General features: G+C 37.8%; 215 protein-coding genes, 2 tRNA genes and 2 pseudogenes (1 of these 219 cut by a window edge). 172 read left to right on the forward strand and 47 right to left on the reverse strand.

All coding sequences use genetic code 11. The features are described from left to right. The first annotated feature begins 86 nt into the window (after window positions 1-86). The 13 genes from MLOOGBEN_RS05890 to MLOOGBEN_RS05950 all read left to right on the forward strand — a co-directional run bounded on the left by MLOOGBEN_RS05890 (window position 87) and on the right by MLOOGBEN_RS05950 (window position 13,781). Window positions 87-926: an alpha/beta fold hydrolase gene (locus tag MLOOGBEN_RS05890; protein WP_179157337.1), complete on the forward strand. Its 840-nt coding sequence runs from the start codon at window positions 87-89 to the stop codon at window positions 924-926. Between the two features lie 22 nt (window positions 927-948). After that, the gene (locus MLOOGBEN_RS05895) at window positions 949-1,902 is read left to right on the forward strand and encodes a VOC family protein (RefSeq protein ID WP_179157338.1); all 954 of its coding nucleotides are present in this window, start codon (window positions 949-951) and stop codon (window positions 1,900-1,902) included. A gap of 92 nt (window positions 1,903-1,994) precedes the next feature. After that, entirely contained in the window at window positions 1,995-3,494 is a 1,500-nt protein-coding gene (gene tcuA, locus MLOOGBEN_RS05900; RefSeq protein ID WP_179157339.1) for an FAD-dependent tricarballylate dehydrogenase TcuA, read from the forward strand. Window positions 3,495-3,683: 189 nt separating this feature from the next. Continuing rightward, window positions 3,684-4,880, forward strand: coding sequence for an acyl-CoA dehydrogenase family protein (locus MLOOGBEN_RS05905; protein WP_179157340.1), 1,197 nt, complete (start codon window positions 3,684-3,686; stop codon window positions 4,878-4,880). Window positions 4,881-4,929: 49 nt separating this feature from the next. Next, window positions 4,930-5,766 carry an FAD synthetase family protein gene (locus MLOOGBEN_RS05910; RefSeq protein WP_179157341.1) on the forward strand — a complete coding sequence of 279 codons (837 nt, stop codon included), beginning with the start codon at window positions 4,930-4,932 and terminating at the stop codon, window positions 5,764-5,766. Continuing rightward, window positions 5,763-6,635, forward strand: coding sequence for an isocitrate lyase/PEP mutase family protein (locus tag MLOOGBEN_RS05915; protein ID WP_179157342.1), 873 nt, complete (start codon window positions 5,763-5,765; stop codon window positions 6,633-6,635). Before MLOOGBEN_RS05910 ends, MLOOGBEN_RS05915 begins: the two co-directional genes overlap by 4 nt. 18 nt (window positions 6,636-6,653) lie before the next feature. After that, a complete protein-coding gene (locus tag MLOOGBEN_RS05920; RefSeq protein ID WP_179157343.1) occupies window positions 6,654-8,075 on the forward strand; it encodes an FAD-binding protein in 1,422 nt (473 codons plus the stop codon). Between the two features lie 17 nt (window positions 8,076-8,092). Beyond that, entirely contained in the window at window positions 8,093-8,821 is a 729-nt protein-coding gene (locus MLOOGBEN_RS05925; protein ID WP_179157344.1) for an SDR family NAD(P)-dependent oxidoreductase, read from the forward strand. A 40-nt stretch (window positions 8,822-8,861) separates the two neighbouring features. Continuing rightward, on the forward strand, window positions 8,862-9,308 hold the full coding sequence (locus MLOOGBEN_RS05930; RefSeq protein ID WP_179157345.1) for a GlcG/HbpS family heme-binding protein: 447 nt from the start codon (window positions 8,862-8,864) through the stop codon (window positions 9,306-9,308). Window positions 9,309-9,314: 6 nt separating this feature from the next. Then, the gene (locus MLOOGBEN_RS05935) at window positions 9,315-10,685 is read left to right on the forward strand and encodes an FAD-dependent oxidoreductase (protein ID WP_179157346.1); all 1,371 of its coding nucleotides are present in this window, start codon (window positions 9,315-9,317) and stop codon (window positions 10,683-10,685) included. A 425-nt stretch (window positions 10,686-11,110) separates the two neighbouring features. Further along, complete coding sequence (locus MLOOGBEN_RS05940; protein WP_179157347.1) at window positions 11,111-11,956, forward strand: aspartate/glutamate racemase family protein; 846 nt, start codon at window positions 11,111-11,113, stop codon at window positions 11,954-11,956. A 36-nt stretch (window positions 11,957-11,992) separates the two neighbouring features. Next, the gene (locus MLOOGBEN_RS05945) at window positions 11,993-12,787 is read left to right on the forward strand and encodes an electron transfer flavoprotein subunit beta/FixA family protein (protein ID WP_179157348.1); all 795 of its coding nucleotides are present in this window, start codon (window positions 11,993-11,995) and stop codon (window positions 12,785-12,787) included. A gap of 13 nt (window positions 12,788-12,800) precedes the next feature. Further along, entirely contained in the window at window positions 12,801-13,781 is a 981-nt protein-coding gene (locus tag MLOOGBEN_RS05950) for an electron transfer flavoprotein subunit alpha/FixB family protein (RefSeq protein ID WP_179157349.1), read from the forward strand. A 101-nt stretch (window positions 13,782-13,882) separates the two neighbouring features. On the opposite strand, the gene MLOOGBEN_RS05955 is transcribed toward MLOOGBEN_RS05950, so the two are convergent. Next, on the reverse strand, window positions 13,883-16,456 hold the full coding sequence (locus MLOOGBEN_RS05955; RefSeq protein WP_179157601.1) for a rhamnogalacturonan lyase: 2,574 nt from the start codon (window positions 16,454-16,456) through the stop codon (window positions 13,883-13,885). A gap of 389 nt (window positions 16,457-16,845) precedes the next feature. On the opposite strand from MLOOGBEN_RS05955, the gene bglB reads away from it, so the two are divergent. From bglB to MLOOGBEN_RS29090, 17 genes are all read left to right on the forward strand, one after another. Next, entirely contained in the window at window positions 16,846-17,931 is a 1,086-nt protein-coding gene (gene bglB, locus MLOOGBEN_RS05960; RefSeq protein ID WP_179157350.1) for a beta-galactosidase BglB, read from the forward strand. 27 nt (window positions 17,932-17,958) lie between these two features. Further along, window positions 17,959-18,786 (forward strand): sugar phosphate isomerase/epimerase family protein, encoded by an 828-nt coding sequence (locus MLOOGBEN_RS05965; protein WP_179157602.1) that lies wholly within the window; start codon window positions 17,959-17,961, stop codon window positions 18,784-18,786. 30 nt (window positions 18,787-18,816) lie between these two features. Then, window positions 18,817-20,136: a Gfo/Idh/MocA family protein gene (locus tag MLOOGBEN_RS05970; protein WP_179157351.1), complete on the forward strand. Its 1,320-nt coding sequence runs from the start codon at window positions 18,817-18,819 to the stop codon at window positions 20,134-20,136. 82 nt (window positions 20,137-20,218) lie between these two features. After that, the gene (locus tag MLOOGBEN_RS05975) at window positions 20,219-21,250 is read left to right on the forward strand and encodes a glycoside hydrolase family 88/105 protein (RefSeq protein WP_179157352.1); all 1,032 of its coding nucleotides are present in this window, start codon (window positions 20,219-20,221) and stop codon (window positions 21,248-21,250) included. A 112-nt stretch (window positions 21,251-21,362) separates the two neighbouring features. Continuing rightward, window positions 21,363-23,438 carry a glycosyl hydrolase 115 family protein gene (locus tag MLOOGBEN_RS05980; protein ID WP_256988911.1) on the forward strand — a complete coding sequence of 692 codons (2,076 nt, stop codon included), beginning with the start codon at window positions 21,363-21,365 and terminating at the stop codon, window positions 23,436-23,438. A 33-nt stretch (window positions 23,439-23,471) separates the two neighbouring features. After that, on the forward strand, window positions 23,472-24,137 hold the full coding sequence (locus MLOOGBEN_RS05985; protein ID WP_256988912.1) for a rhamnogalacturonan acetylesterase: 666 nt from the start codon (window positions 23,472-23,474) through the stop codon (window positions 24,135-24,137). Window positions 24,138-24,170: 33 nt separating this feature from the next. Beyond that, complete coding sequence (locus MLOOGBEN_RS05990) at window positions 24,171-26,162, forward strand: beta-galactosidase (protein WP_179157353.1); 1,992 nt, start codon at window positions 24,171-24,173, stop codon at window positions 26,160-26,162. A 19-nt stretch (window positions 26,163-26,181) separates the two neighbouring features. Next, window positions 26,182-26,496, forward strand: coding sequence for an L-rhamnose mutarotase (gene rhaM / locus MLOOGBEN_RS05995; RefSeq protein ID WP_179157354.1), 315 nt, complete (start codon window positions 26,182-26,184; stop codon window positions 26,494-26,496). A gap of 332 nt (window positions 26,497-26,828) precedes the next feature. After that, the gene (locus tag MLOOGBEN_RS06000) at window positions 26,829-28,529 is read left to right on the forward strand and encodes a sensor histidine kinase (protein ID WP_218781067.1); all 1,701 of its coding nucleotides are present in this window, start codon (window positions 26,829-26,831) and stop codon (window positions 28,527-28,529) included. Further along, window positions 28,522-30,081, forward strand: coding sequence for a response regulator transcription factor (locus tag MLOOGBEN_RS06005; protein WP_179157356.1), 1,560 nt, complete (start codon window positions 28,522-28,524; stop codon window positions 30,079-30,081). Before MLOOGBEN_RS06000 ends, MLOOGBEN_RS06005 begins: the two co-directional genes overlap by 8 nt. Window positions 30,082-30,106: 25 nt before the next feature. Continuing rightward, on the forward strand, window positions 30,107-31,402 hold the full coding sequence (locus MLOOGBEN_RS06010) for an ABC transporter substrate-binding protein (RefSeq protein ID WP_256988914.1): 1,296 nt from the start codon (window positions 30,107-30,109) through the stop codon (window positions 31,400-31,402). 194 nt (window positions 31,403-31,596) lie between these two features. After that, the gene (locus MLOOGBEN_RS06015) at window positions 31,597-32,904 is read left to right on the forward strand and encodes an ABC transporter substrate-binding protein (RefSeq protein WP_179157357.1); all 1,308 of its coding nucleotides are present in this window, start codon (window positions 31,597-31,599) and stop codon (window positions 32,902-32,904) included. Between the two features lie 91 nt (window positions 32,905-32,995). Further along, complete coding sequence (locus MLOOGBEN_RS06020; protein WP_179157358.1) at window positions 32,996-33,955, forward strand: carbohydrate ABC transporter permease; 960 nt, start codon at window positions 32,996-32,998, stop codon at window positions 33,953-33,955. A 2-nt stretch (window positions 33,956-33,957) separates the two neighbouring features. Beyond that, window positions 33,958-34,803, forward strand: a complete 846-nt coding sequence (locus MLOOGBEN_RS06025) for a carbohydrate ABC transporter permease (RefSeq protein ID WP_179157359.1) — start codon at window positions 33,958-33,960, stop codon at window positions 34,801-34,803. Between the two features lie 340 nt (window positions 34,804-35,143). Next, window positions 35,144-35,779, forward strand: a complete 636-nt coding sequence (locus tag MLOOGBEN_RS06030; protein ID WP_179157360.1) for a YesL family protein — start codon at window positions 35,144-35,146, stop codon at window positions 35,777-35,779. Window positions 35,780-35,852: 73 nt separating this feature from the next. After that, a complete protein-coding gene (locus tag MLOOGBEN_RS06035; protein ID WP_179157361.1) occupies window positions 35,853-36,659 on the forward strand; it encodes an alpha/beta hydrolase in 807 nt (268 codons plus the stop codon). Between the two features lie 484 nt (window positions 36,660-37,143). Then, window positions 37,144-37,881 (forward strand): CAP domain-containing protein, encoded by a 738-nt coding sequence (locus MLOOGBEN_RS29090; RefSeq protein ID WP_179157606.1) that lies wholly within the window; start codon window positions 37,144-37,146, stop codon window positions 37,879-37,881. A gap of 107 nt (window positions 37,882-37,988) precedes the next feature. Here the strand turns inward: MLOOGBEN_RS29090 and MLOOGBEN_RS06045 are convergent, their stop codons facing one another. Next, the gene (locus MLOOGBEN_RS06045) at window positions 37,989-39,716 is read right to left on the reverse strand and encodes a sigma-54 interaction domain-containing protein (protein ID WP_179157362.1); all 1,728 of its coding nucleotides are present in this window, start codon (window positions 39,714-39,716) and stop codon (window positions 37,989-37,991) included. Window positions 39,717-40,062: 346 nt separating this feature from the next. On the opposite strand from MLOOGBEN_RS06045, the gene hutU reads away from it, so the two are divergent. From hutU to hutH, 7 genes are all read left to right on the forward strand, one after another. Next, window positions 40,063-41,784, forward strand: a complete 1,722-nt coding sequence (gene hutU, locus MLOOGBEN_RS06050; protein WP_179157363.1) for a urocanate hydratase — start codon at window positions 40,063-40,065, stop codon at window positions 41,782-41,784. A gap of 455 nt (window positions 41,785-42,239) precedes the next feature. Continuing rightward, window positions 42,240-42,401: a hypothetical protein gene (locus MLOOGBEN_RS28895; protein ID WP_218781068.1), complete on the forward strand. Its 162-nt coding sequence runs from the start codon at window positions 42,240-42,242 to the stop codon at window positions 42,399-42,401. A gap of 88 nt (window positions 42,402-42,489) precedes the next feature. Continuing rightward, the gene (locus MLOOGBEN_RS06055) at window positions 42,490-43,851 is read left to right on the forward strand and encodes a YjiH family protein (protein ID WP_179157364.1); all 1,362 of its coding nucleotides are present in this window, start codon (window positions 42,490-42,492) and stop codon (window positions 43,849-43,851) included. 91 nt (window positions 43,852-43,942) lie between these two features. Continuing rightward, window positions 43,943-45,199, forward strand: a complete 1,257-nt coding sequence (hutI, locus tag MLOOGBEN_RS06060) for an imidazolonepropionase (RefSeq protein WP_256988917.1) — start codon at window positions 43,943-43,945, stop codon at window positions 45,197-45,199. Between the two features lie 22 nt (window positions 45,200-45,221). After that, entirely contained in the window at window positions 45,222-46,388 is a 1,167-nt protein-coding gene (locus MLOOGBEN_RS06065; protein WP_179157366.1) for a M20/M25/M40 family metallo-hydrolase, read from the forward strand. A gap of 150 nt (window positions 46,389-46,538) precedes the next feature. After that, a complete protein-coding gene (locus MLOOGBEN_RS06070; protein WP_179157367.1) occupies window positions 46,539-47,855 on the forward strand; it encodes a Na+/H+ antiporter NhaC family protein in 1,317 nt (438 codons plus the stop codon). Window positions 47,856-47,910: 55 nt separating this feature from the next. Further along, window positions 47,911-49,431 carry a histidine ammonia-lyase gene (gene hutH / locus MLOOGBEN_RS06075; protein WP_179157368.1) on the forward strand — a complete coding sequence of 507 codons (1,521 nt, stop codon included), beginning with the start codon at window positions 47,911-47,913 and terminating at the stop codon, window positions 49,429-49,431. A 471-nt stretch (window positions 49,432-49,902) separates the two neighbouring features. Here hutH and MLOOGBEN_RS06080 read toward each other — a convergent pair whose 3' ends face one another. Beyond that, a complete protein-coding gene (locus MLOOGBEN_RS06080; protein ID WP_179157369.1) occupies window positions 49,903-50,358 on the reverse strand; it encodes an AEC family transporter in 456 nt (151 codons plus the stop codon). A 233-nt stretch (window positions 50,359-50,591) separates the two neighbouring features. Between MLOOGBEN_RS06080 and MLOOGBEN_RS06085 the strand changes: the two genes are divergently transcribed. Next, window positions 50,592-51,152, forward strand: a complete 561-nt coding sequence (locus MLOOGBEN_RS06085; protein WP_179157370.1) for a Uma2 family endonuclease — start codon at window positions 50,592-50,594, stop codon at window positions 51,150-51,152. Window positions 51,153-51,366: 214 nt separating this feature from the next. Here the strand turns inward: MLOOGBEN_RS06085 and MLOOGBEN_RS06090 are convergent, their stop codons facing one another. Further along, window positions 51,367-51,918 (reverse strand): cysteine hydrolase family protein, encoded by a 552-nt coding sequence (locus MLOOGBEN_RS06090; RefSeq protein ID WP_179157371.1) that lies wholly within the window; start codon window positions 51,916-51,918, stop codon window positions 51,367-51,369. 121 nt (window positions 51,919-52,039) lie between these two features. On the opposite strand from MLOOGBEN_RS06090, the gene MLOOGBEN_RS06095 reads away from it, so the two are divergent. From MLOOGBEN_RS06095 to MLOOGBEN_RS06110, 4 genes are all read left to right on the forward strand, one after another. Continuing rightward, entirely contained in the window at window positions 52,040-52,486 is a 447-nt protein-coding gene (locus MLOOGBEN_RS06095; RefSeq protein WP_179157372.1) for an Lrp/AsnC family transcriptional regulator, read from the forward strand. A gap of 243 nt (window positions 52,487-52,729) precedes the next feature. Then, entirely contained in the window at window positions 52,730-52,879 is a 150-nt protein-coding gene (locus tag MLOOGBEN_RS06100; protein ID WP_179157373.1) for a hypothetical protein, read from the forward strand. 106 nt (window positions 52,880-52,985) lie between these two features. Then, entirely contained in the window at window positions 52,986-53,840 is an 855-nt protein-coding gene (locus tag MLOOGBEN_RS06105) for a TlpA disulfide reductase family protein (protein ID WP_179157374.1), read from the forward strand. 408 nt (window positions 53,841-54,248) lie between these two features. After that, window positions 54,249-54,851: an SAM-dependent methyltransferase gene (locus tag MLOOGBEN_RS06110; protein WP_179157375.1), complete on the forward strand. Its 603-nt coding sequence runs from the start codon at window positions 54,249-54,251 to the stop codon at window positions 54,849-54,851. A 206-nt stretch (window positions 54,852-55,057) separates the two neighbouring features. Here the strand turns inward: MLOOGBEN_RS06110 and MLOOGBEN_RS06115 are convergent. Next, a pseudogene (locus MLOOGBEN_RS06115) lies at window positions 55,058-55,186 on the reverse strand (winged helix-turn-helix transcriptional regulator); the annotation flags it as partial. A gap of 133 nt (window positions 55,187-55,319) precedes the next feature. Between MLOOGBEN_RS06115 and MLOOGBEN_RS06120 the strand changes: the two are divergent. From MLOOGBEN_RS06120 to MLOOGBEN_RS06135, 4 genes are all read left to right on the forward strand, one after another. Then, window positions 55,320-55,652, forward strand: a complete 333-nt coding sequence (locus tag MLOOGBEN_RS06120; RefSeq protein WP_179157376.1) for a metal-sensitive transcriptional regulator — start codon at window positions 55,320-55,322, stop codon at window positions 55,650-55,652. A 75-nt stretch (window positions 55,653-55,727) separates the two neighbouring features. Then, the gene (gene copZ, locus MLOOGBEN_RS06125; RefSeq protein ID WP_179157377.1) at window positions 55,728-55,934 is read left to right on the forward strand and encodes a copper chaperone CopZ; all 207 of its coding nucleotides are present in this window, start codon (window positions 55,728-55,730) and stop codon (window positions 55,932-55,934) included. A gap of 74 nt (window positions 55,935-56,008) precedes the next feature. Beyond that, complete coding sequence (locus MLOOGBEN_RS06130; RefSeq protein ID WP_179157378.1) at window positions 56,009-58,441, forward strand: heavy metal translocating P-type ATPase; 2,433 nt, start codon at window positions 56,009-56,011, stop codon at window positions 58,439-58,441. 113 nt (window positions 58,442-58,554) lie between these two features. Next, on the forward strand, window positions 58,555-59,184 hold the full coding sequence (locus MLOOGBEN_RS06135) for an NAD(P)/FAD-dependent oxidoreductase (RefSeq protein WP_179157608.1): 630 nt from the start codon (window positions 58,555-58,557) through the stop codon (window positions 59,182-59,184). A gap of 464 nt (window positions 59,185-59,648) precedes the next feature. Here the strand turns inward: MLOOGBEN_RS06135 and MLOOGBEN_RS06140 are convergent, their stop codons facing one another. The 3 genes from MLOOGBEN_RS06140 to MLOOGBEN_RS06150 are packed head-to-tail and all read right to left on the reverse strand — an operon-like array spanning window position 59,649 to window position 62,706. Continuing rightward, entirely contained in the window at window positions 59,649-60,740 is a 1,092-nt protein-coding gene (locus MLOOGBEN_RS06140) for a Gfo/Idh/MocA family protein (RefSeq protein ID WP_179157379.1), read from the reverse strand. 43 nt (window positions 60,741-60,783) lie between these two features. Next, a complete protein-coding gene (locus MLOOGBEN_RS06145; RefSeq protein ID WP_179157380.1) occupies window positions 60,784-61,521 on the reverse strand; it encodes a ThuA domain-containing protein in 738 nt (245 codons plus the stop codon). Between the two features lie 24 nt (window positions 61,522-61,545). Continuing rightward, window positions 61,546-62,706: a Gfo/Idh/MocA family protein gene (locus tag MLOOGBEN_RS06150; protein ID WP_179157381.1), complete on the reverse strand. Its 1,161-nt coding sequence runs from the start codon at window positions 62,704-62,706 to the stop codon at window positions 61,546-61,548. Between the two features lie 39 nt (window positions 62,707-62,745). Between MLOOGBEN_RS06150 and MLOOGBEN_RS06155 the strand changes: the two genes are divergently transcribed. The 4 genes from MLOOGBEN_RS06155 to fbp all read left to right on the forward strand — a co-directional run bounded on the left by MLOOGBEN_RS06155 (window position 62,746) and on the right by fbp (window position 67,308). Continuing rightward, window positions 62,746-63,642, forward strand: a complete 897-nt coding sequence (locus MLOOGBEN_RS06155) for a helix-turn-helix domain-containing protein (protein ID WP_218781070.1) — start codon at window positions 62,746-62,748, stop codon at window positions 63,640-63,642. 251 nt (window positions 63,643-63,893) lie between these two features. Then, window positions 63,894-64,214, forward strand: a complete 321-nt coding sequence (locus MLOOGBEN_RS06160; protein WP_218781071.1) for a nucleotidyltransferase family protein — start codon at window positions 63,894-63,896, stop codon at window positions 64,212-64,214. Then, window positions 64,198-64,539: a HepT-like ribonuclease domain-containing protein gene (locus tag MLOOGBEN_RS06165; protein ID WP_179157383.1), complete on the forward strand. Its 342-nt coding sequence runs from the start codon at window positions 64,198-64,200 to the stop codon at window positions 64,537-64,539. Before MLOOGBEN_RS06160 ends, MLOOGBEN_RS06165 begins: the two co-directional genes overlap by 17 nt. A gap of 837 nt (window positions 64,540-65,376) precedes the next feature. Continuing rightward, window positions 65,377-67,308, forward strand: a complete 1,932-nt coding sequence (gene fbp / locus MLOOGBEN_RS06170) for a fructose-1,6-bisphosphatase (protein ID WP_179157384.1) — start codon at window positions 65,377-65,379, stop codon at window positions 67,306-67,308. 149 nt (window positions 67,309-67,457) lie between these two features. Here the strand turns inward: fbp and MLOOGBEN_RS29585 are convergent, their stop codons facing one another. The 3 genes from MLOOGBEN_RS29585 to MLOOGBEN_RS06185 form a co-directional block, all read right to left on the reverse strand. After that, on the reverse strand, window positions 67,458-68,192 hold the full coding sequence (locus tag MLOOGBEN_RS29585; RefSeq protein WP_179157385.1) for an SH3 domain-containing protein: 735 nt from the start codon (window positions 68,190-68,192) through the stop codon (window positions 67,458-67,460). A gap of 5 nt (window positions 68,193-68,197) precedes the next feature. After that, window positions 68,198-69,151, reverse strand: a complete 954-nt coding sequence (locus MLOOGBEN_RS06180) for a hypothetical protein (protein WP_218781072.1) — start codon at window positions 69,149-69,151, stop codon at window positions 68,198-68,200. Window positions 69,152-69,715: 564 nt separating this feature from the next. Further along, entirely contained in the window at window positions 69,716-69,898 is a 183-nt protein-coding gene (locus MLOOGBEN_RS06185; RefSeq protein ID WP_179157387.1) for a hypothetical protein, read from the reverse strand. Window positions 69,899-69,968: 70 nt separating this feature from the next. On the opposite strand from MLOOGBEN_RS06185, the gene MLOOGBEN_RS29100 reads away from it, so the two are divergent. Together MLOOGBEN_RS29100 and sda (MLOOGBEN_RS06190) are read left to right on the forward strand one after the other, a co-directional pair. Continuing rightward, a complete protein-coding gene (locus tag MLOOGBEN_RS29100; RefSeq protein ID WP_256988918.1) occupies window positions 69,969-70,097 on the forward strand; it encodes a hypothetical protein in 129 nt (42 codons plus the stop codon). A 104-nt stretch (window positions 70,098-70,201) separates the two neighbouring features. Then, window positions 70,202-70,330, forward strand: coding sequence for a sporulation histidine kinase inhibitor Sda (gene sda, locus MLOOGBEN_RS06190; protein ID WP_179157388.1), 129 nt, complete (start codon window positions 70,202-70,204; stop codon window positions 70,328-70,330). Between the two features lie 123 nt (window positions 70,331-70,453). On the opposite strand, the gene MLOOGBEN_RS06195 is transcribed toward sda (MLOOGBEN_RS06190), so the two are convergent. After that, window positions 70,454-72,127 carry an FAD-dependent oxidoreductase gene (locus MLOOGBEN_RS06195; protein WP_179157389.1) on the reverse strand — a complete coding sequence of 558 codons (1,674 nt, stop codon included), beginning with the start codon at window positions 72,125-72,127 and terminating at the stop codon, window positions 70,454-70,456. Between the two features lie 206 nt (window positions 72,128-72,333). On the opposite strand from MLOOGBEN_RS06195, the gene MLOOGBEN_RS06200 reads away from it, so the two are divergent. The 8 genes from MLOOGBEN_RS06200 to MLOOGBEN_RS06235 all read left to right on the forward strand — a co-directional run bounded on the left by MLOOGBEN_RS06200 (window position 72,334) and on the right by MLOOGBEN_RS06235 (window position 81,192). Further along, the gene (locus MLOOGBEN_RS06200; protein ID WP_179157390.1) at window positions 72,334-72,876 is read left to right on the forward strand and encodes a TetR family transcriptional regulator; all 543 of its coding nucleotides are present in this window, start codon (window positions 72,334-72,336) and stop codon (window positions 72,874-72,876) included. 245 nt (window positions 72,877-73,121) lie between these two features. Continuing rightward, window positions 73,122-73,880 carry an SDR family NAD(P)-dependent oxidoreductase gene (locus tag MLOOGBEN_RS06205; RefSeq protein ID WP_179157391.1) on the forward strand — a complete coding sequence of 253 codons (759 nt, stop codon included), beginning with the start codon at window positions 73,122-73,124 and terminating at the stop codon, window positions 73,878-73,880. A 197-nt stretch (window positions 73,881-74,077) separates the two neighbouring features. Continuing rightward, window positions 74,078-75,337 carry a cytochrome P450 family protein gene (locus tag MLOOGBEN_RS06210; RefSeq protein WP_179157392.1) on the forward strand — a complete coding sequence of 420 codons (1,260 nt, stop codon included), beginning with the start codon at window positions 74,078-74,080 and terminating at the stop codon, window positions 75,335-75,337. Between the two features lie 170 nt (window positions 75,338-75,507). Next, window positions 75,508-76,266 (forward strand): SDR family oxidoreductase, encoded by a 759-nt coding sequence (locus MLOOGBEN_RS06215; protein ID WP_179157393.1) that lies wholly within the window; start codon window positions 75,508-75,510, stop codon window positions 76,264-76,266. 60 nt (window positions 76,267-76,326) lie between these two features. Next, a complete protein-coding gene (locus MLOOGBEN_RS06220) occupies window positions 76,327-76,989 on the forward strand; it encodes an NAD(P)H-dependent oxidoreductase (protein WP_368737764.1) in 663 nt (220 codons plus the stop codon). Between the two features lie 327 nt (window positions 76,990-77,316). Continuing rightward, on the forward strand, window positions 77,317-78,510 hold the full coding sequence (locus tag MLOOGBEN_RS06225; RefSeq protein WP_179157395.1) for a sensor histidine kinase: 1,194 nt from the start codon (window positions 77,317-77,319) through the stop codon (window positions 78,508-78,510). 18 nt (window positions 78,511-78,528) lie between these two features. Beyond that, window positions 78,529-79,179 carry a response regulator gene (locus MLOOGBEN_RS06230; RefSeq protein ID WP_179157396.1) on the forward strand — a complete coding sequence of 217 codons (651 nt, stop codon included), beginning with the start codon at window positions 78,529-78,531 and terminating at the stop codon, window positions 79,177-79,179. A gap of 573 nt (window positions 79,180-79,752) precedes the next feature. Then, window positions 79,753-81,192 (forward strand): DHA2 family efflux MFS transporter permease subunit, encoded by a 1,440-nt coding sequence (locus MLOOGBEN_RS06235; protein ID WP_179157397.1) that lies wholly within the window; start codon window positions 79,753-79,755, stop codon window positions 81,190-81,192. A gap of 116 nt (window positions 81,193-81,308) precedes the next feature. Here the strand turns inward: MLOOGBEN_RS06235 and MLOOGBEN_RS06240 are convergent, their stop codons facing one another. After that, window positions 81,309-82,553, reverse strand: coding sequence for a helix-turn-helix transcriptional regulator (locus MLOOGBEN_RS06240; RefSeq protein ID WP_179157398.1), 1,245 nt, complete (start codon window positions 82,551-82,553; stop codon window positions 81,309-81,311). Window positions 82,554-82,830: 277 nt separating this feature from the next. Here MLOOGBEN_RS06240 and MLOOGBEN_RS06245 point away from each other — a divergent pair, with 277 nt between their 5' ends. The 12 genes from MLOOGBEN_RS06245 to MLOOGBEN_RS06300 all read left to right on the forward strand — a co-directional run bounded on the left by MLOOGBEN_RS06245 (window position 82,831) and on the right by MLOOGBEN_RS06300 (window position 98,919). Then, entirely contained in the window at window positions 82,831-83,991 is a 1,161-nt protein-coding gene (locus tag MLOOGBEN_RS06245; protein ID WP_179157399.1) for a Gfo/Idh/MocA family protein, read from the forward strand. Between the two features lie 42 nt (window positions 83,992-84,033). Then, the gene (locus tag MLOOGBEN_RS06250; protein WP_179157400.1) at window positions 84,034-84,897 is read left to right on the forward strand and encodes a sugar phosphate isomerase/epimerase family protein; all 864 of its coding nucleotides are present in this window, start codon (window positions 84,034-84,036) and stop codon (window positions 84,895-84,897) included. A 106-nt stretch (window positions 84,898-85,003) separates the two neighbouring features. Further along, window positions 85,004-86,494: an MFS transporter gene (locus MLOOGBEN_RS06255; RefSeq protein WP_179157401.1), complete on the forward strand. Its 1,491-nt coding sequence runs from the start codon at window positions 85,004-85,006 to the stop codon at window positions 86,492-86,494. 201 nt (window positions 86,495-86,695) lie between these two features. Beyond that, window positions 86,696-87,442: an SDR family NAD(P)-dependent oxidoreductase gene (locus tag MLOOGBEN_RS06260; protein WP_179157402.1), complete on the forward strand. Its 747-nt coding sequence runs from the start codon at window positions 86,696-86,698 to the stop codon at window positions 87,440-87,442. Window positions 87,443-87,503: 61 nt separating this feature from the next. Beyond that, a complete protein-coding gene (locus MLOOGBEN_RS06265) occupies window positions 87,504-89,762 on the forward strand; it encodes a glycoside hydrolase family 2 protein (protein ID WP_179157403.1) in 2,259 nt (752 codons plus the stop codon). Between the two features lie 79 nt (window positions 89,763-89,841). Further along, entirely contained in the window at window positions 89,842-91,002 is a 1,161-nt protein-coding gene (locus tag MLOOGBEN_RS06270; protein ID WP_179157404.1) for an ROK family transcriptional regulator, read from the forward strand. Between the two features lie 340 nt (window positions 91,003-91,342). Next, window positions 91,343-93,025: a sensor histidine kinase gene (locus MLOOGBEN_RS06275; protein ID WP_179157405.1), complete on the forward strand. Its 1,683-nt coding sequence runs from the start codon at window positions 91,343-91,345 to the stop codon at window positions 93,023-93,025. Window positions 93,026-93,083: 58 nt separating this feature from the next. Next, the gene (locus MLOOGBEN_RS06280; RefSeq protein ID WP_179157406.1) at window positions 93,084-94,682 is read left to right on the forward strand and encodes a response regulator transcription factor; all 1,599 of its coding nucleotides are present in this window, start codon (window positions 93,084-93,086) and stop codon (window positions 94,680-94,682) included. Window positions 94,683-94,884: 202 nt separating this feature from the next. Next, entirely contained in the window at window positions 94,885-95,850 is a 966-nt protein-coding gene (locus MLOOGBEN_RS06285) for an ABC transporter permease (RefSeq protein WP_256988919.1), read from the forward strand. A gap of 14 nt (window positions 95,851-95,864) precedes the next feature. Further along, window positions 95,865-96,761 (forward strand): carbohydrate ABC transporter permease, encoded by an 897-nt coding sequence (locus tag MLOOGBEN_RS29680; protein WP_218781073.1) that lies wholly within the window; start codon window positions 95,865-95,867, stop codon window positions 96,759-96,761. 35 nt (window positions 96,762-96,796) lie between these two features. Further along, a complete protein-coding gene (locus MLOOGBEN_RS06295) occupies window positions 96,797-98,293 on the forward strand; it encodes an ABC transporter substrate-binding protein (protein ID WP_179157407.1) in 1,497 nt (498 codons plus the stop codon). A 20-nt stretch (window positions 98,294-98,313) separates the two neighbouring features. Next, window positions 98,314-98,919: a YesL family protein gene (locus MLOOGBEN_RS06300; RefSeq protein WP_179157408.1), complete on the forward strand. Its 606-nt coding sequence runs from the start codon at window positions 98,314-98,316 to the stop codon at window positions 98,917-98,919. Window positions 98,920-99,014: 95 nt separating this feature from the next. On the opposite strand, the gene MLOOGBEN_RS06305 is transcribed toward MLOOGBEN_RS06300, so the two are convergent. Continuing rightward, window positions 99,015-100,256 (reverse strand): helix-turn-helix domain-containing protein, encoded by a 1,242-nt coding sequence (locus MLOOGBEN_RS06305; protein WP_179157409.1) that lies wholly within the window; start codon window positions 100,254-100,256, stop codon window positions 99,015-99,017. 133 nt (window positions 100,257-100,389) lie between these two features. On the opposite strand from MLOOGBEN_RS06305, the gene MLOOGBEN_RS06310 reads away from it, so the two are divergent. Both MLOOGBEN_RS06310 and MLOOGBEN_RS06315 read left to right on the forward strand, forming a co-directional pair. Next, complete coding sequence (locus tag MLOOGBEN_RS06310) at window positions 100,390-102,483, forward strand: hypothetical protein (RefSeq protein WP_179157410.1); 2,094 nt, start codon at window positions 100,390-100,392, stop codon at window positions 102,481-102,483. Between the two features lie 45 nt (window positions 102,484-102,528). Next, window positions 102,529-103,638, forward strand: coding sequence for a mandelate racemase/muconate lactonizing enzyme family protein (locus MLOOGBEN_RS06315; protein ID WP_179157411.1), 1,110 nt, complete (start codon window positions 102,529-102,531; stop codon window positions 103,636-103,638). Window positions 103,639-103,704: 66 nt separating this feature from the next. On the opposite strand, the gene MLOOGBEN_RS06320 is transcribed toward MLOOGBEN_RS06315, so the two are convergent. Continuing rightward, window positions 103,705-104,592 (reverse strand): LysR family transcriptional regulator, encoded by an 888-nt coding sequence (locus tag MLOOGBEN_RS06320; protein ID WP_179157412.1) that lies wholly within the window; start codon window positions 104,590-104,592, stop codon window positions 103,705-103,707. A gap of 238 nt (window positions 104,593-104,830) precedes the next feature. Between MLOOGBEN_RS06320 and MLOOGBEN_RS06325 the strand changes: the two genes are divergently transcribed. The 26 genes from MLOOGBEN_RS06325 to sda (MLOOGBEN_RS29685) all read left to right on the forward strand — a co-directional run bounded on the left by MLOOGBEN_RS06325 (window position 104,831) and on the right by sda (MLOOGBEN_RS29685) (window position 138,473). Next, the gene (locus tag MLOOGBEN_RS06325) at window positions 104,831-105,217 is read left to right on the forward strand and encodes a CidA/LrgA family protein (protein WP_179157413.1); all 387 of its coding nucleotides are present in this window, start codon (window positions 104,831-104,833) and stop codon (window positions 105,215-105,217) included. Further along, entirely contained in the window at window positions 105,195-105,875 is a 681-nt protein-coding gene (locus MLOOGBEN_RS06330; RefSeq protein ID WP_179157414.1) for an LrgB family protein, read from the forward strand. Before MLOOGBEN_RS06325 ends, MLOOGBEN_RS06330 begins: the two co-directional genes overlap by 23 nt. A gap of 61 nt (window positions 105,876-105,936) precedes the next feature. Then, window positions 105,937-107,664: an ABC transporter ATP-binding protein gene (locus MLOOGBEN_RS06335; RefSeq protein ID WP_179157612.1), complete on the forward strand. Its 1,728-nt coding sequence runs from the start codon at window positions 105,937-105,939 to the stop codon at window positions 107,662-107,664. Next, entirely contained in the window at window positions 107,661-109,466 is a 1,806-nt protein-coding gene (locus MLOOGBEN_RS06340; protein WP_179157415.1) for an ABC transporter ATP-binding protein, read from the forward strand. Before MLOOGBEN_RS06335 ends, MLOOGBEN_RS06340 begins: the two co-directional genes overlap by 4 nt. Before the next feature lie 234 nt (window positions 109,467-109,700). Beyond that, entirely contained in the window at window positions 109,701-111,011 is a 1,311-nt protein-coding gene (locus MLOOGBEN_RS06345; protein WP_256988920.1) for an FAD-binding oxidoreductase, read from the forward strand. 2 nt (window positions 111,012-111,013) lie between these two features. Further along, a complete protein-coding gene (locus tag MLOOGBEN_RS06350; protein ID WP_179157416.1) occupies window positions 111,014-112,366 on the forward strand; it encodes a (Fe-S)-binding protein in 1,353 nt (450 codons plus the stop codon). Next, the gene (locus MLOOGBEN_RS06355; protein WP_179157417.1) at window positions 112,367-113,833 is read left to right on the forward strand and encodes an FAD-linked oxidase C-terminal domain-containing protein; all 1,467 of its coding nucleotides are present in this window, start codon (window positions 112,367-112,369) and stop codon (window positions 113,831-113,833) included. Between the two features lie 62 nt (window positions 113,834-113,895). Next, a complete protein-coding gene (locus MLOOGBEN_RS06360; protein WP_179157418.1) occupies window positions 113,896-116,085 on the forward strand; it encodes a malate synthase G in 2,190 nt (729 codons plus the stop codon). A 149-nt stretch (window positions 116,086-116,234) separates the two neighbouring features. Next, window positions 116,235-117,446, forward strand: coding sequence for an NAD(P)-dependent malic enzyme (locus MLOOGBEN_RS06365; protein ID WP_179157419.1), 1,212 nt, complete (start codon window positions 116,235-116,237; stop codon window positions 117,444-117,446). Between the two features lie 4 nt (window positions 117,447-117,450). After that, window positions 117,451-118,233: a fumarylacetoacetate hydrolase family protein gene (locus MLOOGBEN_RS06370; protein ID WP_179157420.1), complete on the forward strand. Its 783-nt coding sequence runs from the start codon at window positions 117,451-117,453 to the stop codon at window positions 118,231-118,233. Between the two features lie 271 nt (window positions 118,234-118,504). Beyond that, window positions 118,505-119,659 (forward strand): CdaR family transcriptional regulator, encoded by a 1,155-nt coding sequence (locus MLOOGBEN_RS06375; protein ID WP_179157421.1) that lies wholly within the window; start codon window positions 118,505-118,507, stop codon window positions 119,657-119,659. 145 nt (window positions 119,660-119,804) lie between these two features. Next, a complete protein-coding gene (locus MLOOGBEN_RS06380) occupies window positions 119,805-120,959 on the forward strand; it encodes a glycerate kinase (protein ID WP_179157422.1) in 1,155 nt (384 codons plus the stop codon). A 141-nt stretch (window positions 120,960-121,100) separates the two neighbouring features. Next, window positions 121,101-122,099, forward strand: coding sequence for a D-2-hydroxyacid dehydrogenase (locus MLOOGBEN_RS06385; protein WP_179157423.1), 999 nt, complete (start codon window positions 121,101-121,103; stop codon window positions 122,097-122,099). 38 nt (window positions 122,100-122,137) lie between these two features. Beyond that, window positions 122,138-124,120, forward strand: a complete 1,983-nt coding sequence (locus MLOOGBEN_RS06390) for an alpha-amylase family protein (RefSeq protein ID WP_179157424.1) — start codon at window positions 122,138-122,140, stop codon at window positions 124,118-124,120. Between the two features lie 152 nt (window positions 124,121-124,272). Then, on the forward strand, window positions 124,273-125,739 hold the full coding sequence (locus MLOOGBEN_RS06395; protein ID WP_179157425.1) for an MFS transporter: 1,467 nt from the start codon (window positions 124,273-124,275) through the stop codon (window positions 125,737-125,739). A 114-nt stretch (window positions 125,740-125,853) separates the two neighbouring features. Beyond that, window positions 125,854-126,738: a 2-hydroxy-3-oxopropionate reductase gene (garR, locus tag MLOOGBEN_RS06400; RefSeq protein ID WP_179157426.1), complete on the forward strand. Its 885-nt coding sequence runs from the start codon at window positions 125,854-125,856 to the stop codon at window positions 126,736-126,738. Between the two features lie 229 nt (window positions 126,739-126,967). Continuing rightward, a complete protein-coding gene (sda, locus tag MLOOGBEN_RS06405; protein ID WP_179157427.1) occupies window positions 126,968-127,096 on the forward strand; it encodes a sporulation histidine kinase inhibitor Sda in 129 nt (42 codons plus the stop codon). A 152-nt stretch (window positions 127,097-127,248) separates the two neighbouring features. Further along, a complete protein-coding gene (locus MLOOGBEN_RS06410; protein WP_256988921.1) occupies window positions 127,249-127,956 on the forward strand; it encodes a LytR/AlgR family response regulator transcription factor in 708 nt (235 codons plus the stop codon). Next, window positions 127,953-129,260: an ATP-binding protein gene (locus MLOOGBEN_RS06415; protein ID WP_179157428.1), complete on the forward strand. Its 1,308-nt coding sequence runs from the start codon at window positions 127,953-127,955 to the stop codon at window positions 129,258-129,260. Before MLOOGBEN_RS06410 ends, MLOOGBEN_RS06415 begins: the two co-directional genes overlap by 4 nt. Window positions 129,261-129,520: 260 nt before the next feature. Continuing rightward, window positions 129,521-132,265: a beta-glucosidase gene (locus MLOOGBEN_RS06420; protein WP_179157429.1), complete on the forward strand. Its 2,745-nt coding sequence runs from the start codon at window positions 129,521-129,523 to the stop codon at window positions 132,263-132,265. Between the two features lie 106 nt (window positions 132,266-132,371). Further along, window positions 132,372-134,819 (forward strand): beta-glucosidase, encoded by a 2,448-nt coding sequence (locus tag MLOOGBEN_RS06425; RefSeq protein WP_179157430.1) that lies wholly within the window; start codon window positions 132,372-132,374, stop codon window positions 134,817-134,819. Window positions 134,820-134,825: 6 nt separating this feature from the next. Further along, complete coding sequence (locus tag MLOOGBEN_RS06430; protein ID WP_179157431.1) at window positions 134,826-135,452, forward strand: hypothetical protein; 627 nt, start codon at window positions 134,826-134,828, stop codon at window positions 135,450-135,452. 176 nt (window positions 135,453-135,628) lie between these two features. Then, on the forward strand, window positions 135,629-136,645 hold the full coding sequence (locus MLOOGBEN_RS06435; protein ID WP_179157432.1) for a glycosyltransferase family 2 protein: 1,017 nt from the start codon (window positions 135,629-135,631) through the stop codon (window positions 136,643-136,645). Window positions 136,646-136,766: 121 nt separating this feature from the next. Further along, window positions 136,767-137,882 (forward strand): UDP-galactopyranose mutase, encoded by a 1,116-nt coding sequence (gene glf, locus MLOOGBEN_RS06440; protein WP_179157433.1) that lies wholly within the window; start codon window positions 136,767-136,769, stop codon window positions 137,880-137,882. A 133-nt stretch (window positions 137,883-138,015) separates the two neighbouring features. Continuing rightward, window positions 138,016-138,213 (forward strand): hypothetical protein, encoded by a 198-nt coding sequence (locus tag MLOOGBEN_RS06445; protein WP_179157434.1) that lies wholly within the window; start codon window positions 138,016-138,018, stop codon window positions 138,211-138,213. Window positions 138,214-138,335: 122 nt separating this feature from the next. Continuing rightward, complete coding sequence (sda, locus tag MLOOGBEN_RS29685; RefSeq protein WP_179157435.1) at window positions 138,336-138,473, forward strand: sporulation histidine kinase inhibitor Sda; 138 nt, start codon at window positions 138,336-138,338, stop codon at window positions 138,471-138,473. Window positions 138,474-138,795: 322 nt separating this feature from the next. On the opposite strand, the gene MLOOGBEN_RS29590 is transcribed toward sda (MLOOGBEN_RS29685), so the two are convergent. After that, window positions 138,796-140,316: a restriction endonuclease gene (locus tag MLOOGBEN_RS29590; protein ID WP_218781075.1), complete on the reverse strand. Its 1,521-nt coding sequence runs from the start codon at window positions 140,314-140,316 to the stop codon at window positions 138,796-138,798. A 161-nt stretch (window positions 140,317-140,477) separates the two neighbouring features. Between MLOOGBEN_RS29590 and MLOOGBEN_RS06460 the strand changes: the two genes are divergently transcribed. Further along, window positions 140,478-140,660, forward strand: a complete 183-nt coding sequence (locus tag MLOOGBEN_RS06460) for a hypothetical protein (RefSeq protein ID WP_179157436.1) — start codon at window positions 140,478-140,480, stop codon at window positions 140,658-140,660. 334 nt (window positions 140,661-140,994) lie between these two features. On the opposite strand, the gene MLOOGBEN_RS06465 is transcribed toward MLOOGBEN_RS06460, so the two are convergent. Beyond that, the gene (locus MLOOGBEN_RS06465; protein WP_179157437.1) at window positions 140,995-142,194 is read right to left on the reverse strand and encodes a tyrosine-type recombinase/integrase; all 1,200 of its coding nucleotides are present in this window, start codon (window positions 142,192-142,194) and stop codon (window positions 140,995-140,997) included. A 615-nt stretch (window positions 142,195-142,809) separates the two neighbouring features. Between MLOOGBEN_RS06465 and MLOOGBEN_RS06470 the strand changes: the two genes are divergently transcribed. Then, window positions 142,810-143,175 carry a hypothetical protein gene (locus MLOOGBEN_RS06470; RefSeq protein WP_179157438.1) on the forward strand — a complete coding sequence of 122 codons (366 nt, stop codon included), beginning with the start codon at window positions 142,810-142,812 and terminating at the stop codon, window positions 143,173-143,175. A gap of 248 nt (window positions 143,176-143,423) precedes the next feature. Here the strand turns inward: MLOOGBEN_RS06470 and MLOOGBEN_RS06475 are convergent, their stop codons facing one another. Genes MLOOGBEN_RS06475 through MLOOGBEN_RS06485 form a run of 3 tightly spaced genes read right to left on the reverse strand, consistent with a single transcriptional unit; the run spans window position 143,424 to window position 146,847 of the window. Then, window positions 143,424-144,386, reverse strand: coding sequence for a tyrosine-type recombinase/integrase (locus MLOOGBEN_RS06475; protein ID WP_179157439.1), 963 nt, complete (start codon window positions 144,384-144,386; stop codon window positions 143,424-143,426). Between the two features lie 15 nt (window positions 144,387-144,401). Further along, a complete protein-coding gene (locus MLOOGBEN_RS06480) occupies window positions 144,402-145,529 on the reverse strand; it encodes a tyrosine-type recombinase/integrase (protein WP_179157440.1) in 1,128 nt (375 codons plus the stop codon). A 1-nt stretch (window position 145,530) separates the two neighbouring features. After that, window positions 145,531-146,847, reverse strand: a complete 1,317-nt coding sequence (locus MLOOGBEN_RS06485) for a tyrosine-type recombinase/integrase (RefSeq protein WP_179157441.1) — start codon at window positions 146,845-146,847, stop codon at window positions 145,531-145,533. A gap of 435 nt (window positions 146,848-147,282) precedes the next feature. Between MLOOGBEN_RS06485 and MLOOGBEN_RS06490 the strand changes: the two genes are divergently transcribed. The 3 genes from MLOOGBEN_RS06490 to MLOOGBEN_RS06500 all read left to right on the forward strand — a co-directional run bounded on the left by MLOOGBEN_RS06490 (window position 147,283) and on the right by MLOOGBEN_RS06500 (window position 148,752). Next, window positions 147,283-148,113 (forward strand): hypothetical protein, encoded by an 831-nt coding sequence (locus tag MLOOGBEN_RS06490; RefSeq protein WP_179157442.1) that lies wholly within the window; start codon window positions 147,283-147,285, stop codon window positions 148,111-148,113. 278 nt (window positions 148,114-148,391) lie between these two features. Continuing rightward, window positions 148,392-148,553, forward strand: a complete 162-nt coding sequence (locus MLOOGBEN_RS06495) for a hypothetical protein (RefSeq protein ID WP_179157443.1) — start codon at window positions 148,392-148,394, stop codon at window positions 148,551-148,553. Next, complete coding sequence (locus MLOOGBEN_RS06500) at window positions 148,537-148,752, forward strand: helix-turn-helix domain-containing protein (protein WP_179157444.1); 216 nt, start codon at window positions 148,537-148,539, stop codon at window positions 148,750-148,752. The genes MLOOGBEN_RS06495 and MLOOGBEN_RS06500 overlap by 17 nt, the downstream gene beginning before the upstream one ends. Window positions 148,753-149,185: 433 nt before the next feature. Here MLOOGBEN_RS06500 and MLOOGBEN_RS28900 read toward each other — a convergent pair whose 3' ends face one another. Both MLOOGBEN_RS28900 and MLOOGBEN_RS06505 read right to left on the reverse strand, forming a co-directional pair. Beyond that, the gene (locus MLOOGBEN_RS28900; protein ID WP_218781076.1) at window positions 149,186-149,656 is read right to left on the reverse strand and encodes a hypothetical protein; all 471 of its coding nucleotides are present in this window, start codon (window positions 149,654-149,656) and stop codon (window positions 149,186-149,188) included. A 4-nt stretch (window positions 149,657-149,660) separates the two neighbouring features. Beyond that, window positions 149,661-149,789, reverse strand: a complete 129-nt coding sequence (locus tag MLOOGBEN_RS06505) for an aspartyl-phosphate phosphatase Spo0E family protein (protein WP_179157616.1) — start codon at window positions 149,787-149,789, stop codon at window positions 149,661-149,663. A 207-nt stretch (window positions 149,790-149,996) separates the two neighbouring features. Here MLOOGBEN_RS06505 and MLOOGBEN_RS06510 point away from each other — a divergent pair, with 207 nt between their 5' ends. After that, window positions 149,997-150,152: a hypothetical protein gene (locus MLOOGBEN_RS06510; protein WP_179157445.1), complete on the forward strand. Its 156-nt coding sequence runs from the start codon at window positions 149,997-149,999 to the stop codon at window positions 150,150-150,152. A gap of 876 nt (window positions 150,153-151,028) precedes the next feature. Here the strand turns inward: MLOOGBEN_RS06510 and MLOOGBEN_RS06515 are convergent. Both MLOOGBEN_RS06515 and MLOOGBEN_RS06520 read right to left on the reverse strand, forming a co-directional pair. Beyond that, complete coding sequence (locus MLOOGBEN_RS06515) at window positions 151,029-151,325, reverse strand: hypothetical protein (protein WP_179157446.1); 297 nt, start codon at window positions 151,323-151,325, stop codon at window positions 151,029-151,031. Between the two features lie 204 nt (window positions 151,326-151,529). Next, window positions 151,530-151,979, reverse strand: a pseudogene (locus MLOOGBEN_RS06520) (transposase); the annotation flags it as partial. Window positions 151,980-152,929: 950 nt separating this feature from the next. On the opposite strand from MLOOGBEN_RS06520, the gene MLOOGBEN_RS06525 reads away from it, so the two are divergent. From MLOOGBEN_RS06525 to MLOOGBEN_RS06555, 7 genes are all read left to right on the forward strand, one after another. Further along, a complete protein-coding gene (locus tag MLOOGBEN_RS06525) occupies window positions 152,930-153,169 on the forward strand; it encodes a hypothetical protein (protein WP_256988922.1) in 240 nt (79 codons plus the stop codon). A gap of 207 nt (window positions 153,170-153,376) precedes the next feature. Next, entirely contained in the window at window positions 153,377-154,420 is a 1,044-nt protein-coding gene (locus tag MLOOGBEN_RS06530; RefSeq protein ID WP_179157447.1) for a CBASS cGAMP-activated phospholipase, read from the forward strand. A gap of 30 nt (window positions 154,421-154,450) precedes the next feature. After that, window positions 154,451-155,428: a CBASS cGAMP synthase gene (locus MLOOGBEN_RS06535; RefSeq protein ID WP_179157448.1), complete on the forward strand. Its 978-nt coding sequence runs from the start codon at window positions 154,451-154,453 to the stop codon at window positions 155,426-155,428. Beyond that, window positions 155,412-157,205, forward strand: a complete 1,794-nt coding sequence (locus tag MLOOGBEN_RS06540) for a ThiF family adenylyltransferase (protein ID WP_179157449.1) — start codon at window positions 155,412-155,414, stop codon at window positions 157,203-157,205. Before MLOOGBEN_RS06535 ends, MLOOGBEN_RS06540 begins: the two co-directional genes overlap by 17 nt. Then, window positions 157,195-158,007: a ribosomal-processing cysteine protease Prp gene (locus MLOOGBEN_RS06545; protein ID WP_179157450.1), complete on the forward strand. Its 813-nt coding sequence runs from the start codon at window positions 157,195-157,197 to the stop codon at window positions 158,005-158,007. The genes MLOOGBEN_RS06540 and MLOOGBEN_RS06545 overlap by 11 nt, the downstream gene beginning before the upstream one ends. Window positions 158,008-158,792: 785 nt before the next feature. Continuing rightward, the gene (locus MLOOGBEN_RS06550) at window positions 158,793-159,326 is read left to right on the forward strand and encodes a hypothetical protein (RefSeq protein WP_179157451.1); all 534 of its coding nucleotides are present in this window, start codon (window positions 158,793-158,795) and stop codon (window positions 159,324-159,326) included. 185 nt (window positions 159,327-159,511) lie between these two features. After that, the gene (locus MLOOGBEN_RS06555; protein WP_179157452.1) at window positions 159,512-159,847 is read left to right on the forward strand and encodes a YolD-like family protein; all 336 of its coding nucleotides are present in this window, start codon (window positions 159,512-159,514) and stop codon (window positions 159,845-159,847) included. 32 nt (window positions 159,848-159,879) lie between these two features. Here the strand turns inward: MLOOGBEN_RS06555 and MLOOGBEN_RS06560 are convergent, their stop codons facing one another. Next, window positions 159,880-160,089 carry a hypothetical protein gene (locus MLOOGBEN_RS06560; RefSeq protein ID WP_179157453.1) on the reverse strand — a complete coding sequence of 70 codons (210 nt, stop codon included), beginning with the start codon at window positions 160,087-160,089 and terminating at the stop codon, window positions 159,880-159,882. 1,163 nt (window positions 160,090-161,252) lie between these two features. Beyond that, window positions 161,253-161,849: a restriction endonuclease gene (locus tag MLOOGBEN_RS06565; RefSeq protein WP_256988923.1), complete on the reverse strand. Its 597-nt coding sequence runs from the start codon at window positions 161,847-161,849 to the stop codon at window positions 161,253-161,255. A gap of 188 nt (window positions 161,850-162,037) precedes the next feature. Here MLOOGBEN_RS06565 and MLOOGBEN_RS06570 point away from each other — a divergent pair, with 188 nt between their 5' ends. From MLOOGBEN_RS06570 to MLOOGBEN_RS06580, 3 genes are all read left to right on the forward strand, one after another. After that, window positions 162,038-162,226 carry a helix-turn-helix domain-containing protein gene (locus MLOOGBEN_RS06570; RefSeq protein WP_179157454.1) on the forward strand — a complete coding sequence of 63 codons (189 nt, stop codon included), beginning with the start codon at window positions 162,038-162,040 and terminating at the stop codon, window positions 162,224-162,226. A gap of 120 nt (window positions 162,227-162,346) precedes the next feature. Beyond that, complete coding sequence (locus MLOOGBEN_RS06575) at window positions 162,347-162,586, forward strand: hypothetical protein (RefSeq protein WP_179157455.1); 240 nt, start codon at window positions 162,347-162,349, stop codon at window positions 162,584-162,586. Window positions 162,587-162,653: 67 nt separating this feature from the next. Further along, complete coding sequence (locus tag MLOOGBEN_RS06580; protein WP_179157456.1) at window positions 162,654-163,271, forward strand: hypothetical protein; 618 nt, start codon at window positions 162,654-162,656, stop codon at window positions 163,269-163,271. A gap of 28 nt (window positions 163,272-163,299) precedes the next feature. On the opposite strand, the gene MLOOGBEN_RS06585 is transcribed toward MLOOGBEN_RS06580, so the two are convergent. Then, the gene (locus MLOOGBEN_RS06585; protein ID WP_179157457.1) at window positions 163,300-163,479 is read right to left on the reverse strand and encodes a hypothetical protein; all 180 of its coding nucleotides are present in this window, start codon (window positions 163,477-163,479) and stop codon (window positions 163,300-163,302) included. A 276-nt stretch (window positions 163,480-163,755) separates the two neighbouring features. Here MLOOGBEN_RS06585 and MLOOGBEN_RS06590 point away from each other — a divergent pair, with 276 nt between their 5' ends. After that, entirely contained in the window at window positions 163,756-163,899 is a 144-nt protein-coding gene (locus tag MLOOGBEN_RS06590) for a hypothetical protein (protein ID WP_179157458.1), read from the forward strand. 311 nt (window positions 163,900-164,210) lie between these two features. Here the strand turns inward: MLOOGBEN_RS06590 and MLOOGBEN_RS06595 are convergent, their stop codons facing one another. Further along, window positions 164,211-164,417 carry a helix-turn-helix transcriptional regulator gene (locus MLOOGBEN_RS06595; protein ID WP_179157459.1) on the reverse strand — a complete coding sequence of 69 codons (207 nt, stop codon included), beginning with the start codon at window positions 164,415-164,417 and terminating at the stop codon, window positions 164,211-164,213. A 141-nt stretch (window positions 164,418-164,558) separates the two neighbouring features. Here MLOOGBEN_RS06595 and MLOOGBEN_RS06600 point away from each other — a divergent pair, with 141 nt between their 5' ends. Together MLOOGBEN_RS06600 and MLOOGBEN_RS06605 are read left to right on the forward strand one after the other, a co-directional pair. Continuing rightward, window positions 164,559-164,765: a hypothetical protein gene (locus tag MLOOGBEN_RS06600; RefSeq protein WP_179157460.1), complete on the forward strand. Its 207-nt coding sequence runs from the start codon at window positions 164,559-164,561 to the stop codon at window positions 164,763-164,765. A gap of 91 nt (window positions 164,766-164,856) precedes the next feature. Next, window positions 164,857-165,132, forward strand: a complete 276-nt coding sequence (locus tag MLOOGBEN_RS06605) for a hypothetical protein (RefSeq protein ID WP_179157461.1) — start codon at window positions 164,857-164,859, stop codon at window positions 165,130-165,132. A 267-nt stretch (window positions 165,133-165,399) separates the two neighbouring features. Here MLOOGBEN_RS06605 and MLOOGBEN_RS06610 read toward each other — a convergent pair whose 3' ends face one another. After that, window positions 165,400-165,639 (reverse strand): helix-turn-helix domain-containing protein, encoded by a 240-nt coding sequence (locus MLOOGBEN_RS06610; protein WP_179157462.1) that lies wholly within the window; start codon window positions 165,637-165,639, stop codon window positions 165,400-165,402. Window positions 165,640-165,820: 181 nt separating this feature from the next. Between MLOOGBEN_RS06610 and MLOOGBEN_RS06615 the strand changes: the two genes are divergently transcribed. From MLOOGBEN_RS06615 to MLOOGBEN_RS06625, 3 genes are all read left to right on the forward strand, one after another. Beyond that, window positions 165,821-166,126: a hypothetical protein gene (locus tag MLOOGBEN_RS06615; protein WP_179157463.1), complete on the forward strand. Its 306-nt coding sequence runs from the start codon at window positions 165,821-165,823 to the stop codon at window positions 166,124-166,126. Window positions 166,127-166,202: 76 nt separating this feature from the next. Beyond that, window positions 166,203-166,418, forward strand: coding sequence for a hypothetical protein (locus MLOOGBEN_RS06620; RefSeq protein ID WP_179157464.1), 216 nt, complete (start codon window positions 166,203-166,205; stop codon window positions 166,416-166,418). Then, window positions 166,415-166,726, forward strand: a complete 312-nt coding sequence (locus MLOOGBEN_RS06625) for a hypothetical protein (RefSeq protein WP_179157465.1) — start codon at window positions 166,415-166,417, stop codon at window positions 166,724-166,726. Before MLOOGBEN_RS06620 ends, MLOOGBEN_RS06625 begins: the two co-directional genes overlap by 4 nt. Before the next feature lie 391 nt (window positions 166,727-167,117). Here MLOOGBEN_RS06625 and MLOOGBEN_RS06630 read toward each other — a convergent pair whose 3' ends face one another. Beyond that, window positions 167,118-167,282, reverse strand: coding sequence for a hypothetical protein (locus tag MLOOGBEN_RS06630; protein ID WP_179157466.1), 165 nt, complete (start codon window positions 167,280-167,282; stop codon window positions 167,118-167,120). A gap of 314 nt (window positions 167,283-167,596) precedes the next feature. Between MLOOGBEN_RS06630 and MLOOGBEN_RS06635 the strand changes: the two genes are divergently transcribed. The 14 genes from MLOOGBEN_RS06635 (at window position 167,597) to MLOOGBEN_RS06700 (ending at window position 176,214) form a co-directional block, all read left to right on the forward strand. Then, window positions 167,597-167,773 carry a hypothetical protein gene (locus tag MLOOGBEN_RS06635; RefSeq protein WP_179157467.1) on the forward strand — a complete coding sequence of 59 codons (177 nt, stop codon included), beginning with the start codon at window positions 167,597-167,599 and terminating at the stop codon, window positions 167,771-167,773. Window positions 167,774-167,778: 5 nt separating this feature from the next. Continuing rightward, a complete protein-coding gene (locus MLOOGBEN_RS06640) occupies window positions 167,779-169,206 on the forward strand; it encodes a TOTE conflict system archaeo-eukaryotic primase domain-containing protein (RefSeq protein WP_179157468.1) in 1,428 nt (475 codons plus the stop codon). Window positions 169,207-169,314: 108 nt separating this feature from the next. Continuing rightward, window positions 169,315-170,169 (forward strand): hypothetical protein, encoded by an 855-nt coding sequence (locus tag MLOOGBEN_RS06645; RefSeq protein WP_179157469.1) that lies wholly within the window; start codon window positions 169,315-169,317, stop codon window positions 170,167-170,169. Between the two features lie 86 nt (window positions 170,170-170,255). Beyond that, on the forward strand, window positions 170,256-170,471 hold the full coding sequence (locus MLOOGBEN_RS06650) for a helix-turn-helix domain-containing protein (protein ID WP_179157470.1): 216 nt from the start codon (window positions 170,256-170,258) through the stop codon (window positions 170,469-170,471). Window positions 170,472-170,517: 46 nt separating this feature from the next. Then, window positions 170,518-170,727: a hypothetical protein gene (locus MLOOGBEN_RS06655; protein ID WP_179157471.1), complete on the forward strand. Its 210-nt coding sequence runs from the start codon at window positions 170,518-170,520 to the stop codon at window positions 170,725-170,727. After that, entirely contained in the window at window positions 170,724-171,290 is a 567-nt protein-coding gene (locus tag MLOOGBEN_RS06660; protein ID WP_179157472.1) for an HNH endonuclease, read from the forward strand. Before MLOOGBEN_RS06655 ends, MLOOGBEN_RS06660 begins: the two co-directional genes overlap by 4 nt. Continuing rightward, window positions 171,287-171,436 carry a hypothetical protein gene (locus MLOOGBEN_RS06665; RefSeq protein WP_179157473.1) on the forward strand — a complete coding sequence of 50 codons (150 nt, stop codon included), beginning with the start codon at window positions 171,287-171,289 and terminating at the stop codon, window positions 171,434-171,436. Before MLOOGBEN_RS06660 ends, MLOOGBEN_RS06665 begins: the two co-directional genes overlap by 4 nt. After that, window positions 171,414-171,800, forward strand: coding sequence for a hypothetical protein (locus MLOOGBEN_RS06670; protein WP_179157474.1), 387 nt, complete (start codon window positions 171,414-171,416; stop codon window positions 171,798-171,800). Before MLOOGBEN_RS06665 ends, MLOOGBEN_RS06670 begins: the two co-directional genes overlap by 23 nt. 134 nt (window positions 171,801-171,934) lie before the next feature. Further along, window positions 171,935-172,234, forward strand: a complete 300-nt coding sequence (locus tag MLOOGBEN_RS06675; protein WP_179157475.1) for a hypothetical protein — start codon at window positions 171,935-171,937, stop codon at window positions 172,232-172,234. Window positions 172,235-172,390: 156 nt separating this feature from the next. After that, entirely contained in the window at window positions 172,391-172,735 is a 345-nt protein-coding gene (locus MLOOGBEN_RS06680) for a hypothetical protein (RefSeq protein WP_179157476.1), read from the forward strand. Continuing rightward, complete coding sequence (locus tag MLOOGBEN_RS06685; RefSeq protein ID WP_179157477.1) at window positions 172,728-174,764, forward strand: phage tail protein; 2,037 nt, start codon at window positions 172,728-172,730, stop codon at window positions 174,762-174,764. Before MLOOGBEN_RS06680 ends, MLOOGBEN_RS06685 begins: the two co-directional genes overlap by 8 nt. Window positions 174,765-174,856: 92 nt before the next feature. Further along, complete coding sequence (locus MLOOGBEN_RS06690; protein WP_179157478.1) at window positions 174,857-175,168, forward strand: HK97 gp10 family phage protein; 312 nt, start codon at window positions 174,857-174,859, stop codon at window positions 175,166-175,168. 16 nt (window positions 175,169-175,184) lie between these two features. Then, complete coding sequence (locus tag MLOOGBEN_RS06695; protein WP_179157479.1) at window positions 175,185-175,751, forward strand: hypothetical protein; 567 nt, start codon at window positions 175,185-175,187, stop codon at window positions 175,749-175,751. Window positions 175,752-175,764: 13 nt separating this feature from the next. Continuing rightward, entirely contained in the window at window positions 175,765-176,214 is a 450-nt protein-coding gene (locus MLOOGBEN_RS06700; RefSeq protein ID WP_179157480.1) for a phBC6A51 family helix-turn-helix protein, read from the forward strand. 80 nt (window positions 176,215-176,294) lie between these two features. Here MLOOGBEN_RS06700 and MLOOGBEN_RS06705 read toward each other — a convergent pair whose 3' ends face one another. Beyond that, a complete protein-coding gene (locus MLOOGBEN_RS06705; RefSeq protein WP_179157481.1) occupies window positions 176,295-177,548 on the reverse strand; it encodes a hypothetical protein in 1,254 nt (417 codons plus the stop codon). 501 nt (window positions 177,549-178,049) lie between these two features. Here MLOOGBEN_RS06705 and MLOOGBEN_RS06710 point away from each other — a divergent pair. Together MLOOGBEN_RS06710 and MLOOGBEN_RS06715 are read left to right on the forward strand one after the other, a co-directional pair. Beyond that, on the forward strand, window positions 178,050-178,859 hold the full coding sequence (locus MLOOGBEN_RS06710; RefSeq protein WP_179157618.1) for an ATP-dependent DNA ligase: 810 nt from the start codon (window positions 178,050-178,052) through the stop codon (window positions 178,857-178,859). Between the two features lie 188 nt (window positions 178,860-179,047). Then, on the forward strand, window positions 179,048-180,160 hold the full coding sequence (locus tag MLOOGBEN_RS06715) for a DUF3800 domain-containing protein (protein WP_179157482.1): 1,113 nt from the start codon (window positions 179,048-179,050) through the stop codon (window positions 180,158-180,160). An 82-nt stretch (window positions 180,161-180,242) separates the two neighbouring features. Here the strand turns inward: MLOOGBEN_RS06715 and MLOOGBEN_RS06720 are convergent, their stop codons facing one another. From MLOOGBEN_RS06720 to MLOOGBEN_RS06730, 3 genes are all read right to left on the reverse strand, one after another. Beyond that, a complete protein-coding gene (locus MLOOGBEN_RS06720; RefSeq protein ID WP_179157483.1) occupies window positions 180,243-181,277 on the reverse strand; it encodes a tyrosine-type recombinase/integrase in 1,035 nt (344 codons plus the stop codon). A gap of 175 nt (window positions 181,278-181,452) precedes the next feature. Further along, window positions 181,453-181,526: transfer RNA gene (locus MLOOGBEN_RS06725), tRNA-Arg, on the reverse strand. Window positions 181,527-181,593: 67 nt separating this feature from the next. After that, complete coding sequence (locus tag MLOOGBEN_RS06730) at window positions 181,594-182,301, reverse strand: YwaF family protein (RefSeq protein ID WP_179157484.1); 708 nt, start codon at window positions 182,299-182,301, stop codon at window positions 181,594-181,596. 163 nt (window positions 182,302-182,464) lie between these two features. Here MLOOGBEN_RS06730 and mutS point away from each other — a divergent pair, with 163 nt between their 5' ends. From mutS to MLOOGBEN_RS06745, 3 genes are all read left to right on the forward strand, one after another. Then, a complete protein-coding gene (gene mutS / locus MLOOGBEN_RS06735) occupies window positions 182,465-185,059 on the forward strand; it encodes a DNA mismatch repair protein MutS (RefSeq protein WP_179157485.1) in 2,595 nt (864 codons plus the stop codon). A gap of 20 nt (window positions 185,060-185,079) precedes the next feature. Beyond that, window positions 185,080-186,960: a DNA mismatch repair endonuclease MutL gene (gene mutL / locus MLOOGBEN_RS06740; protein WP_179157486.1), complete on the forward strand. Its 1,881-nt coding sequence runs from the start codon at window positions 185,080-185,082 to the stop codon at window positions 186,958-186,960. 118 nt (window positions 186,961-187,078) lie between these two features. Next, window positions 187,079-187,531 (forward strand): hypothetical protein, encoded by a 453-nt coding sequence (locus MLOOGBEN_RS06745; RefSeq protein WP_179157487.1) that lies wholly within the window; start codon window positions 187,079-187,081, stop codon window positions 187,529-187,531. Window positions 187,532-188,187: 656 nt separating this feature from the next. Here the strand turns inward: MLOOGBEN_RS06745 and mreBH are convergent. Next, window positions 188,188-189,195, reverse strand: a complete 1,008-nt coding sequence (mreBH, locus tag MLOOGBEN_RS06750; protein ID WP_179157488.1) for a rod-share determining protein MreBH — start codon at window positions 189,193-189,195, stop codon at window positions 188,188-188,190. A gap of 329 nt (window positions 189,196-189,524) precedes the next feature. On the opposite strand from mreBH, the gene miaA reads away from it, so the two are divergent. The 3 genes from miaA (at window position 189,525) to spoVK (ending at window position 191,812) form a co-directional block, all read left to right on the forward strand. After that, window positions 189,525-190,481: a tRNA (adenosine(37)-N6)-dimethylallyltransferase MiaA gene (miaA, locus tag MLOOGBEN_RS06755; protein ID WP_179157489.1), complete on the forward strand. Its 957-nt coding sequence runs from the start codon at window positions 189,525-189,527 to the stop codon at window positions 190,479-190,481. 26 nt (window positions 190,482-190,507) lie between these two features. Then, window positions 190,508-190,738 (forward strand): RNA chaperone Hfq, encoded by a 231-nt coding sequence (gene hfq / locus MLOOGBEN_RS06760; protein WP_034672853.1) that lies wholly within the window; start codon window positions 190,508-190,510, stop codon window positions 190,736-190,738. A 123-nt stretch (window positions 190,739-190,861) separates the two neighbouring features. Then, complete coding sequence (gene spoVK, locus MLOOGBEN_RS06765; RefSeq protein WP_179157490.1) at window positions 190,862-191,812, forward strand: stage V sporulation protein K; 951 nt, start codon at window positions 190,862-190,864, stop codon at window positions 191,810-191,812. Between the two features lie 33 nt (window positions 191,813-191,845). Here the strand turns inward: spoVK and MLOOGBEN_RS06770 are convergent, their stop codons facing one another. Next, window positions 191,846-192,451, reverse strand: coding sequence for a trimeric intracellular cation channel family protein (locus MLOOGBEN_RS06770; protein ID WP_179157491.1), 606 nt, complete (start codon window positions 192,449-192,451; stop codon window positions 191,846-191,848). A gap of 169 nt (window positions 192,452-192,620) precedes the next feature. Here MLOOGBEN_RS06770 and hflX point away from each other — a divergent pair, with 169 nt between their 5' ends. The 4 genes from hflX to glnA all read left to right on the forward strand — a co-directional run bounded on the left by hflX (window position 192,621) and on the right by glnA (window position 197,179). Next, window positions 192,621-193,889: a GTPase HflX gene (gene hflX / locus MLOOGBEN_RS06775; RefSeq protein WP_179157619.1), complete on the forward strand. Its 1,269-nt coding sequence runs from the start codon at window positions 192,621-192,623 to the stop codon at window positions 193,887-193,889. A 4-nt stretch (window positions 193,890-193,893) separates the two neighbouring features. Next, on the forward strand, window positions 193,894-195,165 hold the full coding sequence (locus tag MLOOGBEN_RS06780; protein ID WP_179157492.1) for a methionine gamma-lyase family protein: 1,272 nt from the start codon (window positions 193,894-193,896) through the stop codon (window positions 195,163-195,165). 144 nt (window positions 195,166-195,309) lie between these two features. Then, window positions 195,310-195,711: a MerR family transcriptional regulator gene (locus MLOOGBEN_RS06785; protein WP_179157493.1), complete on the forward strand. Its 402-nt coding sequence runs from the start codon at window positions 195,310-195,312 to the stop codon at window positions 195,709-195,711. A gap of 133 nt (window positions 195,712-195,844) precedes the next feature. After that, window positions 195,845-197,179: a type I glutamate--ammonia ligase gene (gene glnA / locus MLOOGBEN_RS06790; RefSeq protein ID WP_179157494.1), complete on the forward strand. Its 1,335-nt coding sequence runs from the start codon at window positions 195,845-195,847 to the stop codon at window positions 197,177-197,179. Window positions 197,180-197,271: 92 nt separating this feature from the next. On the opposite strand, the gene MLOOGBEN_RS06795 is transcribed toward glnA, so the two are convergent. Both MLOOGBEN_RS06795 and lexA read right to left on the reverse strand, forming a co-directional pair. After that, window positions 197,272-197,556 carry a DUF4257 domain-containing protein gene (locus MLOOGBEN_RS06795; RefSeq protein WP_179157495.1) on the reverse strand — a complete coding sequence of 95 codons (285 nt, stop codon included), beginning with the start codon at window positions 197,554-197,556 and terminating at the stop codon, window positions 197,272-197,274. Window positions 197,557-197,726: 170 nt separating this feature from the next. Further along, entirely contained in the window at window positions 197,727-198,350 is a 624-nt protein-coding gene (lexA, locus tag MLOOGBEN_RS06800; RefSeq protein WP_179157496.1) for a transcriptional repressor LexA, read from the reverse strand. Window positions 198,351-198,507: 157 nt separating this feature from the next. On the opposite strand from lexA, the gene yneA reads away from it, so the two are divergent. The 9 genes from yneA to MLOOGBEN_RS06845 all read left to right on the forward strand — a co-directional run bounded on the left by yneA (window position 198,508) and on the right by MLOOGBEN_RS06845 (window position 207,394). After that, entirely contained in the window at window positions 198,508-198,831 is a 324-nt protein-coding gene (yneA, locus tag MLOOGBEN_RS06805; RefSeq protein WP_179157497.1) for a cell division suppressor protein YneA, read from the forward strand. A 9-nt stretch (window positions 198,832-198,840) separates the two neighbouring features. After that, window positions 198,841-199,497 (forward strand): YneB family resolvase-like protein, encoded by a 657-nt coding sequence (locus MLOOGBEN_RS06810; protein WP_179157620.1) that lies wholly within the window; start codon window positions 198,841-198,843, stop codon window positions 199,495-199,497. Between the two features lie 132 nt (window positions 199,498-199,629). After that, a complete protein-coding gene (locus MLOOGBEN_RS06815) occupies window positions 199,630-199,860 on the forward strand; it encodes a DUF896 domain-containing protein (protein ID WP_179157498.1) in 231 nt (76 codons plus the stop codon). Window positions 199,861-200,040: 180 nt separating this feature from the next. Further along, window positions 200,041-202,044 (forward strand): transketolase, encoded by a 2,004-nt coding sequence (tkt, locus tag MLOOGBEN_RS06820; RefSeq protein WP_179157499.1) that lies wholly within the window; start codon window positions 200,041-200,043, stop codon window positions 202,042-202,044. 257 nt (window positions 202,045-202,301) lie between these two features. After that, a complete protein-coding gene (gene sirA / locus MLOOGBEN_RS06825; RefSeq protein WP_179157500.1) occupies window positions 202,302-202,742 on the forward strand; it encodes a sporulation inhibitor of replication protein SirA in 441 nt (146 codons plus the stop codon). A gap of 77 nt (window positions 202,743-202,819) precedes the next feature. Continuing rightward, window positions 202,820-203,041 carry a YneF family protein gene (locus MLOOGBEN_RS06830; protein WP_095251700.1) on the forward strand — a complete coding sequence of 74 codons (222 nt, stop codon included), beginning with the start codon at window positions 202,820-202,822 and terminating at the stop codon, window positions 203,039-203,041. 177 nt (window positions 203,042-203,218) lie between these two features. Continuing rightward, window positions 203,219-203,683, forward strand: a complete 465-nt coding sequence (locus MLOOGBEN_RS06835) for a hypothetical protein (RefSeq protein ID WP_179157501.1) — start codon at window positions 203,219-203,221, stop codon at window positions 203,681-203,683. A gap of 164 nt (window positions 203,684-203,847) precedes the next feature. After that, window positions 203,848-205,599: an ABC transporter transmembrane domain-containing protein gene (locus MLOOGBEN_RS06840; RefSeq protein ID WP_179157502.1), complete on the forward strand. Its 1,752-nt coding sequence runs from the start codon at window positions 203,848-203,850 to the stop codon at window positions 205,597-205,599. A gap of 1 nt (window position 205,600) precedes the next feature. Beyond that, window positions 205,601-207,394: an ABC transporter ATP-binding protein gene (locus tag MLOOGBEN_RS06845; protein ID WP_179157621.1), complete on the forward strand. Its 1,794-nt coding sequence runs from the start codon at window positions 205,601-205,603 to the stop codon at window positions 207,392-207,394. Between the two features lie 42 nt (window positions 207,395-207,436). On the opposite strand, the gene MLOOGBEN_RS06850 is transcribed toward MLOOGBEN_RS06845, so the two are convergent. Continuing rightward, window positions 207,437-207,616 (reverse strand): aspartyl-phosphate phosphatase Spo0E family protein, encoded by a 180-nt coding sequence (locus MLOOGBEN_RS06850; protein WP_179157503.1) that lies wholly within the window; start codon window positions 207,614-207,616, stop codon window positions 207,437-207,439. A 273-nt stretch (window positions 207,617-207,889) separates the two neighbouring features. Between MLOOGBEN_RS06850 and MLOOGBEN_RS06855 the strand changes: the two genes are divergently transcribed. Together MLOOGBEN_RS06855 and MLOOGBEN_RS06860 are read left to right on the forward strand one after the other, a co-directional pair. Next, complete coding sequence (locus MLOOGBEN_RS06855; RefSeq protein WP_095251695.1) at window positions 207,890-208,597, forward strand: cytochrome c biogenesis CcdA family protein; 708 nt, start codon at window positions 207,890-207,892, stop codon at window positions 208,595-208,597. Window positions 208,598-208,663: 66 nt separating this feature from the next. Beyond that, window positions 208,664-209,131: a CcdC family protein gene (locus MLOOGBEN_RS06860; RefSeq protein WP_179157504.1), complete on the forward strand. Its 468-nt coding sequence runs from the start codon at window positions 208,664-208,666 to the stop codon at window positions 209,129-209,131. 60 nt (window positions 209,132-209,191) lie between these two features. Here MLOOGBEN_RS06860 and MLOOGBEN_RS06865 read toward each other — a convergent pair whose 3' ends face one another. Next, window positions 209,192-209,674, reverse strand: a complete 483-nt coding sequence (locus tag MLOOGBEN_RS06865) for a hypothetical protein (protein ID WP_483296379.1) — start codon at window positions 209,672-209,674, stop codon at window positions 209,192-209,194. An 80-nt stretch (window positions 209,675-209,754) separates the two neighbouring features. After that, window positions 209,755-210,183, reverse strand: coding sequence for a DUF2621 domain-containing protein (locus MLOOGBEN_RS06870; protein WP_179157505.1), 429 nt, complete (start codon window positions 210,181-210,183; stop codon window positions 209,755-209,757). Between the two features lie 218 nt (window positions 210,184-210,401). Here MLOOGBEN_RS06870 and MLOOGBEN_RS06875 point away from each other — a divergent pair. Continuing rightward, window positions 210,402-210,498: transfer RNA gene (locus MLOOGBEN_RS06875), tRNA-Sec, on the forward strand. Window positions 210,499-211,267: 769 nt separating this feature from the next. On the opposite strand, the gene MLOOGBEN_RS06880 is transcribed toward MLOOGBEN_RS06875, so the two are convergent. Next, entirely contained in the window at window positions 211,268-211,555 is a 288-nt protein-coding gene (locus MLOOGBEN_RS06880) for a DnaB-like helicase C-terminal domain-containing protein (RefSeq protein ID WP_179157506.1), read from the reverse strand. Window positions 211,556-211,758: 203 nt separating this feature from the next. Here MLOOGBEN_RS06880 and MLOOGBEN_RS06885 point away from each other — a divergent pair, with 203 nt between their 5' ends. The 6 genes from MLOOGBEN_RS06885 (at window position 211,759) to MLOOGBEN_RS06910 (ending at window position 219,290) form a co-directional block, all read left to right on the forward strand. Then, window positions 211,759-212,676 (forward strand): ArsR/SmtB family transcription factor, encoded by a 918-nt coding sequence (locus tag MLOOGBEN_RS06885; RefSeq protein WP_179157507.1) that lies wholly within the window; start codon window positions 211,759-211,761, stop codon window positions 212,674-212,676. A gap of 219 nt (window positions 212,677-212,895) precedes the next feature. Beyond that, a complete protein-coding gene (locus MLOOGBEN_RS06890; protein ID WP_179157508.1) occupies window positions 212,896-214,179 on the forward strand; it encodes an ABC transporter substrate-binding protein in 1,284 nt (427 codons plus the stop codon). An 81-nt stretch (window positions 214,180-214,260) separates the two neighbouring features. After that, a complete protein-coding gene (locus MLOOGBEN_RS06895) occupies window positions 214,261-215,205 on the forward strand; it encodes a carbohydrate ABC transporter permease (RefSeq protein ID WP_368737763.1) in 945 nt (314 codons plus the stop codon). 155 nt (window positions 215,206-215,360) lie between these two features. Next, the gene (locus MLOOGBEN_RS06900; RefSeq protein ID WP_256988926.1) at window positions 215,361-216,194 is read left to right on the forward strand and encodes a carbohydrate ABC transporter permease; all 834 of its coding nucleotides are present in this window, start codon (window positions 215,361-215,363) and stop codon (window positions 216,192-216,194) included. Window positions 216,195-216,213: 19 nt separating this feature from the next. Next, window positions 216,214-218,946, forward strand: coding sequence for a glycoside hydrolase family 2 protein (locus MLOOGBEN_RS06905; RefSeq protein WP_179157510.1), 2,733 nt, complete (start codon window positions 216,214-216,216; stop codon window positions 218,944-218,946). 155 nt (window positions 218,947-219,101) lie between these two features. Next, window positions 219,102-219,290, forward strand: coding sequence for a hypothetical protein (locus MLOOGBEN_RS06910; protein WP_179157511.1), 189 nt, complete (start codon window positions 219,102-219,104; stop codon window positions 219,288-219,290). 180 nt (window positions 219,291-219,470) lie between these two features. Here the strand turns inward: MLOOGBEN_RS06910 and MLOOGBEN_RS06915 are convergent, their stop codons facing one another. From MLOOGBEN_RS06915 to MLOOGBEN_RS06925, 3 genes are read right to left on the reverse strand one after another with little or no spacing between them, the layout of a single operon-like run. Beyond that, window positions 219,471-220,784 carry a replicative DNA helicase gene (locus MLOOGBEN_RS06915; protein ID WP_179157512.1) on the reverse strand — a complete coding sequence of 438 codons (1,314 nt, stop codon included), beginning with the start codon at window positions 220,782-220,784 and terminating at the stop codon, window positions 219,471-219,473. Then, window positions 220,717-221,049 (reverse strand): replicative helicase loader/inhibitor, encoded by a 333-nt coding sequence (locus tag MLOOGBEN_RS06920; protein WP_179157513.1) that lies wholly within the window; start codon window positions 221,047-221,049, stop codon window positions 220,717-220,719. Before MLOOGBEN_RS06920 ends, MLOOGBEN_RS06915 begins: the two co-directional genes overlap by 68 nt. After that, window positions 221,046-221,915, reverse strand: coding sequence for a hypothetical protein (locus MLOOGBEN_RS06925; protein ID WP_179157514.1), 870 nt, complete (start codon window positions 221,913-221,915; stop codon window positions 221,046-221,048). Before MLOOGBEN_RS06925 ends, MLOOGBEN_RS06920 begins: the two co-directional genes overlap by 4 nt. Before the next feature lie 316 nt (window positions 221,916-222,231). On the opposite strand from MLOOGBEN_RS06925, the gene MLOOGBEN_RS06930 reads away from it, so the two are divergent. Further along, the gene (locus MLOOGBEN_RS06930) at window positions 222,232-223,062 is read left to right on the forward strand and encodes an alpha/beta fold hydrolase (RefSeq protein ID WP_179157515.1); all 831 of its coding nucleotides are present in this window, start codon (window positions 222,232-222,234) and stop codon (window positions 223,060-223,062) included. A 111-nt stretch (window positions 223,063-223,173) separates the two neighbouring features. Here MLOOGBEN_RS06930 and MLOOGBEN_RS06935 read toward each other — a convergent pair whose 3' ends face one another. Further along, window positions 223,174-224,301 carry an MGDG synthase family glycosyltransferase gene (locus tag MLOOGBEN_RS06935; RefSeq protein WP_179157516.1) on the reverse strand — a complete coding sequence of 376 codons (1,128 nt, stop codon included), beginning with the start codon at window positions 224,299-224,301 and terminating at the stop codon, window positions 223,174-223,176. Between the two features lie 247 nt (window positions 224,302-224,548). Between MLOOGBEN_RS06935 and MLOOGBEN_RS06940 the strand changes: the two genes are divergently transcribed. After that, on the forward strand, window positions 224,549-224,749 hold the full coding sequence (locus MLOOGBEN_RS06940) for a hypothetical protein (RefSeq protein ID WP_179157517.1): 201 nt from the start codon (window positions 224,549-224,551) through the stop codon (window positions 224,747-224,749). Between the two features lie 192 nt (window positions 224,750-224,941). Here MLOOGBEN_RS06940 and MLOOGBEN_RS06945 read toward each other — a convergent pair whose 3' ends face one another. Then, complete coding sequence (locus MLOOGBEN_RS06945) at window positions 224,942-225,145, reverse strand: hypothetical protein (protein ID WP_179157518.1); 204 nt, start codon at window positions 225,143-225,145, stop codon at window positions 224,942-224,944. A 365-nt stretch (window positions 225,146-225,510) separates the two neighbouring features. On the opposite strand from MLOOGBEN_RS06945, the gene MLOOGBEN_RS06950 reads away from it, so the two are divergent. The 4 genes from MLOOGBEN_RS06950 to MLOOGBEN_RS06965 all read left to right on the forward strand — a co-directional run. Further along, window positions 225,511-225,717, forward strand: coding sequence for a hypothetical protein (locus MLOOGBEN_RS06950; protein ID WP_179157519.1), 207 nt, complete (start codon window positions 225,511-225,513; stop codon window positions 225,715-225,717). A 201-nt stretch (window positions 225,718-225,918) separates the two neighbouring features. Next, window positions 225,919-226,101 (forward strand): Fur-regulated basic protein FbpA, encoded by a 183-nt coding sequence (locus tag MLOOGBEN_RS06955; RefSeq protein WP_095251056.1) that lies wholly within the window; start codon window positions 225,919-225,921, stop codon window positions 226,099-226,101. A 350-nt stretch (window positions 226,102-226,451) separates the two neighbouring features. After that, window positions 226,452-228,662, forward strand: coding sequence for a catalase/peroxidase HPI (katG, locus tag MLOOGBEN_RS06960; protein ID WP_179157520.1), 2,211 nt, complete (start codon window positions 226,452-226,454; stop codon window positions 228,660-228,662). Between the two features lie 404 nt (window positions 228,663-229,066). Next, window positions 229,067-230,686 carry the 5' portion of an oxidoreductase gene (locus MLOOGBEN_RS06965; protein ID WP_179157521.1) on the forward strand. The gene runs 372 nt beyond the window's last position, so only the first 1,620 of its 1,992 coding nucleotides appear in the window; its start codon is at window positions 229,067-229,069; the stop codon falls past the right edge of the window.

The raw sequence follows: 230,686 nt of genomic DNA on the forward strand, positions 1-230,686 counted from the left end.
ACTTTGTCGAAAAATATTTTTTTGATGCACTATCAATGGCTCAAACCGTTGGTACATCAACATTTATAGAGGGAGGAGAATAGGAAGTGACGAACATTACTCAACAATCAATTAAAACTACTAATTTTGAAACATATTTAAATCGTTCTGGTGAAGGGAACTCGGAAGTGATTTTATTTTTACATGGCTCAGGACCAGGTGTTACAGCGTTTGCCAATTGGCGTTATGCCTTAAATGCCTGCTCAGAAACATATGACTGTCTTGCACCAGATCTTCTAGGGTTTGGAAACAGCAGTCATCCGCAAAGTTTGCCAAAGAATCGACAAGGTTGGATGGATTTATGGGTAGATCAACTTATGGAGCTTCTAGATGATTTAGGCGTTCAAAAGGCCCATTTAGTTGGGAATTCGTTGGGGTGTTCCATTGCACTTGAGCTTCTGTTAGAACACCCAGAGCGATTTGGCCGAGTGGTTTTGATGGGACCAGGAGGAACACCAAATACAAAATTAAGCCCAGAGTTAGCTCGTGCAAAAGGATTTTATGATAATCCATCACCTAAGAAATTGCGTCAAATTATGAGCTGGTTTGTATATGATGCGGAGGCAATGGCGCCAATCATCGATGCAATCACCGATTATCGATATGAAACAGCCATGAAACCAGATGTCCGAATTTCCAATGATTCTATTTTCGCAACAGCTGCGGTGCCTGTTCCTGTAACAGCACTAAGAAGAATCGAGCATCCAGTCCTGCTCGTTCATGGTCGAGATGATATGGTTTGCTCGGTAGAGTCCAGCTATTACTTACTTTCACATCTTCAGAATTCACAATTGCATGTATACGGTAAATGCGGTCACTGGACACAAATCGAAAAGCAGGAAAGCTTCAATCAGCTCATTCAAAATTATTTTGCAGATATCATTTAATTAATAAAAGGAGGAATGTAGAATGTCTTTACCTGAAATTGCAAAGTTAGGGCATGTAGCACTCGTAACACCGGATCTTGAAAAATCACTTTGGTTTTTCCGTGATGTAATCGGTTTAGAAGTAACGGAGGAAGTAAACGGTACGTATTATTTACGTGCATGGGGTGATTTTGAACACCACTCACTTTCATTAACAGCAGGGGATAGAGGATATGTTGATCATATCGGCTGGAGAACGAAGCGTCCAGAAGATGTGGAAGGTTTTGCTCAGCTGCTTGAAAAAGCTGGAACAGAAGTAAAATGGATTGAAGCAGGAGAAGAGACTGGTCAAGGACGAGCGATTCGTTTTAAATTGCCAAGTCAGCATTCCTTTGAAATCTATTATGATGTAGAAAAACCGAAAGCGGATGAAAAAAGACGTTCAGTTTTGAAAAATCAAACATACAAGGCTTGGGCACGTGGCTGCTCACCTAGAAGATTTGACCATGTAAATATTGCTACATCCATGGATGTTCAAGAAATTCTAGATTACTTGGGTAACCAATTAGGCTTTAAGCTGCGTGAATATGTAAGGTATAACAATGAAACAACCTTAGCCGGCTGGATGAGCGTAACGCCTCTCGTTCACGATATAGCTGTTATTACAAGACCACAGGCAAAAACGCCAAACCAGCTTCACCACATTTCCTATTGGCTGGATAACGCACAGGATGTTTTAAGGGCAGCAGATATTTTAAGTGAAGAAGGCATAAAGTTCATCGGTCCTGGTAAGCACGGAGTTTCTCAAGCTTTATACTTATATGTAATTGATCCAGGCAGTGGCTGCCGTGTTGAATTGTTTAGTAATTCCTATTTAATATTTGAACCGGATTGGGAGCCTGTCGAGTGGACAGAGGAGGATCATTCCATTGCTAACACCTATTGGGGCGATTCCGTTATGGACAAGGAAATGAACAAACCAACAATTGAGGCTTAAATTAAAAAGCTGACTCAAAAGTAATTGAGTCAGCTTTTTTCAAAGAGATTTTTAGGTGGAAGTGTCCACCATAGGAAAGAGGGCAGATCGTAATGAGTGATAACAGAATTTATGAAACAGATATTGTAGTAGTCGGTGCAGGAAATGCTGCAATGTGCGCAGCCATTTCAGCTAGGGAAAATGGCGCTAATGTTTTGGTACTTGAAAAATCGCCGGAAGCTGAAAAAGGAGGGAACAGTACCTATACTCATGGTTCCATTCGGTTTGCTTATAATGGTGTCGAAGATTTAAAGGAGATAATGCCAGATCTTTCTCCAGAGGATATTGAGTCTTCAGATTTTGGAGTCTATTCCGAAGAAAATTTCTATGAAGATATGTGCCGTGTAACAGATTACCGGACTGACCCAGAATTAGCTTCGATTCTAACAGGAAAAAGTTTTGAAACGATTAAATGGCTCTCCTCCCATAAGGTACGCTGGGTACCTATTTATGGTCGTCAAGCCTTTAAGGTTGACGGTAAATTTAAGTTCTGGGGCGGAATGATTGTTGAATCCGTGGGCGGGGGACCTGGATTAGTAGAAGCCCTGCATAAAGAAGCATCTTCATTAGGTGTTCAAACTCTATTCAATGCCATGGCGACTGAGTTGATTCATGATGACAATGGTGTGCATGGAGTGATATTTAAGCACAATGGCAAAACAACAAGGGTACATGCTAAAGCTGTGATCTTGGCCTCTGGGGGCTTTCACGCAAATCCTGAAATGCGGACGCGATACTTAGGACCAAAATGGGATTTGGCTCATGCTAGAGGGAGCCGATTTAACACCGGTGAAGGTATTCAGATGGCATTAAACATTGGTGCTCTTGCCACTGGTAACTGGTCGGGCTGCCATTCGGTCGGCGGGGACAGGTATCTCCCAGACTTTACGGAAGGCTTTCAAAAGCTTAGCTATCCTTTTGGAATCATGGTAAACGCAGAAGGAAAGCGCTTTGTGGACGAGGGTGCTGATTTTCGTAATTACACCTATGCAAAATATGGAAGGTTAATTCTTGAACAGCCGGGACAATTTGCCTGGCAGATTTTCGATCAAAAAACAGCTCGACTATTACGAGAGGAATATAAAGGCCGACAGGTTACAAAAGTTAAAGCCAATACTCTGGAGGAATTAGCTGGAAAACTTGAAGGTGTTGACTCTGAAGGGTTTTTACAAACTGTAAAAGAATACAATGCGTCTATTCGGACAGATATCCCGTTTAATCCAAATATCAAAGATGGCAGATGTACAGAAGGATTAGCGGTACGTAAATCAAACTGGGCAAACACATTGGAGGACGGTCCGTTTGAAGCCTATGCCATTACTTGCGGCATCACCTTTACCTTTGGCGGCTTAAAAATTAACTCAACGACTGAAGTTCAAGATGTATTATCCAACTCTATTCCAGGACTATATGCTGCAGGAGAAGTTGTAGGTGGTTTATTTTACTTTAACTACCCTGGCGGTGCAGGATTAACGGCTGGATCTGTTTTTGGAAAAATTGCAGGTGAAAATGCAGCCCAATTTATCAAAATAAAGGAATTACAAAATTCGTAAAAAATTCCTTACTATATTCTGGTCCTGGGGACAAAGCCATTAGTTAAAATCCTAAAAACTAATAAAAGTTACCTAAAAACATTTGAAAATTGAAAGGTTTTTACCCTATAAAAAGGTTTTGAAATTTTCTAAAATTTAAATAAGATCTTAAACGAATACGAGAAATAAAGTTGAAAAGGAGATTTTATAATGAACAAAGTAGCCTATAGTGACACTTATCTTGTAGATAAAGCAAAATTACTTGTTCCAAAGCTAAAGGAAAGAGCTAAAGAAACGGAAGAAATTCGCCGAATTCCTGAAGCAACCATAAATGAATTAAAAGAAGCTGGGCTTTTTAAGCTGCTTCGTCCACAAGTTTATGGCGGTTATCAAACGAGTATGAGAACCTATTCTGATGTTATTATTGAAATTTCCCGCGGCTGTGCTTCGACAGGCTGGATTTTATCACTATGTGCTATTCGTGAACTGATGGTAGCGGAATCATTTACGGAAAAAACACATCAAGAAATATTCGGAGAAAATGAAGATAATGTTCTTTTCGCAGGAGTCTATGAACCTAGAAAATGTATCGCTAGAAAAGTTGAGGGTGGTTATTTAATCGAAGAAGGCTTTTGGATGTTTTGTTCAGGTTCACTTCATGCCACTTGGGGATACTTCGGAATGGCGATCAGGGATGATGAAGGAAACCTTGTAGATCAGGCCTTAATGACAGTGCCTTTTGAAGAAGTAGAGATAATGGATGACTGGCATGTTATGGGCTTGAAGGGTACAGGAAGTAACAGTGTGAAAATGACGAACGTATTTATTCCAGAACACCGAGTGGTTTCATTTGCAGAAGTTCTGAATGGACAATTTAAATCAGATCATCTCAGGGATATACCTTTATATAATACAGCACTTTTTCCAGCTCTAGCATTGTCTCTGGCATTGCCAGGATTAGGATTGGTAAAGGCAGCGTTAGAATTTTTCCAGCAAGTACTGCCTAATCGAAAAGCTGCCCATATTGGTGTAGAAAATTTAGTTGATTCACCTACTCTCCATTCATTACTTGCTGATGCTGCTTTGAAAATTGATACCGCTTCCATGCATTATTACCGTGTGGCAGATGAACTAGATGCATGGGCTGCCAGCGGAGAATTCATGGATAAGCCAGCACGAGTAAAGGCCTTAGCAGATATCGGTTATGCCAATCAAGTAAGTAAGGAAGCACTCGATATTCTAATTCTTGCAAGCGGTTCTGGTTATGTGTATGAAGGTCACCCGCTGCAAAGGATTTTCCGTGATTTTTGGACGCTATATTCACACAGAACACTATCACCTTTAATCACCAAAGAAAATTATGGCCGCGTTCTATCCGGCTTAGAATCGAATGCACTGAGATATTAGGACACTCCTAATCTATCAAAAAATCTTAATCAAGAAGAAAGGAGACTATATGGAAACGATCTATATAAACCATGATAATTTAGCAGACTGGCAGGGAAAAGCAAATGCATGTGTAATGGCCCTTGGTTTTTTTGATGGACTACATTACGGACATCGAGAAGTAATTAAAACGGCTTTACGGATAGCAAAAGAAAAGGATGTATCGCTCGCAGTTATGAGTTTCTTTCCACATCCAAAGTCTGTCCTGTCTAATGGGGAAAAACAAATTGACTATTTAATGCCGCTTTCTGTTAAGGAGAAAATTCTCTGGGGGCTTGGAGTCGATACGTTTTACATTGTTGAATTCACTAGGGGATTTGCCGCTCTTTCACCTGAACAATATGTTAAAGATTATCTGGTCAATCTAGGGGTTATCCATGCAGTCGCTGGTTTTGATTTTACTTATGGTTCTAGGGGAATTGGAAATTTAGAGCGGTTGAAAAATGATTCCGGAGGAATCATTGATGTGACAAAGGTGGAAAAAGTGGCATGCCGTGGCGAGAAAATTAGTTCTACCAGCATTCGTGAAAGATTAGTTGCAGGCAATGTGGAGGAACTGCCAGATTTTCTTGGGTGCTCCTATGAAGTAGAAGGAATGTGGGATGGTCAATTCTTCAAACTAAATCCATACTATACACTGCCTGCCCCCGGAAGGTATACGGTAACGATTAAAATAGGAAATTTCTCAAAACTTACAGAAGTGATCGTGGAAGAAAAATCTATCAAACCTGTTTCAGAACTGCCGTTATATATATTTGGGGAGCTATCGATTGTTTGGCATCAGCGTATCTCCGAGAAGGCTCCCTCTTCTCGTTCTATTTTAAAAGTTGGAGGATTAACTCTATGAATAAATGTCAAGATTTTCAAAAGCTGCTTCGGGAGCCAGGTTCCTTTATCCTTCCTGGAGCCTATGATGCGATGTCAGCGAAATTAATAGAAGAAACTGGCTTTAAGGCGATTTACGCAACAGGAGCAGGTATATCCAATGCACAGCTTGGCTGGGCTGACGTAGGACTCACTTCTCTAAAGGAAGTGGTTGATATTGTTGCAAGAATGGCCGACGTTACCAATATTCCAATAGTAGTAGATGGAGATACTGGGTTCGGAAATGCAATCAATGTGATTCGGACTGTAAAAGAGTTTGAACGTGCAGGTGTCGCTGCCATTCAAATGGAAGACCAGGTATCACCAAAGAAATGCGGTCATTTTAACGGAAAAGAAGTCATTACGAAGGAAGAAATGGTCGGAAAAATCAAGGCTGCCTTAGATGCAAGGAAAGATGAAAATCTTGCCATTATGGCACGTACAGATGCAATAGCCGTTAATGGTGTTGAAGACGCGATAGACAGGGCCTTTGCTTATTATGAAGCGGGTGCAGACATTATTTTTGTTGAAGCACCAAATACGATTGAAGAATTACGGCAAATTACCAGTTCGCTAAAAGGAATCCCACAGGTTATTAACTTAGTAGAGGGCGGCAAAACCCCGCTTATTTCCTTAAAAGAAGCAGAGGAAATCGGTTTTAAAATCATGTTGTGTGCAAATACTGCTCTTCGTTCAGCTATTAAAGGAATCACAGAATCCTTAAGAATTCTGAAAGAAGACGGCTCTCAGGAAAATCTATTACCTTTAATTTGTACTTGGGAGGAAAGACAATCACTTTTCAAATTGGGTCAAATCAAAGAGTGGGAAAAGAAGTATTTATATAATAATTAATACTAGGAGGTAACGAAAGTGGATAGAGAATTGGATTATGACATTGTAGTAATTGGCTGCGGTGTGGCAGGAACAGCAGCAGCTTTGTCCGCTGCGGAAAGTGCCAAGAAGGCAGGAAGAAATTTACGAATTGCGATCTTAGAACGCACGGATTACGATCATCGGGGCGGAAATTCCAGATGGACAGCCTCTTACATGCGAATGAAGAATATTGATGAAATCGCAGATAACTTTGTAGAAGATATGATGGCATTCTCAGATGATTTCTCCGATAGGGAGTACATAGAAACTCTCGCAGAAAACGCTGGCAGTACACTAAGGTGGGTCGAGGAAAAAGGGGTAGATTTTGATTACTTGCCAACGATGTTTTTAACTTCTTCCAAACCGAGGCTGCTTCCAGTTGGCGGCGGCCGGGCAATCATTGATACATTATCACGCCGTGCTGGCGGACTTGGTGTCGAGATTATTTATGAAGCGACTGCTTGGAAATTACTCCTCGATGATGAAGGTGCGATAAATGGACTGATGGTTCGGGTTAAGGGTGGAAATTCTCTTCAGTTGAAAGTCGGTGCCATTGTTCTTGCAGCTGGCGGATTCCAGGGAAATCAAGAGATGATGGCACAGTATGTTGGCAGGGATGCACATAAAATTCGTACCGTTGCAGAAGGCGGACTTTACAACAAAGGGGAAGGTATTCGGATGGCCATGGCAATAGGGGCGAAAGGAGCGGGGCAGTTCGATGCCTTTCATGCAGAACCAGTTGACCCGAGAAGTAAGCGGGAAGAAGCAGCCGTTATGACCTACCCTTATGCAATTTTGGTTGATAAAAATGGCAACCGTTTTGTCGATGAAGGAATTTCCACTATAGATGAGCAATACGAAGCGGTAGCCCGCAAAATCTTCTACGATCTCTCTGACCATATCGCTTATATGATTAGTGACCAAAAAATGTACGACATTCCGAATTATGAACGAGCAATCGAAACGGATAAACCGGCGATTGAGGCCGATACACTAGAGGAATTAGCTGTGAAAATTGGGGTGCCTGCAGATCAATTGATTGCAACAGTGGAATCCTTTAATGCTGCCGTACAGCCAGGGGAATTCCACTGGGATAAGAAGGACGGAAAACAGGCTGTGGGAATTAATCCGCCAAAATCAAATTGGGCCATTACGATTGATAAGGCGCCATATATTGCCTACCCAATTGTCTGCTCCAATGTTTTCACTAATGGAGGCATTGCTTCTGATACAAATGGCAGGGTTTTATCGCAGGATGATGATGTAATTCCAGGATTGTACGTCGCAGGTGAAACAGCCGGTCTATACTATGGAAAATACCCTGGCGGCACATCCGTGCTCCGAGGACTGGTGTTTGGCCGACGTGCTGGTGAGCATGCAGCTTCTTACGTTAGCAGTGATAAAAAACTTGGGGTGTAAAGAAGGGGTGATTAACTTTGGATTTGAAAAATAAAGTTGCATTTGTAACTGGCGGCGGCAGGGGAATTGGTCGGGAAACATGTATACTCCTAGCAAAACAGGGAGCAAAAGTAGCCGTTTTTTCTCGCAGTTTAACAGAAACTTCGGAAGTGGCTGCTTTTATTAAGGAAGAGCTAGCTGGCGAATCCATCGCTCTCTCGGGTGATGTACGCTCTGAGGACGATGTGAACAAAGCTGTTCAGGAAACGGTAGAAAAACTCGGAAGTATTGATATTTTAATCAATAATGCCGGTGTCATGCTGCTAAAGCCATTCGATGAAACGACAGTTGAAGAGTGGGACTTTGTCCAAGAAATCAATACCCGCGGTGTATTTTTATGTGCGAAAGCAGTAGTACCGCAAATGAAAGAGAAAAGAAATGGTGTCATTATCAATCTATCATCTATTTGGGGAACAAAAGGCGGTCCCGATAGAAGTGCCTATATTACTTCGAAATGGGCCGTAATTGGTTTTTCCAAAGCATTAGGAGAAGAGTTAAAACCGTTCAATGTTAGAGTAAATGCGGTTTGCCCAGGTCCAGTAGACACAAAGATGATGGAAGATATTGCACCAGATGCGTACAAAGATAATTGGTTACATCCAATTGATATGGCAACTGTAATTGTTGATTTATGCCTGCCAAAAATGAAAGCCGTTTCGGCAACAGTAATTGAAGCTTTTGGAAATGGAAAACCTGTAAATTTATAAAAATAATAAACTATTATGTTGATAGAAATGGGGAAAGAAGATGGAAAATTTTACAACAGCAATTGAATCAAAAAATATTAGCTTAGCTTTAGCAAATAAAATGCTCGAAGCTGCATTAGCAAAGGGACAAGAACTAGGAATGCCGTTTAGTATTGCGATTGTTGACAAACCAGGTAATTTAAAAGCATTTTATGCGATGGATGGTGCTCCAGTTCTAAGTCTTGACATCGCTCAAAATAAAGCATTTTCTGCTGCCGCTTACAATCGTGCCACACATGAATGGTATGACAGGCTGAAGGATGATCCTCCATTGCTCCATGGTATCGTACATACACCTAGACTCGTTATTTTTGGCGGCGGATATCCAATCAAAATCAATAACGAATTAATTGGTGGAATTGGGGTTAGCGGAGGACATTATTCTCATGATATGCAGGTCTGCCAAGCAGGCTTAGAAGTGTTAAAAGCCTTTGAATCAGAGGAGTGATAGCATATGGAATGCTATGAATTGATCATATTAGGCGGCGGACTTGCAGGAATGTGTGCAGCAGTTGAGGCTGGGGAGCAGGGCGTTAACGTCCTGCTGCTTGAAAAGCAGGATGAACTTGGCGGCAGCACGGTCCTCAGCTCAGGGTATATGGCATTTGCAGGGACGGATATGCAGGAGAAAGCAGGAATCATTGATTCAACAGAATCACTATTAGCTGACATGGTGGAAGTTGGCGGTGGGGTAAATGATCAAACCCTAGTTGCAGCTTATGGCAAGCAGCAGCTAGAAACCTATCAATGGCTGGTTGACCACGGTGTTGAGTTCAGATCGTTGGAAGCGGTAAGTGGTCATAGTGTTCCACGTGGGCATATTATTGATCCTCATCAAGCAATCCAGTCCTTATACCGAAGGGTTAAGCAGTTACCAAACGTGACAATTTGCTTTAATGCTCCAGCACGAAGACTACGTAAGAATGCTGAAGGTCGGATTGATACGGTATTATATGAGGCCGAAGGTGCAGAGAAACAAGCGCTCGCGACTAAAGGGGTATTAATTGCCTCTGGAGGGTTTGCTAAAAGTGAAGAGCTGCTTGGTCATTTTGCACCGCAATTAAAGGGAGCATTAAGGATAGGTGGTGCTGGGAACCACGGTGACGGAATTCGGATGGCTTGGGAACATGGTGCATGGGTCCAGGATCTGCCGTATTTAAATGGAACGTACGGTTTCCATCCAAGTGCAGCAGGACCGGTAAAGTCGCAGGGCTTGGCTTTTTACAAAGGTGCAATTATGGTTAATCAGTTTGGCAGAAGATTCGTTAATGAGTCTATTTCTTATAAATTATTAGGTAAGGCAGCTTTCGAGCAGCCGGAGCAGATTAGTTATCAGGTTTGGGATCAGACTGTCATGGATAAGAGTGTATTTGATGATCCCCTCTATGACTTTGAATTGTTAAAAAGACGCCGACTGCTATACAAGGCTGATACCTTGGAGGAATTGGCAGATTGCATTGATGTTCCAATAGAAGTATTGGAAGATACCATTTCTAGATATAATCAAGGTGTTCTTAACGGAGAAGATCCAGACTATGGCAGAAATTCTTTGACACATAACTATGGAAAACCAACACCAATTGAAAAAGCCCCATTCTATGCATTCGAATCAACGGTCGCTATGCTGGCAACCTATGCAGGTGTGTCTGTCAATGCTGAAGCCCAGGTAGTAAATTCTTTCGGTGAGCCGATTCCAGGATTGTATGCAGCGGGAGAAGTAACTGGAGGATTCCATGGGGCCGGATACATGACGGGAAGTTCGTTGGGGAAGGCAGCTGTATTTGGAAGAATAGCAGTTAGGCAGGCATTAGCAGAAAAGCAGTGATTTAATTTTTTGTGATTGGAGGAACGAAGATATATTGGAGAACTCCATTTTATTTTTAAAAAGGCTTTTTTTGGCATAGATTGATGTTACTTAAGGTTCCTTAAGGACAAATCAGATGTCCCGTCAGAAGGATTAGTCCTTAATCAAGGGTCTTAAGGACAAATCACACTGCCTGTCAGAAGGATTAGTCCTTAATCAAGGGTCTTAAGGACAAATCACACTGCCTGTCAGAAGGATTAGTCTTTAATCGAGGGTCTTAAGGACAAATCACACAACTCGTCAGAAAGATTAGTCCTTAATCGAGGGTCTTAAGGAAAATCGCACATCCCGTCAAAAGGATTAGTCCCTAATCCAGAGTCTTGTACAAAAGCATCAAAGTTTATGAAATATCCATATACAAATCTATGAAAAAGGAGGTCTTCTGTATGAAAATTTGGCATCAAAGTCTTACAACTATTGACCGGGTTCCCCATTATCGGGATGCAATCATCAAACATGTTAGCAGAATTGCTCGCCCGGATGTCGAAGTGGTTTTACATGGTATGTCAGAAGAGACGTATCCTTCCCACTACCCTGGAATTTTTATTACCCATTCCTACCTGCAAAATCTCCACCGGGAACAGTTCGTACGAGCTGCACTTACAGCTGAAAAAGCCGGGTACGATGCAATGTTCATTGCAACCATACCGGACGTAGGGCTTTTAGAAGCACGTACGTTGGTAGATATTCCTGTGGTGGGGTATGGTCAAGCCTCCTTCCATATGGCATCCATGCTTGGGGACCGTATAGGAGTAGTAAATTTCCTAGCTCCATTAGCAGATCAACTCCGTCAGAATGCTGAGAAGTACGGATTAGGAGGAAAACTTGGTCCAATCGCTCAAACTGAGGTGGGCTTTGACGACATTATGGCCGGTTTCAATGACCCTGAACCGATCATCGAATCCTTCAAAAAAGCAGCGGAGCTGGCTATCGCAGAGGGAGCCGATGTGATCATCCCGGGCGAGGGTCCGATGAATGTCTTTTTAGCTACACATGGAATTTCTAGAATTGGTGATGTACCAGTGGTTGATTCCTTTGCGGCTGGAATCAAGATGTGCGAGTCACTTGTAGATTTGCGCAAAAATTCCGGTGTCTATATGACCCGTCGTGGATTCTACAATGCAAAGCCACCTGTTGAGGCAGTGGAAAGACTAAGAGAAATGTACGGACTCATACCTTCTCCTCATCCTAAAGACGACAAAGGGCTATCCGTTAAAGGAATAGGAGTTTAAAACGAAAAAGTGAACAAATAGAGAGGTGAAATTGAAATGCACATCGTTGTCTGCCTTAAACAGGTTCTAGACCCGGAAATTACACCAAAATATTTTAAAATAGATCCCGAGACGAATCGTCCTGAAAATTGTGACACTGATTTGGTACTCGACTCGTTTGCCGAGAATGCACTTGAACTAGCTGTTCAGCTTCGTGATAAGGTTCCTGGAGCTACTGTAACAGCACTTTGTCTAGGTGATGAGGAATCGGAGGAGGTACTACGTAGGGCTCTCGCCTTTACTGCGAATGCAGCTGTAAGGGTGTGGGAGGAAGAATGGGAGAATCTAGACGGACAGGCAGTTGGCCATATTCTAGCACAAACCATTAAGTCCTTAGGTGGGGCACAACTAGTGCTGACAGGTTACCAAGCAAGTGATATCGAGGAAGGTCTCGTTGGACCTGTGATGGCTGAAGAACTAGGAATTCCTTGCGTGACACTTGTTTCAGATCTTGAGGTGGAAGAGAATAGTGCAAAGGCTACTGTTGAAGTTGAAGGTGGATATGCGGTTGTTAGTGTTCCATCTCCTGCGGTATTTACCATCATAAGCTCTGAGACAAACGTTCCAAGGCTTCCGAAGGTCAAGGATATTAGACTTGCGAGAAGTAAACCAATTGTGCTATTAGAATCAGATGATCTTAATCTTGATCATGAGCGCTGTCAACCAGGTGTTAAGCTGGAGCGGGCATACGTCCTGAATAAGGAAGTTGCTTGCGAGGTCCTGCCTGGTGATGATGGTGCTGATCTTGCTAGTGAATTAGCTGATAGGCTATTGGCACTCAAGCTTTTATAGGAGGATTTCAACTATGTCGAGAATTCTTGTATTTGCAAATCAACAGGGGGATGGATTGAGTTCAGGTGCCAAGGAAGCGCTAGCATTTGGCAGTCGCTTGGCTAGTTCAACTGGCGGCGAAGTTCGTTCTGTCACACTTGGACCCTTCGCTGAGGCCGGCGCTAAGGAAGCAATAGCTAGTGGGGCAAGCATCGCTTACACCATTGCTAATCCTTTGTTAGCTGAATATGATGTTGAACTGTTTGTGAACAGCATCCATACAGTTTTTCAACAGTCTGGAGCCGATATCCTTATCCTGTCCTTCGACAAAATGGGGAAGGATTTAGTAGGCAGATTAGCTACACGCACTGGCGCATCTGCTATTACGGAAGTAGTTGATTTTCATACCAGCAACGACAAACTAACATGGGTTCGCCCAATCTATGGTGACAAGGCATACGGGGAATACACTACAACCCGTTCTAAGGTGGTAGTTGGTCTCCGCCAAAAGAGTCAGGAGTTAGCGGAGTTTGACGAGACAGCAACGGGTGAAATCATTCCAGTAGATTATTCTCCTTCAGAAGAGATAATTGTAACGAAATTAGTTGTGAAGATTCAGTCGGCTTTGTCAGATATTCGGCTCGAAGATGCGTCAATTATTGTTTCTGGTGGACGAGGTATCGAAGGTGCTGAGGGCTTCAATATGCTTCATACACTGGCAAACTTACTGGGAGGTACTGTTGGTGCTTCGCGAGCAGCCTGTGATGCGGGCTGGGTTCCTTCTAATCTTCAAGTGGGGCAGACTGGTGCAGTTGTGGCTCCAGACCTTTATATTGCTGTAGGCATTTCAGGTGCCAGTCAGCATTTAGCAGGTATTACAAATGCAAAAACTGTTGTTGCGATTAATACAGATGCCGAGGCTCCAATCTATAAAAGAGCAAATATAGGAGTCGTAGCTGATTATAAGACTGTCATTCCGGCACTAACTGAAAAATTAAAAAAAGTCCTAGTATAATATAAAGAAGCGTTAAAAAGGTAATAGGTGCCTAATAAGCCTCTAAAATAAAAACAACCACCTAACCAATTGGCAGGGTGGTTGTAATTAATATTAAGCCGTTATTTTAATTCCAACATGTCAATTAATAATTGAGCTTTGTGTGTCAAGTTCAGTTTTGCACTAGTAGAGATGTAAGCAGCGTTACTTTTATTGTTAATTTCTGATATATATTTCTCGATGAATTTTAGTGCTTGATCATCAGACCCTTTTTCCAAGTGGTGTTCTGCTTGTTTGAATGAATTTTCTAATTTGGAAGCTAACGGTCCAGTCAATTCTTTATTTAAATTATATTCTGCCATTGTTTTTTCCAAAACTGACATCAAACCTGGTGTCGAAAGATTTGGAATAGGGACCTTTGCCCAATCAGTATCACTTCCGAAGTAAAAGCTTGTATAGGAAGGCTGATTATAGGTTGTACTTTGTCTTGCCACCTCTACACGGTATTGAGCATCATGCATCAACGTATACAATTTGTGGTCAGTCACCTCAGTACTTGTGTAAATACGAATCGCTGAACTATCAGCTGTTCTGACTAGAAGTTCTTCTCTCCAGTCACCCATGATGTCTGCAACTAAACTTGGGTTACCCTTTGTGCCGTTATTAGTTCTAGTACCCACTGCTGTAAGAACTCTGCCTTTCTGCCAGTCTTCAATAGTGGTATCTGCATTACCTGAGCCATCTACAATTTGAGTAGTCATATCAGCGGCCCATTTAATATTCATATTTGTGCCAGGTGCAGTGGAAGAAATTTTTTCGCCTGCTGCTGTCCATAATCCTACACCTGTATTAGCCCAAGTTTCTAAACCAGGCTGGGATGGATCTATATCACCGACCATTCCTCGTCCTGTATCCCTGCCGGTATAGCCTCCATAAAGAATTTCCCCTGTTTTAGCATCCCGTAATGAATAACCGTAAGGAGCCCATGCACCGCCTTCATGTACCATAAAGATTTCCATTCCCGGCCTGTTTGGATCAATATCGGTTACGTGCATCGCATCTCCATGGCCAAGTCTGGCTGTGGTTCCAGGTGCTCCACTTTCTGCAGGCATTGTATCCATTGAACTGTATAACAAGGAGCCATCATCATCAATAGTCGCACTGCCGTATACGATTTCTTGTTTGCCATCGCCATCAACATCTGCTGCACTCAGCGAGTGTGCACCTTGAGTTGTCAGGGCACCAAATTCCGGATCAGTCCCGTCTCTGCCATGTGGCCCATCATTAAATGGATTTGTCATTGGTGTCCATCCGCTGTCAACAGTCCAATTTTCTTTTAGTTCTTTACCATCCCAGCTATATGTAACGAGATTGGCTCTTGTGTAATAGCCGCGGGCAAACACGGCGTATGGCTTTTCACCATCAAGGTACGCAACATTCGCAAGGAAACGGTCGACACGGTTACCTGGTTCAATTCTAGACATGGCATAATCGCCCCACATCAGGCCATCATCATGTCTGCCTGGTTTGTAATCAATTGTATCCATTTCTTCGCCCGTTTCACCATTGAAGACCGTTAAATACTCTGGACCCTCTAAAATAAAGCCTTCAAACGCACGTAAATTATTCCGGGAACTTCGACCTGGTGCATATTCATCGATGAAATAATCTGTTAAACTCTCAGCATCCGCTTTTGATAATGGATAGCTGTATTGATTATCAATACCAAAGGCTTCTTCAAGCGTGCTTGGCCAATTTCCGTTCACCACTTCTTCATGCTCATGCCAGCCCATAAACATTTTTACAACATGATTATAATAGTCTTCGCTGCTCATCCGGTAATCATCTTCATTACTATATCCAGCATCGATATCCTTTTGAGGCATGGTAATAAATTTTTCAGAGGTGACATTTCCTTCTTTATCAAACTTAACAATCTTAGTACCAGGTGCAGTTTTGAACATAATTTCGGATTTGCCGTCACCATCAAAATCATAAACTAAGAACTGGGTATAATGTGCACCAGAACGAATATTAACGCCCAAGTCTATCCGATATAATAGAGTCCCATCAAATTTATAACAATCAATATAGGTGTTGCCGGTGTATCCTACCTGCGAAACGTCCTTTGAGTTGGAAGGATCCCACTTAACAAAATACTCATATTGTCCGTCTCCATCAACGTCTCCGACACTCATATCATTTGCAGAATAGGTATAATTCCCACCTGCAGGAGTGACACCATCAGCTGGTTTCTTAAGCTGTAAATCAACATAGGATTGCTTCCAAGGTGTAATAGTAGAACTTTGATCCAGCTCTTTTCCATCTAATACGGAACGAACATAATAGCGGGAATCGGAGTCGCCATCTTGATCTACAATGTTGGTGCTGTCTTCAACACTTGCAATCAAATTACCATCACGATATACATTGAAGTTGACACCTGTTAATCCTGTTTCAGAATAACTTTTTGCCTCATTAGCTAATAATCTCCAGCTTAGGAATACTCCCTCAGAAGTTGGTGCAGCAATTAAGCCTCTGTCGAGATACTCTAATTGGATGCCTGCTAGATTACTAGGTACATTGTTTTTCTGGACCTCAACAGCAGATACACCAGAAACACCTGTTAATAAGAGGGGCAATGCTAAAGCAGTGGATAATACTTTCTTTGTAAAAGTCTTCTTCAAATTTGTTATCCTCCTTCATTTTTTTTGATACGGTTCTTCATAAAAGATAAGAATGAACACGCTTACAAAAATTATATTTTAAATATTCCGAAAACCGAATTTAATAATCAGTTCTCTTTATCAAAAAAACAGTGCTATCTAGTAAGAAATACCACCGAGTATGTCTATTTTCATAGACTAAATGACCTATTAGACTACAAGTTGGATTATCATCATCAATTCTCCATGAAAAAACCGCTAAATAGAACGAGTGAAAACACTGTTTTTTAATAAATAAAAACTGAATTTTACATTAAATACTTAAATTAGTTTAAATATAATGAAACTGTATACCCTGGAAATCTTTTTTTTAAAATTAACCTTACCAATTTTCACTACATAAGAGGAGGAAATCATAAATGCATAGACTTGAAATTGAACAGAAAATTGAACTCTTGATTGATAACTTAATTAACCTAAACGATCCAGACGGGAAATATGCGATACCGCTGGCTGATGGCAGAAAAATTGATAATAAGAGCTTTAACTATTGGGAATGGACAGCAGGTGTAGGCCTTTATGGAATGATGAAATATTATAAATTAACCAAAAAGGAAGAAGTATTAACTATTATTGTAAAGTGGTTTGATGATCAGTTTAAAGAACCTCCTGTCGAAAAAAATGTTAACACGATGGTACAAATGTTAACGCTTGCATACCTGTATGAAGAAACAGGGAATCCAACCTATCTTCCATACCTAGAAACCTGGGGTGACTGGCTGTACTACGATATGCCAAGAACTAAGGATGGCGGCATCCAGCATGTTGTTTTTGGAAATGAAAATTATCAGCAACTATGGGATGACACGTTAATGATGAGCGTACTGCCTTTAACAAAAATTGGTTTATTGTTAAATAAACCGGAATATGTCGAAGAGGCTAAAAAACAATTTTTGATACATATAAAGTATTTATTTGATAAGAAAACTGGATTATGGTTCCATGGGTGGACATTTGAAGGAAATCACAATTTTGCAGAAGCATTATGGGGGCGTGGAAATTCTTGGGTAACGATTGCGATTCCTGAATTCCTGGATTTAGTAGAATTAAATGAAAAGGATCCCGTTCGTCAAATCCTGATTGATACGTTAGAAAGACAATTAGAAGCACTTGAAACATGCCAAAATGAAAACGGTTTATGGCATACCCTGCTGCTCGATCCAACCTCCTATGTTGAGGCATCCTGCACAGCTGGTTTTGCTTTTGGAACATTAAGATCGGTCCGTAAACGCTATGTTGGAAAGAAATACATGGATATGGGATTAAAGGCCATTAAGGCTGTTATTGAAAATATAGATGAAACTGGAGAGTTACAGCATGTATCAGCTGGAACAGCAATGGGGGAAACACAAGAGTTTTACAAGCAAATCCCTGTCACAGCTATGCCGTATGGACAATCAATGGCGATTCTATCACTAGTAGAATACTTACATTACAGAATATAAAAAGAATTATAGGTGGGGATGTAAATGATGAACATTGGAATAAGAGCACATGATATTGAAAACCTGCCACTGGATGAATTAGTACAAAAAATTGATGGTAAAGGATTTACATCCGTTCAGTTGGCTTTAAGTAAATCATTAGCGAACATGAATACGGATACAGGTAGTTTAAGTCCAGGTTTTGCCCAGTATGTTGGAAGTGTATTCGCAAAGTATAAAGTTCAAATTGCGGTATTAGGCTGCTATTTTAATATGATTCATCCGGATTCAGATGAGAGAAGAAAAGGGATGGAGCGCTTTAAAGAGCATATCCGCTTTGCCAGGGATTTTGGCTGCAGCATCGTTGCGACGGAAACCGGAAACGTAAATGCAGAGATTTTCTATACCGAAGAGAACTTCAAGGAAGAACCTTTTTTAGAAGTGGTTGAAAGTGTCACTGAACTTGTTAAGGAAGCAGAAAAGTTCGGAGTCATTGTTGGTATTGAAGCAGGAGTAAACCATCCTGTCCACTCGCCGAAAGTAATGAAGAGACTCTTAGATTCTATCCATTCTAATAATTTACAAGTGATTCTTGACCCGGTAAATCTATTAACAATAGATACATACCAAAATCAAGAAGAGATTTTTCAAGAAGCCATGGATCTATTTGGTGACAGAGTAGTCATGCTGCATGCAAAGGACTTTATCATTGAAAACAACCAGCTAATACCAACCGCAGTTGGTAAAGGACTATTAAACTATGAGTATATTTTGAACGTTGTAAAAGAGAAAAAACCATATATAAACATCCTATTAGAAGAAACAAAAGAACCATTTATTGATGAAAGTATAGCTTTCTTAACGGAGAAATATTAACTTTCACTGATATTACCAAGGGGGTTGACAATGAATAGAATCGTAGTTTGTGGGTTAAGTAATCGAGCATTAGGAATGTTTATTCATTCAATCGTTCATCAATTTGGTTCAAACAATCAAGTTGTAGGAATACTTGATACCGACCCGCGAAGAATAGAAATCTGCAAAGATAGTTTTTCTGAATTAAAATCTGTCCCTTCTTACAATCCAGATCAATTCCAACAAATGATTGACGAAACCAATCCTGACACAGTCATTGTAACAAGCAGAGATGATACCCATATTGATTATATATTACAAGGTTTAGAGAATAACCTAACCGTAATTACAGAAAAACCAATGGTAACAAAGGCGGAGGATGCTAGAAGAGTAGTAGAAGCAGAACAGAAAAGTAAGGGAAAAGTAATCGTCGCCTTTAACTATCGATACAATCCGTTCCACCGAAAAATAAAAGAGCTGATTCTAGAAGGAAAAATAGGCAGAGTCACTTCCGTAGACTTAAATTGGTATATTGATACCTATCATGGCGCCAGTTACTTTAAAAGATGGAACCGCAGCCGAAATTTTTCAGGCGGCTTATCGATCCATAAATCCACACACCATTTTGACCTAGTCAACTGGTGGCTTGAGCAGAATCCAGAAGAAGTATTTGCATATGGGGCCTTAAATTACTTCGGAAAGGACGGAGAATTTAATCCAAGCCAAACCGATAACCGTTATTGTAGTACATGTGACGAGAAACTCTCGTGTGCATACTATATGCGCTGGTCAAACCGTAGAAATAATATAGCAGTTAAAGACGACCATATTAAAGCCGATAGCATAGAAAAGTCGGCACAAAACTATACCCATTATCGTCCTGATTCTTGTATCTTTGATCACGAAATTGAAATCGAAGATACCTATGTAGCCACTGTTAAATATGATAAAGGTGCATTCTTAAGCTATTCCGTAAATTTCTCGCTTCCATATGAAGGATATCGGTTAGCCATTAATGGAACGAAAGGAAGAATTGAAACCAATGAATTTCACGAACCAAGCCGAATTCCATTTTCTGTTCCAGAACAAACGATTGAGTTCTATCCATTATTTGGCGGGGCAAAAGAGACCATTCATGTTCTCCAAACCGGAGGGGGACACGGCGGCGGAGACCCTGTATTGTTAGAGGACCTCTTTATGGGAGTTGACCAGACTCGTCCTTACTCCATCTTAGCTGGTGCAGAGGCAGGAGCATACTCAATTGCAGTTGGTGAAGGCGTATGGCGTTCCGTGAAAGAAAATAAACCGATGAAGATTAAGGAATTATTAAATAGTAATGTAGATCTCTCTTTGCAAAAGTCTGTTTTTTAGAGCTTTTGGTGACCGTTGAACACAGAAAATCGAGGTAGAGGGAATCAATGGGCCTTTTGGTTCCAAATTAAGGAGGATATGTATGCCACAGTTAGTACTTGAAGAAAACAAGGTATCTCAAGCAATTGAGACGGTTGTTGAAAGAACATATAATATGGATTTTAGTTGGGATTGGCCAGGAGGTGTTGCTTTTTTTGGTGTAGCCGAAGCATATGAAGCGACCGGAGAAGAGAAATACCTTCAAAAGATTAAGGAATGGGTTGATGCAGAATTAGAGGATGGGCTGCCAAGGTTAACGGTAAATGCCTCCTCGATTGGTCACGTGCTATTAACTCTATACAAAGCGACCAATGATGAAAAGTATATAGAGACAGCAATAAAAATGGCAGATTATCTCCTTCATGATGCCGAGAGGTTTGCGGATGGAGTGTTGCAGCATACTGTAAATGGCACGAAATATCAATTCCCAGAGCAGGCATGGGTTGATACCATGTTTATGGCCGGATATTTCCTTTTGAGAATCGGGCACCTGTTAAAAAGGGAAGAGTATTTTAACTTTGGATTAAAGCAATATCATGGTCATGAAAATTTTCTCCAGGATGATAGGACAAACCTGTATTATCATGGCTGGGATAACATCGCCCAAAATCATATGTCCAGTATTTTCTGGGCACGGGGAAACAGCTGGGCTGCTTATACAATGGCCAGAGCACTAGAACTTATCGAGGTTCAGCATCCATCATTTATGGTGATTCAGGGTTCGTTGCGTGATCAGTTAAGCTCATTAGTAAGATTACAATCAGATTCAGGTCTTTGGCATACGATTGTTGACGACCCGGACTCTTATTTAGAAACTTCAGGCTCAGCCGGGATTGCTGCAGCACTGTTAACGAGTGGGAAATTATACAATAAATATACTCAAAAAGCAGTTGAAGCCATTCTCAGCCAAATCAAAGAGGATGGTTCTGTTATGGGGGTTTCTGCAGGAACGGCTGTAATGTTTGATGCCGATGGATACAAAGAAGTCCCTTATAAACGTGTACAGGGATGGGGACAAGGACTAGTACTGGCCTTTTTATCGTTACTATTAAAAAGAGAAAATAGACAAGAGTAAAAAATAACCTGTGGAATAACTGGATGTTCCACGGGTTATTTTGCAGGTAGAACTCTTATTAGTTAAGAGATTAAGAGATTAATAGAAATTACTGATAAAGGAGGATTAATCATTGAAGCTTTCCTATCTAGTGATCGATGGTAATTCCACGTTCTCCCTGCCTGCAACGGTCACCACCCCGGTCAGGCATGCAGTGGACATGATCATGAGAGATCATGAAAAGGTATTTGGAAAAATGCCAAAACTCTGTTCTCCAAATAGTGAGGCTGCCGATATAGTCATTCGATATGCCGCACATAATGAGGAATGCCCACAAAGACCAGAAGCCTACGGCTTTCGGTTTACAGAAAACAATGGGAAGTGTTCTTTCCAAATCATTGGCTATGACGATTTAGGAATCATCTATGGTTTACTTCATTACAGTCATCAATACTTAGGTGTGGACCCTTTTTGGTTCTGGGCAGATTTGCAAATTATACCCAAATCTGAGATTCATATACCAGCTGTAGAGTTTAATTCCTCTGAAAAAAAGGTGAAATACCGTGGCTGGTTTGTCAATGATGAGGTCTTTCTGATTGGATGGAAGGAAGATTACCCTCCGTCAAAAGAGGTATGGTATCCCGTTTTCGAAGCATTATTAAGGTGCGGCGGGAATATGGTTATCCCCGGTACTGATCTACCGAAAAATGGCATTCATGGTGATTTAGCAGCGGAAATGGGTTTATGGGTTACCCATCATCACGCTGAACCTTTGGGGGCAGAAATGTTCTTAAGGGCATTTCCAGGAAAGAAACCCAGCTACAAACAAAATCCAGAGTTATTCGAGTCTTTATGGGAAGAAGCCATTGAGAAACAAAAGAATGAGAAAATTGTCTGGGTACTTTCGTTTCGCGGACAGGGAGATGCTCCTTTCTGGCAGTACGATCCGGAATTTGATACACCGGAAAGTAGAGGAGCTATGATATCAAAAGTTGTGCATAGGCAATTTGAAATGATTAGGAACTCCGTTGAAAACCCTGTCTGTTCCATGGCTTTATATGGTGAAATATCCGAACTGTACAAAGCAGGACATGTGAAGGTACCTGAAGGAGTTATTAAAATATGGGCTGATAATGGGTATGGGAAAATGGTGACCCGGAGACAGGGAAATGAAAACTACAGGATTCCTTCTCTTCCGGCAGCTAATGAAACAGGGGAGCATGGAATTTATTATCATATAACTTTCCATGACCTCCAGGCTTCGAATCATTTAACGATGTTTCCATCTCCGCCAGAACTTATTAAAGAGGAGCTAGAAAAGGCGTTTGATGCTGGTGCATTATCCTACTTGCTGCTTAACAGCGGCAATATCCGCATGCATCTTTACCCGCTGGATATTGTCAGTGAATTATGGAATCACGGCACTATAAATATAGAAAATCATTTACAAACATATATTGAACGACTTTATGGAACTGAAAACAAAGAAATTGCAATGCTTTACAAAAGATATTTTGAAAATACTATTTTCTATGGTCCTCATTCAGATGACAAAGCAGGGGATGAATTTTATCACCATCCTGCAAGGAAGATTATTGGACATTGGCTTCAGGGGAAAACAAATATTCCGATGGAAAGACTGTACTGGGCCACAGGAGAAATTACTTTTACCGATCAAGTGAATTGGTTCTTGAAAAAGTGTGAAATTGGGTTAGTACATTGGGAAGAATTTTTAAATCAGTGCAGGAATCTCTCTTTGAAGCTGCCAAAAGAAGACCGTCAACTTTTCTCCGATCAGCTGATTCTGCAAGCGGAATTACATGCCTTCGGATGTAAAGGTTTTATATCCCTTTGTAAAGCCTATCTTTCTTTTACCAAAAATGATAATCCGCTTGCTTTTGTCTATGCATCGAAATCAATCGATCATTACAAGGAGTGTAAACGAGCTTTAAAACGTGCAGAGCATGGAAAGTGGGAAAATTTTTATCGTGGTGATTGGTTAACAAACATTGACAGCACCATTTATTCTTTGGAAGCTCTGCGTAAATTTCTACGGATGCAGGGAGACAGTCCTGATTTCTTTTTATGGTACAAAGAGTACCTAATGCCGGAAACGGAAAAGTATATTTATTTGGAGAATACTCACCGAAATCCGTTATCAGATGATGAACTGGCACGAAGATTAGCAGTTAAGTTCCTTCAAGATTAAGGATTAAACGATATTTAAAGGGAGGGGATAATATTGACGAATATATTCTTAGCTGGTGACTCTACCGTTGCGTGCTGTCCGCGGAATGAGGCGCCAATGGCCGGCTGGGGGCAAGAGTTTCAATCCTTTTTTTCAGAAGGCATTAAGGTTCATAATTTTGCAAAGGGTGGAGCTAGCACCAATACTTTTATTGAAATAGGTTATTTAGGTATAATACTAGAATTCATTCAGAAGAACGATTACCTGTTTATTCAATTTGGACATAACGATCAAAAATCGTTCGGTACCCAGCCCTTTACCACCTATCAATCATATTTGACGGAATATGTAAACTGTGCACGGGATAAAGGTGCAATCCCGGTCTTAATTACTTCTGTTCACCGAAGAAATTTTGATGAAGAGGGCCGAATGGTAAATACTCTCGGGGACTATCCGGTATCGATGATGCAATTAGCAGAAAAACTGGATGTCCAGCTTATTAATTTATGGAAAAAAACAGAAAAGCTTTATCAATCATTAGGCACTGAAGGCTCAAAACAATTATTCATTTGGTTTAGTGCAAATGAAAATCCAAATTACCCTGATGGCATTCAGGATAATACCCACTTTTGTGAACACGGTGCAAAGGAAGTCGGCAAACTGGTAATCGAAGGGATAAAAGAATTGCAATTACCAATTACCCAGTTTATTAAGGAATAGATTGATAGAACTCTGTAAAATGAGGTGAAATAGATGAGTAAGAAATTATATCATGGTGCTGCATACTACCCAGAGCTATGGGATGAAAAAGTAATCGAAGAAGATATTATCGAAATGAAAAAGACCGGTATTAATGTTGTCAGGATCGGAGAGTTTGCCTGGGCATCGATGGAGCCTGAAGAAGGTAAGTTTGACCTTAGCTTTTTTACAAGAATGATTAACCAACTTTATGAAAATGGTATTGAAACGGTCATGTGTACACCGACACCCACTCCTCCTATCTGGTTTTCTCACAATCATCCAGAACGGATGTATGTGGATGCTGACGGAAAGGTAATGGGGCATGGCTCAAGGCAGCATGCCTGTACCAACCATCCTTATTTTAGAGAAAGAGCAGCACTTATCACGGAACATATCGCAAAAGCATTAGGAAGTTTGCCAGGTGTGATGTGCTGGCAGCTGGATAACGAGTTTAAGTGTCATGTCAGCGAATGTATGTGTAATACCTGTAAGGAGTTATGGCATGTTTGGTTAGAGGAACGCTATGGAACGATTGAAAATCTTAATGACGCATGGGGAACAAAAATTTGGAGTGAATATTATCATAGCTTTGAACAGGTGCCACAGCCAGGGACGGCACCATTCTTACACAATTCTTCACTGAGTACTATGTATCAATTGTTTTCAATGGAAAAAATTGCTCAGTTTGCCGATGAGCAGGCTGAAATCATCCGGAAATATTCCAGTGCCCCTATTACCCATAATAGCTCTGTTTTCTTTAGTGTAGATAACGAAAGGCTATTCCAAAACCTGGATTTTGCATCTTTTGATACGTATGCAGCCATCGATAATTTTCCAGCTTACTTGATTAATAGTGACCTGTGGAGAAATCTTAAAAAGGACAGACCTTTCTGGGTTATGGAGACGAGTCCATCCTACGCCGCGTCATTAGAAAGCTATGCAAGCCCACATCCAAACGGGTATTTAAAAGTGGAAGCAGCAGCCGCTTATGCACTGGGAGCAGAAGCCTTTTGTTATTGGCTTTGGAGGCAGCAGCGTTCGGGCTGTGAACAGCCGCATGGTTCTGTCTTAAGTGCCTGGGGTAAACCTACGATTGGTTATCAAAATGTCTTAGAAGTGGAAGAAATGCGAAAAGAATTTGAACCAATTATCGTATCGACTAAACCAAGTCAGGCAGAAGTGGCTATCACTTATTCAGACAGGGCTAAGGCTTTCTTAAAAACAGAACCACATCGAAGCTTAAATCATCGCGGTTTAGTTACTGATTTTTACAAGCGTATTTTATCAATGGGTATTCATCGCGATGTGATTCCGGAAGGTGCAGACCTTGAGGGGTATAAGGTACTTTTCACTCCATTTATTCAATATTTGTCACCTGAATATAATGCCCGGGCACGGCAGTTTGTTGAAAATGGCGGGATTTGGATTGCAGGACCATTAACAGGTGGACGAACTGAAAATCATACCGTCCATACTGATAGGGCATTAGGTGAACTTGAAAAAACAGCTGGTGCTGAAGTATTATTTACCTTTCCTTTAGATGATACCGGGACAATCGGACGTGCTTTTGATATCTCTGCTCCTTTAGGACTGTGGAGTTCAGTTATGGAGGCAGACTCCAATCAAGCAGTCGGCATCATCGAAGAGGGACTTGCTAAAGGGAAATCCTTTATCACAGAGCATAAGCTTGGTGCAGGAAAAATGGTTATGCTTGGCTCAATGCCAATGGGCGAGACGGGGGATGTGTTACTAAGGAAGCTGATTGAGCACTACTCACAAGAAGCAGGAGTTACCCTCCGAACCGACGTTTCAGAAGGGACTATCGTTGCTCCACGCCAGGGAGCAGGTTATTCTATTTGGTTTGTAATTAATATGGATGGTAATGGAGGAAGTGTTACCATTCCGCAGACAGGAATAGATTTGCAGACGAATAGTGCAGTAGAACCAGGAAAACTGAAACTGGGAAAATTTGAATATAAAATAATTCAATTCAATCAAAAGTGAATTTTTAAAGGGGGATCTTATGATTCGAAAAGCATCGGTTATGAAAGTGTTCAAAGGATGTCAGGAAGAATATAAAAAACGCCACGATCAATTATGGCCGGAAATGGAACAGGAATTAAAAAATCATGGCGCACATCATTATTCCATTTTTTTAGACGAGAAGACCAATAATCTGTTCGCATATGTAGAAATTGAGAGTGAAGAAAAATGGAGTGATATGGCGAAAACAGAAATTTGTCAAAAATGGTGGGACCATATGAAAGACATTATGGAAACCAATCCCGATAATAGCCCCGTTTCATACGAATTAAAGCAAGTATTTTATTTAGATTAAATAGCTCCACTTATTAAAAATAATAGATTCGATCAAAAGCCCTCAAGAACCTTTGAGGGTTTTTGGCTTGTACGTACATATTTGTCGAAACACTAAATATATAAAATTTTTCATAATTTTCTATGAAAAAAGGTATATAAATGATAAAATCGAATTAATTTCATACGGACAAGTTGATTATTTTTTATTTTTATTAATTTGGCTACGCTTACAATGGAATAAAAAAAACAAACGGAGACTTACTCTATATGATGAAGGTACTTCAAAGACTAAGGAAGCAGTATTTGAACCTAAAAATAAAATACAAACTTTTCTTACTTGTGTCATGGATCATGGTAATTTCATTTTCTTTTACCTTTTTCGGATTAACATATGCTTTTCAAATTTATGATGAGCAAATTTATAGTAAGTCCTCACAAGTTTTAAGTACATCCTCTAATAGTATTGAAAGTGAATTAAAAGATTTAGAGGACCTATCCTATAATATTTTGACAGATCCCCAAATTCAACAATACTTATCTTCGGTAAGAGAGGATAGTACCGAATATGAAAAATTTCGCCTGCGCACCAACATGTTGGATAAGCTGCTAAGCTATGCAAACAAAGAAGAATACATCCAATCGGTTAATGTAGTTGATACAAATGGAGAAGAGTATGTGGTGGGGCCAAGGACATTTGAATTAACGCCAGAGCAAAAAATCGATATTACTAAGTTAGCCATCAAGGCTAATGGCAGTAATGTCTGGCTAAATCCAGAGAAAAATGATTTTATATTTGCTACCGCACGAGAAATAAGACAGTTTCGGAATTTAAGCTTTGACAATTTAGGTACGATTATCATCTATCTTAATATGGATAAACTCGCTGGAAATATATTAGAGGGATCAAAAAAAATGGATGGGGAATTTTTAATCGTTAGTGATAACAATCAAATATTTCCAAAAGAAACAAATTCTCCATTTAAAGAAGCAGCAATATCATTAGATTCTGGCACAATCAATTCAGGCTATCAAATCAAAAAAATTGATAATAAAAATTACTTTCTAGTACATATTAAATCCAGCTACTTTGATTGGGGTTACTTGAATGTTATTCCCTTTAATCAAATCTTTGAAAATATCAATAAGGTTAAAACATTTTTAATCATCATATTTATTCTGATGTTTGTTGGCGTCACGATTTTTGGTATCCGATTTGCCAGAAACATTACGATTCCTTTAGAGAATCTTGTAGCGGGCATGCAATATGTGAAAGTGGGGGACTTTAAGGAAGCAAGAAAAAAAGCACTTAAAACCTCGATTTTGCAGGATGATGAGGTGGGTAACCTCCAGCAAAATTTCCAGACCATGATCCAACAAATTGATGAACTAATAAATGAAAATTACTCTAAGCAGCTTACGATAAAAGAGACTGAGTTTAAGGCGCTGCAAGCCCAAATTAATCCTCACTTTTTATACAATACGCTAGAATCCATCAATTGGTTAGCAAAAGGCAATGGGCAGACACAAATTTCTAGAATGGTAGAATCACTCGGGTTTCTCCTGCGTAATTCAATTAGCTTAAAAAAACCATTGATAACGATTGAAGAGGAGCTTAGTATTGTAAAAAATTATGTGATTATTCAGAAATACAGATTTGAAGAAAGATTGGATTTCCACATGCTGGTAGATTCAGATATTTACCCATACTATATTCCGAAGTTAACACTGCAGCCACTTATTGAAAATGCCATTCATTATGCACTAGAGCCGAAGATTGATTCTTGTAAAATTAGTATTTATTCGATCATAAATAAAGAAGCTATTAAACTAATTGTAGAAGATGATGGACCGGGAATGGAGTCTGCTTTTATAGAAAAGTTAAAAAAAGGAGAAGTGAAAACCCGTGGACAAGGGGTTGGCTTATCAAATATTGATGACAGAATAAAATTGTCTTATGGGGAGAAATATGGAGTAAGGATTGAAAGTGAACCCAATAAAGGAACGAAAGTTATCATTGTTTTACCTTTCGATAAGGGGGAAGACCATGTATAAGGTATTATTAGTCGATGATGAAAGAATCATTACCGAAGGAATGTCAAAGGTCATTAATTGGGAGTCGATTGGGACAAGTTTAATTGGGACGGCAAGAAATGGTATAGAGGCCTACAACATAATCGAACAAAACAAACCAGATATTGTGATTAGTGATATCAAAATGCCTGGTATGAATGGTCTTGAGCTAGTTGCAAAAGTTCATAGCGTTTTTCCTGAAATACGATTTATTTTATTATCAGGATTTAGTGAATTCGATTTTGCAAAACAAGCCATGCAATACGGCGTGAAGCATTATCTATTAAAACCTTGTAATGAGAATACGATAATGGATGCAGTTTCGGAGATTTGTGAGGATTTTAATCAAAACCAAAAGAGAGAACAATTTATCCAGAAAATGAAGGGAACTCTCGAAAGTGTTCTTCCCTATGCCAAAGAACAGCTGCTTAAAGAGTTTATTACCAATCATTATGAAAACAAAGACTTAGAGTATTATCAAAACCTTTTTAATATAGATTTAAATACTCCCAAGGTTAGGCTCGTTTTATTTCAACTAGAGGGGAAATTTGAATTTGAGCACATGTTTGCAATCAGAAAAATTGCTGAAAATATTTTTGATTCATATATTGTTAGTTGTTCAGTAGGGGAAACCATATTATTTCTAATTGAGGATTACTGTAACTACCCTAAACTTTATTCACAAATTGAAAAAATTAAACATACATTCTATCAATATTACCAGATTGATTCGACAGTTGCGATTAGCGAATCAGGGAAAATTAGTAATGCCAATAAATTATATAATGAAGCCCTCGATTGTTTAACGTATCGTTTTTATTTAGGGGAAGGGGGAGTCATAACAAAGAAGGACATTGCCTATCAAAACCCTTCAGATGAAATAGAATTCTATTATGATGATCAAACCTTCTGTAGATTAGTGAAATCAGGGTCCTGGACAGATGTGACTAAAGAAATAAACACATTTTTTAATCATTTAATAGATTTAAGACTCGATATTAATATCACAAAGTCATATGTGATCCAATTATTTAATGCCATGATACGGTTATGTGAACCTAAAGATATGACTATGTATTTAACAAAATTAACGTTTCTCTTAGAAATAGACACGATTCAAAATTTAAAATCCTTTTTTGAAAGCGTTGCCCGAGAAATTACTCTTTCCTTTTTTGAACACAATAATAATAAACATTCAACGATTATCAATAAAGTCATCGAGACGATTGATCAGTATATTGGTAATCAAAATTTATCCTTGCATTGGGTTGCAAATGAAATGTTGTATATGAATGCTGATTATCTTGGGAAGCTGTTTAAAAAAGAAACAGGAGAAAAGTTTTCAAATTATATAACGAGATTAAGAATTGAATTGGCTATTAATTTAATAGAAAAGGAAAATGATGTAAAGGTATTCGAAATTGCTGAAAAAATTGGTTATGGTGAAAATCCTCAATATTTTAGTCAGGTATTTAAAAAACACACTGGTTTTACTCCATCAGAATACAAGAGAGAATCCTTACAAGGATCGTAAAATATAGTCAAAGGGGAAAAAAACGATGAAAAAACTATTGTTTTCAACTTTATCCCTAGTAATGGTAATTTTCACTGGTGGTTGCGGGAAATTGAATATCGTAGATTCCGCTGAGAGTAAAGCTAAAGAGGAAATTACTTTAAAAATTGCCTGGTGGGGAGAACAACCACGACACGACTATACAATGGAAGTAATTGAATTGTTTGAGGAGAAATATCCAAATATTAATGTTGAGCCCTTATATGCAAATTGGGATGATTATTGGAAACGACTCGCCCCGATGGCAGCGGGTAATAAACTTCCTGACATCATCCAAATGGACTTGCTTTATCTTAGACCATACAGTGATAATAACCTACTAGAGGATTTAACCCCCTATATTAAACAAGATGTAATTAAGACAAAATCAATCAGTACGGGAATTCTTTCTGGCGGAAAAATCGGCAAAAATTTTTATGGATTTCCATTAGGAATTAATGCACCAGCCATTATCGTAGATCGCCCATTACTTTCTTCAGCGGTCGATGACTATCCAAAGCCTGATTGGTCATGGAGTGATTTTGAAGAAATTGCTTTACAGGTTCAAAAAGAAAAACGAATTTATGGTACAAACGGAATGAAATCCCCGGATGTATTCTTTTCGTATTATTTACGGACGAAAGGAATGAATTTATATAATAAAACTGGAACTGGTTTAGGATATGAGGATGATCAATTGTTTATTGATTATTTCGAGATGCAATTAAGAATGCTGGAAAAAGGGGCCTTTCCAAGAGCAGATGTTACAGAACAAATAAAAAGAATAGAAGATGAGTTAATCGTAAATCAACAAACTCCGATGCAATGGGCATATTCCAACCAATATTTCGGTTTTTTGGAAGCAGCAAACCGGCAGCTCGAGCTTATTCCTCCACCAGGACCTGGCCAAGAGTTAGGACTTACAGTGAAGCCTAGTATGCTTTTTTCAATGTCAAAAAGTTCAAAGAATAAAGAGGCAGCTGCTCTATTCATTAATTTCTTTATAAATGATATTCAAGCAAATAAGGTAATTAAGGGTGAAAGAGGGGTTCCGATTTCTTCTAATGTAGTCGAGAAAATAGAAGAAGATTTATCCGAAAATCAGAGAATCGTATTCGATTACGTAAATAAAGTGAAAAATTCAAATAGTAATGTTGAGAAAGCGGATCCCCTTGGAGGTATCGAGGTAGTGAAAATTTTACAAGATGTTTCAGAACAAATCTTGTTTAAAAAACTAACCCCACAGGAAGGAGCACAAATTTTTAGAACGGAAGCAAATAAAATCCTATCAAAAAAGAATTAAGGTTTCTTCAACGATAAAGGCTCCCATGGAACAAGCAATAGACTGCTTATTCCATGGGAGCTTTTCTATTTCTTTGAAATGTCTGATTTTTGAACAAACTAAGCGGAAAATTGGATTCAGACAATTCCGACAAGATTTTATAATAGTAAATGTAAACACTTACATAAAAGTGTAAAAAATAAGGGGGAGAAAAAATGAAAAAATTCTTAGTTTTATTATTAACTTTTGTTTTAGCCTTTTCATTAGCTGCATGTAGCGGTAGTAGTTCAACAAGCAGCAACGATTCTGATTCTGATTCAAAAGATGATAAAAAAGATGAAAAAGTTACTCTTCGAATTGCATGGTGGGGCTCGCAGCCACGACATGATTATACTCTAGAAATTATTAAAATGTATGAAGAAAAAAATCCAAATGTAAAAATCGAAGCAGAATATGCAGCATGGGATGACTACTGGAAAAAGCTAGCTCCACAAGCAGCAGCAAATGAGCTTCCTGATATTGTCCAAATGGACCTATCATACTTCTCACAGTATGCGCAAAATAACCAAATTACTGATTTAACTCCATATTTGGATAAACAAATCAATACAAAAGATATTGCTGAAAATATCATCAACGGCGGTAAACTTGGCGACAAGTTATATGGAATTAATGCTGGTGTAAACGTTGTTGGTTTCCATCATGATCCAGCAGTACTTGCAAAAGCTGGTGTAGATTCTATCCCTGAAAATTGGACTTGGGACGATTACAAAGAAATCGCAGCAAAAGCAAAAGCTGCTGGCGTATTCATGGATACAGGAATGAAAGCCGATGTATTCTTCAACTATTACTTAAGAACACAAGGAAAGTCACTTTATAGCAAAGATGGTGCATCTCTAGGATATAAAGATGACAAGCTGTTCGAGGATTTCTTCAACATGACAGCTGGTTTAGTAAAGGATAAAGCGGTTCCTACACCTGACTTCTTAGCACAGTTAAAAGGGATCGAAGATGATCCTGTCGTTACTCAAAATGCAATTGGTATCTGGCAATGGTCTAACCAGTTTGTAGGGCTTCAACAAGTGGCAAATAGAGAACTTGCTATCGCTCCAATGCCAGGTCCTGACAGCGAAAAAGGTTTATATTTAAAACCAAGTATGTTCTGGTCTGTTGGAAATAATTCAGAACATAAAGAAGAAGCTGCAAAGTTCATCGATTTCATGATCAATGATATTGAAGCGAACAAATTAAATCTTGGTGACCGTGGTGTCCCTGGTTCTTCTGTTGTTAAAGAAGCATTAAAGCCACTGCTTTCACCGGCACAAGTCCAAGTATTTGATTATGTTGATTGGGCAGAAGGAAATAGCTCAGAATTCGATGGTCCAGACCCAGTTGGTGCCGGAGAAGTAATTGAAACGCTTGACAGTTTAGCTGAACAAATGGCTTATGGAAATCTATCAGTGAAAGATGCTGCAAAACAGTTTAGACAACAAGCTGAAAGCGTCCTAGCACAAAACAAATAATAATTTCCACTTCGGTAGCTGATCACTTAATTAGATCAGCTATCGTCCTTTCATCTTAGGGAAAGAAGCCAAAGAATAAGGAGTTGAATAAATGAATACACGTGTGATAAAGGAAAATGTAAAAGTAGATATCCCCATTCGCTCTGTTAGCAAACGAAGCCGTGCCATCAAGGAAAACTTGACAGGGTATGCGTTTATCAGTCCGTTTATTATTGGATTCCTTGCTTTTACGTTAATTCCGATAATAGCGTCTTTATATTTATCATTTACAAACTATAATTTATTTGCTGCACCACAATGGATAGGAATTGAAAACTACAAAAAAATGTTTACATCTGACCCGCGCTTATTGCAATCATTAAAAGTTACACTCATCTATGTGCTTGCTGGGGTTCCTTTAAGACTAATATTTGCATTATTAATTGCTGTGATATTAAATACAACTTCAAGAGCAGTTGGACTCTATCGCTCATTGTTCTATTTACCATCCCTAATTGGCGGCAGCGTTGCTGTTGCGATTATGTGGCGTAATGTTTTTGGTGACTTAGGTATTGTTAACATTTTACTTGATTTACTTGGACTTCCAATCGTGAAATGGTTTGGTAATCCGACTGCGGCATTATGGATGCTCATCTTCTTGTCAGTATGGCAATTTGGTTCCTCGATGCTGATCTTCTTAGCAGGATTGAAAGGTATTCCAAAAAGTTATTATGAAGCTGCTAGTGTTGACGGAGCCAATGGTATACAGCAATTCTTCAAAATTACTCTTCCAATGCTCAGCCCGGTTATTCTATTCAATACGGTTATGCAAACAATTGCTGCATTTATGACATTCGTGCCAGCGTTTATTATCTCAAAAGGTACAGGCGGACCGTTAGATGGAACACTCCTTTATTCATTATATTTATTCATCCAAGGTTTTGAGTTCTTCAATATGGGATATGCTTCAGCAATGGCATGGGTCATGCTTATTATCGTAGGATTTTTAACAGTCATTATTTTTACGACATCAAAATATTGGGTTCACTATGAATCAGAAGGAGGCAAATAACCATGACATCGAAGTTAAAATCACCAAGATGGTGGATCTATCATATACTAGTCGGTGCCTTTGCGATTTTAATGCTTTATCCAGTTATTTGGCTCGTGATGAGCTCATTTAAACCAAGTGATACAATCTTTATTACGGCTAAATCACTGATACCAGAAACCTGGATTTGGACGAACTTTGTAGACGGGTGGGAAGGGATTGGCGGAAATTCATTCGGTGTATTTATCAAAAATACTGCCATCCTAGTCGTGATTACCTTAATTGGACAAGTAATATCGTCTGCATTTATTGCCTTCGGCTTTGCACGTTTAGAGTTTAAAGGAAAGGCAATTTGGTTTGGAATTATGATGCTTACCTTGATGCTTCCACATGATGTGTTAATGGTACCGCAATATATCATTTTCGCGAAACTAGATTGGCTTAACTCTATTAAACCACTTGCAATACCAGCATATTTTGGACATCCGTTCTTTATCTTCCTTCTCGTTCAATTTATACGGACAATTCCTAGAGAGCTCGATGAAGCGGCCATTATTGATGGCTGCGGTACCTTCAAGATTTTCACGAAGATCATTTTGCCATTAATTAAACCATCTTTAGCTACAGCAGCAATTTTCTCTTTCTATTGGACGTGGGAATCCCTATTAGGGCCTGTATTATATTTAAACAGTCCTACAAAATATACCGTTTCCATGGCTCTAAATATGTTCCTAAGTAATGAAACCGTATCGAATTGGGGTGCCATGTTTGCGATGTCGGTGGTTACCTTGATTCCTGTATTCGTCGTATTCTTCCTCTTCCAACGTCATGTTGTCGAAGGAATCAGTACGAGTGGATTAAAGGGCTAACATGGTAACGAAAGTATCTAATTTGAAACTTTGCCACTTCTAACTGTAGATGGAAGTGGCAAAGAAGCAAAGAGAAGAAAGAGCGGTCACTCATAGAGGTTATGAGAGCCCGGAAACAGCAAAAAGAAGAAAGAGCGGTCGCTCATAGAGGTTATGAGAGCCCTGAAACAGCAAAAAAAAGAAAGAGCGGTCGCTCATAGTAGTTATGAGAGCCCGGAAACAGCAAAAATAAGAAGGAACGGTCACTCATAGAGGGTACTTATAGAGGCTACCGTCTAACTTCAAGGCAGGAAAGAGCAAATAACAATGGTTAAGTACAACTGTTCAAGGAGGATTACAAATGGACACTTCAGGATTTATAGAAAGTTTAAATAAATTGCTTGAATGGATTTCAAGACTAGCATTCTTAAATTTATTATGGATCTCATTTTCTCTTCTAGGTATCATCTTCTTTGGATTTTTTCCTGCAACGGTGGCGATGTTCGCAGTTGTTCGAAAATGGATGCTAGGTAATGATGAAATGTCTATTTTTAAGACTTTTTGGACTGCATATAAACGAGACTTTTTGAAGAGTAATATTCTTGGAGTTATCATTCTTGCTATTGGATTGATTTTGTATATTGACTTTCAGTTCGTACTAAATGCATCGAATAGTTTCGTATCAATTCTTTATGTTCCATTATTCATTATCACGTTCATATTTATTTCAATGCTGTTTTATATCATTCCGATTTTTGTGCATTATGATATGAAGCTTAGCAAGGTAATTAAGAACTCATTCTTTGTAATGATTATGAATCCTCTTTCTACTTTTTATTTGCTGATTGGCAGCTTCGGTATCGTTTTTGTCCTATCCTACGCACCGCCAATTTGTATACTTTATAGCGGTAATCTATTAGCACTATTTATTATGAAGCCGGCAACCAATGCTTTTGAAAAAATTAATCAAAAATCAAAGCTATTAGTAAATTTATAATGATGAAAAGGAGAGATAGTGAAGCCATTTACTATTTCTCCCTTTCATCAGTGGAACTAGTGGAGGAATAAGTATGAATATAAAACTTACTATAGGAAAGATACCTTTATGGGACAATGTCAAACTAGTAGAAAATGAATTTAACACAGATTGTCCTAGTATCGAGCCCTTTTTGGTTGAGGGAGATGGGCAGTATCCGGTTATGATTATCGCTCCTGGAGGAGGTTACTCTCACCGTGCAGAACATGAGGGATACCCAGTAGCGCAGTGGCTAAATTCCATTGGCATTTCTGCAATCGTCCTCCATTATCGAGTAGCACCATTTAGTCATCCAATTCCATTAGGCGATGCCCAGAGAGCTATTCGAATGGTAAGATATCATGCTTCTGAGTGGAAATTAGATCAAAATCGTATTGGAATCCTTGGGTTTTCTGCAGGAGGTCATTTAGCTTCAACCGCTGGAACACATTTTGACTCAGGAAAAAGTCAGGCAGAAGATCCGATTGAACGGATTAGCAGCCGTCCTGATGTCATGGTACTTTGTTACCCAGTCATTACCATGGGGGAGTATACCCATGAAGGAAGCAGAATCAATTTATTAGGTGAAAGCCCAAGTTTAGAAATGATTCAATTATTATCAAGTGAATCTCAAATTACAGAAGATACTCCACCGACCTTTCTCTGGCATACAGCCGATGACGCAGCAGTTGACGTAGAAAATAGTTTGCTTTTTTCCACTATGTTAAACAGGCTAAAGATTCCCTTTGAACTTCATGTTTTTGAAAGCGGTCGACATGGATTAGGGATGGCTGAGGAACATCCTGAAGCAAAAGCTTGGCCAGGGTTATGTGAGGCATGGTTAAGGAAAAGAGGGTTTTAGTTAAATTTAAATACCAACTTCCCTAGTTAAGATAAATTTTATAATAGTAATTTACCCCATATGAATAACAAATAACCGATTGGTAACCATTACCATTCGGTTTTTTTATGCAGAAAATACCATCAATATATTTTGAAAAAAAATCAAAAATAAGAAGGCAAAAAAACATTTTTGCAAGGGGGTAATCAGGTTGATAAAAAAGTCATTTGGCTTGCTGCTATCAGGGGTTTTAACATTTGGTCTAGCTGCATGTAACAATGGAAATGATGCAGCAGATGAAGTCCGTACAGGCAGGATAGATCGAGACCAAACCACTTTAAATGTTGGTAATGGAAGAGATGACGGGATAGACCATAATGGTCCACTAACCGAGGATTACACCAATAATGATAATAATGATAGCGATTGGGATCGAGGTACAAATAATCGAAACAATAATGATGATTTTGTAACCAATGTAAATAATGATCGTCAGACAAATCGAATCCACAACAGAAATGTAAATCGCAATCACGTAAATGTGGATAAAGACAACAATAATAATGATGCATTAAATATCTCAGCAGATCGAACAACATTGAATAGTAAGAATTACCCTCATACAAAAGCGATATTAATTCAACATGCTCAGTATAGGTACATTCCATTCGGATCTGTTCAATGGTATCAATTTGGAGGTCAACAAGGAAAGACTCCAACACAGCAGCAACAACCAACAACAAAAGCACCAACTCAACAACCAGCAGCACCGGCGCCAGCGCCTGCTGCACCGGCACCAAAACCAGCGGCACCAGCACCAGCACCAAAACCAGCAGCACCGGCACCAGCACCAGCAACTGGCGATGTAAGTGCATACGTTAAACAGGTGATTGATTTAACCAATGCACAACGTAGTAAAAACGGTTTACCGGCTTTAAAACATGATACACAATTAAGTGGAGTTGCACAAAAGAAATCTGTAGACATGGCACAAAACAATTATTTTTCACATACGAGCCCTACCTATGGTTCACCATTCGATATGATGAGGGACATGGGCGTTTCGTATAAGTCAGCAGGGGAAAATATCGCCCAAGGACAACGTACACCACAAGAGGTCGTAACAGCATGGATGAACAGCGAAGGGCATAGGAAGAACATTTTAAGCGCTAACTTTACTCATATTGGAGTTGGTTACGAAAAGTCTGGCAACCACTGGACACAAATGTTTATTGGTAAGTAAAAGTATGAAGAGAGACAGGAATCTAAGTGGATTCCTGTCTCATTCTCAGTTTTATTGGATATTGGAACTTTCTCTATCCTGCTGAGATAAAATTTAATATTTCCTTTTTACCTTTCATTCTTCGTACAGGTATTTTTTAACTCATGTTTTTTTATATGATACTGTAAACTTTGCCGGGTAATCCCAAGCAATTTAGCCGATTTTGAAATATTCCAGTCGTTTTGTTCTAAAACCCTCTGAATATAATGCTCTTGGGAGTTACTAAAAATAGATTTAATCGGGTTTTTCGCCATTTCCTTTTGTTTCTTATTCTTTGACGAACTTTTTGATACTAGTTTATTTCGTAAATAGGCAGGAAGATGCTCAATATTTAATTCACTTTCCAATTCACTAGTTTGTATGATGATATTTTCAATTAGATGCTCCAATTCCCTGGTGTTCCCAGGCCAAGGATATTGAAGGAGTGTAGATTGTAATGTTTTTGAAAGACCCGGCACAGTTTTGTTAAATTTCTTTTGATGTTTTTCAATAAAGTGGTTGATAAAAAATATAATATCCTCGCTACGTTCTCTCAAAGGGGGAATAAAAAGACTCGTATGAGCGATACGGTAAAATAAATCAAGACGCATCTTTTTTTCTTCTATCAGTTTAATTGGATCCTCATTTGATGCACTAATAACTGTGCATTCTACCGGGGTAACGTCATTCGATCCGACCCTTCGAACCAAACGTTCTTGCAAAACTCTCATCAGTTTCGATTGAAGTGTAAGCGGCATAGAGTTAATCTCATCAAGAAAAAGTGTACCATTTTTTGCATGTTCGAAAAGCCCAATTTGATTTGATGCTCCGGTAAAAGCCCCTTTAACAGTTCCAAATAGTGTGCTTTCCAATAAGGTTTCAGGAATGGCTGCACAGTTAACTGCTACAAATGGATTTTCTGCCCTTGGACTATGGTTGTGAATACTTTGAGCAAATAGTTCCTTTCCCGTTCCAGTTTCTCCGACAATTAACACATCGGTATTATGTATCGCGATATTTTGAGCTTCTAAAATGAGATTTTTTAAGGTGAAACTTTTACCTTTGATATTTTCAAATGTAAACGTGGTTCCGTTGTTAAAATGCCGGGAACCAGATTCAGAAGCTTGGATAATTTGCCTTTTTTGCTCAATAGCTTGGTGTAAGCGATTCTTTAGCTGTGATTCATTTGTACTTACTGAAAAAACAGCGATTGTATCTCCATCTCTTTGAATAGGAAACGTACTATAATTCACATACCGGGGTACTCCGTTTACTGTTGAATGAGCTCGATACCGCGAAAATATGGGCTTTCCTGTTTTGAAGGTATGTTTATGCTCGGAATATTGCGGATTATAATTATAAGCAGACCAAAGATGCTTTCCGATAATTTCTTGGCTGTCTAATCCCTCAAGCTTTTCCTGTGCATGATTATATAAGATAATCCTGCCCTCATTGTCACTCATCATGACCCCTTCATCTAAAGATTCCATTATTTTCTCAAGGCAGTATAATCGTGCTGATTGATTTTCTATTAAATTTGTGATGTCTTCGATGCAAAGAATAATGTATTCACTTTCCGCAGAAAACTTTTTTACCTCAATAGAGAGCTTTTTTTGATTCAATGTTAGGGTGAATTTTTCATTCTCAACTAATTTTTCCCGCTTGCAGGGGAAATGGTCTAAAATATGCTGCCCTTCTATTAGATCCAATTCAACGACTGGATGCAGGTCATACCATAAAATATGAAAGGTGTCATCTAGGACAACCACTCCGTCAACAAAACTTTTAATAATAGAACCTATCGATTGTGCAATCATATTCTTTACCTCCTTTAAAAAGATAATCCTTATCAGAATATAACACTTATTTTGAATTTTATTAATAGTCTGCATGCAAAAAATATCTGCACGCAGAATATGTAATCGTTTTCAAGGGTAATTATGTTTACATGATTTTATAGACAAAAGCGGTGCAAAATCTATCTGCGATATTTTTGAAGATATTTCCATTTACTTGTTTGTTTTATTGTGATTTATAAGTTTCCATACAGATCCTTTGCGGGAATTTAATTAAATTAAGGGAATTTCAAAAGTTGGCACGCAACTTGCAATATCTAAAGTGAGTAGAGTTAATACTACATTTATTTTTTAGGAGGAAATGTATATGTCAAAGCCAGAAATTTTATATTCCGTAAAGGCACAAAGAGGAAATGTACTTCGTTGTAAAGGTTGGAGACAAGAGTCAATCCTAAGAATGCTTGAAAATAATATGGAAAATGCTGAGAAACCAGAAGAACTCGTTATTTACGGCGGGATTGGAAAGGCTGCACGAAACTGGGAGTCCTACCATGCGATTGTAAAATCGTTAAAAGAGCTTGAAGATGATGAAACACTTGTTGTTCAATCTGGTATGCCTGTTGCCGTCTTCAAAACTCATAAATATGCACCAACCGTTGTTATGGCAACAACTAATATTATGAAAGCCGACTGGCCAACTTTCTATGAACTTCAAGATAAGAACTTAACAATGTATGCTAACTATACTGCTGCTCCATGGGAGTACATAGGTACACAAGGTGTTATCCAAGGGACATTTGAAACCTTATCGGCTATTGCCCGCCTTCACTATAATGATTCCCTTGTTGGTAAGATCCTTCTAACTGCCGGTGCTGGCGGAATGGGCGGTAACCAAACAAGAGCAATGACCATGCATGGCGGGGTTGCGATTCTATGTGACTCTAACATTGAAATTATTAATCGAAGAATTGAAAAAGGATTTATAGATTGTGTCGCAGACACATTAGATGAAGCAATTTCAATGGCTAAGCAATATGCGGCAGTAGGCAAACCTCTTGGTGTGGCTGTGGTAGGAAACGCTGCAGATATATTCGAGGAAGTACTTCAAACAGGCTGGTTACCAGATATCTCAACCTCAATGACACCGGCACATGACCCAATCTCTTACTTACCATCCGGTTACACTGTTCAAGAAGCAGAAGAGTTGCGCGACACAAATCGTGATCTTTATTTAGAAAAAGCCCGTGAAACAATGATCCGTGAGCTAGAAGCATTAATTAAATTATTGGATCTTGGCGTACATTCCTTCGAGTACGGCACTAGTATCCGTAAGGAATGTATCGATGCTGGGTTTGATGCAAAAGAAGCAAAGCGTCTTCCAGGATTCGTTGCTGAATACATTCGTCCGCTATTCTGCGAAGGCCGCGGACCGTTCCGCTGGATCTGCTTATCAGGTGAAGCAGAAGACTTACGTAAAATTGATGAAATGATTCTTGAAGAATTTAGTGATGACCTCTTAGTAACACGCTGGATTAATTTGGCAATGAAACATATTCCAATCGAAGCTTTACCTGCACGTATTTGTTACATGGGCTTTGGACAGCGAAAGAAATTTGCCCTAAAAGTAAATGACATGATTAAGAAAGGTGAACTTGCAGGACCAGTAGCATTCTCCCGTGACAACCTTGACTCTGGTTCCATCGTAAACCCAACATTCGAGTCTGAGAACATGAAGGATGGCGGCGACTTAATCTCTGACTGGCCGGTATTGAATGGTCTGTTAAATGCAGTTGGTATGTGTGATTTAATCGCATTACAAGCAAACTACTCGATGGGTGAAGCGGTTCATACGGGTGTAACGATGATTGCTGATGGTACTGCAGAATCTGATATGAGACTTGAAGTGGCAATGACCGTTGACTCAGGTATCGGAGTTGTACGACATGCCCAGGCTGGTTACGATACAGCCCGTGATGTAGCTAACGGAAAAGGAAAACTGACTGATGAAAGCATTAAGATTCCATTATGGTGGTCACCGAAGGCAACATTTGGTCCAAAGGATCTTGAAAAGGAAAATGTAAAGGCTTAATTTTACTCTGAAATATGGCTGTCCCAAGTAAAGGGGTATGAACCTGCCATTCAAAAATATCTAGATGAAATCGGTATGATCTTAGAATGGAATAGAACTTAAGGGGCAGCCCTTTCTTTTGAATAGGCTCTTTTGTAAACTTAGTTGCTTTCTATACAAATTACTCTAAATTAATCGCAACTTCGGACAAGTTTGTTGAACTTTAGAGGCATCATGCCTGAACCTGTAGCAACTTCAGACAAGTTTGATGAACTTTAGAGTCATGGTGTCCGAACCAGAGGTGACTTCAGACAAGCTTGATGAATTTAAGAGTCATGGTGTCTGAACCAGAGGTGACTTCAGACAAGCTTGATGAATTTAAGAGTCATGGTGTCCGAACCAGAGGTGATTTCAGACAAGCTTGATGAATCTAAGAGTCATGGTGTCCGAACCAGAGGGAACTTCAGACAAGTTTGATGAATCTAAGAGTCATGGTGTCCGAACCAGAGGGAACTTCAGACAAGTTTGATGAATCTAAGAGTCATGGTGTCCGAACCTGTGGAAACTCAGACAAGTTTGATGAGTCTATGAGCCATGGTGTTCGAATCAGAGGCGACTTAAGCAAAAAACGTAATTAACCAATAAAAAAACCACAATCTTTGCGAAAATAGCCTTTGAATAAAGAATCCCCAAATACTCCGGTTAATTATTGAAAGAGGTGAACATATGAGTAAACTTCAAGAATCCGTTGAAATCCATCAGCCAGGGCTCAAACAAAATACTGATTTTCTGGCGCCCATTAATACCATTCCGAACATTATAAAGTTTTTACTGTTCAGCTCAATTGGTATCTTCATGTTCTTTATTCCAGTCGAATGGAACGGGAAAAGCTCTATTCCATTAGATCATTTCGTGACTTGGGTTCGATCATTGGTTGGAAATGGGGCATCCTATTATGTCTTAATCCTTGTTGTGTTAGGCGCCATCCACCCCTTTTATAAGAAGACATGGAATAAAAATGCTGTGGAAGTGGTTTTTTCTTTATTTAAAGTTCTTGGGGCAATTGCAACCGTTCTTGTCATTTTTAAGGCTGGTCCCGCCTGGTTAATGGCTGAAGATATGGGGCCTTATTGGTTAAACTTCTTACTCATTCCAATTGGTATGCTTGTTCCAATCGGAGCCGTTTTCTTAGCCTTGTTGGTTGGATATGGATTATTGGAGTTTATCGGTATTTTTATGCAGCCAATCATGAGGCCAATCTGGAGAACACCGGGAAGGTCTGCAATCGACGCTGTTGCATCATTTGTTGGCAGCTATTCTATTGGACTTTTAATTACAAATAGGGTGTATAAAGAAGGAAAATATACGAAAAGAGAAGCGGTGATTATTGCCACTGGCTTTTCAACCGTTTCCGCCACATTTATGATTGTTGTCGCGAAAACACTGGATTTAATGCATATTTGGAATCTTTACTTTTGGTTAACATTAGTTGTTACATTTGCGGTTACAGCCATTACGGTACGTCTAAGACCAATCAGTAAAATGAGTGATGATTACTACTCGGGTGAAGGCTATCCTGAAGAGGTAATAAAGAAGGACCGCCTGAAAGTAGCATGGAATCAAGCGATGGTGACAGCCTATTCAGCCCCTAAACTGTGGCGGAATATCTTTGAAAATGTAAGAGACGGAGTCCTAATGGCAATGGGCATTCTGCCTACGATTATGTCAATAGGCTTACTAGGTTTAATATTAGTAAACCAAACACCAGTTTTTGATTATATAGCCTATGTATTTTACCCGCTAACAGCGCTTTTGCAAATCCCAGAGCCATTATTGGCAGCAAAGGCTGCAACAATTAATTTAGTAGATATGTTTGTTCCTTCTTTAGTCGTTTTGAAGTCTAGTTTAGAGACAAGATTTATCATTGGATCTTTATCCATTTCTGTCATTCTCTTCTTTTCTTCGTTAATTCCGTGCATCATGTCAACAGAAATTCCGTTGAAGATGAGAGATATCATCTCTATCTGGTTCTTAAGAACGGTATTTTCTCTTATGCTAATCACACCGCTTGCTTTGCTATTTTTATAAATTGCATGTTTGTGATTTTGTATAAATTAGGAAAGAATCACCTCTAGTACAACTAGACATGTGAAAAATAATCATGGAGGTATGGCTAAAAATGTCTAATACCAAGGTAAAGATAAAGGTAGATTTAGTAATCTCACAGGCCGCAGAAGCTTTAACCTGTGTTGGAGATAGCATGGAAGACATCGGCATAATTACAAATGCCTGGATTGCAATCAAAGATGACAAAATAGTCGGAGTCGGCTCCGAAGAAGAGATCAAAGCTCAATTTGAATTTGATTCGGGCAGTGTAGTTAATGCTACAGGCAAAGTTGTTGTTCCAGGCTTTGTTGACTCCCATACCCATTTAGTGTTTTATGGCACAAGGGTGGAAGAATATGCGGCTAAGTTGACAGGAAAGCCGGAGAAGCTTGAAAAGCTTTTGATGACAATAGGGCCGAATCGAACAATTGAGCTTACACGGAATACCCCGGCAGATGAATTATTCGAACAATCAAAGAAACGTATGCTGACAATGCTTGAGCATGGAATTACAACAGTGGAGAGTAAAAGCGGCTACGGTCTAACGACAGAAAGTGAAATTAAAATTCTAGAAGTAAGCAGAAGACTCGGGGAAGAAACGCCGCTTGATGTGATAAATACATTTTTAGGAGCACATGGAATTCCAGAAAACCTTTCGAAAGAGGAATATATGGAAGTCATTATCAATGATATGATTCCAAAGGTTGCTGAACGAAAACTGGCTGAGTTTTGTGATGTATGGTGTGATGCTGGTTATTTTACAGCAGAGGAATCGGAAAGGATTCTTAAGGCTGGCTTAGAGTACGGAATGAAGCCAAAAATTCATGCAGATGCCTACTCCTACATTGGGGGTTCTGACCTGGCGGCTGAAATGAAAATGGTTTCCATTGATCATTTAAATTACACGCCAGTGGAAGTAATGAAAAAGCTGGCAGAGGCAAAAGTAACAGCTGTTTTAATGCCGGCTCTTGATTTTGCTGTTGGTCATAAGCGACCATTTGACGCTAGACAGATGCTCGATTTAGGAATGAACATCGCACTGGCTACAGACCTTTGCCCTGCATCCTATACGCAATCAATGCAGTTTGTCATCGCTCTTGCTTGCCGTTTGTATAAGTTTTCCGTGGAGGAAGCGATTAAAGCAGCCACAATCGCGGGTGCGAGGGCACTCAACCTCGATGACCGAGGAACCATTCAGGTAGGAAAATTGGCAGATTTACAGATTTGGGATGTTCCAACCTATAAGCATGTGGCATATGAACTAGGAACGAATGTCGTAGAAACGGTTATAAAAAACGGCATAGTGGTTGTTAACCGCAAGTCTAAATGAATAGAGGTATGGAGGGGTATGAATGCAAACTAAACTTAAATCAAGTGCAGCTGAGCATGTAAATGGAGAGCGTCTTTTAGATTTATTTTTGGAATTAGCCAAATTAAACGCACCGAGTACAAAAGAGCAACAAGTCGCTGATTATTTAAAGAAGGCTTTACTAGAGCTTGGGTTTACTCTTGAGTTTGACGAAGCACATAAAAATTTTAATGGGGAAGTAGGCAATCTGATTGCTTGGCATGAAGGGACAGATCCAACAATCCCGCCATTATTCTTCTCTACACACATGGATACCGTTTTACCAACAGAGGGTTTGAAGACGGTAATTAAAGATGGTGTGATTTATTCTGACGGGACAACGATTTTAGGGGCAGACGACAGAGCGGCATTAGCAGCCTATCTTGAGGCCATGAGAGCCATCATTGAGGGCGGTATTCCACATGGTCCAATTGAATTTATATTAACGGTAAATGAACAGCCGGGATTAGTTGGTGCCCGCTATATGGATTACTCTAAAGCAAAAAGTAAAACAGGCTATATTTTTGATAGCAGCGGCGATGTTGGTCAAATTATTCTTAAAGGTCCATATAGCAGCCGTATTTGTATGGAGGTTCAAGGCAATGCCGCACATATTGCGCTTAATTCAAAAGAGGGCAATAGTGCTATTTTAATAGCTGCTGAAGGTCTATCTAATATGAAGCTTGGTGAAATCGAAGAAGGAACACTGGCTAATATCGGGATTATTAACGGGGGAGAGCTTACCTCTATTATTCCTGGCAGTGTCACAGTGACAGGCGAAGTCAGAAGCTTTTCAAAGGAAAAGCTTAATGCTCAGCTAAAGCATATGGAAGAAGTCATGCAGCAATCTGCTGAAAAAAAAGGCGGAAAGGTAAAGGTAAGAATCGAGAAAAAGTATTTTGGTTTTGATATTCCTAAAGATGATATTTTAGTAAAGACAGTTTGGACAGCCGCGGAAAATATCGTTGTAAAACCTTATTTAACAGAAACATTGGGCGGAGCTGACACGAATGTATTAAATGAAAATGGATTAACTTGTTTGACACTGGGACTTGGGTTTCAGAATATCCATTCTTTCAGGGAATGTATCAGCATTGAAAACCTAATTAACACTGGCAGACTAACGGCGGCACTCATTGAGCAATGGTATACCAATCATATAGAATCATAATCGATGAGCAAGACCAGGGGGAATGTACAGAAAAGAATATTTTATTAAGCCCAATATCTCTTCAAAATTTATATGTGGCAAGTTGCTTTTTTCCAGGGATGGCGGAAAAAAATGAATTTATTAATTGGTCAAATTATGAGGGGGGCCTATATGTTAGATAATCCTGTACTAATATCTGTACTTGTTTTAACGGTCTTAAGTCTTTTGAGGGTACATGTCATTTTTGCTTTGCTTTTTGCCGCCATGATTGCCGGGCTGACAGCCAAATTATCACTATCGGAAACGCTCTCAACTCTAATCGGCGGGATGGGGGGACAGGCGGAAACGGCTTTAAGTTATATTTTACTTGGTGTTTTTGCCGCCATGATTGCCTACTCAGGAATTACCAAGATATTAATTGACAAGTTACTGGCAAAGAAAAAGCAGAGCAAATATGTATTATTGCTAATGATCGCTGGACTTACCTGTCTTTCTGGTACCTTAATTCCTGTCCATATTGCTTTTATTCCAATTTTAATCCCGCCTCTATTGCTTTTCTTTAATTATTTAAAAATGGACCGAAGAGCTGTGGCCAGTGCCCTTACTTTTGGTTTGAAAATGCCATATATCGTAATTCCAGTTGGTTATGGAATCATTTTCCATGGAATTCTGGCTGCGGAAATGAAAGCGAACGGTATGCCAATTGCTCAATCTCAAATTCCACTTGCTATGATACTGCCAGCGGCTGGCATGTTTGTCGGTTTATTTATTGCTATCTTTTTCTCTTATCGTAAGGCAAGAGCATATGAAGCAAGTCAGGACCAAGCTTTTGCCGAGGTCAGTGCAACGAATGAAACGGCTGCAAGAAGGTTTCAGGTTAGAGACTTTATCACGATAGGAGCCGTTGTTATCGCTTTAGCCACACAGCTTATCGTCGGGTCAATGGTATTAGGAGCTCTTGCCGGGATTCTTGTTATGTTTATAGGAAGAATTGTAACATTGAATGATGGGGAACAGGTTGTACAGGACGGTGTTAAATTGATGGGGGCAATCGCTTTTGTGATGTTAATTGCTTCAGGCTATGCTACCGTTCTTAAAGAAACTGGAGCTGTTAGTGAAATGGTAGGAGCAGTAAACTCCCTTGTCGGGGATAGCAAGCTTTTGGCAGCTATATTATTACTGCTAATCGGGCTTTTAGTAACGATGGGAATCGGTACATCATTCGGTACTGTTCCAATCTTGGCAACTGTGTTTGTGCCGTTATGTATTATGATGGACTTTAGTCCCCTAGCAACCGTGGCATTGCTTGGTACAGCAGGTGCCTTGGGGGATGCTGGATCACCTGCATCTGATAGTACTCTTGGGCCGACATCTGGATTAAACGCGGATGGGAAGCATGACCATATATGGGATACATGTGTTCCGACGTTTATGCATTATAACATCCCACTATTTGTGTTTGGTGTAACAGCAGCATTAGTTTTATAATAGAGTCAATGTACAGAATATTATTGCGAAAGCACTAAAGGGAGTTTGATAGCGAATGGGTTATAGCAAATTAGTAGATTTGGAAGTAATAGAACTTGACGGACTGACTCTTGATCGTTACAAGATTGAAAGTATTGTGAAGGGGAATGCAAGCGTTTCCATCCCTGAAGAAAACCGAATTCGAGTTCGAGCAAGTCGTAAGCGGATTGAAAAACAAATAAATGATGGAAAAGTGATTTACGGAGTCAATACCGGTTTTGGTAAATTAAGTGATATTGAAATTGAAAAGGAAGATATTGCAAAGCTGCAGCTGAACCTGCTTCGTGCGGATGCGGTTGGCGTTGGCGAACCCCTGCCAACTCCGGTGGTTAGGGCAATGATGACACTGAGGGCAAACTCCTTGGTCAAGGGTTTCTCCGGAATTCGGGAAGAAACACTAGATTTGTTAGTGGATATGATCAATGCTGGGGTTCACCCAAACGTACCTTGTAAAGGTTCAGTCGGTGCAAGCGGTGATTTAGCTCCACTTTCGCATATTGCCATTGTATTAATTGGAGAAGGGAAGGCTGAATATAAAGGAGAACTTCTTCCTGGAGCAGAGGCGCTTAAACGAGCGGGGCTTACTCCTGTTTCACTAGAGGCAAAAGAAGGGCTGGCTCTAATTAACGGAACACAAGCTATGACGGCAGTGGGAACCATTGCACTAAATGAAGCAGAGCGTGTAGGGTTAGCTGCAGATATGGCAGCCTGTTTAACAATGGAGGCTTTAAAAGGTATCATTTCTGCCTTCGAAAGCGAACTTTTGGCAGTTCGCCCGCATCCAGAGCTGGAATTGGTTGCATCCCGGATGCGAAAATGGCTTGAAGGCAGTAAAAGGATTACTCATCAGGGAGAAGTTCGGGTTCAAGATGCCTATTCGATTCGCTGTATCCCTCAGGTACATGGTGCTTCCTGGCAGACAATTCAATATGTGGAAGACCGCTTAAAAGTCGAAATCAATGCGGTTACGGATAATCCCATTATTTTAGAAAGCGGTGAAATCATTTCGGGAGGTCATTTCCATGGTCAGCCGATTGCGTTATCAATGGACTTTTTAAAGGTGGCTTCAGCGGAGTGGGCTAATATTTCTGAACGCAGGATTGAGCGGCTTGTTAATCCTCAGTTAAGCGGTTTGTCTCCTTTCCTTGCTGTAGACCCAGGTTTGGAATGTGGATTAATGGTTGCGCAATATGCTGCCGCTTCCCTTGTTTCTGAGAATAAAGTTCTTGCTCATCCTGCCAGTGTAGATTCCATTCCTACATCTGCAAACCAGGAAGATCACGTCAGCATGGGCACCATCGCCTCAAGACAAGCAAGGGAAATTATTCATAATTCTGCCCGAGTAATTGCCATTGAAATGATATGTGCTTCTCAAGCCATCTACTTAGAAGGGGCTGAAAGAGACCTAGCCCCTAAAACAAGAGAGTATCTAGAGAAAATCCGTGGAATTTGTCCGCCACTGGAAAGTGACCGCGCCATCTCGGAACAAATAGAAGAATTGGCACAATTTATTTTAAGGGGAAATATTTTGAGATAGTATACGCTAGAAGTGCCCATAAATTATGGGCACTTTTAATATTAGGGCTGTGTTAAAGCTGAATATTGATTTTACTGTGTTTGGAAAATAAGCGGAGAATTTCCGCTTAAATAGGGAAATCCCCATATTTCCTTCATAATAAGCGGAGTTTTTCCGCTTATGGTATCCAAATCATTGGATTTTGTCTTATTTGAAGCGGTTAACCGGAATATTGAGACTGTCGATTAATTATGCAAGTGAAATTCAGCAACTCCAATTTGATGAAATTGTGACCAAATATTTGCTTTTTTAGCTACTTTTTATAGTTTTTTATATCTATTTAGGTAGAAAATAGTTGGAATCTTCGTTTTCTAAAAGGTTAAATGAGTTAATCGACAGTCTCATATTTCCGTTTATATCTGCTTCTTAAGGTTCCTTTATATACATTAGCCGGAAATTCTCCGCCTATGAATGATCAACCCTACACGAAAATCAACTATGAATAATAACACAGCCAATATTAAAAAGACTCAGAGTCTTCCTTAGTGTTAAACATATTACCTTTTGGATATTATATCGGGCAAACTGATCGGAAGTAAAAATATGAAGAGTCCGGTGAAGGTTGACATGATTCCTGGATTCATAAACACTTTTTTGTTTACCAGGAAGTTTGGAGTGCTTGCTCATCCAGCACGCTAAAAAAATGGATAAAAGCAGTATATAAACAGACATTGATACAAGCCACAGAAATTCTTTTACAATTGTATAAGAAAAGGAAATATCTAATGAGAATAAAATGAGGGCAGGTAAAGTGACATTCAGAATCAGCTGTGTCAGCACATCGTTAGCATGGTCAATTAGGATTCCTTTTTTTCTTGCAATAAACCCCAATAATGCAATACCGTATAGGACGAACATTTCCTGTAAAAATAATCCTGATGAATGCATCCACATTCCCCCCTCGTTTACTGTATGAGGGCAGAAATAAAGATGGTTAATTTAATTAAGTTTATAATCGGTTTTCTGTCCTTTTACTATTACAAACATTAATCGGATGAACTGTTTTCAGCAGGGGTATGGTTTCTTCATATAAAGAGTGGAAATAAAACTTTCAACTTTGTTTAATTCATCGCTTTCTCATATAATATTAATAAGACTAGGTTTGAAAGAAGGTGTTTTCTATGAATTTACCTGAAAACCGATATATTACCCTTGAGGAATATGAAGAATTAAGGAAAGTATCAGATCAGCAATTAGAGTATATTGATGGTGTCCTTTATATGTCCCCGTCCCCCAATACGAAACATCAAAGAATATCTATGAAATTATCCTCATTTTTATTTCATTTACTAGATGGAAAGGATTGCGAAGTTCTTGCAGCCCCTTATGATATCGAACTAGTCGATGGAGAAAGTGACGAAAAAAAAATAATAATACCTGACTTATCAATCATATGTGACAAAACAGGTTTTACTGAACAGAAATATATTGGTGTTCCTGAATTGATTATCGAAATTATTAGCCCTTTAAACCAGGCACACGACTTAATTTTTAAAACGAATCTTTATCAAAAATTCTGTGTTAAAGAATATTGGATTATCAACCCAATATTGAATAATATTATGGTTTATTCATTAGGGGAAGACAATCAATATCGCCTAATTGAAAATGAAAAACAAGGTTTGATAAAATCTAGCATTATAAATGGTTTCGAAGTAGATGTTGAAGCAATATTTAAATAGATGAAAGTACCTGTTGCACGGGAAATAGATGAGAGCCAGGCACTTTCTCTTTGAACGCCTTTTGTGGACACGAAAAATAATCCTATCTATTAATGTATTATTCTCATGCATAATTGTCTTTATCACGATCTAATGTATAGTCTATCATCAAAATAATGGGAGCTGTTTATGAACAACTCCCATTGATATTTAATTATTTATTATTCAAGTTTGGTTAGCTTTGTTGCAGGAAATCCTCGGTCGAAATAACATTGGCATACATACCGTTAAGTGCGCTGACAAACGCATAATGAACCTGTTCAGCTGGTACAACCACATCTTGGTAAGATAACTCCCTTGTCGCACATGCATCTTCAATTAGTGTAGTTTCAAAACCTAGGTCGACTGCAGCTCTAACGGTTGCATCAATACACATATGCGTCATCATACCTACAACCACTACCTTGGTTACACCTTGTTCTCTTAATTTGCTTTCTAAATCAGTCTTTAAAAAGCTGTTAGGGAAATTTTTTACGATAATGTTTTCGTGTTCTAATGGTAGAACCGTTTCATGTAATTCAGCTCCCTCTGTATTTGGAAGGAAGAAGCCTAATTCTGGACTACTTGCGATATGCTGAACATGAAAAATAGTATCTTGGTTATTTTGTCTAAACCATTCAAGAACTTTAGCAGCATTAGCGGCTGCTTTATCAGGATTGCTTAACTCCATCTTTCCATTTGGAAAATAGTCGTTTTGTATATCAACAATGATTAAAGCTGTACTCATTTTATCCACCTCAATAAAAAATTTTTATTACAAGTATGATGATATACAATATCTTAATTTCTATCGATACTTTGATGAAACACTTTTAGCTCAAATCATTTCATGGTGAAAGGAATTTATAATGGAACTTGATAACATTGATTTTCAGATCCTTCGGTTACTATCCGAGAATTCACGTATTCAATGGAAAGACTTAGGTGAACAAATTCATATGACGGGACAAGCTGTAGGAAATCGTATTAAAAAACTTGAGGAAAGTGGTGTGATTAAAGCTTATTCTCTCATAGTCGATGAAATGAAAGTGGGACTAATCTTTACAGCGTTTGTCATTATTTATATGAAAACAGCAGACCATGATTCGTTTATACGTTATATTAATGATCAAAATGAGGTAGTTGAAGCGCACCGAGTATCGGGAGAAGGCTGTTACCATATAAAAATAAAAGTTAATTCTCAAGAAAAATTGAATCTTTTTCTTAATAAAATTCTCGATTATGGAAATTATACTTTGTATCTATCAATACAAGAGATTAAAAAACATAATCCATTGGCGGCAACATTGGAATAAACAATTTATTTTCTAGAAGGTTACAAATTTTAAGCCTGGCTTCTTATACCAGATTTTGAAATGACCAAAAATAAAAACAAATCAAAACAATTCCGTTGACATTATACCTGTGTGGGTATAGCATAAAAGCATGAACTGTTGGTTAAAAGTAGATAGAAGAGGTATCGCCTCTTTTATTTTTGAATACTTTAATACCCTGTTGGGTAATTAGAAAACATTAATTAGGGGGTTTTATGATGTCGGATGAAGAAAAACAAATCAAGGATTGTTCCAGGACTGGTTCTTGAGGAATCAGCCGGACAAAGGTTTCTGGAGATGGAAAACAGGTTAAACAACCGCTTCCAATATGACCAGGAACGTTTGTATGGCTCCTGGCAGGAGTCATTTACCTGATTTATAAAGCTTTTAATTGATATTCTAATTTCATAAACATGAGAAGAATCTCAAAAGAAGGGGGGAACCGGTAATAGAGTTTATCCAAATTGGTTCTTTTACTATTATGATGAAATGGTTAGTTCTTGGTATCGCCGTTGTAATCGGATTTGTTTTTCTGAAATTATGGCTGTTGCAATCACAAAAAAAAGAACCTGGTAAACAATTATTTGATTTGGTATTTAACAGTATTTTTTGTGGCTTTCTGATTTGGAAAGGTAGTCAGCTGCTGTTGGAGCCGAAATTAATGATTGAAAGTCCACTGTCGTTATTATATTTTACCGGAGGAACGAAGGGATTAATTTTAGGAACGCTCGGTGCATTAATTTATTTGATTTTTAAAGCCAGAAAATTAGAAATAACAAACCTGATGGTTCTACAGTCGACACTGGTTTTTGCGTTTGCCGTCATGAGCGGGTCTTTTTTATTGAACCTTTTCTTAAATGAGGATAAGCCGAAAGTGAATACAGTCAGCACAAAGACAGTAGAAATTGGTCTCCAGGAAGGAAATAAAGCACCTGATTTTCAATTAAAGACATTAGACGATGCTGACGTTAAACTGTCTGATTTGCGAGGAAAAAAGGTCATTTTAAATTTCTGGGCAACCTGGTGTCCGCCCTGTAAAGCAGAAATTCCACACATGCGGAATTTTTATGTATCAAGCGACAAATCCAAAGTAGAAATACTCGCCATTAATTTGACCACATCAGAGAAAAATCCAAAAAATGTAAAGGGATTTGTAAAAGATAGAAATGTAACTTTTCCTGTTTTACTCGACCAAGATGGGGATGTAGGCGTCCAATACCAAGCGATTACAATTCCAACAAGTTACCTGATTGATTCTCAAGGGATTGTTCGCAAGAAAATAGTCGGGCCTATGGACAAAGATATGATGAACCAATTAATAGAAAATGTTGATTGAAGGAAATAAAACAAGGATAGAAATTTTATAAACTTAAAAAGGCAATGGAGGTACTGAAATGGTCAAAGTAACACATGCTGCAATTTCAGCCATTAAAAGCGAAGTTCAAGATGTCATCAATGAGGGTAAAAAACCGCTGATCCGCTTTACAATGGGCATTGGCTGAGGGGGTCCGCAGCTTCGTCTGACTCTGGAAGAGTCGGCTTTAGAAAATGATGAAATCTCTGAGCAAGATGGAATCGGCTTTTTAGTAAATGAAAGACATCAAGTTTATTTTAATGATGTAAAGATTGACTATGTAAAGTCATTACTCGGAGGCGGACAGTTTACTGTGCTTCGGGTTTAAGTGAAAGGGCTATTTAAGCCCTTTTTTCACATTTGGATTATGACAAAAAGGAGCAGAATTATATGAACAACCACTGGAATACTCGCTTTCTAGCTGAGAATTATGTTTATGGTACGGAGCCAAATGTGTTCATATCTGAAATGCAGAAAAAACTTCAGTTATCCGGAGATGCTTTGGCCATTGCTGAAGGTGAAGGCAGGAATGCCGTTTTTTTAGCTGAACAAGGAATGAGGGTGACATCTTGGGATTTCGCCGAATCTGGACTGCTAAAAACGGGGAAGCTTGCCGAGAACAAAGGGGTAACCGTACGAACAGAGCTTGTCGATTTAAACGAAGCTGTCTGGGAAAAAGAGCGGTGGGATGAAATAGTTTGTGTTTTTGGACACTTCCCAAAAGAAACACGTAAAAAAACACTTGAAGGAGTAAAAAAAGCAGTAAAACCAGGTGGTTATTTTGTGACAGAAGTATATTCGATTTATCAACTTCCCTATAAAAGCGGGGGTCCTAGAGATATTAATTTCCTCTATTCTCCGGAAGAGTTCCTGCAAACCTTTTCGGATTGGCGGATTGTTCATTTCTTCATGGGTGAAGCTATTCGCCATGAGGGAGAATTACATACCGGCTTAGCACATGTTATTCAATTTGTTGGCCAAAAACTTGAATAAATCACGGTACAGGGGATAAGCCAGAAGACTAATCGGGGTACGATTATAATAAAGAAACGGATGTTACTTTAACGTTTTAACCAAATTTTTTTAAGGGGGCTTATTAAGCCTCCTTTGTTATATTAATTAGCCAGTCATCCATGTATAATATCTGGTTTTTCCCTCTTTTATTTTTCCTTATTATGCTCTCCCCAGTGGCACATTTCCTAGATAAGAGGCCAAAGAGTTTGCCCTTTTTGAGTAAGGCTATATTCGACCTTTGGAGGAATTTGTGGATATTCCTTTCGATGAATTAAGCCATCACTCTCCAATTCCTTTAAAGTAGAACTGAGACTGGCGCGTCTACTTGAACTATAGGTATAGATACAGTTGCTAAGTGAACATTAAAATAAACGTTTATTATTTTTTAATACTTTACATACCCTATGAGGGTATGGTAAGATGAAATCAATTTAGGAGGTAAGACTGATGGAAAACTCAATGAAAGTAGAAGATTGCCATACTGAGGGTGTTACTTCTTGCCGAAAAAGTCATCATCCTGAACGTGTAAAAAATAATTTAACCTCACGATTAAATCGTATCGAAGGTCAAATTCGAGGCATTAAAGGAATGATCGACAAAGATGTATACTGTGATGATGTAATTACACAACTCTCTGCCACCCAATCTGCTTTAAATAGTGTAGCCAAAATTCTTTTGGAAGGTCATCTAAAAGGTTGTGTGGTCGACCGTCTTTCAGTAGGTGATGAAGAGGTTTTAGATGAATTAGTTGTGACGATTCAAAAGCTATTGAAAAAGTAAAAATTTTTTATCTTCATTATACCCCTATGGCGTATATTATGCAAAATAACATATCATTTTAAGGAGAGAGAAAACATGAAAAATATAACATTAAACGTACAAGGAATGTCTTGTGGTCATTGTGTGAAGGCAGTTGAGGGAAGTGTTGGTAAATTAGAAGGCGTTAATGGAGTAAACGTTAAACTAGAGGATGCTCAAGTAGAAGTAACCTTTAATGAATCACAAGTTTCACTAGGACAAATTAAAGAAACGATTGAAGACCAAGGATATGACGTAGAATAAGAGTGCTCCCTTTGCACTCTCTTATTTTCAAAAAAAATATACCCCTATAAGGTATAGGAGAGGTGGAAAGCATTATGAGTTCAGCAGCAAAAAGTGTAGCTGTTAAGGAAGCAAGTATTGGAATTATAGGAATGACGTGTGCCGCATGTGCGACACGTATTGAAAAAGGGTTAAATAAAATGGAGGGTGTCGAGCAAGCAACTGTCAACTTAGCACTAGAAAAATCATCGATTAAATATGACCCGTCAAAACTAAGTGAAGCAGATTTTGAAAAGAAAATTGAAGCACTTGGCTACGGTGTTGTGAAACAAAAGGCAGAATTCGAGATTACTGGAATGACCTGTGCAGCATGTTCCACACGTATTGAAAAAGGGTTAAATAAGATGGAAGGTGTTGCAATTGCGAACGTCAACTTAGCCCTTGAAAGAGCAACCATCGAATTTAATCCATCGGAAGTTACGATTGCTGATATTATTGCAAAAGTTGAGAATCTAGGTTACGGTGCACATCAAAAGCAAGACGAGCAAGCTCAGGTAGATCACCGTGAAAAGCATATTAAAGACCAGCAACGTAAATTTATTATTTCGGTGATTTTATCGTTACCACTATTATGGACGATGGTAGCGCACTTTTCATTTATATCGTTTCTATATGTACCAGATATCTTAATGAATCCATGGTTCCAACTAATCCTGGCAACACCGGTACAATTTATTATCGGGAAACAGTTTTATGTTGGTGCTTACAAATCACTTCGTAATGGCAGTGCTAATATGGATGTGCTCGTTGTCATGGGTACTTCAGCAGCCTATTTTTATAGCGTATATCAAGCAATTGTCACAGCTGGAACACACCATGCACCACACCTATATTTTGAAACAAGTGCGGTACTGATCACACTGATTCTATTAGGGAAATTATTTGAAGCAAAAGCAAAAGGCCGTTCATCTGAAGCAATTAAAAAATTAATGGGGCTTCAAGCTAAAACGGCGATTGTTGTACGTGACGGAGTAGAAAAAGAAATACCGTTTGAGGAAGTAGTTATTGGTGACACTATTTTAGTGAAACCAGGTGAGAAAATTCCAGTTGATGGAGAAGTATTAGAAGGAACAACAGCCGTTGATGAATCAATGTTAACAGGCGAAAGCTTACCAGTAGATAAACAAGCTGGTGACGTATTATATGGATCTACCATTAATAAAAATGGTTTCATCAAAATGAAAGCAACAAAGGTTGGGCGTGATACAGCGTTAGCTCAAATCATTAAAGTAGTAGAGGATGCACAAGGTTCGAAAGCACCGATCCAACGTTTAGCGGACCAAATTTCAGGTATTTTTGTGCCGATTGTAGTAGGAATTGCCATTCTCACATTCTTAGTTTGGATTATCTGGGTTCAACCAGGTGAGTTTACACCGGCGCTTGAAGTGTTAATCGCGGTACTTGTCATAGCTTGTCCATGTGCTCTTGGTTTAGCCACTCCGACTTCCATTATGGCAGGAAGCGGTCGTTCAGCAGAATTTGGTATTTTATTCAAAGGCGGCGAGCATTTAGAACAAACACAGGGCATTGACACAGTGGTGGTAGATAAAACAGGTACAGTTACACACGGTAAACCTGTATTAACAGATGTTTTAGCAGCAGATGGTCAAGACGAAGAGAAGTTTTTATCGCTGATTGGTGCAGCGGAAAGACAATCTGAGCATCCATTAGCTGAAGCAATCGTTCAAGGTATTGTGGAGAAAGGCATCGAACTTGGCAACGTCCAGTTCTTCGAAGCAATTCCAGGTTATGGTGTTCAAGCAACAGTTTCAGGTCAAGGGGTTGTCATTGGTACACGTAAGCTTATGCAGCAATATGGGATCGATATTACAGCAGTTCTCTCAAGCATGGAGAAATTGGAGAGTGATGGTAAAACAGCGATGCTAGCTGGTATTAATGGACAATACGCAGGGCTAGTGGCCGTAGCGGATACTATTAAAGATACATCTCGACAAGCTATTCATCGTTTACAAGAAATGGGCATCAACGTCATTATGATGACAGGTGATAATGAGCGTACTGCGAAAGCAATTGGGAAAGAGGTGGGAGTTGACGCAGTCATTGCGGAAGTCCTTCCTGAAGGTAAGGCAGATGAAGTGAAAAAGTTACAACAACAGGGTAAAAAAGTTGCAATGGTCGGCGATGGGATTAATGACGCACCAGCACTAGCCACAGCGGATGTTGGGATGGCCATTGGTACAGGTACAGATGTCGCAATGGAAGCTGCGGATATTACACTGATCCGAGGAGACTTAAACAGTATTGCCGATGCAATCTTAATGAGCCGTAAAACAATGCGTAATATTAAGCAAAACCTATTTTGGGCGTTTGCCTATAACGTAATCGGGATTCCAATTGCGGCAGCAGGATTCCTTGCACCATGGGTCGCTGGTGCAGCGATGGCATTTAGTTCTGTGTCGGTTGTGTTGAACGCATTACGTTTACAAAGAGTGAAATTAGAAAAATAAAGTTACTGTTAGCTGTAGAGTAAACCACGATTTGCGTAGTTTACTCTATAGCCTTTCTATTCTGGAAGATGTATATTTTTAGGAAAATAGATTAGTAGGATGTGAGAATGGTAATGGATCACAAGGAGAAAAAGGTTAAATTGGCTATTAACGGTGGGATAGCATTCGGTGCAAAACTAAATGTTAAACAACTAGGCGTCATTGCCCAGTACATGAATGATGGAGATGAACTGGAGTTGACCACTTTCCAACAACTTTACATTGAGGTACTTGAAAGTAAGGTGAAATTCGTCAAGGGAAAGTTTATGGAAGTGGGATTGTCGTGTTACCCAGTAGGAAATTTCGTGAAAAGCTTAAGAACCTGTAATTTTTGTAAAGGGGAAGAAGAGGAAGGAATGCCGGTAGCCATTGAACTAAATAAGCGAATAGCAGGAAAAACAGTTCCCTTTACACTTCGCCCAGCCTATACAGGATGTCCGGTTGGATGTGGTGAACCTCTAGTAAATGATATCGGCGTCATGAAAGTACAAAACGGATATGATTTATACATTGGAGGAAAAGCAAAAGGAAAGGATGCCCAAATAGGTACTTTATTTATGGAGCAACTAATGCCTGAACAGTTATACAAGATAGTCGAAAATATCATTACTATCTATGCTGAACAAGGAAAAAAGAGAGAACCGTTATTTAAATTTATTAACCGTTTTGGATTCGAAAACTTAAAAAGTCAAGTAACTGGATAAATAAATGAACCGATGGAGCTTCCTGGGCAATTATTAAAACTAAGAATAAAATATGACCCGGAAATTTATTTTGGCCCCTGGCATTCGAAAAATGAAAGGGCTACTTAGCCCTTTTTGTGTTCAATAAGACATTAGAGTTGATTTCTTATTTTTCCTTCCTACTTTTTTCATACAACTTACGTGCCATTTCCTCCAATTAGCTAATTAACCTACATAATAATTGTTATTAATTGTTCCCTTGAACCGTGATAGCGGAGTGGTGAGGGAACGATACTTGGATAATCGTTCCCGTAAACAACGAAAAAAAGGGGTATAGGGAACAATAATCGTAGAATCGTTCCCTGGAACTGCGAAAACGTAGTGTACCGGAACAATACTAGTTTCATATTAAAATGGGCTCTCCAAGAATGGGGGAGCCCTTTTATTTCGTTTATGAAAATATTCTATTCTAGCGAATTACTTAATTAAGCCTGTAACTCCATAGACACAGATTCAGGACGCTCACATGTACTTTCCATTATATAATGTTTACCACTATCAGAGGAATCATGGAAGCCATGCATCGCCTCTAAGACGTGATACGCTAATTCGCTATTTGCTCGGTATTTCCCACCTTCAAGGATTGCTTTGGCCATATCAGCAACGCCAAGCCCTCGATTGTTTTGGGAATATCCATATGCAAGAGGTACCTCTTTAAACTCATTTTCGTCACGTTTCCTTATTTTGACAGTCCCGCCGAACGTATTGGGATCAGGGACAAGTAAGGTCCCTTCACTGCCATAAATTTCAATAGGGGGCAGCGAGGTGCCGCCAAAGGCATCAAAGCTTGTGGTAATACTTCCAATTACCCCCGAGGCAAAATCGATCACACCTGAGATATGTGTAGGGGTTGATACCTCAATTTTTGTACCCGCTTTTGGTGTGCTAAGCACAGTTCTATCATGATAACTGATACGAGTAGAACCAGAAATTCGTTTGATTGGTCCTAAAAGAGCCACTAAGGCTGTTAAGTAATAAGGTCCCATATCAAACATGGGTCCGCCGCCAATATCATAATAAAAAGCAGGGTCTGGATGCCAATGTTCGTGCCCGCGGCAAATCATGAATGCAGATGCACCAATTGGTACTCCAATTTCACCTTGTTCTATTAGATGGATAGCAGTTTGAATACCAGCACCTAAGAAGGTGTCAGGTGCACTGCCAACAAGAAGATTATGCTTCTTAGCTGTTTCTAAAATTTGTTTTCCTTCCTCGCGTGTCACAGCAAGTGGTTTTTCTGTATAAACATGCTTTCCAGCTTCAAGTGCCTGAATGCAAACAGCAGCATGTGCTTTAGGGATGGTTAGATTAATGACGAGTTCAATTGCTGGGTCAGACAGTAACTCTTCAACGGAACAAGCCCTAGGGATACCAAACTTTTCAGCTTGTAATTGTGCCCGCTGTACATCCAAGTCCGCACAAGCAATTAACTCGAGGTGAGGGAACTTCTGACAGTTTTCCATATAAATAGAACTAATATTTCCACAACCAATAATACCGATTTTAAGTTTTTTCATAGGAACCTCCAGTATATTTTTATGGATTAGCTTGCCTTCCGCCTTACTGACTGTCTCCCATGCCGGTGTAGGTCCGTACATTTCCATAAATAGACGCAGCGTCCCATTCTCCGGCCCGTTTCTTACCTTCAGCAGCCCACAAAAATCCGCGTCGCATGATCAGCGAAACTTCCGGCATAGCGACAATATTCGCTTGATGTCCTAACGAACTATAAAACACATTCCCATTGCCCCAGCGTTTTGTCCAAACCACAGGCATATCTACTGCTTTATTCGCCGCGTGCGGTCCGTGAAAAACCGGGAAACGAGTGGTAGCTAATACTTCAACAGCTGGATCGTAGTGAAGGTAATACTGCTCACTTGCGACTTTAAAATCAGAGATACCCTCTAATAATGGACTTGAGGAATACTTGATATTGACCATGTATTCTACACTGTCATTTCCGGGATGGGCCACCCAATTACCCCCGGTCATAAATTGCCAGTCCACATTATTTCGAAAAGAGTCACACATTCCACCATGGCATCCCGCTAAACCTACACCAGCGGCCACGGCTTCCGAGATATTTAAGACATACTTCCTTTCAATTTCACCCATCGTCCAGTGGGGAACGATTAAATCTAACGATTTTAACTTTTCCTTGTCTGCGTATGAGTCTAGTGAATTGGATACCTCTACTTGGAAGTTTTCTTCCTCAAGGATCCCCTTAAAGATTTCAGCTACCTGTTCGGGCTGATGGCCATCCCAGCCGCCCCAAACAATCAATGCACTTTTTTTCATCGTAATCGCACTCCCTATCATTTTTTATACCTCAGATATTCGGATCCATTGGCGTTTTTCAATCGATAAATCAACCGCTTCTAAGACTTCCTGGCACTTTACACCATCACGGAAGTTTGGAACAGGCTGTCGATTTTCCCGAAAAGACTCCATAAGTTCGACGATTTCATGAATAAACGTATGTTCATAACCAATCGTATGTCCTGGCGGCCACCAGTTTTCTGCATAAGCGTGTGCAGGGTCAGTCGCTAGGACGCGGCGGAAGCCTTGGACATCGTCTCGATCATCAACGAAATAAACCTGAAGTTCATTCATCCGTTCAAAATCAAAGATAACACTGCCCTTACTGCCATTGATCTCAAATGAATTCGTACAGCGGTGTCCAGCCGCAAAGCGAGTAGCTTCAAAGCTTCCTAGAGCTCCGTTAGCAAATTGAGCTAAAAACAGGGTAGCGTCATCCACTGTCACTTCGCCCTTTTCATTACTTTCACTGCCTGTTGCTGATAAGCCCGTCATCTGAGAAGGAATTGGACGTTCTTGAATAAACGTTTTGTTCATCCCAATTACTTCGGTAATATCGCCAATGAGGTAGTGAGATAGATCGATTAAATGAGCCCCGAGGTCTCCGTGAGAGCCTGAACCTGCAATTTCTTTCTGAAGTCTCCAGACACGCGGAAAGTTTGGGTCCACGAGCCAATCCTGTAAGAACCAGGCACGAAAATGATAGATTTCGCCCAATCTTCCTTCGTCAATAAGCTTTTTAGCCAGCATAACAGCAGGGGCAAAGCGATAGTTAAATCCAACCATATGTTTGATCCCGGCAGCCTCAACGACATCGAGCATTTCTCTAGAGTCTTTTAATGTAAGCGCTAACGGTTTTTCGCAAAAAACATGTTTGCCTGCTTGTGCAGCAGCAATGGTTATTTCTTTATGTACATCACTAGGTGCATTGATATCGATTAAATCGATATCATCTCTTACTAAGAGGCTTTTCCAGTCGGTTGTATATTCCTCCCAGCCAAATTGCTTGGCTGCAGTGGTCACACCATTTAGGTCACGGCCGCAAATAACCTTCATTTCAGGATGAACCGTGTTCGGGAAAAACAGTGGAAGATCACGGTAAGCATGACTGTGTGCTTTTCCCATAAATTTATAGCCGACCATTCCGATTCTAAGTTTTTCCATAGCTTATCTCCTTTTTTATGTCATCAAGATTACTCTAATATGGATAAATCTATCATTTACAGGTTTGACACAACAAGTAAAAACTTATATAATCCTAGACAAAATTTACTCTTTACTGGGGTTGTTCTTAGTATGTTGATATATGAAGCACATCATTTTGATTTAATATCAAACTATCATACATTGAATCTAAACTTTCCAAGCCATCTCCATCGTGGTTTTGAATTATTATTCCTCGTTGATGGGGAAATGGAAGTCATTATTAGTCAGAGAAGTTACCATTTAAAAACTGGACAATTCTTACTCATATTGCCGTATGAAATTCACTCGTTTATTACAGAATTACATTCTCGAGCTAAAATTTGTATTTTTTCGCCAGACTATGTTCCGACATTTCAAAAAATGATAGAAAATAGTTCACTTGAAAATCCAGTTTTCAACCTATCTTTAGAAGCAAATACACTAATTTCTAGGACACTTTTCAAAGAAAGCCTAAATCTGCTTGAACAAAAAGCCTGTCTCTATTTAATATTATCAGAGCTAATGGGACAAACTAGCCTAATTAAAGGTGAAAAACAAGATCCAGAGTTGCTACATAAGTTGCTAACCTATATTCAGGACCATTTTACAGAATCAATCTCTTTAAAAAGTATCGCTAGTACTTTAGGTTACAGTTATAATTATTTATCGAAGTATTTTAATACCCATATTCATATGTCTTTTGTGGATTTTTTAAATGAAACCCGAGTAAACTATGCTTGTTACCTATTAATCTATACAGAAAAAAATATGACCGAAATTTCTTTTCTTTGTGGTTATGAAAGTATACGTTCATTCAATCGTAACTTTGTAAAGATAAAATTATGTACACCAAAGGAATACCGAGAAAAGAAACCCCAGTCGTTTATGGATTTGTATCCTATCAATATTACATAATCCTAGATTTAGGGGGGAAGTTACAAGCACAGTCTCTTAACTGGCATGAGACCTGCGTGCCAGGTTCTGGTGGTGTGAAAAGTAAACCAAATCCACCATTAGAGTCTTCAATTTATTTTGCTTGAATATTACTAACAAAAATAAAAAGCCTTGGAAAAGTAAAGAAACCTTTTTGGAAACAAGGCTTTTTTCCATTCTTTGGAGAATATATAAAAGAAGGGTACAATTAATAAAATTGAAGTATAGAAAAAATGGCGGTGATATTGATGTTATCACAACAAGAAATCCTAGAAGAATTATCCAAAAATATAAATTCATGGAAAGTAAAATACGGTGTAAAACGAATTGGTTTATTTGGGTCTTATAGTCGGGAAGAACAAAAAGATAGCAGCGATATTGATGTGTTAGTGGAATTTGACCCTTCTAAATTGTCTTTTGATAACTATATTGAATTAAAATTCAATCTTGAAGACCGATTTAGAAAACCAGTAGATTTGGTAATAATCGATGATATAAAGCCAGCGTTGAAACCTAGTATTTTAAGGAGTGTGAAGTATGCAGAGGGAGCCTAAAGTGTTTTTAGAAGATATTTTAGCCGCTGCAATTAAAGTCGAAAAATACATAAAGGGGTTATCTTTTGATGAATTCGTAGATAATGATTTAGTTTCTGATGCAGTCATAAAGAATATTTTAGTTATTGGAGAAGCTACAAAAAATATTCCTGATGTAATAAGAAATGTAAATCCAGAAATAGAATGGAGAAAGATGGCTGGTATGAGGGATATGATGATACATGGTTATTTCTCCATTAATGAAAGAATAGTCTGGGATGTTGTTCAAAATAAAATTCCTCCATTAAAAAAACAAGTAGAACAACTACTACAAAACCTTAGTTGAATACGGTCATTTACGATGATAAATAAAAGTTTTTTTATTTTAGAGAAGAAAAATTAAGTCATGATTTTAAATTTCTTGAGATAAAATTACCTAGAGCAAAACTAGCTTTGGGAAGCCTTTTGTGGTTTTTCCAGCACCTGTAGGACCGACAATAGCCACTTTTTCTCCTATTTGGTGTTATCGTTGCATTTATGCTTTATGACATTATTGAAAGTGGAAATCATAAAGAATTACTTTCGAAAAATGGCTTTTATGCGGAGCTTTACAACAGTCAGTTTGAAGAAGCTTCGTAATTTGAAGTTTCAATAATTGCAAAGCGAATCGAATAGCTACATTCAAATAACACCACAGAATCATAGTTATTAATTGTTCATTTGAACCGTAAAAACGGAGTATCAAAGGATCGATAGATGGAGAATCATTCTCTTAAACAACGAAAAAGAGGGTTCTAGGGAACAAAAATGATAGAATCGTTCCCGGGAACTGCGAAAAACGTATTGTAACGGAACAATACTTAGAGCATTATCATACCAACCTGTCCAATTGGATAAGTTTTTCATAGTAAAAAGGGCTCTCCAAGAATGAGGGGAGCCCTTTTATTAGGTCGTGGTGGTTTGAACTACATTCCGTAGAATAACTATGCCTTTATTCCAGATGTAGATGAAGCGTTAATGGGTCATCAATACACCAAATGTAGAATTTAATCTTTCATTAAGATTGGTTGACAGGAGAATTCTAAATAGTAAAATAACTATTATTTGATCTGATAATATAAATAATTAATCTCAATCTATTAAATAAATGATAATAGTGAATTTTGAAAGGGGATACATGATTTTGAACTCAAAATATCTAGATTTACTTCTTCAGAAATATGATTGTGAAGAAAAAGTGGTAACTGAAATTATTAATCTAGAAGCCATTCTTAATCTACCAAAGGGGACAGAACATTTTGTCAGTGATTTACATGGGGAGTATCAAGCGTTTCAACATGTGTTAAGAAATGGATCAGGGAATGTGAAAAAGAGAATCAGAGACTTGTTTCAAGATGTTTTATTTGATAATGAAATAAATGAATTTGCAACATTAGTATATTATCCTGAAGAAAAATTAAAATTAATTAAAAATCATTTTGTCAATGAACATGAATTAAACCAATGGTATATAGTAATCATTGAGCGGATGATAAGGCTTATTTCTCATGCTTCCTTCAAATATACACGTTCGAAATTACGAAAAGCATTGCCGAGTCAGTTTGTGTTTATTATAGAAGAGCTGCTATACAAAACCAATCAATCTGAAAATAAGGAGCAATATTATAAAGAAATTGTCGAGCAGATTATCTCCTTAGGTCAGGCTGATAAACTTATTACAGGGCTTGCGTATACCACTCAAAGATTGGTTGTCGATCATCTTCATGTAGTGGGGGATATATATGATCGTGGGCCGGAACCGGATAAAATTATGGATACTCTGATCAATTATCATTCCGTTGATATTCAGTGGGGAAACCATGATGTACTATGGATAGGTGCTTTTGCTGGTTCAATGGTGTGTCTAGCTAATATCATTCGTATTTGCGCAAGATATGACAATCTGGATATAATTGAAGATGTATATGGAATCAATCTTAGACCACTGCTGAATCTTGCAGAAAAATACTATCAGGACAATCCGGCTTTCAGACCTAAGGTACATTCAGATAAGAAGCAGTCCGATCATGAAACATTACAAATAACGAAAATTCATCAAGCCATTGCGATAATTCAGTTCAAACTCGAAATGCCTATTATAAAGAGACGCCCGTATTTTAATATGTCAGAAAGGCTTTTGCTGGAGAAAATTGATTATGACAAGAACGAAATAACGATTTATGGGAAAACCTACCCTCTAGAAAATACTTGCTTTGCAACGGTAAATCCAGAGCAGCCTGATCAATTATTAGAAGAAGAAAAGCAGGTTATGGAAAAATTATTATTTTCAGTCCAACATTCAGAAAAGCTGGCCAGACATATGAATTTCCTTGTGAAGAAAGGGAGTCTTTATTTAAAATATAACGGGAACCTATTAATACATGGTTGTATTCCTTTAGATGAAAAAGGGAATATGGAAAAAATGGTTATTGAAAATAATACCTTTTCAGGTCGTGAATTACTTGATGTTTTTGAACGGTATTTACGTCATGCTTTTGCACACCCTGAAGTCACAGATGACCTTGCGACAGATATGGTCTGGTATTTATGGACAGGAGAATATTCATCACTCTTTGGTAAAAGAGCAATGACAACGTTTGAGAGGTACTTTATAAAGGACAAGGCAACCCATAAAGAGAGGAAGAACCCATACTACCATTTACGCGAAAATGTAGAAATTTGTCGCAATATCCTCACAGAATTTGATCTGAATCCTGACCAAGGTCATATCATAAATGGTCATACACCAGTTAAAGAAATTGAGGGAGAAAATCCTATTAAAGCAAATAGTAAGATGATCGTGATTGATGGAGGTTTCTCCAAAGCCTATCAATCAACAACAGGCATAGCAGGATATACGTTACTATATAATTCTTACGGGATGCAACTGGTCGCCCATAAGCATTTTAATTCAAAAGAAGATGTTCTCCTTAACGGGACAGATGTTTTATCAATTAAAAGAGTAGTGGATGAAGAATTAAAGAGAAAAAAGGTTAGAGAAACAAATGTTGGAGAGAAATTGTTACAGGAAATCTCTATTTTGAATAGTCTAAGAGAATATCGCTATATGAATTAACACAATTAGGAAGAGATTTAAATAAGGAGAGGGGTCTATTCGACAACTCTCCTTAAATGGTTGTTCTATGAACTGGAAAAAGGATTATAAAATTATGGGAAATGTTCAATTCATTGCGACACTAAGACGGCAATATCCCTCTCAATTTATTACTTTTCCCTGACAATCAAGGCTGAAATCCAGCCTTCGATCCCGTTTGCGGTTTGAACTTTTAGCCACTTAATTCCCTTGGAATCTACTTGTTCTTCATTCAAAAAGTGCATGATTTCTCCATTTGCAATCGTGTATAGACGAGGAGCGGTTAGTGCAGGAGTTTCACGAATATTTCCGCCTTCTTCATAATTCTTATTTAAAATTAATTCTTTTTGATCAGGGGAAGCCCCGGATGCCTGTATGTGCACATGTTCTAGGTTTAACCATGCCTCAGCTTTCTTCCATGTTTGTGTATACCACTCATGTGGATTGTTTATGATTGCAGCAGTTAGCAAAATCACTAAAGCTGTGGCAGAATAGAAAGTCCATCTTTTAATCCCAGTTTTATTCCTTTTCCGTTTCATGAAAAGCTGAATCATTTTGTTGAAAAAACGTTCGAACAAGGCAAACATTCCTTCAATGATATCAATCCAAACAGGAATGCCAGATTTTCCTGTATCTCTCCGACTCCTTTGCATTGTGCAAAGAAGTGCCATGATTGGGTAAGAAATGAGATGAAGCATTTTTTTCAACAAACGGCACAATAAGTTTAAGAAGGGAGGAACAATGTACAACAAAATCAGCCTTGCGAGCTGTAGTAGCAAAAAGAGAGCCAAAAAAATACGCATCCATTCCGGCAGGACAGAAATAAGTGACCAGATCCAAAACAACTGGTTTAAAATGGTTTCCACAACCGCTATTCTCCTTTATTTAAATAGGATGAAAGTTCTCTTCTTGGACCAGATATCTGTTTTTTTCTATTGATGTTTTCCAGATTGACGGGGAGGTAGGGAAATAGCTTTTTAAGCTTGGCCAATCTTTGTTCTGCCTCAAACTGGTCAATAGAGTGATCGTTGATCAAGTTAAAAAGTTGTTTGTTTACCTCAAATTTGAAGGCTTGATTTTGGCTAAACTCTGATTCCACTAACCGCTTTGCCATTTCATTCTTTTCTCCAAGCTTCCCTGCAGTGATAAAATCACCTGCTTGAAGGGCTTCTTTAATCGAGGCAGAAATCCGGCGGGCTTCCTCCAAGTCCAGAGCCTCTTGATAGGCAGATAGTTCTGCGTTCCGGTCTAAATTAGCGATCGCCTCATCATGGCACTGGTCCCGAATACCTTGCCGGATCAAGACACGAACATTTCGAACCACAATACCAGCCTCTCTTAACACCTTGACTAATGGCGAGGTTTGAAAAAACTCTTCAATATGCCGTGCAAAACTCAGATCCTCTTCAATAGGATAAAATCTTGCTTCCGACTCCACCCAGAAGGGCAGATTATTGTTAATAATGGTGCCAATTTCTCCTGCATTTTGTTGAACTAACCGTTCGGGGTGTTCAACGGCAATATCGATAAATAAATTGACAGAAAACTGTCGTCCTCTTGTAGACGATGGGACTTCCTCCTTAAAGGTAATGGTTTGCTGCTGCATATTGACTGTATAAACCTTTTTATATTTGCCAATCCGCAATTCACTACGTGACAAACGCTCTCCATTTTTAACTGCATAGTATTCGTTTTGATTATTAGCATAAACAAAGGCATGGGTCATAGACGACGCTGGCGGTTTTTCCAAAAAACTAAATTTCACGTCTTTTACATCTTCAATAAAATGCATTCGGTTATTCCCTCCAAGGTTCACTATTTTCATTGAGAGATCACATACGCTTGTCTACATTCTATGCAGACAATCAGAAGAAAAGCCCAAATTACGCAGAAATCGGAGGTTGAGGGAGTTGAAGTAACATCATCTAAAAGGAGTAAATATAAGGGGGCTTTGATTAATGAAGTATTTCTTCATTACTACCATGTTAGTATTTGTTTGATTATAGTAGATTCTTAAGGGATAAAAACAGCCTGGAGAAAAGAACATTTTCTACGGGCATTTTATTTAATATTTCTTCAAACAATATCAAGACTTTTGTACGTCCTGAAGAGAATTTGAACCTCCGACCTACAGTTTAGGAAAAGTATGAAAATGGTTAGGATATGGTCATTAATCTGTTCAAAATGCTTATTTATCAAGCTTTTTTGTAAATTAAAATAAATTTAATACAATTAAATTAATATGGTTTTATTGAGTTTTTCGGCAAATTTTCGGCAATTTCTAATACTCAAACGTTCAGGGCATATGAAATACAAGTACCGGTTGTTTTAGTCTTCTTGCTGGATACATATCCGACAGAAGAGGGAAATACTAAAATTGAATTTCCCTTTAGTTGTTTTCTAGGGTTGTTATCTTTTTAATATAATCCATGGTAATATTTGTGGCTTCTTCGGGAGAATAACTTTTTCTTTTATTTAGTAATCTGGTAAGCATGGCAGTCCAAATCAAAACGCTCATATCAGTAACATCATCAATGTTGTCTGCTGTAATTAAGTCTTCTTTATACGCCATTTCTAGTAAACCTTTGTTTCTTTTTGTTACTCATTGAGGGTGTTTATCCAATTCTCGCTTTTGTGGGATTTTGCGCTCCTACTGGAAACCGTTCACTCGTACAAGCTATCATGGGAATGAGTTGAAATACAGGGAAATTGTCCGTGCAGCATTAGAAAATATTGCCTATCGGGTTAAGGATGTTATCGAACTGATGTAATCGGAGTCCCTATAATTAAAATATGTATAAGCATGTAAATTAATATATTAATAATTTTTATTCATTATTTCATAAGTATTCAAGGTAAGTGGAGTGAAACAATTATGCATAAGCTTAGCACAGAACAATTGCTTGAAGTATATAAAGAAGCGATTAACTTAAATGTGAGCAAAGACTTTATTTTATTATTATCTGAAGAAATAAATAAGCGATTAATCACTGAATCTATTTAATAACTAAAACTAAAGCCGATAGCACGCTGATTAACTCGTATGGGTCCCCAACATTGATTCTAAACCACCCAGATAAAAAAATTTCCAAGTGGTTTGTTTTTCTATATGAAACAAAAAGGTCAGCTATACTATTCTTACTGATGAATCTACTAGTCTAAGCATATTCTCCTTTATATGATTAGCAGATATATAGCCAAATACTGTTGTTGGTCCTAATGTAGAACCTGGACCAGGGTAAACGCGACCCATTACTGAAGCTGAGCAATTGCCTGTAGCATATAATCCTTCTATCGGAATATTATTGCGCAGCGCTTGGCCATACTCATTTGCTACAATTCCGCCTTTCGTTCCTAAATCTCCGGGGAAGATTTTACAAGCATAAAATGGCGCTTTCTCGATTGCTCCTAAATTTGGGTTTTTGTAAGTAGGGTCCCCATAATAATTATCATAAGCTGAGTTACCACGTCCAAAATCTTCGTCTTTGCCTTTCTCAACGAATTTATTAAAGCGTGTGATGGTGGCTTTTAATCCTTCATAATCAATTTGACATTTTTCTGCAAGTTCTCTAATAGATTCAGCTTTAATTAAGAAACCGCTTTGAATAGCCTCTTTAGGTGTTCTTCTCGGCAGCATATCACCGAACAAATATTTATTACGATTTCGACTTTCCATTATTAGCCAGGAATGAATTGCTTTACCATTCTTCTCTTGACGTTCAAGTATAGCATGGCCTGCATCTGTATAGGACTGAGATTCATTAAAATAGCGTTCGCCAGTTTGATCCACAATGATACAGTGTGGCATAGAACGTTCATAAACTAAAAATTTTCGTGAACCGCTTGCGTCCAAAGTTGTTGGTCCCCACCAAGCATCATCTAATAAAGCTGTATCAATATTATGTTTTTGAGCAATTAATAACATATCTCCGGTATTATCTGGACTTGCAGCAGTCCAATCGGTTCCAACATTATGATATTTTTTACGTAGATATGGATTTCGTTCGAACCCGCCGCCAGCTAAGACAACAGCTTTACTTTTCAAGAAAAATGGTTTGCCTTCATTTTCTACTTCTACACCAATGATTTTATTATTTTCAATAACTAAATCAGTTAATGGTGTTGAGAGTTTAATAGCTACGTTATGATTAAGTGCAATTTTTAATAAGCGGCCTACTAGGCCGGAACCAATTGATATAGCATGATGGCCTTTCACTTTATGTTTAAAGCCATTGATAAACATTCCGACTACGGTATTAAAATCTTTCGCATTTGTAAAAGCTTTCGGTAGGGAGGCTACCTTGCCAGAGTATAAGGGTAATGGAGCTTCAATTTCTCCCTTCCTTAACGTTTTTTCATAGTCACCTAATAATCTGGCATCAAAAATTTCACCTTCAATAGAACGACCAATTTTACCTCCTGGTTTTTCTGGATAATAGTCAGGGTATAAACTGCCTGGAACCCATTTCATCCCTAAATCCTCTAAAAATTTCACCATTCGATGTCCATTTTTAACATAAGCTACTTTTCGTTCGTATGTTGAGGCTGGTCCTGTATCCTCAATTACTTCTTGCATATAAGTGAGCGCTTCTTCCTCACTATCTTGTAAACCTGCTTTCTTAGAAACATGATTATTTGGAATCCATAATCCTCCTCCAGATAGTGCTGAAGATCCACCCCATTCGCTCCCTTTTTCAACAATAACGGTATTTAAGCCTTGATAAGCCGCTGTGATTGCTGCTACGAGCCCCCCGGCGCCACTACCAACAACTACAACATCGTATTCTTCATGCCAATTCATCAGACCCCTCCTAGTAATACATACGTTAAGAAAATTTTATATAAAATTACTAAAACCCAATTTGATTTCAACCACTGCGCTTTATTTTTCTGTAAATTTTGATAATATTGAAAATAACTATAACTAAAGCATATACTTGACCCAACTGTGTTTTCAAACGACAATTTGATTGAAAATGTCTATTTTTCGAAAGGGGGAGATAGTTGATGAATGATCCTATAGGGGATGAAGTTTACACTCGTTGGGTAATCAAGGAGGCTTTTACTGAGTTACTAGGAGTTTCCTCTTTTGAGAAGATTACCGTTCATTCGATTGTTCGGAAAGCCGGTATTAGTCGTTCAACCTTTTACTTACATTTTCAAGATAAATATGACTTGCTAAATCAAATGACAGAACAAATTATCGAAGAACTTCTAGAATTATATGGGAAATTTGAAGATGATGAAATGTTATTAAATATGAACATTGCATATACCAAAGGAAAGCCGTGTCAAAATGCTGTCGAAATCTGTGAACACATAAAAACAAATAACCAGTTTTACTGTAATCGATTTAAAGATATAAACTTTGTAAATAGCCTTACTGATAGATTATTTTCCCGACTAAGGTTGATTTATAAAGATGAATCACACGGTATATTTGCTGCATATGGTACAGTTGGTTGTATTAGCCGTTGGCTTGCTGAAGGGTTAAAAGGATCTTCAGATGAAATAGCATTGAGAATGGCAAGTGTAGCTTTACCACGATAAGTGTAGTAGATAATAACCATATTAGGTCAAACTAAAACTTTCTAGATTCCGTTAATCCAATAGGGAGAGCGGAATTTAGTGGTTTTTTTTTGCAAGGATTGAAAGATTAAGTTGTAAAATCTGCCCAATCGTACATCTTTACATGCCCGAATGTACGATTTTTTTTATTCTCAAGTTTAATAAAATAAAAGTGGTAAATAAAGTGCTTTCAATATTGCGCTTACTAGAATTGGAGGAATTGAATCATGGGACGCTTAGATAACAAAGTTGCCATTATTACAGGTTCGGCAAGTGGTATGGGATTAGCTGCTGCAAAATTATTTGCCAGTGAGGGAGCAAAGGTTGTTGCAACTGATATTGCCATTACACAACTAGCAGAAGCAGTTTCTAATTTTGAGGGAGACATTCTCGCTCTCGAATTGGATGTTTCTTCTGAGGAACAATGGAGTAGTGTCAGTGAACGGGCAAAAAAGGAATTTGGCAAGATTGATATTTTAATAAACAATGCTGGTGTATCCGTTCATAAGGGCTTATTAGAAGAAGATTTAGAAGGATGGAATAAGGCAATTGCATTGAATCTAACTTCCGTATGGTTAGGGATGAGAACCGTTATCCCTTATATGCAATTGAATGGTAAAGGTTCGATTGTTAACTGTGTTTCATTAGCAGCTTTAGTTGGAGGTGCCGACAGTGGTGCCGCTGCATACAGCGCTGCTAAGGGAGGCGTTCGCTCCCTTACAAAACATGCAGCCATAAACTTTGCTAAAGATCATATTCGTGTAAATTCCGTCTATCCAGGTGCAATCTTAACAGGTGCCGCAAGGAAATATGGTGTTACGTCCCAAGAGCAACTTGGTCAAGCATTTACCGACATTATTCCCCTACCACCACACGCAGGGGAGGAGAATGATATAGCCTATGCATACTTATACTTAGCTTCTGATGAATCAAAGTTTGTTACAGGAGAAGAGTTAGTGGTTGATGGTGGCTGGAGTTCCCATTAATCGAGAAATAGTTTCTTTTACCTGTAGAAAACTCTATTAGTTCAGTTCAAAAGTCCTTAAAAAAGGGCAGATATATGTTGCCCTTTTGGACGTTATGTAAGGGGTTTATTATTGATAGATTATAAGAAACAGTTATATTTTTTCCAAAAACATGCAAATCCTCTATCTAGGCAAATTTGAGAAAGGAAGGTTTATTCATGAAACATGTAGAACAAAATGTACCTCAACATGCAATATTAGGAGTTCTGAGTGGCAAAAGTGGAGAAAACCCATTTCCACTATTCGCTCAAATGAGGGAAATGGGGTCAGTTATTCCCATCCCATTTCCGTTAGGCGGATCTGATAATCAAGCTTGGATCGTCACACATATGGAAGAGGCGATGAAGGTACTTAAAGATAACGCCCACTTTTGTGTAGACCCTAAGACCATCGATAGAAGTAATGACACTAAACATTCTCTAACAGGCAGCAAAGAACAATCTCACTCCAATTTGTTTCTCGCTAATTCCTTAAACGCAATTGATGAGCCCGATCATCGGAGGTTACGAACGTTAGTTTCCAAAGCCTTTACGCCAAAATATATGGAAGGATTGCGCCCCCGTGTACAAAAAATAGCGGATGAATTACTAGATCGGGTACAAGACAAAGGAGATATGGACCTAGTCAAGGATTTCGCCAATCCTTTGCCAGTCAATGTTATTTCGGACATGATTGGAGTGCCTAAAGCGGACCATTCAAAAATCCATAAATGGTCAGAAGGAATTGCTAACGGTCTTGGTTTGGGAAGACTTGACCAAGAGGTTACGGATAGTCTTCAAGCCTTCGGCGACTATATTAAACAACTTATAGCAGACAAGCGTGAAAACCCTTCTGAAGATTTAATCAGTCAATTAATCTCTATTGAAGAGGAAGGAGATCGACTTAATGAAACCGAATTGATTTCATTGGTTCAGCTATTAATCTTTGCCGGACATGAGACAACCTCAACCTTGATTTCCACTGGAACCCTAATGTTGTTGGATCACCCGGAACAATTGGAGAAGCTTAAGGCTGATCACAGCTTAATCCCGTCTGCTGTAGAAGAATTGTTGCGTTTTAATGGTCCTTCCACAATCGCTGGACCGCGTTATGCTATAGAGGATATCGAACTTGGCGGGCAACAGATCAAAAAAGGGGATATACTTCTTCCGTTATTAAAGTCAGCCAATCGAGATGAACATCAATTTACAAATTCAGAAGAGCTAGATGTTACGCGCAAAATTAAACGTCATCTAGCCTTTGGTCAGGGCATTCATATGTGTTTGGGTGCACCACTCGCCCGCGTGGAAGCGGATATTGCGTTTACCACACTTCTAAAGCGCATGCCAAATCTTCGCCTTAGTATTCCTCGGGAGGATGTCACCTGGCAATTTAAGCTAGCCGCTCAAGGCTTGGCCACTCTTCCTGTGTCATTTTAAGCCGAAATCTTATTGGTGAAATAATTTTAAACAATTAACATTTCTTAAACATTTATTAAGCAATTCTCAAACATTTTACCAGTATCATAGAAACATCAAATGAGGAAAAAATCATTTGAACTAATAAATTAGTGAAAACTTATCAATATTTATATGGGAGGATTGCTTTTATGAAACTTAAAAATAAGATTGCTGTTGTAACGGGTGCAGGTTCTGGAATGGGGAAAGCAATTGCCATTGTTTATGCTCAGGAAGGTGCTAAAGTTGTGGTTTCAGATATTAATGAAGCCTCAGCATATGAAACAGTAGAAGAAATAAAGTCAGCTGGTGGAGAAGCTATTGCCATTCTGGCCAACGTAGCTAAAGAGGAAGATATTCAAAATCTGATTGACAGAACGGTTGACACATACGGGACCTTAGATATCTTAGTTAATAATGCAGGGATCATGGATAATTTTGAACCTGCCGGCGACATTGTAGATGAACTTTGGGGAAAAATATTTGCTGTGAATACTACAAGCGTGATGCGTGCAACAAGGAAAGCTCTACCTATCTTCTTGGAAAAACAACAGGGGGTTATTATAAACGTGGCTTCGAATGGTGGAATGCAAGGTGCCAGGGCAGGGGCAGCTTATACAGCTTCAAAACATGCAGTTGTTGGTTTCACCAAAAACACGGGTTTCATGTACGCGCAAAAAGGAGTCCGCTGTAATGCCATCGCTCCAGGAAGCGTAGAGACAAATATTGTATCTAGCATGACTAGAATCAATGAATTTGGCATGGGAAGAGTACGTCCAGGATTGGGGATTAATCCGCGTTTAGGGAAGCCAGAGGAAATTGCAAAGGTAGCATTATTCCTTGCCACGGAGGATTCAAGCTTTGTTAACGGTACTGTCATTGCAGCTGATGGGGGCTGGACTGCCTATTAGCATATATACGATTTGAACTTCGATTTGCCCTGGGGGAGATTACTATTTATTATGTCTAATATAATGAAGAAAAAACAAGAAATTTTGGATGCATTCAATTTCAGACATGCAACAAAGGAATATGATGAAAGTAAGAAGATTTCTAAGGAGGATTTTAATTTCATTTTGGAGACTGGAAGGCTGTCTCCGAGTTCATTTGGTTTTGAACCTTGGAAATTTTTGATTGTGCAAAGCCCTGAGTTTAGAGAAAGATTAATGAAAATAGCTCCAGGAGCAAAAGATAAACTTAGAGGAGCAAGTCATTTTATCATTATTCTTACTAGAGTTGATATTCGATATGATTCGGAATACATCATCCATCATATGAAAACTGTTCAAAAAATGCCTGATCAGTTTGTAGAAATGTTAGTTCAAGGGCTAAAACAGTTCCAAGAAACCAATTGGAAACTATCTGAAAATGACCGTGCATTATTTGATTGGTCATCAAAACAAACCTATATTGCATTAGCAAATATGATGACAGCAGCTGCACAAATTGGTATTGACTCTACACCAATAGAAGGTTTCAACTTTGATGAAGTTCGTGCCTTTCTTGAACGTGAGAGTTTATTGGATAAAGGGCATTTTGAACCATCAGTAATGGTAGCCTTTGGTTATCGTAAAGAGGAACCTAAAAGACCTAAAACAAGGAAAAATTTAAACGAAATTGTTCATTGGGTGTAATTAAACCAATAAATAAAAAAACCGAAACTATGAAGTAACAATTCAGGGTTTTGGTTTTTTTATTTACGTAGAATGGATTTTTTTACAAAGTTTTTTAATACTGTTAATTTAACCATTTATGTACCGTTAATTTTAAAAAAGAAGAGTTCTTATTAATGTGTGAAAGCTGACTTGAACATTTATAAAGTCGGCTTTTTCCTATTAAATGTCGGGTTAATAGTTTCAATTATTGGGTCATTAGATTAAGATTATGGTACTAAAGGGCATGCCCCATAGGGCATGTTATATGTCTAAAAGTAAATTATAATGAAGAAAGGCGGTGATTCAATGAATAAATGGAATAAGAATATGGACTCTATTTACAATATTTCTGATGGATTATTAGTATCTAAAATTGCGGTTGTTGTTTGGATATTTTTAATTTATATAGGGACAGTGGTACTTCAGTATATAGAAAAACCACTTTTTATCCAGAGTATCGTTTTTACCATTGCTATCTTAATTTATATATTATTCTACTGGTACTCTCGTTTATTGACAGATAGAAGAAAGTGGGTTTACTTGCTCGCACAAGGCAGCCTATTATTTATATCATCTTTTCTTGTTCCACATGGGTCTCCTATTATTATGGCAGGTCTGCTTCCACTTTTGGTATCTCAAAGTATTGCTATTTTTGAAAACAGTTTAAAAGTAATCATTGTATTTATTGGAGCTTATGCCTTATATTGTGTAGCGATCTGGCTAAATTATGGGTTAAAAGAATTGCCAGTATTCATCCTACTTTTCTTCTTTAATGTTACGATCGTTAATTTCTATACTGTCATTTACAATAGACAGGTTAACGCTAGGCTAAGGATGAAATATTATCTGCAAGAACTGGAAACAGCCCATCGAAAAGTTGAAGATCTGACACTTTCAAACGAAAGACAAAGGATGGCAAGAGATTTACATGATACTTTAGCACAAGGCCTGGCAGGTTTAATTATGCAGTTAGAGGCAGTTGATGCACATCTGCAGCGTGGAAATACGAACCGGTCTCATGAAATCATACAACAATCTATGATACGGGCTAGAGAAACATTGAAAAATGCTAGGACAGCCATTGATGATTTAAGATCAGATTCTATTGAAGATACTGATTTTTATCGTGAAGTATTAAAAATGATAACAGATTTTAAAGAAACTGCTCTGATCGAGGTAAACGATCATATCGAACCTATTAAACAATTATCTGCTTTAACAATGGAGCATAGTTTATATATCATTAGTGAGTGTCTAGCAAACGTCGCAAAGCATTCACAAGCAAAGATGGTGAACATAACCATAAAAAAGGTAAACAAATATTTAGTAATAGAATTAATCGATAATGGAATTGGATTTAAAATCAATTCCATTGGCAAACATTCGGGAAAATATGGCTTACTCGGTTTAAAAGAACGAGTTCGGTTAGTAGGAGGAAGGATAGAAATGAATAGTAATCCTGGCAAGGGAACAAAAATTTCTATCACAGTCCCTATTTAAAAGGAAGGAGCCCATAAAGTGCAAAAGAATAAAGTGTTAATCGTTGATGACCATTTGGTTGTTCGTGAAGGACTAAAATTAATCTTGGAAACAAATGAAAGATTTGAAATAATAGGTGAGGCTGAAAATGGGGAAGTAGCACTAAAGTTCCTTGAAACTCAAAAACCGGATGTGATATTACTGGATTTAAATATGCCCACTTTGAACGGATTGGATACAATAAAAGCGTTAAATGACCGAGAAATCTCGATACCCATTATTATTTTAACAACCTATAATGAAGATGAATTAATGATTAAGGGGTTGGAGCTAGGGGCAAAAGGGTACTTATTGAAGGATACGGGCCGGGAAGATCTATTTCGGACGATTGAATCTGCAATCAGGGGAGCAACATTACTACAACCAGAAATCATGGCCAAACTACTTGGTGCTAAAGAGAAGAAATCTAAGGTTTTAACTCCCTTTGAAGCAACTAAACTAACTGAAAAGGAACTGTTTATTTTACAAGCAACAGCCAAAGGTTATCGAAATAAAGACATAGCCTTTGATATGGGAATTGCCGAACGGACGGTTAAGGCACATTTAACTAATATTTACAATAAACTAGGTGTCAACACTAGAACAGAAGCCGTTGCGGTCGCACTAGAAAGTGGAATGATACATCTATAATTGACCAGTCAGGGCTGAACCAAAATAAGACAGCCCAAAAATTTTTGAATATAGGGGATACCCCATAACAATTTATGTCTTATGTCAGGTTAATTTTCTATCAGATGATGTTTTTCTCTATATTGTTTTGGAGTTATTCCTAAATGTTATTTAAACACTTTTGTAAAGTAACTTTGGTCGGTGAAGTTGAGCAATGAACATATCTCGGAAATTGGTGTTTTACTGTATGTTATTAACTTTTTGGCTTCGTCAATATGAGAGTTTAAGAGAGTGTATAACTTTAAATAGTAAGTTTGAAAATGCATCATACTGGACTCTAAATTAAGAAATGCCCGAGTAAAGAAATATTTCTCGGGCATTTTTTATGTTTTGGAGTAAGCCTGAAATTAGTATATTTCAGATACCTTTTTTCTCTAAAATACTAAAATAAAAACTAAAATACAATAATTGATCATGATGAAATGCTATTCTATTCGAAAAGTATAAAAAGTATTGAAGTGAAAACCCGGACTTTACGTATTATCTACACATCTATTACGAAAAGTCCTATAAATGTAGAGAGAAGGTTGTGTTATGGATTATAGACAAGGTAAAGTCCTTGCGAACGAAATTAATAAAAAGCCTCTTATGCTGGTCTTAATTTCAGGTGCTTTTGTGGCGGTTTTAAATCAAACCATATTAACTACAGCATTACCTGATATTATGAAAGATTTAAACCTGAATGCCAGTGTAGCTCAGTGGTTACAGTCTATTTTCTTACTGGTAAATGGCATTATGATACCAATCACTGCTTTTTTAATTGAACGATTTACAACCAGAGGATTGTTTCTAACGGCGATGGGACTGTTAGCCATAGGGACTTTGATTGGTTCTGTTTCACCTAATTTCGCTTTCTTAATGCTTGGAAGGATTCTTCAAGCAGCAGGTGCAGGTATTATTATGCCCTTAATGCAAACAATTGTATTTCTAGTTTTTCCTCTTGAAAAACGTGGAACAGCAATGGGTCTGTTTGGATTGGTTATAGCTTTTGCTCCAGCGATAGGTCCAACTTTATCAGGTTGGCTCGTAGATCATTTTGATTGGAGAAGTTTATTTTATATCCTTTTGCCGTTTATTTTGAGTAATTTAATAGTTGCCTTTTTTATTTTGAAAAATGTAACAATACAAAAGTTCTCTAAAATTGATATTTTGTCTATTGTATATTCTACACTTGGTTTTGGCGGGATATTGTATGCTTTCAGCACAGCTGGCGGAAGTGGATGGAGCAGTGTACAAGTTATTGTATCAATGCTGGTTGGCGCTGCTTGTCTAGCATTGTTCATTATACGCCAGGTAAAAATAGATCACCCTATCTTACGTTTTAGTGTATTTAATTACAGGGTGTTCACTGTCACTACAATTCTTGGAATGATCGTTTTTTTGTCCCTAATTGGCGGATCCGTTATACTGCCGATTTATATGCAAAATATGTTGAAGTTTACGGCATTTGAATCTGGATTAATTCTGTTACCAGGTGCAATTGTTATGGGGATTATGAGCCCTGTTACAGGCAGACTTTTTGATAAATTTGGTGCAAGATGGCTATCAATTATAGGTTTAATCATATTGGTCATAACTACATTTATGCTAAGTAATTTAACCCAGAACACAACGTTCATTTACTTAGCAGTTGTTAATGCGATAAGAATGTTTGCTGTTTCGATGGTATTAATGCCGGTTACAACAGCTGGATTAAATGAACTGCCACCCGAATTAATAGCACATGGTACAGCAATGAATAATACAATGCGACAAGTAGCGGGAGCAGTAGGAACAGCGGTACTTGTCACTGTAATGACAAATTATTCAGTGCCTGCAGCAGGTGTTAGTGGATTAATCCGTGGTGTAAATATATCGTTTGTTTTTGCAGGTATTATCGCTTCAATCGGTCTGTTACTTTCTTTTTTAATAAAAGCCAAACAGCCTAAAGTAGAATCCTTCAAAGTTACCAGTTTGGCGAACGAGAACAAATAAAATTATATCTCTTTTACAAAGTAGCAGGTTAGTAACGCTTATATTATATGCGGTATTAACCTGCTTTTTTTTTGTCATAGTAGTATTTTGCGTTAAGATCAATTCACACTGGATCTTCATTTATCTATTAGATGGTGTCTTTCTCTGAATTGCATAGGAGTGATTCCACAAGTTTTTTTGAAAACTCTTGTAAAATAACTTTGATCGTTAAATTGTAATAATGCAGCTATTTCTGATATTGAGGTTTTACTGTAAATGAGCAATTTTTTTGCTTCGTCAATTCTAGTTTGCTGAATATAATCACTGACAGAAATGCCAGTCTCACGTTTAAATAATATAGACAAGTACTTTGGGCTCAGGTCAACCTTTTCGGCTATATCATCATGGTTTATCTTTTGATAAATATGCTTATAAATATAGTCTTTACAAATGATGATCGTTTGGGAATATTTTTCATCATTTATTTGTTTTACATTCTTGGTAAATGTAGTAAGAACTTCTCTTGCTACTCCCTTAACTTCATCTAATCGTTGCATATCCTCTAGATTTTGAATAAAACTATCATGTAAACAAAAAGCTAATTCTTCATTTAGGCCACCTTCAATAGCTGCCCGTGATACTAAAGTTATGAGAGAAATAATATGGTTTTTGAGTGAGCGAATATAGCTTGATTTTGATAAAATACTTACAACCTCTTCTTCTTTCCTTAGGGAAGCGACCTTTTTTAAGTCCTCTACCCTTCCTTCTTTTACGATTTGTAAGATTTTCTTTTCAAATAAATTGTCACGACGAATTACTTTGGATTTCATATTTTCAAAAACGTCAAAGTGCACTTTTTCCATTAACTTGCTAGTATTTGCAGATACGGAATTCTCATTAACAAATTGAGGAGAAATTAGTTCGTTATTAAATAAGTGATGGACAAAAATACTTACACTTTTTAGTTTCTCAGATTCTATAATAGGCAAAGTTTTGTAATACTTCATTACACTTTCACGTCTAAAAAATGCATGGGTATCATTAATTAAGACATCAATCTTATCTTCAGATAATGGATAAGAAAGAATGGGTCCAATTATTGCAGTTCCTTCGAAAATTTCATCATTCACCACACTAATTAAGATGTATTTATCAAAATACGATGATTTCCTAATAACAGGAAAATGGAAATCCTTTCCGAACTGATAATCCAAATGTTTAAAGAAGTTCTCTTTTTCGTTAGATAATAAAGGATTCAAAACTTGATGATTTGGATCTTCATATATTACATTTCCGTTTGGGTCAATAAAGAAAATCGATAAATTTAAAATATCTACAATAAGTTTACATTTATTTCTAATATTTTCGGTGTTAGCGCACAAATGTATCATCCCCAATAAAAGACATAATTCCCTATTAAATTAGAATTTTAATAAATTTCTAAAACTTTATTCTTATATTAAAAAAAAAAGTACTAGAATGCAATAAGGGTTTTTAGAATTGGTTTATTCTATATTTGAAAGTGCTTCCACCTTACACTTGAAAAGTTGAGAGGTAATTATTAGGAGTGGCGGTAAGCGAGTACAAGCCTATATATGTGGAAGCATTATCAAGCGATGGCAGAGTTTTTAGAAACGATTGAAAGTGAGGAAAGTCAGCATGGCAAATGTAAGATTAGGAGTTATCGGTTTAGGTGTACAAGGCGGAGCGTATTCTGGGTTTTTAACAGAAGGTAAAGTTAAGAATATGGTGCTGGGAGCTATTTGTGATAACGATCCTGCTAAAAAACAGCTGGCAGAGGAAAAGTATCCTGGCGTTCCTTTTTATGACAACTATATTGAAATGCTTGAAAGCGGTGATGTAGATGCAATCGTGACATGTGTTCCCCATTATCTACATCCTGAAATGGGCATTGAAGCAATAAAAAGAAACATTCATGCATTGGTGGAAAAGCCTGCTGGCGTTTACACAAAACAAGTTAAAGAATTAAATGATCTTGCAGCGGCCAAACCTGAAGTAAAGTTTGGCATTATGTTCAACCAACGGACAAATCCGCTTTATCAAAAAGTAAAAGAAATTATTGACAATGGTGAAATTGGTACGATTCGTCGTACGAACTGGATGATTACAACTTGGTGGAGATCACAGGGTTACTATGATCAAAGTGAATGGAGAGCAACCTGGGGCGGGGAAGGCGGCGGTGTGCTTGTAAACCAAGCACCACACCAAATTGACTTATTACAGTGGATTTGCGGAATGCCGAAAAAAGTATATTCGAATGTAAAATTTGGTTACCAAAGGGATATTGTAGTTGAAGACGAAGTAACCGCAGTTCTTGATTATGGCAACGGTGCAACTGGGGTATTTATCACATGCACACATGACATAATCGGAACAGACCGCTTTGAAATTTTGGGAGACAAAGGGAAAATTGTCGTTGACGGCAGTAAGAAAGTTAGTATCAAACGTTTAGTAAAACCAGAGAATGAAATGAGTTTAACCATGGATATACGGGATGTGATGAGAAGTGTCATGGGCGGTAATCCAGGTGAAATATACTCTGAAGAAGTAATAGAGTTTAACAGCGTATGGGGCGCTCAGCATATTTCCGTCATGGAAAACTTTGCAGCGGCGATTCTAGAAGATACCCCTTTATTAGCTCCTGGCAGCGATGGTATTAACGGTGTAGCATTAGCCAATGCGATACATCTATCAAGCTGGCTAGGTAAAGAAGTAGAATTACCTTTTGATGAAGAATTATTCTTAACCGAACTAAATAAAAGAATTGCTGAAGAAAATAAATACCCTGTAAAACAATAATTAAATTCATTCAAAACGCACTTAGGGGTGGAGGAATAGGAAATGAAAAAGGGCAAAATTGGCGTACAAATGATGATGCTAAAAAGCAAAGTAGATGAACTTGGTGTTTATGAAACCATGAGAAAATTACATGAACTAGGTTTTGGAGCTGTAGAGGTTTCACAAATTCCTATGACGGTTGAAAATGTTGCTGAGCTTAAAAGGGCAAGTAAGGACTTTGATATAAAAATAGCCGCGCTAACTGCCGGGGTTGATCCAGTATATCCGGGTGCTCCAGGTGAAACATTAACCACTGATTTTGAAAAGATTGTAAACGATTGTAAGACATTAAACTGCAATTTTTTACGAATTGGTATGGTACCGTTTTCGGCTATTGGCCGCAAAGATAAAATTATGGAATTTGTCAAAAAAGCTGAATCAGTAGCAGAAAAATTAGCAGAGCATGGAATTGACCTTTATTATCATAATCATCATGTCGAATTCCAAAAATATGATGGTGAATACTTATTAGATATTATTAAGAATAATACCTCGAAAATTGGTTTCGAAATAGATGTTCACTGGGTTCATCGTGGAGGTTTAGACCCAGTCGAGGTAATCAAAAAATTCGAAGGTCGGGTAGCATTGATTCACTTAAAGGACTACCGTATTGGGCAGTTTGATTACAGAGTGTTAGAGGGCGGGTTCGACCGAAGTAAATTCAATCAAGCATTCCATGGTGTCATTGAATTCGCCGAGCTTGGTGAGGGAAGCCTTAACCTTAAAGGTATTATTGAAGCCGGCCTTGCCAGCGGATCACAGTACTTCCTAATCGAGCAGGATGATGTCTATGGCAGAGATCCGTTTGATTGCTTAAAAACATCAGCAGATTATTTAAGAAAACTTGGATATGCAGAATGGTTCTAAAATAATCTATAGTTACTTAGTTTACTAATCTAATTTATTAAATGTCTTGGTTATTATATATTTTTTTAAAGAGTAGAAACGTTTTATTTTTAAGGGGGTTAATAATATGTCAAATGTTACACTAAACGGTGGTCAATCATACAACACAGCAAAGCTATGGCAAATTGCCTTATTTTCTTTAAATAACAGTTCTACGAATCTCCATATGCTTATTTTAACCTTTGTTACGTATTACGCAACAGGGATTGCAGGACTTGCTGTTATGGTAGTAAGTTCGCTATTAATGGCAGCACGGTTATTCGACGGCGTAATCGATCCCGCGATTGGCTATATTATTGATAAAACAGAGGGGAAATTTGGAAAATATTCACCGTTGATTGTAATAGGAAACATTATTTCGGCAGGAAGTATTCTTGTGATTTACAGTGTCACTCATAATCTGCCAGAATCCATGCAGTTTCTGTTCTTTACAGCTATGTTAATTATCAACAAAATTGGTTATTCACTACAAACTAGTGTTACGAAGGCAGCCCAAACGGTCTTAACTAATAATCCAAAACAGAGGCCTTTGTATGCGATTTTTGATGGAATCTTTAATGCTGTATTTTTTGTTGGTGGTCATCTTTACGTTTCAGCTTTTCTGGTTAAAAAACATGGTGGCTTTACTCTTTCTGTATTTACTGAATTAAGCTTTTATGGACTTATTCTCTCAGCAATATTAGCGGTATTGGCAATCATAGGAATTTGGTCAAAAGATAAAAAAGAATATTATGGTTTGGGAGAAGAAGGGACAAAAACCACTTTACGTGAATATTGGGGCGTAGTTAAAGGAAATAGACCGTTGCAAATGCTTTCGATTTCCGCGGCTTTTGACAAACTGGGATTAACTATTGCTAGCTATTCTGTCGTCGGTGTTATGTTGTACGGTATTTTATTAGGGGATTATTCTTTAAGCGGTAAAATAGGCCTTATAACCTTAGTACCTGGAATAGTAATTACCTTTGCAGCAGTCGGAATCGCAAGAAAGACCGGTTTAAGAAAGTCCTATATTATGTCAGCATGGGTAGGGGTGCTTTCCTTCCTGGGATTAATTGCTCTATTCTTGTTAATCGATGATCCATCATCTATTTCACTATCGAATATAGGAGCAACAACTATATTATTCCTAGTTTTAATGGCATTAGCAACCGGTTTTTCAAGGATTCCAACAACACTGGTTATTCCAATGATTGCGGATGTTTCTGATTATGAAACAAATAAATCTGGACGGTATGTACCAGGTATGATGGGCACAATTTTCTCGTTTATTGATCAGCTTGTTTCATCGTTAGCACCAACCATCGTTGGTATCATAGTTGGTATCATAGGCTACAAAGAAAAATTCCCTGAGGTTGGCGAAGCGCTAACAACACCTTTATACGTTGTAACATTATTGTTAGCATTCGGTTTACCTGCTGTTTGTTTATTGGTATCTATTACTACTATGAAGTTTTATAAACTGAATGCAGAGAAAATGGAAGATATTCAAAAGGGAATTGCTGAAGTAAAAACGAGAGCAAAAAAAGAAAATATAGAAATACATGAAAACCTGAATTAAAGCTAGGCTGGGTTAAAAATCGATTAAGGACAATATATAAACAATTTCCTTACTCTATTTTTCCTTGTTTAAAAGATTAAAATTCAAAGGGTATATTCATAGATACTAATAAAATGTTAATAAAAAAAGTACTAAACTACAATATTTGATGGCGTTTAAAAATTATCATAAAAGGTAGGTTAAGTTAATAGGAGGGGTTTAATGGGAAAATTTGATGGCAAGGTAGTGTTAATTACTGGTGGTGCAAGAGGTATGGGGGCAGCTCACGCTCGAGCATTTGTTCAAGAAGGAGCAAGAGTTGCTATTTCTGATATTTTAGTAGAAGAAGGGGAAAAATTAGCTGCCGAACTTGGTGAACAAGTGAAGTTTTATCATCATGATGTAACCAATCAGGCACAATGGGAAGCGGTCGTAGATGATATTGAGAATACATTTGGCCCAATTCATGTATTGGTTAACAATGCAGGTATTGTTTTAATGAAATCAATATTAGATATGTCGGAGGAAGAATATCGTAAAGTCATTGATATAAATCAGGTTTCCGTATTTCTAGGAATGAAAAGTGTGTTACCTTCAATGCTTAAAACAAAAGACGGATCCATTATCAATATTTCTTCTTTAGCTGGTTTCCGAGGCTCTAGTCGCGGTTCCGTCGCTTATTCAGCTTCTAAGTTTGCGCTTCGCGGAATGACAAAAGCCGTAGCTCTAGAAATGGCTGGCGAAGGTATTAGAGTAAATACGGTTCATCCTGGTCTAATTTTAACTCCTATGACTGTGCAGAAAGGTGCAGAAGAGATTATCGAACATCTTTCCAAAGAAATTCCAATGAAACGGGCAGCACAACCGGAAGAAGTAACAAAGCTTGTTATGTTCTTAGCTTCTTCAGATTCCAGCTACTCAACGGGGTCAGAATATATTTTGGATGGAGGACAATTAGCGGAACTGTAAATATGTGACCTATTAATATACTAATAAATGATAAGCGATAAAGAATTTAGGAGGAGTTACGATGAGAAAAACAATACTTATTAATAAAAATTGGAAATTCGTAAAGGAAAATGTTGGAGCTGCGGAAGTGTTTACAGCACCAGGTGATAAAGTTAATATTCCTCACACATGGAATGCTATTGATGGACAAGATGGAGGCAATGATTATTACAGGGGAACCTGCTGGTATGGGAAGACTTTTTCTAAACCAGAATTTAATAATGGTGATCAGGTATACCTGGAATTTAGAGGTGCAAACTCTACAGCAGAAGTTTGGGTGAATAATCATAAATTATGTACACATGATGGAGGTTATTCTACTTTTAGAATAAACATAACAGACGCTTTAAAAGAAGAAAATGAGCTGGTTGTTTCTGTTGATAATGGACCTAATGATAGGGTATACCCGCAGATGGCGGATTTCACGTTTTATGGTGGGATATATCGGGATGTATACATGGTAATCGTGCCTAACAGCCATTTTGATATGGATTATTTTGGAGGGAATGGATTTCAAATAACTTCCGAGATAAATGACAAAGCCGCAGATGTAGCCTTAAAATCAAATATTTCAGGGGAAGCTGAAGCTGTTCGCTATACTATCAAGGGTGTAGGAAGTATAGAAGTACCTGTTATAGATGGAGTTGCTTCTGGTAGTATGATAGTTTCAGAAGTTCACTTATGGGATGGAGTAGAGGATCCATTTTTATATCAAGCAAAAGCAGAACTTATCAAAAATGGTCACGTAATTGATCAGGTTGATAGCCGTTTTGGCTGCAGAACTTTTTCCTTTGACAAGGATAAAGGATTTTTCTTAAATGGCAGGTCATATCCTCTTAGGGGTGTATCTCGTCACCAAGATAGAATAGCTGTAGGAAACGCCATTACGAAAGAAATGATGCAAGAGGACATGGAACTGATAAAGGAAATAGGTGCAAATACTATACGTCTCGCACATTATCAACATGACCAGTACTTTTATGACTTATGCGACGAATATGGAATGATCGTTTGGGCTGAAATACCTTACATTACTGAACACATGCCAAATGGCAGAGAGAATACAATTAGTCAAATGAAAGAATTAATCGTACAGAATTTTAATCATCCGTCTATTATTTGTTGGGGATTATCGAATGAGATTTCCGTTACAGGTGTAACAGATGATTTAATGGAGAATCATAAAATATTAAATGATTTGGCACATAACATGGACCATACTAGACCAACCGCTATGGCTCATGCTTTTATGCTTGAGATTGATGAACCTTTGGTATTTTTACCTGATGTTATGTCCTACAATCTTTATTACGGATGGTACTTAGGTAACGTGACGGATAATGACGTATTTTTTGATGACTTCCATAAAAAATATCCAGATAAAATTATTGGTTTAGCTGAGTACGGAGCAGATGCTAATCCTAGATTACAATCTGCAATGCCTGAGAAAGGAGATTATACGGAACAATACCAGTGTGTATATCATGAGCATTTGATAAAAATGAGTGCAGAACGTCCTTATCTTTGGTCGACGCATGTATGGAATATGTTTGACTTTGCAGCAGACGGTCGTGATGAGGGCGGAAAGAACGGAATAAACCAAAAGGGACTCGTTACTTTTGATAGAAAATATAAGAAGGATGCGTTCTATCTCTATAAGGCAAATTGGAGTAAAGAACCCTTTGTACATTTATGTGGAAGAAATTATATAGAACGTCATGAAGAAGAAACGGAAGTTAAGGTCTATTCAAATTATGACAATGTTGAACTTTATAATAACGGAGAACTTGTAGAAAAGCAAAGTGGTGAAAAAGTATTTACATTCAAACTGAAACTACAGGGTAACCATAAAATTGTAGTAAAAGCAGGTAATTGTTCAGATGAGATCACCATATGTAAAGTGCCAGAACCAAATAAAGCTTATCAGTTAGAGGGGAGAGAAGTTATTAATTGGTTTGATGAGCCAGACATGAATTGTCCAGAAGGCTATTATTCTATTAAGGATGTCATGGCAGATATACGGAAATCCGCTGAAGCAGCCAAAATTTTAGATGATATGATACTTTATGTAAAGTCCAAGCGTGGAGACGTCGCAAAAAAAGTAAAACAATCGAAATCCATGGCAAAAGCTATGAATGCCATGACTGTTGAAGCTCTGATAAAGCAAGCAGGTGGATCTATTCCAAAGTCAATGGTTGTTGAAGTCAACAAATCCTTAAATCGAGTCAAGAAAGTAGACGATACGATTGTTGAGCTAAAAGAAGAAAACTATTCAATTTAATCTATTTCCTTTTCTTAACTGTTTAACTTTATTGACTATGGTTTGAGTTAGATATCCATTAGAATAGAAGGTAATTTTCATGGAAATTGCTGTTCCTGCTCATATGAAGAAAATCAACAAAAGTGTAATATTAGCTAACATTATAAAACATGGAATGATTTCGAGGGTAGATTTAGCTGCTATAACCAAGTTAACGAAGGCCACTATATCAACGCAGGTATCACATTTAATTGAGGAAGGTTTACTCATTGAATCACGTAAGGAGTATTACAGTGTTGGGAGAAAGCCAATCATGCTTTCTCTCAATTCCCATGCTGGTTACGCAATTGGGATTGATTTGGACTATCGGGATATTACATTTACTGTATCAGATTTAATTGGAAAACCAGTTCATTCCGATATAGTAGAGTTAGGAAACTCGAACTATGATGAGGTTCTTCAAATCTTAATAAGCCAAATTAATAAATATAAGGAAACATATTCTCAAAGTCGTTTTGGAATTGTCGGTGTGGTTATTGGAATTCATGGAACGGTAAAGAATGATGAAACCATAGGTTTTGTTCCACAGCATCAATGGCTTAACATGGACCTAAAGGGAGACCTTAAGCAACATTTAGATTTGGCAGTATCTATTGAAAATAATGCAAATTTATGTGCATTTGCAGAAAAAGTATTTAGTTGTCAGACTAGTGGGAATTTAATCAGTATTAATATGTACTCTGGAATAGGTTTAGGAGTCGTAGTGAATGGGGAATTGGTAAAAGGGTATCTTGGATACACAGGAGAAATTGGTCACATGATTATCAATCCTGATGGCAAACCTTGTAATTGTGGGAATTCTGGTTGTTGGGAGCTTTATGCTTCTGAAGGCAGCTTCTTTAAACAATTAACGGAAAAACTTGATCAATCAAAATTGGACTATGGGGATGTCAAAAATTTTATTAAAGCTAAAGACCCAGTAGTCTTGCATGAAATCGATGAGTTTATTAAGTATATCGTAGTCGGTTTAAATAATATCATTAATTTGCTAAACCCTGAGACGGTGGTATTAAATAGCGAACTATTGAAACTTTTTCCTGAAGCAGAAAGTAAAATTAAATTGAAATTAACCTCCTCGATTAGTAGTTATAAAGAGATATTATTATCAAAACTTGGAACAAATGCATGTGTCATGGGTGCCTGTGCACTAGCTATTAAGAAGTTTTTAGAAATCCCCGAGTTAAGCTTAGCTGTTGCCTAAAAGAAATGATTCACCTATACGTTGATTAATCGTACAAACGGAGCTAGCCCGATTGTACGATTTTTTTATGTTTTCTTTTCGCTGTACATTTTCACCTCTAAATTACTAAAAAAATTACTAAGTTACCATACAAATATGACGAGGAAATTTAAAATATTTATGAGATTTTATTAAAGTAAAGTCTGCAAAAATTAAATAAGCCTCTTATTTGCAAGTAAGTGTGCCATGATATAATGAAAATAAAATTTTAATAGATTTGTAACATGAATTATTAGATTATTCAAAATGTTACGTTTGATATGAACCTGGAATACATGGATTAACTCTTTCGGAGGTACCAATGGAAAATAAAAAATATCGACAATTATACAATTCCATTTCATTTAAAATTGTTTTTTATATCATTATTGTTCTTACTCCTCTTATTTCAGTGCTTATATACTACAACTATCAAACTCATGAATCTCTGCTAAAGCAAGTAGAAGATACCCATAGAAATATGCTGGATTCATATATGCTTCAGCTGGATTCACAGTTGAAAAACTCAATGACTTACTCACTAGATATGGCCCTATTCCATGTCGATCCAAAAATTTTAGTTGCTAACAGCGACGAAACCGATATTGCATTCGCCAAACACAGGATTTTTATGAACCAAACAAACAGATTGCTTTCAAACAACTTAATAGATGCATTTTTTGTATATGTGAAAAGTGGAGATTATTACATAATCGCTTCCCAAAATAGTGTATCGGAAAGTGAATTAACCTCATTAAAAAGGTATGTGATTACCCGTTTAAAATTGGGTAGTTCGACTGCCTCATACCCAAAATCAAATTGGATTACTAATAAGATAGATAAAAATAATGGTTTGATAAATATTTCTTACGGTAATGGAGATATTATTGCTGGATCGTATACAAATACAGATAAATTGGTAAGAAAATATAATAGGAAGAATTCAACGCAAACAAAATTACTATTTATTTCATCTGATTCCCTTACTAATATAAATGGAAACCAACAAAAGGATCATGTACTAATAACTAGCCAGTCTTCCGTTGCAAACATTTTATTGGGGGAAACCCTATCAAAGGCAGAAATAGAAAAAACATTACCCATAGTACAAAGATATATTTTACTAGTTTCTATATTTTTCGCTTTAATGCTGCCTGTATTAATCTTACTAATGAATATTACGGTAGTTAACCCTTTACGGAAGTTGACCAAATCAATGGCTAGAGTCCGAAAAGGGGACCTTACACATAGAATGAAACTTCAAAAAAGTTCCAATGTGCTAGAGATGGTCAATGCTACCTTTAATGAGATGATGGATACAGTACAAAACCTAAAAATCAGTATATATGAGGAACAGATTAAAGTACAAAAATCGCAGCTTCGAAATTTGCAATCGCAGTTAAATCCCCACTTTTTGATTAACTCTTTAAATATGGTCAATAATCTGATTCAAACTGGAGACCTAAATACTGCCAAAAAGCTAATTCTAAATTCGGTAGACTACTTCAGATTTAGAACAAAAGTTGATAACGATTTTGTCCCTCTTAATGATGAAATTAAACATATTTCTGATTACCTTGAAATACAAAAAATACGTTATAAAGATAAGTTCACCTATTCTATAAATGTAAATCGACTCATAGAGGATATGTTGATTCCTCCTATGCTCATTCAGAACTTTGTAGAGAACTCCATTAAATATGCCATTGAAATGACCAGGGTGATTCATATTTCTATCACAGTAGAATATTTTGAGGTTGAGTATTATCCTTTTGCAAAAATAATTATCACTGATACTGGTGTTGGATACCCAACTTATCTTTTTGAGCCTTTAAATTCCGGAATGAAAATAACAGATTCACTCGGCGACCATATTGGCATTTTCAATTGTGTTCAACGCATCAATATTTTATATGATGGAAAGGGCAGTTGGAGGTTTTATAATGATGGTGGAGCCATATCCGAGCTAACTTTGCCTGCATTGTTTGAAAATATGGATACTTAATAGCTTATAAAAACTGATATCAATCTATGAAAAAAAATAGAAGAAAGGGTGTTTCGGAATGAATATTCTTTTAGTAGATGATGAAATCAGTGCCATTGAGGCAGTACAAAAAGGTATAAATTGGAGTTTGTTAGCCATTTCTTCCGTTTATACAGCTACAAGTATGAAACAGGCAATGGAGGAATTAAACAAGCGTGATATCGATATTGTACTCAGTGATATTGAAATGCCAAGGGGGACGGGACTTGAGCTATTACGGTGGATCAAGGAAAACAAGCCTGGGGTGGAGTGTATTATTATGACATGTCATGCGGATTTTCGATATGCTCAGATGGCCATCCAATTGGGGAGTTTGAATTATCTTTTGAAACCGCTTAACTATGAAGAGGTAGTCCAAACTGTCACAAAGGCAATGGAGAAAGTACGATACGAGAAAACGTTACGAAAAAACAGTGGAGCATGGGTTGAAAATAAGAAAATAGTTCTGAAACAATTTTGGAAGGATTTCTTTGTTGGAGATATTTCTCCGGATAAGGGGAGTCTATTAAAATATATACAAGCTAAAGAAATTGATATTGATATAGAAAAAACATTTATTCCCATATTAGTATGTATTAAAAAATATCCTGAGGATTTGGGAAGGAATGAAAAAAGATTATTGGAATTCTCCATAAAGAACATTTCGGAGGAGCTCTTTGAAATAGGGGGCACCAATATAGAAGTGTTGGAGTTCACAGAAAACTCTATTTTGATCATGTTCAACATCAATCAAACGATAAATAGCAGAGAACTCACAGAGGAAATCAAAGCAGGATGCGAGGAATTGATCAGGGTCATAAAAATTTATTTTAAGATGACCATAAGCTGTTATATAGGTAATCAGGACAATATCATATCAATTCCTAATCAAATCGAAAAAATGCAGTTGATAGATTTTAACAATGTAGCATTCCATAAGGATATATATCTTTTACGTACTTTCAGACACTATCATATTGAATACAGTAACTCAAATTTTACTAAATGGAGTGAGTATATTCAGAAAAATGAATTTGAAACATTGTTAAATGAGATTAAAGCGATGCTAACTGCAGAGGAAAATTTGAAGAAAATAGATAGGAAATTCTTACAGAACTTTTATAAGGATTTTTACTTTGTTCTAATGTCATTCGCAGCCAAGCATAATGTTTTTTTAAGTGAATTGTTTGGTGATAGCACCTCGAATAAGATATTCCAAAATGCTTTCATATCTTTAGATGATTTATTGAAGTGGGTTGAGTACACAATCAATATTATAAAGGATTACGTAGATGATAATGAGAATATAGAAAACCCAGTAAATAAAACAAAAAAATATATTGAAAGTCATATATCTGAAGAAATATCAATGGATGACTTAGCCAAAAAAGTGCATTTAAATCCAGATTATCTCACAAGAATTTTTAAAAAAGAATCAGGTGTTTCTATTAGCAGATATATCATTAATCGTAGAATGGATATAGCAAAAAGGCTGTTAATAGAAAGTGACAAAAATATTGGTGAAATAGCTTTGGAAGTGGGTTACTACAATTATTCCAGCTTTAACAGGATTTTCACTAAAATCGTTGATATGTCGCCACAACAATTTAAAAAATTATATAAAAAGGAATTGGTATAGCAGATGAGTGTCATTTTCATCTGTTTTTTCTTTCGTTTAGCAGTAAAAAGATAAAATGACATACCATACCAAAATGAAAATAGGAAAGGTCGGAAATGTAAATCAAACAAGTCGGATAAAGTATAATGGTTTCTGATTTGTAAGCGCTATAATTAGTGTAAGAATTCAGAAAATAACAAAAAAGAGACAGGGAGGTATATATTTGTATACAGCAGAAACAAAACAACAAATTAAAATAACCAAAATCGTAACAAAGAAGAAAAAAGTACAGTATAAGCAATTTATTCCGTTGTATTTAATGGCTGTTCCGGCATTGATTTATTTATTCATAAATAACTATATGCCGTTATATGGTATGAAATTAGCCTTCACGGAACTGGATTACTCAAAAGGGGTATTCAATGGGGATTTCGTAGGTCTGGATAATTTTAAATTCCTATTCTCAACTAGTGATGCTTGGATCATGATTAGGAATACAGTCCTTTATAATTTACTGTTCATTGTTTCTGGAATCGGCTTCGGATTAACTGTAGCATTATTATTTAACGAAATTTTAAATAAAACAGCCAGAAAATTTTATCAATCTGCAACTTTAATTCCTTATGTCATTTCAATGGTAATTGTTAGTTATTTAGGTTTTGCATTTCTCAGTAATGAGACGGGATTTATTAACAACTCCATTTTAAAACCTTTAGGAATCGATGCGATATCTTGGTATCAGGAGCCCAAATATTGGCCTATCATATTGCTGTTTATACATACCTGGCATGGGATTGGCTATTCTCTATTGATGTATACCGCTCGTATCGTGTCTATACCACGTGAGTACTACGAAGCCGCAGAAATTGATGGTGCGACAAAATGGCAGCAAATAAAACACATTACTTTGCCTTCACTTAAGACTGTAATTTTATTGATGACAATGTTAATGGTTGGCAGAATGTTTAATTCAGACTTTGGACTTTTCTATCAAATTCCAATGAATTCTGGTGCATTATATAATGTAACAACCACAATAGACACATATTCTTTTAGAGCATTGATGAAGCTTGGTGATATAACCATGGCATCAGCTACAGGTGCTTTCCAGTCATTAGTAGGATTTATACTCTTAATCTCAGCAAATGCCGTTGTTCGAAAATTCAGCAAGGATGATAAATTATTCTAAGGAGGTGGGAGTAAGTGAAACTTGGCAGGTATAAAAAGTGGGAATTAAGTGGACATATATTGTTCATTATAATGGCTTTTCTAGCTATTATTCCCTTTGTACTTCTGATCATTTCATCATTTTCAGATGAACAAGCAGTCGTAAGAAATGGATATAGTTTTTTTCCAGAAAAATTTTCTCTTACAGCCTATCATTATATTTTTGAACAATGGGAGATGATAGGCGGCGGGTACCTTGTAACAATCATAGTGACTTGTGTTGGCACATTCTTTGGAACCACGATGGCTGCATTGATTGGATGGACACTAAGCAGGAAACATTTGCCTGGTAGAAGTATGTTACTTTTCATTGTGACTTTTACCATGATGTTCCATGGTGGTCTTACAGCACAATATATTATCTATACTCAGATATTTCAACTAAAAAACACAATTTTGGGATTACTCATACCAAACCTAATGTTAAATGGATACTTTATCATGACTTTCCGAAATTATTTTGAGCATTCGATACCTGGTACATTGATTGAGGCAGCAAAAATTGATGGAGCGAGCGAAATAAAGACATTTTTCAAAATCGTCCTTCCTATATCTGGACCCATCATCATTACAATTGGCCTGCCGCTTGCACTTATGTATTGGAATGATTGGACGAATGGTTTATATTACCTAAGCCATGACAGCAAGTTACAAAGTATCCAAACCATTTTGAATAATATCAATGAAAATATTAAATTCCTGCAAAGTAATGATTTAGGAAATGCAGCAGCAGCATTAAGTACCGCAGAATTACCATCAACAACAATTAGAATGGCAATGGCAGTAGTAGGTATTTTACCCATCATTTTGGTATTTCCATTCCTTCAAAAATGGTTAGTCAGAGGTATGACAGAAGGGGCAGTTAAAGAATAAGGTGTTTCTATTATTAATATAAAAGGGGGATTTTTATGAGAAAGAGAATTTTAAGTCTATTGTTTGCTGTTATTTTTATGATGGTACTTGTTGGGTGTAGTGAAGACAAAGAGACAAATACTACTGCCAAGGGAGATGGTATCAATTTTGATGAAGAGCCATTTACACTTACTGTGGCATATGCTGTAAATGGTGATACTCCTGGGGATTTGGCAAAGGTTCAGGAAAAAGTGAATGAAATTACATTAAAGAAGATCAATGCTAAGGTCGAGTTTAAGCCTGTAGCCGTCTCGGCTATGGCAAATACCTATACTTTGGCAGCTTCAAGCGGTGAAAAGCTAGACTTAATTATGATGCTTCCAGGCTCAAGATATATTACACAATATGCTAGTACGAACATGATTAGACCACTTGATGATATTGTAGATCAATATGGTAAAGATATTAAAACTAGTTTAGGAGATATTCTAGAGGTAACAAAGGTAAATGGAAAACTGTATGGTATCCCTGGGAAAAGAAGCTATGTACAGGCTAAGGGATTCTGGCTGCATGATGGTCTCGTAAAAAAGCATAATATTGATGTATCTCAAATTAAATCAGTAAACGATTTAGATCCGATTTTAGAAAAGATTCATGCTTCTGAACCAGATGTACAAACCTTTTTCCCTACAGGGGTATCTCATTATTTATTAAACTTTGATAACCTTGGTGACGGCTTTGGTGTGTTAAGGGATGCCGGGACAAAGGATTTAGAAGTTGTTAATATGCTTGAAACGGAGGAATATATTAATACTGTTAAAAAAGTAAGAGAATGGTATCAAAAAGGCTATATTTCTAAGGATTTTGCGACAACACAGACTACTCCAACGGAGATGATGGATGCTAACAAGCTTTTTGCTGCTCCAAACTCTACTGATTTTGCTAACGCGCAACTAGGAAATAAAGTACCTAAACAGTATGCCACCATTCATGCACCAGTTGACATAACGACTAATAGGCAAACCTATATTTGGTCAGTTCCTGCTATGGCTAAAAGACCAGAAAAGTCGATACAATTTTTAAATCTTACTTTTGAAGATCGGGAACTCGCAACACTACTGAAGTTTGGAATTGAAGGGGAACACTTTACAAAAAATAGTGATGGTTCTATCGACACTTCTAAGGGCAATTCGAAAACTTTCTTACAGTATTGGCCAATCTGGGGAGATGGCGAGAAGTATCCGATAGAGATGAGAGAGTTAGTTGGACTTGGCGGAGACTTAGAGAAATATAATAGTGCTTTCGAAGAGTGGAAAAAGAATACTAAAACTTCAAAGGCATTTGGGTTTATGTTTGATCCCCAGCCAGTTAAGACAGAATTAGCTTCATGTACAGCAGTAATGGAACAGTACCAAAAGTTACTCGAGGGCGGTGCCTTAGACCCAGACAAATATCTAAAAACTATTAATGATGAATTGTATGCAGCAGGCCTGCAAAAAATTATTGATGAAAAGCAGAAACAATTAGATGCTTGGGCAAAAACACAGAAATAAGAATTAAAGAGGATAATAAGATGGCAGGTTTATTCGATATTGACAATCGTTTCTTCAGATTTGCAACAAAAGTAATGAATTTATTTCTATTAAATATACTCTGGATTATTTTCAGTTTACCCATCGTAACAGTGGGTGCAGCCACTTCTGCAGTATATTATGTATCTTTGAAGATGGTAAGGAATGAAGAGGGATACATTATCAATAGTTTTTGGCTTGCGTTTAGGCAGAATTTAAAACAAAGTATAATAATAGAATTTGTTTTTTTAATAGTAGGGATTATTCTGATATGGGACATTAAATACTTCTTGCAAATGGATAATGTTTGGGGCTATATTTTTGCTGCTATTTTCTCAATTGCATTAACGATTTATGTTTTCATGTTGATATTTACGTTCCCAATATTGGCGAAGTATAGTAACACCATTTATGGAACATTGAAGAATGCGGTAATTATGTCGTTAACCCACTTGCCAGCCAGCATTGCCATTGCAGTTTTATTAATGGTCATGTTATATGGATTTTATGTATCTGTACCCTTAATGATTATCTTCTCTACGATAGGGGTAGCAATATATGCATATTTTGGTTCCATTTTATTCAGAAATATTTTTGAAAAGTATTAAGAGCTAGTTTCTTACTATTTAGGAGTAATTCAAAATGTTTATAATTCATATGTCGTTGCTCCTGCAGAAAATAACCCTACAGGATATCTGTAGGGTTAATTTTTTTCTAACAGATGATGTCTTTCCCTGTATTGCTTTGGAGTTATGCCGACAACCTTTTTAAATACCCTAGTGAAATAACTTTGGTCATTAAAATTTAGTAGTGAACAGATTTCAGAAATAGGGGTTTTACTATAGGCAAGTAACTTTTTTACCTCTTCAATTTTTGTTTGTTGAATATATTCGCTAACTGTAATGCCAACTTCTTTTTTAAACAGTGCTGACAAATATTTGGGGCTTAGGTCCACCTTTTGGGAAATTTGATTATGGTTAATATCTTCATAAATATGTTTGTAAATATGATCTTTGCAAGCCGTTATTGTTTTGGAATAACGTTCATCTTTTACTTGTTTTACTTTTCCTGCAAATGTATATAAAACGTCTCTCGCCAAGTGTTTAACTCCATCAATCCTATTTACTTCCTCGACTTGTTGGATAAAGCGATCATGTAAGGAACAAGCAATTTCATCATGTAATCCGCCCTCAATGGAAGCTCTAGAAACTAAAGTGATGAGGGTAATCACATGGTTTTTAATGGATCGAAGATAACTAGACTTGGATAAAATACTAGCTTCTTCTTCATTAAAAGAAGAAAGCTCTTTTATATCCTCGACTCTTCCTTCTTTTATAATAGTTAAGATTTTCTTTTCAAAAAGTCGATCATGAAAGACATGGGATTGTAGATTATGAGAAACAGCTATGTTCATTTGTTCATTTTTGGGGGTTATTTCAATTAGTTTGGAATTCTCATTCATTACCAAATTAACTGAAAGTAATTGTTTATTAATCAAATGATAGATGAATACACTCATATTTATTAGTTTTTCAGATGTTATTATCGCTATTGATTTGTAATAATGAAATACTTCTTCACGATAAAAAAAAGCACGGGAGTCGTTAACAATGCCATTTATTTTTTCTTCAGATAATGGTATCGCAAGTGTAGGTCCAATGATCAAAGTTCCTTCAAAAGCCTGATTATTAAATGCACTAATCAAAATATATTTCTCGGAAAATACGGATCTCCTTATAACTGGGAATTGGTATTTTACACTCGAGCGAAAGTTTAACGGATTGAAAAATTTTTCCTTTTGGTTTTCGTATAATGGATTTAGCGATTGATTCCTTAAGTTTTCATAGATTACTTTCCCTGTTGAATTGATAAAGAAAACAGGTATATCAAATGTTTCAGCAACGAGATTACACATATCATTTATACTTTCGAAGTAAGTGCTCATATATGATTATCCCCCTGGGTAAATACGATTCTATTTTTTAATTAATGATACTAAAAAAGATACTAAAATACCATATAAATTCACAGAATATTGTTAATATCGAAGAGTTAAATGAGTGGAGGGATGGTTTTAAATGATAACACTTACATATCCGGTAGAATCGTCAAAGGTAAAATTTGCAATCGATAAATTAAAAGCTATCATTACAGAAATGGGTGAAGTGTGGAACGTTAGCTCAGAAAAAGATCCACACACACACAATATTATTATTTTGACTAATAACATGGATGGAAACCAAAGTTTTGGATTGAAGGTTAATCTATCTGTAAGCTCAGAAGGCTTTCAAATCCTACGGGCAGTCGATCAGGGGAATATTACTGTTTTTATTTTGGCAAGCGATGAGTCTGGTGCAATGTATGGAATTTTGGAGCTCTGTGAGCAGCTTCAGACTCACGGTGACCTTACTAGCGTAAACGAATGTATTATTAACCCAAAATTTTCGTTCCGCGCTTTGAAATTCAATCTTCCTTGGTCATCTTACAGGCAAAATGATAGTTTTGAAGTACAAAAAGAAACTGTCCGTGATCTTAATTTTTGGAAATCATTTTTGGATATGATGGCTCAAAATCGCTATAACGTGCTAACTTTATGGAGCATGCATCCATTTCCATATATGATAAAACCCAAAAGTTTTCCTAAAGCTACTCCGTTTACCGATGAAGAAATGGGAGAATGGAAGCAATTTTGGACGTCCTTGTTTCGAATGGCAAAAGAGCGTGGCATTGAAACGTACTTAGTAACTTGGAACATTTTCGTCTCTGAATCGTTCCGAGAACACTACGACCAAAATGCCATTAGCGATGAAAAGTTTTATCATCTTGGTGAGTCTTATTCTACTGAGCAAATTAAACAATATAATCGTGAGTGTGTGACACAGTTGATTGATGAGTATCCTGATCTTACTGGATTGGGCACTTCTTTAGGTGAAAGAATGGGCGACATGTCACCAGAAGAGCGTCAGTTATGGGTAGAGGATGTTTATTATCAAGGAATGAAGGACGCCAGCAGACCTGTTAAGTACATTTATCGCGCGCCATTTACCATTGATACATCTCTTACAAGAAATGTTATGGAGAAGATAGATTTTTTACCTGAACCAGTCTGGTTGGAACTAAAGTTTAATTGGTCTCATGCCTATTCAACTCCAAAGTTACGAATAACGCATGGGGGGCGAAGCGATGGGTTAAAGGGATATTGGAATCCAGATCCGAAAAATTACAAAGTAACATGGATGGCTCGGAATGAGGATTTCTTTACATTACGTTGGGCTCAGCCTGATTTCATAAGGGAACATATTAAGGAAAACGGTCATGATTATGTAGGAGGATATTTTATCGGATCAGAATGCTTTATTCCGGCCCATGATTATTCTCACTCTAGAGATAGTGATCATTTCCAATGGACATACGCTTTCGAAAAACATTGGCTGTACTACATGTTATGGGGAAGATTATTATTCGACCCTTCAACACCTGATGAGGTGTTTGCAAATGCACTGGGCCGACGATACGGTAAATCCAATGGATATCCTTTACTTAATGCATATTCGTCTGTCAGTAAAATGCCATTGGCACTTGCGTCCTCTTTTACAATCTTATGGGATTTTACTTTATATGCAGAAGGTTTCCTATCTACAGATACTAGAGGATATAACTCGGGAAAAGCGTTTATTTCGCTTGAAGATTTACTAAATACAAAGCCAATAGAATCAACTTATCTATCAATTCGTGATTATGTTGATTGTAAAATTAATGAAGAATCGACTGAAGAATTTGTAACACCGATTCAATTAGCAGATTTATTAGAGAAAGATTCAAAGCACGGCCTTGAGTTGATTGCGTCGATAGATAATGATTCACCACTAATATGCTGCGAAAAGGCTGATATCAAGGCTTGGGCATTATTAGGTTTATATTTTGCAGATAAACTCCGTGCTGGGGTCTGTTACCAAATGTTCGTTAAGACCGGAGATGAGTCTGAACAGCAAAAAGCATTACAATGGTTAGAATCCCCACATGCTATTAAGCACTGGGACGATCTTATTGAGGTAACTTCATCTCATTATGTGGAGCAGCCATTGATGCACCTAGGCGATACACCATTCTCCTGGAAGCGTTTCCGTCCACAGGTTTTAGAAGATATCGACTTTGTACTTGGGCGTAAATAAAGGGGAACGGTTTTTGTACTTAAATAGAAAAGGGAGTGTATATTAATGAAAATTAAGAGTATAGAAACGTTCTCTACAGGATATGTGACGATTGTCCGTGTGAGAAGTACAGACGGTCATGAAGGTTTTGGCCAAACGGCCCCCTATCATGCGAATATTACCGCACTGATTGTGCATCAACAACTTTCACGACATGTATTGGGAAAAGAAATTGATACCATTGACCAGCTTGTAGAAGATATCATGAGAGCAGAACATAAATATTATGGTTCTTATCTATTTAGGGCATTAAGTGGTCTTGAGACGGCACTGTGGGATTTAAAGGGAAAACAATTAGGTAAAAGTGTCTGCGAGTTGCTAGGAGGTGAACACCGTCCCATAGAAGTGTACGGTTCTAGCATGAGAAGAAATATAAGTCCAGAAGAAGAAAGTGAACGATTGAAGAGAATACAACAAGAATATGGCATTCGAGCATTTAAATTTAGAATTGGCAATAACTTTGGCAATGACGTAGATGTCTATCCAGGCAGAACAGAACAAATCATACCAACCGTACGGAAGGCACTGGGGGAGGAAACGTTGTTGTATGCAGATGCTAACAGCGCATTTACACCTACACGTGCTATTGAGATTGGCAGATTGTTAGAACAATATGGTTTGGTACACTATGAGGAACCATGTCCTTTTCCTAATTTAGAATGGACCAAACAAGTAACTGAAGAGTTGGATATTGCTGTAGCCGGTGGAGAACAAGATACAGATTTAGTACAGTTTCAAAGAATGATTAACATGAAAGCCGTTGATATCGTACAACCAGATATATGCTATATCGGTGGACTAAGCAGGGCAATTAAAGTCGCTAACATGGCAGAGGAAGCTGGTATGATTTGCATGCCCCATTCTGCCAATCTGTCCATGATTTCTGTTTTTACAATGCATCTTACAGCTGCCATTCCAAATGCTGGTCAATTCATGGAATACTCAATTGAAACTCGTCCATGGGAGGAAGAATTGTTTACTAGTAGTTTCAATGTAAGTGATGGAAAAGTAAAAATCCCTGATGGTCCAGGTTGGGGTGTGCAGATACGACCAGAATGGCTTGATAAAGCAACATATCAAATTAGTGAAAGTAAGTATGAAAAAACGGTAATATAAAAAATGGAAGCAAGGACAAATGCTTGTCCTTGCTTCCATTTTGGTAAGAATACGGTTGTAAAATCGTTATTTTGCTTTAATAAAATCTTCTGATAAGGAAATTAATTCACGAACAGCATAAGGTAAATATTTATCTTTTCTCCATACCAAGCCAAGCTCTAGACTAAGAGTTGAGTTCATTAAATCAAGTACAGTGATGTTTGGATTATGAATAGAATGAGCAATTCTACTAGGTAATAGAGTAACACCTAATTTAGCTTCCACCATCTCTACTATAAAATCCTTTTGGGAACTGTTACATACTACTTTAGGATGATAGCCTTTACTCAGGCATTCTTCTATGATGCGGTCATAAAGAGAAAAGTCTTGTTGATATAAGACGAAATGCTCATTTTTCAAATCCGATAGTTCCACTTCTGTATAGCTAGCTAATCTGTTTTGCTTATGAACTACCAGCATTAATGGATCATGAGTAACCTTCATAAATTCAAATTTTCCATTGTTGACCGGTAAATTGCAAATTAGCCCAATATCTAACGACCCATCTTCTATCCCCTCTTTTATTTTTTTGGATCCAACTTCAGTCAAAATAATTTCAATATAGGGATAAAGCTCCTTGTATTTACTAATCAATTTAGAAAAAAACGCGGGTCCTACTATTGGCGGGATACCAATCTTAATCTCACCCTTTTTTAATTCGAGAATATCTGTCAGTTCCGTAGTTAGGTTCTGAAAAGCCTCAAGTACATGCTTGGCGTTAACTAACACTGCTTTTCCAGCATCGGTTAATTCTAATTGCTTAGACCTATAAAATAAGGGGACACTTAGTTCTGACTCAATTTGCTTAATAGCTTTACTGAGGGAAGGTTGAGACACATGTAAAGTAGAAGCAGCCTTTGTAAAGCTCAATTGTTTAGCAACTTCAGAAAAATAAGCTAAATGCCTTATATCCATAAAAACACCCTTTCGGAGATGATAGTTTGTTAGGGTTATAACTAAAATGAATAATTGTAATTCGAAATATGTATTTTTCGAATTGATATATCCATTATATAATAGAAAAAAAGGAAGAGTTAGTAAAAAGTTGAAAAAAGAAATCAATTTCTGAACGTACTTGAACAAAGTTTAACAAACTTAAGGAAACTGGTTCTTAATCTACCGTTTACTTCATTATAGAAGGAAGGTTAATGATGTGAAAAATGCTGTCCTCTTTTTGTTACAATTGTTTATTTTAATTTTCATTTATATTGGGTCAAATTACATAGCAAAAGTAACAAACCTGCCCATTCCTGGTAATGTCCTGGGGATGATTCTGTTATTCCTAAGCTTAACCATGCGAATCGTAAAGTTACGTTATATTGAAAAGGCAGCAGAGTATCTGATCAAACACCTGGGATTATTTTTTATTCCATATGCAGTAGGTTTCATGACTTATGGTGATTTAATAATAGCTAGTGGCTGGCAATTACTACTAATGGTCATTGGAAGTACAGTTATAGGTTTAGTAGTAACTTCTGGAAGCACACAATTCTTATCTTCAAGGGAGATACAGAAACATGGCAGGTCTAACTCTATTTAATATCAGCTTAACGATATTCATTTACATTGGGGCGAGAGGATTATATAGGCATTTCACCAACCCTTTTACCACTCCAGTATTGTTAGCAACGATTATTGTCATAATCGTTCTAAGAGCAGCGGATATTACCTATGTGGAATACACACCTGCTAAAGAATCGTTGACTTACTTGCTGGGTCCTGCTACGGTTGCGCTTGCCGTTCCTATGTACAAAAATCGATTCGTCATTAAGGAAAAAGCGTTACAGGTTTTATCGGGTTTAACGTTGGGGTGTTTTGCTACCATAGCTTCTGCAATCGGGATTTCAAAACTACTAAACTTTTCCGAAATCATACAGAGAACTTCTGCGGTTAAGGCAGTAACAACCCCAGTCGCAATAGAAATCGTCACTATTATTGGTGGAGATCCCTCATTAGCAGCAGTACTTGTTATTACTGCAGGAATCTTTGGAGCTTCCTTCGGCTCAATGTTTTTAACATTATTTAAGATTCACGATCCTATCTCACGAGGTCTGGGAATTGGAACTGTGTCACATGGTATCGGAACAAGCCAAGCTGCAGCTGAGGGGACATTACAAGGAGCTGTATCCAGTGTTGCTATCGGTGCTGCTGCAATCCTCACTTCTATTATACTTCCAATAATATACAATCTCCTTTAATGGATAGGGTAAGTATACCTTTCATGTGTTTCAATTGATAAAGAAAGAAGTGAGTACGATTATGTTTACGATGTTAACGTATATAAAACCATACAAATGGTTGATTGCATCCATCATTACATTAACATTAGCGAGTACCTTATTTGAATTGTACATTCCGACACTAATGGCTAATGTGATTGACATTGGGATTACAGATTCAAATTTACCTTATATCATCCAGAGTGGTGTGTGGATGCTTGTCCTTAGTATGTTAACAATACTTGTTACGATAGTAAGTATTTATTTATCTTCCAAAGTTGCTACAGGCTTTGGTCGAGATTTACGTCGTGCATTGTTTGTCAAAGTAGAGAATTTACCAATAGAAACTCTAAACAGTTTTGGCCCAGCAACCCTTATTACTAGAACCACAAATGATAGTAAGCAAGTTCAAGATGTGTTAAGTCTGATTTTAGGGACCGTTACTCGAGCTCCACTAATGCTCATTGGCGGCATCATTTTAGCAATTAACAGAGAACCTAAACTAAGTTTAATTTTCCTCGCTGCTTTACCGATATTAATCTTTCTAATCGTTGGTGTTATGAAAAAAGCCATACCGCTATTTGAGGTTCTGCAAACGAAGACAGATCGATTGAATTTAGTCATAAGAGAAAGTCTAACTGGTATACGTGTTACTCGAGCCTTTAATCAGGTAAATTATGAAAAAAAACGGTTCAACATTGCGAATGAGGGCTTTCGTGATAATGGGATTAAGGTCAATAAGACAATGGCTTTATTATTCCCCGTTATGCAATTAATCATTAACTTTACTAATATTGCAATTGTTTGGTTTGGTGCCATTCGAATCAATGAAGGAACGATGATGGTTGGTAATATGATGGCATTTTTACAGTATGCATTAATGATATTTATGGCATTTATTATGTTATCGATTGCATTTATGAAGTTACCGCGTGCATTAGCATCTGTAAAACGAATTAGTGAAGTTTTAGAAGTGGAGGCAATTGTAAAGGATCCAAAAGAAACGAGAGAATCAAGTAAGAATAAAAGTGGCTTTATACAATTAAAAAATGTTACCTATCGTTATGAGGGAGCAGAGAGAGCTGCCGTTGAAAACATATCTTTTAAAGTTTGCCAAGGACAGACCACTGCCATTATTGGTGGTACAGGTTCAGGTAAAACGACACTAATTCAGCTTATTCTGCGCTTTTTTGATCCCGTGGAGGGAGAAATCTTAGTCAATGACATCGATGTTCGTTTCATATCACAAAGAAAATTTAGAGAAAAAATAGGCTATGTTCCTCAAAAAGCCATTTTATTTAGTGGGACAATCGAGGAAAATCTGCGTCTCAGTAATAAAGATGTAACAGAAAAGGAAATCGTGGAAGCATTGACGATTGCAGAAGCAATTGATTTTGTAAATTTGAAAGAAAAAGGGATTCATAGCGTGCTTCATCAAGCAGGCTCCAATTTATCAGGTGGACAAAAGCAACGTCTTTCGATTGCACGTGCGCTTGTTCGAAAACCAGAAATTTATATTTTTGACGATAGTTTTTCTGCTTTAGATTATCAAACAGATGCTAAATTAAGAAGAAGTTTGAAGGGAAAACTGGACGCAACCATAATCATTGTGAGTCAGCGGATCAGCTCGATAATGGATGCAGATCAAATTATAGTATTGGACCAGGGGAAAATGGTTGGTCAAGGAACACATGAATACCTATTAAGAAACAGTATAGTTTATCAAGAAATTGTGGCATCTCAACAAATAGAGGAGGGAGTTTCATGAATAGCAATAATGAACAGACTACTGCTTTCTCTCCTCATAGAAAAGGTTTCGAAGCTCCCAGGGAGCTAAAAAAAACATTAGTTCGTTTAGCTATTTATTTGAAGCCGGAGCGCAAAAACTTATTCATTGTTTGTATTTTCACTACATTATCTACTGTATTTAATGTGTCTAGTCCTACTATTCTAGGAAAAGCTACTACTTCTATTTTCGAAAGTGTAACGACTGATACTGTCGTAAATTTTAGATATCTAGCCTGGATTATTATCATATTAATCTTTCTTTATGTATTTTCCTCTTTATGTTTGTTTTTGCAGTCTTTCATAATGGCGGGGGTTTCTCAACGGGCTGTGGCCGCACTACGTAAAGAGGTTAACGAAAAATTCGCGAAATTACCAATAAAATACCTTGATCAGCATTCAAAAGGTGACTTAATAAGTAGAGCCGTGAATGATATCGATAATATCAACAATTCTTTTCAGCAGGCTTTAACCCAATTTATTGGCTCAGTTATCACTGTCGCAGGGATGATTGTGATGATGCTTTTAATAAGTCCCTTAATGACCATTGTTATCGCTGTTACAGTTCCACTAAGCGTTTTCATCATAAGATGTATCTTCTCACGGTCTCAACCGCTTTTTAAAAAGCAACAAGCAGTCCTTGGAAATGTGAATGGTTATGTCGAAGAAATGTTCACAGGCCATCATGTGGTAAAGGCATACGGTTACGAGGATAAATCAGTTGAGCGATTTGATGAAATGAATAAAACATTATATAAGGTTAATCAAAAAGCCCAATTTCTATCAGGAATTATGAACCCTTTAATGAACTTCGTTGGGAATATAGGTTTTGTGTTTGTCAGTATTATCGGAGGTGTTTTCGTTCTTAACGGGAGTATGTTAATTGGTAATGTGCAAGCATTTCTTCAATATTCAAAACAAATCACTGGACCTATGATGCAAGTATCAGGTATTGCTAACTTAATCCAAAACGCACTTGCTTCTGCAGAGCGTGTATTTGACCTACTAGATGAAGAAGAAGAACAAAAAGAGAAAGATGCATGTATCGATTTGGACCAAATGAAGGGGCAAGTGAAGTTTGAACATGTTAGTTTCGGTTATGAAAGGGATTCCCGTTTGATGGGAGATATAAATTTAGAAATAAAGGAAGGGCAAACAGTTGCAATTGTTGGTCCAACTGGTGCTGGGAAAACAACCTTAATCAATTTGCTCATGCGTTTTTATGAGATAAACAGTGGAAATATTTTCATTGATCAAATAGATAGTAAACATTTATCCCAAGAGCAAGTAAGAAGTTTATTTGCCATGGTCCTTCAAGACACCTGGTTATTTAGTGGAACGATACGCGAAAATATTTCTTATGGTAAAAAAGATGCGACTGATGAGGAAATCATAGCTGCAGCTCAGTCCGCTTATGCCGATGACTTTATTCGTAAGCTGCCTGAAGGTTACAATACCGTATTATATCAAGATGCTTCCAATATATCTCATGGACAAAAACAGCTTTTAACAATCGCTAGAGCGATTATATCAGATCCAATAATTTTAATATTAGATGAAGCAACCAGCAGCGTGGATACACGTACGGAACTAAAAATTCAAAAAGCGATGAACAATCTAATGAAAAACCGAACAAGTTTCATTATAGCTCACCGCTTATCAACCATTAAAGGTGCCGATTTGATATTAGTCATGCACCAAGGGGATATTATTGAAAAAGGGACTCATCAGGAACTAATGAAGGAAAACGGTTTTTATGCAGATTTATATAATAGTCAGTTTTAAACAGTTACAGCAAATATTAGATGTAATACTAAAACTATTAAACATTTAAAGGATTTTGAAAATTCACAAAAAATATTACCAAAATACAATAATTACATATTGATAGATATTATATTTGTAACAAGGCCAATAATGTGTGTTGAATTGTACGGGTTATTGGGTCAGGAAAAAATTATTTTTTTACACAAAAATAGAAACGCTGTTGCTTATTACACAACAATGGAGGTGTTCGTATTGATCACTACAGAACTTATTACGGAATTACAAGATATTTTATCATCTGAGCAAGTCAAGGAAGGGGAGAAAAATCATCACCTTGGGAATAACGGCTTGGTGAAGGTGTATCCGCAATCAGAGGAAGAAATTTCAGCTATTCTGAATTACGCCAATGAAAACGGTAAAAAAGTATTCATTGAAGGAAATGGAACTAAAAGAGGGTTCGGAGGCTTGACGGAGTCAGCAGATATTCTACTTTCATTATCCAACTATAAAGGCATTGTCGAACATGGTGTTGGTGACATGATGTTAACTATTAAGGCAGGAACTACTTTTAAAGAATTGCAGGAGTATTTGGCAAAGTTTAATCAAAAAATTTCACTTGACCCATTCTCACCAGAGTCAGCAACGATTGGTGGCATTATTGCTTCCAATGACAGCGGTCCTAAGCGGTTGGGCTACGGCTCTTCAAGAGATGTTGTAATTGGCCTAAGAATAGTCTATCCCGATGGTAAAGTCATTCGGTCAGGTGGAAAAGTGGTGAAAAATGTAGCAGGTTATGATATGAACAAATTATTTATCGGTTCGATGGGTACCTTGGGGATAATATCGGAAGTAACCGTAAAGCTCCGTCCTCTCCCCAAAAATGAAAGTTTGATTTTACTATTTTTCCCTCAAGGAAATATGGAAGAAATACGGTCTTATGCCACAAAGCTTCTTGATTCTACGATGGAACCTGTGACATTTGAACTCCTTAGTCCAACACTAGCTGGAAAATTAACCGGCCATAGCTGTTATACTGTAGCGATTGGACTCGAGGATGTACAAACATCCGTACGCTATCAAGAGAATTTTATTCAAAGCACTCAGCCCAATCAAACAGATTTAAAAATACTTGACGCAAATGAAGCTCATTCGTTTTGGAACCACTTTTATTCCGTTCATTTCATTTCCGCTGCAGAAGGTACCCAGGCTTCTTTGAAAATTGGTGTTAAGAATATGGATGTAATCCACGTACTAAAAGAAAGTCAGCTGCTTATTGATTCTCACAACCTAGATGTTGAAGCGCATGGTGGATTAGGCCATGGTTTATGTCAAGTAAATCTAAAAGGTGCAAAAGAGGATATCATTTCAGCTGTTAAGAGACTGAGAGAATTGTCCACAAAACTTGGCGGGTACACCGTAATTAAACATCTTCCTTTTGCCTTAAGACGGGAAATAGATACTTGGGGTAACAAACCATCACATTTCTTCCTTTTCAATGGAATTAAATCTAAGGTTGACTCAAATAAAGTTCTCAATCCAAAACGTTTTATTGGAGGGATTTAGTGATGAGCACGAAAGAAGCAGATTTAAAAAAAGCTCCGGCTTGTACCACCGGCTTAAGTAATTTTCTCTCGAAGGATCACCCAGATGAAAACAAATGGAGTGATTGTGTTCATTGTGGTATGTGTTTGGAATCATGCCCGACGTATGAGATTACCGGTCAGGAGCAGCATTCTCCACGCGGACGTGTACATTTAATAAAGTCGGTGGCAGAAGGAAGACTTACTGTCAATGAACAATTTATGGACCCTGTTTTCGCCTGTCTTGACTGCCGAGCTTGTACGACAGCATGCCCAGCGGATGTGGAAGTCGGCGGTCTAATCGAAGAAGCTCGGGGACAAATTCGTCAAGCGATGCCGTTAACAGGCCTGAAAGGTGCTGTAAGCAAAATGTTCTTGCAAGGTCTCTTCCCTCATCAAAACCGGCTCAATACACTGGGAAGCCTTCTAAAATTCTATCAAAAAAGCGGCATGCAAAAGGTCGTACGAAAGTCAAAGCTAATTAATATCATGCCGCAGCATCTTGTTGATATGGAAGCCATCATGCCGGAAATAAAAGAACCGGTTCGTAAAAAGTACAAAGATGCCAAAATCATTAAATCCAGGGGAGAAACAAAGAGAGAGGTCGCATTCTTAACGGGCTGTGTCATGGATGTGATGTTCAGTGATATTAATGAAGCATCCATTAATGTATTAACGCGTAATGGAAATGACGTGAGTATTCCGAAGAATCAAACCTGCTGCGGAGCGCTGCATGTCCATGCTGGGGATCGCGATATGGGAAGGAAGCTCGCAAAACAGAATATTGAGGCGTTTAAAGATGCTGATAAGGTAATAGTAAATGCGGCCGGCTGTGGCTGTGCCCTTAAGGAATATACTGAATTATTCCATGATGATCCCGAATGGCATGAAAAAGCGGAAGAGTTTTCGGCGAAGGTAGAGGATATTTCAAAATACCTGTATGAAACAGGTTACGAAATACCAAAAGCGGAATTAAAAACAAAAATTACCTATCATGATGCCTGCCATTTGGCACACGGACAGGGAATACGAAAGGAACCGCGCGATTTGCTGCTTAACATACCTGGTGTGGAAATGGTTCATATGCCGAATTCGGACCGTTGCTGTGGCAGTGCAGGAATCTACAATATTACCAACCCGGAAATGGCCTCTCTTGTACTTGATAACAAAATGCAAAATGTTCCTGAGGATGTTGAGATGATTTCCATGGGGAACCCGGGATGTATGCTTCAGATGGCAATGGGGGTACAAAAGCATGGAAGAAATCAAAAAATCGTCCATACGGTACAACTGTTGGATTGGGCTTATCAAAAAGAGGACGGGAAGGGTGAACAATAAATGTCTGTCAAGGGAATCAAGTCTAAAGATCAGCATATTAGGAATCTGGCAAACATTGTAGGGGATGCCCGTTCGATCATTTACCATAAGGAAGATCTTATCGCCTATGATTGCGATGGATTTACACTGCATAGGCATTTGCCAAAAGCCGTTGTTTTCCCAAAAAACACAGAGGAAGTCTCTGCCTTGGTTAAATATTGCGCTCAACATCAATTGCCTTTCCTTGCACGTGGAGCAGGAACAGGCTTAAGCGGAGGGGCAATCCCTTTAAATGGAGAAGTGGTCATTAGTCTAGTCCGAATGAAGAAACTATTAAGTGTAGACTTTGAGAATCGACGTGCTATTGTCGAGCCGGGGTTTGTTAATTTAAAATTGACGAATTCCATTTCCGATAAGGGATACTACTACGCACCAGATCCATCCAGCCAGTACTGTTGTACCATTGGTGGAAATGTTGCTGAAAATGCGGGAGGGGCCCACTGCTTAAAATATGGCGTGACAACAAACCACATCCTTGGACTGGAGGTTGTTCTGCCAAATGGCGAGATTATTGAAATTGGAGCAAACGGCATTCTTGATGAACCAGGTTATGATTTGCTGGGACTTTTAACAGGTTCTGAGGGGACCTTGGGAATCGTCACGAAAATAACGGTGCGTATATTGAAAAATCCGGAATCAAAGAAAACAGTGTTGGCCTATTTCGATAAGGTTGAAGACGGATCTCAGGCTGTTTCCGATATTATTTCAGCAGGGATTTTGCCTGCTGCGTTGGAAATGATGGATAAAACGGCCATTGAAGGGGTAGAAGCAGCTGCATTCCCGGTAGGACATCCAAAGGATATCGAAGCAGTACTCCTCATTGAAGTGGATGGAATTGAAGCGGGCCTTGATGAGCAAATCAATCAAATAGTAGAAGTTTGCCTAAAAAGAAATGTCCGAGAGGTAAGAGCTGCAAAGGATGAGGCAGAGCGCAGCAGATGGTGGGCTAACCGAAAAACTGGTTTCGGTGCCATGGGAGCGATTTCGCCAGATTATTTAGTCCAGGATGGTGTAATTCCTCGGAGCAAGCTCCCTGAAGTGTTGAAAAGGATTAACCAAATCAGTGAAGAATCAGGTCTGCGAATCGCAAATATTTTTCATGCAGGAGATGGAAATCTGCACCCGTTAGTGCTTTTCGATGCCAGAAAACCTGGACAAAGTGAAAAGGCTTTGATAGCAGGCAGTGCATGTCTGCGGGTATGTGCGGATGTAGGCGGCACAATTACCGGTGAGCATGGTGTGGGGATTGAGAAAAGAGAAGAAATGCGTTTTGTCTTCACAGAGGAAGAAATTAGCGCCCAAACCGATATCCGCGATGTGTTCAATCCCGGAAACCTATTAAATGCCGGGAAACTATTTCCAACACCAGGACGCTGCGTGGAGATCAAGAGGGAGTTAAAAGAAAAAGAAACTGCCGCTACATTCTAAATTGATTTTTCATACTAGTCTCGAACACTGCTATTAAACACATTTTAAGGAGGAAATATCCCATGACCACTTATGTAAAAAAAGGAAAACTTCAGGTAGCTCAGGAACTCTATGAATTTATTAATTCAAAAGTCCTTCCAGGAACCTTCATTACCGCAGATCAGTTTTGGTCAGGATTTGAATCATTAATAATCGATTTAACACCAAAAAATAAGGAACTGCTTGCAGTTCGCGATGATATTCAAAACAAATTGAACACCTGGTATCTCGAAAACAGAGGGCACTTTGACTTTGATACCTATCAGACATTTTTAACAGAAATTGGCTATCTTGAACCTGAAGCAGAAGATTTTGAGATTACAACTGCCAATGTTGATGACGAAATTACCGTGCAAGCAGGACCGCAGTTAGTTGTACCTGTAAATAATGCTCGTTACGCTATTAATGCAGCAAATGCCCGGTGGGGAAGCCTTTATGACGCCTTATACGGAACCGATGCTATCAGCGAAAAAGATGGAGCAAATCTTGAAGGAGGCTACAACCCAGTTCGCGGTACAAAGGTCATTGAGTTTGCAAGAAATTTTCTTGACAAAGCAGCAGCATTAAAAAAGGCCGCGCATAAGGACGCTGTGTCCTATTCGATAAAAGAAGGGCGGTTAATTGTATCACTTAGTAATGGTAACACAACTGCATTGGTTGATGAAACAAAGCTTGTAGGATATCAGGGAACTCAGGAGGAACCATCGGCCATCCTATTAAAAAATAATGGACTACACTTTGAAATCCAAATAGACAGAAATCATCGCATTGGCAGAACAGATAATGCAGGTGTAAAGGATGTCATCCTTGAATCTGCCATTACAACCATCATGGATTGTGAAGACTCTGTAGCAGCAGTAGATGCTGAAGATAAAGTACGTGTTTATGAAAACTGGTTAGGCCTAATGAAGGGAACACTCTCAGCCACTTTTGAAAAGGGTAATAAAACGATAAAACGGACCTTAAATTCAGACCGTCGCTATTTAACACCAGATGGAGAGGAAATCTCTTTAAAAGGTCGATCCTTGCTATTTGTCCGTAATGTTGGACATTTGATGACAAATAGTGCCATTCTCGATCCAAACGGGGAAGAAATTCAAGAAGGAATCCTGGACGCAGTTGTTACAAGTCTTATTGCCAAACATACACTTTTAGATAATGGTCCATTCCAAAATACCGAGAAAGGTTCGGTCTATATCGTAAAACCAAAAATGCATGGTTCTGAAGAGGTGGCATTTGCAAATAAGCTTCTTGACTCTGTAGAGGATTTGCTTGGACTTGAACGCAATACACTTAAAATCGGTGTCATGGATGAAGAACGCAGAACCACCTTAAATTTAAAGGCGTGCATTAAACAAGTAAAAGATCGGATTGTTTTTATAAACACGGGTTTCCTTGACAGAACCGGCGATGAAATTCATTCCTCCATGGAGGCAGGTCCAATGATTCGCAAAAATGAAATGAAATCTTCCGAATGGCTCCAAGGCTATGAACAATCCAATGTAATGACCGGACTCTCAAGTGGTTTTCAAGGCCGTGCCCAGATTGGAAAGGGCATGTGGGCCATGCCGGATCTAATGGAAGAAATGTTGAAGCAAAAATTGGCTCATGTCAAAACCGGGGCCAATACTGCTTGGGTGCCATCTCCTACGGCTGCGACACTTCACGCATTGCACTATCATGAAGTGGATGTAAGAGAAGTTCAAAAAGAAAAGATGCACCAAACTGGTGCATTCCGAGAAGATATACTTAAATTCCCGGTAGCTCAAGATCCTTCATGGACTTCTGAAGAAATTCAGGAAGAGCTAGAGAACAACTGCCAAACTTTATTAGGTTATGTTGTCCGCTGGGTAGACCAGGGAGTTGGCTGCTCTAAAGTGTTGGATATCAATAACACGGGCCTAATGGAAGACCGCGCAACATTACGGATTTCCAGCCAGCATTTGGCAAATTGGCTTCACCATGGTATTTGTACAAAAGAGCAAGTTCTTGAGACATTGCAGTGCATGGCAAAAGTGGTAGATGAGCAGAATGCGGAGGACCCATTATATCGAAATATGGCACCGAACTATGGTGATTCGGTCGCATTTCAGGCCGCTTGTGACTTGATTTTTGAAGGTTATAACCAGCCAAATGGGTATACCGAGCCTATTCTTCACCGTAGACGGATTGAAGCAAAGGAAAAGTTTGCTTATAAAACAATAATCTCTTAGTGTGGCTTGTCCGGCCCATTCTAGTGATGAGTATACCTTGGAAACGACATCAAATATTTGTTGAAAAAAAGAGACTGCACCGAGCCTGAGAACCACCGGTTACAACACTATTCTAGTAAATTGGAAAAATAAATGGAGGTTTTGAGGCAATGAGAAACTTAAGAGAGATTTCTCTCAATCTTCACAAGCAGTCACAGGGGAAAATAAATGTCAATGTTAAGGTGCCAGTAGAAACTGCCTATGATTTAAGTTTGGCTTATTCACCAGGGGTAGCAGAGCCTTGTAAAGAAATCTATGAGAATCCTGAAAAAATCTATGATTATACGATGAAAGGAAATCTTGTTGCGGTTGTATCGGATGGTTCAGCCGTATTAGGTCTCGGTAACATTGGTCCAGGGGCTGCAATGCCTGTTATGGAAGGAAAAGCCGCTTTATTTAAGGCCTTCGCAGATGTCGATGCATTTCCAATTTGCTTGGACACAAATGATGTGGAACAAATTATTCAGGCTATAAAAATAATGGAACCAACCTTCGGCGGGATTAACTTGGAAGACATTGCAGCACCTAATTGTTTTATCATAGAAGACAGACTAAAAAGAGAAATGAATATCCCGGTTTTCCATGATGACCAGCATGGGACAGCAATCGTAACTGCAGCGGGACTGATTAACGCGCTAAAGGTTGTTGGCAAACGCCTTGGAGATACAAGAATAGTAGTCAATGGTGCTGGTGCGGCAGGAATAGCAATTACATACTTACTTTTAAGTATGGGTGTATGCGATATTATCTTGTGTGATACAAAGGGTGCAATCTATAAGGGCCGCTATGAAGGAATGAATTCAATCAAAGATGATATTGCCGAAGTGACAAATAAAGGCTGTATTCAAGGGGATTTATCGGAAGTGTTGAAAGGAGCAGACGTATTCATCGGTGTATCTGCTGCCGGAGCCGTGACACAGGAGATGGTTAGGTCCATGAACAGGGATGGTATTATTTTTGCGATGGCGAACCCAATCCCGGAAATCATGCCGGAAGAAGCATTGGAAGCCGGAGCCCTAGTGGTGGGAACCGGGCGCTCCGATTTACCGAACCAGGTGAATAATGTGCTGGCCTTCCCGGGTATTTTTAAGGGAGCGTTGAAGGTTCATGCATCTGAAATAAATGAAGAAATGAAGATGGCTGCGGTATATGCCATTGCAAATTTAATCACGTTGGAAGAGCTTACCCCCGAATACGTTATTCCGCATCCTTTTGATAAAAGAGTCGCAGAAGCAGTAACCACTGCTGTTGCAGAAGCTGCCATCATAACGGGTGTTGCACGTAAAAAAGTGGACCAAGAAAAACTAATCGAGAGGAAGTAGTAATATGAAATTTATTAGATATACACATGGTTCAGCAGTTTACACAGGAGCGTTAAAGGATAATGCAATCCATGAAATTAAAGGAGATATTTTTGGCGACTGGCAATATACCGGTAAAACATTGGCTGTCGCTGACGTGACTCTAAGAGCTCCTTTAATTCCCAATCAAATCATTGGTATTGGCGCCAACTATGTTTCCAAGCTTGAAGAACGGCCATCCGAGCTTCCGGAAATTCCGGTTTTCTTCTTCAAACCTACTTCATCCGTTATTGGGCCGGAAGAAGAGATTCTAATTCCGGAGGGGGGAGACAAAGTGAAGTTTGAATCGGAGTTAGCCATTATTATTGGCAAAGAAGCAAAAAATGTACCCGAGTCAGAAGTATTGGATTATGTATTCGGATACACCGTTGCAAATGATGTAACCGCCCCTCAATTTTTTCATCAGGACGGGCATTGGACAATCGGCAAATCCTTTGATACCTTCACACCACTCGGACCTGTGATTGAAACAGAACTTGATCCTTTCACAGTAAATGTCGAAGCTAAATTGAATGGTGTGGAGAAGCAAAATAGTGCAACAGACTTAATGATTATTCCAATCCGCACAATGGTGTCCTATCTGACAAAGGTCATGACCCTTAAACCTGGAGATGTAATTCTGACAGGCAGTCCGGTGGGGGCAGAGCTGGTTGGTGATGGAGATATCATAGAATGTGAAATCAAAGAAATTGGAACATTACGCAATTCCTTTATATTGGCAAAAGAACATGTAAATTCATTCTCATAACCTGATTTTGAATGAAGAATAAGCAAAAAAAAGAACATTTGTCTGGTATGAACGATATATCAGCAAATGTTCTTTTTTTTTGAAAAAACGAAAATATTATTTTAGTCCTAAAAACGATACCAAATTACAATACCTGCAACTTGGGCTGTTCTATCATTAAAAAATAATAGCAGCTGCAATAAAAAGAGGGATATAGTTTCAATTAGTCATTGAATTGGAGTATGAAAGCGGTTACTTATTAGTTTTAAAACTGTGAAAGAAGGTTTGCTATATGATTATTACTTCAGATTTAGCCTATCCGATCATAAAAAAACTAAAAAAGTTTGTAGATTATAATATTAATATTATGAATGAGAATGGGATTATTGTTGCAAGTAGAGATAGAGATAGGTTGCATCAAATCCATCATGGGGCAGTTGAGGTAATCAAAACTAAAAGGGAAATTGTTATTTACCCTGAAAATGCAGATCAATACTTAGGAGCAAAATCTGGTGTTAATCTGCCTGTAGAGTATCGAGACACAGTCATTGGAGTCATTGGTATTACCGGTCATCCAGATGATGTCTGGAAATTCGGACAAATACTAAAGGTGACAGTCGAAGTAATGATTGGTCAGATGGAATTAAATAACCAATTACAATATCAGAATAAAATAGTAGAAAATTGGGTCAAGAATTTCGTTCATCCAACACAAGTAGACATGGAAAAATTAACATCTGATGCGATTCACTATTTAAATATTGATTTTGAGCAAGAGGTAACCATCTTTCTAGTGAAGTATGAGGATTTAAATTCCGTTAGTACCGATCTCGAAGTAAATATGAGATATCAACAAATAAGAGATGATCGAATGAAAAAAATAAGAGCAGCCATTCCGAATATCGTTTTTTCTGCATTTATAGAGGGGAGCTGTTGTTTAATTGCACTTCATTCAATGAAACGAAATAGTTATCTGTCTGTCGCTAGATTGATAAAAGATTTATTTCCCGCTAAAAAAACACAAATGAAAATTGGAGCTGGAAATGGTTATAAGGGTATAGCAGGCTATAGAAAATCATATCTAGAAGCAAATAATAGTTTACAGTTATTAAATAGATTCCCAGTGACAGAAAATGTCGCTCATATCTCAGAATGGGGGATAAAAAATTTAATTAACCATGTGTCAACTGACATATTAATGAGCTTCCATGACCAATATTTGGAGGGTGGTGAGAAACTCACTAATGAGCAAAAACACACGTTAGAGCAATTAATAGATACGAATTTAAATATGAAAATTACCGCTGAAAAATTACACATCCATCGAAACACGCTCATATATAGACTGGATGCAATTGCAAAGCAAACAGGATTAGATCCAAAAAGTTTTCAAGATTTAATGATCCTTCACTTTTTAATGACGATAGATCAGCTAGTTGATAAATAGTTTAACAGCTGGAAAAATTATGAATGTGCAATTGCCTAATCTTTTTCGATATTATTCCACATTTTTTTGGTTAATTTACCGATGTTTCTAGTACATTATTATAGTTTAATAAGAGTGTACAAAAAATTCAGAAAAAGGTGGGAATATGAAAATAGTTGTTGCTCCAGACTCGTTTAAAGGGAGTTTGAGAGCTTTCGAGGTAGGAAAGATTATTCAAGAATCACTTTTAAAAGAAATTCCGAATGTTCAAGTTGAATTGAATCCAATGGCTGATGGAGGTGAGGGGACCCTAGAGACGTTGGTGTATGCGACAAAAGGAAAACGCTTCCCAATTCTATCTTCAAATCCGTTAAAGGAACAGGTCACTACTGAATATGGCGTCTTGGGAGATGGGAAAACAGTTGTCATTGAAATTGCTGCGATTTCAGGGTTGACTATGGTTCCGCTAGATAAGAGGGATCCGTTGTATACGTCAACCCATGGCATTGGTGAAGTAATTCTTAAAGTAGCAAAGGAGGGATACCGTGAATTTATTGTTTGCCTGGGAGGAAGCTCCACAAATGATGGCGGTCTAGGTATGCTTCAGGCACTTGGTGTCCAATTTGTAGATGAAGATAATAAAGAGGTTCCTCCTTTCGGCAAATCTATTTACAAAGTGAAAAGGGTTAATTTTACAACTCTAGATCCTATTATTCATGATTGCCATTTTACAATCGCAAGTGATGTTGATAGTCCTTTATGTGGTGAAAATGGTGCTACTTATATATTCGGGCCACAAAAAGGTGTGAGGGAGGAGCATTTGGAAGAGTATGATCAAGCAATGCACCGATATGCAAGTTTAATAGAAAATCATCTTGGGATAAATGCTCAAAAACTTCCGGGTGCAGGTGCCGCTGGAGGACTTGGCTTTGCTTTTCTATTATTAAACGCCAAGATTGAATCAGGTTCTAGAATCATTGCAGAAGCGACTAACTTGAGAAATAAGTTGAAGGGTGCAGATTTTGCTATAACAGGTGAAGGACAAAGTGATTACCAGACATTGTTTGGAAAGGTGCCTTCCTTTGTAGCAAAACTTGCAAAAGAGGAAGATATAAAGACGGTTCTACTTTCTGGGAGCCTAGGGAAAGGGTATGAAGGTTTGTATGACCACTTTATGAGCTGTCATTCCATTGCTACCGGACCAATTACATTAGAAGAATGCATGAAAAATGCTGAAGCTCTCCTAGCAAATGAGGCTAGGAACATTGCTCGATTTCTGAAAGAGATTAGTGAGGAACGAACACGCGAAAGAATTTTATAGACCCGGAAGCACCGCTGACCAAAATCGGGAATCGGTTTGGAGTCTTCTTATTCTAAATTAGTATGAATATTAAATTATTCAACGACAAGGCAAACAAATCTCACGAATGATAGGGCTCAATAATAAGGAGGAAATTAATCTATGCCAGAAATACATTCTGTACTTGTTACTACGTATTTAACCCCCGAAAATCAGGAACAGCTTCGCAAGGCGCTTGAACCGGCTGAGGTGGTATTTTGCAAACCGAACGATACAGAGATTATAGCTGAGACTATTCAGAAAGTGGATGTTGCAATTCTAAATAGTGATGTGGATGATTTAATCCTCTCTGGACCTAAGTTGCGCTGGATTCACTGCTGTCGAGCAGGTTTGGACAAGTCTGCCAAACCCGAAATTTTTGAACGGGGAATTATTCTTACAAGTTCATCAGGGCGTTCTGCCCCTGCGCTTGCGGAACATGCATTGATGTTCATGCTTACATTGACCTACGATATTCCGCTGCTTATGAAAGCAAAGCAGGAGCATCGGTGGGTTGCAACCCGAGAGTATTTCAACAAAACCGGTATGTACGGTAAAACCATTGGTATACTTGGTCTAGGAAAGACAGGATGTGAGGTGGCAAGGCTGGCAAAAATGTTTGACATGAAGGTACTTGGCTGGCGACGGTCTGCAGATGTGCCTGAAAATGTAGACGTGGTGTATTCCTCTGAACGTCAGGACAGCCTTCGGTCACTTCTGGAAGCCGCTGATTATGTGGTTTTGTGCGTGGAACTCAACGATGATACTTGGCACATTCTGGGTAAGCAAGAATTCGAATGGATGAAGCCATCTGCTTTTGTCATTAACATGGGTAGAGGGGAACTCATCGATGAGCCTGTAATGATTGAGGCTCTTCAGAATGGAAGGATTGCCGGTGCCGGTCTGGATACCTTTGAAGTGGAGCCTCTCCCTACGGAAAACCCGCTTTGGGATATGGAGAATGTTATTATTACACCTCATATTACGCCGCGGCTGCCAGACAGGGAAGAACGTGCATTGGAATACGTTTATCAGAATATCGAGGCTTATCGCAAAGGGTGCGGTTTCGTCAACCGCCTCTCAAAAAGGAATATTTACACAAAGGACAAAGTCAAGGGCTGATACCTGGTCGAGCTAGATAAATCGTTAGGAGGATTAAGATGAAACATTGGTGGAATGGATATCCTTGGCGGATGGTCCAGACAAATTTAAGAGAGATTGATATGGAAGATATTGACGCTGTCGGCTATGCAAAGGAGCTGAAAGAATTCGGTGCAACGGTGGTATTGCTTAATGCTGCCGGAATTATCGCCAGTTATAATTCGGAGCTGCCATTTCATCCAAAAAGTGAATATCTACATGGTGATAGCCTGAACAAGATTATTGAAGAGTGCCATAAGGAGGGAATCCGTGTAATTGCAAGAATGGATTTCTCCAAGATTCGATACTCAGTCTATGAACAGAATCCAGATTGGGCTTATCGAACGAGAGAGGGCAAAATTGTCAACTACAACGGGGATGTACACACCTGTCTAAACAATGATTATCAACAGAAATATATGTTTGATATTCTCCAGGAAGTACTCACAACTCATTCCTTTGACGGTGTGTTCTGCAATATGAGCGGATTCAAAGTTGTAGACTATAGTTATAATTATCATGGGCCTTGCCACTGTGAGAACTGTCAGCGCAAATTTAAAGAGCAATACGGTTTGGAACTCCCAGAAAAGGACGATATGCGCAATCCAGTGTACCAAACATATACATTGTTCAAAAAGGATTGTGAAGAGGAGCATAAAGAGAGGCTGCACCGTCTGGTGAAAGGAATTAGTTCAGAAATCGCAGTAAATGGATTGGATTATATTCGATGTGAGTCGAATACCGAAATAGGAAGACCTCAATGGCAATACAGCGCCTCGTCAAACTCCAGGGTGATCAGCGGTCCGTCACGTACTCGTCCTTCGGACAATGCCAGTGTTGATTTTATTGGCTTCCGGTACCGGCACACTTCAGTATCACCCGCTTTAATGGAACTTCGTCAATGGCAGAATTTATCGAATTCCGGCAGCGTTAGTTTGTATATAATGGGTAGACTTGATAAACATCCAGACACTTCCAGCTATGAAGGCACTAAAAAAGTATTTCAGTTCCACAAAGAACATGAAAAACTTTTTAGCAGTCTTGAATCGATGGCGAAGGTTGTTGTCATGAGGAAAGCACTTTGGCAGAACGATCCGGAAGTATATGGATGGATTCGGGCACTTACTGAAAGCCATATTCCATTTGACGAGATTCGACTTGCTGAGCTCAATGATATAAATCAGTTTGATGGTAAAGAGTTTGTGATACTAGGAGATATGAAATTCCTGTCAGACCAACAGGTCAAAATACTCGATGATTTTGCTGCAAATGGCGGGACAGTTATTGCTACAGGAGAAACGGGTTTATATGATGATCAATTTAAAGAGCGCAGCGGTATGGGATTAAATTGTCTTGGTATTGAAAAGGTCAAAGAGATTCAAAATGGACTAATGTCTTCGATATTTGAAATCCCGGAGGCAGAAAAAGAGCTGTTCCCACGCTGCAAACAAACGCCATTTATTGCACCTGGACCCAATTTGGTAACAGTTCAACCGAAAGATACCGTACAGCAATATTTACAGTTGATACCAGAACATCCCTTTGGTCCACCAGAACGTTGTTATTTTAATGGGGTTACGCAAGAGCCGGGAATTCTAGTATCGAAGTTTCATAAGGGACGTGGGGTCTATATTCCTTGGCAGATTGGTTCGTTCTATCGTCAGGAGGGCTATCAGAACACACTGAACATGATGCAGGATATATTGTTTTCTTTATGTGGAATAGAAGAGTTAGCTCCGGGACTTACTCCTATGGTGGAAGTCAATATTTGTAGAAATGAGAAGAAACAAATTATTCAGCTTGTCAATAATTCAGGATGTTTTGCGAATAGCTATTTTAGCCCGGTACCTATTCAAAATATTACTCTATGTCTAAAAGCCCAAACGGAAAGCGCTTTAATTAAAACGTTACGGGGTGGGCAAGTTGATTATCAATATAGAGATGGATATCTAACCATTAATTTAGATGTATTGAATGATTATGAAGCTATCGTTCTCTCATAAATGCTTGTAAATTGAAAACGAATGTCAAGGTAGAAATTTTTAATGGTCGTATCCCAATGCCCGGTGTTTTTAATAGCAGTTATTACGATTAGTAAACTAACGCAGCAATGTCTAAACAGAAACCATTTTTATGAAATTTAGGGGGAAATGTCATGGGGGAGAATTCTACGATTCAATACAATCGTGCAAAAACCTGGCAGATTTTGCTGTGGCCTGGAAATACAAGTATTAACAGTCTTATGGGCATATTGGTGATGTTTAGCAGCTATATTGCGGTCGGAGGGTACGGACTCGCAGTAGCAACGGCAGGTCTAATCGCCTCCTATTCCCGAATCTTTGATGGTGTTACTGATCCATTAATAGCAGTAATCACAGATAGAATGGATACAAAATACGGGAAAATCCGAATTATTATGGTGACAGGTTATATCATCCAAATTCTATCAGTATTAACTTTGTTTGTATGGGGAATCGGTCAAGGACTCGTATTTTATACGATTATAACTTTGATTTATTATATTGGTTCTACGCTAAGTGGTATTGCAACCAATACAGGAAATACAGTTTTAACAAACGATCCTGAGCAACGTCCAAAGATTTACCGATGGTCACTGACATATACAACAATACTTGCTTCACTTTTAAGCTTTTATAACTCAACAGTTTTGTTTCCAAAGTATGGAGGTATTACTACTGAGCTTTTGCAGGAACTGTGTATTACTTTTTTGATAGTATCACTTGTTTTACAAATTATAGCTTTTCTTGCAATCAGTGAAAAAGATAAACCAGAGAATTTTCCAAAAAAAACCAATGGAAAACGTATCAATTATAAAGATGCCTGGTCGTTACTTAGGAATAACCGGGCACTGCAGGTTTTAATTATTTCCGGATCCAGTGATAAACTTGCACAGCAGGCTGCTGGACAGGCTGTTATTTCCACAATCATTTTTGGTATTATCATTGGAAATTATGAATTTTACGGTATTTTCAAATTGATGGATGTGATACCCACATTGCTGGTCCTATTCTACGTGACCCATATGGCTGGTAAAAACGGTACAAAAAAATCCCTCATTAAATGGACGATTATTTCTATGGTAACTGCTGCTGCTATGATTATTTTCATGTCGCTCATTGATCCGAAACAAATTAGTGTTGCAATTGTGCCAACAGCTTTTTTCGTGATCTTATATGTTGCTTTCCATGCAACCATGATAGCAACTGCCGCTTGTACGCAAGCTTTGAAACCAGATATTACCGACTATGAGTTATACAAGTCAGGAAACTATATGCCAGGAACAGTGGCTGCAGTCTATGCTTTTTTAGATAAAGCAATCTCATCTTTTGCAACAACTATCGTTGCCGTCACTATTGCGGCGATTGGCTATGTCACAGTGCAGCCACAGCCCGGAGATCCTTCTACACCAGCGGTCTTTTGGGTAGGGATGTTCTTGTGGATGGGGTTACCAATTATTGGATATATTATCTCCCTTATTGCGCTGAAGTGGTATCCGTTAGACAAAGAGATGATGGAAGAAGTGCAACGTAGTAACCAAAATTTCAGGCAAGGTCCAAATCTGAAATTAGGTTCAAATACCAGTAAAGAGATTAGTGGATAACTGTTAAGTTTTTTAAAGAATAAGTATATTTAATCCTTGTGTATGACTTCCATTTTCGGACATGATTCCAAAATGAAACAGGATAAAATTTTATGTATGATGGAGGGAATAAAAATGAAAATTGGGTTGATTGGTTTAGGGATCATGGGTAAACCTATGGCGAAGAATATGATCAGAGGCGGCTACACCAATTTAATGGTAAGCGATTTACACGAATCCTCGGTAAAGGAACTAGTAGAATTCGGCGCCATAGCAGGTACCAATGCAGAAATCGGTATCTCCTGTGATATTGTTATAACTATGCTGCCAAACTCACCTCATGTGAAAGCAGTTATGCTTGGAGAGAATGGTGTTGCCAGTTACATGAAAGCTGGACAGGTCTTAATAGATATGAGCTCAATTAATCCTGTGGCAAGCAAGGAGATTGCAGCTGAACTTGCAAAAAAAGGCGTAGAGATGCTGGATGCACCTGTTTCCGGGGGAGAACCAAAAGCCATCGACGGTACATTGAGTATTATGGTAGGAGGTAAACAGGAAATATTTGATAAATGTAAAGGCTTATTAGAGACAATGGGCACATCCGTAGTTCGCTGCGGTGAGATTGGTGCTGGGAATACGACTAAATTAGCGAATCAGATTATTGTAGCATGTAATATTCAGGCGCTTGCTGAGGCACTAACAATGGCTCAGAAAGCAGGGGTTGACCCACAGTTGGTGTTTGAAGCCATCAAAGGAGGATTGGCTGGATCCACAGTAATGAATGCTAAGGCACCAATGATGATTGCGGGTAACGACGAGCCAGGTTTTAAAATTGACCTGCATATCAAAGACTTGAACAATGCCTTGGATTGCGCCCATGCAGTGGGAGCAGTTGTACCTATGACTGCAGGAGTACAGGAGGTTTTACAATACCTCCACCACAGCGGACATGGTCATAATGATCATTCTGCCATTGCCAAATATTATGAGAACCTCACTGGAATTCTCATCGGCAGATAGCTTCGGACGGAATTGCTTTACACTGTTAGTAAATTAAACGTAAGCTGACTTGTTTCATTACAGAGTCAGCTTTTTTCTATTAAAAGAATAAAAAGTACAATTTTTCTGACGATAGTACAATATTCCGATTGGGCTAGTAAATATAATAAATAATACAACAGAGGAAAATGAAAATAGTAATCTTTCCTTCATTTGATAAACTATTGCAGATAATTGGAGTGAAACAAAGATGAATAAACTTAGTACTGAAGAATTGTTAGATATATATAAGAAAGCAATAAAGTCCGATGTATGTAATGATTTCATCCTATTATTATCGGAAGAAATCAATAAGCGATTAAATAACAATGATAGATAGGAAACTTATCGATTGGATTATTGAAATTATGTTATATTTGTTTAAAATTATTTAAACTTTCATAACTTATAAATTAACCCGAGATAAACCCATTAGGTCTATAAATAGCGTGGTTAATTTGATAGTGTTTGCCACTTAGGGAGGTACATCTGATGCGTATAGCAATAGTCGAGGACGAAATTAATTATCAAGTACAGTTGATAGAATTTCTTCGAAGGTTTGAGAAAGATAGAGGGGAAACCATTGAAATAACGACATATTCTGATGGTGATGAAATCGTTGAAAATTATAAAGCACAGTTTGATATCATATTAATGGATGTTCAAATGCGCTTTATGGATGGAATGTCAGCAGCCGAGGAAATAAGAAAATCGGATTCTGAAGTGGTGATCATTTTTATTACGAATGCTGCGCAGTATGCGATTAAAGGATATGCTGTCGATGCATTGGACTATGTATTAAAGCCTATCTCATATTTTCAGTTTTCAGAGCGTTTGAATCGAGCTGTTGATCGGATGAAGAAGAGAGAAACCCATTTTCTAACGATAAATGTAAAAGGCGGGGTTAAACGCCTGCAAATATCTGATATTTATTATGTGGAGAGTCAAGGACATAAACTTATTTTTTTCACAAAAGAAGGAGAGGTTACTGCAGCAGGAACGATGAAGGAATTGGAGAAAGAATTATCAAGTTTTCATTTTTTTCGTGCGCATAAAGGTTATTTGATTAATTTGGAACATGTTGAAGGAATGAAAGAGAGCTGTGCGGTAGTTAAGGGGGAAGAACTACTTGTCAGCCGTACGAAAAGGAAAGGGTTCATGGAAGCTTTAGCTAATTATTGGGGTGAGGTGATTAAATGAGTGAAGTCCTTCCAGATATCCCTAGGGTGTATACAGCGTTGGCTGAGTGGATGGCTTGCCTCATTTACATCTCTGTATTGAAAAAGCTGCTAACTGGATGGAGGCTTGTCGCTTTTTCAGGTGTTCTTCTGATTGGACAAGCTGTTTTTTTAGTAATGACGAAAGATTTACCGATTGTTTTTTGGATTCCAAGTATGGTTGTGGCAATTGGGATGATGTTTTTGTTTATCTATAGGAGTTGCGACATTACGGCACTAGAGGCTGGATATTTTAGTGCAAGGGCATTTGTTGCAGCTGAGTTAGTGGCTTCATTGGAATGGCAAGTGCATTTCTTTTTTTTGAATGGGAAAAGCAGTCATTGGTTATGGGCAGTGTTGATTTTAATTGTTGTTTACGGGTTTTCGTTTTTATTGATTTGGTTATTAGAGAAACGCCAAATACCGGATGGCGGGAAATTAAATATTCGACCTCGTGAATTATGGTCAACGGTTGTGATAGGAGCAGCCGTTTTTGGTATAAGTAATTTAAGTTTTGTGAGTGCAAGAACGCCTTTTAGCGGGAAATATGCTCAAGATATCTTCAATATTCGGACTCTGGTGGATTTAGGCGGGTTTACGATGTTATATGCCTATCACCTTCAATTAAAGGAATTGAGGGTTAGACATGAGCTTAAGGCCGTGGAAAATATCCTTCAAAATCAATATTCACAATATCAACAATCAAAAGAAAGTATCGAAATTATTAACTTTAAGTACCACGATCTGAAAAATCAAATTATCGCTTTAAGAGCAGAAGAGGACTCAAAAAAGAGAAATGAGTTTCTGACAGAGATGGAAAATGAAATTAAAACTTACGAAGCCCAGCATAAGACGGGAAACCATGTGTTGGATACATTACTGACTAGCAAAAATATGTATTGTTTGAAAAAGGGCATTACATTAACCTGTGTAGCAGACGGTACATTGCTCAATGGGATTGATGTAATCGACATTTGTACAATTTTTGGAAATGCTTTAGATAATGCGATTGAATATGAGCAAAAAATCGAAGAGGAAGAAAAAAGATTAATTCATGTTTCCGTATTTTCTCAAAAAGGTTTTATCATGATCCGATTTGAAAATTACTTTGAGGGTGAGCTTACGCTTGAAGGGGACTTGCCTGCAACAACAAAAGAAAATTCAAATTATCATGGTTATGGGTTAAAGAGTATCCGATATGCTGTTCAGAAATATGGCGGGGTGGTTAATCTGGATCAGAAGGAAAACTGGTTTGAACTAAAGATTCTAATTCCCAAACCGGATTAGCGTGTGGTAGATGACGAAAATAGTAAGGCTTGGATTATGTGAACAATACATAACCAAGCCTTTTTTAATTGTTAATGTGCTATGTATGTGCAGTTCATGCAAAAATTCCTACAGTTTAAGCAAGCGCTCAAATAGAAACAAATATATGTGTTAACATTTCGTTGTAAAGCGGTTTCGAGGTGGTAAATCGTTTATGTAAGCGTAGACAACGATAGCCGTTTTCTTGATGAAAAAACAGATATAGAGAGGGGAACAATGTAATGCAACAAACTGAAAAAACCAAGATGAGCAAGAAGAAAAGGAATATACTCATCTCTTTAAGTACCTTTGTGGTTTTACTTGCTGGAGTGCTAATTTACGGATTTGTCATCACATCATCAGGTTACTGGCTGCTGGCAAAATTCAAGCCAGATACACAAGAACAAAAACTTTCGTACTCCACAGCTGTAGAGTCAATTGAGAAGATTACAGATGAGGGCTTTGTATTAATGCAAAACAACGACAGTTTCCTGCCAATTGCAACTTCTAAAGAAGAAAAAGCGAAGATTAATGTTTTTGGGACAAGATCTGTCGTCACATTATTTAACTCAGGCGGTTCAACAGCAACCAATGTTGAAAATGCAGTAAAACTTGAAGATGCCCTTCAAGGCCCTGAAGGGAATTTTGAGTTAAACCAAGATTTATTATACCTTCATTATAATTTTTATAAAAAGGGCAGCATTTCCATTGATAAAACGTCTGCACCTGAAAACAAAAGTGATTCAGAAATTTTAGGAACCGCTGAAAACCTTATACTCCCTGAAGTACCTAAGAAAGCGTATGAAGATACTAATTTATATAGCGATGGAAAAACTGTTATCGAACGCGCAAAAGAGTTCTCGGATACAGCGATGGTTGTAATTGGTCGTGGCGGCGGGGAAATGACAGAATTAGGACCTAATGACCTCGGGCTTTCAGCAGAAGAAAAAGATATGGTTGACGTTGTTAGTTCAAACTTTAAGAATGTTGTTTTAATCATTAACTCAACTAATGCTTTGGAACTAGACTTTTTAGACGAATACCCTTCGATTAAAAGTGTTGTATGGATTGGATTCCCTGGAGAATCCGGTACAAAATCTTTAGCAAGAATTTTAAACGGGAAGGTAAATCCTTCGGGACATTTAGTAGATACATGGGTTTCGAATGTAATGAGTATGCCTGCAGCAAATAACTATATGAAACTTGAAGAAAATGGGGACTGGGCAGAAGGCAAGAATCATTACACAAATGCACCTCAAGCAAAAAATCCTCTAACACAGAAAACTGAGGATATAGGGTTCTTTACTCAGTTACATGAAGGAATTTATGTAGGTTATAAATATTATGAAACACGTCATATGACAGATAAAAATTACAATTATGAACAGGAAGTTGTTTTTCCATTCGGTCATGGCCTAAGCTACACTTCATTCGAGAAAGAAATCGTGAAAATGAGTGTAGATGGTGATGAGGTAACTGTGCGAGTAGCTGTCAAGAATACGGGAAAAGTACCTGGAAAAGACGCAATTCAAATCTATTATAATCCTCCATATACGGGTGCAATTGAAAAATCTACAGTAAACCTAGTGGAATTCAAAAAGACAAACGAAATTCAGCCAGGTGAAACAGAAATTTATCCTCTTACATTTAACCTAGAGGACATGGCATCGTACGATTATAAAGAAAACAAGGCGTATGTACTTGAGGCCGGTGAATATGAAATCATGCTAATGGAGGATGCTCATACAAAACTTGACTCAGAAAAATACTCTTTAGACAGCAATATCGTTTATAACTCTGAAAACGGCGGTAGATCCACAGATTCTCAAGTGGCAACTAACCAGTTTGAAGATGCTCTTCATTTTGCTGATTATTTAACGAGAGAATGGAATCAAGATAGTCGTGCCTTTACTGGACCTCAGGATTCAGATTTCGTTGCTTCACAGGAAATACTTGATGCAATAAAGTACCAAGTACCTACTGACAAAGAATTGGGACTTACTTCTGGTGATTTACCAAAGTATGGACAAGAATTAGATAAAACGATAAAGCTTTCTGATATGGTAGACGTGGATTACAATGATCCAAAATGGGACGAATTTGTTTCGCAATTAACACTTGAAGAAATGTCTAACATCAGTGGTACTGGTGCTTACCAACTACTTGAAATTGAAAGACTTGGAGTTCCAAAAACATTACAGCCTGATGGTTCGATGGCCATTGCTTCCAATACCTATTCCGGCCCTATTATGGGAGTAGAGGGTGTTGGTGTTACGTATCCAGCACCAAGTGTTACTGCTTCTACGTGGAATTCTGATGCCGGTTATCTCATGGGAATAAGTGTCGGAACAGAAGCACAAGCATTTGGATATAACGGCTGGTATTCTCCTGCAATGAATATTCATCGTACACCATTTAACGGAAGAAACTTTGAATACTATAGTGAAGATGGTGTTCTTTCAGGTAAGATTGCCGCTCAAGTGGTAAAGGGAGCAAATGAAAAGGGTGTAATCACTTATATCAAACACTTTGCTTTAAATGAACGTGAAACAGGTGTCCGCTCAACCCTCTTTACTTGGTCCAATGAACAGGCAATTCGCGAAATCTATTTAAAGCCATTTGAAATTGCTATTAAAGAAGGCGGAAGTCTTGGTGTGATGTCTTCGTTTAACTTCATTGGTTTACATTGGGCAGGTGGACATGAAGGTCTGCTAAATCAAGTTCTTAGAAATGAATGGGGCTTTAAAGGGTTAGTACTAACCGATGCCCATATGTATGAACATATGAATCCTATGCAGATGCTCTATGAAGGTGGAGATGTTTCTCTAGACGTTATGGCAATTTGGAAGGGTGGAGCAAACAACAGCAAAATATGGCTGGAAGCAGCTAAAGATCCATCTACTCAAATTAACACAATTAAAAACCTACAGAGAGCGAGTAAGAATACACTTTATGCAGTTTCTCGTTCTTGGAAAATGCAAAACTAGTAATGAAGTAGTTCAGTCACATCGTGTGAAAATCAACATGGATAGAAAATAAAATTCGGCGGTTCTTTTTCCAGGGACCGCCGAATGTATAAATGAGGTTTTTTAAATGAAATATAAAGACTTAATTGCAAAAATGACTCTTGAGGAGAAAGCATCCCTAATGTCAGGAAAAGATTTCTGGCAAACCCAGGATATAAAACGGCTGGGAATCAACAGCATGTTTCTAGCTGATGGTCCTCATGGAATCAGAAAACAAGCCGCAGCTGCAGATCATCTCGGACTAAATGAGAGTATTCCTGCAACTTGTTTTCCAACAGCAGCGACAGTAGCGAATAGCTGGAACATAGAGCTTGGAGAAAAAATGGGTGAGTACCTAGGTGAAGAGGCTGTTGCACAAGGAGTGAATGTTCTTTTAGGACCTGGGATCAATATGAAGAGAAATCCTTTAGCAGGTAGAAACTTTGAGTATTTTAGTGAAGATCCATACCTTGCAGGCAAACTGGCTGCAGGCATGATTAGAGGAATTCAATCACATGGAATATCTGCCTGTGTAAAGCACTTTGCTGTCAATAATCAGGAAGAGCGCAGAATGGCGATTGATACCATTGTCGATGAACGAACGCTTAGAGAAATCTATTTAACTGCATTTGAAATTGCTATAGACGAAGGTAAGACCAAAACAATGATGTCTGCTTATAATATGCTGAACGGCGCCTATACGAATGAAAATACTCATTTAATGAGAGAAATCCTTCGGAATGAATGGAAGTACGAGGGTGTTGTCGTGACAGATTGGGGCGGAAGCAATGATAGGGTAGCAGGATTAATTGCTGGCAATGAGTTAGAGATGCCGACAACCAACGGCGAGACAAATGAGGAAATCATCCAAGCCATTAAAACTGGAAAAATAAAAGAAGAAGTACTAGAAGAAAATGTTGATCGATTGCTTGACCTTCTTTTTACAACAGAGGAAGCTCTGCTCGAATCTCATAAAGAGATTGATAAGGAAAAACATCATCAAATGGCACAAACCGTTGCAGAAGAGTCCATCGTTCTTTTGAAGAACGAAGATGAAATATTGCCCATTCAAAAGGGAAAAAAAGTCGCGATTGTCGGAGAATTTGCAAAAGAAGCACGCTATCAGGGCGCAGGTTCATCCATTGTAAATCCTACGAAATTAGATAGTACATTAGAGTGTGTCAAGGAATGCGGATTTGAGACCATAGGATTTGAAACAGGATTTGCACGCTATGGGAAGAAAAGTCAGAAAAAAATAGATGCTGCATGTACACTTGCAAAAAGAGCAGATGTTGTTCTTATCTATATAGGACTGGATGAAGTAACGGAAGCTGAAGGATTAGACAGACAAACCATGAAGATTCCAGAAAATCAAATTGAGTTACTGAACGCTTTATACCAAGTTAATAAAAATATTGTGGCCATTCTATCTGCTGGGGCAGCAGTTGAAATGCCATGGATTAATAAGGTAAAAGGGCTAGTACATGGATATTTAAGTGGGCAAGCAGGGGCAAAAGCGATTCTAGGGATATTATCAGGTGAAGTGAATCCATCTGGAAAACTAGCAGAATCGTATCCGATGCGCTATGAAGATACCCCTTCTTACTATCAATTCCCGGGGAAAGAGGTAAGTGTCGAATACCGTGAAGGTCCATATATTGGCTATCGTTATTACGATACAGCAAATGTAGATGTTTTATTCCCGTTCGGTTATGGACTAAGTTATTCAAAATTCGAATACTCGGATATCCAAGTTGCCAAGGATAGAGTCACCTTTAAATTGACGAATACCGGCGGAATGGCTGGAAGTGAAGTTGCACAGCTATACGTTGGCTGTAAGTCTACAAATATTTTCAGGCCAAAAAAGGAGTTAAAAGGATTTACAAAAGTATTCTTAAAACCAGGTGAGACAAAAGCAGTGACGATTCCTTTTGATGATAAAACATTCCGTTACTATAATGTTAAGACAAATAGCTGGGAAATTGAATCTACTGATTATGAAATCTTAATTGGTTCTTCAAGTACAGATATCAGATTGGCGAATGTGATTGCGATTGAAGGGACAAGAGCGCCGCTTCCATACGATAAAGCAAAACTGCCATCTTATTATTCTGGGAAAGCAAACAATGTCAGTTTAGCAGAATTTGAAACCTTGCTTGGAAGCAAAGTACCAGAATCAAAATGGAATCGAACAAAACCGCTAGGCTATAATGACACGATTGCCCAGTGTCAGTATGCAAAGGGTGGAGCTGCTAGATTTGCATTCAAACTAATCCATTTCTCTCATTGGTTCCTTAGAAAAATCGGAAAGAGAAGTACGGCCAATCTTATAATGATGTCCATCTATCATATGCCATTCCGTGGTGTTTCAAGAATGACAGGCGGTGTAATCAATATGCCAATGTTGGATGGAATCTTGATGATGGTAAATGGTCAGTTCTTTAAAGGTTTGCGACACGCACTTAAGGAAAGAAGGAAAAAGATGGAGGGAGAAAAGTCAAAAACAACCATGGTACAGGCAGCAAAGGAGATGTAAACTAGGATGAGTAACGGTAAGGCAGAAACAAATAAAACGGGGGCTGGAATGGCAGGTTTCTGGAATAGATATAAGGATAAGCATCCTAATACAGCTCAATTCTTAGTTTTCTTTTTGCTAAGTAATGGGATTACGCTATTGCAACTTGTATTAATGCCAGTGTTTAAGAGTATATTCGCTCAAACTCCGTTAGTTAGTACGAGTTTTCAAGTTTTACAGTTTGGACAAAATTTCGATGGCAGTAACTATTTTGTTTTTGATTATGCTGCAGGTTCCCTTGCGTCGGGAGGCGGGGGAGGGCTTGCCTATTTCCTTGCTGTTCAAATTACCATTGCGATCGCTCAGATCATCAACTTTTTTGCCCAAAGAAGTATTACATTTAAATCAAACAGCAACATTTGGAATGCGGCTTTTTGGTACCTAGTCGCGTATATTGGAATCACGATTGGTGCGGCCGCAGCTCAAGGATTCTACAAAGCCCCAATTTATAATTTATTCATGAATACATGGGGAATGGGCTCAGTCGGTGAGACAACGGCGGATGTGATTACGATGGTCATCAATAGTGCGATTTCCTTCTGGGTATTCTTCCCAATATTTAAAATCATTTTCAAACAGGAGACTCAAAAATAGTTCCTTACTTGCTTCATTTGTTAGTTAAGTAACGGCTGACAAATGAAGAAGCAACTAAGGAATTATAGTAGAGTTATAACATAAATAGCACCATTTCGTTCTTGGTGTTTTTCTAGAACTTATAAATATTTTTACAACAAGAGCTAAACTTCAGGAATCAGGAAGGTGGGAAGACTATGAAATTATTATCGATTGTCGTTCCTTGTTATAATTCACAGGAATATATGAGATATAGCATTGAGTCCCTTTTACCTGGTGGAGAATGTGTTGAGATACTGATCGTAAATGATGGCTCGGTTGATCAAACAGCAGAAATTGCCAATGAGTATGCTAGAAAGTATCCAACCATCATAAAAGCGATTCATCAGGAAAATGGCGGACATGGTGAAGCGGTCAATGCAGGGATCCGAAATGCCACAGGAACTTATTTTAAAGTTGTAGATAGTGATGATTGGGTAGATACACGAGCGTATCTCAAAATTTTAAATGCTTTAGAAAAATTTGTTGCGGAAGAACAGTCAGTGGATATGTTCATAAGTAATTTTGTCTATGAAAAAGAAGGCGCAAAGTATAAAAAAGTGATGAAATATGAAAATGTTCTTCCAGAAGGAAAAATTTTCACTTGGGATGATATCAAGCGTTTCCGTAAAGGACAGTATCTATTAATGCACTCTGTGATTTATAGAACACAGATTTTGAGAGAATGTGGACTTGAACTTCCCAAGCACACCTTTTATGTAGACAATTTATATGTATATCAACCATTAGCGCATGTGAAAAAAATATTCTATCTCAACGTGGACTTTTATCGATATTTTATAGGCAGAGAAGACCAATCGGTTAACGAAAGGGTCATGATTAAAAGAATAGACCAACAGATTAAAGTGAACAAGCTCATGATTGAGCAAGTTGATGTGAACGATATTTATCATCCAAAGCCTCGTGAATATATGCTTCATCATCTTGAAATTGTTACGGTGGTTTCCGCAATCTTGCTAATTCGTTCAGGCACGAAGGAAAATTTGATAAAGAAAAAAGAGTTATGGAAATATATTAAGGATAGAGATCATGAATTGTATCATGAAATTAGATATGGCATGATGGGTCATTTAATGAATCTACCCGGTCGAGCAGGACGCAGTATTTCCGTAGGTGCATATAAAATATCACAAAAAGTGGTAGGCTTTAACTAATAGGAAATATAGAAAACAGTTTCAGCATCGCCCTGAAGCTGTTTTCTGTAATTATGATGGTTAGTTTATGTGCGTGAAGTTAGAAACAAACCCACAGAAAAAAATTGGGAGTCGGATCACAATGAATAGTAGAAAATATGATTTTTTAATTGTTGGAGCTGGTCTTTATGGTGCGGTTTTTGCACATATGGCAAAAAAGGCGGGAAAAACCTGCCTGATTATTGATAAGCGGAGCCACATTGCCGGAAATATTTATACAGAAAAAATCGAAGATATACAAGTACATAAATATGGGGCACATATTTTTCACACCACCAATAAAAAGGTATGGGAATTCGTAAACGAGTTTGCTGAATTTAATCGATATACGAATAGTCCAATTGCTAACTATCATGGTGAAATCTATAATTTACCTTTTAATATGAATACGTTTAACAAAATGTGGGGCGTTACCACTCCAGAGGAAGCAAAGGAGAAAATTGAGCAGCAGCGCAGGGAAAGGTATGTTGATAACCCGCAAAATCTTGAAGAGCAGGCTATTAACCTCGTGGGAAGCGATATTTATGAAAAACTGATTCGCGGTTACACAGAAAAGCAATGGGGACGTCCATGCACAGAGATACCTGCGTTTATTATCCGAAGATTACCGGTTCGGTTTACGTATGACAATAATTATTTTAACGACCCTTATCAAGGAATCCCAATAGACGGTTACACCGCAATGGTTGAACGAATGATAGAAGGCATTGAAGTGAAACTGGATAGTGACTATTTAAAAAACAAAAGTTATTGGGATAGTCTGGCAGATATGGTCGTGTACACGGGTCCTGTTGATGCTTATTTCAACTATCAGTTTGGTGTATTGGAATACAGAAGTTTACAGTTTGAAACGGAGGTTATGGATACAGATAACTTTCAAGGGAATGCTGTGGTCAATTATACCGATCGCGAGACACCTTTTACACGAATCATAGAGCATAAACATTTTAATTTTGGCACTCAGCCCAAAACAATCGTCACACGTGAATATAGTGTCGAGTGGAAACTAGGCGATGAGCCATATTACCCAATTAATGATGACAAAAACAGTGCGCAGTATAAAAAGTATCAAACATTGACGGAAAAAGAAGGTAACGTTATTTTCGGTGGGCGCCTAGGGGAATACAAATATTATAATATGGACCAGGTTGTTGAGGTTGCTTTACGTAATGTAGAAGAAGTTTTGAGGAAAAGGTAGTTCTTTGTTTGTTATTAATAGGATTGAAGTTGGAATTCAGAGATATCCAATGGTATCAGGATTCCATTTTTTATACTTGGAGATTCTCTGTTAGATAAAGAATAGGTCGATTAGAAACATTGCAGGTGAAAAAATGAAAACGAATGAAGAAATTCTTAAGGATTTGAAAAATGAATTAATACGAATTGGGTCTACTAGACAAAGGGATTATGATCTTTCTAAGAAGAAAAATAAAGTTTACAGTACAACCATTTGCCGAAGGTTAAAATTAAGTTGGCCGGAATTGGTTAAACAGACGGGCTTACATCTAAACAAAGGGGTAAACATGTGAAAAGTAAGAAAGTCTCAGCTGAACGTTTATAGGTTGGCTGTGTGTCAGATGCAATGAAATTCCCATTTAAAACATACTTTTTATAATAAAATGTATTAAAGGTAAGTGGAGTGAAAAAATTTATGCATAAACTGAGTATGAAACAATTACTAGAGATATATAACGAAGCAATAAACTTCAATGTAAGCAGTGATTTCATAATATTATTATCCGAAGAAATCAATAGGCGTATAATTAATGAATCTTTTATGGAAAACTGAGATTGATTAAAATATTAAATAAGAGCAAAATAAAGAGCCTTGAAAAATCAAGGCTTTTTGACGTCCCGAAGAGGATTCGAACCTCTGACCTACAGCTTAAGGAATAGTATGAAAATGAGTATACTGTGGGCATTATTCACTACAAAATGTTTATTTATCAAAATCTTTAATTAATAAAAATCAATCCAGTTCAAATAAAAAAATAGGGTTTTATTGAGTTTTTCGGCAAATTTTCGGCTATTACGTACCCTTAAATTCATATCCATTACCGATATTTCGAAAAAATACGGTCTTCTAATTTTTTTTTGATTTAAGGGATGCATTAATTTGCTTTTTCATTTTTCCTCAATTCAATCCGAACATTATAGCCGTAATCTTTAAACATTTGAATCAAATTGGCACCATCTAAAAGAGTCAGTGGCTTCCCCTTGGCGAACTCTCTTGAATCATTCCCATAATAACTAGTTGTAACTAGGATTCCTTTAACTGCTCCTTCATCTCCCATTATCCCATTTAGCTCTCTGACTGCGGAGATTGGAACAACTTGATTGTATCGCTTTGCTTGTATGATGAATTTGCCCCCTCGAATGGGATCAGGGTCAAATGCAACGGCATCGATACCTCCATCTCGGCTTGCTTTCGTTACTTTTACCTCTGCGCCAACTGTGGCAAAATATTTTTCAAACAGTTGCCTGACTAAATGTTCAAAATCCTCCCATGGCATTGCTGCTAAATTAGGAATAGAGTTAATTTCGGCTAGTATTTCTTTTGACTCCACAAACCGTTTATCATCACGGTTAAGTTCCATAATCGGTCGTACAGGTGCTAATTGATATAAGGCACCCGCATTTAACCCTTTCAAATTACGGAAACAATCTTTTGGAACGACTTTTTCAAGGTTTAAGGATAAAAATTCGCTTCTTGTTGCTTGTAGGCTAACAATGCAAGAATGAAAATCTTGACCAGTTGAAGTATCAACACCATGTATCCATCCATTAAAAACGATGAGCTCGGTTGTACTTGCATAATCAGAACTAAAACACTCGTATATGTTTCGAAGTGTTAATTGGTAAATGATATCCTCATAGTGTTCCTCGAACTCTTTTTTCTTCATAGTTCTAAGTGTAATTTCTTTGCGGGCTAGCACAAATTTATACTCAATGATATCGGGAACCTTTTTGGGACCAGGTAAATCAAAATCAATGACTAAAGCTTTTGCATCTGATACATATTGAACATTAAAATTTTTTTCAAATCCCTTTGGATATGTGGATTGATTAATCACAGCTCCGAAGTATCTCTCTAAAAATGGAGGAATTGATTCTTCATAGGCAAGCTTAAATTGATCGACCGATTCATTTATCTCCTTTTGTTCATTTAAAAATTCGTTTTTGGCACTATGATAATCAGTATAGGCATTATGATATTGCCTTTCTGCTTCCTTCTGCTTTGTAAGCCTCTTAGTCGTTAGAGAGGAGAAAAAAAACTCAATAAATTTATCCTCCTTTGGAACATTTATAAGTTCAATAAATGTTTCTAACTCAGGTTCCTCGTCTTGGTAAGTATCCTTGTTATATAGCTTGTCCCAGTCAAGAGCGTGCTTTCGATGTAATGAGAAGTGGAGCAGATTCCGATATTCTTCAATATGCTCTAAAGCACCTTTAGTATCAGCAATTGCCATTGCTTTCATCTTTTCAACTTCTGTTTGCTCTTTAGCTTTCAACTCTTTTTCTTTCCACCGTTGCTTTTGTTTTTTTACTTTTTGTTCTAACTCCCATTGGGTCTTAGCAGCTATAACCTTATCTTCTTTAAGATATCGATTGGATATGTGAGTACGAAACACTAGTATTAACCTCCACTATTTTCCTCATTAGTAAAAGTTTATCCAAAAAATTAAAAAGTAAAAATACAGGCAGATATTAAACGTATTGTGTTTTAGAACATAACGGGTGTAGAGTTTTTTATAACGGCAAGGTCAATATATTCTAGGGAGGTTTTTGTATTTTGGAAGGTGGAAAAAAGGAAGGTTATCAAAAAGGTGTTGAATATGTAATTTCTAAAATCTTAAAAAATAAGAAGGATATGTCATTGGATGATATTGCTCATATGGTTGAAGTAGATGTTTCATTTGTTCAAAAGGTCAAAACTGAATTAAAAAAGAGGAGGGTTTATTCTTTTGAAGATTGAATTATAGTTGACAGAAAATAATTTAATGATATTACAAAAAACTCTAAATCACAGAAACCTTATTCTATAGCACTTATGGGACTTTTTGATACAAAAAATAAATACGGTATTGAATTTCAAAACTGATTGAGAACTGCGTCCCCAATCAGTTGGGTTCGATTTTATGTTCATTTTCGGCAATTGCTTTTTGCATATTTTTAGCAAAATAATAAGCCTTGAAATATCAAGGCTTTACTTTTTAGTTAATCAAATTCAAACCATTACGATAAAAGAAATATAGTTTTATTGAGTCTTTCGGGCAAATTTTCAGCAAACTCGAAATGGAATTACCCATTTAAATATTAATTCCTAAATCATCAAATATTTCATTTAGTGAATCAGCGGCTTTTTTATCTGCATCTTCAAGTAAATGACCATAAATATCCATCGTTGTACCAATTTTTGCGTGACCAATTCGTTCACTGATAACCTTCATGGAGTTATTTTTATCGATTAATAACGAGACTGAAGTGTGCCGAAGCCCATGAAAGGTTATCTTTTTTAAATAGTCATTTTTTTTAAGAAATCTATTCCACCATTGAGAGACACTATCTGGACGTATTGGGTGCCCAAATGAGTTAGGAGTAGTAAAAACAAAATCTCCATCTGTTCCTTCCCAGGTATTGATTGGTCCTTCTTCAGCTTGAAGAAGGAAAGTTTTCTTTTCATTATTTAAATCTTCAAGTAATTTCAATACAGATGAAGGTAAACTGAGTATCCTAGATCTGTTTGTTTTTGTTGATTTAACTATAACGCCTTCACCCTTTTTTAAAGTCAGAGATTGCTCAATTATAATTGTGCTATTATCAAAGTCCACATGTTTCCATTCTAAAGCAACCAATTCTCCTTCTCTTGCACCAGAAAAAAGACCTAATGTGACTAGTGCTCTCCACATTAGTGATTCTTTGTTGAGAGTTTGCATTAACATCACTATATCTTGTTTTTTTAATACATTTTTTCGCTTTTGCTCAACTTTTAATTTCTTTATTCCCTTCATTGGATTTTCCTTCATAAAACCTCTATCAACTGCAAAAGAAAAGATACTTCCTAATAGAATGTGATGATTGTTTATGTGAGAATTTGAAAGTTTTTTCTCTTTGCCGTCGACTGTAATATTAGTCTGTTTGAGATTATCAATAAAATTTTGTACTTGAATTTTTTTGATATTAGATACTTTTAAATGTCCAAAGTAAGGGAGGATACGTAGATTTAAGTTAGACTCATAGCCTTGTTGAGTACGAATAGCAAGATTTGCTGCATGTTTTTCACGCCAAATTTCCACTAAATCCCTAAAATAAACGTTTCCTAAATTAATGTATTCACCAGTTTCAACTTCGTAAATATACTGTCTTAACATTTCCTTTGCCAAAGTCTTATTTCTTGCCTTTACGTTTTTAGTTCTCTTTAAATATTTCCCGTCTGGTCCTTTTCCTAGAGAAACAGTTAATTCCCAGCTATCTTTTCCTCTTTGTCTAAGTGATCCACTGCCCGCCATTTATTAACACCTCTTCTGAAATAAATAAAAAATATGGTTGATAGGTTGCATATTCAGTATTTTGAAAATAAAGAGTATGAAGATTCTTTTGTAGAGTGTTGGTATAGTTTAATACATCTAAAAGTATGGACACTTTAATGAAACCTTAAAATTCATCTTAAAAAATAATCATAAAAGTTAGGAGAGAGTTTTAAAACCTTTGAAAAATTGGATTTATCCATTTGGTTACATTAAACTAAAAAAAGTGTTAATAAAAAACAATAGTTTTATGGGTTATGTGAATTGCCTCATTCCGCTATCTATTCTTCATCTTTTTAAAAATGTATTAAATAAAATTTATGTAACCGACTTAATTTAGTTTATGGTTTCTAGAATTCTAATTTATTAGTATTCTTCAAAATGAAATGAATATTTTTGTATAACATCGCCTCTCTGTTGCATTCTTTAGGATTTGTGTATAAAATTAAATTAAAGGAAGTCAATAGCCTTATATAAAAATTAATAGTATCTTTTGATAAAGAGAGGAAGAACCTCCAGTTATCAGTTGCGAATAGTGTCTAAGCACTTCTTCAGCATCTGTAATTGGGGGTTCTTTGTTTCTGAAGGAGGAACAATATGGGGAAAAATCTAAAGCCTATTAAAGAACTTGAGGAAAATTCATATACCCAGAAAAGAGAGGTGTACTGCGTTGATTTTCAGGTTACATTTCGGGAATTTGTGAATTCATGGTTTTATGAGGAATATAAAATAATTGTAGGACCTTACCTTTTTAGTTCTCGTTGTTTCGATATGGATCATATTCTGCCAGTGTTCGGGGATAAAATGATTTCTGAAATATCTATGAAAGATATTTATATATTTTGTAATGACCTTGAAAAAGGAGGATACTCACAATCAACAATTAGCAATATTCTCGCACTAAGTTCTGAATTGTTATACGAAGCTAAGAAAAGGGGATTAATTTGTTCAATTAAAAGGTAGTTTCGCTAACTACTATATAGGTACAAATCATGCAAAAACATTTTTTGGGGGATGGAAAATTATTATCCCCCTGTATTTCAATTTATAATTAGTTTGGGCAAAACAAGTGAGACGGGATTATCTATAGAATTAAAATACTTGCAAGTAAATTTAGATATTTTTTTATTCTCCCTTAATTACTTCTTGTTCTTTACTTGTTACTTTAGAATCCCTTGAATTGTGGAATGTAACTACATTTGGACTTATCATCACAACTGAAGATAAGGTTTGCAACGTAAGTTTATTGCTTTGTAGACTTCCTCATTTTCTGGCACATGTATATTTAAATTTCTAATATAGTTTGGTTCAATATATGATCTAGTTGATGACAGAGCAATATGATTAAGCAATTGTTGAATAGTTGTAATTAAGGAACCTGACTCAAACATTATTGTTGCAAAGCTGTGTCTCGTAGAGTGGACATTAACATTTGGAAGATTCGCAAAGGTAAGGTAAGAATTAAGTAAATCATTTACAGAATTATATGTTAAATCATAAAATAGCTTGTCAGATTGTGAAAGTTGATTTTCAACGCAATACTTTTGAATAAATTTACCAATACCATCTCTTAAAATTAAATAATGAGAACGATTGTTTTTTGTTTCTTGAAGAAATACTAAATCATTAGCAAAGTCTATTTTATCAACAGTTATATTTAATATTTCATTTTTTCTAGCTCCGGTTGACAGCAATAAAATAAATAGTAGTAAATCTCTTTTTATATTTTTACTATGTTTGACTATACTCCGCAAAAATCTAATAATTTCATGCCGGTTTAGTATTCTGGGGGGCACTCTTAAAGGTGTATATAGTTTTAATTTAAATTCAGTTTCTAGCATCACATTATTAAAGTTATAGTTCCTTAATAAATATTTAAAGAAGCTTTTAAGTGCAGCATGACAAACTGAAATCCAAGAATACCCTAGAGTAGTTCTTGAAAATAAAAATTGGTCAATTAATACTGCATTTAAGGGTAGATATCTTACAGTTTTTCCGTTTATGTCAATTAATTCATATATTTTTTCTAAGTGTAAATCTGCATAATTTTGTTCGGTTACTTCAGATAAAAATTCACCAAAATGTACAAGTTTTTCTTTGTATCTTTTTTTGGTATTATCCTTATAATTTGTACTAATTATAAAGTTTTCTATTTCCTTACAATATAGTTCCATAATACTTGACTCCTCTTACATAATTTCTTTAAGCAATTCTTCTATAGGGAAAGGGTATTTTTTCATTACTTCATCTCTTAAATCAACTGGAAGGAGTTGAGTGTAAATAGATGTAGTAGCAGGGTTTCTGTGTCCAAGTACTTGTGAAAGGATATGAATTTTCATGCCTGCTTTTAAGCAATTCACAGCAAATGTGTGTCTGAATGAGTGAGTTGTAAAGTGACTTTCATTTATCTTTGCATCTTTAAGAATGTTACTTACTTGATATTGAAGAACCCTATTAGATATCATTTTCTTTCTGATATTATTCTCGTCCCTCGAAAATAAATATCCATTACAATCACCTATAATAGTTACTCCTGTTTTGTGCAAGTAATTTATTAATTTCTTTTTAATTTCTGGGTATATAGGTATGACTCTTTCTTTATCCCCCTTACCTTTTACAAAAATAATGTCATCTTTAAAATTTATATCTTTGATTTTTATGTTAGTTGTTTCATTAATTCTGCACCCGGTTGCCAACATAAAACATACCATAGTATGCCAGCGGTAACCGTAGGTCCTTTTATAAGAGTACTTTAAAATTGACTTTACCTGTTCATCGTCAAAGTATCTGGGAAATAAGCCAACTCTATTCGGTTCAAATCTAAATGATAAGTCTCTATCAACATATTCAACAATATAAGCAAACTTATATAGTCTTCTAATAATAGCAATATATTTATTAGTCGTATAATTAGATATGTCTTTCTTTTTTTCTTCTTCTTTCATGTCAAATTTCTCTTCCTCATTTGAAAGTATAACCTTACTGTTCCGTGGTTTAAGAGTAGAGAAGAACCTATGAAGAATTACTTCATTAAAGTGAACTAAAGGTAAATTAGGATCAATTTCATTTTTAATAAATTTTTTGATTCTAGTTATGAAATTACTGTACGTTGTTAAGGTTGTTTCACTCCTTTTATTAATTTTGACAAGCATCTCCAAGTTCTCTATGAAGTCATTTGCAGCCTTTATAAATGAAACCTTGGACAAAGATTTTGTATTAGTGTCGAAACTCGATAGGGACATCAAAGTATCCATAGTAATACCTAATTCTTTACAAACCTGTTCATAATCAATGTTAGATTGAATCTTTTTTGTCATTTTAATTTTCCTCCTTAAGATACGCAACAGGATTATGTGGTAGTGAATTTCTTTTAAGTCTCTCAAGACTTTTTTCAAGATAATATTGTGTAGAAATCCAATGCAAGTGCCCCAATGTCTTGGACACTGAGTCAAAATTATTTTTCTTCTCCAATGCATTTGTAGCAAAAGCATGCCTAAAAGATTTTGCTGTATACCTTATTTCTCCATAAACTTTTTTGTTTGCGGAAGCATAAATTTGTCCAACAACATTTACAGTAAGTGGTTGGTTTCTTGATGATAAAAATAAAGTTTTCCCTTTATAATCTAATGATTCTCTAATTTGTAGGTACTTTCTTAGTACTTTCATAACCAAACTACTTAACTTAAGCTTTCGCTGACCTGATTTTTTACTTCTAAGAATTACAGCAGATTCTGATTTTAATACATCTTGAATTTCTATATTAGTGATTTCTAAGGGTCTACACCCGGTATCTAGAATAATTAAAAAAATAGATAAATTTCTTTCAGGCATTGTAGAATAATCAATTATTGCATCTATTAATTTTAAGGTTTCTTTAGATGGGACATATTCATTGCTTCTTACATGTTGAATTTGAAATTTATCTGGTACACAATATCTGAAACTAATAAATTGAAGTCTTCTATAAAATTGAATGAACAAATTTAAACACCTTAATAAATTTAATGCTCTACTAGGTGAAATTTCATTAAGTGCAATTCTTCTAGCCAAAAATGTATGGTACGACTCAATATGGTCTTTATTTAACTCTTTAATATCATTTTCTTGCAGTGATCCAGGTATTTTAAACTCCTTATATTCTTGAGATAAAAACTTTAAAAAGTACATTATATTTTTTTTATAAGTATTTATTTGACTGTAGTTCTTAAGTGTTAAATCTTCTAGAAATGAATGAATCACAGGTGGAAAGCTTTTATTTTTTTTAGTTGATTTCTCAATAAAGGTCCCATTGAATATAAAGCTAATTTGGTTGTTCCTAAATAGATGCTTAGATAAGGAGTTTATTACTTTTAAATCACTTTGGGCAGAGACAAGTTTAATAGTATTTCTACTCATTTTAATTTCCAAAGAGGTCTTATAAGAATTAAAATGATCTAAAGACAGAATTTTAATTTCCATCTTTTGGGCATCGTAAACTTTTAGAAAATCCGTTAATACTCGTTTAACCTTCCTTTTATATTCAGATGAAATATTACTTCTATTAAGAAAAGAATTTATGCTATCCGGAAATACATTAGTGTCTTTTGTTTTGAAAAGATTACAATTATCTTCATTTATTACAGGCATATTATTCATTATTTAAAACCTCCAACTAATCTTCCGTGGAAATATTTAGAATATATTGATAAAATACAATTGAGCACCAACTCATTTAAACTTTCAGCTCATGTTATTTTTCCGCAAGCAAGTCATGCATTGATTCCAGTATCACCAAAGAAACTAGGGTTGATTCAATTTTTCTTTACCCCGTTAAAGGAAATTTTCGTGGAATTTTTATTCTACGAAAAAACTTTTTATTGGGTTAAAGTGCTAAAGGGGAGGGGATAATTAATTGTTAATTAGGTTAAAGCTTAAGCTAATTAAGACAATTCAAAAATGTTATATGGAAAAAAGGATAAATTATTGGAAAGCAATTATGTTTAATGATGGTCTTTTAAAGTTTTATCCTGTTTTAGGGATACTGGAGATATTGCATGATAATAGGACTTATGCTTATTTTGGTGATGAGCTATGTCCGAAGAGCCGAAAGGGTACGAGAGAGATCAAGTGAAAGCTGCAATAGAATTTGCGCTTGGAAAAATAACACAAAAACAATTAGAGAGATATCATCCAACAGGGCAAGGTGTAAAATGGAAACATATGAAGTATTTGAAAAAGAATTCTTTTATTTGGTATCAGTTAATTGAAAAATTACCTGTCCATTTTAGGCTTAAGGCATTGTTGGATTCAGAAGATTTATCAATTCCTAAACTTAAAAAGAATATGCATATTACCAATGCAGATAATTACATTAATAAAGAGAACTTTGCTTTAAAAAGTAAGGGGATTCCTCAAACCCTATTAAAGTTAGCAATAGTATTCGATGTACCATTAGGATATGTTCGTGGATTTGATACTAACTTATTGAATCTTTCAGGTTTTGAAGAGTATGATTATTTAATGATAAATGAGATAACACCACTAAAAGATGCAATCACATGGACATTGAATGAGGTGATTTATCGTAGAATACAAGGCTTTATAATTGATAATTCGAAGCAGCAGGCAATTTCATTTATAGATGATAATAAAGCGTATGTTCGAGTTGATAAGAATGAGTCCTTTTTCCGATTTGAAATTTTCTTAACTTCAAAACCATATGCAGATGTAAAACAAATAGAACAATTAGTTAATCAGTTTAAAGGATTAGTTCACTATATTTATAAAGAAAATTCTTTACTCAGAAATACACCTAAATTAACACTAATTGGTACTTATAACCTAAAAATATCACAGGAATTTAAAGATTATATTAGCAAGATAAATAGACAATCTGGTGTAGAGAAAATATATCCGTTTTAGTGGATAATTAAAAATCTCACATAAAAATGAACTCCTATTATTACATATCTAAACAGTAATAATAGGAGTTTTTTGATTAATAAATGTGTAAAACTGATAAAAATGGAGAGGGGAGATGGTTAATACATCCAGATTTGAAAAATAAAACTGCAGTACCTACATTAGTATAAGGAAACTTGAATTTTATAAATTTATCCGTTTTTCAAGATATAAGTAATATATACATAAACTTTAGACAACCTCTTATTACACTTTCAAAAGTAATAGGAGGATTTTTTATGAATGAAAAAGAGAACCAAAAACTTGAAGAAAAAAAAAGAAAAGTATTAGAAATTTTAAATCTCTGGGAGTCTAGAGAGATAGGTAGGGTAGGAAATGAGACAAGAACCAGAGAAGAGAAAAAATTAAACATGGTAGAAGATGATGCACTTGAGAAATGACCATGACGTTAATAATAAAAATAAACGAGAAGATTATCCCCTAGTATTAACTGCAAAAGAGATCAGTGAAATTTTGCAAGTTTCAAAACCTATTGCTTATCAATTAATGAATCGAAATGATTTTCCTACGATAGGAAGTATTGGTAGATGCAAAAGGGTATTGAGAGAAGAATTTTTTGAATGGATAAGTAATCAATAATTATTAAAATATTTTGTTTAAAGATGCTTTAAATACTTTGAACATCTAAGAAATTAAAAATCAAAAGAATACCCTTAAAAATATCGATGATGAATTTAATAATTTGGGTTCATATTATTATGATATAAGTATTGCTACGGACTCTAACCGTGACGGACGGCAGCTGCAAGAATTCGGTTAGGTTCCGTGTCATTTGCATAAAAAGGTGAATTGACATTTTAGTGGTTATTTTGTACTGAAGAATAAAAACAATTAAAGATGAAGGCTAAAACAAAGCCAAGCTGAAAGATTCTAAAACAATACCCACTACTCCTGGAGCTCTTCTAGCTACTTCTGTGAAACTATACCCGCTACTCCTCGAAATATACTTGCCACTTCCTAGAACTCTCTATCTACTCAGTGTCAAACCCTCTAACATAGAGTTGGGCTTTTATTATGAATGTTTATTAAATATTGTACATAGAATTCTTGATGTGCTAAACAATAAAGACGTAAATCCAGCCATAGTTAGCACAAAGTATATAATCAATACACCTTTATAAACTGCTAGTTTTGGAAAATAAGATAAGTAAAATACTCCGAGATTTAGCAGTATAAAAGTAAACATGATTCCAATGTAATCAGAGTATTTACTCCTATTCGATTTCAAATCAGATTTATTTTGAAAAATTAAACAAGCAATTACCAAAGCACCTAAACCAAGGGCTACACTTACATTTAACTTAGAAGACTCCTTCATTAATTCAAAGAAATTTGCAGAATCATTAATCGTACCTGCTAAAGAATTATCAATAATTAATAGAGTAATAATGATCAAAGTGAAAATCGTCCATATATTTTGTAGAAAATTAAACAAAGTAATTCCTCCGTAAAAAAACATCTCAGTTGAGTTGGGCTTTACCACATTTTTATAAACTAAGTTTCAAGTTAATCAATTTATCAAGAGTTTCGCTTAATCTGATAGTATTTGGTGAGGTGAATCCTTCGGACATTCCAACTAATATCATTTTATTTCTTAAAATTTCAATTTTCTTCATTAAATCCTCATTACTCACTCTTTTTCGCTCCTATTTTACAAAAGATGGGATTATTTTATCAGGTGAAACGGATTAAAAAAAGAGTAAATTTGACAAAAATTTGAACATTTTTTATATTCCTTCATAAATTTTATTCCATGACATAGATATTAATAGTGTATTTTAATACGATAAATATATTTATATAATAATTCGAGGTGTATTGGTATGGAGAAAACATACGTTATTTATAAAGGGATAGAATATGTACTCATTCATCAATATGATTCTGGTTACTGTGAAATAAATGAAGAGGGAAAACTAAATGAGGAAATAATACTTGTACATTATTCTGAATTGACAACGATAGTAACATCAAAATAATATTAGTTTTTTAAAAAAATCAGCCTAAACTTAGCTGCATATTGAAGAGATGGAATCATCTTCATTTGATGCTTTAGGTAAGCAGTTTCTATCCTATTGATGTTTATGTTTGTGATAGTGATAAAGAGCAATGGAGCATTTATTTTAATGGCAATGGTAACGGAGGCTCCATTCGTCTTATCCTTTAGTTACATGATCCAAGTGAAAAGACATCCGGTGCGGCAAACCTAGATATTGTAGACCCTACCGTCAAAATAGTTGATTTTGTTATGTATCCACATGGAAAAGGTTTTTGTACTGAAGTGATAAAATCCCATATTAATTTCATTGAATCTTCGAGATTATGATGTTAAAAGCATAAGACCTCAGAGCAGCATCATTTTGGCGTAAGGTTAGATTTAAAGAAGTTGATGGTTATCTAACTTATGCTCCTAGAATGACAAGACCGTTAAATAAACTAATTTAGGAAAATAAAATGAGAAAAAAACTAAGTTATAAAAAATATTCCGTTTGCGATAAAATTGTTCCCCAAGATTACAATATTAAAAGGAAGGTTTGAATTTAATATAAAAGGAAAACATCTTTACAATCATGAATGAGATTTTCATGTAAAGATGTTTTCGTACTATATAATATTGGATCTCCTATTACCTCATGTTCACTAATACTCTCTGTGTCCCAGCTCAAATTTAATTATTTGATGGTTTCGGTTTATGTTTAAATTCAAAAGTAAAATGAAAAACTACAAATAAAAGACTTAGGAAAAATAATATATTTATTTCGATGTCCATAATTGTCATTTTTAAGTCAACCAGTTCAGTTAAAAAAATAAATGCAAAACTAAAAACAGAACTTACCGAAAAATTTAAAAGGAAATCATACATTGTCCTTAAGTCCTCCTTGTATTTGTTCATCCAAACCTTTAATCAATAAAGGTACTGCTTGTTTTAATACTACATAATCATCGATTAGTCCATTTAAACTTAGAATATTGAAAAAGCCTCTTCTCCAAACAGGTTCAGCTAATAGTAAGGTAATCATTAGTTTAATGAGCAAAGGATCTAATAAGAAATTATTTAATCCAGCATTTTGATAGAATTGTACTAATGGTCCTACATAAGACACATAAAATGTTGAATTTAACCCTTCTTCCTTAAAGAATCTCTGATACATACCAATATAAACTAAAATCTTCTGTACCTCTCCTAAATCCTTTTCAGAGGAATCACCACTAGTGTTGCATAAATAATGTCATAATTTTCAGTTTAATAACTTTTCCTACTTAGAGCCAAAAAGGTTAATACCTAACTAAAGGTGGCTCCATCCATTTGGAAATTTATTTACAATTAGACATTAGTGACGACGACAATTCGATTATCAAGGAATGGCCTTTCCTTCAATTTTTTGAAGCCAGATATTCGCTGGCTTCCACAAAGCTGCCCTTAAATATCGACTAATTTGTAAGGTTTTTCGCTTACTTTTCGTCTCGATTTGAACGAGAACATGTAAGCAAAAAACGATTAGTGCGATAAACACTTGATTATGAATCGCCCACTCGCTTTGACCGTAAAATTTTTTGATGCTGAGATGTTGTTTGATCCATTTGAAAAACAGTTCAATAGCCCAGCGTGATTTGTACATCTCTGAAATTTCTTCGGCACTCAAATCAAAACGATTTGTAATTAAATGGAGTTCATTTCCTTTTGAATCAATGACTTTTAGTAGGCGAAAGAAATTTTCGGCACGGTTTTGTGTTGTACCAATCAACACCATTTGATCCGATAAAACAGCCGTATCATCGGGTAGTTTAAAGTTGTATACTTCCCGTACAGAGGTCTCAGGTGATACTTTCCCAGTGTTAAAAATCTCCTCAATCAAGTTTAAAATTGACTGTATCTTATTTTCTTCGATTTTCTTCTTATTATCTAAACTTACTAATCTATTTGTACTTGGTCGACCTGGTTCAAGTTTCGGTATTTTCTCCAAGGCGATTTCTTCAATTATAAATTTTCGGTCCAATCTATCCTGAGTCTTTTCTAGTAAAACTTCAAATCCTTCTAGCATGGATTCAATATCATTAAGTAAACTTTTTTTGAATTTTTTAAAGTCTACTAAAAAACCTTTTGTGAAAAGGTAATAAATCAATTCCCTTACAGCAAACCCATTTGATTTTCCCTTTTCAATTTCTTTTACTATTTCAATTGTATTGTTAGGAAAAAGTGTAGTTACTCCTTGTCCTTTTCCCTGACTAATTTTTGTTGTTATGATCAGTCCATATTGGATATATCTCCGAAGTTGACTTTCGGTTAATTGAATATGATTTTGTTCTGCTAGCATTAAAACTTCTTCTTTTAACATAATATCCCTCCTTGGTTTTTATTTTAGATAACAAGGATTAGTAAAACAACAAGGGGAAGATGCGCAAATGAAAACTAAATAAAAGATTTACTAATATTTTTTTTATTTAAATGATTACAGCCATTGAAATGTACCACCTCTGACATAGTATTTTTCACCAGATTACAGGAAGTGTACCCCTCACTTTTACTGGTTATAAGAGGTATAAAACTAAATTTAAAATATCTAAAATGTTAAAAATTTGATTGAATTTATAAGATCAGCCTTCCGCAAAAGGGACTAATTATGGGGTAGCTATTTTATTACATTGTAGACTAATCCTGCTTAGCATAGGACTTAACTATCAGCTTACTTTGTAAAATAATACTTTTAAATTTATAGAATCCGAATGTGAGGGGATTGTAGTGAGTTATTAAAGATTGAAAAACGAACCACAACCAGTTAATTATAATCTGCATGAAAAATACTCACCCGTTTCGATGGAGTGCTGGGATGAAGAACTGATTGGACCCGATGAATACGGTGAAAAACAGCGTGAAAACCTGCTGTTATTACTTATCTATAACATCGGTATTCAAGGACTTTGGAAATTATTGCGGAAAACAAGGAGGACAAACCTGCGAGACCCAACAACGATCCTTTTCAGAAGAAGAAGCTAAGTGATGCTATTTCTAAAAAAACAATAGACCACTCAATTGATTTTGATGAAATTAGAGAAACAACACATTAACAAACGGCCAAGGAGTTTCTCTTTAGAGGATAGTATTTTAAAATAAATACAAACATTCGTTCTTTTGTATTTTTATTAATCACTAATATGTATTATAATTATTATAAGGATTTTCCAAATTTAGGTGGTGTTTTGATTGTTCAGAAATGAAGAGAATTTTAAAATTTTATCTATAGACGGTGGTGGAATAAAAGGTTTGTATTCTGCGGTGATTTTAGCAGATTTTGAAGAAAAATATGGGAAGTTGAGTAAGCATTTTGACTTAATTTGCGGGACTTCAACAGGTGGAATTATTGCTCTAGCATTAGCAGCAGGAATTCCAGCAAAACAAATTGTTAATTTTTACGAAGAATATGGGCCTAAAATATTTCCGTATAAAGCAAAATCATTTAGACTTTGGGGCAAGATTAAACAGACTGTTTTCAGTTCAAAATACCCTGAAAATAATTTAAGAGAAGCACTAACCAATGTATTTGGTAATAAAACATTAGCGGAATGTGAAACAAATGTATTAATACCCGTATCGAACATAACAACGGGGCTACCTCGTATAATTAAAAACGATCATAGCCCGAATTTAACATTAGATAATGGACACAAAATGGTAGATGTTGCAATGGCTACTACAGCTGCTCCAACATATTTTCCCATTCAGAGTATATTAACAATGTCAAATCCTGAACATCAATTTGTAGACGGAGGGCTTTACGCTAACAACCCTTCTTTACACGGGATTCAAGAAGCGTATCGATATTTTATTAATAAACCAAATACTAACTATATGAAATACAGCCTTTTGTCTATTCCCACTTTACATGAGAATTTTTCATATAAAAGAAAGTTGAAAATCCATAAGCGTCCTGTAATACTGTGGGGAACTAAATTACTTCCTTTAATGATGGATCTACTATCTGTATCAACCGATTTCCATATTAAATATCTAAATGAAACATTAAAAGGACATTATGTAAGAATAGAAACACCTGAACTTACAAAAAAAGAAAATAAATTGATTGCATTAGATAACTCGAGTAAGAAATCCCTTGAAATATTAATCGATAAGGGACATCAAAGTGGATTAAAATATATCGATAGTTCAGAGATTCAAGTGTTCTTCAATAAGGAACAACATGGTGAATTAGAGTATATCAATGGTTCTGAAATCCAAGCGTTCCTATAATAAAAACAATAGATTAGGAGAGTGAGTTAAATGGCAGAATGTAATGATTTATTTTTAAAATTTAATAATGAAATAAAACTGGGTTCAGAAAAAAAGAAATCTTTACGTAAATCTAGAAATGCAATAGGGAAAGATATTCAAAAATATTTTGATGAGACCCTAAAAGTTACAAAACCCAAATTCTGGGGACAAGGTTCATATATGATGAATACAATTATTAATCCTATTGAGGGAGAATACGATATAGACAGTGGTGTTTATCTAATGCATTTATCAGATGTAGAAGAAGAGGACTGGCCAGCAACAAGTACTGTACATAATTGGATTAAGAATGCTGTCAAAGATCGAACTTCCACCCCACCACAAGATAAAAATACATGTATCCGTGTAATTTATAAAGATGATTATCATGTAGATTTACCTATTTATATAAAAAATGAGGATATGGAACATCCGAAATTAGCCCATAAATCAAAAGGTTGGATAGATAGTGATCCTAAAGAATTAACTAAGTGGTTTACAGATGAAGTAAAAGAAAAAAGTGATCAATTGAAACGAATCGTTCGTTATTTTAAAGCATGGAAAGATTTCAAGGCTAACGGAGATAAATTTCCAAGTGGAATGATTTTCACAATACTTGCGGCCAATCATTATGTGAAAGGTTATGATGATGATTCTGCTTTTGTTGCAGTTGCTAAGGAAATTTATGATACTTTAGATGGGAATTTCTCATTAGAGAGGCCTGTATTTCCGAAAGAAGAATTATTAGATACTTGGTCTGCAACTGCTCAAACCAATTTTTTAAGTAAACTATCTTCATTAATTACAAATGGTCAAAAGGCTTTAGAGGAAGAGGATACGGAAGAAGCGTCAAAAATTTGGATAAAAATATTTGGAGATAGATTTCCTAGATACACACCACCAAAAGAAGAAAATAGAATGGATAAAGGCTACGCATTGCAAACATCTGAACCACCTGTGTTGGGTAATTATGGAAGATCTTCATAGTTTAGCTGATATTTATGAAAAGTATAAGGAAGTTGCGATAAGTTACTTACAAACTAATTATGGTGCAGTGCTTTTAGAGTCTGAAAACAAAGTTAAATATCCAACATCCCTATTACTTAATCTACAAGTGAATAATTTAGTAGTATCCTTAATTATTAATATTCCATTTAATTTTCCAGACGCTTTTCCGCAAGTTAAGTTAGATGAACTATCTTTCGAAAAGGTTTTTCCGATACCCCATTTAGATATTTTTAAAACGCTATGCTTATTTGATGATGTAGTGGCTAGTCCCAATCCTCGAAACCCTATAGGTTTATTAGAGGTAACGTTGGAAAAATCATTAGAAATTTTGAGCAAAGGTATTTCAAAACAAAATGTTAATGAATATATAGAAGAGTTCGATTCATATTGGTTGCAAGAAAGTGAGGTTGGATTGTTTTTATCGCTTGTGGAACCGTCAGAAGAAATAAAAACAATATTTTTACTACCGTGTGCTTTAAAACGCCAAAATAGAAGGGGGATTTTTGCTGACAAAAAAAGTGAAGCGATAAAATGGATACAGAATATTGGTGGGAGATATGATGAAGAAGAAACTATTGAAACACTATATGTACCTTTAAAAAAACCAATGTCATATCCGTTTCCTAAGAATAACAAAGAAATATATCATTTGTTAAAAGAAAATGAGTTACCTAATTTGAATGAGTATATTACTTATCTCGATAAAAAACCCAGACCATCAAAAGTATTATTTTCAATTGAAGTAGATGGAATTAATACTTGGGGGATTTGGGAGCATACCGAACCATTTAAATGGAATACTCTTTTATATAAGGGGAGGAAAAGAACCCAAAGAAATTTAAAAGGGTTTAGAAAGAAAACTAGAAATGGGCGGCTAGAAATAATTAGAGATTTTCCAGAACAGGAAATTAATAAATACTATGTTGAGGATGTTAGAGCTTCAAGATTAAGTATACGAGGTGGAGATGGCGATTTAAAGAACCATGCAAGGAATGTTGTTGTTATAGGTTGCGGTGCTGTAGGAAGCCATTTGATTCAAGGGCTTTTTGATATAGGTGTACAGCATATGCTTTTAATAGATTACGATACGTTAAGTTTTGAAAATATTAATCGACATGTTTGTGGTGCTAGTGACGTAGGAAGCAAAAAGACTGACGCGATAAAAAATAAATTAAGACAGCATTATCCTACTAGTCAAATTCATGTATGCAGTGAAGACATTATGACATTTTTGAAGTTATATCCAGAAGGATTAAATTCATATGACTTAATAATTTCTGCTATTAGTAATGCACCAATTGAACAAAGAATGAATGAATTACAGTTAAAAGGAGTTATAACTCCACCAGTATTAAATATCTGGGTAGAACCTTATTTGGCAGCAGGGCATGCAATATGGATTGAATCTACTATTGGAATCAATATAAGTTCGCTTTTTGATAAAGGTAAATATAAATATCAGGTACTTAAAAATGGAAATCAATATACAAAAAAAGAACTTGGCTGTAGCACTTCCTATGTTCCATATGGTGCATTAGAATTAAAGAAATTTACTACAGATACATTATTATTTATTTGCCAACAATGGGAAAAGGGTAGGGAGGAAAATATTGCGTTTACATGGCTGGGTAATTTAACAGAGCAACGAAAAAATCAAAGATACTTAGAACCACGTTGGGTTGGCGCAACTGATTTTTCAACAAGGTACAATTATTTAGAAACTTTTAAAGAAAGTGCAGAAGACGATGATATATAAGTATGGAGACAAATATGTTGTATTTACCGACGAAGTTGTTAAGATCTTTGATAAATATAAGCAATACAATCACACACAACATGAGTCAGGTGGCATTTTATTAGGTAAAGTTTATAATGATTTAATCATTATTGACCAAATATCAGAGCCTTCTAGAGAAGATAAGTCTGGGCGCTTTTATTTTATTAGAAATGTTAAAAGGGCTCAAAAGATCGTAGAACGGGCATGGAAAGAGTCTAATGGTGAAAGGATATATCTTGGTGAATGGCATACACACCCAGAAGATATTCCCACTCCATCAAAGGATGATAAGATACTACTTAAAAATATGTTCAGACATTCACGTATGGAAATTGATTTTTTATTTATGGTTATTCTAGGGAGAATTAGCCCCTATTTTGCAGTAATACAAAAAGGAATGAAAGAAATGATGCCTATAGAAAGAATACATTTAGCAAGTGGTTTGAATATTATCATTTATAAAAATCAATATAAACAAATTTATGGGTTTCAAGCAAGTGGATATTTAAATCTTGCCCAAAAAGGTTATGACATCTACAATGCTGCATTTTCACAAATATTCATGGGTACTATTAATTCTATAATAGCACTAACTAATATACAGGCTAATATTTTGGAGAAAGAGCCTGCTTTTATTAGATTTATTATTCCAGATATCAAAACTGCTGACGAGAAGGCTAAAACGATATTGGAAGCTATGGAAGTGCAAGTAGCAATGGTAATTGAAGAGATGAAAAGTAAAGGACTTGATCATCGTATTCATATAGAAATTAAAGGTTAGTTATATAGATTGAGTTAATATTTTTGGTTAATCCATTAAGGGCGCTATTGTTGAAGATTATAAGCCTAATTCCTCGCAAAAAATAAGGAGGGACTAGGCTTTTTATCTTTCAAAATCCTTAACGTTGTAATCCCGTACTTTCTTGACGTGACCACCATTGGTAAACTTGTTTGCAACTAGCGGTAAATTCATTGGGAATACTGGTAAAAAACATGGCAAAAAAATCTCTTGACCGTAATCATAGGGAAAAAGTAATTAAATTTATCTAAGAAAAACAGGAGACTAACCATAAGTGTTTTCATTCATTTTCGGCAAATTTTCGGCAATTGCCATTTGCATATTTTTAACAAAAATAAAAAGCCTTGATTTTCAAGGCTTTTTGACGTCCCGAAGAGGATTCGAACCTCCGACCTACAGTTTAGGAAACTGTTCGTTATGGTCCGGTGAGCTAATCGTTATGTAAATCGCTAATGTCATCGCATTGTCATCGAATTGATTGACCGATAGTGTCGACGTTAGTCCTACGGCTTTTTATTTTGTAACCTACATACGTAATTTTGCCGAATAGTTGGCGGATTGTCAAGCGGTGTCGGACGATGTGGCATTATATTGAGATGGATACCGAATAACTAAGACGAGCCCACGACAAAATCTATTCCGAAAATTGCAGAATTAACGATAACAAATGCCTCAGCATTTGGCGCCGGCGTTTTATTTTGATTTTCAATTAAATAAAAAACTTGTAAACTAATAATGTGAATATTACATTACTAGGAGCCTAATAAATGAAAAATATATTTCTTAAGCCATTTAAACCATTATTAGTACAAGTTTCCGGAATTTTGTTATTCTTTGTTGGTATAGGTTTGGAAGTATTAAAGTACATAAAAACCTATCCTATTTACTTTGCTATTGTGTTACTCATTTATTATTTTGGTTTAGTATATATGGAATGGAACAACCAAAGAGAACAAAAGAAACAAAAAGAAGAACATGAAAAAGAAACTCTTAGACTCAAAGAAGAATACGACAAAGCATTAAAAGTAAAACAAGAAGAGTTAGAAAAAATAAAACAACAATACATTACTAAAAGTGATTTTAATCCAAGTAATATAGCTCAAATTATGGATTTAATTGATTCTAAGTTTGAAAAAAACAAATGGTATCCGCAAGGAGACCTTTGGAAAGAAATTTACAATATCACTTTCACTAAATATAACCATGACTACAAAAAACAGATAATGCATGGTTTAGCTGAGCGGGACTTAATAAAAATCAAAGATGTTTATGGACAATTTCACTTTATGAGTAAGAAGTAGTGTTAAAATCTTTACTATACTTACTCATTAGGTTTCTCAAAGACTCCTCTTTCTGTTCTTTACTTACATTGGCTTACAAATTAGATATGAAGAAGATTATTTTTAGGACCTTAATGGGTCCTTTTTTATTTTATTTACACATAGAACGCTTGTTCGATATAATGTGGACGAAGGAGATGATCAATATGGCAATACGCGATAGAGGTAAAAAGAAGTGGGCACCTGCGTCATTCATGCCGGAAGGCTTCGCCATGACTCGCGAAATGTTTAAGGATAAAGCGCGACAAGAAAAGCCGATACTGGACGAATACCAGACGGAGGAGTTCGACCTACGCATTGCTTATGCGATGGAATATAAACACGCGGTTAAGCTAACTTTATGGTCGGACGGATTTACTTCGGAAGTTTCGGGTGGTGTTCACTACGTCGACCCAATAACGAAGCAGCTGCGGATTGAGACGAAGCCTGGCGAGTTTGAGCGGGTGGCTTTCGAGGATGTTATCGGAGTGAAGGTCAAGTGATAGAAAAAACGACTAATTAAAACAAGGGCCAATTAAAGGCCCTTTCTTTTCGTAATTGCATTTACAGACTCCAGCGACCTTGCAATCTCTTCTCTAGCATCGACAAGACCCAAAACATAAGCATCGTTTGCTAATTCAGCAACCAAAGCTTGAGCAAGGGCGGGATCTTGTGTTTCTTTTACGAGTTTTGCAACATCGGAAGCTCTTAAATTGATGTCTTTTAGTCTATTTACATCGGACATAGTACTTGCCTCCTTTTAGATATATATATATATAAATATTTATATCCATTATATAACATATGTGTCGATTAATGTAATTATTTTTTAGTGACATTTACATCTGTTGAACGGTGGCCGTAGATTAGACGGACATTACAAATATATCTATAAGGGGTACTTAACGGAAGAAAATCGGAGTAATTGCGATTTATGGCGAATATGAGCAAGTGGCGTTCGATAGTGTAGTCGGAATGAAGGTCGTTAATTGACGCGATTTAAAAAAGCCAGGTTGACCTAATCACCTGGCGAACTACATAATATTAGTCCGTAAATTAACCGAAAAATTTAAACGAACTAAAAAATGGCACGGAGTATCGCAATACAATATAAATCATTATAACTGTGAGTGCGATACCTATAATAGGTCGAACAATTAGTTCTTCTAACAATTCTAAAATAGCATTGATCAAGTAAGGTTACCTCCGAATTATGTATTTTTATATGTAAATAGTACCATTTATATTCACGAATTATTGTTACATTTGGATTAAATTGTTATTTCAATTATGAGGAGAATAACCTAGCTACGGTTCCGACCAACATTAGTGTATTGCCGAAACGTTCCTTTTTTGGACAAATACGAGGGCTTAGCATCTATTTCACCAGCCCAATGCGCCCGGTGCGCGAGCCCTGTCGAAATCCCACCGTTCAATCGGAAATAGTCACGGGAAATACACGCCGGTTTATGCACTGCGATAGCCAGTACGGCAGCTCTTCGATCGGTACAAATGGCGTTATATCAACGATGTATAAAAGAACGCATATCGTCGTTGTTTACATAATGAATAAACGTTGATGTAGAGCGGTTGTTGTAATAGTTAATTGCGGATAACGCACATTTTACGCAATTATGTTGAATATGGTATGCAGCGCTATGCAACGTTAGCCATGTCGAAAAAAGGCCCCGGCGGGGGTCAAAATCTCCGACCCTCTCCAGGTAAACTCAAACCGCGAGCAACAAATTTTAGCTCCCGGGGTAAAAAAATTCGCTACAATTTCGAAATAATCGCAGGGTTGATCGCCATGTCTCCGTTATAGCTTTATATATAAATATATATGTAATACGTTACCGAAAACGTACACTTTTTGACGCAATACAAAAAGGCCCGACAGCTTGCCGAGGCCTACCATAACATTTTCCCTAATTCATCCCGATTAATAAGTCTGACTCTATTTACCTTCGCAAGTTCAACGGCTGCAGGTGTGAAGTATTGATTTGTTACGACAATAGCGCCATTTGCGTTATAAAAGTTAACGGCTGCAACGACTTGCTGAACAGCGCTTACTCCAATATTACTGTTATATCTCTTCGCCTGAACAACGTATACTTTAGTGCCTTTCCGTAATATTAAATCAGCTCCATAATCGCCTGACCCTTGCGTAACTTCAGCGAGATAGCCTTGGCGCTCGAATACCGGTTTTAGAAATTGCTCGAATTCCAATCCGTCCATTTTATCAATTTCTCTTATATCGATAGGAAGGCCGCTCTTATACCGTTGGGTCTTTATAAATACCGAAATCATGCCGAATACAAATTTGCGGAATGGCTTATGTGTTAAAGCCAAGAAGAAAGGCATTAATAACATAATTAATCCGGTAGAAACATCGCTGGGATTTTCGAATATAAAACTAAAGGAACCGATATACCAGGCAATAACAAAGTAGCCGATCATTAACTTGTTTAATAAATTTTTTCTAAGTTTGCGAACGATTTTGTACATATGGAAACGCTCCTTAGGATGTTTATTTATATTTTTAGCTAAAAATTACCACATTATACCATTGTGAAATTAATAGATAAGCTGACGCAAATATGACGATTAACCACGCTGGAACATGTTACTGTATAATGAACTCTCCCTTAGATTTATAAAAGGAAGTAGGATCAGCTTATCTTTAGGAGGATATCATGGAAAAAGTAATGCTTGATGTGAAGGACGTAATGGCAATGACAGGAATAGGGAGAAACAACGCATATGAACTTCTTAAAAGCGGAGAGTTTCAAGTAAAACGTATAGGAAATAGATATTTAGTACATAAAGAAACATTCGAAAATTGGCTTAAAGGTGAGACCACGAAAAAGAAATCACGTTGGTAACTGGTGCATTTAATAAAAGAGCTGAAAGTTCAAATTTACGGACACACAACGTCCTCATTTCCTCGCAGGTATCGGCAGCAAGTCATCGAATTCCTAACGTAGGAAAGCGAGGCGATCACGATGTTCTTATTTCGGAAAATGGACAGCATTAATATTAAGGTAAGGGCGCTAAACGCTGGCGGCTATGATGCAACGATAAGTGACGGCACAATGACCGTATATAATAACTACGGCAGTACGCGCGAAGCTGCGGAGGAAATGGCGCGGTACCAGCTACGGAAATATAAAGCGGACTCAGGTAAACCGCGGACCAGTTACCACGATTTTACGACGCAAGCCCGACGCAATAAAAATAATTAACCGCGCTGGGAACTTTTACCTTATACTAGACGTAGATAGATATATCCATATTAAGGGAGGGTTACATATGAAAAAGTTACTAGTTTCATTGTCTGCGGTACTATTATTTGCATTAACCGGATGTGGAGCGGACAAGGCTACGGAAGAGCTCGACAAGAACGACAAGAATAAGGCGGAGGCTAAGGTCGAAGATGAAGCGAACAAAGCGGAAGACAAGAGCGCTGACACTTCAACGGAAGACAAAAAAGCGGAAGACGTCTGGACGTATTATGACAACGCGAAGTGGTCCGATAACTTTAACGGCTTGAAGCTTGACGTTGAGAAAGTCGTTGTTAGCGACATTGCACCGACCATGGAAGATGAAAATGCGAAGGCATCTGCAGTTGGCGTTAAGTTCAAAATGGAGAATACTACGGAAGGCAAATTTACTATTTATCCTGACCAGGCAGTCTTGGTAACGAGCACTGGCGAACAAATAGACATGCCGGATATGTGGGTATCGGATAGCATCGGTGGTGAAATTGACAAAGGAGTAATCAAAGAGGGCAATATAATTTGGTACTTAGAACGAGGACACGCTGCAGATATTACTTGGATTAAAATGAGTTTTAACGGCCGTGTTGGCGCAGAAGACCAGTTTGACGGTGAATCGAAGGACTTTGAATTCGAAATTAAATTGAAATAAAAGAAGGCCCGGGCGCTATGCCTGGGCTTTACGTTTGGATATCGCGAACTTTAACGTCGTGCTCATCGATGTACTCAACAACGCCAAGTAATCGCTTAATGGCGTAGTCCTTGTCCGCAGTCTCATCCGCAATCAGCTCGCCAGTAAGGTCAAGGAGCTGCGTTTTAATGCGGGCTATCGTTAGTTTTGCCTCTAGTAAATCGTTCATATACTTTCCCTCCGCTATTTCAACTCGATAAATTTGTCAAAATTCCCTGTTTTTTTGCCGAAAATCGAACGAAATCTTATTCTTTCTCCGATTTCCAGCAAATATTATATTTGACAAAGTAAAAGTTTTTTGTATAAAACACAATATGTAGTAGTGTCGAAAATATTTTCGGTACTATATATTGATTTGTATACCTTGGCTATGGTAATTTTAACTAGTATGATAGATTGTACAAATCGTTCATACCTCTATCTTTAAAAGGAAGGAGGAATTGCCATGAACTGGGAAGATTGGGAAAGGTTGATTTTTCGATTAGTTGGGGCTACGTTTCAGGCATTAAGCTGGAACAATAGTCGTAAGCTTCTGAAACGAAACAATCCGCCAAGCCAGGAAGGCAAGACGGATCATCACGTAGGATAGTTTCTTTTCTTTTCTTTGGAGACCTAGTGTGGGAGCTATGGTCTCTTTTTTTCTATTTCTGTCGAAAATGTCTATGTTTTTATATTAAGTTAGCGTACTTCTTAAGTCAACCAGAAAAGTTGCACCGTAGAATTTATTTTTTATGCGTCATTAAACTCGTCTTGTAGGGATTCGAAAATGACCGCTATTACCGCAATTTTTATTTAATAATCGAAGTCTTACACTTTCCCCAAGGACGCTGACTCTTTCTTAAGTCAGCTTATTCGGCCATTTCCGAAATAATGCAGGTCCAGACGGTCATACCGCTAAATTTATTTTACGTCCTCTTTTACCGCATACAGGTCGTCCACTTTAACGCCCAGCAACGCAGCTAATGCGAAGGCCTGCGGTATTGACGGATAAGTCTTGCACGTGCACCAATTCGATAGAGTGTTCTGTGATATGCCGAACCTCTCACATATCTCCGGCCTACTATACTCCGATTGTTTTATCCACGATCCTATTAAGCTTACCACCATGTTCGCATCACCTACTATATAAATTCGACGAAGTTGTCCGAAAACCTTTCACAAGATTCTTTGTAATTTTCCGAAAAAAGTTGTGATAGTTTGGTATTACCGCTCATACCATTTACTATCAAGCGATAGGAGGCGTTAAGGATGAGCAATAAGAGAGTTAAGTCGGTTTCTTTTAATGTTACCAATCCGCAAGATAAGGCGTTTTTAGACCGTCTGGAAGAAGAGAAGATTGAGTTTAGCGGATACGTAAAGGAGTTAATTTTCGCAGATATGCAGAGGCGGAATGCTCCGCTCAAAATCGTAAAGCGAAGCGATAGCGGAGGAATTAAAATTGTCGTAGGCAAGTAATACCGGTCTCTTCAACGGGCCTATTGCGTAACAGTGTAACGCGGTTGACGTTGTCAATTGTCACGACGATTTCAAAAGGGAGGTTATCGGATTGATAGAAGGAAAAGGTTTAGGCGGGAAGAAAATTAATCGAGTGAATGTTTCGCTGTCCAACAAGATTGAATCGAAATTGCGACGCCTGGCAACGGCCTGCGATATGAAGCCGACGACATTGGCCGGACTGCTTATCGAAAAGGGACTTAACGACGCCGGGCTTGTCTCGGAACTGCAACGCGAGTATTGCAAGGAGTCGGCCTATCGCGTCGTTGTCGTTAATAATAACGGTGAGCTTAACTACGTCTTAACGGGTCGGGAGGACTTGCGATGAGTTGGGTCGGTTTTATAACCGGAGGCATAACCGTCATTATGGCGTATGCTTTATTTTCGGCAGGCGCTGAGGATGACGAGGAACTATTTGCGGAAGAGTCGGACCTGGTAATTAACGAAGGCAGTGGCCGACATGTGACGCTGAGTTGCCAAACTTGCCGCAAGTTAAAGAGGCACCGGGAAGTAAGGCCGAATGTATTCCAGTGCTGCAAGTGTAAGAGGCACGTTGATATTAGCGCATGAAAAAGGCGACCTTTAGCGGGTCGCTTTATTTATATTCGTATGAAATTATATCCTCTATGCCATATCTATGCTTTAGTCTCTTTTCTATCGCAAGTCGATTGATCGTGTCTAAAATGCTAATTAAAGTGTCTACCTCGATCCGGCTTACGTCACCTTTAACGTAGGATGAGACGGTAGCTGGTCGAATCTTACCTTCAACAGCTAAGGCATTCATAGATATCTCCAATTCCTCTAGTACGTCTCCTAATTTAAACTCTAGTGTCATATTTACCTCTCCCGAACCTCAGTTTCTATATTTTCTATTATAACTTATTTTACGGAAAAGTTTCTGAAAAAGTTTCCAAAATTTTTTTAATTTTTACCTTGACGGTTTTACTGCTGGAGTTATATACTCTAATTAACCCAGTGGTATTACCGCAGGAGTTAAACTTCAAGGGGTGGGCGCGATGATAGAGACGGTTTATTTGCGTGAACAGGATAACGACGGTTCAGAAATCTTCGGGTCATATCAAGCGATCATGATAAAAAACAGAGCAGTAGTAACATTTGATGAGGAAGGGATGAGTATTCATCGCCTAAAGGAGGGAACAGACGACATTGATTTTAGCTTTTCATTATTTTTTGCTCACTTTTTTCTTGTAGGGGATCCCAGTGAAACTATTGATATCAAAAAGGTCAGCAAAATGACAGTCGTTGAGTTTTTCGAATACTTAGTGACACTGAGAGAGGCCCGTATTAAACAGTCGGTGTAATGCCGACAATCTTTTTGGATAATGTGCGAAAAATGAGGAACGAAATTAGGTATATCTTTTAAGGAGGAGAAAAAGAATGATTCAAATTCGTTATGTAAAAACAATTGTCGGTTGGTTCAACTTATATGTCGCAAATGGTGATCCAAAACCGCCAGTTACAATCTCACCAGCTAAAATGTCGGAGTTATTTCCGGAAATTTCAAAGAAAGCGAAATTCGGTTGCGGGGAAATTAGCGCAATTCAAGCAGCAATCTTATTCGGGCGTATTATAAAGGAGGTAAGAAGCGCATGACAGTACGCATAATTAAGGCTGTATATACCGTTTCGGATGATCCGGATTTCGGAATAGTGGAAGACGAAGTTTATCTATTGTCACCTCAGGTTATTTTCGAGAGGCATGATAACGACGCAGTAATCATTATACCTAACGAACCAGTTCGCGACGACCAAAACATCGTTTATGTGGATCGTGCAGACTGCGGAATGCTTGAAGTAGATTTTCTTGAGGGAGATAACGAACGAGTAAACGCTCTAGGCTTAGAATGGCTAGCAAATGCGTCATTTCTTGAAGTTATTTATAAACTTGCTGTAAAAAAGTAAGAGCCCGCCTTTATGACTTGGGAGGTCCAGGCGAGCCTAAAAATACTCTAGGAGTTGATTATATCACATGCGTTTGAAAAAAGTTAAGGTGAGTGATCCAGGCAGCGGTGGATTTTAAGCGACGGCAATCGCTTTAGAAATAAAGGGTACGGCAATACCTACCGGTAATCGTGACGTTGGTACGTCGAAGGCAAGGGCGTATCAGCAAGCGATTTTAAATAGCAGCACGACTCCGGGTGGAGCTCCTTCGGTGGCACGAAGAAATTGTGCTTGGAGCCGTCACAAGTCTGCTGACCGACATCGGTGACGGGCGGCAACCCAATAGGCAGCGCCGAGTATACAATTTTCGAGGTCTGATTCGCAGTGGCATGCGGGTCAGGCCTTTTTCTATTTATAGAATACCATAACGAACAAATGTTCGCAATGCTAATTTATATTTTTTTAATAATAATTCAGCTTCTCTTCTTAAGAAGTCTTCAAGTTTTATTTCTCCTAAAAATATTTCTTTTCTAATCTTAATTTTTGACGTTGAATCCCGATTTTTCTTCTTGGTCATATTTAATCCTCCTTTTATACAACCAGTGTTGCCATTATTAGAAGAAAATTACGTTGAAGTGTCCGATTATGGAATCCATCGCGACATTAATTAGTATACGGGTGTCCGAAATAGAATGTTGTTGCGTCAAATTACACGTAAGGCAAAAATTTTTTTTAACCAATAAATGTCCGATTTTCAAGGGTTTGACTGTACCAACTCTTAGATACACTGCGCGGATGTGCTTGGTCGTCCTTATTTTAATATGTAAGGTATTTTTTTTCCGCGGCCAGTCCGCGTTCACATAAATAAAAAATTACGGAGGGGATAACGAAATGGAAGAAAAGTACAAGTGCGTTCTAAGCGTTAGAGTCGCTAAGGAACTTGTCGCAAAAGAGTTTAGGTTAGTCGACATTGAGCCAAGCCGACGATATCCTGGCAAGCTAGTTTTCGTTTTTCTAAATACGCCCGAGCTTGATGTTGAGTTAGCGAAATTCGAGAGGAAGGGATGAGTTGATTGTCGAAACAGCCAACAGAGAACAGCCGCAAACTTATTTACGCAAAAATTAACGAGCTCTACATTCAAACGCGCAGCAAGTATCTAGTTCAATTTCCAGACAGTTATGTGACGTTTAATAAAAAGCATAGCGCCAGAGTGGTCGTTCTAAACGACAGTATGTTAAAGACGCATATAGATGGCGATCTGACTTACGGAATTTTCAACGGAGGCTATTTTAACAAATTCATAACCTTCGACGTTGACTTTAACGACAAAGGTCTTGCGCGCTGGGCCACGCTAAAGCTGATCGACGTGCTAGTTCGCGAGTTTAATATTAAGCGACAGGACATTCACGTAAGTGTTAGCGGTAATAAAGGCTATCATGTCGATATGTTCTTCGATAAGCCAATACCAGTTAAAGAGATTCGCGCATTCTATGACAACGTAATCGCCACGGTCGGCAAATTGCAGGACGGTCAAATAGAGTTCCGACCATCTTGGACTCAAGGCGTAAAACTGCCGTTAGGCGTTCACCAAAAGACCGGCAATCGGTGCTGGTTCTGCGATAACGAAACGTTGACACCTATTAAGTCCTTCGATTATTTGCTCGACGTTGAACCGATGGACTCGACGATAATAACCGAGGCAGACTTCGGACTCACTGACAAGCAAGCTAGTGAATTCGAGGCGGTTGCGGCCGAAACGAATATCATGGCCAACGTGATAGACGTATCCGCAGCATTACAAAAAGCACGTCGCATACTTGAATCGGGAAGGCTTACCGAAAGTAACAGCAGGCACTCGACCACTTTGACGCTCGCGTGTTTCTATAATTCGCAAGGATTTGAGCAGGAAGAAGCAGTCGAGGCGATTATGGACATTCTTAACGCCACACCGCCGCAGTATTTCAGCAAAGGTAGCACGCCGGACCATTGGCTCAAAGAGGCGAAAAGGCTTGTCGCTTATGCTTACGAGAAAGATATGAAACTCGGAAACGCGGACAAACAAGTAACCATTTATAAGTCCGAAATACTGGCGGTACTGCAATGCGGCACATTCAAGCAAAAGCAAATGCTTTACGCAATGCTCGTAACAAGCAAGCGCTACGGGCCGACGTTCTATCTTAAGACTAAGACAGCGATGGCAATGATCGGCACCACTTCGAGGGAAACCGTTCAGAATGCAATTAAAACGCTGGTACAAAAAGGTTACGTTGAATATCGGCGAAAAGGTGAGGTAGATATTGCGAAAAGTCTTGAGCTCGGCCAGTTTCGCCACAAGCCTAACAAGTATCGTCTATTACTTCCGGAAGTTGCAGATGATGAGCCGAGCGTGGAGGTGTCAAATGAGCAGTCAGTGGTCGATGTTGCATTAAAACTGTGCGATGTAAAGGAAATCAAGCGGTATGTAAAGCGTAGGGAATACGAGAATAAGTGGGCGTTATAGGGCGGTGTTTAAAAGCTCTATATATATAAATATGTTATTACGTTACCGATTTTGTACACATTTATCCAATTTAATTGTAACACAAAACAGCCAAAAGGGGAAAAGAAAATGAAATCAAACGAAGTAGCTATTTTAACGATTGATAACGCAGTAACTTGGGCGCAGGCCAGAACCGAACTCAATAAAACTATGCTAAAACTTCGGACTGCTTACGGATACGCACCGCCAAAAGATATAAGTTATAACGAAATGGACCAGCGCTGTAAAGACCTTTCGAAAGCGGTGTACGTCGCTATGGAGGTTTACGTTGAAAGCACCGGAAGGTTACCGGATCGAATGCGAAATCTATCTCTATATAAAACTTCGAAAGATTTCCCGCTTAAAAAGTACGAAGGGCTGCAGGCATACGCAAACGTTCCAGACGATCGTCTAAAAAAGGCGCCATTATACACCGCAGAGGCAGCGGGAAATTTACTAAACTTCAATGCGGATTATTTAATTAGGGTTGCTCATCAAGAAGCTGTCGCGAATAGAACACGTAAAGAATGGGCTCGCCTTGAATACGAGTATGTGGAGCGAAGTGATTATAATTTGCGAGATTTATATGATGATTTAATGGAGCGATTGGATGCGACTGAAGATTATATAACATTCGAGGAGTACCGTGTGGAGCGAAGGAAGTGGAGACGTTGTAAATATTATGCTTGCGATAATTACTTCCCGATAGCAAAGGACCGTTTTATTCATCCTAAGGTTAAAGCACGCAGGCCTAACGCTGAGTATTGCTGTGATGAATGTAAGAAGGGACAGGAGAATGCACAGGTTCGATTTGAGAAGACTGGGACATATTTACCTGATCACGCTTACGAGTACATTTTAGAGGAAACCAGGGAGCGAAAAGAAAAGAATCATATGGCAAAAAGTCCGGAAAATATTATAAAAATTAGCGATAAATCGAGGTAAACCGCCCTATTTGCACCAATTATTATAGAAGGGCATTTTGCCCAATTAATTTACCGGTTTAACGGAATAAAAGGGAGGTTGTGCAAATGGACGGAATGAAAGCCAAAGCAATACGGTACTACATGGGTGAGTCAATGGAGAGTTTCGGAAAGCGGATTGGAGTTGCGGCCTCAACGATTAGCGCTATAGAGAACCTTCAACGTGATGTATCAGACTATGTTCGAAGTAAATTAATTCGTCTTGAGGCTGGTTTACCAGATGACTTTTATGCTTTTTATGAAAGATTTAAAACGGAGACATAGTAATCCAAACATAACTTAACATGAAAATGGAGGAAGTGCAAGAGAGATGAGCGGAGAAAAGGCAATTCATACAACCCTTTGTGTACCTGGCCGAAATTACCCGCACCACCAAAAACAAATAGTTGCGAAAGTCACGGACGGCGAAGAAACAAGGTATTTCACATTCGGACCGCATTGCACTCAACGCCAAATCACTGAAATGATTCCGCGACTTTGGATGGATTTCCGATTTAGAAAGAGGGGGAAGAGCGCATGAATGGGCAAATGGAACAACGGACATGTAGGATTTGTAATGAGGTTAAGGTATTAGGTCAATTCGAAATTGATCGCCGTTATAAAGATGGACATTTTACCAGCAGATGTAAGGCATGTAAGAGCGCAACGCAATCGAAGGCAGCTAGAGCACTGCAACATATGCGTGAAAAGGCAGCTAAAGAAGGACGGGAAGTTGAAGTTACTTTGAACGAAATCGAAACGTTATTTGAAACATTTGATAGCTGTGCTTATTGCGGGAAGAAGCAAAGTGAATCCGACGAAGTTTTCCACATTGAACACATAATTCCGAGGTCTGCAGGCGGTGCTGATACACTTTCAAACTTGACTGTAAGCTGCCCTGAGGATAACCACAAAAAAGGTGTGAAGCCTATAGTCGCATATTTCTTCGAAAATCGCGAGAGGATGAGCGATGCTAGATTTGTATTACTTGCACACTATGTTTCTATTACCAGCGGACAACCTGTTGAGGATGTTGCCTATGATATGGCTAACCAGTTTGCGGATTATGAAATGCAGAAAATAAATGCGGATTTAAGCAAATGATTTATTCCGATAGACAGTACGAAATCCATCGTTTGCAAAACACACCAGGCTATAAAATTGTTGCTGAAATATGGAAGGAAGACCGGTTAATCGCGGCTCTATTTACAAAAGGAGTAGATAAGCTTGAACGACGTTATTCACATTGATGTAGCGGTTATGCGCGATGAAAAGGGAAACTTCGGTGTTGGCGCTGAGTTTCTTCGAATCAATGATCCAGTTAAGGTTGCGAGTTTGTTCTACGATTCTAGTGAATTCAACTCCGCTAACCGTTGTTTAAAAGCGGTATTGCCTGAATTAATGAGGGAAGCAGACGCAAAAACCGTCCGGTTTCGGTCAAAAATGGAGCAATTTAAAAGGCATGAACATTTCCAGCGGTCCTTAGCAATTTTAGCACAGCAAGACGGACTAACGGTGTTCGTTTCGCATAGACGTAAGGGGTTATCGATAAATACCAAAGTGTTGGCTTTCGATGCTCTCAGTCGAAAAGAAAGTATAGTCGCTGATATTTAAAAGGGGGAGTAAGAGATGGAAAAGAAAGAACAAACGCAAAACGAGGACGAAAAGCAAGAAAAGACGGGCGAGGAAATTGGTCGCGCGTTATATGAATCACTAAAAAGAAGAGGAAAAATTAGGGGGGCTAAATAATGAAAACTTACACACCGGTCAAGAAAACTCGCAGTCAATTAAGCACTCATTTTGGGTCAGTAGAAGAAATGGAAAACTTCCTTAGAGAGAATCCGAAATATGAAAACGGTGGGGTATTCCACGGCTATACGGGGTCCTCTGGTGTTGGAGTAACGTTAAATGAAGTGGGGGACTTAATCAAATTCGGTAATGAATTCGAGAGATTTGAGTTTTTGCAAACCAATAAAGAATACGAAATCGAGGAAGCTGTTACTTATCAAGGAAAGCCAGCAGTTTGGGTAAAAGCGAAAAGTAAGTAGCGTCTACTTCGAGGAGGAGCTCTTAGGGGCTCCTTTTTACATATCTCGCGATGAACCAGCGGTCAGCCATTCCACTGATGGGAGCGATCATATTGAATCTGACAGTCCTAACGGGCTGTCTTTTTATTTTATCTAAAATGGCGCGGAGGTGACGAAATGAAAAACGATTTAAACGAAGTTATTTCGATAGTAAACGAGCATGTTACGCAATTAGGTCAATGGGTTGCGAGTCAGCAAACAAAATGTAAATCCCTTGATGATGTGGACGCTGTATTTAAACGCGCAGAAAGCAACTCGAAGTTAGGTCTTGCGAAATTAGATGCGCTCAATTTACCTGCTGAAACTAAGAAGCATGTCGATTTTGTCCGTTTAATATTCAAAAACCAAATTGCCGCTTTCAATTACGGCACTAAGCGGAATTACAGAAAGGCGATTACAGTCGCTAAGCAGACTGCGAAATTAGCGAAGTCTTTTGAAAGGAGGATCAAGAAAAATGTCTAATATGAATTTAACGGTACAGGTTGGCGCTAATATAGCCGGACTTACCAGTGGTTTAAGAAGAGCCACGCAGCAAATGACCGGAATGAGCGAAACAGTCCGCGGTATTACAAGAACGATGTCGGGACTATCAGAAAGAGCGCAAGGAATGGCTCGCGACTTACAAGAAGCGTTCCGAACTCCTCGCGCTGATATGACGCAATATCGGGAAAGTCAAATCGAAATTTCACATGGTTATCTGGAGCTGGCTCGAAATTCTGATGAATATGCAGGCAGAACCGGGGATCTTATGTCCGCGTTAGCAGACCTCGGCAACCAGCAACGGCAATTATCGCAGAGCATGATCAGTAATAATATCGCGGTAAGGACGAGTTTCCTTCAGTCAATCGGGGCTGTACTAGGTGCTTCAACGCAAAGCTCGTCTATTGCGTCGAACCTAGAGCGCATAAATAATCCGTTATATAACGTTAATCAAGGCTTATTGCGCGTTAGTGGAGGAATGGAACGGATGGCACGAGCTGGAACTCCCGCTGTCTTAGCGCTTCAACAACTAGGACCCCAAGCCTCAATGGCGCAGCTCCAGAGTCAGATAAGGCTTATTAACGCGGGTATCATGCGAATGGGTGCCGTTGCTTTAGTTGCTGCAGGAGCTTCCGTGTTACTTTACGGAGGGCTTCACAAGGCAGCTAGTGCGATGAATCCGAAATACGCTGAATCCTTTACGAACATGATCGAAAAGCTAAAACAGGCTTTTAAACCGATGGTTGACGTGTTCGCAGCCGTCATGACACCGTTGTATAATTTCGTTGCTAAAATTGCAGAAATGGCGATTAAATTTAACGAGGCTCATCCGACACTCGCGAAAATGATACAAGGGTTTATGATGCTCTTACCGATATTAACCTTGATATTAGCACCTCTAGCCGTCGGAATTGGTATGTACGGAGGCTTGGCAGCGGCTATGAATGCCGTTTGGTTAGTTATCGGACCACTAGTAATCGGATTAAGTAGTATGATGGCAACCGTTATGTTAGTCGCTGCAGCCATTGTCGGATTTGTTGCGGCATTTATTTATGCGTATAAGCACATCGAAGGCTTCCGAAACTTCATTGACACTACTATGGCAGCGATTAAGAGTGCGTTTGATGTCGCGTTTAATTTTGTCAAGGGTATCGTTAATTCCGTCATGGCTGAGCTATCTTTGACTATCAAGAGTGGTCTTAGCCAAATAATGGCATGGTGGAAGCAAAATGGCGAGGCTATTATGCAAGTAGTCCAACTTTACTGGGCGAGTATCTCCGGTCAAATCAGGGTCGCGCTTGGCATTATTACGGGTATCTTCCAGGCAGTCTTTCCGGTAATCGTAGGTGTTGTCAAAGTAGCATGGGCGGTCATTCAAGCGGTCTTCTCGACGGTTGTAAACGTAATCCTCGGCATTATTGGCACGTTCGCTAAGCTATTTACTGGCGATTTTAAAGGCGCTATGGAAATGGTGAAAAATACTGCGAGTACGATCTGGAATAATATCGTCAGTATCTTTAAAAGTATCAATCTTGCGGAGATAGGACGTAATATTATCGCTGGATTAGTGTCGGGGATCAAATCTATGGCTTCGGCAGTCACGAGTGCGGTTTCGGGAATCGCGAAAGCTATCCCTGCGAAAATTAAGTCATTCTTGGGTATTCATTCGCCTTCGAGAGTTCTTATGGAATTGGGTGAGTTTTCCGGAGAGGGATTTGCGAATGGTATCAAAAACATGATTAACGAAGTAAAAGGTGCCACAGCGGACATGGCTTCGGCTGCCGTTCCGTCGCTTGCATACGCCACGCCTAGCACTTCTGGGTACGCGGGAGGTACAGCCGAAAGATCGCTAAATAAAGCCGCGAGTAACTCTGGTTCGCAGAAGGTGACAATTGAAATTCCGCTTTATCTAAACGGAAGCGAAATCGCACGCGCAACGTATGACGATATTAATCAGTTGATGTCTAGTGACTTTTCAATGAAGGCTAGAATGAGCGGAATGAGAAGGTAATAACGGGCTCGGCTTCGGCTGGGCCTTATTTATTGGAGGTGCTTTTAATGGCACGTAATATGAACGTTCACATTACCGGTATTGATGATGTCTTGCGCAGGCTTAGCGATGAAGCTGCACGAGACTTAGTGGCGGACATTGACATAATTACCGAACGAACAGTTCGTACGATGGCGAACGAAGCGGCTACAAATGCACCAGTTAAGACCGGTAAGCTTGCTGCCTCGATTCCTCCGTCCGTTGAAAAATTGGACGACATGGCGTGGCAGTTTGGTTCCGATGTTGAATATGCTACCCGCCAGGAATATGAACATGCGAGCAAAAAAGGATTCTTCCGTAAAGCTGTTTGGGATAATCGCGAGAAGTTTCGGCAGGCAGTACAAAGAAGGATTAACGAGTTATAAGAATAGGAGGTCAAGTATGAGCGATATTGAAAAAATGAAAAAAGAAATCGATGAATGGCGTGCTGACAGGGCTAATCGTGGCCTACCACCTAATCCGCCAGATAATTTCATCCCATCTGAAATAGGGTTCCTTTTGGTTGAGCGATGCCGACACATTTATGATTTTATAGTAAAGTACGCTAAGTTGTGCGACGACGCTAACGAAATTCTTCCTATCGACGTAACCAAATTTGACTCATACAATAAGGACTTGGACTTAATAAATGAAACTATTGGCGGTGATGTCCTTAGTTCCTACAGTATTGGAATTAATTATGGGCTCGATACAATAAAGAATCCCGGCGCACTGTCACCAAGGGAGTATGTACGTAGGTTATTAAGAGCTGTAGAGCTTGCTAATCTCGGATTACAACAACCGCTCAGTAGTATTGTATACGACAATAATTTGAATTCAATGGAGAATCAAAAGCATTATGCACGGGTTTACGCATCATATGAACGTTATAAAAGTGATGAGAAATTATTAAATGCGGAGCTTGAACGATTGTACGCACACTATGAATCAATTAAACACCTATACTAAAGGAGGAATTCGAATGCGATCAATGGAGGAATTAGAAATTGAACTGTCGCCAATGCAAAGAAAGGCTGCTTGGTTACTTGTTCAAAACGATCTATCGACGTCTCTAAAAGGCGAAAAGAAAAATCTAGAGGATATTGCCGAGGAATGCGGTGTGGACACTAAAACGTTATACAATTGGCGCAAAAAGGACCGCAATTTTATCGAGTACAAGAACGCAATAACCGACTTAACACTCGACGATTTTTATTCCGAGGCAATGTCGATGTTAATGAAGCTTGTGCGTGGGACGTCTAATAACGGAATAGGGTCGATTAAGGCGTTAGAGCTGTATCTTAAGGCGACTGGTCGGTTAATAAACCGTTCAGAGGTTACGACAAATGATATTGACTCACGCAAAACACGGCGATTGACTGACGCGGAAGTGTCGGAAAAATTAGACGAACTGAATAAATTGGTTAACTAAATAGATTTATTTAATAATGTCCAATTAAAAACAAAAAAAGCACCTAGATTCTTTTTGTGAAATCTAGGTGCTTTATATTCTTATTGACCAATAAATGGTTTTATAAAATCAATTATTTCATCATATTTTTCTTGGGAAGGCCGAGCACCAGACTCTTCAACAGCTGATCTCTGAAGTAGTCTAATATTTGCGGTATCCAGGGAAAATTCCATATTCACCACTACTGCGCCACTTTCTACCTGAGTGATGATTTTTAAAAATTCGATTGCTTTCGTGTTTTGAAGAACTGATAAATTTAACCAATAAAGATTACTAGTTGAAATACACTTATTACCGGTATCCTTAATTGTTATTTCAGCGTATTTCCTGTCTTCACTTTGGGTATCTCTGAATTTGATTCCAACAACATCGCCCAATTCATTTCTATTCAATGTAGTGGCAATAATCGAGAGTACTCCGGTATTGATATATTCACGAGGAGTAATTTCATGAGAAGCTGGTGGGTTAAACTTTTCACAGACTGCATTTGTAAATATTTCAATCTCACTATCAAATTCTTCGAGTTTTACGTAAGCTTGATTACGTTTTTCATTTAGTAAATATTCTTCTAAATTATAAAGAGATGTTTTAAAATTATCAATCTCAGAATACTGGATATCTGGTTTTAGTGAGCTTATAAAATTAAGTGTGTTTTCGATTCTACCAGACATTGTACTTACTTTTTCTGACTCACCAACGATGTTGTCAACATCCCGTAATCGTATATGAAGTAACTGTCGTCTGAAGTCGATTTCAACTATGGTTGGAAATACTACCTCTTTTGTTTCTTCATTTTTTTGTTGAATGTTTATTATTTTACTATCTAATAGTAGTACCCTGAGAGACTCAATACCATTTTCATCATCGGCTATTCTGTATCCGCAAATAACATAATCTCTAATTGTTTTAGCATCAATGTTGTTAATAATCCTATGTTCACGCGGTATTTTCCAACTATTTAGTAGGTACTCGATGTCTAATTGCTTTGCCTCATTTAAAGGAACTGAATTCAAATTGAAAAGATAGGTGTTAAATAAAGAGTCCTCCAATATAAGGAATAATATTTCATCTAAGTCATATTCAGAAATTATCTCATTTTCTAGCCCGTATATAAGACTTCTTGCTACAATAACGGCAGTATCTGCTTTATCGTCTTCTTGTCTAAATGATGTATATATTTGATTGAAATTTGGAAACTTGTTAATATATTCAAGTTTGTCGGCAACCAAATACTTTTTTAAATATTGGTTAAAAAGTAATACCTTTTGTAAGTATTCACTATTATTCTTTTTCATTGTACTCCCCATTCCAGAAAGGATTTGATTTAATGAAGTTTAAAATTTTTTATAAGGCGAATTATCTAGGTGAATATCAAGATGAAGTTTTATATACGAACAATGATGTCATTGGACCTGGAAGTGTATTAACTTTGGCAAATAGCAGATTTAGTGTAAGGAATATAATGGTTAGGAAAAATGGAGAAATAGTTTTAGAAGTGAGTAAATAGTACCTCCTTTGTAGAAAAATAATTCATAATACATTTATTCGACAACTTCTTCTAGAACTCCTTTTTAAAAACGCAAATAATACAATATGTTGTCGTTTTTATTATAATAATATCTTGTGGTTTTACTTTAATGGGTAATTCTGACTAAGGGCCATTAGGCTCTTTTTTTATTTTTTAGGTAACTGGTTCTACATCGACGTACGCAAAAAGCAATAGTTTCCATAAAATTTACAATTTGATTATGTTAGAATAATAGGCGAGGTGAACTATATTGACATTCATATCGCCAATGCTTTTACACAAATCGGATCAGCCGTTCGACTCCTCCGACTACATCACGGAGTTAAAACTCGACGGAATTCGTTTAATATATTCCGTGGACAATGCGGGCAAAGTGCGCCTGTATTCACGTCATAAAAACGATGTAACATCAAAATTTCCTGAACTGGCTGCGCTCGATATTCCGCCAGGCACCGTGCTTGACGGCGAGCTAATCGTTAGCGACACCGCAGGTAAGCCGGATTTCGAGGCGATGATGAGCCGGTTTATGAGTTCGAAAGATCGTACACCAGTCACTTTCGTTGCTTTTGACATAATTCAACACGAAGGAAGCAGCGTGACTACTCTTCCGTTATTAGATCGTAAGGAGTTACTTGCGGAAATCATTCCGACCGACTCTTCGATATTAGCAAAAACGCAGTTTATCGAAGGACACGGCGAAGCTTATTTTGACGCAATTAAAGTGCAAGCCCTCGAAGGGATTGTTTTAAAGCGTAAGGACTCACGTTATGAAGTCGGCAAACGTTCGCAATCATGGCTGAAGGTTATCAATTACCAGTACGCGGACGTTCAAGTCGTTGGATATCGTAAGCAACCGAAGGATTTCGGCTGGCTGTTAACGGACGCTGACGGGAAGTATATGGGCGTTATGGAGCTTGGTGTGCCAGCGCAAGCAAGGGCGGATGTGTATCGTGCTGAAGTTTCGCAGGAGACGGATGATTTTGCTTACCTAGCTGCGCCAATTCGGGCGCGCGTGAAATATCGAAATTTAACAAAGGCGGGATTATTGCGACTGCCTAGTTTTGTAGAGTGGACGTGATTGCGTCCGCTTTTTTTATGTGATTTCAGCAATAACTAAAAGTAATATAACCCTTTCTCTAAATTTATTTAAATCAATGCTTTGTTTTGTTGTTGACAAAAATGTACTTTGTAGTCAGTTCTATTTCATAATTTTGAAAATGTTTGTTAAAATGGTACAAAATATAGTTTAAGAGGCGTTGTCGTTATATGGTATATGGATATGTTAGGGAGCAGTTAATCGAATTTTACAAATCTATTGATAATAATTTAAATTTTGATGTAAATTATACTTTTTATTATGATGAAACGAATAATTGTAGAATATTCAGAATCAAGGATGGGAAACTAAATGTCGATAAAAATAAAGATTATATATTAGGGGGAGTGGCGCTTGACAAAGAGATTCAAAATATTAATGACAATTTTATAGAATTAAGAAATAAATTGCATATACAATCAAACTTAAAAGAAGTTAAGTTCAAAAATCTATGTGGTCAAGGAAGTAACTTCTTAAAATGTATTTCAAGTAATAAAATAAAATATTTCTTATCGTGGTTGTTAGAAAAAGATATTTATATTCATTATCAAATTTTCGATAATTTGTATTATTCTTTAGTTGATATAATTGATTCATTGGAGACGTTCAGTAATCTAGATGTAGCGAATTATTATAAAACCTTGTTATACCGATTTGTGTATGCTAATACTGAAGTCTTTATAAAAATTTTCGAAAAACATAAGTACCCGAATATCAGTGAAAAAGACAGTGTATCTTTCTATGAAGATTTAATTAAGAGCATAAAAGGTACTACTCCAGAATCATTATCTAATAAAAATGAATTAATAAGTTTAATCGAAACAAATAAAATGAAAATACCAATTTTTCTATTAAACAATACGGACTTGCTATTTATTAATGAATACAAGTTATTATACGAGAAAAATATATACATGTTTAATCAATCATATCATTATTTTGATGAAGAGCATGAAGTACAGAAACAAATGCAACCTATTCGTATAAATAATAAGTTACTGACAAATTATGAATTTAAAAAATCTCATGAAAATATTTACATTCAGTTGTCAGATATAATAGTTGGGTTACTTGGCAAATTAATCGAATTTATTAAACCCATTAGAAATGAGGATATTGAGTATGTCTATGCTTCTTTAAATGATTACCAAAAAGATGGTTTAGAATTATTAATTCAAATATTACATAAATCTTACAACAAAAATGGCGCACTAAGAAATAGCTCAATGAATTTAGACTTGAATTATAAATTTGACAAACTTATGCGCTTCGACAGCATTTAAAGTTATTCTTATTTTCGTAAGTTTATAACAGGCTCGGCTGTTAATTTGGCCATAATAAAAAAACAGCCCCAAAGGCTGCTTGTTAAACTCGAATGCCATTCCGTTTCATAATATTTCGAACGGGCGAAAACTTATTATGTTGCTCGCGGATATGCTCGTTATCCATCTGTACATATTTGCGAGTTGTCTCTATTTCAGCGTGGTCCAGTATGCGCTGAAGTGTAAAGATGTCACCGCCATTTAATACGTAGTTCCTTGCGAATGTATGCCGAAACATATGAGGATGTAGCCTAGGAATATTCAACTTCCGCTTCAATCGATTTAATCTACGGCGAAATGCATCGTCGGTAAAATCTCCGCCATAAGCGTTCATAAATACCTGAGCGTCCTCCCCGAAATATTGCTGTGTTTCGTCGAGTAATTGCCGCAACCTCTTAGCAACTTCACGGCTAATAGGGATCTCGCGTGACTTCCGATTCTTTGCAATCCGAGAAGGCACCGTCACCGTTAAATCCTTGAAATTGATTTGCTCTGAGGTTAATGATAGTGCCTCACCGATCCGTAGTCCGGTATCTAATAACAATAGAATAAGTGTCTTATCGCGCCATTGTGCGAATTGTCTATCGTCATAAGCGGCCAGTATGGTGTCAATCTGCTCATCTGGAATGCCAGGAACCTCTTCATGCTGATCATCTCGTACTTGCGAAATATTCACCGTTGGATTATCCGGAATAATCCCTTCGGTCGATAAGAAGCGGAAAAACGCACTCAGTCCGCGAATTCGTATATTAATAGTATGTACGGATAATCCTTTACCGCTGCGTTTCCGTTGTGGGTCTTCCGCATATGGTGTACGTTCAGTGCGAAGGTAATTAATATAATTGCGTATTGTGTCCGCCTTAATCTCATGAATCTCTGTGATATCATCGTCCAACCATTCCCGGAAATAACGGAAAATATCGTGATATCCTTTGATTGTACCTGGTCGGACTCCTTCCGCAGTTTTGGCCCGAATAAAGATTTCGATGGCCTCATCGATAGTATATAGGACATGCCGAGACTGTCGGACTTGTGGCGCCTTTACCGCGCCTCTTTCAGTAATAAACTTACGTTTCATGCGGTTTTTACTCCTCCTAGTATCCAGCCGCAAGTGTCCTACAATCACCTATCGGGGTCCTACAGTGCTAAAATTGACGTCCTACAGACAACGAAAAAAGCGCTATGTCACCGCATTGTCACCGTATTGATTAACGGATAACAAACCGCGATACATAGCGCTTTTCTAACGGTTACGTCCCGAAGAGGATTCGAACCTCCGACCTACAGTTTAGGAAACTGTTGCTCTATCCTGCTGAGCTATCGGGACACATTTATTAGGAACGTTATTTATTATAAATAGTTAAAGCTAAAAGGTCAATAAATAATTTCCTTTTCTACCTTTTATCGCCTTTCCTGAAAATTAACCATACGAAGAGACTAAGGGTTATTAATAAAAACTCCATTGATAAGATGTACCATGGGTAGGGACCAAGAAGGTTTAAAAGGCTGGCACTATTGGGTTTATGGCTCAAAAACATATAATTCCCATCGACTGCCTTATTAATAAGCATGATGAACGGCATCAAGACATTTAAAAAGACAAAGAGTTTTACGACGGACCATATGGTTGGTCTATAGCCTTGTACCCAAGTAAAGTAGAAGACAACCCAAATCATCATTAAATGTGTATAAAAGAAGTGTAAAAAGCGGAAATGCGGGAAATCAAAATTTAACAATGGGGTAAATATCGCCTGAGAAGCACCCAATAAAGCTGTAAATAATAATATTTCATAAATAAATTTTTTTCTCGTTAACAATAATAATATAGATAAAATGAGGCTGATGCTGCACAATTCTAATGGAATCGCATGACTGACAGCCCACCGATCATTTACAACCATCCAAATATGATAACTAACCTCAATCAGCATTAAAGATATCCCTATAGTTACCTCAGCTTTTCTCCATTTTTCATCCTTAAATTTTTCTCTTTTAAGATAAATAACCATAGAGCCAATAAAAAGAATAGCGATGATGACAAAATGGCTGACAGAAAACATTACAAAATCATATTCCTTAAAACTGCCTCCAAACCAACTCATTTTTGACCACCCTTTTCGATTTGCTACTATGAATTATATGCGGGTATGTCCCATTCCCGACCATAACAGGATAAAAGAAATTTCTACCTAATCTAAGTCTACCTGAAATATGGTATAATAGTTTGTCGAAGATACTCGAAATAATTAAAACGTGGGGGTCATTATGGCTGGTTATACGCCGATGATACAGCAATACTTAACCGTGAAGGCAGATTATCAAGATGCCTTTTTATTTTTTCGCCTTGGCGATTTTTATGAAATGTTTTTTGATGATGCGATCAAAGCATCCCAAGAATTAGAGATTACCTTAACGAGCCGTGAAGGTGGCAGTGAGGACCGAATCCCAATGTGCGGGGTTCCTTATCATTCTGCCCCTAACTATATTGAACAGCTTATTTCAAAGGGCTATAAAGTAGCCATTTGCGAGCAAATGGAAGACGCCAAGCTAACAAAAGGCATGGTCAGACGGGAAGTTGTCCAGCTTATTACACCTGGAACGGTAATGGAAGGTAAGTCATTATCAGATAAAGAAAATAACTATATTGCCTCCATTTCTTGTTTTGAAGATCAAACATTTGGATTTGCTTATACGGATCTTTCAACAGGTGAAAGCAAGGTTACCCAGCTCTCATCCAACTTTGATGAAGTGTTAAATGAACTAGCCGTATTAAGCTCCAAGGAAGTGGTTGTCGCAAACGACTTCGATGCTGAATTACAGAAGAAAATGCGTGAACGTGATGTCCTCGCCATTTCATTCGAAGATAATAGTTCAGTAGATATGAATTTTTCACATCTATTAGATAATCTCAATCAAGATAAACTAAAACAAAGTGCAGCCAGGCTGTTTCATTATTTATATCGTTCACAAAAGAGAAGCCTTGACCACCTCCAACCGGTGACAACCTATCAAATCCATCAATATATGAAAATTGATTACTACTCTAAACGGAATCTTGAATTAACGGAGACAATACGTTCAAAAGGAAAGAAAGGTTCTCTGCTTTGGCTTCTTGATGAAACGATGACTGCCATGGGCGGCAGGACGCTGAAAACCTGGATTGACCGCCCATTAATTTCTCGTAAGGACATTGAACAACGTCAAACTATTGTGGAAGTTCTAATGAACAAGTATTTTGAACGCCAGGAGCTTCGCGAAAAGTTGACAGAAGTATATGATCTGGAGAGGCTTGCTGGCCGTGTTGCTTTTGGTAACGTAAACGCCCGTGACCTTGTCCAATTAAAACGATCATTAATGCAGATTCCTTTCTTAAAACAAATTCTCTTTGGCATGGAGAATGAAGAAGTAAATAACATTGCTGAATCACTCGATCCTTGCGAGGAGGTTACTGACCTTTTAGAACAAGCAATTGTGGAGAATCCACCGCTTTCGTTAAAAGAAGGAAATATGATTCGTGACGGATACAATGAACAGTTAGATCAATACCGTTATGCAAGCCGAAACGGGAAAACATGGATTGCGCAGCTTGAGCGTGAAGAGCGCGAAAAGACAGGGATTAAATCCTTGAAAATCGGTTATAACCGTGTATTTGGCTATTATATAGAGGTAACGAGATCAAACCTGCATCTTTTAACAGAAGGGCAATATGAGCGAAAGCAGACTTTATCAAATGCAGAACGTTTTATTACCCCTGAGTTAAAAGAAAAAGAAGAGCTAATTTTACAAGCAGAGGAAAAAAGCGGTGAACTTGAGTATCAGCTTTTTACTGAAATTCGCGAGATTGTAAAAGAACATATCCCGCGCCTGCAGGCTGCAGCAAAAGCGGTTAGTGAGCTGGATGTCCTTCAATGCTTTGCGCAGGTGAGTGAAGAGCGTCGTTATGTAAAACCGAAATTTTCTACAGAGGGTAAAGTTGTCCTAAAGGAAGGCAGACATCCCGTCGTTGAAAAAGTATTGAATGCGCAGGAATATGTAGCGAATGACTGCTTTATGGATCATGAGCGAGAGGTTCTTCTTATCACAGGTCCAAACATGAGTGGTAAAAGTACGTACATGCGCCAAATTGCTTTAACTGCCATTTTGGCACAAATCGGATGTTATGTACCTGCAGATGAAGCGGTGCTGCCAATTTTTGATCAAGTATTTACTAGAATTGGGGCAGCGGATGATTTGATATCTGGACAAAGTACATTCATGGTTGAGATGCTTGAAGCTAGAAATGCCTTGACCAACGCTACACAAAACAGTTTGATTCTATTTGATGAAATCGGCCGCGGGACCTCGACCTATGATGGTATGGCTCTGGCCCAGGCTATTATTGAGTATATTCATAAACACATTGGTGCGAAAACACTATTTTCAACTCATTATCATGAATTAACAGTCCTTGAAGACGAGCTTGAAAAATTAAAGAACATTCATGTTAGTGCAATTGAACATAATGGAAAGCTGGTCTTTCTCCATAAAATTAAAGAAGGACCAACAGATAAGAGTTATGGAATTCATGTAGCGCAGCTAGCTGAGCTTCCGAAGGAACTAATCAATCGTGCTAACGAAATTTTATCAGCACTAGAAAAACCAGATGTACAACCTGTTGCTGTTAAGAGTACAGTAAAGGAAATAAAGGAGCAGCCATCACAGCTGTCATTCTTTGATGAACCGAAAGAACAGAAGAAACAAGAGCTTTCTTCAAAAGAAAAGAAAGTTACCGATAAAATGAAAGAGCTTGATCTACTAGATATAACACCGCTTCAAGCGATTAATCTGTTGTACGAGCTTCAGAAAAAGCTAAAAGGCTAAAGTTATAGGAGGTGACTGGTATGGGTAAGATTATCCAATTAGATGATGCACTATCCAATAAAATTGCAGCGGGTGAAGTAGTTGAACGTCCAGCCTCGGTTGTAAAAGAGTTAGTAGAGAATGCAATTGACGCAGGCAGTACGGTTATTGAAATTGAAGTAGAAGAAGCAGGCCTGGCGAAAATTCGAATCACGGATAATGGCAATGGAATCGAAGAAGAAGACGTCTTACTCGCCTTCCAACGTCATGCGACTAGTAAAATAAAAAATGAAAATGACTTGTTTCGTATCAAGACTCTCGGCTTTCGCGGGGAAGCTCTGCCCAGTATCGCATCCGTTTCAAGGCTGGAGATGAAAACCTCAACGGGTGAGGGCGCAGGAAATCGAGTAGTCATTGAAGGCGGTAAGGTTGAGGTTTTTGAGAAATCTTCGAGCAGGCGCGGAACGGACCTAACGATATCTGATTTATTTTTTAACACACCAGCACGCCTAAAGTATATGAAAACCATTCATACAGAGCTCGGAAATATTACCGATGTGGTGAATCGACTGGCTCTCTCTCATCCAGAGGTTGCCTTCCGCTTAATTCATAACGAACGTAAACTGCTGCAAACGAACGGTAATGGAGATGTCCGCCAAGTGCTGGCGTCTATCTATGGAATGGCAATTGCCAAACAGCTTGTGCCGGTTTCTGGGGAGTCGCTTGATTACAAGATTAGTGGATATGCCTCGATGCCTGAGGTAACTAGAGCATCTAGAAACTATATTTCTACGATGATCAATGGTCGTTTTATTAAAAATTATGCTCTAGCCAAAGCGATTCAGGAAGGGTACCATACGTTACTTCCTATAGGAAGATTTCCGATAGTTCTCCTTAATATTGAGATGGACCCATTATTGGTGGATGTCAATGTGCACCCATCCAAAATGGAGGTTCGTATTAGTAAGGAAGCAGAACTAAATGAACTGGTCACTGAAATTATCAAATATGCATTTAAATCGAAGGTATTGATTCCAACTGCATATACGCAAGAGAAAAAAGAGATTCCGAAGTCTGAGCAAACCACATTGGTTCTTGATGAAAGGACCAGTCCAGTTCCCGAGAGAAAAGAAATAAAATGGGATTCATCTTTTGTTTCGAATACCATTCAGGAAACCGTACCGGCTCTTGATGTGAAAGGGGAACCAATGATTCCTAGAGAGGTTGAGGAAGAGGTAACCATACCAAATAGCTGGGAATACACTCCACCACCTGTGATGGAATCAAATGAAATAGATGTAGAAACTGAATCAAGTGAGGATGCCGACCAAATGGAAAGCCGGATTCCAAGGTTATATCCAATTGGTCAAATGCATGGTACTTATATCTTTGCTCAAAATGAAAATGGTTTATATATTATTGATCAGCATGCGGCACAGGAACGATTGAAGTATGAGTATTTCCGTGAAAAAGTTGGTCAAGTCCATTCGGAGCTGCAGGAATTACTTGTTCCGATCACTCTGGATTATTCCACGGACGAATACTTGAAAATTAATGAAAACCGTTTGGAATTAGAAAAGGTTGGGGTATTCCTTGAGGAATTTGGAATGAACGGCTATATCGTTCGCTCGCATCCACAATGGTTCCCTATAGGGGATGAAAAACAACTGATTGAAGAAATGATTGAGCAGCTGCTTTCGATGAAAAAAGTCGATATTAAAAAACTTCGTGAAGAAGCAGCGATCATGATGAGTTGTAAAGCTTCGATTAAAGCCAATCGCCATTTACGGAATGATGAAATCCAGGCATTGCTCGATGATTTAAGAAAAGCTTCTGATCCGTTTACCTGTCCACACGGAAGACCAATAATTGTCCATTATTCGTCATATGAGATGGAGAAAATGTTTAAACGAGTTATGTAGGGTGCTCTCTTTTATAAAGAGGCACTCTTTTTTTGAAAAATATAATAATAAGGACTTACCTTTGTTTGTATTTTGGTGTAAAATTACACTATAAGAGAGATGTGAAGGAGGTGGGAGTGTGTTTGTTTTTGGTCTCTTAAGTACTTTTTTACCGATCGTTATTATTATTTTTGTAATCGTCTACGCTGCGAAAAATAAAGAAATGGGGGGAGAGAAAGTGATACGTCATCTTTATACGTATTTAGTTCTGTTTGCAACACTTATGATGGTGATTGGGGGAGGAATCTCAATTTTTATGGCTGCGGCTGATTTAGTAAGCCCACCAGGTTATTATCAAAACTTTGAAGATTTTAAGCAGGTATATCATGATAAGAAAGTTCCAACTGAGGAAAGTCAAAGCTTAACAGATCCTGAAGTTCGTGAAAGATATGATCAAATGGTAAAAGATGAAAAGAACCGGGCAAGAGAAAATGCGAAAAATCAAATTATTAAAAGCTTAGGTTTTATCGTTATCCCACTTCCGATATTCCTATACTTCAATAATATGAGAAAACGTCAGAGTGATATTTAGGCATGGGTACTACGAGTTATCTGGAGTGACCGAAGTTTATTCATAAAAAGCAATTGGGTCAATGCAGGTGGTCTGGAGTGACCGAAGAGCATTCAGAAAAAGCATTTGGGTAAATGCAGGCAGGCTGGAGTGACCGAAGTGCATTCAGAAAAAGCATATGGGTCAATGCAGGCAGGCTGGAGTGACCGAAGTGCATTCAGAAAAAGCATATGGGTCAATGCAGGTAGCTTGGAGTGACCGAAGAGGATTCATAAAAAGCGCTAGGGTAAATGCAGGCAGCTTGGAGTGACCGAAGAGCATTCAGAAAAAGCATTTGGGTAAATGCAGGTGGTCTGGAGTGACCGAAGAGCATTCAGAAAAAGTAATTGGGTAAATGCAGGTGGTCTGGAGTGACCGAAGTGCATTCATAAAAAGCATATGGGTAAATGCAGGCAGCTTGGAGTGACCGAAGAGCATTCATAAAAAGCATATGGGTAAATGCAGGCAGCTTGGAGTGACCGAAGAGCATTCATAAAAAGCATTTGGGTAAATGCAGGCAGGCTGGAGTGACTGTAGCGCATTCATTAAAAGCATTTGGGGCATTGCAAGTAGCCCGAAGTTACTAAAAAACTGATAAAATAGCAAAAGAGTGCTAAAAATAGCACTCTTTTTTCAATCTATCTCACTGTTGCAGGGAGCTTATGCATATATTTTAGGGCTTGTCCTGTACCGATTGCCACGGATTCGAGCGGATTCGGGGCTAATTGTACAGGAACAAAAATTTCCTTACTTAGCCATTCTTCCATACCCTTCATCAATGCGCCGCCACCCGTTAGAATCACACCACGGTCGACGATGTCGCCGCTCAGTTCCGCTGGGCAGTCCTCTAGTGTTGCGCGGATCGCTTCTAATATATGAGATAACGATTCTTTCAAAGCATTCCTAATTTCATAGGATGATAGGGTAACCGTCTTTGGTAATCCTGTCACAAGGTCACGACCGCGTACTTCCATGTGTAGCTCTTCGTGATCGACCAACGCATAACCAATTTCCATTTTAATATTTTCAGCTGTTCTGTCGCCAATCAAGACATTATACTCCTTGCGGACATACTGAATGATCTCTTCATCGAGACGGTCTCCGCCAATTTTAATGGAATGACAGGACACAACACCCCCGAATGAGATAATCGCTACCTCAGTATTACCCCCGCCAATATCAACAACTACATTGGCTACCGGCTCATCAACAGGCATTCCGGCACCAATCGCAGCTGCAACCGGTTCTTCGATTAACTGGATTTTTTTTGCGCCGGCATTTCTCACGGCGTCTTGAATAGCTCTTCTTTCTACACTTGTTGAACCGGAAGGTGTACAAATCACAACATTTGGCTTACGAAGGGCAAAACCGACGGATTTAGAGGCTTTACGCATGATATGCTTCAGTAGCTCCGTTGTAAGGTCATAATCAGCAATGACGCCTTCCTTTAATGGTCGGATTGCCATGATCTTCTCAGGCGTTTTTCCAATCATTTCTTTTGCTTCCATGCCAAAAGCTACAACCTTTTTTGTTTCTGTATCAATGGCCACCACAGAAGGTTCGTTTACAGCGATTCCTTTGTTTTTGCTATAAACCAATATATTTGCTGTTCCTAAGTCGATTCCAATCTCAAAGTTTGATAACATTTACTCCACCTAATTTCCCTATTTTTCGACAACTTGCCATTTGACTAGTCATCTTTCTACAAAATAAGCTACGATTAAGCCTACCACGAACTTGGGGGTAAGAAGGTGTTTGTAAATGAATCGTTATAGGAATGTAAAGTTGTAAAGTAAATTTATTAGTTGGGCTAAAACTGTAATAATTAAAATCCTTGTCAAAATGATGCATAGAAAAGTTATTTTTTGATTATACTTATTTGATGTTCAACTGCTTTTAAAATATATGTTAGGATGTTAGTATGGCATGGTTCTGAGTCACGTGTAAATAATGAAAAAAGGGCAGTGTGAAAATATTGGATTTAAAACAGAAATTATTAGTCATTATTGGTCCAACTGCAGTTGGAAAAACAAAGCTAAGCATAGAACTGGCTAAACGTTATAATGGCGAAATTATCAGCGGCGATTCCATGCAGATTTACCTGGGCATGGATATCGGAACTGCAAAAATAAAAGTCGAGGAAATGGAGGGGATTCCCCACCATTTGATTGATATTAAAGAGCCGGATGAAGGTTTTTCAGCAGCGGAATTCCAACAGCTTGTACGAACGAAAATATCCGAAATTACCTCGAAAGGTAAGCTTCCTATCATTGTCGGGGGGACTGGGCTTTATATTCAAGCCGTCATTTATGATTATCAGTTTTCAGAGGCACCTGCAGATGAGGCATTTCGTTTGCAACTTGAAGAGAGGGCAAAAGAAATTGGAAATGAGGCGCTGCATCTTGAATTAACAAAGATAGATCCTGAAAGTGCAAGCCAAATTCACCCAAATAATGTGAGAAGAGTTATAAGGGCACTTGAAATTTATCATTGTACTGGTAAGATTATGAGTGAATATCAAATGAATCAGCAGCCTGACCTTCTTTACGAAACCGCTCTTATCGGTTTAACTATGGATAGGGAAAATCTTTACGAACGGATTAATACTCGTGTTGAGATAATGATATCCGAAGGGCTCCTCGAAGAAGTCTCTGCCTTATACAAGCAGGGAGTCAGAGGTTGTCAATCCATTCAAGCGATTGGCTACAAAGAAATCTATGATTACTTAGATGGAAAGGTTAGTTATCATGACGCCATTGAAAGTTTAAAACAAAATTCAAGGCGGTATGCAAAAAGACAACTAACTTGGTTTCGTAACAAAATGGATGTAGAATGGTTTGACATGACAAATGTCTCAGATTTGTCAAAAAAAATTAACGAAATTTCACAGTACGTTGAAGGAAAGCTACAAGTAAAATCGAATACATATTAGTAGAGATAAAAGAGGAGGATATACAAATGAAAACCACCATCAACATTCAGGACCAATTTTTAAACCAGTGCCGCAAGGATAATACCCATGTAACGGTATTTTTATTAAACGGATTCCAATTGAGAGGCCAAATTAAAGGCTTTGATAATTTTACGGTTCTTTTTGAATCAGAAGGAAAACAGCAATTGGTATACAAGCATGCCATTTCAACCTTTGCGCCGCAAAGAAATGTTCAGCTTGACCTTGATGCGCAATAACCTGTACCAATGACCTGAGCCCATGAAATCTATGGGCTCTTTTTTATTTTTATAATGAAAAGGTAATTAGATGAATACACATAAATGAAGGAGTATTGCGTTGCAGAATGAGAGGTGAAGGCTTTGGACCAACCGATTCGCATGAAGAGTAATGGACAAATAACAGTATCGCTCAACTCCCAAAAGAGGAAGTCATTGACGAAAGAGCTTCCTGTTCCTCAAGTTGTTCCAAAGGTTATACCCCCGGAGCACGCCGCGTTAAAAGAAATCGAAGACGAGCTCGGGGCATTAGTAGGTATGGAAGAAATGAAACGAATGATAAAAGAAATTTATGCATGGATATTCGTGAATAAAAAACGGGAAGAAGTGGGGATGAAGGCAAGAAAGCAAGCCCTTCATATGATGTTTAAAGGCAATCCGGGGACAGGGAAAACGACCGTTGCCAGATTAATTGGCAAGCTCTTTTTAAAAATGAACGTACTGACTAAGGGGCACCTAATTGAGGCTGAACGAGCCGACCTTGTGGGGGAATATATTGGTCATACGGCTCAAAAAACCCGGGACTTAATTAAAAAAGCACAGGGTGGAATATTGTTCATTGATGAAGCCTATTCATTAGGCCGCGGCGGAGAAAAGGATTTCGGAAAAGAAGCGATTGATACTTTAGTTAAGCATATGGAAGACAAACAGCATGAATTTATCCTCATTTTGGCAGGATATTCTCGGGAGATGGATTATTTCTTAACCTTAAATCCTGGGCTGCACTCCCGGTTTCCATTAGTCATCGATTTTCCGAATTATACAATTGATCAATTGATGGAAATTTCTGCCCGGATGCTGGAGGAACGGGAATATAGCTTGAGCCATGGTGCAGAGAAAAAACTGAAGGATCATTTAATTTGGGTGAAATCCGTGCTTAATCCCAATAGCTTTTCGAATGGCAGATATGTCCGGAATATTATTGAAAAATCTATTCGCGCTCAAGCGATGCGGCTTTTATTGCAGAATAGCTTCGACAAGCATGAATTAATGACACTTCGAAGTAATGATTTAGTTTTCGAAGAAGACTCATAAAAAAATCGGCGGACATTTAATGCCGCCGATTTTTTAATGTGCTCCAAGTCTCCTAGCAGGAAGCTTCCAACTAAACGTATAGGAAAGTACCCTTAGTGCAGTAATAAGTGCAAATAGCGTGTACAACTCCCACGGACTTGACGCTATTTTTAATCCAATCATTAGACCAGCAACAATAGCCCAAACGGCATAAATTTCCGATCGTAATACAATCGGTTTTCTGCCTGCTAATAAATCACGAATAATCCCTCCGCCAATTCCCGTTAAGACAGCTGCCACAATAACAGCACTAATCGGACGGTCCATATTCGCTGCGTAAATAGCACCCTGAATCGCAAAAGCAGACAAGCCAATGGCGTCGAAGAGATTACCCCATCTTTGCCAATGCCGCAACAAATTTGCTGGAAACAAAAATACAGCCGTGATCGATAAAAGGGCAAATTGGAAGAACAACCCTTGATCCCACAAAGCAGAAACCGGGACCCCAATAAGTAAATTTCGTATGGCGCCGCCACCGAAAGCAGTGACAATTCCTAAAATATAAACACCTAATATATCATACTCTTCTTCCATAGCGACAATGGCACCGCTAACAGCAAAAGCAATTGTACCAATAATACTTAAAACATCCCATGTCATATTGTCCGGTTTCTCCTCGAAGTGAAATACATATATTTTTAAATATTCAACAAACAATATGATTTTAACACGGTGGTGTAATTAATCAACAAATATTTTCAAAAATTAGGGTAAAATCATCTTTTTTGGTATGATGAGGAAAGGAAAAATGATGAAAGCAGGTGTTGGTATGGAACAAGAAGTAAGCTTAGAAAAAGCAATCTTAGTTGGCTGCCAAACGCAAACATTAGATGATAGCAGGTTCCAATATTCCATGGAGGAGCTTGCTTCCTTAACTGAAACAGCTAAGGGTGAAGTTCTAATGACGGTTGTTCAAAAACGAGAGCGTATCCATTCAGCATTATATATAGGAAAAGGAAAAGTAGAAGAACTGAAAGCTCTCGTAGATGAGGTAGAAGCGGACCTAGTCATTTTTAACGATGAACTATCCCCCAGCCAAAAACGAAATCTTTCTTCTGAGTTAAATGCTCGTATTATCGACCGGACTCAGCTAATTTTAGATATATTTGCACAAAGAGCAAGGTCTAAAGAGGGCAAGCTTCAGGTTGAACTAGCACAGCTCCATTATTTACTGCCTCGTCTTGCTGGCCAAGGCACAGCCTTATCAAGGTTAGGAGCAGGTATTGGGACAAGAGGACCTGGGGAAACAAAGCTCGAATCAGACCGCCGGCATATTCGTCGAAGAATTGATGAAATTAAGAGTCAGCTTGCTGTAATTGTGCAGCACCGAGAGCGTTACCGAGAAAGAAGAAAGAAAAACAAAACCTTCCAAATTGCGATTGTTGGCTATACAAATGCCGGCAAATCAACACTCTTTAACCGACTGTCTGAAGCGGATTCGTTTGAGGAGAATCAACTTTTTGCAACATTGGATCCAATGACACGAAAATTGATTTTACCAAGTGGGTTCCAAACATTAATTACAGATACCGTTGGATTCATTCAAGACCTTCCAACTGCACTGATTGCTGCTTTCCGTTCAACGCTTGAAGAGGTTAAGGAAGCAGACCTCCTTTTGCATGTTGTCGATATGTCAAATGCAGACTATTTCCAACATGAAAAAACAGTTAATAAGCTGCTTGAAGATTTGGAAGTTAAAGACATCCCGCAAATTACTGTCTATAATAAGAGGGATATTAAACATCCGGACTTTGTGCCAACGACAAGCACGCCTCTCATCTTTATTAGTGCCTATGATAAAGAGGATCGCAATGAACTAAAAAGAAAAATTGAAAAGGTCAGTATTGAAATGATGGATCAATATCAAGTTAGTATACCTTCAACAGAGGGGAAACTGCTGGCACAATTAAAGAATGAGACGATTGTAAGAGAACTAGTCTTTGATGAAGAAAAAGAATTTTATCAATGCAGAGGATTTTCTCTTCCAAATCAACAAATTTCCGGGCAATTACAGAAATACAAAATGAGAATGGAGTAACAGCATGTTTCAACAGTTAAAAAATGGGGAAAAGCTTCAACAAATTGTAAAAGATATTGAACAACAAATTGCATCCGTACATAAAGAGATAGACGAGAGAATTGAAACAAATCAATTTCATGTATTGAGAAGTTACCAAAAGCATAGGGTGAGTGATTCGCACTTTATGCCATCCACTGGGTATGGATATGATGATATCGGAAGGGATACATTGGAGTTAATTTATGCCGATGTTTTTGGTGCGGAAGCAGGACTTGTACGACCGCAAATTATCTCGGGAACGCATGCGATTTCCATTGCGTTATTTGGTATCCTTCGACCTGGAGATGAACTTCTCTATATCACTGGAAAACCATATGATACCCTGGAAGAAATTGTAGGGATTCGCGGTAATGGAGTGGGTTCTCTAAAGGAGTTTGGCATATCTTATGATAGTGTCGCACTGACAGATGAAGGAACGATAAATTGGGGGTTGGTAGCTGAAAAAATCAAACCCAAAACAAAAATGATAGGAATACAGCGTTCAAAAGGTTATGCAACTAGACCATCATATACTGTCTCCCAAATCAAAGAGATGATATCTTTTGTAAAAGAAATCAAAGAGGATGTCGTCGTTTTTGTAGATAACTGTTATGGAGAATTTGTCGAAGAATTGGAGCCTTGCCATGTAGGTGCCGATTTAATGGCAGGTTCGCTGATTAAAAATCCGGGCGGGGGAATGGCGAAAACAGGTGGATATATTGTAGGAAAAAAACAATATGTTGAAGCCTGTTCGTATCGAATGACCTCTCCAGGTATTGGAGCAGAGGCGGGAGCCTCCTTATATAGTCTTCAAGAAATGTATCAAGGGTTCTTCTTGGCGCCGCATGTAGTGGGACAAGCCTTAAAAGGAGCCGTTTTTACAGCTGCACTTCTTGAAAAACTAGGGATGAATTCATCCCCTAAATGGGATTCAAGTCGAACGGATTTAATTCAATCAGTTCAATTTGATGATAAGGATAAAATGATTGCTTTCTGCCAAGCGATACAATTTGCTTCACCAATTAATTCACATGTGACGGCCTATCCAGCCTATATGCCGGGTTACGAGGATGATGTGATTATGGCTGCTGGAACATTTATTCAGGGTGCAAGTATTGAGCTGACAGCTGATGGGCCGATTCGACCACCATATGTTGCCTATGTTCAAGGAGGATTAACCTACTCTCATGTGAAAATGGCGGTTTGTATTGCGGTTGACTCTTTAATTGAAAAAGATTTGATTGAATTAAACTGAGGAATTATACAAAGGATAACTTCATAAAGTTGTCCTTTTATTTTTTGTAAAAAACCATGTTAGAAAACCTAACATAGGATTGACATCTTTTCTAACACGAAATATAATAACAATATAAATTAGCAAAAAGAGAGGAGAAATTGAATGAGTGGAAAGGAAATACGCCGCTCAATGCCACTATTCCCAATCGGAACGGTCATGCAGCTAACAGAATTAACAGCTAGACAAATCCGATACTATGAAGAGCATCAATTGATTTCTCCAGCAAGAACTGATGGGAATAGAAGACTATTTAGTTTAAATGATATTGATAGTCTATTAGAAATTAAGGATTTAATTGATCAAGGAGTGAATATGGCTGGTATAAAACAGCTCTTCCTTATCAAACAGCAACAAGTGAATGTGCTTCAGGAACAGGCTGAAAAAGCCAAGCAAGATTTGACGGATGACCAGCTGCGAAATCTTCTAAGACATGAATTACAGCAAGCTGGCAGATTTAATCGTTCGTCTTTAAGGCAAGGGGATATGTCACGATTTTTCCATTAGGTTAATTTTCTGAATTTGTTCCTAAATCCGATTTTACCATGGAACAAACTTTGATTGTGCTTGAAATTAAGTTTGCAAGCTCATTTCTGACAGAAAAAAGCCTTTATTAAAAAACTATTTGGGGGTAATAAGAATGGCAAAGTTTACAAGAGAAGATATTAAGCGTTTGGCACAAGAAGAAAATGTTAAATTTATTCGTCTACAATTCACTGATATTTTAGGAACAATTAAAAACGTTGAGATTCCAGTTAGCCAATTAGAAAAGGCTTTGGATAATAAAATGATGTTTGACGGATCTTCTATCGAAGGTTTTGTACGTATTGAGGAATCTGATATGTACTTATATCCAGATTTAAATACATGGGTGGTATTCCCTTGGACAGCTGAAAAAGGAAAAGTAGCTCGTTTAATTTGTGATATTTATACTGCAGAAGGTCATCCATTTGATGGTGATCCACGTAATAACTTAAGAAGAGTATTGAGAGAAATGGAAGAGCTTGGATTTACAGACTTTAACTTAGGGCCTGAGCCAGAATTCTTCTTATTTAAATTAGATGAAAAAGGTGAGCCAACACTAGAGTTGAACGACCAAGGCGGATACTTCGACTTAGCGCCAACAGATTTAGGAGAAAACTGCCGTCGTGATATCGTGCTAGAACTAGAAGAAATGGGCTTTGAAATTGAAGCTTCTCACCATGAAGTAGCACCAGGTCAACATGAAATTGACTTTAAATATGCGGATGCTTTAACAGCATGTGACCAAATTCAAACATTCAAATTAGTAGTAAAAACGATTGCTCGTAAGCACGGTTTACATGCAACATTCATGCCAAAACCATTATACGGAGTAAATGGTTCTGGAATGCACATGAATCTTTCATTATTTACAAATGGCAAAAATGCATTCTACGAGCCAACTGGCGACTTAGAAATGAGTGATGCAGCTCGTCAATTCATTGCTGGAATCTTAAAGCATGCACCAAACTTTACAGCTGTAACAAACCCAACTGTAAACTCTTATAAGCGTCTAGTTCCTGGCTACGAAGCACCTTGTTATGTTGCATGGTCTGCTAGAAACCGTTCACCATTAATTCGTATTCCTGCTTCCCGCGGTTTAAGTACTCGTGTAGAAGTAAGAAGCGTTGACCCAGCTGCAAACCCATATCTAGCAATGGCTGTTCTATTAAAAGCTGGTTTAGATGGAATTAAGAATAAAATGACTCCTCCAGCTCCAGTTGACCGTAACATCTATGTGATGAGCAAAGAAGAAAGAATCGAAGAAGGTATCATCGATCTTCCTGCAACACTAGCTCAAGCATTAGATCAATTGAAGTCAGATGAAGTAATCGTATCTGGATTAGGAGAGCACATCTTCGAACACTTTATCGAAGCAAAAGAGATCGAGTGGGATATGTTCCGTACAACTGTACATCCTTGGGAACGCGATCAATACATGAGCATGTACTAAAAGTAAGTAACCCAGTATTGACAAAAAGAATTCCCAGCAAAAATTAAGAGACCCAGTGTGGATATAATCCATACTGGGTTATTTTGTTTCTTTTATTTTTCACTTTTTTCATTTAGTAATTTAAACTTGGTTAGAATAATATCGCTGCTAATCCCTACAAGTACCGATACTAAAATATTCTCAACTAATGAATTGGGAGTTGTGTAAATCACCACGAGGAGACAAGCAACTAAGCACAGAAGTATTTCTTCTAGAAAACCTAGGTAAATAAACTTCTTTGTTTTACGAGGCATGATGATTTTTCCGTGCTTTCGTACATGACTGATAATTCCTACTGATCCACCAATAACCATTGAGAAAATAATGTCCTTCAACACTGTTTTCCACACTCCTTAAGCCCAGATTTTTTGACCTAAGGTAAATCTTGGTGTATTACCATTATACTAATAGTGGTAACCACATAAAATGAGTAAAAATACACATTTTTGTATAATTTACCAAAAATAAACATAAAAAAGAGCAGATTTACAACATCTGCTCTTTTTAATTAATGAATATGACGGTAAACTCCGATAACTTTTCCTAGGATTGAAACATTTCTTAGAATAATCGGATCCATGGTTGAGTTTTCTGGTTGTAAACGAATGAAATCTTTTTCTTTAAAGAATCGCTTACAAGTGGCCTCATCTTCGTCTGTCATAGCAACGACGATATCACCATTATTCGCATTTTGCTGCTGTCTTACAATCACGTAATCTCCATCAAGAATTCCGGCTTCTATCATACTCTCACCCATGATTTCTAGCATAAATACTTGCTCATCGGCAGGCGCTAGACTTTCAGGCAGTGGAAAATACTCTTCTACGTTTTCAATGGCGGTTATTGGCAGACCAGCAGTTACTTTACCGACAATCGGCACATTGACGACATTGTTTCTTGGGATATTCAAAGTTTCATCTGCTTCTAGTATTTCGATTGCTCTCGGTTTTGTCGGATCTCTTCTAATTAGTCCCTTGCTCTCTAAACGTGCTAAATGACCATGGACAGTAGAACTAGAAGCAAGCCCAACCGCTTCTCCGATTTCTCTTACGGATGGCGGATACCCTTTTTTCTTTACTTCCCCTTTAATAAAATCAAGGATATCCTGCTGGCGCTTAGATATTTTTGTCATTATAGATACACCTCGCCCTATTTAATATTTAAATTAATTATAGCATGTTCGTATTTTTTATACAAACATAAGTTCGAATTATTGTTGACAACAAACAAACGTTCGGATTATAATAAAAACAAATAAACGAACATATATTCTGAATAGGGGTTTTGTTATGAAGAAAATAATAGAAAAATACTCTTATGCAATATTATTAATTATCTTAAGCTGTTCATTAGCTTTTATTTTATCCTTACGTTTCAATTCTAACGTGGAAGAGAAGTTCGTAACTATTATGGTTTCAGAAGGTGATTCACTTTGGAAAATCTCTACTCAATATTCGAATCAGCATTCTTACTCCAATAATGAATTTGTCAGCTGGGTTAAGCAGCATAACAATATCGAAGGGGATAGAATTTATCCTGGCGATGAAATCACAATCCCTGTAAACCTTGAAGCTGGATCTTTAACTGAATACGCCAGCGCTGGAGGGGAGTAAAGGCAGATGGTGAATGCTGTCATATATTGTCGGGTAAGTACAAATAAAGATACCCAGGAAACATCATTAAAGCGTCAAGAAGAGGAACTTATAAAGCTAGCGGGTCAATATCATTTTAGTGTGGTATCCATTATTAGAGAGCAAGCAAGTGGTTATGACCTAGATAGAGATGGAATGCTGCAGCTATTGGATTTGTTGAAAGAAAAAACAGTACAAGCAGTTTTAATTCAAGATGAAACGAGGCTTGGACGAGGAAATGCGAAGATTGCTCTCTTGCATTTTATAATGAAAGAGGGTGTTAAGCTGTATAGTATCTCTCATAATGGAGAGCTGCAGTTATCTGAAAGTGATTCCATGGTACTAAATATAGTAGGTATGGTTGAAGAATATCAGCGTAAGCTTCATAATATTAAAATCAAGCGTGGAATGAAAAGAGCTATTGCTCATGGATATAAGCCTGAAAAGAATCTTAAAAATCTCGAATCGAACTCGGGACGGGAAAAAATAGAAGTTCCCATTGAAGAGATAGTCCGTCTTAGAAAAAACAAATTAACTTTTTCGGAGATTGCTGCTACTTTAAGGGGTTTTGGGTACAATATTTCAAAAGCAACTGTTCACAGACGCTATCAAGAATCTCAACTAACTATCGAATCAGAAGAGCAGTAGACCATTTGCCTTGTCAGATGGTCTATTTTTTAGTAAAATCAGTCTTTAAGTAATTACTGTGATAAAGCTTATTGTTGTCACTCTAATGATCGAAGCGGATATCAACAGACAAGTTTGAAAGGAGGGTTCTTCATGCTCTCGAAAGAAAAAATGGCAAGAATCAATGAGTTAGCCAGAAAAGCCAAAGCAACTGGTTTAACAGAAGTAGAAGCGAAGGAACAATCAAAATTAAGAAGCGAGTATTTGACCACTTTCCGCAGTTCTATGCTGGATACATTAACCAATACCAAAATCATCGATCCAGAAGGAAATGACGTAACACCTGAAAAGATAAAAGCGCGAAAAAAATATAATCTTCATTAATTTGGAAAACATTTTGTTTTCCTTTTTACATATTACACCCTCTAGAGTGCTAAAATAAGAAAATAAAAGTTATTTAATTTGTTTAGTACTCAAATTAATTGTTGAATTAGTACCATAAGAACTATAATATAATAGTTGTTATTATTTTTTTATCCTAGTGGATCAGGAGTGATTTAATTAATGTTTAATACTATTGATGATTTGTCAGTAACCTCTATTCGTACGCTTTCTATTGATATGATTGAAAAAGCAAATTCAGGGCATCCTGGAATGCCAATGGGTGCTGCACCGATGACCTATGCGTTATGGACACGTTTCATGAACCATAATCCGAAAAATCCAGAGTGGTTTAACCGTGACCGTTTTGTATTATCTGCAGGGCATGGATCTGCATTATTATACAGCATGCTTCATTTGTCAGGTTATAAGCTAACAATGGATGATTTAAAACAATTCCGCCAATGGGGAAGTAAAACTCCAGGACACCCAGAGTATGGTCATACGGATGGGATAGAAGCAACAACTGGTCCACTTGGACAGGGAATTGCAATGGCGGTCGGAATGGCGATGGCAGAACGACATACAGCTAGTGTTTACAATAAAGAAAATTATGAATTAGTAAACCATTTTACATATAGTATTTGTGGGGATGGAGATTTAATGGAGGGTGTTTCAGCAGAGGCTGCATCGCTTGCTGGACATTTAAAACTTGGACGTTTAGTAGTTTTATACGATTCCAATGATATTTCACTTGATGGTGATTTAAATAAATCCTTCTCTGAAAGTGTAAAAGATCGTTTCACTTCTTACGGCTGGCAATACGTTCGCGTGGAAGACGGAAATAATCTTGAAGAAATTGCTAAAGCGCTAGAAGAAGCTAGAAATGATCTTGATCGACCAACGATGATTGAAGTTAGAACAGTTATCGGTTATGGTTCACCAAACCGTGCTGGAACTTCAGGTGTTCATGGTTCACCGCTTGGAGCAGATGAGTTAAAGCTGACAAAAGAAGCTTATAAATGGACATTTGAAGAAGATTTCCACGTACCAAATGAAGTTTACCAAAACTTCCAAAACCTAATCGTTGAAAATGGTGTGAAAAAGGAAAAAGAATGGAACGACCTTTTTGCACAATATAAAAATGAATATCCTGAATTAGCTAGTCAATTAGAAAAAGTACTGAAAAATGAATTGCCAGAGGACTGGGATAAAGATATTCCAGTATACAGCGAAGGTAAAGCACTAGCAAGCCGAGCATCATCAGGTGAGGCACTAAATGGCATTGCGAAAAACTTACCAATCTTTATCGGTGGTTCAGCTGACCTTGCTGGTTCTAATAAAACCATGATCAAAGGTACAGGAGATTATGCGCCAGGCAACTACGATGCTAGAAATATTTGGTTTGGTGTTCGTGAATTTGCAATGGGTGCTGCAATGAATGGGATCGCCTTACATGGTGGAGTGAAAATTTTTGGCGGAACATTCTTCGTGTTCTCTGATTACCTACGTCCTGCTATCCGCCTTGCTGCTTTAATGGGCTTGCCAGTAACATATGTATTTACACATGACAGTATTGCTGTTGGAGAAGATGGACCGACTCATGAGCCTGTTGAACAACTTGCTGCGCTGCGTGCAATGCCTGGTCTTTCTATTATTCGCCCAGCAGACGGTAATGAGACAGCTGCTGCATGGAAGCTTGCGGTTGAGTCAACAAACAAACCTACTGCCTTAGTGTTAACACGTCAAGATTTACCAACACTTAAGGATACAGATAAAAATGCATATGAAGGAGTTTCAAAAGGTGCTTATGTTGTATCACCTTCTGAAAGAGAAACTCCAGATGCACTTTTACTTGCAACTGGTTCAGAGGTAAGTTTAGCGGTTGAAGCACAAAAATCATTAGCTGGTGAAGGTATTCATGTTTCTGTTGTAAGCATGCCATCATGGGATCGCTTTGAACAACAATCACAGGAATATAAAAACTCAGTTCTTCCAAAGAATGTGAAAAAACGTCTTGGAATTGAAGTTGGTTCTTCATTTGGCTGGCACAAATACACAGGTGATGAAGGAGACGTCCTAGCAATTGATACATTTGGGGCTTCTGCACCTGGAGAGAAAATTATGGAAGAATACGGCTTTAGTGTAAGTAATGTGGTTGCACGTGTTAAAGCACTTCTTCAATAATAAATAGATGATTTCAAAGGGAGCGACGTCATGTCGTTCTCTTTTTTGCTTTTCTACTATATATATATATATATGAACATTAGATGAATGATTTGAAATACTCAAGACATTCCAATTATTAGTTGGATATAATAAAATTTGTAAGAATCATATGGATTCGACAATAATAGTGATATTTTTTGCCGGTATAAGACAAATGTTTTGATAGTGATTCATTATAATTGATAGAAAGGGTATTCAACGAAGGAGAGATCGTGGTGAGGAATTATCAGCTTTATCTAATAGAAGATGAATTTGCCGCCCATTACTTCGGAAGAGAGCGTATGTTTTTTCAGCTTTTTAAGGAACATCATAAAGCAGACGGTGAACTGAAATTTATAACTAATAAGCAGGTTTCTTATATAACAAAGTCATTAGAGGTTTTGAAATTACATCAGTTAATTCAAAAACAACTTGGAAAAAAGAAAGGTTTTCTGGCTGAACATGGTACATACTCCATTGAATTAAGTGGAAAACTAAGTACAGCGAAATTAAGAGTCTTCCAAGATTTAATTACAATTGAGGCTTCCGGCAGTTATGAAGCCGAAACGATTTTCTTTGAAGTGCTTAGAAAATGTGAATCATCCTTTATGGCTTTAGATCTTGATCATCAGCGGTTTGGTTGGTTAAAGCCTATTAAAGAAAGAAAATATGTCTAATCTTTTAAAAGAGAATATTGTATATTCCCTTTTTATTTAGTACACTGTATGATAGACAACATGAAGGAGGAAGTTTAATGGGTACAGGTTTATGGATTCTAGTTGTTGTACTAGCATTAGTAGCTGGTGTAGCTCTAGGATTTTTCATTGCTCGTAAATACATGATGAGCTACTTAAAGAAAAATCCGCCAATTAATGAACAAATGTTAAAAATGATGATGATGCAAATGGGTATGAAGCCTTCTCAAAAGAAGATCAACCAAATGATGTCTGCTATGAATAAACAGCAAGGCAAATAAATAAAAAGTCAAAAAACCACTTATTTTTGAAAATTATCAAAAGAAGTGGTTTTTTTTATTTGAAAATAGGAATTTTTCGAAAAGTGTTATATTTAGTTGTTCTATTGAAAAAAGGAATAATAAGGTTCATACTAGTTACGCTAAGCAAGGAACAACAGAATGAAGGAGCCATACTACATGAAAAAAGTTTTATCACTTATTTTAATTCTACTTTTAGCTTTAACAGCATGTGGAACGCAAGAAAAAGAAGAAGCAGCTACTCCTGAAGAGAATCAAACAGAAGAAGGTACAAACGCTGCAAAAGAAAACACAAATACTAGAGAGCTGACAGCTGAGGATGAGAAATTCGCGGAATTAATCCTTGCTAAAGATTACGAAGCGGTAGTAAAAGAAACAGGTTCATTAAAGAGTGAATCGCAGAAAGATTTCTACTACCTTGCATCTGCTTTTATTAAAAACAATGAAATTCAAACAAAGACATACGACCCGAATGAGCCCAATGCCATTTTAACTGATCATAAGGTTATCAAAAATTATTTAAACAGAGTGAAGTTTGTACCAGATAACATTAAGGTTCAAGTAGATGAATTAAGAACAGCTGCCGAGGAGAAATTGGCTGAGTTAGAAAAAGAAGCAGAATAATTTAGGAAAAGCACTCATAAAAAATGAGTGCTTTTTTCATACAGAGACTGGGTGTCTAAATCTTTATTATTTTTATAATATTTGGTAAAATAAATCTTCGGGTGAGTAAAAGATTTTTTAAAATAATAAAAAGACAAGTTGAATCATTTTTCGGGGGAATGATTATGAAAGTATTTTTAGATTTAGGCTGGTTTTTTAAACAAGAGAAAAAAGCTTACATATTTGGAACCGTTATCTTATTGTTTGTAGCACTGCTACAACTTGTGCCGCCAAAGGTCATTGGGGTCATTGCCGACCATATTAATAACGGAACGATGACGAAAGGTATACTCCTTGAATGGATGGCGGTATTAGTCGGGGCAGGACTCGGTATGTATGTCTTGAGATATTTTTGGAGAATTATGATTTTTGGTTCGGCGGTCAAACTTAGCAAACAGCTAAGAAATCGCTTATATCAACACTTTACAAACATGTCGCCATCGTTTTATCAGAAACGAAGGATTGGCGATTTAATGGCGCATGCGACAAATGATCTGCAAGCCATACAACAAACGGCTGGGGCAGGAGTCCTAACATTGGTTGATTCTCTTTCAACAGGTGGATTTGTGATTCTGGCCATGGCATTTACGATTAGCTGGAAATTAACCTTGATATGTTTAATCCCAATGCCTTTTATGGCTATTCTTACAAGCTGGTTTGGTACGATGCTGCATCGAACCTTCCACAAGGCACAAGAAGCCTTCTCAGATTTGAATGATAAAACACAGGAAAGTATTTCTGGGATTAAGGTCATTAAAACCTTTGGTCAGGAAAAGGAAGACATAGAGGATTTTAGCAAGCAATCACAGGATGTAGTCGAAAAGAACATCGTGGTAGCAAAAATAGATTCATTATATGATCCAACGATTTCAATTATTGTAGCTATTTCCTTTTTCTTAGCCATCACCTTTGGTTCCAAATACGTATTGGCTGGGGAGTTAACGATTGGCGAATTAATTGCCTTTACCACCTATTTAGGACTATTAATATGGCCAATGTTGGCATTTGGCTGGTTATTTAATATCGTTGAACGAGGTCGTGCTTCGTATGACCGTGTAGCCGCACTGCTCCGTGAAGAATCTGATATTACAGATCGAAGTGATGCATTAGAGATCGTTCCTAGCGGCGATATCCACTATGATATTGAGAAATTCACTTTCCCAGGTGAAAAAGTACCAATGTTAAAGAATATCAGCTTCACTCTTAATAGAGGAGAGACACTAGGGATTGTCGGGAAAACAGGGGCTGGTAAAACAACACTGTTAAAGCTGCTTATTCGTGAATTTGAGGACTATGAAGGGGGAATTACCTTCGGCGGTCATACACTTCAAGAATATAAATTGGAAAAACTACGTGAAGTGATTGGCTATGTTCCACAAGACCATTTCTTGTTTTCTGCGAGTGTCGCTGAAAATATCGCCTTTACGAACCCTCATGCTCCTAAAGAAGATATCTTTGGTGCAGCAAAGCTGGCCAGTATTCATGATGATATTCTTCAATTTACAGAAGGCTATCAAACGGTTGTGGGCGAAAGGGGAGTATCCTTATCTGGCGGTCAGAAACAGAGGATTAGTATTGCACGTGCGCTGTTGATGAATCCAGAAGTGTTATTGTTAGATGATTCCCTCTCTGCCGTCGATGCAAAGACCGAGGAGGCGATTCTTTCGGCATTAAGAAAGAATCGAGAAGGGAAAACGACGATTATTACCTCTCACCGCTTGAGTGCGATCCAGCACGCAAACTTAATTCTTGTGCTTGATAATGGCGAGGTCATTGAAAGAGGGACACATGAAGAATTAATGGCAGCACATGGCTGGTATAAGGAAATGTATGTACGTCAGCAGCTAGAGGAGTTGGTTGAACATGGGGGACATTAAAATGGAAGAAACAGCACAGCTGACTGAAAAAGAACAAAAAAGAGTTTTATATCGCCTGCTATCTTATACAAAACCACATAAAAAGGACTTAATCCTAGCATTCAGCCTATTAGTGTTAACAACGCTAGGAGAGTTAGCATCTCCGATTCTAGTAAAAATCTTTATTGATGATTACCTTACACCAGGAAATTTGGTTTTTCAGCCACTGGTTATCCTAGGGGCAAGCTATCTAGGGATTCAAATGATAAAATCCCTTTTGTTGTTTTTTCAATTAGTTAAGTTTCAGGAAATTGCTTTAAAGATCATTCAACAGCTTCGAATTGATATTTTTACAAAGGTGCAATCATTAGGTCTTAAGTATTTTGATCAAACGCCGGCGGGAAGTATTGTTTCAAGGGTGACAAACGATACCGAGGCTATTAAAGATATGTTTGTCACTGTCCTATCGACTTTTATCCAAAGCGGATTTTTACTAACCGGAATTTTCATTACAATGTTTATCCTAGATGTAAAGCTGGCATTATTCTGTCTTATTTTTATTCCATTAATCCTTCTCGTCATGAGTTTATATCGGAAATTTAGTTCCCGTTTTTATTTGGAAATGCGTGAAAGACTTAGCCAATTAAATGCTAAACTAAGTGAATCCCTGCAGGGTATGAGTATTATTCAAGTATTTCGTCAGGAAAAAAGACTTCGTAAAGAGTTCGAAGACATCAATGATAATCACTATGATGCGGGAATGAAGAACATTAAGATAGATGGATTATTGCTGCGTCCTGCAGTTGATTTAATTTTCATTTTAGGATTAATCATTGTTTTAAATTATTTTGGTATTACTTCATTGGACAGTCCAGTAGAAATCGGTGTGTTATATGCTTTTGTTAATTATCTGGAGCGGTTCTTTGAACCAGTAAATAACATGATGATGAGGCTATCGTTGTACCAGCAAGCAATTGTTGCTGGAGCACGTGTCTTTAGAATCTTGGATAAGCAGGAATTGGCACCTGGACAAAATAATGAAAGTAATTTATCGATTGAAAAAGGAAGAATTGAATTTAAGAATTTAACCTTTTCCTATGATGGCAAGCGGGATGTTTTGAAAAATATATCCTTTACAGCAAATCCTGGAGAAACCGTAGCACTCGTTGGTCATACAGGAAGTGGGAAAAGTTCGATTATCAATCTATTAATGAGATTCTATGAATACGAAAAGGGCGATATCTTAATTGATGGTCAGTCCATCCGTCATTTTTCCAAGGATGAATTACGTGAAAAAATGGGGCTTGTCCTTCAAGATCCGTTTTTATTTTACGGAAGTGTAAGAGATAATATTACGCTTCATAATCATCATTTAACAGATGAACAAGTAGAGGCAGCAGCTCAATTTGTTCAAGCGCATACCTTTATTGAAAAGCTGGAATATTCCTATCATCATAAAGTAGTGGAGAGAGGATCTACGTTTTCTAGCGGGCAGCGTCAATTAATTGCGTTTGCAAGGACCATTGCCGCTAATCCAAAGATTCTCGTCCTCGATGAGGCAACGGCAAATATTGATACCGAAACGGAGGAAAACATTCAAACAGCTCTTTCCAAAATGAGAAAGGGGCGTACGACAATTGCTATTGCCCACCGGTTATCTACGATACAAGACGCGAACTTAATACTCGTTTTACATCAAGGAGAAATTGTTGAAAGAGGCACACATCAAGAGTTATTGGCACTAGGCGGACTTTACCATAAAATGTTCCTGCTGCAAAATGGGGCTTTGGAACGTTTAGAGGATATCATGCATTAAGGACAAAAAGAAAAATCCTGGTTATTAGCCAGGATTTTTGCATTAGAGACTCGCCACTTGGCGAGTTTTCTTTATATATTTTCGATTATATTCATTTAAAAGATGGTCTAGTTCTTGACTATAGCGAATAGCGATGGAGGAAGTCAGGCCGTTTGTGACCGCGACTTGAATTAATTCAGCACGCTTTTTCTCAATCAATACAATTAGATCTTGTTTGATCATTGCCGTGGTCCTTTCCGGAGAAACTCCAATAATAGAAAACATTGATAGTTATTCTCTACCAATGTTTTACTAGTATAACCTAAGTTGGGAATAAATCCAAGATATTTGTAAGAAAATATCCATCTAATACAGGGAAATGGTAGAAACATAGGAAGGTTTTTGAAGGAAATGATATTTGACTCTTAGAGACACAAAATATTCATGTTAACCATTATCATTTAGTGGAAATGTTTGATAAAATGATAAGGTATCGACTATAGTGGGAGTGTTAATATGACTGATGTAAATATATTTTTAGCTTTAGGTGCCGGTTTCCTAAGTTTTATTTCACCATGCTGTTTACCGCTTTACCCTGCATTTCTTTCCTATATCACTGGGATGTCTGTAGGAGAGTTAAAAACTGAAAATGCCATGCTTCAAAAACGAAGTCTTCTACATACAATCTTTTTCCTTTTAGGATTTTCGGCTATTTTTATCGCAATTGGTTTTGGTACTTCTTTTGTTGGAAGCTTTTTCCTTGAGTACAAAGATCTCATTCGTCAGTTAGGCGGAATATTTATCGTTCTTTTTGGACTAATTATTGTCGGTGTATTTAAACCTGAGTTTTTGATGAAGGATCGGAAATTAGAATTTAAAAATAGACCATCAGGCTTTTTTGGTTCAGCACTTATTGGGATGGCCTTTGCGGCTGGCTGGACTCCTTGTACGGGTCCGATTCTTTCGGCGGTAATCGCCCTTGCGGCGACAAATCCAGGTTCTGGTGTACTCTACATGGTTGCATATTCACTTGGATTTGCGATACCGTTCCTAATCCTATCTTTCTTTGTTGGCCGTATGAAATGGATTCGCAAAAACAGTGGAAAGATTGTTAAAATCGGTGGTTATCTTATGATTGTCATGGGTATCGTACTTTTCTTTGACTGGATGACAAAAATTATTACGATTTTCTCCGGTATGTTTGGTGGTTTTACAGGCTTCTAAACATTAGAAGGATATAGTAAAATATGAATTTCGAGCTTTATTTTAAGGAATTAGGGGTTGAAACCTATGAACTTTGTTGTTGTTTCTTCAATCGGTGCGGTTTTTATGGGGATTTTTGCTTTATTCGTCCGCATGAAGGCCGCTAAGAAGCCTACAAATGTAAAGAAAATTATCCTGCCGCCAGTCTTTATGTCGAGCGGGGCATTAATGTATGTAGTACCTCAATTTAGATTAACTCCTCTGGAAATAGTTGAGGTAGTAATTGTAGGGATGCTTTTTTCCATCCTGTTAATTAAAACCTCTAAATTTGAGATTCGCGAGAACGAAATCTATCTAAAACGATCCAAAGCATTTATGTACATTTTAGTTGGACTATTAGTTGTGAGGTTAGCTTTGAAATCGATTTTAAGTACAACGATTGATTTTGGAGAGCTAAGCGGTATGTTCTTCTTGGTTGCTTTTAGTATGATTGTACCATGGCGGGTAGCGATGTATCTCGATTATAAAAAGCTATACAAACAACTTCGTAGCTAACACTAATACTGTCATGGTATTGAAAAACGCTCAGGGTACAAAGTACTCTGAGCATTTCTTTTAATATCGATATCTTCTAATTTTATCAAACAAATACTGTACACCATATAAAATATACGCTTTATAGTGTAAGTAAATGAAAAACTGAACATGATTTAATCGACCTAGACTGATGATTTTAAGCTTTTTAAGGATATCTATGATAAGGAAAGCAAAGGCGCCATCAGAAATCACGTTAAATAACACAAATTTCTTAAAGTTTCCATATGAAAGTTTAAGCAGCCACATCGAGAGTGGCATATAAGGGCCTACACTAAAAGGAAGCTCATCCCTCATGAAGGATTTTCGTTTGTCGTAAAACTTCCACCAATTCCGCTTGTGTCCATATAGATGATTAATGATTTCAAAAATAACAATAAAAACTCCTGAAAAAGAATACCGTTTAAAATCACGCTTTCCTATAAATAATAATGACATCCACGGAATCAATATTAACAATAGATTAAATATCTTGTGCCTTTTTGTTGCCATACGTTTTGCCATTTGTTTCACCCCAACCTACGATTTGACTCTTTTTTAAAATATCCAAAATCATAAAAAAAAACCGCCAAAAATTGGTCGGTTTAGAATAAATGCTCATAAGGAGCTACATCAATTCTATTTTCAAATAGCTTTTTACGTAAAAACTTATGATCCCTTTTCGGCGTTGCTTGAATGTAACCGCGGATGACAAGTTCTTCCGTTATTCTTGATACCTTCTCATTAAGCGCAAGTTCGCCAATCTTTCCTGCGATTTTATGTCTAGCGACATCACGGAAAAGCTCAGGAACAGGGCTAACTAAATCTTCTAGAAGTTGTTTTTCTTCCTCGCCCCATAAATGACGAGTCTGATTAACATAGTGTTCTTCCCAGTCCATCACGGATTTGCCATCTTCTTTCGGCATTTTCTTGAGAAATTTCCGAAACATAAAAAATCCGCCAATCGCCATTAAACCTGCAAATGCAAAAATCCATATTAATATAAACCATAAGAACCAACCTGTGAGCTGCATTGATTTCACCTACACGATACTATTTTCATCTATCTATTATAGTCTGAAATAAGGTGAAAAGACAAGTTATCACCTTTATTATCAAGGAAGTAGCCATCCTCAAAGAGAGTTGCAAAAGTTGTCGAAAAAATGACAAAATCCCCAACTCTATTGATTATTACTATATTCCATTGTATTATGATTACAAATAGGAATTACCTTTTTACTATAATAATGATGGGGCTGAATGGGGTACTGGTGTCCTCCACAGTCTTCAAAACTGCTTGAGACCTGCGTGCCAGGTCTGGTGGGTTCGATTCCCACGCAGTCCCGCCAACTATTCAATAATGACGCTATTTCTACGGTGATTGATACCGTGATGTGAACGTTGATAGGTTTCGTTCCATTACAAAGTTTTCGCCCAGTTTCACGAAAGACTGTGAAAGTTAATAGTTCGTCCTCTTACGCAGATTTTATACTGTCGGAAGGGGATTTTTTATTAGGCGTAAAAATTTAACAAGACGAAAGAGAACTGTTACCAACAGGATGCTCTTCACCATAAATATACAGTTTTCTGGCATGGACTTTATCTATTTTAAGGAAAGACTCTTGAACAAAAAACGAGTAAGGCTGCGTCGGTAGTACTTTTCGGATAAGGGAGGAGGGTCGAATAACCCGACATAAAAAAGATGTTTTCAACATATTTATCAACAATGAGAGGATAAAGAGGTGAAAACATGTTACGCAATATTGGCATTAAATTCATCTGGTTTCTGTTCAGAAGTACGATTTTTGCGACCTTTATCGGATATGTCCTGTATAAGACTGGCCTCATATCATTTCCAGGTATCCACAAATCACAAAAAGCACTGAATAGTAAAGAGTGTAATCGAAATAGAAGAGTTGGTAGAATTCGAGTTACTTAGAGATATCTCGATCATAACTGTAAACGTTTAGATGCTCAGATCTTCATTTATTTTTTAATAGATAAATACTTTTTAGGGCAAGCAGTAGGGATAAACTGCTTGCCTTTGTTACGATGTTCCCAAAAGATGGTTTTTATTACGGTAACCATGGTTAAGTAATGATTGAAAACGGAATTTGTCTACACCTGATAATCCCGAAATCGGCTATAGTTCTTCTCAAATGCGAGTTTAATAACGCCAACCGGACCGTTTCGGTGCTTGGCAATATTGACATTAATCAGTTCACTTTGATTCGGACTCATTGATTCATGATCATCCCGGCTTAGTAGCATAATCACATCTGCATCCTGCTCAATACTGCCCGAATCCCTTAAATCAGACATTACCGGTCGTTTGTCTGCCCGCTGCTTCACACCTCTTGATAACTGGGACAACAGGACGATTGGAACCTCGTATTGTCTGGCCATTTGCTATACTAATCACCCCACGGTTAGTATGAATTGAGCAATCAATTTTGTACATCTTTATTCAAGCATGATTGTACATATTTAAATTAGCATTCCTACATAACCATAAATAGCGCTTTTTTATTTGCTAAGACGAGAAAAACAGATATCTTTGAGTTGTTTATGGTAAGATGTTTTCAAAGTGATTGAAGAGAGGGACGTAAATGAGGACGTTGCAATTAACTTTGGAGGAGGCCATAGAGGTATGTAAGGCTCTTTCTAATGAGCATCGGATGGAGATTTTAAAGGTTCTTTCACAGGGGCCGATGAATGTCAATGAGCTTGCGGATATGATGAGTCTGCCGTTTTCGACTGCTGCTGTGAATATTAAAAAGCTGGAGGATGCGGGACTTATTTCAACGGAATTGATTCCGGGGCGGGGCATGCAGAAGGTCAGTTCAAAAAAATATGATCGGATTGTCATCAACCTGCGGCGGGAAGAGCCATTGAATAAGAACATCATCTCCATCGATATGCCAATAGGGGAGTTTGCTGATTGTGAGGTCGAATCTACCTGCGGGCTTGTGAGTGAAATGGGAATGATTGGCATGCAGGATGAACCAAGGGCATTCTATGAACCTGACCGGAAAAAGGCTGAGCTGCTGTGGTTTCGTAAAGGATATGTGGAATATCGTTTTCCTAATCGAATTCCATATGGAGCCGAAGAGGAAAGCCTGGAGGTTGTCGCTGAAGTCTGTTCAGAGGCACCTTACCACAAACTAGATTGGCCATCAGATATTACCGTTTGGATCAATGATCAGGAAGTGGGAACCTGGACTAGCCCTGGTGATTTTGGCGGGGAAAGGGGTTTTCTAACACCGGATTGGTGGCTTACCGAAAATACTCAATACGGCCTGCTAAAAACGTGGAGTATCAATCGGAAGGGAAGTTTTATAGACGGAGTGAAACAATCAGATGTAAAGATAACGGAGCTGGGGCTTCAATCAAAGCCTTATATTTCTGTGCGGTTTGGCGTGAAAAAGGATGCTGTCAATGCCGGCGGAATGAATTTATTCGGACACCGCTTCGGTAATTATGAACAAGGGATATTGATGAAGCTGCATTATTCTAATAAACCATAAACATGAAAACTGGATCAAGGATCCGGTTTTTTTTTGTTTTGTATGGACTAATATTGTAATAATAACCGCAAAACGATATATTTTTCGTGTTTTTGGTTAGGCAAAACTGGATTAGACAAATTTTTTTATTTTTAATAACAAATTACATTGTAATAAAACTATAAAACATGTTACTATAAATTTCAGAATCTTACAAAATATCAAAAGGGGGAAAATGGATTGAAAAAGTTACACTTGTTTCTGATATTTTTACTTTTTGCCGTAACAGCCTTAGCAGGATGCAGCTCGAAGGAAACTAGCGTCAGCAAAAATGAAAGCGCTGGCAAAACGATTGAGTTGAATTACTGGGTACCGTTTAGCGGCGGTGATGGTGACTTCATGAAAGCAATGGTGGAAGAATTCAATAAGACTAACCCTGATATTCACGTAAAAATGTTAAATCTTAAATGGGAAGAATACTATACGAAGCTCCGCACAGCTGTTGCTGCCAACCAGGGACCTGACGTTGCGGTAGCTCATACTTCCAAGCTTGGGGAGCTTGTCCCTGCAAATACGATTGAACAGCTGGATCCGATTGTGGAAAAAGCAGGAATTAAATGGGATTCCTTTAACCAAAACATCCTAGATAGCACTGTTTTTGAAGGAAAACATATGGCGATTCCACTCGATACCCACGCGATGATCATGTTTTATAACAAAAAAATTCTAAGCGATGCCGGGTTACTAGGTGATAATGGCGAACCAAAAATGGAACCGGGCTCTGAAGGATTTGTTCAATTTCTCAAGCAAGTTCAGGAAAAAGCTCCTAAAAATGTGATGCCGTTTGTTGCAACATCCAACGGAAACGCGCCTTTCTGGATGTGGTGGTCACTTTACAGCCAGATGGACGGACATCTTTTAAGCGAAGATGGTAAGAAGGCTGCCTTCAATAACGAAAAAGGAAAAGAAGCTTTACAATTTATCTCTGATTTAGTTCATAAAGACCAGCTTTGGCCGAAAAACGTAAAGAACGGCGGAGAAATTTTCGCTGCCGGTCAAGCGGCAATTAACTTCAATGGCGTATGGTCCACAGGAACGTATGAAAAGAACCAAGGGCTTGAATTCGGTGCGGTGACACTGCCGGTATTATATGATAAGAAAGCGGCTTGGGGAGATTCTCATACTCTAGTATTGCCTGCTAATAAGGAACCAGATGAGAAAAAACAACAGGCAGCGATTCAATTTGCCAACTGGCTCGCTGAAAATGGTGCGATGTGGGCAAAGGCAGGACACGTTCCAAGTAAGCCATCCGTTATTGAATCACCTGAATTTACTGAACAGCAATACCGCAATGACTACGTAGGAGTTGTTAATGATGTTAACTTCATGCCTAACCATGAAAAGCTGTTCCCGATTGGTGATATTTTACGTGCCAACTTTGACTTAATGATGAACGGCCAGGCTTCGGTAGATGAAGTGATGGACAAAGCGGAAAAAGAGGTTAATCAATTGCTCGCTAAGTAAATTTGATTTTCCCGGGCGGCCCCTATGTTAGGGGCTTCCTGTCATAAAGGGAGAAACAGTTTTCAAAAGGAGGTTTTACAGGTGAAACCAGCAGTAACCGCAAGCCAGAATGAACAGGGACCGATTCTGTCAAAAAAGGGAACAGGCCTATTTGCCAACAAAAGGCTGTTAAAATTAAATCTATTTGCATGGGTGTTCCTAGCTCCATATCTTCTCTTTTATTCCATATTTATGCTTTACCCGATTGTTAAAGGGTTCATCGTCAGCTTGTATGAATGGACAATTGGCAATGAACGTACCTTTGTCGGGCTTGGAAATTATAAGGCTATGTTTCAGGATAGCTTCTTCTGGGAATCTTTAGGTAATACGTTATACTTCGTGGTTATTTCTACACCCACTCTTGTGGTGGTTGGGATTTTACTAGCATTGTTGGTCAATGCGAAACTAAATGGGACTGGCTTTTTACGATCTGCCTTCTTTCTTCCTCATATTCTATCAATCTCGGTTATCAGCAGCATTTGGGTGTTTGTCCTCCAGCCGTATACAGGTCTGTTGAATTCTGTTCTAAAATCCATTGGGGTGAGCACAGAGGTTTTCTGGCTGAGCAGTCCCAATCTTGCCTGGTTTTCCATTCTGCTCGCGACCATCTGGTGGACCGTCGGTTTCAATATGGTCTTGTTTTTAGCGGGACTGCAGGAAATCCCGGATGATTTATATGAGGCGGCGCGCATTGACGGAGCCAACAGCTGGCACTGCTTCCGCTATATCACGCTTCCTTCGTTAAAAGGTGTCATTTTGCTTGTCGTGGTGCTTCAATCGATTGCTTCGTTTAAATTATTCGGGCAGTCCTACCTGATGACGAACGGCGGGCCGGGGACTGCGACCCGGACATTGGTTCAGTACATTTATGAGACGGGCTTCCGCGCAAACGAAATGGGTCTCGCCTCCGCGATGTCCTACGTACTCTTTTTAGTCATGATTCTATTTGCTCTCGTTCAATTTAAATTCCTTTCGAAAAAAGATTAAGGAGATCGAAGGGGTATTGTGTTGGGGACGCAGGTTATTTGAACCATTGCTTCCGGGTATATCCGCGGGTTTTAAGAATATATTCGCCAACTTTCGGACGATATCCACCGATTTCAAAAAGATTTTCGCAAATACGATAGAAAAGGGGAGAAAACATGCAAGCAGTTAAGCCTAGAATGAAACCTGGCCGATCACTCCTGTATATTTTTAGCTACCTGCTCGTCATCATCTGGTTAGTTCCGATGCTGTGGATGGTGATTACGGCAATTAAGCCGGATGGGAGCCCGGTGACGGTCCTATCCTCACTGATTAAACCGCCTTTTACGATGGATAATTATAAGTTTGTTTCTGAAAACGCCTCGATATGGAGATGGACCTGGAACAGTGTCTATATTGCATTTGTGACAACCGGGTTAACGCTCCTATTGACCTCCATGGCTGCGTTTGCCTTGTCTCGAATTCCGTTTAAAGGGAATAAGCTTGTTTTTTGGATTATTATCGCAGGATTAATGGTGCCAACAGAGGCGACGATTATTCCTTTATTTTTAATGATGGTGGATAACGGTCTGATTAATAGCTATAGTTCGATTATTTTTCCAAGTGTGGCTGCTCCGCTGGGGGTGCTCATCTTAAAGCAATTTTATGACGCAATTCCGAAGGAGCTGGTGGAAGCGGCCGAAATAGATGGAGCGAGTAAGCTGAAAATTTGGTGGAGTATTTTCCTTCCGCTGTCGCGCTCTTCAATGGCAGCGCTTGGGATTTTTACCTTCATTAGTTCTTGGAATAACTTCTTATGGCCGTATCTGGCCATAAGTGATGAAAAAATGATGACCCTGCCGATTGGGATTCCTCTTTTTCAAAGCGGGTATGCTGCCGAGTTGACAATTCCGATGGCAGCCAATATGCTGGCGAGTCTACCGGCACTGCTTGTCTTTATTCTATTCCAAAAGCACATTATTAAAGGAATTACGATGACGGGCATTAAGTAATAATTAGGAGGAAGAGAAGATGCGCAAAAGTTTTGGTTTGGACGGGGTCTGGCAATTCAAGCTGGACCCGAAGGATGAAGGAGAATGGCTGAACTGGCAGAAAGCCGGGATTCCTGATGGACGCAGTGTAGAGGTACCGCATATTTGGCAGCGCGACGGGGGAAGCCTTGTTAACTATAACGGAGCGGCCTGGTATGAGAAGCGGTTTTATTTTTCTGAAAAAACTGGCCGGGTGTTCCTGTGCTTTGGAGCCGTTGATTACCACGCAAGAGTCTGGGTGAACGGACGATATGCCGGGGAGCATGAAGGGGGCTTCACTCCATTTGAATTTGAGGTGACGAATCTATTCATCCCTGAGGCCGAGAATACGGTGACTATTCGGGTCTATGATCCTGAGGACAATGCGGAAATACCCATTGGGAAGCAGGGAAGCTGGTACACACGGGTAAGCGGGATCTGGCAAAGCGTTCATATTGAAAAAAGGTCGGAAACCTACATTAAAGAGGTTCGGGTTACGCCGGAACCGGACCAGGGGCAAATCAAGGTTGCCTATCGCCTGAATGGGGAACTGCCAAACGGCGCGGAGGTCCAGTTTACTGTCCGCAGCCATCTGTCCGAGGATCATCCTGTGGCATTGGCGAAGGTAGCGGCTGTACAGGGCAAGGGGGAAACGATTATCCCGCTTCCAGACTTTGTTTATTGGAATCCGGAAAACCCGCACTTGTATGACCTTGAAGCGGCGGTACTTGATGATGCTAAAACGGTAACCTTCGGGATGCGGAAGGTGTCGTTTGAAAATGGACGGGTGCTGTTAAATGACAAGCCGGTCTATATCCGCGGCGCGCTCGATCAGGCCTTTTACCCGGATACGGTTTATGTAGCACCTTCCGATGAGTATATTCAAAATGAAATCAAGCTTGCCAAGCAAATGGGCTTTAATTTGCTCAGAAAACATATCAAAGTGGAGATTCCAAGATATTTATACTGGGCAGACCGAATGGGGATGCTGATATGGGCGGAACCGCCAAACTATGTCAAATTCACCCCGCAGGCGACGAAACGGTTTACGAACGAATTAACTGGGATGATTGAGCGGGATTTTAATCATCCATCGATTTTGATCTGGTCCATCTACAACGAGGAATGGGGATTGGAGTGGGATCTGGCCAATGACCCGGTGAAACAGAAGCATGTCGAGGAAATGTATGACTATGTGAAAGCGTTCGATCCGACGCGGCTGATTTGTGATAATTCCGGCTGGACCCACGTGAAAACAGATATCAATGATCATCACCGCTATTTTGTTTGTCCGGACCAGCTCGAGGATTGGCAAAAGGACCTCGATGACTTTGTGATAGGAGATCCTGACAAAAACTTTGTTGACGGGTATCAAGCAAACGGTGAGCCGATTATTGTTTCCGAGTTTGGCGTCTGGGGGCTGCCGAGTGTAGAGAAGCTGAAAGATCATTACGGCAAGGAGCCCTGGTGGTTTGTCAACCAGGGAGAGGAGTCCCATCAGGAGGACTACAAGAAGCCGACAACCGGTCAGGCCAATTTTAAAAAATACCAATTAAATGAAACCTTTGCTAGCTTTGAAGATTTAACAGCGACCTCGCAAAAAAGAATGACCCGTGCTGTCAAATCGGTGATTGAAGAAATGAGAAAGCGGCCGCAGATTGCCGGCTATGTTGTGACAGAATTTACGGACATTGAATGGGAAACGAACGGCTGGCTGGATTACCTCCGAAATCCGAAGGAAGGCTTTGAGCAGCTAATCGATTTCAACGGTCCGCTTACCGTTATGGCTGATAAATTGGCGAGAAATGTGTGGTCAGGTGAACAGGTCACCTTGGATGTGATTGTCTGTAATGATGATTTGAAGCATTTCTCCGGGGTGGTGGAGTGGTCGGTCCCAGGATTGAAGTTAAGCGGGAGCCTGCCAGTTCATGCTGCTGGCGATCCGTTCGTTCGTGTGAATGAGGCGATTTCGTTCGAGGTTCCCGGGGTAGAGAAATCTGATTTTTATCTGCTGGAGCTTACTTTAAAGGCAGATGGGCAGACGCTGGCGGTCAATAACGAAGAATTGACCCTATCGCCAAAAACAGTGCAGGAAAAAGGCACCATCAATGTTTGGCATTTGCCTGAAAGCACCCAAAATGAGCTGAGCTTAAATGGGTATCAAATCCAGCCTCACCTAGATTTGGAGGTAACAGTGGTAACGGATTGTCTGAATGAAGAGCTCCTTCAATTTGTTCAGCGTGGGGGAGATGTGATTTTTCTTGCAGAAGAAGGTGACCGGATCGGAGAGAAGGGGCAGTTTACTTTCCGTGAGCTGCCGAAGGGGGAAAGCTGGCCGCGCGCCTCATCCTTTAATTTCGTGAACCCGAAATTTTTTCCGGGGGTTCCACTACATCCTGAGATGGGCTGGGAAGTAGACAACCTGATTCCGGATTATGTGGTTCCGTTCAGTGATTACAAAAAGCCGGGCAGCCGCCGTACCATTAACATGTTTGGCAGTCCAAGCCTGGCGCTCTCCTCTAAGATTATCTCGGGTTATTTCCAAGGCTGGATCGGTCAGGCCGGGGGTTCGATGATGGTCCAGCGGTATGGAAAAGGAACGATTACGATGACTACATGGAAACTAAAGGAGAATTATGGCACCCACCCGATTGCCACGCAAGTATTTGACCGCTTGGCGGAGATGGATGCTAAAAAGATGATTGATCTTGGAGAAAAGACTATAGGTGTATAAGTTTAGGCTCCATAATTTAAGTCCATGCCTGCCTCCGTTACACAAGGGGGAGGCAGGGCTTTTTAATAGATTCAAATGGTAGAGTCGAATAACCCGACATAAAAAAGATGTTTTCAACATATTTATCATCAATGAAAGGTTAAAGAGGTGAAAACATGTTGAGTAATGTTGGCAGAAGATTCATCTGGTTTCTGATCGGAAGTACGATCTTTGCTACCTTTATCGGATATGTCCTGTTTAAGGCTGGTCTCATTTCATTTTCAGGTATTCCCAATTCCCAAAGAGAACTGAATAGTAAAGATCGTAATCGGAATAGAAGAGTTGGTAGAATTCGAGTTACTTAGAGATATCTCAATCATCACTGTAAACGTAAAGATGCTCAGGTCTTAATTTATTTAATAATAGAAAATACTTTTTAGGGCAAGCAGTGGGGATAAACTGCTTGCCCTTGTTACGATGGTCCCAAAAATGATGTTTTTCATTACGGTAACCATGGTTAAGTAATGAGTGAAAACGGAATTTGTCTACACCTGATAATCCCGAAATCGGCTATAGTTCTTCTCAAATGCGAGTTTAATAACGCCAACCGGACCGTTTCGGTGCTTGGCAATATTTACGTTTATCAGTTCATTCTGATTTGGACTTACAGGTTCATGGTCATCCCGGCTTAACAGGATAATCACATCTGCATCCTGCTCAATACTTCCCGAATCCCTTAAATCAGACATTACTGGACGTTTGTCTGCCCGCTGCTCCACACCTCTGGACAACTGAGACAACAGGACGATTGGCACTTCGTATTGTCTGGCCATTTGCTTTAACTCCCTTGTCATATGGCCAACAGCTAAATCCTGACGTTCAAACGTTTTTGATTGGGTGATTAGCTGTAAATAATCAATGATGACCAAGTGACCTTCATTTGGGTGCTCCCGTTTCGTTTTCTGGATGGCCGAGCGAATGTCCGCAATGGTTTGCCTCGGCTCATCGTGTATCTGAAGATTCCATTGATCTAACATCCCTATCGCCTCAACACCTCGATCATAATCATTGTCACTAAAATAGCTGTAAGAGTTTTTCCATTTAGCGCCGTCTACATAGGAAATATCACTCAACATCCGTTTCATGAGCTGTTTTCCGGGCATTTCTAACGAAAAGAAATCAACCACACCGCCAGTCTTGCAGCAGTTCTTTGCTAGATTCAGAGACAGGGCGGTTTTCCCTACCGAGGGTCGTGCCGCGATTATGATCAAATCCCCATGCTGTAAGCCATTCAACATGCCATTGAGAAGCGAAAACCCCGTATCGATTCCAGAAATGTCTCCTTGGTCCTCAATCATCTCATCATATACTTCGGCTAAGAGATCCCGTTTCGTTTTCCCTTCGACATTTCCGATATCTGCCATTTCTGTATAGAGTTTATAAAAATCATCCGCTGCTTCCATTGTTTGTTCGTTGAGAAAACGGTATGCGCCCTGAGTAAACCTTCTAAGTTTGTATCGGGTCAGAATAATAGATTGATAGTGTTCAAAGTTGTCAGGGGAGGGGCAGCGGGTAGTAATGTCCAGTATATAACTAGTGCTGAGCATTTCTTTCCCTGCTAATTTTTCTATAACTAGGACTAAATCAATGGGTCTGTCCTCCCTTTGCAGCTCACGGAACGTCTGAAACAGAAGCTGATTTCGCTTCTGTGAAAAATGAAATGGCTCTAATTTGATTTCATGAATGAGATTAGGTTCCTGAAAGACTGCACCTAACAGGATCCCTTCTGGATCAAACAGATTTTCTTGGTGAATATTCGGCAAGCCAGGCAGGTATTGGTCTTCGTTTTGAAGAGTCACATTCAACTCTCTCACGTCCTTTCTTCATCCATTCCTGTACGATGTTTGGAAAATCACTTTCTTCATAGGAAAATACCGCAATATCTGAAATAGTAGGGGGAAAAGGGCTTTTTCTAATATAGTTTTTCAGTTTCACCATTACTTTCTCTAAATCCATTTCAGGGCAAGATTGAAACCATAGCTGAACCGTCTCGTCCTTAACGGTGCAGTTGGGATATACTGATTCAATGAGTACTAAAAGTTTGAATACATCATCTTTGGTCATTGGCCATCCTCCTGTAATGAAATTTTCCCTTCTTGAATCAACCGTTTAATCCGATCTGCCATTGCTTCTTTCTTTGGTTTTTTCTGCAGAAGCTTTGCGCTCTTCTCAGTTTCTAGTTTTGTCCCAATAACCTTTTCACAATACGATACACTGCTAATTTTTCCGTTTGGATTTTTTAACTGGTACTCATCAAAAATTTCCACGAACAAAGCTTCTAGTTGGTCAGTTTTCATCGATAATCTAGAGATTCTCTCAATCGCTAATTCATCTTTAGGGCTTAAAAAGACTCCTTGATTTCGTAAAGCGATAAATTTGTTCGAAATTCTTTCGATCCGATTTTTCTTTGTCATGTCAGCTTCCTTGACTTCTTGTGAAGGAAGGTTAAAGTGTGGGTGATCATCATTATCTTTTACATTCTTACGTTCTTGATTTCTATTATTTTGTTCCAGCTCCGTTTTGTTATCGTTCTGCGACTGTTCCACTTCCGTTTCGCGAAACGGAGGGCAAAAAAAATCATCAGTACCGTCCATACATCTAAAATCTTCGGAATTGACCACGGTAAAAAGAGTTCCCAAAGGGGTTTCTTCGACCATCAGCATTCCTTTTTGCACAAGTTTATCGACAGCGCGTTTTATGGTACTCTTAGCAAGCGCCTTTTTGGACCTTCCTTCTATGTACATCAAATCTTCACTTAACTGGGAGTATGCCCTTATGTATTGTCCTTTTTTTAACCTCATCCCGTTCAAAACGATGCCATCAGCATACGAAGATTTCAATAAGATCCATGCATAAAGCCGGAACGCTGTGACGTTAAACCATAACTCATCATTTGTAAATTGCTTCGTCAATTTTACCCAACCAGACATCAAACCATCTCCTAAAAATTCTTCTCACCCTTTATATATAGAAAAATAGCGAAAAAGGACAGGGTCATAAAAAATTTTTTTCTTATAAGAATGGAAGGTCCGTAAAAAGAAAAATGGTGACCTGGAAATCATCCAAGGTCACCGTTTTTATTATTCCTTTTAAAAATATTGTATTTCCTTGATCATTTAATTTTTTTCTTGGAAAAAGGTCTGAATGCATTTTTCTATAGTGATGGAATACCGATTTTCTGCATTCTCATGTTTTTATTGATAAATAATAAAGCTAATTAATAAATTCGTTGAGGAGTGGAACACGTTGTCGATAAATCAATTGAATCAATCATATATAAAGGTAGGAAATATCAATTTGTACTGTGAATACTTATTAAATGATAAACCTCCGATTCTTTTAATCCATGGCTTTGCATCATCTACCTATACGTTTCGTCGAATCATTCCTTTATTACAAAAGGAGTTTTCAATCATTGCTGTTGACCTTCCCGGCTTTGGGAAAAGTGAGAAGTCAACTTCTTTTATTTATAGTTTTCAAAACTATGCGAAGTTAATGATTGAATGTATCGACAAGTTTGGATTTTCTAACTCTTATGTTGCTGCTCATTCAATGGGAGGTCAAATTGCGCTAAATATGGCACTAATCGCTCCTGAGAAAATAAACAAAATCATTTTGTTATGTAGTTCAGGATATTTAAAGCCTGCAAAAAAAATTCTCATTTACAGTTCATATTTACCTTTCTTTGAAAAATTCATTCATTATTATATTCGTAGAAAAGACGTCAAAGATCACTTGAGGAACGTTTTTTTTAATCAAGCCTTGATCAATGATGAATTGATTCATGAATTCGGTAGACCGCTATCCGAAAAAGGATTTTATAAAGCTTTAATTCGACTGCTGCGTCATCGGGAAGGTGATTTATTACCACAACAACTTCAGGATATACAGGTCCCAACATTATTAATATGGGGAGAGGAAGATCGAGTGGTTCCTGTGAAGGTAGGTCAACAGTTAGTTCAAGATCTACCCGTTGCCAAGTTAATTACATATGAAAAAACAGGACATTTAATTACAGAGGAAAGGCCAGAGCTTGTCTTTAAGAACATATTGATGCATACGATCTATCAATTGTAGCGAATTTCAATTCGTTCTCTAAGGATAGAAGAAATGCAGACTCAAAAAAGGTATTACTTCCCGGCCTTTTGAGTTTGCTTATTTATGGTAAAATTGGAATTTAGGAAAGTTTTATTTTTGTTTCTTCATAGTAAGGCTCGCGGCCTTTAGGATGAATTGTAGAATATCTTCAGCTGCGTTTGCATTAATAAATTGCCTTTGACTATTTATAATTTTATTAAGTTTTTCTCCATCATTTTCAAGTAATTGGTTTAATGTTTGCGTAATTTCCTTTGGGTTTTTACATACCATTCCCAAATTGAACTTTTCAGCAAAGGTTGGATTATCCTCTTCCTGCCCTGGCAAAGCGCCAGTAATGATAAGTGGAGTATTGGATGCAATGGCCTCATACATGACATTAGGACTTCCTCTGGTAAAAGCGATATCAGAAGCTAGCATTAAATCTTGGATATTTTTGGTAAAACCATAAATCTCAACTCTATCACCATATTTGGCCAGAAGGGATCTTTCCAGCTTCGTTTTAAGTTTTTCATTTTTACCAGCAACAATTTTTATTGTACAATCAAAATTATTAAGCATGATTTCAGCTATTTTCTTCATATTACCTACACCTTCACCACCGCTCATGATCAAGCATGTTAAAGATTGTCCCTTTTTATAAAATTTTCGTGGATTAGAGTGATTCAGGAAAAATCGGGAACGGACTGGAAATCCTGAAACCTTAATTTTTTCATTTGGAATCCCAAATTCAATACACCTATTTTGGGCTTCAAAAGTTGGACTGATAATGTAATTTGCCCTAGTATCAGCCCAAAGGGGATAAATGTTTACAAGATCGGCAATTAGTGTAATGAAAGGGATATTGATATTTTGCTTTTCTAATATGTTCAAGATGGAGCCATTAAAATTTGGATGAACGGATAAAATTAAATCTGGTTTAACATCGGCCAGTAATTTTATAAAATTATCCCTAATTAGTGTTTCAAAAAAATTGTCTATTATAGAGGGTTTTAAAGATGAAAGTTTCCAAATCATTTTCCATAGATTTTCGGAATTTCTTGTTAGGGGACCATAGGTTTTTCCTATTTTGATCAGCAGCTGTTTGCCAAGTGAAAATCCATCTACTACATGGATTTTTACTTCATTTTGAGTGTTGACACTTTCACACAGAGATTCTGTTATGCTTTTATGTCCATGTCCAGTATGGTCGGAAGAAATAATTAGTAATTTCTTTTCCATAAGATCAGCCCCTTTGAACATATTGTTATTGGAATATTTCCTCCATATAGCCAGTACATAGCTAATTGGGGTTTTGTGTCAGCCGCCAATACCTAAATTATATTAGGAGTTGGTTATTTCATTATTAATTTCATGTTAAGAGTATGTAAGTCTTTTGTATATGGCGTTTAGACCTCAAGGATTTTATTAATGTTTGGCAAATTAAATACATAAGTAATATAAATAGGGAAGGGAAGTGGAGTATGAAATGAGATATCAAAGAACGTTTTTTATGATTAATGATTTGGTAATCGAAGTTAAGAAACCTGAAATATCGCTAAAAAAAATAAAAGTAACCAAAGTTAAAGTAGAAAATGAAGAATATAAAATGCTCCGAAAAAAATTCGATGAGGATCAATTTCATTTAGAGAAAAAGCCTGAGGGATGGTACATAACGGAAAAAGAGTAAGAATCACACATTTATAAGCTCCCTATAAAAATACCTCCTAGTTGAGATTACTAGGAGGATTTATTTTTTTATTAACACAGCTAGGACAATTTATCCATCCCCTGACTACTGTGGCCATGAATAAACAAGGGATGCCAAATCTTGGATTAAATTCGAAATTAGTCTATATACCTACTATTCACAAAGGAATAGTTAGATAGTGACTTTTTCTCTTTTTTCACGTTGAATTTCTTTTTCTGCAACCTCCCACCAGCGAGTTGAACTGGTTAAAGGTACTTCTGTAACCGAAGGACTAGATGTCATACTTCTTCCTAATTTAACCATATCCACCGATTGTTCATTTTCTTCATAAGTAGAACAAATTAGGTAAATATCGTTAAAATCAGCGAATGACATTCTAAGGACCTCCTTTCTAAAAAATTAAGGGATAGAAATATCCATACTCCCTTTAGCTTCATTATAAGGCTAAAAATTCACTAGGAAAGAAGCAAAAGTGAATTTATTTTGAATTTTATAACAATTCAGAAAGGTTCTGTCCTTGGGTCCACCTTAATTCATTTTCACTAACAGCGAGGAGTAGACAGAAATAAGAAATAGGCATGCGGACAACTTTATTTTTAAAAATTCATAATATTTTCAATATTTAAACATAAAAACATCGATCCCATATTCTATAATTAAATTAAGAAGACATCACTAATACTGAGTGCCAATACTAAAGTTGATCGATTGATAACCATCTAAAAAAGGAGGTATTCTTTATGGAATTGTACGAAAAGGATGTGTGCATTTATTGTGGTAAATCACTTTCTAAATGGGAAAGACCGAGGAGCTATTGCTGGAATTGTGGTGAATTAACGTCATTTGAACCTTTTCAAGAAGAGGAAGTAGAAGGAGAAGTAGAAGATGAAGGTGAAGTAATTACTGATGATTCTTATATTTATTTTTCTAGCAGTTTAAATGGGTAAAGTGTTTTCAAGGACAAGACATAAAAAAGTTAACTAGAAGGGCAGCCAAAACGAAATTATTTGGTTGCCCTTTTATGCAGCACTGTTTTTTAATTCTAATCCATACTTTACAGGTAGGAATTATGGGTTTATAATTAAGTTAATCTAATTTTAAGTTGTTATATTCAATCGGAGTTTTTGGAAAATAAAGGAGTGTTACTGATGAGAAAAAATGATGAAAAGAAGCGACAAAAACTTATCAATAAATTAATTTTCTTAAACGTATACAACAAAGAAGATCAACAACTTAATAATTTGCCACTTTCGAAATTAGAATCTGAGTACAAAAGATTTAAATTACAAAACCATCCGCATGGAGAGTTTGGGTCTATTCAGTGGGTATAATATAAAGATGTTACGAGATATAAGACTGTATGGTGCTTGCACACCTGCGGTCTTTTTTATTGTTTATCGTTGCGAGCCCGGGGATTGCTAAAAGAAGTAGCAGCGGTCAGTCATAATAAGTATATTGCTTACATTCTATTTACTGTTAATATTTCTGCAGGATGTTAAGATTGAAGACATCATAAGAATTCCCAAATGTTACAAATTTGTGATGATGATTGTTATTTTTTCAATTTTTAGTAATAGATTAGTAGAATAGAATATAGAATAATTATTGTCATCCAGTTTGTTTTCCTACCATTAGAAGAATAATTATTTGTTACTTATTTTACAAAGAGAGGGGAAGAAATATGGACGTTAATAACAATCCTAAAACAGGCGGCTGCCCGTTTAATCACGGAGGCGCTACTAGTAACAAATCTAGCGGTACATCAAATCGAGACTGGTGGCCAAACCAGTTAAACTTGAATATTCTCCATCAGCATGACAGAAAATCTAATCCTATGGGAGAAGACTTTGTTTATGCTGAAGAATTTAAAAAAATAGACTACTATGAACTTAAACAGGATCTTCAGGAGCTAATGACAACTAGCCAAGATTGGTGGCCTGCTGACTATGGACATTATGGTCCATTATTTATCCGTATGTCTTGGCACGCTGCTGGTACTTATCGTAATACTGACGGCCGAGGCGGTGGGGGAGCTGGTGCACAGCGTTTTGCTCCACTTAACAGCTGGCCTGATAACGGTAACCTTGATAAAGCCCGCAGGCTATTATGGCCGGTTAAGCAAAAGCATGGTAACAAGATCTCATGGGCTGACTTGCTCCTTCTAGCTGGTAATGTTGCAATTGAATCCATGGGGGGTAAGACCTTTGGTTTTGGAGGAGGACGCGACGACATCTGGCATCCAGAAGAAGACATCTACTGGGGTACTGAAACAGAATGGCTGGATGATAATCGTTACTCAGGAGATCGTGATTTAGAAAATCCACTTGCTGCCGTTCAGATGGGTCTCATTTATGTTAACCCAGAAGGTCCGAACGGTAAACCAGATCCGATTGCAAGTGCTCGGGACATACGTGAAACCTTTGCACGTATGGGAATGAACGATGAAGATACAGTAGCACTAATAGCCGGCGGTCATACTTTTGGTAAGGCACACGGTGCAGGAGATGCTGCGCATGTTGGTCCAGAACCAGAAGCGGCTCCTATTGAAGCAATGGGCTTAGGCTGGTTAAGCACTCACGGCAGCGGTAAAGGTCATGATACCATCACCAGCGGTATTGAAGGTGCTTGGACTGCTAATCCAACACAGTGGGACAATGGTTACTTTGATCTTTTGTTTGGATATCAATGGTGGCTTACAAAGAGTCCTGCAGGTGCCTATCAGTGGCTTGCTGTAGATCCTGCTGAGAAGGATCTTGCCCCAGATGCAGAAAATCCATCCGTTAAAGTTCCAACGATGATGACCACTGCGGATATGGCATTACGTTATGATCCCGAATACGAAAAGATATCTCGTCGTTTCCATCAGAATCCAGAAGAATTTGCCGATGTATTTGCCCGTGCATGGTTCAAACTTCTTCACCGTGACATGGGTCCTAAAGCAAGATATCTAGGCCCAGAGGTTCCTAAAGAAGAACTTATCTGGCAAGATCCTGTACCAACTGTTGATTATGAATTAACAGATGGGGAAGTAGCAGAGATTAAAGGAAAGATCCTAGACTCAGGACTTACAGTCGGTGAATTAGTAACAACTGCTTGGGCATCCGCTAGTACCTTCCGTGGCTCAGATAAGCGTGGCGGCGCTAATGGTGCCCGCATTCGTCTTGCTCCACAGAAGGATTGGGAAGTAAATCAACCTGAGCTGCTTGCAAAAGTGCTTAATGTACTAGAAGATATTCAAAACGGTTTAAAAAAGAAGGTCAGCATAGCTGATTTGATTGTATTAGGTGGTAGTGCTGCAATAGAGAAAGCTGCACAAGATGCAGGCTATGAGGTAACAGTTCCTTTTGCTCCTGGACGCGGAGATGCAACAGAAGAGCAAACTGATGCAGAGAGCTTTGCAGTACTAGAGCCTGTCGCAGATGGTTTCCGCAACTATCAGAAAAAGCAGTATAGTGTAAGCCCAGAGGAACTCCTAGTAGACAAGGCACAACTTTTAAACCTTACTGCACCAGAAATGACAGTACTAGTCGGCGGTATGCGTGTTTTAGGTACAAACCATCGTGGCACAGAACACGGTGTATTCACGGATCGTGTCGGCACACTCACAAACGACTTCTTTGTGAACTTGCTTGACATGGGAGTAGAGTGGAAGCCTGTTGAGGAGAACGTTTATGTAGGACGTGATCGCAAAACAGGTAAAGTAGTGCGTAGCGCAACTAGAGTGGACCTTGTGTTCGGTTCTAACTCCGTTCTACGTGCTCTTGCAGAAGTTTATGCCCAGGATGATAACAAAGAGAAGTTTGTTCGTGACTTTATAGCTGCTTGGGTCAAGGTAATGAATGCAGATCGATTCGACCTTAAGTTGAAGAAAGCTCAAAAAATAGGCATTTAAAGCTGCCAAACTCGGAAACTCTTTGCCTGTCGCTACCCGTCGTGTGGTGACAGGCACTTTTTTTATATTTAAGCTTAGTTAAATTTCATTGTTGACAACAGTATAAAGGTCGATGAAAGACAAGCTAGGTGAATTCCCAATGGGATTAGTCCTTCATAAGCGTAATGAAAGACAAATCAGAAGATTACTCATTGAGTTTAGTCCTTCATAAGGATTTCCATGAGAAAAATCAACATCTGTCTTTAACAGAGTCTATATTTTAAAAAATTTTACATTCAATTGTCACTAAACGATCAAATGAAGGGACCAAAACTTCAGTCAACTTCCATTAAAATAAAAGTGTAAGCAATATTTTAATGGTGTTTGTGAATTATTTCACAAATAACATAAAAGGGAGGTTCCAAATGCAATACCCAAACTTATTCAAAGAAGGTAAAATAGGCAATCTAACATTGAAAAACAGAATTGTCATGCCGCCCATGGGAACAAATCTAGCTGGTCCTGAAGGGGAAGTTACTGATCAACTAATTGCGTATTATGAAGAAAGGGCAAAGGGGGGGACTGGGTTAATAATTGTTGAATTTACCTGTATTGATTATGAATACGGGAAAGGATTTATTAGGCAATTAAGGCTGGACGATGATCGTTTCATCCCAGGAATAAACGAGCTCGCCAATGCGGTACATAATTATGGGGCGAAGGTTTTTGTACAAATTCATCACGCAGGCAGACAGTCTAACTCTTCGTTAATTAATGGTAAACAAAGCGTTGCACCTAGTAGTGTTGCCTGTGCTGCAGTAGGTGAAGTACCTCGGGAATTAACAACAGCAGAAGTGAAAGAGCTAGTAAATAAGTTTGTTCAGACCGCCATAAGGTGTAAGCTGGCTGGCATTGATGGAGTGGAAGTTCACGGTGCCCATGGTTATTTAATTAACCAGTTCTTAAGCCCTGAGGCAAATTTACGTACGGATGAATACGGGGGAAGCTTTGAAAATCGAATGAGATTTATCGAGGAAATCATTGCGGGGATTAGAGAAAAGTGTGGTAAGGATTACCCTGTTACTGTTCGTCTCAGTGTAGATGAATTTATCCAAGGAGGAATCGATTTAGAGTTAGGTAAGGATATTTCTCGATACTTAGAAAAATTAGGAGTAAATGGGCTGCATATTAGTTGTGGAACCTATGATTCTATGTATAATATCATTGAATCTCCGTTATTTGAACAAGGCTGGAGAGTCTACCTGGCTGAAGAGATTAAAAAAGAAGTAAATATTCCAGTAATCACTGTTGGATCCATTCGTGAACCACAATTTGTAGAAAACATTTTATCTGAGGGAAGAGCAGATTTTGTGGCTATAGGAAGGGGATTAATCGCTGATCCCGAGTGGGTAAACAAAACAATGGAAGGACGCGAAGCAGAAATTAGAAAATGTATTAACTGTCTCCATTGTATCCATTCCGCTATGGGTAACTCACACGTTCTTTGTTCCATCAATGCTAGAGCAGGCCGGGAGCTAGAGTTTAAGGAACTTCAGCACCTTCCCTCTGATGAAAACCGCCATGTTGTGATCGTTGGCGGAGGCCCGGGCGGAATGGAAGCGGCACGAGTTCTATCTTTAAAAGGATATGAGGTTACTCTTTTTGAAAAGGATAACAAGCTTGGCGGTCAATTGCACCTTGTCACTGACCCAAATTATAGAGAGAAAATGACATGGCACATTAACTACCTTAGCAATGAAATGACTCGTTTAAATATTGATGTCCGTATGAATACAGAGGCCACTGTTGAAGAAATCACATCTTTCAATCCTTTTGCTGTTTTATTGGCAACAGGCGGAAGACCAAAGCTCCCTCAGGTCGAGGGCAATGAATTAGATCATGTATATACGTATGAAGACGTAAAACTACAGGGAATAGAGTTTACTAATAATAAAGTTACAGTTGTAGGAAGTGGTATGATCTGTCATGGAACGACTCGTCGCCTTGCAGAGGCTGGTAATGATGTCACATATGTAGAAATTCCT

Source organism: Bacillus sp. EB106-08-02-XG196, assembly GCF_013396335.1.
Classification (GTDB): domain Bacteria; phylum Bacillota; class Bacilli; order Bacillales; family Cytobacillaceae; genus Neobacillus.

Excerpts from the sequence above, each read along its gene's own strand:
- MLOOGBEN_RS05895 (WP_179157338.1), top strand. The coding sequence starts at position 949 with ATGTCTTTACCTGAAATTGCAAAGTTAGGGCATGTAGCACTCGTAACA.
- tcuA (WP_179157339.1), top strand. The coding sequence starts at position 1,995 with ATGAGTGATAACAGAATTTATGAAACAGATATTGTAGTAGTCGGTGCA.
- MLOOGBEN_RS05905 (WP_179157340.1), top strand. The coding sequence starts at position 3,684 with ATGAACAAAGTAGCCTATAGTGACACTTATCTTGTAGATAAAGCAAAA.
- MLOOGBEN_RS05910 (WP_179157341.1), top strand. The coding sequence starts at position 4,930 with ATGGAAACGATCTATATAAACCATGATAATTTAGCAGACTGGCAGGGA.
- MLOOGBEN_RS05915 (WP_179157342.1), top strand. The coding sequence starts at position 5,763 with ATGAATAAATGTCAAGATTTTCAAAAGCTGCTTCGGGAGCCAGGTTCC.
- MLOOGBEN_RS05930 (WP_179157345.1), top strand. The coding sequence starts at position 8,862 with ATGGAAAATTTTACAACAGCAATTGAATCAAAAAATATTAGCTTAGCT.
- MLOOGBEN_RS05935 (WP_179157346.1), top strand. The coding sequence starts at position 9,315 with ATGGAATGCTATGAATTGATCATATTAGGCGGCGGACTTGCAGGAATG.
- MLOOGBEN_RS05940 (WP_179157347.1), top strand. The coding sequence starts at position 11,111 with ATGAAAATTTGGCATCAAAGTCTTACAACTATTGACCGGGTTCCCCAT.
- MLOOGBEN_RS05945 (WP_179157348.1), top strand. The coding sequence starts at position 11,993 with ATGCACATCGTTGTCTGCCTTAAACAGGTTCTAGACCCGGAAATTACA.
- MLOOGBEN_RS05950 (WP_179157349.1), top strand. The coding sequence starts at position 12,801 with ATGTCGAGAATTCTTGTATTTGCAAATCAACAGGGGGATGGATTGAGT.
- bglB (WP_179157350.1), top strand. The coding sequence starts at position 16,846 with ATGCATAGACTTGAAATTGAACAGAAAATTGAACTCTTGATTGATAAC.
- MLOOGBEN_RS05965 (WP_179157602.1), top strand. The coding sequence starts at position 17,959 with ATGAACATTGGAATAAGAGCACATGATATTGAAAACCTGCCACTGGAT.
- MLOOGBEN_RS05970 (WP_179157351.1), top strand. The coding sequence starts at position 18,817 with ATGAATAGAATCGTAGTTTGTGGGTTAAGTAATCGAGCATTAGGAATG.
- MLOOGBEN_RS05975 (WP_179157352.1), top strand. The coding sequence starts at position 20,219 with ATGCCACAGTTAGTACTTGAAGAAAACAAGGTATCTCAAGCAATTGAG.
- MLOOGBEN_RS05990 (WP_179157353.1), top strand. The coding sequence starts at position 24,171 with ATGAGTAAGAAATTATATCATGGTGCTGCATACTACCCAGAGCTATGG.
- rhaM (WP_179157354.1), top strand. The coding sequence starts at position 26,182 with ATGATTCGAAAAGCATCGGTTATGAAAGTGTTCAAAGGATGTCAGGAA.
- MLOOGBEN_RS06000 (WP_218781067.1), top strand. The coding sequence starts at position 26,829 with ATGGTAATTTCATTTTCTTTTACCTTTTTCGGATTAACATATGCTTTT.
- MLOOGBEN_RS06005 (WP_179157356.1), top strand. The coding sequence starts at position 28,522 with ATGTATAAGGTATTATTAGTCGATGATGAAAGAATCATTACCGAAGGA.
- MLOOGBEN_RS06010 (WP_256988914.1), top strand. The coding sequence starts at position 30,107 with ATGAAAAAACTATTGTTTTCAACTTTATCCCTAGTAATGGTAATTTTC.
- MLOOGBEN_RS06015 (WP_179157357.1), top strand. The coding sequence starts at position 31,597 with ATGAAAAAATTCTTAGTTTTATTATTAACTTTTGTTTTAGCCTTTTCA.
- MLOOGBEN_RS06020 (WP_179157358.1), top strand. The coding sequence starts at position 32,996 with ATGAATACACGTGTGATAAAGGAAAATGTAAAAGTAGATATCCCCATT.
- MLOOGBEN_RS06025 (WP_179157359.1), top strand. The coding sequence starts at position 33,958 with ATGACATCGAAGTTAAAATCACCAAGATGGTGGATCTATCATATACTA.
- MLOOGBEN_RS06030 (WP_179157360.1), top strand. The coding sequence starts at position 35,144 with ATGGACACTTCAGGATTTATAGAAAGTTTAAATAAATTGCTTGAATGG.
- MLOOGBEN_RS06035 (WP_179157361.1), top strand. The coding sequence starts at position 35,853 with ATGAATATAAAACTTACTATAGGAAAGATACCTTTATGGGACAATGTC.
- MLOOGBEN_RS06045 (WP_179157362.1), bottom strand. The coding sequence starts at position 39,716 with ATGATTGCACAATCGATAGGTTCTATTATTAAAAGTTTTGTTGACGGA.
- hutU (WP_179157363.1), top strand. The coding sequence starts at position 40,063 with ATGTCAAAGCCAGAAATTTTATATTCCGTAAAGGCACAAAGAGGAAAT.
- MLOOGBEN_RS28895 (WP_218781068.1), top strand. The coding sequence starts at position 42,240 with ATGAATCTAAGAGTCATGGTGTCCGAACCAGAGGGAACTTCAGACAAG.
- MLOOGBEN_RS06055 (WP_179157364.1), top strand. The coding sequence starts at position 42,490 with ATGAGTAAACTTCAAGAATCCGTTGAAATCCATCAGCCAGGGCTCAAA.
- hutI (WP_256988917.1), top strand. The coding sequence starts at position 43,943 with ATGTCTAATACCAAGGTAAAGATAAAGGTAGATTTAGTAATCTCACAG.
- MLOOGBEN_RS06065 (WP_179157366.1), top strand. The coding sequence starts at position 45,222 with ATGCAAACTAAACTTAAATCAAGTGCAGCTGAGCATGTAAATGGAGAG.
- MLOOGBEN_RS06070 (WP_179157367.1), top strand. The coding sequence starts at position 46,539 with ATGTTAGATAATCCTGTACTAATATCTGTACTTGTTTTAACGGTCTTA.
- hutH (WP_179157368.1), top strand. The coding sequence starts at position 47,911 with ATGGGTTATAGCAAATTAGTAGATTTGGAAGTAATAGAACTTGACGGA.
- MLOOGBEN_RS06080 (WP_179157369.1), bottom strand. The coding sequence starts at position 50,358 with ATGCATTCATCAGGATTATTTTTACAGGAAATGTTCGTCCTATACGGT.
- MLOOGBEN_RS06085 (WP_179157370.1), top strand. The coding sequence starts at position 50,592 with ATGAATTTACCTGAAAACCGATATATTACCCTTGAGGAATATGAAGAA.
- MLOOGBEN_RS06090 (WP_179157371.1), bottom strand. The coding sequence starts at position 51,918 with ATGAGTACAGCTTTAATCATTGTTGATATACAAAACGACTATTTTCCA.
- MLOOGBEN_RS06095 (WP_179157372.1), top strand. The coding sequence starts at position 52,040 with ATGGAACTTGATAACATTGATTTTCAGATCCTTCGGTTACTATCCGAG.
- MLOOGBEN_RS06100 (WP_179157373.1), top strand. The coding sequence starts at position 52,730 with ATGAAGAAAAACAAATCAAGGATTGTTCCAGGACTGGTTCTTGAGGAA.
- MLOOGBEN_RS06105 (WP_179157374.1), top strand. The coding sequence starts at position 52,986 with ATGATGAAATGGTTAGTTCTTGGTATCGCCGTTGTAATCGGATTTGTT.
- MLOOGBEN_RS06110 (WP_179157375.1), top strand. The coding sequence starts at position 54,249 with ATGAACAACCACTGGAATACTCGCTTTCTAGCTGAGAATTATGTTTAT.
- MLOOGBEN_RS06120 (WP_179157376.1), top strand. The coding sequence starts at position 55,320 with ATGGAAAACTCAATGAAAGTAGAAGATTGCCATACTGAGGGTGTTACT.
- copZ (WP_179157377.1), top strand. The coding sequence starts at position 55,728 with ATGAAAAATATAACATTAAACGTACAAGGAATGTCTTGTGGTCATTGT.
- MLOOGBEN_RS06130 (WP_179157378.1), top strand. The coding sequence starts at position 56,009 with ATGAGTTCAGCAGCAAAAAGTGTAGCTGTTAAGGAAGCAAGTATTGGA.
- MLOOGBEN_RS06135 (WP_179157608.1), top strand. The coding sequence starts at position 58,555 with ATGGATCACAAGGAGAAAAAGGTTAAATTGGCTATTAACGGTGGGATA.
- MLOOGBEN_RS06140 (WP_179157379.1), bottom strand. The coding sequence starts at position 60,740 with ATGAAAAAACTTAAAATCGGTATTATTGGTTGTGGAAATATTAGTTCT.
- MLOOGBEN_RS06145 (WP_179157380.1), bottom strand. The coding sequence starts at position 61,521 with ATGAAAAAAAGTGCATTGATTGTTTGGGGCGGCTGGGATGGCCATCAG.
- MLOOGBEN_RS06150 (WP_179157381.1), bottom strand. The coding sequence starts at position 62,706 with ATGGAAAAACTTAGAATCGGAATGGTCGGCTATAAATTTATGGGAAAA.
- MLOOGBEN_RS06155 (WP_218781070.1), top strand. The coding sequence starts at position 62,746 with ATGGATAAATCTATCATTTACAGGTTTGACACAACAAGTAAAAACTTA.
- MLOOGBEN_RS06160 (WP_218781071.1), top strand. The coding sequence starts at position 63,894 with ATGGCGGTGATATTGATGTTATCACAACAAGAAATCCTAGAAGAATTA.
- MLOOGBEN_RS06165 (WP_179157383.1), top strand. The coding sequence starts at position 64,198 with ATGCAGAGGGAGCCTAAAGTGTTTTTAGAAGATATTTTAGCCGCTGCA.
- MLOOGBEN_RS06180 (WP_218781072.1), bottom strand. The coding sequence starts at position 69,151 with ATGAAAATAGTGAACCTTGGAGGGAATAACCGAATGCATTTTATTGAA.
- MLOOGBEN_RS06185 (WP_179157387.1), bottom strand. The coding sequence starts at position 69,898 with ATGGCGTATAAAGAAGACTTAATTACAGCAGACAACATTGATGATGTT.
- sda (WP_179157388.1), top strand. The coding sequence starts at position 70,202 with ATGCATAAGCTTAGCACAGAACAATTGCTTGAAGTATATAAAGAAGCG.
- MLOOGBEN_RS06195 (WP_179157389.1), bottom strand. The coding sequence starts at position 72,127 with ATGAATTGGCATGAAGAATACGATGTTGTAGTTGTTGGTAGTGGCGCC.
- MLOOGBEN_RS06200 (WP_179157390.1), top strand. The coding sequence starts at position 72,334 with ATGAATGATCCTATAGGGGATGAAGTTTACACTCGTTGGGTAATCAAG.
- MLOOGBEN_RS06205 (WP_179157391.1), top strand. The coding sequence starts at position 73,122 with ATGGGACGCTTAGATAACAAAGTTGCCATTATTACAGGTTCGGCAAGT.
- MLOOGBEN_RS06210 (WP_179157392.1), top strand. The coding sequence starts at position 74,078 with ATGAAACATGTAGAACAAAATGTACCTCAACATGCAATATTAGGAGTT.
- MLOOGBEN_RS06215 (WP_179157393.1), top strand. The coding sequence starts at position 75,508 with ATGAAACTTAAAAATAAGATTGCTGTTGTAACGGGTGCAGGTTCTGGA.
- MLOOGBEN_RS06225 (WP_179157395.1), top strand. The coding sequence starts at position 77,317 with ATGAATAAATGGAATAAGAATATGGACTCTATTTACAATATTTCTGAT.
- MLOOGBEN_RS06235 (WP_179157397.1), top strand. The coding sequence starts at position 79,753 with ATGGATTATAGACAAGGTAAAGTCCTTGCGAACGAAATTAATAAAAAG.
- MLOOGBEN_RS06245 (WP_179157399.1), top strand. The coding sequence starts at position 82,831 with ATGGCAAATGTAAGATTAGGAGTTATCGGTTTAGGTGTACAAGGCGGA.
- MLOOGBEN_RS06250 (WP_179157400.1), top strand. The coding sequence starts at position 84,034 with ATGAAAAAGGGCAAAATTGGCGTACAAATGATGATGCTAAAAAGCAAA.
- MLOOGBEN_RS06255 (WP_179157401.1), top strand. The coding sequence starts at position 85,004 with ATGTCAAATGTTACACTAAACGGTGGTCAATCATACAACACAGCAAAG.
- MLOOGBEN_RS06260 (WP_179157402.1), top strand. The coding sequence starts at position 86,696 with ATGGGAAAATTTGATGGCAAGGTAGTGTTAATTACTGGTGGTGCAAGA.
- MLOOGBEN_RS06265 (WP_179157403.1), top strand. The coding sequence starts at position 87,504 with ATGAGAAAAACAATACTTATTAATAAAAATTGGAAATTCGTAAAGGAA.
- MLOOGBEN_RS06270 (WP_179157404.1), top strand. The coding sequence starts at position 89,842 with ATGGAAATTGCTGTTCCTGCTCATATGAAGAAAATCAACAAAAGTGTA.
- MLOOGBEN_RS06275 (WP_179157405.1), top strand. The coding sequence starts at position 91,343 with ATGGAAAATAAAAAATATCGACAATTATACAATTCCATTTCATTTAAA.
- MLOOGBEN_RS06280 (WP_179157406.1), top strand. The coding sequence starts at position 93,084 with ATGAATATTCTTTTAGTAGATGATGAAATCAGTGCCATTGAGGCAGTA.
- MLOOGBEN_RS06295 (WP_179157407.1), top strand. The coding sequence starts at position 96,797 with ATGAGAAAGAGAATTTTAAGTCTATTGTTTGCTGTTATTTTTATGATG.
- MLOOGBEN_RS06300 (WP_179157408.1), top strand. The coding sequence starts at position 98,314 with ATGGCAGGTTTATTCGATATTGACAATCGTTTCTTCAGATTTGCAACA.
- MLOOGBEN_RS06305 (WP_179157409.1), bottom strand. The coding sequence starts at position 100,256 with ATGAGCACTTACTTCGAAAGTATAAATGATATGTGTAATCTCGTTGCT.
- MLOOGBEN_RS06310 (WP_179157410.1), top strand. The coding sequence starts at position 100,390 with ATGATAACACTTACATATCCGGTAGAATCGTCAAAGGTAAAATTTGCA.
- MLOOGBEN_RS06315 (WP_179157411.1), top strand. The coding sequence starts at position 102,529 with ATGAAAATTAAGAGTATAGAAACGTTCTCTACAGGATATGTGACGATT.
- MLOOGBEN_RS06320 (WP_179157412.1), bottom strand. The coding sequence starts at position 104,592 with ATGGATATAAGGCATTTAGCTTATTTTTCTGAAGTTGCTAAACAATTG.
- MLOOGBEN_RS06330 (WP_179157414.1), top strand. The coding sequence starts at position 105,195 with ATGGCAGGTCTAACTCTATTTAATATCAGCTTAACGATATTCATTTAC.
- MLOOGBEN_RS06335 (WP_179157612.1), top strand. The coding sequence starts at position 105,937 with ATGTTTACGATGTTAACGTATATAAAACCATACAAATGGTTGATTGCA.
- MLOOGBEN_RS06340 (WP_179157415.1), top strand. The coding sequence starts at position 107,661 with ATGAATAGCAATAATGAACAGACTACTGCTTTCTCTCCTCATAGAAAA.
- MLOOGBEN_RS06350 (WP_179157416.1), top strand. The coding sequence starts at position 111,014 with ATGAGCACGAAAGAAGCAGATTTAAAAAAAGCTCCGGCTTGTACCACC.
- MLOOGBEN_RS06355 (WP_179157417.1), top strand. The coding sequence starts at position 112,367 with ATGTCTGTCAAGGGAATCAAGTCTAAAGATCAGCATATTAGGAATCTG.
- MLOOGBEN_RS06360 (WP_179157418.1), top strand. The coding sequence starts at position 113,896 with ATGACCACTTATGTAAAAAAAGGAAAACTTCAGGTAGCTCAGGAACTC.
- MLOOGBEN_RS06365 (WP_179157419.1), top strand. The coding sequence starts at position 116,235 with ATGAGAAACTTAAGAGAGATTTCTCTCAATCTTCACAAGCAGTCACAG.
- MLOOGBEN_RS06370 (WP_179157420.1), top strand. The coding sequence starts at position 117,451 with ATGAAATTTATTAGATATACACATGGTTCAGCAGTTTACACAGGAGCG.
- MLOOGBEN_RS06375 (WP_179157421.1), top strand. The coding sequence starts at position 118,505 with ATGATTATTACTTCAGATTTAGCCTATCCGATCATAAAAAAACTAAAA.
- MLOOGBEN_RS06380 (WP_179157422.1), top strand. The coding sequence starts at position 119,805 with ATGAAAATAGTTGTTGCTCCAGACTCGTTTAAAGGGAGTTTGAGAGCT.
- MLOOGBEN_RS06385 (WP_179157423.1), top strand. The coding sequence starts at position 121,101 with ATGCCAGAAATACATTCTGTACTTGTTACTACGTATTTAACCCCCGAA.
- MLOOGBEN_RS06390 (WP_179157424.1), top strand. The coding sequence starts at position 122,138 with ATGAAACATTGGTGGAATGGATATCCTTGGCGGATGGTCCAGACAAAT.
- MLOOGBEN_RS06395 (WP_179157425.1), top strand. The coding sequence starts at position 124,273 with ATGGGGGAGAATTCTACGATTCAATACAATCGTGCAAAAACCTGGCAG.
- garR (WP_179157426.1), top strand. The coding sequence starts at position 125,854 with ATGAAAATTGGGTTGATTGGTTTAGGGATCATGGGTAAACCTATGGCG.
- sda (WP_179157427.1), top strand. The coding sequence starts at position 126,968 with ATGAATAAACTTAGTACTGAAGAATTGTTAGATATATATAAGAAAGCA.
- MLOOGBEN_RS06410 (WP_256988921.1), top strand. The coding sequence starts at position 127,249 with ATGCGTATAGCAATAGTCGAGGACGAAATTAATTATCAAGTACAGTTG.
- MLOOGBEN_RS06415 (WP_179157428.1), top strand. The coding sequence starts at position 127,953 with ATGAGTGAAGTCCTTCCAGATATCCCTAGGGTGTATACAGCGTTGGCT.
- MLOOGBEN_RS06420 (WP_179157429.1), top strand. The coding sequence starts at position 129,521 with ATGCAACAAACTGAAAAAACCAAGATGAGCAAGAAGAAAAGGAATATA.
- MLOOGBEN_RS06425 (WP_179157430.1), top strand. The coding sequence starts at position 132,372 with ATGAAATATAAAGACTTAATTGCAAAAATGACTCTTGAGGAGAAAGCA.
- MLOOGBEN_RS06430 (WP_179157431.1), top strand. The coding sequence starts at position 134,826 with ATGAGTAACGGTAAGGCAGAAACAAATAAAACGGGGGCTGGAATGGCA.
- MLOOGBEN_RS06435 (WP_179157432.1), top strand. The coding sequence starts at position 135,629 with ATGAAATTATTATCGATTGTCGTTCCTTGTTATAATTCACAGGAATAT.
- glf (WP_179157433.1), top strand. The coding sequence starts at position 136,767 with ATGAATAGTAGAAAATATGATTTTTTAATTGTTGGAGCTGGTCTTTAT.
- MLOOGBEN_RS06445 (WP_179157434.1), top strand. The coding sequence starts at position 138,016 with ATGAAAACGAATGAAGAAATTCTTAAGGATTTGAAAAATGAATTAATA.
- sda (WP_179157435.1), top strand. The coding sequence starts at position 138,336 with ATGCATAAACTGAGTATGAAACAATTACTAGAGATATATAACGAAGCA.
- MLOOGBEN_RS06465 (WP_179157437.1), bottom strand. The coding sequence starts at position 142,194 with ATGGCGGGCAGTGGATCACTTAGACAAAGAGGAAAAGATAGCTGGGAA.
- MLOOGBEN_RS06470 (WP_179157438.1), top strand. The coding sequence starts at position 142,810 with ATGGGGAAAAATCTAAAGCCTATTAAAGAACTTGAGGAAAATTCATAT.
- MLOOGBEN_RS06475 (WP_179157439.1), bottom strand. The coding sequence starts at position 144,386 with ATGGAACTATATTGTAAGGAAATAGAAAACTTTATAATTAGTACAAAT.
- MLOOGBEN_RS06480 (WP_179157440.1), bottom strand. The coding sequence starts at position 145,529 with ATGACAAAAAAGATTCAATCTAACATTGATTATGAACAGGTTTGTAAA.
- MLOOGBEN_RS06485 (WP_179157441.1), bottom strand. The coding sequence starts at position 146,847 with ATGAATAATATGCCTGTAATAAATGAAGATAATTGTAATCTTTTCAAA.
- MLOOGBEN_RS06490 (WP_179157442.1), top strand. The coding sequence starts at position 147,283 with ATGTCCGAAGAGCCGAAAGGGTACGAGAGAGATCAAGTGAAAGCTGCA.
- MLOOGBEN_RS06495 (WP_179157443.1), top strand. The coding sequence starts at position 148,392 with ATGAATGAAAAAGAGAACCAAAAACTTGAAGAAAAAAAAAGAAAAGTA.
- MLOOGBEN_RS06500 (WP_179157444.1), top strand. The coding sequence starts at position 148,537 with ATGCACTTGAGAAATGACCATGACGTTAATAATAAAAATAAACGAGAA.
- MLOOGBEN_RS06505 (WP_179157616.1), bottom strand. The coding sequence starts at position 149,789 with ATGAAGAAAATTGAAATTTTAAGAAATAAAATGATATTAGTTGGAATG.
- MLOOGBEN_RS06510 (WP_179157445.1), top strand. The coding sequence starts at position 149,997 with ATGGAGAAAACATACGTTATTTATAAAGGGATAGAATATGTACTCATT.
- MLOOGBEN_RS06515 (WP_179157446.1), bottom strand. The coding sequence starts at position 151,325 with ATGTATCAGAGATTCTTTAAGGAAGAAGGGTTAAATTCAACATTTTAT.
- MLOOGBEN_RS06535 (WP_179157448.1), top strand. The coding sequence starts at position 154,451 with ATGGCAGAATGTAATGATTTATTTTTAAAATTTAATAATGAAATAAAA.
- MLOOGBEN_RS06540 (WP_179157449.1), top strand. The coding sequence starts at position 155,412 with ATGGAAGATCTTCATAGTTTAGCTGATATTTATGAAAAGTATAAGGAA.
- MLOOGBEN_RS06545 (WP_179157450.1), top strand. The coding sequence starts at position 157,195 with ATGATATATAAGTATGGAGACAAATATGTTGTATTTACCGACGAAGTT.
- MLOOGBEN_RS06550 (WP_179157451.1), top strand. The coding sequence starts at position 158,793 with ATGAAAAATATATTTCTTAAGCCATTTAAACCATTATTAGTACAAGTT.
- MLOOGBEN_RS06555 (WP_179157452.1), top strand. The coding sequence starts at position 159,512 with ATGGCAATACGCGATAGAGGTAAAAAGAAGTGGGCACCTGCGTCATTC.
- MLOOGBEN_RS06560 (WP_179157453.1), bottom strand. The coding sequence starts at position 160,089 with ATGTCCGATGTAAATAGACTAAAAGACATCAATTTAAGAGCTTCCGAT.
- MLOOGBEN_RS06565 (WP_256988923.1), bottom strand. The coding sequence starts at position 161,849 with ATGTACAAAATCGTTCGCAAACTTAGAAAAAATTTATTAAACAAGTTA.
- MLOOGBEN_RS06570 (WP_179157454.1), top strand. The coding sequence starts at position 162,038 with ATGGAAAAAGTAATGCTTGATGTGAAGGACGTAATGGCAATGACAGGA.
- MLOOGBEN_RS06575 (WP_179157455.1), top strand. The coding sequence starts at position 162,347 with ATGTTCTTATTTCGGAAAATGGACAGCATTAATATTAAGGTAAGGGCG.
- MLOOGBEN_RS06580 (WP_179157456.1), top strand. The coding sequence starts at position 162,654 with ATGAAAAAGTTACTAGTTTCATTGTCTGCGGTACTATTATTTGCATTA.
- MLOOGBEN_RS06585 (WP_179157457.1), bottom strand. The coding sequence starts at position 163,479 with ATGAACGATTTACTAGAGGCAAAACTAACGATAGCCCGCATTAAAACG.
- MLOOGBEN_RS06590 (WP_179157458.1), top strand. The coding sequence starts at position 163,756 with ATGAACTGGGAAGATTGGGAAAGGTTGATTTTTCGATTAGTTGGGGCT.
- MLOOGBEN_RS06595 (WP_179157459.1), bottom strand. The coding sequence starts at position 164,417 with ATGGTGGTAAGCTTAATAGGATCGTGGATAAAACAATCGGAGTATAGT.
- MLOOGBEN_RS06600 (WP_179157460.1), top strand. The coding sequence starts at position 164,559 with ATGAGCAATAAGAGAGTTAAGTCGGTTTCTTTTAATGTTACCAATCCG.
- MLOOGBEN_RS06610 (WP_179157462.1), bottom strand. The coding sequence starts at position 165,639 with ATGACACTAGAGTTTAAATTAGGAGACGTACTAGAGGAATTGGAGATA.
- MLOOGBEN_RS06615 (WP_179157463.1), top strand. The coding sequence starts at position 165,821 with ATGATAGAGACGGTTTATTTGCGTGAACAGGATAACGACGGTTCAGAA.
- MLOOGBEN_RS06620 (WP_179157464.1), top strand. The coding sequence starts at position 166,203 with ATGATTCAAATTCGTTATGTAAAAACAATTGTCGGTTGGTTCAACTTA.
- MLOOGBEN_RS06625 (WP_179157465.1), top strand. The coding sequence starts at position 166,415 with ATGACAGTACGCATAATTAAGGCTGTATATACCGTTTCGGATGATCCG.
- MLOOGBEN_RS06630 (WP_179157466.1), bottom strand. The coding sequence starts at position 167,282 with ATGACCAAGAAGAAAAATCGGGATTCAACGTCAAAAATTAAGATTAGA.
- MLOOGBEN_RS06635 (WP_179157467.1), top strand. The coding sequence starts at position 167,597 with ATGGAAGAAAAGTACAAGTGCGTTCTAAGCGTTAGAGTCGCTAAGGAA.
- MLOOGBEN_RS06645 (WP_179157469.1), top strand. The coding sequence starts at position 169,315 with ATGAAATCAAACGAAGTAGCTATTTTAACGATTGATAACGCAGTAACT.
- MLOOGBEN_RS06650 (WP_179157470.1), top strand. The coding sequence starts at position 170,256 with ATGGACGGAATGAAAGCCAAAGCAATACGGTACTACATGGGTGAGTCA.
- MLOOGBEN_RS06655 (WP_179157471.1), top strand. The coding sequence starts at position 170,518 with ATGAGCGGAGAAAAGGCAATTCATACAACCCTTTGTGTACCTGGCCGA.
- MLOOGBEN_RS06660 (WP_179157472.1), top strand. The coding sequence starts at position 170,724 with ATGAATGGGCAAATGGAACAACGGACATGTAGGATTTGTAATGAGGTT.
- MLOOGBEN_RS06665 (WP_179157473.1), top strand. The coding sequence starts at position 171,287 with ATGATTTATTCCGATAGACAGTACGAAATCCATCGTTTGCAAAACACA.
- MLOOGBEN_RS06675 (WP_179157475.1), top strand. The coding sequence starts at position 171,935 with ATGAAAACTTACACACCGGTCAAGAAAACTCGCAGTCAATTAAGCACT.
- MLOOGBEN_RS06680 (WP_179157476.1), top strand. The coding sequence starts at position 172,391 with ATGAAAAACGATTTAAACGAAGTTATTTCGATAGTAAACGAGCATGTT.
- MLOOGBEN_RS06685 (WP_179157477.1), top strand. The coding sequence starts at position 172,728 with ATGTCTAATATGAATTTAACGGTACAGGTTGGCGCTAATATAGCCGGA.
- MLOOGBEN_RS06695 (WP_179157479.1), top strand. The coding sequence starts at position 175,185 with ATGAGCGATATTGAAAAAATGAAAAAAGAAATCGATGAATGGCGTGCT.
- MLOOGBEN_RS06700 (WP_179157480.1), top strand. The coding sequence starts at position 175,765 with ATGCGATCAATGGAGGAATTAGAAATTGAACTGTCGCCAATGCAAAGA.
- MLOOGBEN_RS06705 (WP_179157481.1), bottom strand. The coding sequence starts at position 177,548 with ATGAAAAAGAATAATAGTGAATACTTACAAAAGGTATTACTTTTTAAC.
- MLOOGBEN_RS06710 (WP_179157618.1), top strand. The coding sequence starts at position 178,050 with ATGCTTTTACACAAATCGGATCAGCCGTTCGACTCCTCCGACTACATC.
- MLOOGBEN_RS06715 (WP_179157482.1), top strand. The coding sequence starts at position 179,048 with ATGGTATATGGATATGTTAGGGAGCAGTTAATCGAATTTTACAAATCT.
- MLOOGBEN_RS06720 (WP_179157483.1), bottom strand. The coding sequence starts at position 181,277 with ATGAAACGTAAGTTTATTACTGAAAGAGGCGCGGTAAAGGCGCCACAA.
- MLOOGBEN_RS06730 (WP_179157484.1), bottom strand. The coding sequence starts at position 182,301 with ATGAGTTGGTTTGGAGGCAGTTTTAAGGAATATGATTTTGTAATGTTT.
- mutS (WP_179157485.1), top strand. The coding sequence starts at position 182,465 with ATGGCTGGTTATACGCCGATGATACAGCAATACTTAACCGTGAAGGCA.
- mutL (WP_179157486.1), top strand. The coding sequence starts at position 185,080 with ATGGGTAAGATTATCCAATTAGATGATGCACTATCCAATAAAATTGCA.
- mreBH (WP_179157488.1), bottom strand. The coding sequence starts at position 189,195 with ATGTTATCAAACTTTGAGATTGGAATCGACTTAGGAACAGCAAATATA.
- hfq (WP_034672853.1), top strand. The coding sequence starts at position 190,508 with ATGAAAACCACCATCAACATTCAGGACCAATTTTTAAACCAGTGCCGC.
- MLOOGBEN_RS06770 (WP_179157491.1), bottom strand. The coding sequence starts at position 192,451 with ATGACATGGGATGTTTTAAGTATTATTGGTACAATTGCTTTTGCTGTT.
- hflX (WP_179157619.1), top strand. The coding sequence starts at position 192,621 with ATGGAACAAGAAGTAAGCTTAGAAAAAGCAATCTTAGTTGGCTGCCAA.
- MLOOGBEN_RS06780 (WP_179157492.1), top strand. The coding sequence starts at position 193,894 with ATGTTTCAACAGTTAAAAAATGGGGAAAAGCTTCAACAAATTGTAAAA.
- MLOOGBEN_RS06785 (WP_179157493.1), top strand. The coding sequence starts at position 195,310 with ATGAGTGGAAAGGAAATACGCCGCTCAATGCCACTATTCCCAATCGGA.
- glnA (WP_179157494.1), top strand. The coding sequence starts at position 195,845 with ATGGCAAAGTTTACAAGAGAAGATATTAAGCGTTTGGCACAAGAAGAA.
- lexA (WP_179157496.1), bottom strand. The coding sequence starts at position 198,350 with ATGACAAAAATATCTAAGCGCCAGCAGGATATCCTTGATTTTATTAAA.
- yneA (WP_179157497.1), top strand. The coding sequence starts at position 198,508 with ATGAAGAAAATAATAGAAAAATACTCTTATGCAATATTATTAATTATC.
- MLOOGBEN_RS06815 (WP_179157498.1), top strand. The coding sequence starts at position 199,630 with ATGCTCTCGAAAGAAAAAATGGCAAGAATCAATGAGTTAGCCAGAAAA.
- tkt (WP_179157499.1), top strand. The coding sequence starts at position 200,041 with ATGTTTAATACTATTGATGATTTGTCAGTAACCTCTATTCGTACGCTT.
- MLOOGBEN_RS06830 (WP_095251700.1), top strand. The coding sequence starts at position 202,820 with ATGGGTACAGGTTTATGGATTCTAGTTGTTGTACTAGCATTAGTAGCT.
- MLOOGBEN_RS06835 (WP_179157501.1), top strand. The coding sequence starts at position 203,219 with ATGAAAAAAGTTTTATCACTTATTTTAATTCTACTTTTAGCTTTAACA.
- MLOOGBEN_RS06840 (WP_179157502.1), top strand. The coding sequence starts at position 203,848 with ATGAAAGTATTTTTAGATTTAGGCTGGTTTTTTAAACAAGAGAAAAAA.
- MLOOGBEN_RS06845 (WP_179157621.1), top strand. The coding sequence starts at position 205,601 with ATGGAAGAAACAGCACAGCTGACTGAAAAAGAACAAAAAAGAGTTTTA.
- MLOOGBEN_RS06850 (WP_179157503.1), bottom strand. The coding sequence starts at position 207,616 with ATGATCAAACAAGATCTAATTGTATTGATTGAGAAAAAGCGTGCTGAA.
- MLOOGBEN_RS06855 (WP_095251695.1), top strand. The coding sequence starts at position 207,890 with ATGACTGATGTAAATATATTTTTAGCTTTAGGTGCCGGTTTCCTAAGT.
- MLOOGBEN_RS06860 (WP_179157504.1), top strand. The coding sequence starts at position 208,664 with ATGAACTTTGTTGTTGTTTCTTCAATCGGTGCGGTTTTTATGGGGATT.
- MLOOGBEN_RS06865 (WP_483296379.1), bottom strand. The coding sequence starts at position 209,674 with ATGGCAAAACGTATGGCAACAAAAAGGCACAAGATATTTAATCTATTG.
- MLOOGBEN_RS06870 (WP_179157505.1), bottom strand. The coding sequence starts at position 210,183 with ATGCAGCTCACAGGTTGGTTCTTATGGTTTATATTAATATGGATTTTT.
- MLOOGBEN_RS06880 (WP_179157506.1), bottom strand. The coding sequence starts at position 211,555 with ATGGCCAGACAATACGAGGTTCCAATCGTCCTGTTGTCCCAGTTATCA.
- MLOOGBEN_RS06885 (WP_179157507.1), top strand. The coding sequence starts at position 211,759 with ATGAGGACGTTGCAATTAACTTTGGAGGAGGCCATAGAGGTATGTAAG.
- MLOOGBEN_RS06900 (WP_256988926.1), top strand. The coding sequence starts at position 215,361 with ATGCAAGCAGTTAAGCCTAGAATGAAACCTGGCCGATCACTCCTGTAT.
- MLOOGBEN_RS06905 (WP_179157510.1), top strand. The coding sequence starts at position 216,214 with ATGCGCAAAAGTTTTGGTTTGGACGGGGTCTGGCAATTCAAGCTGGAC.
- MLOOGBEN_RS06910 (WP_179157511.1), top strand. The coding sequence starts at position 219,102 with ATGTTGAGTAATGTTGGCAGAAGATTCATCTGGTTTCTGATCGGAAGT.
- MLOOGBEN_RS06920 (WP_179157513.1), bottom strand. The coding sequence starts at position 221,049 with ATGACCAAAGATGATGTATTCAAACTTTTAGTACTCATTGAATCAGTA.
- MLOOGBEN_RS06925 (WP_179157514.1), bottom strand. The coding sequence starts at position 221,915 with ATGTCTGGTTGGGTAAAATTGACGAAGCAATTTACAAATGATGAGTTA.
- MLOOGBEN_RS06935 (WP_179157516.1), bottom strand. The coding sequence starts at position 224,301 with ATGGAAAAGAAATTACTAATTATTTCTTCCGACCATACTGGACATGGA.
- MLOOGBEN_RS06940 (WP_179157517.1), top strand. The coding sequence starts at position 224,549 with ATGAGATATCAAAGAACGTTTTTTATGATTAATGATTTGGTAATCGAA.
- MLOOGBEN_RS06945 (WP_179157518.1), bottom strand. The coding sequence starts at position 225,145 with ATGTCATTCGCTGATTTTAACGATATTTACCTAATTTGTTCTACTTAT.
- MLOOGBEN_RS06950 (WP_179157519.1), top strand. The coding sequence starts at position 225,511 with ATGGAATTGTACGAAAAGGATGTGTGCATTTATTGTGGTAAATCACTT.
- MLOOGBEN_RS06955 (WP_095251056.1), top strand. The coding sequence starts at position 225,919 with ATGAGAAAAAATGATGAAAAGAAGCGACAAAAACTTATCAATAAATTA.
- katG (WP_179157520.1), top strand. The coding sequence starts at position 226,452 with ATGGACGTTAATAACAATCCTAAAACAGGCGGCTGCCCGTTTAATCAC.